Origin of the sequence: Acinetobacter sp. NEB 394, from assembly GCF_013374795.1 — a bacterium.
GTDB lineage: Bacteria > Pseudomonadota > Gammaproteobacteria > Pseudomonadales > Moraxellaceae > Acinetobacter > Acinetobacter johnsonii.
Genome location: NZ_CP055277.1, coordinates 3,113,226 through 3,343,911, shown reverse-complemented (window position 1 = coordinate 3,343,911; position 230,686 = coordinate 3,113,226). Strand labels below are relative to the sequence as shown.

The 230,686-nt window shown below is 42.2% G+C and carries 224 protein-coding genes, 7 tRNA genes, 3 rRNA genes and 13 pseudogenes (1 of these 247 running past the window's edge); 152 read left to right on the top strand and 95 right to left on the bottom strand.

Translation table 11 applies throughout. The features are described from left to right. Positions 1-287 precede the first annotated feature (287 nt). The 4 genes from rpsP (at position 288) to rplS (ending at position 2,404) form a co-directional block, all read left to right on the top strand. Positions 288-545, top strand: a complete 258-nt coding sequence (gene rpsP, locus HUK62_RS16300) for a 30S ribosomal protein S16 (protein ID WP_004718284.1) — start codon at positions 288-290, stop codon at positions 543-545. A gap of 28 nt (positions 546-573) precedes the next feature. Beyond that, entirely contained in the window at positions 574-1,122 is a 549-nt protein-coding gene (gene rimM / locus HUK62_RS16295; protein WP_005401336.1) for a ribosome maturation factor RimM, read from the top strand. A gap of 26 nt (positions 1,123-1,148) precedes the next feature. Then, entirely contained in the window at positions 1,149-1,889 is a 741-nt protein-coding gene (gene trmD, locus HUK62_RS16290) for a tRNA (guanosine(37)-N1)-methyltransferase TrmD (RefSeq protein WP_005401335.1), read from the top strand. A 140-nt stretch (positions 1,890-2,029) separates the two neighbouring features. Then, the gene (gene rplS, locus HUK62_RS16285) at positions 2,030-2,404 is read left to right on the top strand and encodes a 50S ribosomal protein L19 (RefSeq protein ID WP_004691454.1); all 375 of its coding nucleotides are present in this window, start codon (positions 2,030-2,032) and stop codon (positions 2,402-2,404) included. A gap of 58 nt (positions 2,405-2,462) precedes the next feature. On the opposite strand, the pseudogene HUK62_RS16280 reads toward rplS, so the two are convergent. Next, positions 2,463-3,242 (bottom strand): annotated as a pseudogene (locus tag HUK62_RS16280) (triacylglycerol lipase); the annotation flags it as partial. Between the two features lie 35 nt (positions 3,243-3,277). On the opposite strand from HUK62_RS16280, the gene HUK62_RS16275 reads away from it, so the two are divergent. Then, positions 3,278-3,625, top strand: a complete 348-nt coding sequence (locus HUK62_RS16275; protein WP_039890557.1) for an IS630 transposase-related protein — start codon at positions 3,278-3,280, stop codon at positions 3,623-3,625. Positions 3,626-3,642: 17 nt separating this feature from the next. Next, positions 3,643-4,116, top strand: a pseudogene (locus tag HUK62_RS16270) (IS630 family transposase); the annotation flags it as partial. Between the two features lie 11 nt (positions 4,117-4,127). Here HUK62_RS16270 and HUK62_RS16265 read toward each other — a convergent pair. From HUK62_RS16265 to HUK62_RS16255, 3 genes and pseudogenes are all read right to left on the bottom strand, one after another. Further along, positions 4,128-4,322: pseudogene (locus HUK62_RS16265) on the bottom strand (lipase); the annotation flags it as partial. Between the two features lie 173 nt (positions 4,323-4,495). Next, positions 4,496-5,461 carry a triacylglycerol lipase gene (locus tag HUK62_RS16260; protein ID WP_176538363.1) on the bottom strand — a complete coding sequence of 322 codons (966 nt, stop codon included), beginning with the start codon at positions 5,459-5,461 and terminating at the stop codon, positions 4,496-4,498. Positions 5,462-5,515: 54 nt separating this feature from the next. Next, positions 5,516-6,547 (bottom strand): lipase secretion chaperone, encoded by a 1,032-nt coding sequence (locus tag HUK62_RS16255; protein ID WP_005401330.1) that lies wholly within the window; start codon positions 6,545-6,547, stop codon positions 5,516-5,518. 154 nt (positions 6,548-6,701) lie between these two features. Here HUK62_RS16255 and truB point away from each other — a divergent pair, with 154 nt between their 5' ends. The 3 genes from truB (at position 6,702) to HUK62_RS16240 (ending at position 9,026) form a co-directional block, all read left to right on the top strand. Further along, positions 6,702-7,607, top strand: coding sequence for a tRNA pseudouridine(55) synthase TruB (truB, locus tag HUK62_RS16250; RefSeq protein ID WP_005401329.1), 906 nt, complete (start codon positions 6,702-6,704; stop codon positions 7,605-7,607). A 34-nt stretch (positions 7,608-7,641) separates the two neighbouring features. Further along, positions 7,642-8,409: a TSUP family transporter gene (locus tag HUK62_RS16245; protein WP_005401328.1), complete on the top strand. Its 768-nt coding sequence runs from the start codon at positions 7,642-7,644 to the stop codon at positions 8,407-8,409. Between the two features lie 158 nt (positions 8,410-8,567). Then, positions 8,568-9,026 carry a hemerythrin domain-containing protein gene (locus HUK62_RS16240; protein ID WP_176538362.1) on the top strand — a complete coding sequence of 153 codons (459 nt, stop codon included), beginning with the start codon at positions 8,568-8,570 and terminating at the stop codon, positions 9,024-9,026. Positions 9,027-9,067: 41 nt separating this feature from the next. On the opposite strand, the gene HUK62_RS16235 is transcribed toward HUK62_RS16240, so the two are convergent. From HUK62_RS16235 to serA, 3 genes are all read right to left on the bottom strand, one after another. Continuing rightward, on the bottom strand, positions 9,068-9,940 hold the full coding sequence (locus HUK62_RS16235) for an EamA family transporter (protein WP_005401327.1): 873 nt from the start codon (positions 9,938-9,940) through the stop codon (positions 9,068-9,070). A 178-nt stretch (positions 9,941-10,118) separates the two neighbouring features. After that, positions 10,119-10,994, bottom strand: a complete 876-nt coding sequence (locus HUK62_RS16230; RefSeq protein ID WP_005401326.1) for an EamA family transporter — start codon at positions 10,992-10,994, stop codon at positions 10,119-10,121. Between the two features lie 138 nt (positions 10,995-11,132). Further along, positions 11,133-12,365 (bottom strand): phosphoglycerate dehydrogenase, encoded by a 1,233-nt coding sequence (gene serA, locus HUK62_RS16225; RefSeq protein ID WP_004691438.1) that lies wholly within the window; start codon positions 12,363-12,365, stop codon positions 11,133-11,135. Positions 12,366-12,729: 364 nt separating this feature from the next. Between serA and HUK62_RS16220 the strand changes: the two genes are divergently transcribed. The 7 genes and pseudogenes from HUK62_RS16220 (at position 12,730) to HUK62_RS16190 (ending at position 19,639) form a co-directional block, all read left to right on the top strand. Then, a complete protein-coding gene (locus HUK62_RS16220) occupies positions 12,730-14,139 on the top strand; it encodes an FAD-binding oxidoreductase (protein ID WP_176538361.1) in 1,410 nt (469 codons plus the stop codon). 141 nt (positions 14,140-14,280) lie between these two features. Then, positions 14,281-14,652: a hypothetical protein gene (locus HUK62_RS16215; RefSeq protein ID WP_176538360.1), complete on the top strand. Its 372-nt coding sequence runs from the start codon at positions 14,281-14,283 to the stop codon at positions 14,650-14,652. A gap of 61 nt (positions 14,653-14,713) precedes the next feature. Further along, positions 14,714-15,805 (top strand): AbiH family protein, encoded by a 1,092-nt coding sequence (locus tag HUK62_RS16210; RefSeq protein ID WP_176538359.1) that lies wholly within the window; start codon positions 14,714-14,716, stop codon positions 15,803-15,805. A gap of 7 nt (positions 15,806-15,812) precedes the next feature. After that, positions 15,813-16,754: pseudogene (locus HUK62_RS16205) on the top strand (IS5 family transposase). A 39-nt stretch (positions 16,755-16,793) separates the two neighbouring features. Beyond that, positions 16,794-17,183, top strand: a complete 390-nt coding sequence (locus HUK62_RS16200) for a hypothetical protein (protein WP_176538358.1) — start codon at positions 16,794-16,796, stop codon at positions 17,181-17,183. Between the two features lie 87 nt (positions 17,184-17,270). Next, a complete protein-coding gene (locus tag HUK62_RS16195) occupies positions 17,271-18,161 on the top strand; it encodes a pirin family protein (RefSeq protein ID WP_176538357.1) in 891 nt (296 codons plus the stop codon). 248 nt (positions 18,162-18,409) lie between these two features. After that, a complete protein-coding gene (locus HUK62_RS16190; RefSeq protein WP_176538356.1) occupies positions 18,410-19,639 on the top strand; it encodes an MFS transporter in 1,230 nt (409 codons plus the stop codon). Positions 19,640-19,753: 114 nt separating this feature from the next. On the opposite strand, the gene HUK62_RS16185 is transcribed toward HUK62_RS16190, so the two are convergent. The 5 genes from HUK62_RS16185 to HUK62_RS16165 form a co-directional block, all read right to left on the bottom strand. Next, positions 19,754-20,053, bottom strand: coding sequence for a DUF3817 domain-containing protein (locus tag HUK62_RS16185; protein ID WP_094148677.1), 300 nt, complete (start codon positions 20,051-20,053; stop codon positions 19,754-19,756). A gap of 114 nt (positions 20,054-20,167) precedes the next feature. Further along, positions 20,168-22,318, bottom strand: coding sequence for a YccS family putative transporter (gene yccS / locus HUK62_RS16180; protein ID WP_176538355.1), 2,151 nt, complete (start codon positions 22,316-22,318; stop codon positions 20,168-20,170). A 216-nt stretch (positions 22,319-22,534) separates the two neighbouring features. Further along, positions 22,535-23,086: a superoxide dismutase family protein gene (gene sodC, locus HUK62_RS16175; protein WP_062032308.1), complete on the bottom strand. Its 552-nt coding sequence runs from the start codon at positions 23,084-23,086 to the stop codon at positions 22,535-22,537. Positions 23,087-23,231: 145 nt separating this feature from the next. Beyond that, positions 23,232-24,353: an AI-2E family transporter gene (locus tag HUK62_RS16170; protein WP_171065377.1), complete on the bottom strand. Its 1,122-nt coding sequence runs from the start codon at positions 24,351-24,353 to the stop codon at positions 23,232-23,234. Positions 24,354-24,490: 137 nt separating this feature from the next. Further along, positions 24,491-25,135: a ParA family protein gene (locus HUK62_RS16165; RefSeq protein ID WP_004977991.1), complete on the bottom strand. Its 645-nt coding sequence runs from the start codon at positions 25,133-25,135 to the stop codon at positions 24,491-24,493. A 124-nt stretch (positions 25,136-25,259) separates the two neighbouring features. Here HUK62_RS16165 and HUK62_RS16160 point away from each other — a divergent pair, with 124 nt between their 5' ends. After that, the gene (locus tag HUK62_RS16160; RefSeq protein ID WP_004691414.1) at positions 25,260-25,733 is read left to right on the top strand and encodes a Holliday junction resolvase-like protein; all 474 of its coding nucleotides are present in this window, start codon (positions 25,260-25,262) and stop codon (positions 25,731-25,733) included. A 63-nt stretch (positions 25,734-25,796) separates the two neighbouring features. On the opposite strand, the gene HUK62_RS16155 is transcribed toward HUK62_RS16160, so the two are convergent. After that, positions 25,797-26,438 carry a class I SAM-dependent methyltransferase gene (locus HUK62_RS16155; protein ID WP_176538354.1) on the bottom strand — a complete coding sequence of 214 codons (642 nt, stop codon included), beginning with the start codon at positions 26,436-26,438 and terminating at the stop codon, positions 25,797-25,799. 175 nt (positions 26,439-26,613) lie between these two features. Here HUK62_RS16155 and HUK62_RS16150 point away from each other — a divergent pair, with 175 nt between their 5' ends. Next, the gene (locus HUK62_RS16150) at positions 26,614-27,174 is read left to right on the top strand and encodes a hypothetical protein (RefSeq protein WP_004691412.1); all 561 of its coding nucleotides are present in this window, start codon (positions 26,614-26,616) and stop codon (positions 27,172-27,174) included. Positions 27,175-27,550: 376 nt separating this feature from the next. Here the strand turns inward: HUK62_RS16150 and HUK62_RS16145 are convergent, their stop codons facing one another. Beyond that, the gene (locus tag HUK62_RS16145; protein WP_104221770.1) at positions 27,551-27,883 is read right to left on the bottom strand and encodes a HopJ type III effector protein; all 333 of its coding nucleotides are present in this window, start codon (positions 27,881-27,883) and stop codon (positions 27,551-27,553) included. Positions 27,884-28,270: 387 nt separating this feature from the next. On the opposite strand from HUK62_RS16145, the gene crcB reads away from it, so the two are divergent. Beyond that, positions 28,271-28,648: a fluoride efflux transporter CrcB gene (gene crcB, locus HUK62_RS16140; protein ID WP_004977981.1), complete on the top strand. Its 378-nt coding sequence runs from the start codon at positions 28,271-28,273 to the stop codon at positions 28,646-28,648. 121 nt (positions 28,649-28,769) lie between these two features. Here the strand turns inward: crcB and HUK62_RS16135 are convergent, their stop codons facing one another. Together HUK62_RS16135 and HUK62_RS16130 are read right to left on the bottom strand one after the other, a co-directional pair. Then, positions 28,770-29,024, bottom strand: coding sequence for a type B 50S ribosomal protein L31 (locus HUK62_RS16135; RefSeq protein ID WP_176538353.1), 255 nt, complete (start codon positions 29,022-29,024; stop codon positions 28,770-28,772). 129 nt (positions 29,025-29,153) lie between these two features. Next, positions 29,154-30,452 (bottom strand): AarF/ABC1/UbiB kinase family protein, encoded by a 1,299-nt coding sequence (locus HUK62_RS16130; RefSeq protein WP_176538352.1) that lies wholly within the window; start codon positions 30,450-30,452, stop codon positions 29,154-29,156. A gap of 193 nt (positions 30,453-30,645) precedes the next feature. On the opposite strand from HUK62_RS16130, the gene HUK62_RS16125 reads away from it, so the two are divergent. Next, positions 30,646-30,864, top strand: a complete 219-nt coding sequence (locus HUK62_RS16125) for a DUF1737 domain-containing protein (RefSeq protein WP_176538351.1) — start codon at positions 30,646-30,648, stop codon at positions 30,862-30,864. 44 nt (positions 30,865-30,908) lie between these two features. Here the strand turns inward: HUK62_RS16125 and HUK62_RS16120 are convergent, their stop codons facing one another. Together HUK62_RS16120 and HUK62_RS16115 are read right to left on the bottom strand one after the other, a co-directional pair. Next, positions 30,909-32,270 (bottom strand): MATE family efflux transporter, encoded by a 1,362-nt coding sequence (locus HUK62_RS16120; protein ID WP_275056148.1) that lies wholly within the window; start codon positions 32,268-32,270, stop codon positions 30,909-30,911. 41 nt (positions 32,271-32,311) lie between these two features. Next, positions 32,312-32,773, bottom strand: a complete 462-nt coding sequence (locus HUK62_RS16115) for a DMT family transporter (protein ID WP_058870375.1) — start codon at positions 32,771-32,773, stop codon at positions 32,312-32,314. Positions 32,774-32,897: 124 nt separating this feature from the next. Between HUK62_RS16115 and hemW the strand changes: the two genes are divergently transcribed. Then, positions 32,898-34,052, top strand: a complete 1,155-nt coding sequence (hemW, locus tag HUK62_RS16110; RefSeq protein ID WP_176538350.1) for a radical SAM family heme chaperone HemW — start codon at positions 32,898-32,900, stop codon at positions 34,050-34,052. 316 nt (positions 34,053-34,368) lie between these two features. Then, entirely contained in the window at positions 34,369-34,590 is a 222-nt protein-coding gene (locus HUK62_RS16105; RefSeq protein WP_176538349.1) for a hypothetical protein, read from the top strand. Positions 34,591-34,749: 159 nt separating this feature from the next. Here the strand turns inward: HUK62_RS16105 and HUK62_RS16100 are convergent, their stop codons facing one another. Then, the gene (locus HUK62_RS16100) at positions 34,750-35,127 is read right to left on the bottom strand and encodes a hypothetical protein (RefSeq protein ID WP_176538348.1); all 378 of its coding nucleotides are present in this window, start codon (positions 35,125-35,127) and stop codon (positions 34,750-34,752) included. Between the two features lie 501 nt (positions 35,128-35,628). Between HUK62_RS16100 and hchA the strand changes: the two genes are divergently transcribed. After that, positions 35,629-36,498 carry a glyoxalase III HchA gene (gene hchA / locus HUK62_RS16095; protein WP_176538347.1) on the top strand — a complete coding sequence of 290 codons (870 nt, stop codon included), beginning with the start codon at positions 35,629-35,631 and terminating at the stop codon, positions 36,496-36,498. Between the two features lie 124 nt (positions 36,499-36,622). On the opposite strand, the gene HUK62_RS16090 is transcribed toward hchA, so the two are convergent. Continuing rightward, complete coding sequence (locus tag HUK62_RS16090; protein ID WP_176538346.1) at positions 36,623-37,384, bottom strand: substrate-binding domain-containing protein; 762 nt, start codon at positions 37,382-37,384, stop codon at positions 36,623-36,625. A gap of 357 nt (positions 37,385-37,741) precedes the next feature. After that, a complete protein-coding gene (locus HUK62_RS16085) occupies positions 37,742-39,565 on the bottom strand; it encodes an acyl-CoA dehydrogenase C-terminal domain-containing protein (RefSeq protein ID WP_176538345.1) in 1,824 nt (607 codons plus the stop codon). A gap of 231 nt (positions 39,566-39,796) precedes the next feature. Here HUK62_RS16085 and HUK62_RS16080 point away from each other — a divergent pair, with 231 nt between their 5' ends. Next, positions 39,797-42,214, top strand: a complete 2,418-nt coding sequence (locus tag HUK62_RS16080; RefSeq protein WP_176538344.1) for a hypothetical protein — start codon at positions 39,797-39,799, stop codon at positions 42,212-42,214. Between the two features lie 43 nt (positions 42,215-42,257). Here HUK62_RS16080 and aroE read toward each other — a convergent pair whose 3' ends face one another. From aroE to hemF, 3 genes are all read right to left on the bottom strand, one after another. Further along, complete coding sequence (aroE, locus tag HUK62_RS16075) at positions 42,258-43,046, bottom strand: shikimate dehydrogenase (RefSeq protein WP_176538343.1); 789 nt, start codon at positions 43,044-43,046, stop codon at positions 42,258-42,260. 98 nt (positions 43,047-43,144) lie between these two features. Then, positions 43,145-43,351, bottom strand: coding sequence for a hypothetical protein (locus HUK62_RS16070; RefSeq protein WP_010327619.1), 207 nt, complete (start codon positions 43,349-43,351; stop codon positions 43,145-43,147). Between the two features lie 285 nt (positions 43,352-43,636). After that, positions 43,637-44,578 (bottom strand): oxygen-dependent coproporphyrinogen oxidase, encoded by a 942-nt coding sequence (gene hemF / locus HUK62_RS16065; protein WP_176538342.1) that lies wholly within the window; start codon positions 44,576-44,578, stop codon positions 43,637-43,639. 266 nt (positions 44,579-44,844) lie between these two features. Here hemF and hemN point away from each other — a divergent pair, with 266 nt between their 5' ends. Then, complete coding sequence (gene hemN / locus HUK62_RS16060; RefSeq protein WP_176538514.1) at positions 44,845-46,209, top strand: oxygen-independent coproporphyrinogen III oxidase; 1,365 nt, start codon at positions 44,845-44,847, stop codon at positions 46,207-46,209. A 60-nt stretch (positions 46,210-46,269) separates the two neighbouring features. Here the strand turns inward: hemN and ribA are convergent, their stop codons facing one another. Beyond that, a complete protein-coding gene (ribA, locus tag HUK62_RS16055; RefSeq protein ID WP_058870370.1) occupies positions 46,270-46,872 on the bottom strand; it encodes a GTP cyclohydrolase II in 603 nt (200 codons plus the stop codon). A gap of 305 nt (positions 46,873-47,177) precedes the next feature. Between ribA and dxs the strand changes: the two genes are divergently transcribed. The 8 genes from dxs to HUK62_RS16015 all read left to right on the top strand — a co-directional run bounded on the left by dxs (position 47,178) and on the right by HUK62_RS16015 (position 56,325). Beyond that, the gene (gene dxs, locus HUK62_RS16050) at positions 47,178-49,079 is read left to right on the top strand and encodes a 1-deoxy-D-xylulose-5-phosphate synthase (RefSeq protein WP_176538341.1); all 1,902 of its coding nucleotides are present in this window, start codon (positions 47,178-47,180) and stop codon (positions 49,077-49,079) included. Between the two features lie 116 nt (positions 49,080-49,195). Next, on the top strand, positions 49,196-50,026 hold the full coding sequence (locus tag HUK62_RS16045; protein ID WP_004691373.1) for an inositol monophosphatase family protein: 831 nt from the start codon (positions 49,196-49,198) through the stop codon (positions 50,024-50,026). A gap of 751 nt (positions 50,027-50,777) precedes the next feature. After that, complete coding sequence (locus tag HUK62_RS16040) at positions 50,778-52,700, top strand: DEAD/DEAH box helicase (protein ID WP_004977947.1); 1,923 nt, start codon at positions 50,778-50,780, stop codon at positions 52,698-52,700. A gap of 401 nt (positions 52,701-53,101) precedes the next feature. Then, positions 53,102-53,920 carry an ABC transporter ATP-binding protein gene (locus HUK62_RS16035; RefSeq protein ID WP_004691369.1) on the top strand — a complete coding sequence of 273 codons (819 nt, stop codon included), beginning with the start codon at positions 53,102-53,104 and terminating at the stop codon, positions 53,918-53,920. Next, on the top strand, positions 53,917-54,696 hold the full coding sequence (mlaE, locus tag HUK62_RS16030; protein ID WP_004691368.1) for a lipid asymmetry maintenance ABC transporter permease subunit MlaE: 780 nt from the start codon (positions 53,917-53,919) through the stop codon (positions 54,694-54,696). Before HUK62_RS16035 ends, mlaE begins: the two co-directional genes overlap by 4 nt. Continuing rightward, complete coding sequence (locus HUK62_RS16025) at positions 54,696-55,370, top strand: outer membrane lipid asymmetry maintenance protein MlaD (protein ID WP_176538340.1); 675 nt, start codon at positions 54,696-54,698, stop codon at positions 55,368-55,370. Before mlaE ends, HUK62_RS16025 begins: the two co-directional genes overlap by 1 nt. Positions 55,371-55,390: 20 nt before the next feature. Continuing rightward, positions 55,391-56,026, top strand: coding sequence for an ABC transporter substrate-binding protein (locus HUK62_RS16020; RefSeq protein ID WP_004691364.1), 636 nt, complete (start codon positions 55,391-55,393; stop codon positions 56,024-56,026). A gap of 11 nt (positions 56,027-56,037) precedes the next feature. Continuing rightward, positions 56,038-56,325, top strand: a complete 288-nt coding sequence (locus HUK62_RS16015) for an STAS domain-containing protein (RefSeq protein WP_176538339.1) — start codon at positions 56,038-56,040, stop codon at positions 56,323-56,325. A gap of 81 nt (positions 56,326-56,406) precedes the next feature. On the opposite strand, the gene HUK62_RS16010 is transcribed toward HUK62_RS16015, so the two are convergent. Beyond that, a complete protein-coding gene (locus HUK62_RS16010) occupies positions 56,407-57,420 on the bottom strand; it encodes a CorA family divalent cation transporter (RefSeq protein ID WP_004691361.1) in 1,014 nt (337 codons plus the stop codon). A gap of 152 nt (positions 57,421-57,572) precedes the next feature. On the opposite strand from HUK62_RS16010, the gene HUK62_RS16005 reads away from it, so the two are divergent. Together HUK62_RS16005 and HUK62_RS16000 are read left to right on the top strand one after the other, a co-directional pair. After that, on the top strand, positions 57,573-58,172 hold the full coding sequence (locus HUK62_RS16005; protein WP_176538338.1) for a TIGR00730 family Rossman fold protein: 600 nt from the start codon (positions 57,573-57,575) through the stop codon (positions 58,170-58,172). After that, positions 58,169-58,573: an NUDIX domain-containing protein gene (locus HUK62_RS16000; protein WP_176538337.1), complete on the top strand. Its 405-nt coding sequence runs from the start codon at positions 58,169-58,171 to the stop codon at positions 58,571-58,573. The genes HUK62_RS16005 and HUK62_RS16000 overlap by 4 nt, the downstream gene beginning before the upstream one ends. Here the strand turns inward: HUK62_RS16000 and HUK62_RS15995 are convergent, their stop codons facing one another. Together HUK62_RS15995 and recG are read right to left on the bottom strand one after the other, a co-directional pair. Continuing rightward, positions 58,574-59,221 carry a phosphoribosyltransferase family protein gene (locus HUK62_RS15995; protein ID WP_176538336.1) on the bottom strand — a complete coding sequence of 216 codons (648 nt, stop codon included), beginning with the start codon at positions 59,219-59,221 and terminating at the stop codon, positions 58,574-58,576. Continuing rightward, positions 59,208-61,253 carry an ATP-dependent DNA helicase RecG gene (recG, locus tag HUK62_RS15990; protein WP_176538335.1) on the bottom strand — a complete coding sequence of 682 codons (2,046 nt, stop codon included), beginning with the start codon at positions 61,251-61,253 and terminating at the stop codon, positions 59,208-59,210. Before recG ends, HUK62_RS15995 begins: the two co-directional genes overlap by 14 nt. Positions 61,254-61,286: 33 nt before the next feature. Between recG and HUK62_RS15985 the strand changes: the two genes are divergently transcribed. Continuing rightward, complete coding sequence (locus HUK62_RS15985) at positions 61,287-62,102, top strand: NAD-dependent epimerase/dehydratase family protein (RefSeq protein ID WP_176538334.1); 816 nt, start codon at positions 61,287-61,289, stop codon at positions 62,100-62,102. Positions 62,103-62,309: 207 nt separating this feature from the next. On the opposite strand, the gene plsB is transcribed toward HUK62_RS15985, so the two are convergent. After that, complete coding sequence (gene plsB / locus HUK62_RS15980) at positions 62,310-64,883, bottom strand: glycerol-3-phosphate 1-O-acyltransferase PlsB (protein ID WP_176538333.1); 2,574 nt, start codon at positions 64,881-64,883, stop codon at positions 62,310-62,312. A 291-nt stretch (positions 64,884-65,174) separates the two neighbouring features. Here plsB and HUK62_RS15975 point away from each other — a divergent pair, with 291 nt between their 5' ends. Further along, positions 65,175-66,047 (top strand): acyl-CoA thioesterase II, encoded by an 873-nt coding sequence (locus tag HUK62_RS15975; protein ID WP_114836546.1) that lies wholly within the window; start codon positions 65,175-65,177, stop codon positions 66,045-66,047. A gap of 218 nt (positions 66,048-66,265) precedes the next feature. Then, a complete protein-coding gene (locus tag HUK62_RS15970) occupies positions 66,266-67,525 on the top strand; it encodes a dicarboxylate/amino acid:cation symporter (RefSeq protein WP_176538332.1) in 1,260 nt (419 codons plus the stop codon). Positions 67,526-67,581: 56 nt separating this feature from the next. On the opposite strand, the pseudogene HUK62_RS15965 reads toward HUK62_RS15970, so the two are convergent. The 6 genes and pseudogenes from HUK62_RS15965 to HUK62_RS15940 form a co-directional block, all read right to left on the bottom strand. Next, a pseudogene (locus HUK62_RS15965) lies at positions 67,582-68,526 on the bottom strand (metal-dependent hydrolase). 139 nt (positions 68,527-68,665) lie between these two features. Continuing rightward, positions 68,666-69,526 carry a ribosome biogenesis GTP-binding protein YihA/YsxC gene (yihA, locus tag HUK62_RS15960; RefSeq protein ID WP_176538331.1) on the bottom strand — a complete coding sequence of 287 codons (861 nt, stop codon included), beginning with the start codon at positions 69,524-69,526 and terminating at the stop codon, positions 68,666-68,668. 103 nt (positions 69,527-69,629) lie between these two features. Continuing rightward, on the bottom strand, positions 69,630-70,079 hold the full coding sequence (locus tag HUK62_RS15955; protein ID WP_176538330.1) for an Rrf2 family transcriptional regulator: 450 nt from the start codon (positions 70,077-70,079) through the stop codon (positions 69,630-69,632). Between the two features lie 89 nt (positions 70,080-70,168). Beyond that, the gene (hmpA, locus tag HUK62_RS15950; RefSeq protein ID WP_062032527.1) at positions 70,169-71,377 is read right to left on the bottom strand and encodes an NO-inducible flavohemoprotein; all 1,209 of its coding nucleotides are present in this window, start codon (positions 71,375-71,377) and stop codon (positions 70,169-70,171) included. Positions 71,378-71,527: 150 nt separating this feature from the next. Further along, the gene (locus HUK62_RS15945) at positions 71,528-73,111 is read right to left on the bottom strand and encodes a helicase HerA-like domain-containing protein (RefSeq protein WP_176538329.1); all 1,584 of its coding nucleotides are present in this window, start codon (positions 73,109-73,111) and stop codon (positions 71,528-71,530) included. A gap of 8 nt (positions 73,112-73,119) precedes the next feature. Continuing rightward, positions 73,120-74,328: a PLP-dependent transferase gene (locus tag HUK62_RS15940; RefSeq protein ID WP_176538328.1), complete on the bottom strand. Its 1,209-nt coding sequence runs from the start codon at positions 74,326-74,328 to the stop codon at positions 73,120-73,122. Between the two features lie 162 nt (positions 74,329-74,490). Between HUK62_RS15940 and HUK62_RS15935 the strand changes: the two genes are divergently transcribed. The 32 genes and pseudogenes from HUK62_RS15935 to HUK62_RS15775 all read left to right on the top strand — a co-directional run bounded on the left by HUK62_RS15935 (position 74,491) and on the right by HUK62_RS15775 (position 93,030). Further along, a complete protein-coding gene (locus HUK62_RS15935; protein WP_176538327.1) occupies positions 74,491-75,228 on the top strand; it encodes a type 1 glutamine amidotransferase in 738 nt (245 codons plus the stop codon). A gap of 264 nt (positions 75,229-75,492) precedes the next feature. After that, entirely contained in the window at positions 75,493-75,804 is a 312-nt protein-coding gene (gene rpsJ, locus HUK62_RS15930) for a 30S ribosomal protein S10 (RefSeq protein WP_000070912.1), read from the top strand. Between the two features lie 60 nt (positions 75,805-75,864). Next, on the top strand, positions 75,865-76,503 hold the full coding sequence (gene rplC, locus HUK62_RS15925) for a 50S ribosomal protein L3 (RefSeq protein ID WP_004691328.1): 639 nt from the start codon (positions 75,865-75,867) through the stop codon (positions 76,501-76,503). Positions 76,504-76,514: 11 nt separating this feature from the next. Further along, entirely contained in the window at positions 76,515-77,117 is a 603-nt protein-coding gene (gene rplD, locus HUK62_RS15920) for a 50S ribosomal protein L4 (protein ID WP_004691326.1), read from the top strand. Further along, complete coding sequence (gene rplW, locus HUK62_RS15915; RefSeq protein ID WP_004691323.1) at positions 77,114-77,434, top strand: 50S ribosomal protein L23; 321 nt, start codon at positions 77,114-77,116, stop codon at positions 77,432-77,434. The genes rplD and rplW overlap by 4 nt, the downstream gene beginning before the upstream one ends. Before the next feature lie 11 nt (positions 77,435-77,445). Next, a complete protein-coding gene (gene rplB, locus HUK62_RS15910) occupies positions 77,446-78,270 on the top strand; it encodes a 50S ribosomal protein L2 (RefSeq protein ID WP_004691322.1) in 825 nt (274 codons plus the stop codon). Positions 78,271-78,289: 19 nt separating this feature from the next. Continuing rightward, positions 78,290-78,565, top strand: a complete 276-nt coding sequence (gene rpsS, locus HUK62_RS15905) for a 30S ribosomal protein S19 (RefSeq protein ID WP_004281508.1) — start codon at positions 78,290-78,292, stop codon at positions 78,563-78,565. A 9-nt stretch (positions 78,566-78,574) separates the two neighbouring features. Beyond that, positions 78,575-78,904: a 50S ribosomal protein L22 gene (rplV, locus tag HUK62_RS15900; RefSeq protein ID WP_004691320.1), complete on the top strand. Its 330-nt coding sequence runs from the start codon at positions 78,575-78,577 to the stop codon at positions 78,902-78,904. 1 nt (position 78,905) lies between these two features. Continuing rightward, positions 78,906-79,722 (top strand): annotated as a pseudogene (rpsC, locus tag HUK62_RS15895) (30S ribosomal protein S3). Continuing rightward, a complete protein-coding gene (rplP, locus tag HUK62_RS15890) occupies positions 79,662-80,075 on the top strand; it encodes a 50S ribosomal protein L16 (RefSeq protein WP_004691317.1) in 414 nt (137 codons plus the stop codon). The pseudogene rpsC and the gene rplP overlap by 61 nt, the downstream one beginning before the upstream one ends. Then, positions 80,075-80,272, top strand: a complete 198-nt coding sequence (gene rpmC / locus HUK62_RS15885; RefSeq protein WP_004650482.1) for a 50S ribosomal protein L29 — start codon at positions 80,075-80,077, stop codon at positions 80,270-80,272. Before rplP ends, rpmC begins: the two co-directional genes overlap by 1 nt. Then, positions 80,269-80,526 carry a 30S ribosomal protein S17 gene (gene rpsQ, locus HUK62_RS15880; protein WP_004691314.1) on the top strand — a complete coding sequence of 86 codons (258 nt, stop codon included), beginning with the start codon at positions 80,269-80,271 and terminating at the stop codon, positions 80,524-80,526. The genes rpmC and rpsQ overlap by 4 nt, the downstream gene beginning before the upstream one ends. Before the next feature lie 92 nt (positions 80,527-80,618). Continuing rightward, positions 80,619-80,987 (top strand): 50S ribosomal protein L14, encoded by a 369-nt coding sequence (gene rplN, locus HUK62_RS15875; RefSeq protein ID WP_004657680.1) that lies wholly within the window; start codon positions 80,619-80,621, stop codon positions 80,985-80,987. A gap of 9 nt (positions 80,988-80,996) precedes the next feature. Beyond that, entirely contained in the window at positions 80,997-81,314 is a 318-nt protein-coding gene (rplX, locus tag HUK62_RS15870) for a 50S ribosomal protein L24 (RefSeq protein ID WP_004691313.1), read from the top strand. Between the two features lie 15 nt (positions 81,315-81,329). Then, positions 81,330-81,866, top strand: a complete 537-nt coding sequence (gene rplE / locus HUK62_RS15865) for a 50S ribosomal protein L5 (protein WP_004691311.1) — start codon at positions 81,330-81,332, stop codon at positions 81,864-81,866. A gap of 9 nt (positions 81,867-81,875) precedes the next feature. Further along, positions 81,876-82,181, top strand: coding sequence for a 30S ribosomal protein S14 (gene rpsN / locus HUK62_RS15860; RefSeq protein WP_004691309.1), 306 nt, complete (start codon positions 81,876-81,878; stop codon positions 82,179-82,181). Positions 82,182-82,193: 12 nt separating this feature from the next. Continuing rightward, entirely contained in the window at positions 82,194-82,589 is a 396-nt protein-coding gene (gene rpsH / locus HUK62_RS15855; protein ID WP_004691308.1) for a 30S ribosomal protein S8, read from the top strand. Positions 82,590-82,602: 13 nt separating this feature from the next. Continuing rightward, positions 82,603-83,136: a 50S ribosomal protein L6 gene (gene rplF, locus HUK62_RS15850; protein WP_004691306.1), complete on the top strand. Its 534-nt coding sequence runs from the start codon at positions 82,603-82,605 to the stop codon at positions 83,134-83,136. Positions 83,137-83,150: 14 nt separating this feature from the next. Then, positions 83,151-83,501 carry a 50S ribosomal protein L18 gene (gene rplR, locus HUK62_RS15845; protein ID WP_004650473.1) on the top strand — a complete coding sequence of 117 codons (351 nt, stop codon included), beginning with the start codon at positions 83,151-83,153 and terminating at the stop codon, positions 83,499-83,501. Between the two features lie 2 nt (positions 83,502-83,503). Continuing rightward, entirely contained in the window at positions 83,504-84,001 is a 498-nt protein-coding gene (gene rpsE / locus HUK62_RS15840; RefSeq protein ID WP_004691304.1) for a 30S ribosomal protein S5, read from the top strand. A 6-nt stretch (positions 84,002-84,007) separates the two neighbouring features. Continuing rightward, positions 84,008-84,184: a 50S ribosomal protein L30 gene (gene rpmD, locus HUK62_RS15835; RefSeq protein WP_004691302.1), complete on the top strand. Its 177-nt coding sequence runs from the start codon at positions 84,008-84,010 to the stop codon at positions 84,182-84,184. A gap of 3 nt (positions 84,185-84,187) precedes the next feature. Continuing rightward, on the top strand, positions 84,188-84,628 hold the full coding sequence (gene rplO, locus HUK62_RS15830) for a 50S ribosomal protein L15 (protein WP_004691300.1): 441 nt from the start codon (positions 84,188-84,190) through the stop codon (positions 84,626-84,628). Between the two features lie 45 nt (positions 84,629-84,673). Further along, positions 84,674-85,993 carry a preprotein translocase subunit SecY gene (gene secY / locus HUK62_RS15825; RefSeq protein WP_176538513.1) on the top strand — a complete coding sequence of 440 codons (1,320 nt, stop codon included), beginning with the start codon at positions 84,674-84,676 and terminating at the stop codon, positions 85,991-85,993. 19 nt (positions 85,994-86,012) lie between these two features. Beyond that, a complete protein-coding gene (gene rpmJ / locus HUK62_RS15820; RefSeq protein ID WP_000867907.1) occupies positions 86,013-86,129 on the top strand; it encodes a 50S ribosomal protein L36 in 117 nt (38 codons plus the stop codon). Positions 86,130-86,236: 107 nt separating this feature from the next. Further along, complete coding sequence (gene rpsM, locus HUK62_RS15815) at positions 86,237-86,593, top strand: 30S ribosomal protein S13 (protein WP_004691296.1); 357 nt, start codon at positions 86,237-86,239, stop codon at positions 86,591-86,593. A 19-nt stretch (positions 86,594-86,612) separates the two neighbouring features. Continuing rightward, positions 86,613-86,999 carry a 30S ribosomal protein S11 gene (rpsK, locus tag HUK62_RS15810; RefSeq protein WP_001040166.1) on the top strand — a complete coding sequence of 129 codons (387 nt, stop codon included), beginning with the start codon at positions 86,613-86,615 and terminating at the stop codon, positions 86,997-86,999. Between the two features lie 12 nt (positions 87,000-87,011). After that, entirely contained in the window at positions 87,012-87,638 is a 627-nt protein-coding gene (gene rpsD / locus HUK62_RS15805; protein WP_004691294.1) for a 30S ribosomal protein S4, read from the top strand. 16 nt (positions 87,639-87,654) lie between these two features. After that, positions 87,655-88,662 carry a DNA-directed RNA polymerase subunit alpha gene (gene rpoA / locus HUK62_RS15800; RefSeq protein ID WP_004691292.1) on the top strand — a complete coding sequence of 336 codons (1,008 nt, stop codon included), beginning with the start codon at positions 87,655-87,657 and terminating at the stop codon, positions 88,660-88,662. 18 nt (positions 88,663-88,680) lie between these two features. Continuing rightward, positions 88,681-89,046 carry a 50S ribosomal protein L17 gene (gene rplQ / locus HUK62_RS15795; RefSeq protein WP_004691290.1) on the top strand — a complete coding sequence of 122 codons (366 nt, stop codon included), beginning with the start codon at positions 88,681-88,683 and terminating at the stop codon, positions 89,044-89,046. Positions 89,047-89,241: 195 nt separating this feature from the next. Continuing rightward, positions 89,242-90,105 (top strand): annotated as a pseudogene (locus HUK62_RS15790) (NAD(P)/FAD-dependent oxidoreductase); the annotation flags it as partial. Positions 90,106-90,223: 118 nt separating this feature from the next. After that, positions 90,224-92,107 (top strand): transposase, encoded by a 1,884-nt coding sequence (locus HUK62_RS15785; RefSeq protein ID WP_342755707.1) that lies wholly within the window; start codon positions 90,224-90,226, stop codon positions 92,105-92,107. Between the two features lie 239 nt (positions 92,108-92,346). After that, the gene (locus HUK62_RS15775) at positions 92,347-93,030 is read left to right on the top strand and encodes an alpha/beta hydrolase (RefSeq protein WP_228723714.1); all 684 of its coding nucleotides are present in this window, start codon (positions 92,347-92,349) and stop codon (positions 93,028-93,030) included. Between the two features lie 35 nt (positions 93,031-93,065). Here the strand turns inward: HUK62_RS15775 and HUK62_RS15770 are convergent, their stop codons facing one another. Beyond that, complete coding sequence (locus tag HUK62_RS15770) at positions 93,066-94,238, bottom strand: acyl-CoA dehydrogenase family protein (protein WP_176538326.1); 1,173 nt, start codon at positions 94,236-94,238, stop codon at positions 93,066-93,068. Between the two features lie 192 nt (positions 94,239-94,430). Here HUK62_RS15770 and HUK62_RS15765 point away from each other — a divergent pair, with 192 nt between their 5' ends. From HUK62_RS15765 to HUK62_RS15740, 5 genes are all read left to right on the top strand, one after another. Further along, complete coding sequence (locus tag HUK62_RS15765; RefSeq protein WP_004977895.1) at positions 94,431-94,688, top strand: succinate dehydrogenase assembly factor 2; 258 nt, start codon at positions 94,431-94,433, stop codon at positions 94,686-94,688. Positions 94,689-94,693: 5 nt separating this feature from the next. After that, on the top strand, positions 94,694-95,080 hold the full coding sequence (locus tag HUK62_RS15760) for a protein YgfX (protein WP_005401274.1): 387 nt from the start codon (positions 94,694-94,696) through the stop codon (positions 95,078-95,080). Between the two features lie 520 nt (positions 95,081-95,600). Continuing rightward, positions 95,601-96,638: a hypothetical protein gene (locus HUK62_RS19135; RefSeq protein ID WP_228723712.1), complete on the top strand. Its 1,038-nt coding sequence runs from the start codon at positions 95,601-95,603 to the stop codon at positions 96,636-96,638. A gap of 71 nt (positions 96,639-96,709) precedes the next feature. After that, the gene (gene rrtA, locus HUK62_RS15745; RefSeq protein WP_176538324.1) at positions 96,710-97,282 is read left to right on the top strand and encodes a rhombosortase; all 573 of its coding nucleotides are present in this window, start codon (positions 96,710-96,712) and stop codon (positions 97,280-97,282) included. Positions 97,283-97,464: 182 nt separating this feature from the next. Then, positions 97,465-99,747, top strand: a complete 2,283-nt coding sequence (locus HUK62_RS15740) for a TRAP transporter large permease subunit (RefSeq protein WP_176538323.1) — start codon at positions 97,465-97,467, stop codon at positions 99,745-99,747. A gap of 424 nt (positions 99,748-100,171) precedes the next feature. Here the strand turns inward: HUK62_RS15740 and HUK62_RS15735 are convergent, their stop codons facing one another. From HUK62_RS15735 to rnr, 5 genes are read right to left on the bottom strand one after another with little or no spacing between them, the layout of a single operon-like run. Continuing rightward, positions 100,172-100,591 carry a hypothetical protein gene (locus tag HUK62_RS15735; protein ID WP_176538322.1) on the bottom strand — a complete coding sequence of 140 codons (420 nt, stop codon included), beginning with the start codon at positions 100,589-100,591 and terminating at the stop codon, positions 100,172-100,174. Between the two features lie 12 nt (positions 100,592-100,603). After that, positions 100,604-100,816 (bottom strand): YheV family putative zinc ribbon protein, encoded by a 213-nt coding sequence (locus tag HUK62_RS15730; RefSeq protein WP_171054267.1) that lies wholly within the window; start codon positions 100,814-100,816, stop codon positions 100,604-100,606. Between the two features lie 52 nt (positions 100,817-100,868). Continuing rightward, positions 100,869-102,911 (bottom strand): M3 family metallopeptidase, encoded by a 2,043-nt coding sequence (locus HUK62_RS15725; RefSeq protein WP_176538512.1) that lies wholly within the window; start codon positions 102,909-102,911, stop codon positions 100,869-100,871. A 52-nt stretch (positions 102,912-102,963) separates the two neighbouring features. Further along, positions 102,964-103,845, bottom strand: a complete 882-nt coding sequence (locus HUK62_RS15720) for a VanW family protein (RefSeq protein WP_176538321.1) — start codon at positions 103,843-103,845, stop codon at positions 102,964-102,966. Between the two features lie 56 nt (positions 103,846-103,901). Then, positions 103,902-106,340, bottom strand: a complete 2,439-nt coding sequence (rnr, locus tag HUK62_RS15715) for a ribonuclease R (protein WP_176538511.1) — start codon at positions 106,338-106,340, stop codon at positions 103,902-103,904. A gap of 264 nt (positions 106,341-106,604) precedes the next feature. Between rnr and HUK62_RS15710 the strand changes: the two genes are divergently transcribed. The 6 genes from HUK62_RS15710 (at position 106,605) to HUK62_RS15685 (ending at position 108,718) form a co-directional block, all read left to right on the top strand. Then, positions 106,605-106,694: transfer RNA gene (locus HUK62_RS15710), tRNA-Ser, on the top strand. Between the two features lie 14 nt (positions 106,695-106,708). After that, positions 106,709-106,785, top strand: a tRNA-Arg gene (locus tag HUK62_RS15705). Positions 106,786-106,833: 48 nt separating this feature from the next. Further along, positions 106,834-106,910, top strand: a tRNA-Arg gene (locus HUK62_RS15700). A 276-nt stretch (positions 106,911-107,186) separates the two neighbouring features. Next, a tRNA-Arg gene (locus tag HUK62_RS15695) sits at positions 107,187-107,263 on the top strand. A 270-nt stretch (positions 107,264-107,533) separates the two neighbouring features. Beyond that, on the top strand, positions 107,534-108,031 hold the full coding sequence (locus tag HUK62_RS15690) for a YcxB family protein (RefSeq protein ID WP_004691260.1): 498 nt from the start codon (positions 107,534-107,536) through the stop codon (positions 108,029-108,031). Positions 108,032-108,073: 42 nt separating this feature from the next. Next, positions 108,074-108,718 carry a fumarylacetoacetate hydrolase family protein gene (locus tag HUK62_RS15685; protein ID WP_176538320.1) on the top strand — a complete coding sequence of 215 codons (645 nt, stop codon included), beginning with the start codon at positions 108,074-108,076 and terminating at the stop codon, positions 108,716-108,718. A 52-nt stretch (positions 108,719-108,770) separates the two neighbouring features. Here the strand turns inward: HUK62_RS15685 and HUK62_RS15680 are convergent, their stop codons facing one another. Next, complete coding sequence (locus tag HUK62_RS15680) at positions 108,771-109,583, bottom strand: helix-turn-helix transcriptional regulator (protein ID WP_176538319.1); 813 nt, start codon at positions 109,581-109,583, stop codon at positions 108,771-108,773. A 104-nt stretch (positions 109,584-109,687) separates the two neighbouring features. On the opposite strand from HUK62_RS15680, the gene HUK62_RS15675 reads away from it, so the two are divergent. Continuing rightward, positions 109,688-110,623 (top strand): DMT family transporter, encoded by a 936-nt coding sequence (locus HUK62_RS15675; RefSeq protein WP_176538318.1) that lies wholly within the window; start codon positions 109,688-109,690, stop codon positions 110,621-110,623. Between the two features lie 91 nt (positions 110,624-110,714). Here HUK62_RS15675 and HUK62_RS15670 read toward each other — a convergent pair whose 3' ends face one another. After that, positions 110,715-111,965, bottom strand: coding sequence for a YihY family inner membrane protein (locus HUK62_RS15670; RefSeq protein WP_176538317.1), 1,251 nt, complete (start codon positions 111,963-111,965; stop codon positions 110,715-110,717). 115 nt (positions 111,966-112,080) lie between these two features. On the opposite strand from HUK62_RS15670, the gene wrbA reads away from it, so the two are divergent. After that, positions 112,081-112,674, top strand: a complete 594-nt coding sequence (gene wrbA / locus HUK62_RS15665; RefSeq protein WP_176538316.1) for an NAD(P)H:quinone oxidoreductase — start codon at positions 112,081-112,083, stop codon at positions 112,672-112,674. A 44-nt stretch (positions 112,675-112,718) separates the two neighbouring features. Here wrbA and HUK62_RS15660 read toward each other — a convergent pair whose 3' ends face one another. The 6 genes from HUK62_RS15660 to HUK62_RS15640 form a co-directional block, all read right to left on the bottom strand. Beyond that, entirely contained in the window at positions 112,719-113,093 is a 375-nt protein-coding gene (locus HUK62_RS15660) for a hypothetical protein (RefSeq protein WP_004691247.1), read from the bottom strand. 212 nt (positions 113,094-113,305) lie between these two features. After that, positions 113,306-113,809 carry a GGDEF domain-containing protein gene (locus HUK62_RS19130; protein ID WP_228723711.1) on the bottom strand — a complete coding sequence of 168 codons (504 nt, stop codon included), beginning with the start codon at positions 113,807-113,809 and terminating at the stop codon, positions 113,306-113,308. 35 nt (positions 113,810-113,844) lie between these two features. Further along, positions 113,845-114,360, bottom strand: a complete 516-nt coding sequence (locus HUK62_RS19125; RefSeq protein WP_228723710.1) for a GAF domain-containing protein — start codon at positions 114,358-114,360, stop codon at positions 113,845-113,847. A gap of 277 nt (positions 114,361-114,637) precedes the next feature. Next, entirely contained in the window at positions 114,638-115,213 is a 576-nt protein-coding gene (locus tag HUK62_RS15650) for a xanthine phosphoribosyltransferase (RefSeq protein ID WP_004691243.1), read from the bottom strand. A 90-nt stretch (positions 115,214-115,303) separates the two neighbouring features. Then, positions 115,304-116,014: a DUF3108 domain-containing protein gene (locus HUK62_RS15645; RefSeq protein WP_176538315.1), complete on the bottom strand. Its 711-nt coding sequence runs from the start codon at positions 116,012-116,014 to the stop codon at positions 115,304-115,306. A 155-nt stretch (positions 116,015-116,169) separates the two neighbouring features. Next, positions 116,170-116,847, bottom strand: coding sequence for a hypothetical protein (locus HUK62_RS15640; RefSeq protein WP_004977854.1), 678 nt, complete (start codon positions 116,845-116,847; stop codon positions 116,170-116,172). Positions 116,848-117,108: 261 nt separating this feature from the next. On the opposite strand from HUK62_RS15640, the gene HUK62_RS15635 reads away from it, so the two are divergent. Continuing rightward, a complete protein-coding gene (locus HUK62_RS15635; protein ID WP_062032467.1) occupies positions 117,109-117,966 on the top strand; it encodes a TonB family protein in 858 nt (285 codons plus the stop codon). Positions 117,967-118,011: 45 nt separating this feature from the next. On the opposite strand, the gene HUK62_RS15630 is transcribed toward HUK62_RS15635, so the two are convergent. From HUK62_RS15630 to miaB, 4 genes are all read right to left on the bottom strand, one after another. Further along, complete coding sequence (locus HUK62_RS15630; protein ID WP_005401251.1) at positions 118,012-118,422, bottom strand: hypothetical protein; 411 nt, start codon at positions 118,420-118,422, stop codon at positions 118,012-118,014. Between the two features lie 101 nt (positions 118,423-118,523). Next, the gene (gene ybeY, locus HUK62_RS15625; protein WP_004691232.1) at positions 118,524-119,003 is read right to left on the bottom strand and encodes an rRNA maturation RNase YbeY; all 480 of its coding nucleotides are present in this window, start codon (positions 119,001-119,003) and stop codon (positions 118,524-118,526) included. Positions 119,004-119,060: 57 nt separating this feature from the next. Next, positions 119,061-120,137, bottom strand: coding sequence for a PhoH family protein (locus tag HUK62_RS15620; RefSeq protein WP_004977846.1), 1,077 nt, complete (start codon positions 120,135-120,137; stop codon positions 119,061-119,063). A 38-nt stretch (positions 120,138-120,175) separates the two neighbouring features. Beyond that, positions 120,176-121,633, bottom strand: a complete 1,458-nt coding sequence (miaB, locus tag HUK62_RS15615) for a tRNA (N6-isopentenyl adenosine(37)-C2)-methylthiotransferase MiaB (protein ID WP_176538314.1) — start codon at positions 121,631-121,633, stop codon at positions 120,176-120,178. 309 nt (positions 121,634-121,942) lie between these two features. On the opposite strand from miaB, the gene HUK62_RS15610 reads away from it, so the two are divergent. From HUK62_RS15610 to HUK62_RS15590, 5 genes are all read left to right on the top strand, one after another. Next, positions 121,943-123,910, top strand: a complete 1,968-nt coding sequence (locus tag HUK62_RS15610) for a lytic transglycosylase domain-containing protein (RefSeq protein WP_228723709.1) — start codon at positions 121,943-121,945, stop codon at positions 123,908-123,910. Between the two features lie 27 nt (positions 123,911-123,937). Further along, a complete protein-coding gene (locus tag HUK62_RS15605) occupies positions 123,938-124,591 on the top strand; it encodes a ribonuclease I (protein WP_224468246.1) in 654 nt (217 codons plus the stop codon). A gap of 169 nt (positions 124,592-124,760) precedes the next feature. Then, entirely contained in the window at positions 124,761-125,747 is a 987-nt protein-coding gene (locus HUK62_RS15600) for a malate dehydrogenase (protein WP_004691225.1), read from the top strand. A gap of 173 nt (positions 125,748-125,920) precedes the next feature. Further along, a complete protein-coding gene (locus HUK62_RS15595) occupies positions 125,921-126,181 on the top strand; it encodes a DUF2789 family protein (protein WP_004691222.1) in 261 nt (86 codons plus the stop codon). Between the two features lie 105 nt (positions 126,182-126,286). After that, a complete protein-coding gene (locus HUK62_RS15590; protein WP_004691219.1) occupies positions 126,287-126,544 on the top strand; it encodes a DUF2789 family protein in 258 nt (85 codons plus the stop codon). 84 nt (positions 126,545-126,628) lie between these two features. Here the strand turns inward: HUK62_RS15590 and HUK62_RS15585 are convergent, their stop codons facing one another. Together HUK62_RS15585 and HUK62_RS15580 are read right to left on the bottom strand one after the other, a co-directional pair. Beyond that, on the bottom strand, positions 126,629-127,156 hold the full coding sequence (locus HUK62_RS15585; protein WP_004691217.1) for a hypothetical protein: 528 nt from the start codon (positions 127,154-127,156) through the stop codon (positions 126,629-126,631). A 72-nt stretch (positions 127,157-127,228) separates the two neighbouring features. Then, positions 127,229-127,831: a 2OG-Fe(II) oxygenase gene (locus tag HUK62_RS15580; protein WP_176538313.1), complete on the bottom strand. Its 603-nt coding sequence runs from the start codon at positions 127,829-127,831 to the stop codon at positions 127,229-127,231. Between the two features lie 115 nt (positions 127,832-127,946). On the opposite strand from HUK62_RS15580, the gene rlmJ reads away from it, so the two are divergent. From rlmJ to rrf, 8 genes are all read left to right on the top strand, one after another. Then, on the top strand, positions 127,947-128,804 hold the full coding sequence (rlmJ, locus tag HUK62_RS15575) for a 23S rRNA (adenine(2030)-N(6))-methyltransferase RlmJ (protein WP_004691214.1): 858 nt from the start codon (positions 127,947-127,949) through the stop codon (positions 128,802-128,804). A gap of 43 nt (positions 128,805-128,847) precedes the next feature. Next, positions 128,848-129,678, top strand: a complete 831-nt coding sequence (gene pssA, locus HUK62_RS15570) for a CDP-diacylglycerol--serine O-phosphatidyltransferase (protein WP_176538312.1) — start codon at positions 128,848-128,850, stop codon at positions 129,676-129,678. Positions 129,679-129,705: 27 nt separating this feature from the next. Then, on the top strand, positions 129,706-130,779 hold the full coding sequence (locus HUK62_RS15565) for a DUF6670 family protein (protein ID WP_176538311.1): 1,074 nt from the start codon (positions 129,706-129,708) through the stop codon (positions 130,777-130,779). 439 nt (positions 130,780-131,218) lie between these two features. Continuing rightward, positions 131,219-132,756, top strand: a 16S ribosomal RNA gene (locus HUK62_RS15560). A gap of 61 nt (positions 132,757-132,817) precedes the next feature. Continuing rightward, positions 132,818-132,894, top strand: a tRNA-Ile gene (locus HUK62_RS15555). Between the two features lie 68 nt (positions 132,895-132,962). Next, positions 132,963-133,038, top strand: a tRNA-Ala gene (locus tag HUK62_RS15550). Positions 133,039-133,433: 395 nt separating this feature from the next. After that, positions 133,434-136,327, top strand: a 23S ribosomal RNA gene (locus HUK62_RS15545). A 170-nt stretch (positions 136,328-136,497) separates the two neighbouring features. After that, positions 136,498-136,612: ribosomal RNA gene (gene rrf, locus HUK62_RS15540) — 5S ribosomal RNA — on the top strand. Together the 16S, 23S and 5S rRNA genes with 2 tRNA genes alongside form the textbook arrangement of a ribosomal RNA operon. Before the next feature lie 272 nt (positions 136,613-136,884). Here rrf and HUK62_RS15535 read toward each other — a convergent pair. From HUK62_RS15535 to HUK62_RS15525, 3 genes and pseudogenes are all read right to left on the bottom strand, one after another. Then, positions 136,885-138,282, bottom strand: coding sequence for a dihydrolipoyl dehydrogenase (locus HUK62_RS15535; protein ID WP_176538310.1), 1,398 nt, complete (start codon positions 138,280-138,282; stop codon positions 136,885-136,887). A 209-nt stretch (positions 138,283-138,491) separates the two neighbouring features. Further along, positions 138,492-138,918 (bottom strand): annotated as a pseudogene (locus HUK62_RS15530) (sulfur transferase domain-containing protein). Further along, entirely contained in the window at positions 138,911-139,246 is a 336-nt protein-coding gene (locus HUK62_RS15525) for a TIGR01244 family sulfur transferase (RefSeq protein WP_176538309.1), read from the bottom strand. The pseudogene HUK62_RS15530 and the gene HUK62_RS15525 overlap by 8 nt, the downstream one beginning before the upstream one ends. Positions 139,247-139,370: 124 nt before the next feature. Between HUK62_RS15525 and HUK62_RS15520 the strand changes: the two genes are divergently transcribed. From HUK62_RS15520 to HUK62_RS15510, 3 genes are read left to right on the top strand one after another with little or no spacing between them, the layout of a single operon-like run. Continuing rightward, the gene (locus HUK62_RS15520; RefSeq protein WP_125280227.1) at positions 139,371-140,267 is read left to right on the top strand and encodes an alpha/beta fold hydrolase; all 897 of its coding nucleotides are present in this window, start codon (positions 139,371-139,373) and stop codon (positions 140,265-140,267) included. After that, on the top strand, positions 140,268-140,699 hold the full coding sequence (trxC, locus tag HUK62_RS15515) for a thioredoxin TrxC (protein ID WP_176538308.1): 432 nt from the start codon (positions 140,268-140,270) through the stop codon (positions 140,697-140,699). A gap of 17 nt (positions 140,700-140,716) precedes the next feature. Continuing rightward, positions 140,717-141,139: an acyl-CoA thioesterase gene (locus tag HUK62_RS15510; protein WP_004697616.1), complete on the top strand. Its 423-nt coding sequence runs from the start codon at positions 140,717-140,719 to the stop codon at positions 141,137-141,139. A gap of 74 nt (positions 141,140-141,213) precedes the next feature. On the opposite strand, the gene HUK62_RS15505 is transcribed toward HUK62_RS15510, so the two are convergent. After that, positions 141,214-141,663, bottom strand: coding sequence for an ester cyclase (locus tag HUK62_RS15505; protein WP_228723708.1), 450 nt, complete (start codon positions 141,661-141,663; stop codon positions 141,214-141,216). Between the two features lie 221 nt (positions 141,664-141,884). On the opposite strand from HUK62_RS15505, the gene HUK62_RS15500 reads away from it, so the two are divergent. Then, on the top strand, positions 141,885-142,547 hold the full coding sequence (locus HUK62_RS15500; protein ID WP_016651315.1) for an IS1595-like element ISAcra1 family transposase: 663 nt from the start codon (positions 141,885-141,887) through the stop codon (positions 142,545-142,547). 39 nt (positions 142,548-142,586) lie between these two features. Here HUK62_RS15500 and HUK62_RS15495 read toward each other — a convergent pair whose 3' ends face one another. After that, the gene (locus tag HUK62_RS15495; protein ID WP_078425653.1) at positions 142,587-143,087 is read right to left on the bottom strand and encodes a DUF4442 domain-containing protein; all 501 of its coding nucleotides are present in this window, start codon (positions 143,085-143,087) and stop codon (positions 142,587-142,589) included. Positions 143,088-143,115: 28 nt separating this feature from the next. Continuing rightward, a complete protein-coding gene (locus tag HUK62_RS15490) occupies positions 143,116-143,604 on the bottom strand; it encodes a YajQ family cyclic di-GMP-binding protein (RefSeq protein WP_004697619.1) in 489 nt (162 codons plus the stop codon). A gap of 91 nt (positions 143,605-143,695) precedes the next feature. Here HUK62_RS15490 and HUK62_RS15485 point away from each other — a divergent pair, with 91 nt between their 5' ends. After that, a complete protein-coding gene (locus tag HUK62_RS15485; protein ID WP_176538307.1) occupies positions 143,696-144,010 on the top strand; it encodes a rhodanese-like domain-containing protein in 315 nt (104 codons plus the stop codon). A 101-nt stretch (positions 144,011-144,111) separates the two neighbouring features. Here HUK62_RS15485 and mnmC read toward each other — a convergent pair whose 3' ends face one another. The 4 genes from mnmC to HUK62_RS15465 are packed head-to-tail and all read right to left on the bottom strand — an operon-like array spanning position 144,112 to position 147,510. Beyond that, positions 144,112-146,019, bottom strand: coding sequence for an FAD-dependent 5-carboxymethylaminomethyl-2-thiouridine(34) oxidoreductase MnmC (gene mnmC / locus HUK62_RS15480; RefSeq protein ID WP_176538306.1), 1,908 nt, complete (start codon positions 146,017-146,019; stop codon positions 144,112-144,114). Between the two features lie 36 nt (positions 146,020-146,055). Beyond that, positions 146,056-146,559 (bottom strand): hypothetical protein, encoded by a 504-nt coding sequence (locus HUK62_RS15475; protein ID WP_176538305.1) that lies wholly within the window; start codon positions 146,557-146,559, stop codon positions 146,056-146,058. Between the two features lie 4 nt (positions 146,560-146,563). Next, complete coding sequence (locus tag HUK62_RS15470; protein ID WP_176538304.1) at positions 146,564-146,866, bottom strand: YciI family protein; 303 nt, start codon at positions 146,864-146,866, stop codon at positions 146,564-146,566. Between the two features lie 29 nt (positions 146,867-146,895). Beyond that, a complete protein-coding gene (locus HUK62_RS15465) occupies positions 146,896-147,510 on the bottom strand; it encodes a septation protein IspZ (RefSeq protein ID WP_078390224.1) in 615 nt (204 codons plus the stop codon). Positions 147,511-147,554: 44 nt separating this feature from the next. On the opposite strand from HUK62_RS15465, the gene HUK62_RS15460 reads away from it, so the two are divergent. Then, a complete protein-coding gene (locus tag HUK62_RS15460; protein ID WP_176538303.1) occupies positions 147,555-148,406 on the top strand; it encodes a PHP domain-containing protein in 852 nt (283 codons plus the stop codon). Positions 148,407-148,473: 67 nt separating this feature from the next. Here the strand turns inward: HUK62_RS15460 and HUK62_RS15455 are convergent, their stop codons facing one another. Beyond that, positions 148,474-149,385, bottom strand: coding sequence for a bestrophin family protein (locus HUK62_RS15455; RefSeq protein WP_004697627.1), 912 nt, complete (start codon positions 149,383-149,385; stop codon positions 148,474-148,476). Between the two features lie 75 nt (positions 149,386-149,460). Then, positions 149,461-150,153 carry a DNA repair protein RadC gene (gene radC / locus HUK62_RS15450; RefSeq protein WP_176538302.1) on the bottom strand — a complete coding sequence of 231 codons (693 nt, stop codon included), beginning with the start codon at positions 150,151-150,153 and terminating at the stop codon, positions 149,461-149,463. Positions 150,154-150,264: 111 nt separating this feature from the next. On the opposite strand from radC, the gene coaBC reads away from it, so the two are divergent. Further along, the gene (gene coaBC / locus HUK62_RS15445) at positions 150,265-151,539 is read left to right on the top strand and encodes a bifunctional phosphopantothenoylcysteine decarboxylase/phosphopantothenate--cysteine ligase CoaBC (protein WP_176538301.1); all 1,275 of its coding nucleotides are present in this window, start codon (positions 150,265-150,267) and stop codon (positions 151,537-151,539) included. A 76-nt stretch (positions 151,540-151,615) separates the two neighbouring features. Then, positions 151,616-152,005 carry a cytochrome b562 gene (locus tag HUK62_RS15440; RefSeq protein WP_176538300.1) on the top strand — a complete coding sequence of 130 codons (390 nt, stop codon included), beginning with the start codon at positions 151,616-151,618 and terminating at the stop codon, positions 152,003-152,005. 58 nt (positions 152,006-152,063) lie between these two features. Here HUK62_RS15440 and secB read toward each other — a convergent pair whose 3' ends face one another. From secB to rsgA, 4 genes are all read right to left on the bottom strand, one after another. Further along, positions 152,064-152,513 (bottom strand): protein-export chaperone SecB, encoded by a 450-nt coding sequence (secB, locus tag HUK62_RS15435; RefSeq protein WP_004697631.1) that lies wholly within the window; start codon positions 152,511-152,513, stop codon positions 152,064-152,066. A 27-nt stretch (positions 152,514-152,540) separates the two neighbouring features. After that, complete coding sequence (grxC, locus tag HUK62_RS15430) at positions 152,541-152,795, bottom strand: glutaredoxin 3 (RefSeq protein ID WP_004697632.1); 255 nt, start codon at positions 152,793-152,795, stop codon at positions 152,541-152,543. Between the two features lie 19 nt (positions 152,796-152,814). Further along, positions 152,815-153,222: a rhodanese-like domain-containing protein gene (locus HUK62_RS15425; RefSeq protein ID WP_004697633.1), complete on the bottom strand. Its 408-nt coding sequence runs from the start codon at positions 153,220-153,222 to the stop codon at positions 152,815-152,817. 97 nt (positions 153,223-153,319) lie between these two features. Next, a complete protein-coding gene (rsgA, locus tag HUK62_RS15420; protein WP_176538299.1) occupies positions 153,320-154,378 on the bottom strand; it encodes a ribosome small subunit-dependent GTPase A in 1,059 nt (352 codons plus the stop codon). 124 nt (positions 154,379-154,502) lie between these two features. Here rsgA and orn point away from each other — a divergent pair, with 124 nt between their 5' ends. From orn to HUK62_RS15405, 3 genes are all read left to right on the top strand, one after another. Continuing rightward, positions 154,503-155,057, top strand: coding sequence for an oligoribonuclease (gene orn / locus HUK62_RS15415; RefSeq protein WP_004697635.1), 555 nt, complete (start codon positions 154,503-154,505; stop codon positions 155,055-155,057). 158 nt (positions 155,058-155,215) lie between these two features. Next, positions 155,216-155,950: a Bax inhibitor-1/YccA family protein gene (locus HUK62_RS15410; protein ID WP_004697636.1), complete on the top strand. Its 735-nt coding sequence runs from the start codon at positions 155,216-155,218 to the stop codon at positions 155,948-155,950. A gap of 144 nt (positions 155,951-156,094) precedes the next feature. Further along, positions 156,095-156,898, top strand: coding sequence for an enoyl-ACP reductase (locus tag HUK62_RS15405; protein ID WP_176538298.1), 804 nt, complete (start codon positions 156,095-156,097; stop codon positions 156,896-156,898). A gap of 192 nt (positions 156,899-157,090) precedes the next feature. Here HUK62_RS15405 and HUK62_RS15400 read toward each other — a convergent pair whose 3' ends face one another. The 8 genes from HUK62_RS15400 to HUK62_RS15365 form a co-directional block, all read right to left on the bottom strand. Further along, positions 157,091-158,107 (bottom strand): DUF4365 domain-containing protein, encoded by a 1,017-nt coding sequence (locus HUK62_RS15400; protein WP_176538297.1) that lies wholly within the window; start codon positions 158,105-158,107, stop codon positions 157,091-157,093. Between the two features lie 218 nt (positions 158,108-158,325). Next, entirely contained in the window at positions 158,326-159,738 is a 1,413-nt protein-coding gene (locus HUK62_RS15395; RefSeq protein WP_176538296.1) for an efflux transporter outer membrane subunit, read from the bottom strand. A gap of 9 nt (positions 159,739-159,747) precedes the next feature. Next, positions 159,748-161,739, bottom strand: coding sequence for a MacB family efflux pump subunit (locus HUK62_RS15390; protein ID WP_176538295.1), 1,992 nt, complete (start codon positions 161,737-161,739; stop codon positions 159,748-159,750). A 2-nt stretch (positions 161,740-161,741) separates the two neighbouring features. Next, complete coding sequence (locus HUK62_RS15385) at positions 161,742-163,085, bottom strand: MacA family efflux pump subunit (protein WP_176538294.1); 1,344 nt, start codon at positions 163,083-163,085, stop codon at positions 161,742-161,744. 115 nt (positions 163,086-163,200) lie between these two features. Next, positions 163,201-164,190, bottom strand: coding sequence for a DNA polymerase III subunit delta (gene holA / locus HUK62_RS15380; protein WP_176538293.1), 990 nt, complete (start codon positions 164,188-164,190; stop codon positions 163,201-163,203). A gap of 12 nt (positions 164,191-164,202) precedes the next feature. Further along, entirely contained in the window at positions 164,203-164,712 is a 510-nt protein-coding gene (lptE, locus tag HUK62_RS15375) for an LPS assembly lipoprotein LptE (protein ID WP_176538292.1), read from the bottom strand. A gap of 203 nt (positions 164,713-164,915) precedes the next feature. Beyond that, entirely contained in the window at positions 164,916-167,537 is a 2,622-nt protein-coding gene (gene leuS, locus HUK62_RS15370; protein WP_176538291.1) for a leucine--tRNA ligase, read from the bottom strand. 134 nt (positions 167,538-167,671) lie between these two features. Continuing rightward, on the bottom strand, positions 167,672-168,037 hold the full coding sequence (locus tag HUK62_RS15365) for a DUF4124 domain-containing protein (RefSeq protein WP_176538290.1): 366 nt from the start codon (positions 168,035-168,037) through the stop codon (positions 167,672-167,674). Positions 168,038-168,806: 769 nt separating this feature from the next. On the opposite strand from HUK62_RS15365, the gene HUK62_RS15360 reads away from it, so the two are divergent. The 19 genes from HUK62_RS15360 (at position 168,807) to der (ending at position 189,049) form a co-directional block, all read left to right on the top strand. Beyond that, positions 168,807-170,534, top strand: a complete 1,728-nt coding sequence (locus HUK62_RS15360) for an acetolactate synthase 3 large subunit (protein ID WP_125274025.1) — start codon at positions 168,807-168,809, stop codon at positions 170,532-170,534. Next, entirely contained in the window at positions 170,531-171,022 is a 492-nt protein-coding gene (gene ilvN / locus HUK62_RS15355) for an acetolactate synthase small subunit (RefSeq protein ID WP_004697653.1), read from the top strand. Before HUK62_RS15360 ends, ilvN begins: the two co-directional genes overlap by 4 nt. Positions 171,023-171,127: 105 nt before the next feature. After that, on the top strand, positions 171,128-172,144 hold the full coding sequence (gene ilvC / locus HUK62_RS15350) for a ketol-acid reductoisomerase (protein ID WP_176538289.1): 1,017 nt from the start codon (positions 171,128-171,130) through the stop codon (positions 172,142-172,144). Between the two features lie 1,073 nt (positions 172,145-173,217). After that, entirely contained in the window at positions 173,218-173,706 is a 489-nt protein-coding gene (locus HUK62_RS15345) for a hypothetical protein (protein WP_176538288.1), read from the top strand. A gap of 72 nt (positions 173,707-173,778) precedes the next feature. After that, positions 173,779-174,483, top strand: a complete 705-nt coding sequence (locus HUK62_RS15340; protein ID WP_176538287.1) for a fimbria/pilus periplasmic chaperone — start codon at positions 173,779-173,781, stop codon at positions 174,481-174,483. 20 nt (positions 174,484-174,503) lie between these two features. After that, positions 174,504-176,807: a fimbria/pilus outer membrane usher protein gene (locus tag HUK62_RS15335; RefSeq protein ID WP_176538286.1), complete on the top strand. Its 2,304-nt coding sequence runs from the start codon at positions 174,504-174,506 to the stop codon at positions 176,805-176,807. Between the two features lie 13 nt (positions 176,808-176,820). Continuing rightward, entirely contained in the window at positions 176,821-177,237 is a 417-nt protein-coding gene (locus HUK62_RS15330; protein ID WP_004983505.1) for a hypothetical protein, read from the top strand. Positions 177,238-177,377: 140 nt separating this feature from the next. Further along, positions 177,378-178,658 (top strand): glycosyltransferase family 1 protein, encoded by a 1,281-nt coding sequence (locus HUK62_RS15325; RefSeq protein ID WP_176538285.1) that lies wholly within the window; start codon positions 177,378-177,380, stop codon positions 178,656-178,658. A 192-nt stretch (positions 178,659-178,850) separates the two neighbouring features. After that, positions 178,851-179,402, top strand: coding sequence for a phosphatase PAP2 family protein (locus HUK62_RS15320; protein WP_176538284.1), 552 nt, complete (start codon positions 178,851-178,853; stop codon positions 179,400-179,402). A 90-nt stretch (positions 179,403-179,492) separates the two neighbouring features. Next, positions 179,493-179,693: a Fe-S cluster assembly protein IscX gene (iscX, locus tag HUK62_RS15315; RefSeq protein ID WP_004697668.1), complete on the top strand. Its 201-nt coding sequence runs from the start codon at positions 179,493-179,495 to the stop codon at positions 179,691-179,693. A 110-nt stretch (positions 179,694-179,803) separates the two neighbouring features. Beyond that, on the top strand, positions 179,804-180,235 hold the full coding sequence (gene ndk, locus HUK62_RS15310; RefSeq protein WP_176538283.1) for a nucleoside-diphosphate kinase: 432 nt from the start codon (positions 179,804-179,806) through the stop codon (positions 180,233-180,235). Positions 180,236-180,357: 122 nt separating this feature from the next. After that, positions 180,358-181,593, top strand: a complete 1,236-nt coding sequence (rlmN, locus tag HUK62_RS15305) for a 23S rRNA (adenine(2503)-C(2))-methyltransferase RlmN (RefSeq protein ID WP_004697671.1) — start codon at positions 180,358-180,360, stop codon at positions 181,591-181,593. A gap of 16 nt (positions 181,594-181,609) precedes the next feature. Next, positions 181,610-182,410, top strand: coding sequence for a type IV pilus biogenesis/stability protein PilW (gene pilW / locus HUK62_RS15300; protein WP_004983514.1), 801 nt, complete (start codon positions 181,610-181,612; stop codon positions 182,408-182,410). Further along, positions 182,401-183,177 (top strand): helix-turn-helix domain-containing protein, encoded by a 777-nt coding sequence (locus HUK62_RS15295; RefSeq protein ID WP_176538282.1) that lies wholly within the window; start codon positions 182,401-182,403, stop codon positions 183,175-183,177. The genes pilW and HUK62_RS15295 overlap by 10 nt, the downstream gene beginning before the upstream one ends. Positions 183,178-183,195: 18 nt before the next feature. Next, complete coding sequence (ispG, locus tag HUK62_RS15290; protein WP_004697677.1) at positions 183,196-184,311, top strand: flavodoxin-dependent (E)-4-hydroxy-3-methylbut-2-enyl-diphosphate synthase; 1,116 nt, start codon at positions 183,196-183,198, stop codon at positions 184,309-184,311. Then, complete coding sequence (hisS, locus tag HUK62_RS15285) at positions 184,308-185,603, top strand: histidine--tRNA ligase (RefSeq protein WP_176538281.1); 1,296 nt, start codon at positions 184,308-184,310, stop codon at positions 185,601-185,603. The genes ispG and hisS overlap by 4 nt, the downstream gene beginning before the upstream one ends. 27 nt (positions 185,604-185,630) lie before the next feature. Then, positions 185,631-186,329, top strand: coding sequence for a tetratricopeptide repeat protein (locus HUK62_RS15280; protein ID WP_005401704.1), 699 nt, complete (start codon positions 185,631-185,633; stop codon positions 186,327-186,329). Further along, positions 186,326-187,471 (top strand): outer membrane protein assembly factor BamB, encoded by a 1,146-nt coding sequence (gene bamB, locus HUK62_RS15275; protein WP_058870298.1) that lies wholly within the window; start codon positions 186,326-186,328, stop codon positions 187,469-187,471. The genes HUK62_RS15280 and bamB overlap by 4 nt, the downstream gene beginning before the upstream one ends. Before the next feature lie 168 nt (positions 187,472-187,639). Beyond that, the gene (gene der / locus HUK62_RS15270; protein WP_004697684.1) at positions 187,640-189,049 is read left to right on the top strand and encodes a ribosome biogenesis GTPase Der; all 1,410 of its coding nucleotides are present in this window, start codon (positions 187,640-187,642) and stop codon (positions 189,047-189,049) included. A 57-nt stretch (positions 189,050-189,106) separates the two neighbouring features. Here the strand turns inward: der and HUK62_RS15265 are convergent, their stop codons facing one another. Next, positions 189,107-190,387, bottom strand: coding sequence for a transposase (locus HUK62_RS15265; RefSeq protein WP_130235004.1), 1,281 nt, complete (start codon positions 190,385-190,387; stop codon positions 189,107-189,109). A 157-nt stretch (positions 190,388-190,544) separates the two neighbouring features. Then, entirely contained in the window at positions 190,545-190,958 is a 414-nt protein-coding gene (gene tnpA, locus HUK62_RS15260; protein WP_005402021.1) for an IS200/IS605 family transposase, read from the bottom strand. A 20-nt stretch (positions 190,959-190,978) separates the two neighbouring features. Between tnpA and HUK62_RS15255 the strand changes: the two genes are divergently transcribed. Both HUK62_RS15255 and HUK62_RS15250 read left to right on the top strand, forming a co-directional pair. Next, positions 190,979-192,037, top strand: coding sequence for an RNA-guided endonuclease TnpB family protein (locus HUK62_RS15255; RefSeq protein ID WP_005402022.1), 1,059 nt, complete (start codon positions 190,979-190,981; stop codon positions 192,035-192,037). Between the two features lie 46 nt (positions 192,038-192,083). After that, entirely contained in the window at positions 192,084-192,758 is a 675-nt protein-coding gene (locus HUK62_RS15250; RefSeq protein ID WP_005401701.1) for a 4'-phosphopantetheinyl transferase superfamily protein, read from the top strand. A 32-nt stretch (positions 192,759-192,790) separates the two neighbouring features. On the opposite strand, the gene secF is transcribed toward HUK62_RS15250, so the two are convergent. The 7 genes and pseudogenes from secF to queA all read right to left on the bottom strand — a co-directional run bounded on the left by secF (position 192,791) and on the right by queA (position 200,283). Next, a complete protein-coding gene (secF, locus tag HUK62_RS15245; protein ID WP_005401700.1) occupies positions 192,791-193,765 on the bottom strand; it encodes a protein translocase subunit SecF in 975 nt (324 codons plus the stop codon). Between the two features lie 8 nt (positions 193,766-193,773). Further along, a complete protein-coding gene (gene secD / locus HUK62_RS15240; RefSeq protein ID WP_058870295.1) occupies positions 193,774-195,675 on the bottom strand; it encodes a protein translocase subunit SecD in 1,902 nt (633 codons plus the stop codon). 55 nt (positions 195,676-195,730) lie between these two features. Next, positions 195,731-196,060, bottom strand: coding sequence for a preprotein translocase subunit YajC (gene yajC / locus HUK62_RS15235; RefSeq protein ID WP_004697692.1), 330 nt, complete (start codon positions 196,058-196,060; stop codon positions 195,731-195,733). 104 nt (positions 196,061-196,164) lie between these two features. Continuing rightward, positions 196,165-197,295: a tRNA guanosine(34) transglycosylase Tgt gene (gene tgt / locus HUK62_RS15230; protein ID WP_004697695.1), complete on the bottom strand. Its 1,131-nt coding sequence runs from the start codon at positions 197,293-197,295 to the stop codon at positions 196,165-196,167. Positions 197,296-197,610: 315 nt separating this feature from the next. After that, positions 197,611-198,180: a LemA family protein gene (locus tag HUK62_RS15225; protein WP_130235002.1), complete on the bottom strand. Its 570-nt coding sequence runs from the start codon at positions 198,178-198,180 to the stop codon at positions 197,611-197,613. A gap of 25 nt (positions 198,181-198,205) precedes the next feature. Continuing rightward, positions 198,206-199,233 (bottom strand): annotated as a pseudogene (locus tag HUK62_RS15220) (hypothetical protein). A 9-nt stretch (positions 199,234-199,242) separates the two neighbouring features. After that, positions 199,243-200,283 (bottom strand): tRNA preQ1(34) S-adenosylmethionine ribosyltransferase-isomerase QueA, encoded by a 1,041-nt coding sequence (gene queA / locus HUK62_RS15215; RefSeq protein ID WP_125280197.1) that lies wholly within the window; start codon positions 200,281-200,283, stop codon positions 199,243-199,245. 184 nt (positions 200,284-200,467) lie between these two features. Between queA and HUK62_RS15210 the strand changes: the two genes are divergently transcribed. From HUK62_RS15210 to HUK62_RS15180, 8 genes and pseudogenes are all read left to right on the top strand, one after another. Further along, a tRNA-Leu gene (locus HUK62_RS15210) sits at positions 200,468-200,554 on the top strand. Between the two features lie 358 nt (positions 200,555-200,912). Then, positions 200,913-202,181: a HAMP domain-containing sensor histidine kinase gene (locus tag HUK62_RS15205; protein WP_176538280.1), complete on the top strand. Its 1,269-nt coding sequence runs from the start codon at positions 200,913-200,915 to the stop codon at positions 202,179-202,181. An 81-nt stretch (positions 202,182-202,262) separates the two neighbouring features. After that, positions 202,263-205,007, top strand: coding sequence for a bifunctional [glutamate--ammonia ligase]-adenylyl-L-tyrosine phosphorylase/[glutamate--ammonia-ligase] adenylyltransferase (gene glnE, locus HUK62_RS15200; protein ID WP_176538279.1), 2,745 nt, complete (start codon positions 202,263-202,265; stop codon positions 205,005-205,007). Positions 205,008-205,040: 33 nt separating this feature from the next. Further along, positions 205,041-205,967, top strand: coding sequence for a branched-chain amino acid transaminase (locus tag HUK62_RS15195; protein WP_004983545.1), 927 nt, complete (start codon positions 205,041-205,043; stop codon positions 205,965-205,967). A gap of 210 nt (positions 205,968-206,177) precedes the next feature. After that, positions 206,178-206,360, top strand: a pseudogene (locus HUK62_RS19120) (glycosyltransferase); the annotation flags it as partial. 110 nt (positions 206,361-206,470) lie between these two features. Next, the gene (locus HUK62_RS15190; RefSeq protein WP_081398964.1) at positions 206,471-207,439 is read left to right on the top strand and encodes an IS30 family transposase; all 969 of its coding nucleotides are present in this window, start codon (positions 206,471-206,473) and stop codon (positions 207,437-207,439) included. A gap of 8 nt (positions 207,440-207,447) precedes the next feature. Next, positions 207,448-208,143: pseudogene (locus HUK62_RS15185) on the top strand (ATP-grasp fold amidoligase family protein); the annotation flags it as partial. Between the two features lie 404 nt (positions 208,144-208,547). Next, positions 208,548-209,445: pseudogene (locus tag HUK62_RS15180) on the top strand (IS5 family transposase). 222 nt (positions 209,446-209,667) lie between these two features. On the opposite strand, the gene HUK62_RS15175 reads toward HUK62_RS15180, so the two are convergent. After that, positions 209,668-210,690 carry an NAD-dependent epimerase gene (locus tag HUK62_RS15175; protein WP_176538278.1) on the bottom strand — a complete coding sequence of 341 codons (1,023 nt, stop codon included), beginning with the start codon at positions 210,688-210,690 and terminating at the stop codon, positions 209,668-209,670. After that, on the bottom strand, positions 210,687-211,856 hold the full coding sequence (locus HUK62_RS15170) for a nucleotide sugar dehydrogenase (RefSeq protein ID WP_176538277.1): 1,170 nt from the start codon (positions 211,854-211,856) through the stop codon (positions 210,687-210,689). Before HUK62_RS15170 ends, HUK62_RS15175 begins: the two co-directional genes overlap by 4 nt. 184 nt (positions 211,857-212,040) lie before the next feature. Between HUK62_RS15170 and HUK62_RS15165 the strand changes: the two genes are divergently transcribed. The 13 genes and pseudogenes from HUK62_RS15165 to HUK62_RS15105 all read left to right on the top strand — a co-directional run bounded on the left by HUK62_RS15165 (position 212,041) and on the right by HUK62_RS15105 (position 222,681). Beyond that, positions 212,041-212,814 carry a glycosyltransferase gene (locus HUK62_RS15165; protein ID WP_176538276.1) on the top strand — a complete coding sequence of 258 codons (774 nt, stop codon included), beginning with the start codon at positions 212,041-212,043 and terminating at the stop codon, positions 212,812-212,814. A gap of 38 nt (positions 212,815-212,852) precedes the next feature. Then, on the top strand, positions 212,853-213,824 hold the full coding sequence (locus HUK62_RS15160; protein ID WP_004983556.1) for a stealth family protein: 972 nt from the start codon (positions 212,853-212,855) through the stop codon (positions 213,822-213,824). A 9-nt stretch (positions 213,825-213,833) separates the two neighbouring features. Continuing rightward, positions 213,834-214,598: a glycosyltransferase family 25 protein gene (locus HUK62_RS15155; RefSeq protein ID WP_176538508.1), complete on the top strand. Its 765-nt coding sequence runs from the start codon at positions 213,834-213,836 to the stop codon at positions 214,596-214,598. 11 nt (positions 214,599-214,609) lie between these two features. Next, the gene (locus tag HUK62_RS15150) at positions 214,610-215,380 is read left to right on the top strand and encodes a glycosyltransferase family 25 protein (RefSeq protein ID WP_176538275.1); all 771 of its coding nucleotides are present in this window, start codon (positions 214,610-214,612) and stop codon (positions 215,378-215,380) included. 81 nt (positions 215,381-215,461) lie between these two features. After that, on the top strand, positions 215,462-216,523 hold the full coding sequence (gene rfbB / locus HUK62_RS15145; RefSeq protein ID WP_176538274.1) for a dTDP-glucose 4,6-dehydratase: 1,062 nt from the start codon (positions 215,462-215,464) through the stop codon (positions 216,521-216,523). Continuing rightward, a complete protein-coding gene (gene rfbA / locus HUK62_RS15140; protein ID WP_159128515.1) occupies positions 216,520-217,395 on the top strand; it encodes a glucose-1-phosphate thymidylyltransferase RfbA in 876 nt (291 codons plus the stop codon). Before rfbB ends, rfbA begins: the two co-directional genes overlap by 4 nt. Before the next feature lie 2 nt (positions 217,396-217,397). After that, on the top strand, positions 217,398-218,417 hold the full coding sequence (locus HUK62_RS15135; protein WP_176538273.1) for a TDP-N-acetylfucosamine:lipid II N-acetylfucosaminyltransferase: 1,020 nt from the start codon (positions 217,398-217,400) through the stop codon (positions 218,415-218,417). A 145-nt stretch (positions 218,418-218,562) separates the two neighbouring features. After that, a complete protein-coding gene (locus HUK62_RS15130) occupies positions 218,563-218,967 on the top strand; it encodes a transposase family protein (protein ID WP_176538272.1) in 405 nt (134 codons plus the stop codon). Positions 218,968-219,004: 37 nt separating this feature from the next. Next, a pseudogene (locus HUK62_RS15125) lies at positions 219,005-219,415 on the top strand (transposase family protein); the annotation flags it as partial. A 42-nt stretch (positions 219,416-219,457) separates the two neighbouring features. After that, positions 219,458-220,024, top strand: a complete 567-nt coding sequence (locus HUK62_RS15120) for an acetyltransferase (RefSeq protein WP_176538271.1) — start codon at positions 219,458-219,460, stop codon at positions 220,022-220,024. Further along, a complete protein-coding gene (locus HUK62_RS15115) occupies positions 220,021-220,716 on the top strand; it encodes a WbqC family protein (RefSeq protein ID WP_176538270.1) in 696 nt (231 codons plus the stop codon). The genes HUK62_RS15120 and HUK62_RS15115 overlap by 4 nt, the downstream gene beginning before the upstream one ends. Next, complete coding sequence (rffA, locus tag HUK62_RS15110) at positions 220,703-221,854, top strand: dTDP-4-amino-4,6-dideoxygalactose transaminase (RefSeq protein ID WP_176538269.1); 1,152 nt, start codon at positions 220,703-220,705, stop codon at positions 221,852-221,854. The genes HUK62_RS15115 and rffA overlap by 14 nt, the downstream gene beginning before the upstream one ends. Further along, positions 221,851-222,681, top strand: a complete 831-nt coding sequence (locus HUK62_RS15105; RefSeq protein ID WP_159128511.1) for a glycosyltransferase — start codon at positions 221,851-221,853, stop codon at positions 222,679-222,681. Before rffA ends, HUK62_RS15105 begins: the two co-directional genes overlap by 4 nt. Positions 222,682-222,703: 22 nt before the next feature. Here the strand turns inward: HUK62_RS15105 and HUK62_RS15100 are convergent, their stop codons facing one another. The 5 genes from HUK62_RS15100 to HUK62_RS15080 form a co-directional block, all read right to left on the bottom strand. Next, positions 222,704-223,624, bottom strand: coding sequence for a capsular polysaccharide synthesis protein (locus HUK62_RS15100; RefSeq protein WP_004983572.1), 921 nt, complete (start codon positions 223,622-223,624; stop codon positions 222,704-222,706). An 11-nt stretch (positions 223,625-223,635) separates the two neighbouring features. Continuing rightward, entirely contained in the window at positions 223,636-223,854 is a 219-nt protein-coding gene (locus HUK62_RS15095; protein ID WP_004983573.1) for a hypothetical protein, read from the bottom strand. A 151-nt stretch (positions 223,855-224,005) separates the two neighbouring features. Continuing rightward, positions 224,006-224,878 carry a lysophospholipid acyltransferase family protein gene (locus HUK62_RS15090; RefSeq protein ID WP_176538268.1) on the bottom strand — a complete coding sequence of 291 codons (873 nt, stop codon included), beginning with the start codon at positions 224,876-224,878 and terminating at the stop codon, positions 224,006-224,008. 319 nt (positions 224,879-225,197) lie between these two features. Next, on the bottom strand, positions 225,198-226,982 hold the full coding sequence (aspS, locus tag HUK62_RS15085; RefSeq protein WP_005401682.1) for an aspartate--tRNA ligase: 1,785 nt from the start codon (positions 226,980-226,982) through the stop codon (positions 225,198-225,200). Between the two features lie 151 nt (positions 226,983-227,133). Then, a complete protein-coding gene (locus HUK62_RS15080; protein WP_176538267.1) occupies positions 227,134-227,898 on the bottom strand; it encodes a DUF4184 family protein in 765 nt (254 codons plus the stop codon). Positions 227,899-228,036: 138 nt separating this feature from the next. Here HUK62_RS15080 and znuD point away from each other — a divergent pair, with 138 nt between their 5' ends. Together znuD and HUK62_RS15070 are read left to right on the top strand one after the other, a co-directional pair. Then, a complete protein-coding gene (gene znuD, locus HUK62_RS15075) occupies positions 228,037-230,112 on the top strand; it encodes a zinc piracy TonB-dependent receptor ZnuD (protein WP_176538266.1) in 2,076 nt (691 codons plus the stop codon). A gap of 184 nt (positions 230,113-230,296) precedes the next feature. Continuing rightward, on the top strand, positions 230,297-230,686 hold the start of the coding sequence (locus HUK62_RS15070) for a transposase (protein WP_176538265.1). Its footprint extends 897 nt past the window's final position; the window shows 390 of its 1,287 coding nt (coding positions 1-390); the start codon lies at positions 230,297-230,299; its stop codon lies beyond the right edge, outside the window.

The window sequence follows — 230,686 nt, the reverse complement described above, 5'->3', positions numbered from 1 at the left end:
GCAGAGGACTTTTACAAGTTGGCTGCCTAGAATCTCCCAAGTGGAAGTGTCCTATTATTTCAGCACACATCACAAAGGAACAGACATTAATAGCGGTTCTGCCTGTACTCCTTCAGCCACCTCCAACTGGGACGGCAGATAAAATCCAAATTCAAAATTGTGGATAAACAAATTTTGATCTTCCTTTCGCAGTAAAGATAACGTAAAATATTGCCCTCTATGAAAGGGGTTTGAAATGTTCCGGTGGTCGGGGCAGGGATAATCCGTAAAAACTATAAGGTTGTATCATGGTAGTTATTCGTCTTGCACGCGGTGGTGCTAAAAAACGTCCGTTCTATCAAGTTATTGTAACTGATAGCCGTAATGCACGTGACGGTCGTTTCATCGAACGTATTGGTTTCTTCAACCCAACAGCTCAAGGTAAAGCAGAAAAACTTCGTTTAGATGCTGATCGTTTTGCACACTGGGTTGCTCAAGGTGCTCAACCATCTGAACGTGTTGCTTCTTTAGCTGCTCAAGCTAAGAAAGCTGCAGCTACTGCATAATTTTTGCTAATTAAGTAGTAGGTAGCCCATGACACCAACACAGAATGTTCCCGAAGATCGTATTCAGATTGGACAGTTACGTTCAGCATATGGATTAAATGGGTGGCTCTGGATCTATTCCAATACAGAACCGATGAGCAACATCTTTGACTATCTGCCTTGGTACATTGAAACCAAAGCAGGTTGGCAAACAATAGATGTAAAACGTTGGAAACCGCATGGCAAAGGCTTAGTTGTTTCGCTCAAAGGCGTCATTGATCGCACTGCAGCAGATAACCTAGTTGGCGCAAATGTTTGGATTTCAAAAGCGCAACTTCCTAAAGCAGGAATGGATGAGTTTTACTGGTCAGATTTGAAAGGCTTAACAGTGTTAGGTTTGGATGATGAAGAACAAGAAGTAAATCTCGGAAAAATCCATGAAATGTTTGAGACAGGTGCCAATGATGTGATGGTGGTTCACGCAACACCAGACAGTATTGATACTGAAGAACGTATGATTCCATGGCATAAAGATGTGGTGCACCGCGTTGATCTCGAAGCTGGTCGTATCTACGTTAATTGGGGCGTAGATTACTAATTATTTTGGAAATACGGGGGTCTGCGATGTTTTTTGCAGTCATTACGCTTTTTCCTGAAATGTTTGAAGCGATTACAGCCTACGGTATTAGCGGGCGTGCAGCAAAAAGTGATTTAGTACAAGTAACTTGTATTAATCCTCGTGATTATGCTGAGGGCAACTACAAACGAGTGGATGAACGTCCATTTGGTGGTGGTCCAGGTATGGTGATGATGGCTGAGCCTCTGGCAAAAGCAATTCAACATGCCAAAGAGCTTGCCATGCAAGCAGGTGCAGTTCATGTTCCTGTGGTGTATATGTCACCGCAAGGAAAAACCTTAAATGAGCCTGCAGTACAACAATTTGTCGACTATGATGGATTGATTGTGCTGTGTGGTCGTTATGAAGGGGTCGATGAACGTTTGATCCAAAAATATGTTGATCAGGAATGGTCCATAGGGGATTACGTTTTATCGGGTGGAGAACTTCCTGCGATGGTTTTATTAGACAGTATTATTCGGAGACTTCCGGGTGCAATGTCTGATGAACAGTCTCATGTGCAAGACTCATTCGTGGATGGTCTTTTGGACTGCCCACAATATACCAAGCCAGACCATTTTGAAGGTTTGGATGTCCCTGAAGTCTTAAAGTCGGGACATCATGCCAATATTGAGAAATGGCGGTTTTTGCAGCGTTATCAACGAACACAACAACGCCGACCTGAGTTGGTGGACAATGTAGAGTTGACGAAGCAGCAAAAGAAATGGCTAACAGATTTGAATACTTAATTCAGAGTATTCTTTTAATAGGCTCTTTGTGCATTGAAGTGGTCAAGCATAAAGAGAAAGATAATCGGGTCTATGCGATTTAGCCTCTATACCCAGCGGATATCAGACCTCTTCTGACCCGCACATATTGGAGATACCCCATGAGCGGTAAGCATCCTTTAGTACAAGCTGTTGAAAATGCACAGCTTAAACAAGACATCCCAGCTTTTGCACCAGGCGATACAGTTATCGTTCAGGTTAAAGTAAAAGAGGGTGACCGTGAGCGTCTTCAGGCATTTGAAGGTGTTGTAATCGCGAAGAAAAACCGTGGCTTGAACTCTGCGTTCACAGTACGTAAAATTTCTAGCGGTGTTGGTGTTGAGCGTGTTTTCCAAACTCACTCTCCAATCGTTGCTAAAATCGAAGTGAAACGTCGTGGTGACGTTCGTCGTGCTAAACTTTACTACCTACGTGAATTGTCTGGTAAAGCTGCACGTATTCGTGAAAAGTTACCAGCTCGTAAAGTTAAAGCTTAATTTTAAGTTTTATACGAGTAAAAAATGCGCCCAATGGCGCATTTTTTATGCCTAAATTTTAGAGTCCTTGAAGCTTCAATCGGTTGGCGTGTTGTCGGTAAACATCAACAGGGTCTGGAGCAAAAATAGAACGTAATCCAAAGAACTGGTTAATCACATCTAAATGGTTCCAATTATAGTTATCGCGCACGGTCTTACCATACTTGGCACTACAACGTGAAACTAAGCCATCGTTATCATTGGGCGCTTGCATGAGTAAGCCTGTCGCCGCCAGTAATGAGTCTGGATCAAGTACGTTCGTCAACGTTGAGTTGCCAGAGAAAGAGTAAAAATAAATTCCATTTTCTTTCGCTAAACCTTCACCACAGCTTGTTTTTGGCATACCCAGTGGATATTTTTGTGCAAAAGCTTTAGCCCCAGCTTGACTTAAACTTTTACCCGCACCGAGTGCATCATGTGGAAGTGAGTTTGGGTTTTGCTGTTGTGCCCAAACAATAGCCTTGGACCCAAAGTTGATTAAGCCCACCAGTGGTTGTTCTAGCGGTGTACCTTGCGCGGAAATAATCAAATCCGCCACAGGAGAGCCTTTTAAAGGACTAGAAATGGCTGTTGCAGACGCGATTTTATTGGGCATAACATTTGAGACATAAGCAATACTATGCCCGCCGTGACTATGCCCAAGCAAATTGACTTTGGGTGCTCCTGTAATCGCTAAGATTTCACCAACTTGTTGCAGCAGTTGTTCACCACGAACTTCAGATGTGTTGAATGGAGAAACGCGTGTTGCCCATGCGTTTGCACCGTTACGGGCTAAATCTGGCAAGATTTGATACCAATATAGTCAACACGTCAAAAAACCAATACAATACTGATATGAGTTATCCAATACATTTTAGAAAAAAAATATTAGCCAAGCTTGAAGAAGGTCAATCTATCCGAGCGGTTGCTCAGCACTTCGAAATTAATAAAAATACAATTGTCGAATGGAAAAAGCGAATCGAAATAAAAAGAACTCGACCAAGAAAACCATCTAAAGTTGATGATGATGCCTTACGTGCAGATGTTGAGCAATATCCTGATGATTATCAATATGAACGCGCTGCTCGTTTTGGTTGTGCTACTTCTACAATTGGAGATGCGCTCAAGCGTCTAAATATTACAGTTAAAAAAAGACCTTACGGCACCCGAAAGCAAAAACAGAACTCAGAGAGCAGTATTTAAAAGATTTAAACCGATTAAGGTATCAACACCCGATCATCTATCTTGATGAAAGTGGATTTAAATCTCATGAACATAGACCTCATGGTTATTCAAAACAGGGAACTCCTTGTTATGGAACATATAATTGGCAATTAAAAAATCAAACCAATGCAATAGGAGCAATCCATGAGGGTAAGTTATTTGCAGTGGGTTTATTTGATAGCAAAGTAAATTCGGATGTATTTTATTTTTGGGTAGATCAGTTTTTATTACCAGAACTACCCTCGAATAGTGTAATTGTCATGGACAATGCAGCCTTCCATAAACGACCAGATATACAAGATCTATTAAGCCAACATGGGCATCAAATACTTTGGTTACCACCTTATAGTCCTGACCTTAATCCTATTGAAAAAATGTGGGCATGGGTGAAAGCAAAAAGGAAAAAATGGTTGGTTAACTCAATAGATAAGCTTTTTAGTCGTTTCTTTAACGAGTGTATGGGTAATTAAGCGGTTTGACTATAATCCACACCAAGTTCATCGGTTCCTGCTCGAATCCAGCCACCCATACCATGTGCAAAAACCAAAGGGTATTTGGTCTTTGCATAATTAGAGGCAACGTAGTTTGATTTAATTTGTGAAGCAGCTGCTTGCGTTTGTGTAACAGCAAGTGCGCAGGTCGACAGCAGTCCAGCTATCAATAATCCATATTTCATTGATCATCCTCGTTTTTTAGTTTTTATGACGACAATTTAAGTTGTCAAAAATGAGTATAAAGGTGAGGGAGGAGGAGCGTAGAGAAATCCGATTAAATTAAATACAGTTTGTAACTGGATAATTCTAGGAGGCATCCCTCCGAAACGTTAAAGATTCGAAGGGAAAAATAGAACTAGAGTCCTTGCATTTTTAAGCGATTGGCATGTTGGCGATAGACATCAACAGGGTCTGCGCTAAATAGTCCACGTAGTCCCATAACTTGGTTGACCTCATCTAAATGGTTCCAGTCATAGTTATCACGGATGACTTTACCGAAGTGTGTACTACAGCGTGCCACTAAACCATCATTGTCTAAATGTCCATAGGCCAAAGGCCCCAACAGTGAGATCGCACTATCTGCGACATCGAGAATGTTCGTGACTTGAGACGTACCAGTCCACGAATAGTAATACACGCCATTGCTGGATGTTGCACCGCTCTTGTTACAGTCCGAAGCCAGTGCTGTTGTTGGATATTTCTGATTAAAAACACTGGAACCTTGCTCACTAATTGAGGTGAGTGATGCTGTTAAATTGCTTTTTAAGGCAGGGTTACTTTGCCCATAAGCAAGCATAGGACCAATAATATAATCCACCGCTAGACTGAGTAGTTGCGTTCCACCTTGATTGGCGAGAAGTTTATCCGCGACTTTTGAACCTCTAAACGTTGCCCCCACACCTGTCAGTGAGGCCACATATTGCGGTTTAACTGCTTCTACATAGCGGATGGTTGGTCCACCATGGCTATGCCCAATCAAATTGACTTTAGGTTTATTGGTTAGGGCGATGACCTCTTCAACTTGTTGTAGTAACTGTTCACCTCGTACTTCAGTTGATTCTAAAGGGGAAATTTGTGCTGCAAAGGTGGTCGCACCATTTCGAGCCAAGTCGGGTAAAATTTGATACCAGTAATCTAGTCCAAGTTCGGCAACGCCCACTCGGCTGAACCCAAACATGCCATGAGTAAATAGCAATGGATATTTAGTTTGAGCATAATTACTTTTTACGCTTGCAGTCACCGTCTGCAATCCAGCTGTGGCTGTGGTTGCGCTGAGTCCAAGGCTGGTAACCAGACCTACGAGTGACATTGTTTGTATCATTCTTTTCGTTATAAACATTTTTTTCATCCTGAAAAAGTCAAACACGGTATAGCTTTAATCTGCGAACGGAAGTTTTCCTCCCGTGTCATGCGTGGTTTCAAAGGCTCCTAGTCGAAGTTGTTCTTGTGAATTATTAAACTGTTGATCACGTAGTTTTTGAATGGCTTGCTGCTGCGCGTCTTGACTCATGTTGCTGTTGAGAATGCTGTCGCGTTGTTCTAAGTAGGTATTGACCCGAGATTTCCAATTGTTTCGATCTTTGTCGAGTTTTTCTAAGCGTACGGTCGCTTCGGCACCGACAAGATTCTGGCGCATTTGGCGAATTTCTTCGGCAGAGCCGCCGCGCGCTTTAATATCTGAGGTCAGTTTACGCAGATCTTCGAGTTTGGAGAGTTGTTCTAGGTTTTCTTTCCAATCTTCAGGCAGTTGAGCAAACAACTCTTTCAGTTTCTGCGCTTTTTGTACTTCAGTTAAGGACTGATCTGCCATGATGCTCATGCGGTCTAAGGTATATTCATGGTAGGTATTTTCAGCGCCAAAGAGGCCTTCGATTTCATAGTCGGAAAAGAACTGGCTACGTAGGTTTTTCATCAAAGTAAAAATTTTACGATAGTACTCAGGGTCTTCTTTATTTAGGCTTGGCTCCTTCAGGCTACCCAATTGCACACGATAATCTATATAGCGAGTCCAAAGATCTAAAATCTGCTTAAGCGCAGGTTCTTGATAACCTTGCTGGATATAGGCTTTAAAATCTTGCTTGATCTGGTCAATATTTTTTTCACCATATTGGGTAATGAAATATTCAAAACAGTTACGTGTTTGTTCATTAACAACTAAGCGATTATTTTGGTCGAGCACCAGTTGGCAGTTGACTTCAGTGTCCTGTTGGCTGTTGCTGACAAAAGGCAGCCCCGATGCATGTGGCAAGTCTGACGCTGCGGGTAATAAGCCTGTCGTATTTTGAGCACTAGAGCGAATCGGCCCTTGGTTTGAGCCAACAGTTGCATTGGGTGCGAGCCAAATGAGAAAACCAAGAATGACAACGATGATCACGGCGAAAATGAGCCATAATTTCTTTTTTTGCATATCCTATGCCTAACATCCCTATTGTATTTTTTATTTGGTTCATATGAATGAACTCAGTTTATTCTGAAACAAAAGAGCAAATAAACAACAGAAAAGTTGTAAAACTAGACAAGCGGTTGATAGTATTGCGGCAGCTTTAAGACGTGTCTATGTTATGAAATCATCTGCTTCAAAAATCCAGCGCCGTGCCGTGAATGGTGTATTTTTATTGAATAAGCCATTGGGGATTAGTTCAAATGCGGCATTGCAAAAAGTACGTTGGTTATACCGTGCGCAAAAGGCGGGGCATACGGGAGCGCTTGATCCATTGGCATCGGGACTGCTGCCGATTTGTTTGGGCGAAGCGACCAAGTTTTCACACTTTTTGTTGGACTCGGTGAAGCGCTACCAAACCACCATTCAGCTGGGTCACAGTACCACCACAGGTGATGTAGAAGGTGAGCAACTGTTAAAGCAGGCTGTACCTGAGTTAACCGAAGATTTGATTGAAGCCGTTTTGGCTCAGTTTATGGGTGATATTAAGCAAGTTCCACCAATGTATTCCGCTTTGAAGAAAGATGGTCGTCCTTTATATGAGCTAGCCCGTAAAGGGATTGAAATTGAGCGTGAAGCCCGTCCGGTTACCATCTCTGCGATTGAGTTGCTTTCATTCACAGCAGACAGCGTCACCCTTGATATTACCTGCTCGAAAGGCACATATATTCGTGTTTTAGGCGAAGATATTGCGAAGGCATTGGGTACTTATGGTCATTTAACTTATTTACACCGTATTAAAACAGGTCATTTTGATCTGATTCCAAGTTATACCATTGAGTATTTGGAAAGTTTGTCTGAACAAGAGCGCGAAGCACTGTTGTTACCTGTATATGCACCTGTAGATCATTTTCCTAAAGTACAAGTTCCAGAAGGACGCAGTGAATACTTTAGTCGCGGTATGGAAAGTAATACTGAGCATACGGCCGAAGCACAGGTCTTGGTTTTCGATGGGGAAAAATGCTTAGGCTTAGCTGAAGTTACGGATAAGAAAAGATTGGTTCCAAAGCGGGTTTTAAATCTATAATCGAAATATATCACTCGGTAAAAAAGGATAAGGCGTGGACATTGACATTATTATCAGTCTGATCTTTTTTGCCTTTTGTGCAGGCGCAATTGACGCTGCCGTTGGCGGTGGTGGGCTGATCCAAATTCCCGCTTTGATGAATGCCTTTCCGTCGATGGCGCCTGCCACTTTATTTGGCACCAACAAATTAGCGGCAGTGGTGGGTACAGCCACTTCAGCCGTTTCCTTTGCCCGTAAAGTTCGCTTTGAATGGAAACTTTTGGCTGTGGTCGCAGTATGTGCCACCATCAGTTCATTTGGGGGCGCGGCTAGTGTCGCTATGATTCCAAAAGAGGTTCTCCAACCCTTTGTCTTGCTCATGTTGATTGTGATGGCGGTCTATACCCTCATGAAGAAGCAATTTGGGCAAGTGCATATGGCGCAAACTGTGACGCCTAAAATTTTGTTGTTGGCGGGTCTCGGAAGTTTAGCCATTGGCTTTTATGATGGTTTGTTTGGCCCAGGCACGGGCAGTTTCTTTATTTTCTATTTTATTCGCTATTTACGCGTTGATTTTTTGCATGCGGCGGCATTGGCTAAAATTGGCAATGTGATGACCAATCTTGCGGCGCTAAGCTTTTTCATTCCCTCGGGGCATGTGCTCTTTGCTGTAGGAGGCACGATGGCCGTCGCAAATATGATCGGGTCTATTTGTGGGGTAAAAATGGCGCTGAAATATGGCAGCGGCTTTATTCGTATTTTATTTCTTATTTTGGTAACTATTTTAATTCTCAGATTGAGCTATCAAATGTTTTTGATGTAATGGTGCGATATCTTTAAAACTTCATTACAAAAAACGCGCAGTCTGTGACCTCATTTCTCGTTTATTGCATTTAAGATCAATACAGCGCACTCAATGCTGTGCCAAGAAGCTTTTCAATAAAAAATGATGTTTTAAGTTGAACTGAACTGGAGCATAGAATGAATATATTTGAAGCCTTAAGAGAAAGTCACGTTATACAACGAAATTTGGCTGAACGACTACTCCAAACTTCAGGGGATACGCCTGAGCGCCGTGAGCTATTTGAACGCCTTAAAAATGAATTATTTGCCCATGCTGTGGCAGAAGACCGTTATTTTTATATCCCTTTAATGATGACTGATTCGGGTCTTAACATTACCCGCCATGCTTTGGCAGAACACCATAAAATGGATGAGTTATTGGAACAATTGACCGAGACGGAGTTCTCCAATCCGGGCTGGTTGGCAATTGCAAAAAAATTATCGGATACTGTACATCATCACTTACAAGAAGAGGAGCATGGTTTTTTTCAGCAAGCCGGAAAAATTTTACTCGATGCTCAAAAGACTGCGCTCGCCAAGCAGTATCAGCAGGAATACAAAAAGTACAAAAAAATTGAAAAAGACAGTTTGGTTTAAGTCCATTTTAAACAAAAGATGGCGAGTGCCATCTTTTGTGATTAAATCGCGTCATCACTTTGCTGTTTGGCTCTAAAGGTAACCCCAACAGAGGCAATCATAATGCAAACCAGCGCCAACGTTTGCCACATGCTAATTTGTTCTTTCAGTAGTAACCAACCTGCCAAGGCTGCTAAAGCCGGTGACAAACTTGAAAGCGTCCCATAGCTGAGTTTACTTAAACGTTTCAACGCCATGAGGTCTAGAGCATAGGGAATGGTTGTGGCGAGTAGTGCAATCAATAAGGCTTTGGGCCAGTATTCCGTTTGCATTAGCGCTGTAGGGTTATGCGTGGCGCTAATGGGCAGTAGCACCAAGGCTGAGATCACAATAGCAATACTGAGGGCATGCATGCCGATATTTTGACGGACGACTTTTTGCCCAAAATAAATATACAGCGCCCAGCACGCACCCGCTGAAACCGCAAATGCAGCACCTAAGAAAGAGAAGTTGGTTGCATTCGCTTGATGCCACGGCACCATCAGTGCAATGCCTAAAATCGCTAATCCGACCCAGATATAATCACGACGTTGTTTAATCGAGAGTAGCGCTAAAGTTAAAGGACCTAAAAACTCTAAACCGACGGCAATACCTTGCGGCAGTTTACCCAGCGAAGCGTAGAATAAAATATTCATGAGGCATAAGGCTGCCGTGTAGCTGAGTAAATCTTTCCACTTTAAATGCGGTAGGCGTTTCATGATGCTCCATGAGCGGAACATCAGCACAATTAAAATTGCCGCAAAGCACAGTCTAAGGGTCACCACGGTTAGCGGGTCAAGGATGGCAATCAACTGCTTGGCAAAAGAAGCACTGATTTGATAGGACAGCATGGACAAGACCATGAACATCACTGCCATCAGTTGAGAATTAGGCATCATGCACACATCAGGTCATGGCGACCTGTTATTTTAAGAAGGTGGATTAGTATAACGATTCACAACCCAAGTTGGATGCTGAATAAGCTGATTTTTTGAAATGCAACGACATGAATTTAAAAGTAATCGATAGAGCCGTTGGATTTAAAAGCTAAATTCAAACTCTGGATTACATCGTTTAAACTGTAGCTTGGCGGTTTTTCTGAGCTGTATAGGTACAACCAATAGATGCCATGATAATCACGCTAAGTGCAAGCCACTGTGACCACAATAGTTGCTCGCCTAGAAAGACAAAACCAGATAGTGCTGCAATGGCAGGCTCAAGGCTCATGAGCGTTCCAAAACTTAGAGCGGTTAAATTGCGTAGCGCAATCATTTCCAAGCTAAAAGGCAAAGCGCTGGCTAAAACTGCTAAAGCCACGAAATAAATCAGGTTTGAGGGTTCAAACACATTTGTGGGTAAACCACTGAATAGGGCAAGCGGCATTAATATCAGCATGCCGACAAACATGCCCAAGCACACGGTATGGTTGCCCGAAACACCCGATGGGCGCTGCCCCGCCACGATATACAAGGCCCAACATGCACCTGCACCTAGGGCAAATGCGATCCCAAGAGGATCTAAAGGTTGAGCTGCTTGGTCGAAAGGAAAAAGTAAAACCAAGCCTAAAATAGCCAGCCCGACCCAAACAAAGTCAAAGCGTTGTTTGGCATAAAACAGCGCAACACTGAGCGGGCCAATAAACTCAAACGACACTGCAATGCCGAGTGGCAGGCGAGCAATGGATAAATAAAACAATAGGTTCATACCTGCTAAAGCAAAACCATAGCTGAGAATGGCTTTATATTTGACTTGCTTAAAATCAACCTGCCAAATTTTAAACAGCACGGCCAAGATGATTGATCCCAACAGCAAGCGCATGGCGGAAACAGTTAAAATGGGAAATTGATCAAACAAAACTTTGGCCAGTGAACCACTACTTTGCAAGCTAAGCATTGCAATCAGCAATAAAAAGGTCGCTTGGAGGTGGGGAGTACTTTTTAGATTTGGCATTATTGGAATACTAGATAGGGAAGTGAATACTTGGAAAAAGTAGCGGAGAATGTGCTTGGGTCGCACATAAAATTTTAACAAGTATTCAAAAATAAAAAAACCACAGCTTGGCAGCTGTGGTTTTTAAATAGAGTCGAATTAGAACAATACGCGAACGCGGATTGTGCCTTCAACGTCTTGTAGAGTATCTAAAGCTTCTTGAGATGCTGTTGCGTCTACATCCATCACCAAGTAACCAACATCACCTTTGGTCATGAGAGACTGACCAGAAATGTTGATGCCGTGTTCAGCAAACAAGTTGTTGATTTTTGACAACACGCCTGGCACGTTTTTGTGGATGTGAAGTAAACGGTGTTTGCCTTCGGTCAATGGTAACGCGATTTCTGGGAAGTTCACCGCAGATAAAGTCATGCCTTTATCTGAATAAGAAACGAATTTCTCAGCCACTTCTAAACCAATGTTCGCTTGAGCTTCCATAGTCGAACCACCCACGTGAGGGGTTAAGATCACGTTTGGAATATTACGTAGTGGAGAAATGAACTCTTCACCATTGGCTTTTGGTTCTTTCGGGAACACGTCAACCGCAGCACCAGCAACATGACCTGATTTCAAGGCATCTGCTAAGTCTTCAATCACGACACATGTACCACGTGCAGCATTGATGAAGATTGCACCTTCTTTCATTTGTGCAAATTTTTCTTTGGTCATGAAGTTACGTGTAGAAGGAACATCAGGTACATGCAAAGAAACGACATCAGCATTGGCTAAAAGTTCGTTTAAGCTACCGACTTGACGTGCATTACCTAATGGTAGTTTCGTTACTGTGTCGAAGTAGATCACTTTCATACCTAAGCTTTCAGCAAGGACAGAAAGTTGTGAACCGATTGAACCGTAACCGACAATCCCTAAAGTTTTACCACGAGTTTCGAACGAACCAACAGCTGACTTGTTCCAACCGCCTGCATGTGTATCTGTCGATTTTTCAGGGACACGGCGAAGAAGAAGAATAGCTTCAGCAAGTACAAGTTCAGCCACTGAACGTGTATTTGAGTATGGTGCGTTAAATACTGGAATACCACGAACCATCGCAGCATTTAAGTTCACTTGGTTGGTACCAATACAGAAACAACCAACAGCGATTAATTTATTCGCTGCTTCAAACACTTCTTCAGTGAGTTGTGTACGGGAACGAATACCAATGAAATGTGCATCTTTAATCGCTTCTTTCAACGCTTCACCTTCAAGCGCTGTTTTACGATAATCGATGTTGGTGTATCCGGCAGCATTTAGTGTGTCGATTGCGTTTTGGTGAACGCCTTCTAACAACAAGAAACGAATTTTATCTTTAGGAAGTGAAAGATGTTGGCTCATTACGGCTCCGCTACAAAGGCCAAATTTAGTGGCGATATAATAGCACGTACCGCGCCCGATATACATTTCCTTTATGCGGACTCTGCTGGGTATTTTTAGCCTCTATAGTGCGTAAAAAAGTCTTTTTGGTCTAATTAAACTAATCATTTCAAAGGTATCCTGAATAAAACAGCTTTTTCTGCGGGAAACAGAAAAAATGCCTTATAATATGACTCCGTGAAAATAAGCCAGTTGCACACTGCTGCTTAAATCCTCACGAACTGCCTGAGCCTTAGGGCATGGAAAGACTGAAATGAAGCGCTTTTCATGCAGAGAACCCTAGCGCCACAAACAACTTGTTTACTTCTTGCAAGGTCTGAAAACGATGAATGCTCCAGTCGCTTTAACCCCAGAGTTATTGACCCAATTGACAGCAATTGTAGGTGAAAACCGCATTAAAACCGATGCGGATAGCCTTGAAAATTGGGGACGCGATCATACCAAACATTTTGATCCAAACCCGTCAGTCATCGTTTTTCCATCGAGCACGGAACAAGTGCAAGCGGTTGTGAAACTTGCAAATGAGTTCAATGTTGCCATTACACCATCAGGTGGTCGTACTGGCTTATCTGCCGGTGCAGTCGCTGCCAATGGTGAAATTGTGGTAAGCATGGACAAGATGAACCAAATCTTGGAATTCTTCCCAGCAGACCGTATGGTTCGCGTCCAAGCAGGTGTGGTGACTGAACAGCTGCAAAACTATGCTGAAGAGCAAGGCATGTATTACCCAGTCGATTTTGCTTCTGCGGGCTCGAGTCAAATTGGTGGAAACATTGGCACCAATGCAGGCGGTATTAAAGTCATTAAATATGGCATGACGCGTAACTGGGTACTCGGTTTAACTGTAGTCACGGGTAAGGGTGATGTGCTGCGTTTGAACAAAGGCATGATCAAAAACGCAACCGGTTATGCACTACAACATTTATTCATTGGTGGTGAAGGGACACTAGGCTTAGTGACTGAAGCTGAAATCAAATTGGAACGCCAACCGCAAGACCTTCAAGTAATGGTATTGGGCGTGCCTGACTTTGATGCTGTAATGCCTGTACTTCATGCTTTCCAAGCAAAAATTGACCTGACTGCATTTGAGTTCTTTGGTGAACTGGCAATGCAAAAAGTGTTGGAACATGGTCATGTACAACGTCCATTTGAAACCGAATGTCCATTCTATGTATTGTTAGAATTTGAAGCGCCATTTGAGCCAATTATGGACAAGGCGATGGAAATTTTTGAGCACTGCATGGAACAAGGTTGGGTACTGGATGGCGTGTTGAGCCAAAGCCTCGATCAAGTGGAAAGTTTATGGCGTTTACGTGAAGACATTTCTGAGTCGATTGCGCCATTTACACCATACAAAAATGATATTTCAGTCTTAATTACTCATGTACCTGCATTTATTAAAGAAATTGATGCGATTGTGGCAAGTAACTACCCTGACTTTGAAATCTGCTGGTTCGGTCATATTGGTGACGGTAATTTACACTTAAATATTTTAAAACCGGCTGACTTAAGCAAAGATGAGTTCTTTGCCAAATGTCAGGTGGTGAATAAATATGTCTTTGAAACCGTGAAAAAATACGACGGTTCAATTTCTGCGGAGCACGGTGTTGGTATGACCAAAAAGCCATACCTTGACTACACTCGTTCGGCGGAAGAAATTGAATATATGAAGGCATTGAAGCAAGTTTTCGATCCAAATGGCATTATGAACCCAGGTAAATTATTCGACCTTTAAGTTCGAATTGAGTTTTAAAAGCGCATCCACCGTGATGCGCTTTTTTTATGGCTGAAGGGACTGAATTACATTTACTAAATAGTGTAATAGGCCTAAAAAAGGCATGATGGATTGATAAATAATGAATTTTGGGTGGGATTTATGTTGCGTCTTATTTTAGCTTCAGCCGTATGTGTGGGATTATTGTCAGGTTGTGTGACGACCAAAGAGTTAGTGAATAAAGTCGGTTCGTCAGATACGCCGTTGGCTCAGGTACTCAAAGAGCGTCCAGATTTGCGTAATGAGTTAGCTACGGTTGAAATCCGCCAGTACTTTAATACAGTGGAGTCCCCGACTGCGGCAGAAGTCAAAGTGACTGAAACAGGTTTGTTAGATGATTCAGTAAAGTCGGTGCGTACCGTGTATAACTTTAAGTTGGTTGATGGCGACTGGGAAAAAACTGCGACGAAAACCTCTTACCAATGTGCGCGCGGTAAAAATACCAAAAACTTCCAAACAACGAAGTGTGCATAATAAATCTTTGATTTATGGTTGAAATGTAGACGATTCTACCTCATAAAAAGCGTATCGGTTGATGCGCTTTTTTGCTTTTTGGGGTTTTATAAAAATGAATATTTTGATTGTTGGGAACGGTTTTGATTTGTCGCACTATTTGCCGACGAAGTACGACCATTTTATGGTCGCAATGGAAGCAATAGAAAATTGGGATGTGTTAAAAGGTGACATGAATTTTGATGATCTGTTTGGTGCTTTATATGAGAAAGAAAGCTATTTTTTTGATAAAACAAAAGTAATCTATAAGACTGAAAATATAAATTTAGCTGTTGAACAAGTTGAAGAATTACAAAAGAAGCTTAAAGAAAATGTTTGGTATCATTACTTTTCAGATCACGTTAAAGAAGTTAAAACTTGGATTGATTTTGAAGTCAAAATTGAAAATGCACTGAATACAGTGAATAAATTTTTAAACCAAGTTGAATCAAGCTTTGAAGAGTTTGGTGATTGTAACTTTCCAATTCATTTAATTCAAAATGGAGAGCAGAAAAAAGTTGCTGAACAATATTATCTTTCATTACTCGAATGTAATCACCTAATGAATTTGAGACTTCTTGCCAAAAATAGTAATTATGGTCAGCATGTCGATTTTTGGACCGATGAGAAGTTTGCGGAAATAGGTTCTCTATGGTTCATCTCGCAAGAAAAACCTGAATATGGTTTTTCTAAAGATATGTATTTAAATTTTTTAGTTAATCAGTTGGATGATTTTATTTTCATCTTTAATCTATATTTAGAATTGATTGTTTCTAAGCTAATTGAAAATTGTAGTTTGAGTATTAACTTAGAAGCACGGTTAGTGCCAGATAAGATTTATTCTTTCAATTATACAAATACTTACCAGCGAATTCATAAAGAAGTCATAGTTGAATATTTGCATGGTAGTTATGGGCAGGATCAAAATATAGTTTTAGGGATATCAGATTTAAACGATGATTCTTTGAAAAAGCTAAAAGCATATGGTTTTACCAAATACCATCAGAAGCTTTTTAAAGATACGGATTATTTATTTCTAGATGAATATAAAAATAATATTTTAGAAAATGAAGATGATATTTTGGCTTGGCTTTGTTGCACAAACCTATCTGTAAAGGCTTTTTCAGCGATATAATTTTCAAATGAAGAAGCCTACACATAAAATCTACCGCACAACCAATTGGCCCGCATATAACCGAGCACTCGTTCATCGCGGAAATATTGCCATTTGGTTTGATCCTGCTACGCAATGGTATGCTCCATCAAAAGGCAAAATAAGGGCGAAATCAAACCTACTCCGATGCAGCCATCTAATGCTGCTTAATGATTAAATCCTTACTCCGTCTGTCTTTACGTATGGTCACTGGCTTTGTGCAAAGTCTGATTAAACTTTGCGGATGAGCAGCTACGAATATCAGTGATATTCGTACACCACGCTTTGTAGAAGACAAAAGCATATTGATATTGTAATCAGCTACCAAAAAAGTAGCGATGGGCTGCATCTACTCATGGACTCTACAGGCATGAAGTTTCTAGGTGAGGGCGAATGGAAATGCAAGAAACATGGACCTGAATATCGTCGCCAATGGCGTAAACTTCATATTGGTATAGATGCTAAAACCCTACAAATACGAGCAGTTCAGCTTACAACCAATAATGTCAGTGATTCACAGGTGCTTGGTGATTTACTTAATCAGATTCCACAAGATGAGCAGATTAACTGTGTTTATACCGATGGAGCTTATGACACCAAGCAATGCCGTGAGGTCATTGCAGATCGGCAAGCGCATGCGGTGATTCCACCTAGAAAAAATGCGAAACCATGGAAAGATACAAAGAGTAGCTCGCTAGAGCGAAATGAATTACTTCGAACAATTAAACGTTTAGGCAGGACACTATGGAAAAAATGGTCAGGCTATCATCGTCGAAGTTTGGTTGAAACTAAGATGCATTGCATCAAATTATTAGGAGATAAACTCAGCGCAAGGAGTTTTGATAGCCAAGTGAATGAAATCCATGCACGTGTAGCAGTCCTTAACAGATTTACGGAATTAGGTCGACCACTTACCCAAGTTACGCCTTAAATTTAGCTCAATTAGGGGCGCTTTGCATTTCAAATCTTTGTGCAACAAAGCCTTTTGGCTTTGAAAGATGAATTGAAGGGTGAAAATAGATCCAATTATCGTGATGATTTAAATAGAAGAATTAGGGCAAAGCAGAATGAGGGTAAATTGAACTTAGAAATAACAATTTGGGGACATTCACTAGATATTTCGGATAAAGATTACATTCTAGATTTATTTGGTTTAAATGATGATATCGATCGGAATGTTCGAGTTACTGTTTATTACTTTAATAAAACTGCAAAATTTTCATTACTTAATAATTTGTTAGCAATTTTGGGTAAAGACAAAGTTGAGCAATGGATGAAAAATAAATGGCTTTGCTTTAAGCCTAACCCAGAAATTAAATTTTTTGCTCAAGAAAGCCCAGATGTAGATCAAGCATCCTAAATTCAAAACACTGAAACTCATCTAACCTATCGAACGGGGTTGTTTGGTAGGCTATGATCAAATTATTCAAATGATAAGCAGAATAAAATGAAAACCCTTGCCTTTATTCACTCAGAAAGTACACGGACGGCTGTTGGCGACTTTGCCCCAGTCGTCTGTGTGTTTTCACACTATGAACTAGGGAACTCGGTTTCACCTTTTCTATTGCTGGATCATATAGGCCCGAGTTATTTACAGCCAACTCGCTTAAAAAAGGGCGTGAGTGAACATCCGCATCGTGGCTTTGAAACCGTAACCATTGTTTACCAAGGTGAGCTTGCCCATCAGGATTCTACAGGTGGTGGCGGTGTGATTGGGGCAGGGGATGTACAGTGGATGACGGCAGGGGCTGGAGTACTGCACGAAGAAGTGTTTAGTGAGGCATTTTCCAAAACAGGCGGGGCATTTGAAATGATCCAGTTGTGGGTCAATTTGCCTGCCAAAGATAAAATGAATCCTGCACGTTATCAACACTTGAGTCATGAAGCCATTCCAAAGCTTGAGTTGGCGCAAGCTCAAGGAATGGTCAGGGTGATTGCAGGGACGTATGAAAGCCAGACGGGGCCTGCTCAAACGCATAGCCCTATGAACGTGTTGGATGTTCAGCTTACAGCGGGTACGAAAACAGTTTTACCTGCATCGGAAGGTGAGACGACACTGCTGTATATTCGTAGTGGTCGTCTTCAGCTCAATAGCAGAGAAATGATAGAAGCACAGCAGATGGTAGTCATGTCCAATCATGGTGAGGACTTTGAAATAAAAGCGGTACAAGACAGCGCTTTTTTATTACTCAGTGGGCAGCCTTTAAATGAACCGATTTATGGACGCGGTTATTTTGTCATGAACACCTTCACCGAAGTTTTACAGGCGTATGAGGACTTAAAACAAGGGCATTTTATTGCGCCTAATACAAAACCAAATGCGACAGATGAAACTTAAAAAAGTAACAATACAAACAGATGCAACACTGCTAAAATAGCTTAACTGAGCTTTGTCAGTGTCACCGCTCAGTCTATTTTAATAACACCTTTTCTAAAAACGCTTTGTGAATACAGCGTAAAACCAGTGTGCATTTCTCGCACCCATACATTTTTTATTCAATTTTACAGTGCTTGCCATTGGGTTTAGTCGTCTCTCCCTCTAACTGACTTTGCTCAGGCTTGTACGCATTTTATATGTAGATAACAATGCAAAACGTACAAACTTTAAAGTTAAGCCGTGCCACATTGATGTTTCCTTTGGCATTGGTTTTATTCGAATTTTCGGTCTATATCGGTAACGATTTAGTCCAGCCTGCTATGCTCGCGATTACCCAAGACTTTGGAGTAAGCAGTGCGTGGGCACCATCCTCTATGTCCTTTTACTTACTGGGCGGTGCTTGTGTCGCGTGGCTGCTTGGACCACTCTCAGACCGTTTAGGCCGTAAAAAAGTGTTGCTCGCAGGTGTGGCATTTTTCGTGCTGACCTGCCTCGCGATTTTACTCACTCAAAATATTGAGTCTTTTTTGGCGCTCCGCTTTTTACAAGGCGTGGGGCTATCGATGATTTCTGCAGTGGGTTATGCCGCAGTACAGGAAAGTTTTGAAGAGCGTGATGCTATTAAAGTCATGGCACTCATGGCCAATATTTCTTTGTTGGCACCGCTGCTTGGTCCCGTTGTGGGCGCATTTATGATTGACCATGTGTCATGGCATTGGGGCTTTATTGGCATCGCCTTTTTGGCTTTTTTAAGTTGGTTTGGTTTAAAAGCCAAAATGCCTGCGACACAACAGCGTCATACTAAAAAGCCGCTGCGCTATATTTGGGATGACTATAAAACGGTCTATAAAAATAAGACCTTTTTGGCGCTTACCTTTGGCCTACCTATGGTCGCGATGCCTTTGATGCTGTGGATTGCGCTGTCACCCGTGATTTTGGTGGAAGAACTTGGCTTGAGCAGTATGCAATACGGCTTAGCGCAGTTCCCCGTCTTGGGTGGTCTCATTCTGGGCAACATTGTACTGATTAAAGTCATCGACAAAATGGCACTCGGTAAAACTGTATTAATTGGTTTACCTTTGATGTTCGTCGGTACGCTGTTGGTGGTGCTCGGCACCATTTTCCAAAGCTATTTCTTGCCGTTACTGATTGTGGGGATGACTTTGGTGAGCTTTGGCGAAGGTATCAGTTTTTCTGTGTTATACCGCTTTGCTTTGATGTCATCGGAAGTGTCCAAAGGGACGGTTGCTGCAGCCGTTTCGGTACTGATGATGTTTACGTTCTTCTTCGTGATTGAACTGGTTCGCATGGCTTATGTGGCATTTGGTCTTTGGGCCTACAGTTTGGTCTGTCTCATTTTGATTGCGTTATGGTTTAGCTTTCCACGTGCGACCGTGAAAAAAGTGATGCAAAAACGTCTTGAGCGTGGTGTTTACTAAGATTTTATTCACTGAGTTCCGCTAAGCTCACATCATAAAAAAGCGCGCATTCATTTGAATGGGCGCTTTTTTATTACTGCTTTAAAAAATCCTTTTTAAAGCCAGTTTTTAAACTCAGGCTTCAGCTTGCTCAGGTTCTAATTTTTTAATTTTGGTATCAAACACAAAAGGACCAAAGGGTAAGATTGAAGCGATCAGACCTAAAATAAACATCTTCAAAGACCATTTTTGCTTTTCACAGACCACAAACAGCACGATGAGAAACAGGATAAATAATACGCCATGCCCCATACCCACGTATTTGACTAGCATCGGGTTATCAAAGATGTATTTCATTGGCATCGCAATGAATAACAACAGTAAAAAAGAAATCCCTTCTAAAAATCCTACAACACGTAATGTCTGAATGTTCATGGTCAAAAAATCTATGAGAATGAAGCTCGAGTGTACGCAAGAACCTGATAAAAATGAACCACAATACACCCGTACATCATGAAGCTTTTAAAGATCGCTGTTGTGTCATCCGTTTTATTTAATATCTCGGGCCAGCAGTTCAGTTTTTAACTTCAGCAATTCGGGCAAGGTTTCCAGTAATAGACTGATTTGTTTGAGTACCAAGTGTAAATTCTGATTCATTGTTTCTTGCGCATTTAAGCGTTTAATCTCTGCCAGTTTTTGCTGGATGTCGAGTTCAGCTAATGCCTGCTGATGGAGCAGTACATGATTCAACGTATTTTGACACCACAACATGAGTTCCAGCACTTGTGTATCCTGCACCAATTCTCGGTGACTTCCCAAAGCAGAAATATAACTGAGTTGACTGTGGCTATATACCAAGTAGCGAAAAGCATGATGTATCAGTTCTGGGTTTGGATTGGGCTCGGTACTGAGACTAGAAATCATGTTCGCCAGTTCGGTTTGGGCATTATGCGCAGTACGACGCGCACTGCGGTAAGCCAGACTATTATTTTTGCCGTGTTGATATTGTTCACAGATGGCATTGAAATAGTTGAGGGTTGCATCGGATGCTTTTTTTATGGTGTTGGAAATATTGCGGAAGTCCCAATCGGGCCAAATAAAACTCACTGCGAACCAAGCAATGGCACAACCAATGAGGGTGTCTATAATTCGCGGTAAAATAATGGCATAGCCTGCACCTTTTAAATTAAAGATCAGCAGTACCATGAGTGTTGCCATCAGGGTCGCCATGGCATATTTCTTGGAACTGAGATAGAAAAAGCACACGCCAAAAATAATGGTTAGTAGCAGTTGTCCTTCAATACTTGGGACGAAATACAGCAGCGGAATCCCTAAAACAACGCCCAAAATAGTGCCCAAGGTTCGCATTTTTAAGCGGCTTTTGGTGGCAAAATAACGCATTTGGCAAACGAATAAACTGGTGAGCAAAATCCAATAGCCATGTTGCGCAAAGGGCAGAAGCGAGATGCCATAACCTACAGCAAAGACAAAGGCGATGCGTACCGCATGTCGAAACAGTGCGGATTGGGGGGTGAGATGTTGACTGAGTTTGAGCCACAGATCATGCCAATCATGGATATCATCATCATATAAGTTGAGGTTATCAATATGCTGTTGATAACGCTGTTCTTGGCGCGATTGTAGTTCGTTGAGGTGCTGAAAACGTTCATGAACACTGTCCAAATTATTTAAAATCAGTTGTAGGTTTTTGACTTCAATATTGTGTGGATGATCTCGAATCCAGTCCTGCATGGAACTGTGTAAATTCAGCAACGCCTGAGTGGTCGTTGGATCTGATACATAGGTTTGATTGTTCAAAATACACCGTGCCAAAGCCTGACAGGCAAGGGCTTGCAGTCGAATATTTTTTTGAATACGAAAAATGAGATCAGTTCGGCTAAAGTTTTGATGTAACTGCTCATAGTGTAAATAATTAGAGCTGGCTTGTTCATGAATGTCTTGAACGAGAAAATAGAGGTTGAGCCAATAAATTGTATTTTGGTTGGCGCGAGATGCTTTTAGTCGCGTCAGTAGTGAGCTTTTGGTGTGGTTAAAACTTTGCACCACAGTACTGTTTTGTAAGGATAAATCATAGAGCAGCGCTTCTACATTGTCTCGATTGTCTGGGTCGAATAGACGTGCTTTTGCGTTGAGCAAATCGGCAACTTGATTAAAACAGCGGGTTAAGTTGTCCTGAACGGCCAAGGTGGGTTTAAGAATATAAAACACAATAGCGGTACAGCCATACCACAATGCTCCCAAGATAAAACAACCGGGTTGAAAGTACCAAGCCGAATATTCACCTAGGCCAAACATACTGTATAGGGAAAGTAAAATGGTACCAAAGCTCATTGCTGCATAGCGTTGCCCCAGTGCCCCCAGTAAAATAAAACAAGCACTAGACAGTGATAAATATAAGATGAAAAAGAATTTATAAGGATGTAAAAAATCTAAAATGCTACTAACACTAAAGAACAAGATACAGACATAGGCAAGGTTTCTGAGACGAATACTGAGCCTATCGTCGAAGTCGGTCAGGGCTGTTGCAATTGCACCTAATGTGGTCGGAACAATAAGCTGTTGTAGTCCTAAAAAATATAAACCTAAGGTTGTGCCACTCAGCACAATCAAAATTTGCAAGCAATACATAAAAATTGCATTGGACTGAAAGGACTGAAACCACTGACGAAGATTGTTCACGATGTAATAGTCTAGGCTTAGTTTTATTTTGGTTTTAGCCTGAACTTTTTTCAGGGCACTGTCAATTTAATGCTGTGGTCCATCACATCAGAAATTCACCTATGACAATAAAAATGCAGCGGAACATGACTCCGCTGCATTGTGTGTATAAGTCGAAACTTATCCACAGATACGAGGTCAGAACACTGTTTTATTCACAGTGCAAAGGCGATAGCCTTATTTAATCACGCCACACGCAATACGGTCACCGCCACCGCCAAGTGGTTTAGGGGTATCTGAATAGTTATCACCACCTGCATGTACCATTACGGCTAAGCCTTCAACGTCGGCTAAACTTAAGCGAGGAGCGAGTAAATTGACTTTTGCATTGCCTGCTGAGTCGACATTCAAGATTGGTAAATCACCCATATGGCCATTGAGTGGTGTGCCGTGGTTTGGCGCTTTTTCTGGGTTAAAGTGTCCCCCAGCGGCTAAAGCAGCCACAGGTTTTCCTTCTTTTTCAGCTACATCACACGAACCTTTTTCATGGATATGAAAACCGTGTGGGCCGGGTGGAAGTTGAGTCAAATTGGTTTGAATTGCTAAACCAACAGGGCTATCAATAAAACGAATGGTGCCAATTTTTTGTCCCACACCTGTAGTTGAAACAGCGTGTACATCGACGTCTTTGACTATCGTGTTGGTTTCAGTAGGTGTAGTGGTACATGCCACAGTCCCTAAACCGATTAAAGTCACAAGTGCGCTTAGTTTGAAAGCAGAAGACAACATGTTGGATCCTTTTTTCCTTAAAATTCAGAACCACTCAAACAAAGCCAAGGCTTCGGTTCAATGTTGTCCGTACAGCGTTTTTGTATCTGACATAAAAAAGCGCATACTTTCGAGGAAAGCATGCGCTCAAGTCATTTCACAGAACTTATTTTTTGGGTGTATCTAAAGGCTCTTCAGGTGGATCATAAGCCAATGTCGCTTTCGGCATCATGAGGGGTTCATTGACTTGTTCATGTAGCCATTCGCGCCAAATGGCTAACAGTACCGCTAGAATCACGGGGCCGACAAACAAGCCGACCATACCAAAGCTGGCTAAACCACCCAATACACCAAACATGATGAGCAAGAACGGAATTTGCGTTGCACCTGAGATCACCAATGGGCGAATCACATTGTCTGCTGTGCTGACCACACAGACACCCCACGCCATCACTCCAATCGCTTCAATAGTCTGCCCTTGAGAGAATAACCATAAAGACACGGCACTATATGCTACAGGAGGGCCAAAAGGAATGAGTGCAAAGATAAAAGTCACAATGGTCAGTACCATTGGGTTTGGGACACCAGCAACAAAATAGCTCAGGCCTGCCAAGAGTGCTTGCGCAATTGCAGTCAGGCCAACTCCATAGACCACAGCACGCGTGGTTTCTGAAATGGTGTCTAAATAGTGGTGGATACGTGGGCCAATCACCATTTCCAGCGCTTTACTGACCTGATTTAAAATGGTTTGTCCGTCACGATAGAAGAAGAATAACGACATCACCGCAAAACAGAGTTTAAAAATATTCTTACTGATTTCACTCAGCACCAAACGACCATAATTTAAATGGCTTTGAAACCAGCCCGAGACATTCTGCACAATACTGTTCGGATCGGTATTGATTTCTTTTAAAGTACGAGTGACTTCTTTGCCAATAATGGGCAAGTCCCGAATAAATTGAGGGACATCTAAATGACCTGAGAACACTTGTCTTTGCAATTCATAAAACAGATTACGACCTTCATGCTGTAGCATAAAGATGGCAAAGGTCAGCGGGATACCGACAACTAATACCACCATACTGATCATGATGGTGGCGCTTAAGGTTGGACGCGGTCCACAGAGTTTCTGTACTGAGTGATATAAAGGCCAAGTGATGTAGGCAATAATCGCAGCCCAAAGCACAGGTACAATAAAGTATTTCAGGACTTGAAAGCTCAAATAGAACAGAATAAAAATCAGTCCAAATAACAATACTTTTTGTAAGGCTGGTGCGTATCGTTGCACGGTATTCACTGCTATATCTCTAAGGTCAAAGTCATATTAACTGAAAAAAATGCGCACGAGAACGTACCCTTGGTAAGTTCTCGTGAATAACCGACTATAAATAGGGAATAGCCCTGTTTTATCTATAGCAAAATATTTTAGAACCAAGCACTTGGGTCATCGACAATGGCGTTGAGCAGCGGTTGCCATTGGCTTTGAATGGAGAGGTAATTCTTTTGTGTTTTATCAAATACGCTTAAACCTTGCATTGCCAATTGGCCATATGCGGTACGTTCTGAAATCCATGCTACAGGCTGCTGTTCAATTTTCGCAAAAAAATCTTGGATGTCTTTGGCACTGGCACTATTGGCTTTGACACGATTGGCCAAAAGCAAAATTTGCACTTTGCCTTTACGAATGCGTTTAATATCTTGTAAATGCTTTAAAAAACGACGGGTACTGTCAATATCAAAAAACGAGGGTTGCAGTGGCGTCACAATCGCATGCGCTTCACTGACCAGCTGTTCGGCATGCTCACCAGACAACGCACCCGGCGCATCGATAATTAAATATTCAATGTTTTTAGGCACTTCACCTATCGATTTCTCATGGCGCCAATCTAAACTTTGAATATGCGCCACTTGCTCTGGACGCTGTTTTAACCACTGACGAGCAGATTTTTGATTATCGGCATCGGCCAAAGCCACTTTATAACCTTTTTGTGCGAGTGCCGAAGCTAAATTGATTGCGGTTATCGTTTTGCCACAGCCACCTTTTTGGTTGGCGATTAATATCGTTTTCATGACCTTAAATGATTTTATTCTGCTCACCTCTAGCATATCATTCTTTTGTGTGTCGCATATGACACCAAACCAAAGTTGTAAGTTTAAATCTTGCTACCTAGTAGCACAAAATTAGGAAAAAACCATGTCCATATGGATGGCAATGTTGATCGGTGCAGCAATTGGTGTGGTATTGACCACCCTTATTTTAAGTCACAGCCGAAATGGACGCATCAAAGCAGAATATGAGCGCTACATTGCCGAATTAGAACTAGAGCATCAGCAGGCTTTGGCTCAAGCACAAAAGCGCAGTGTCAATACCAGTCGTGCAGTGCTCAAAGGTAAAATGGCGGAGCAACTGGCACCGATTATGCCGCAGTTTGAATACTTACCCAGCGATGCCAAGTTTTTGGGTGATCCTGTCGACTATGTGGTCTTTGATGGTTATACCGACCTGCGTGATGGTGAGGGGAGAGCAGAAGATATTGAAATTGTTCTCATTGATATTAAAAGCGGTGGGGCGAGGCTGACCAAAGGACAAGTTGCTATTGCACAAGCGATTCAAGCAGGGCGGGTTCGTTTTGAAACGGTCCGCATCGACTTCGATACGATCGAATAAGCTTGATAATGTCTACCCATGAAGGCATTTCTTTATATAGAGCAGATGCTTTCTACATGACTATCATGATCCATCGCTTGAGTGTGGCTTTTGAGCACGTGCAAAAAACATCAGTTGTCCGAGTTTCGGAATACCTTCGGCATAAAAGTAGTGTTGTTCTATCAAATTAAAACCTGCTGCTTTTAAGGCCTGTTCAATGTTTCGATTGAGATGGCAGCCATCGGCTAAACGCTTTTGCACAGGCGTGAGTAAGTGTTGTAGGCGCTGAATATAAAGGTTATTTGTATTTAATACATGTTCCACCACATGCAAGGTGCCACCCGGTTTGAGCACGCGTAATATTTCCGCCAAAGCCAGTTCTAGCTCAGCAATACTACACAGTGTCCATGTACTGACCACATGCTCAAGGCTCTGGTCAGCAAAAGGCAGCTTTTCCGCACGGGCTTGTACATGATGCACTTCAAATGCTGCTGCTTGTACCCGCTCTAAAGCCAAATGATAAATTTCAGGACTGGGTTCAAGGGCAAAGACAGTATCGACATTTTGATAAAAGGGTAGATTCAGCCCTGTACCAAAACCAATTTCCAATACCTCTCCCTGAATTGGCAAAAGCAGTTCGCGGCGCTTGTCCATTAAGCTTGGTACTTGCATGACCTGATTCAGGACATGCGGAAAGATGTGCTGTTGATAGTATTTATAAAGCATGATTGTTTTTTGGGGCTCTGTTCTTCAGCTCTAGCCTAACTGAAAAGTGCTGTGGCTAAAAGTAGACTGCATAATTCGTTCACAATGTTACTAAGTTCATAAGCTTCTTTTCAGGAAACTGGACTAAGATGAAATTGGTTCGTATTTTCCTAGGTCGATGGGAATGAGGTTTGCAATGAAATCTAAATTTATCCTGCTCGGTTTACTCAGCAGTTTGCTGTTGCCCATCAGTGCAAGTGCCACTGTAGATTACAACATTGCCAAAGGTTTAGCACCGACCTCTAAAGATCAATCGATTTCGGTATTGAAACCGTTTAAAGGTGATTTTCGAATTTTAGGTTCTAAAATGTATTCGGATGATGCACAAGCGAAATTCTCCCCGATTGACTACGCCGTGAGTTGGGGCTTGTTTGCTGAACCTGAAATTGCACGTCATATTACTGTGAATCAATACGACCGTTATCTCAACTGGAAAATCGATCGTTTGCCTGTGCCTGCCGAGCAAGCCATGCAAATGGTGTCAAATATGCACATTATTCCAGCCAACCCAGAAATTGCTAAACAAATTAAACACGTGAAACGTGGTGATTTGGTTCGTTTAAAAGGTGAGTTGGTTGAAATTAAAGACAAAGATATGGTCTGGACCTCATCCTTAACCCCGACTGATACGGGCGATGGTGCGTGTGAAGTCTTTCGGGTCAGCTCAATCCAATGGATCGAACGGGTAAAGGGGTAAATTGGAAGTAGCGCGTAGTTACTTCATCGTACTGTTTTAATGTTTTATAGCTGATTAACACCCATATGAAGTCTTGCTCCACGTGAAACCTATTGGTCAAATCTGTGGATGCTTATAGGTGTGTAATTCTATAAAACATTAATGATAGAGCTCTTGCAAAAGTCAAAAAATGATCATCCATTGACAATAAAATGAGTGTTGAAAGGCACTTCTCTCTTGGTGAGGAGATTAGTGGGAGGGAAGATTCTTCAATAAATCCTCTCCCTAGCCCTCTCCTTTATAAAGGAGAGGGCACTTTCATTGTGATTTCAAGACAGCTCAAAAAATGACTTATTCAAAAACCACGTTCAAGTAACTTGAACGTGGTTTTTTATCTTTATTTTGCAGTTAATGCCGTACCATCGAACTCAATACCGTCCCATCCATTCAACATGAACTGACGAATATTTTGATGATCTGTTGCATCAGGTGTCGCTAAAACAGAAGCGTAGTGTTCTGCAAATAGGCTTAAAGTTTGCGCTTGATCGAGACCTTGAAGTTGTGCAAACGAAAACACTTTTGCACTGCCTTGGTTTTCAGTTGCCGCATTGTGCTGCAAACCATTTTTAAATGCAGTTGGTGTATGTGTATAGGCTGCTTCAATAAAAGCCAATACATCTGAAAATTTTGCTTCGCCCGCTGCAAGCTGAGCCAATAATACCTGTGCCATGCGTCTATTTCCGACTAAATTTATGTCCACATCATACCCAAAAAGTGTGCTCTTGTGAGTTTCTGTCTGAGATAAAACCGTTTGTTCTGCATGAAGAGCGGGTGCTAGTGATTTTGGGAATCTATGTTGTATTGGTCATAGAGCCGCACTAGGGTGAAGTAAAGATATTCGGCGATGCTAGGTTTAATATCCCATGTAAAGCATGTGTGAGTTCGAATGCTGATGTTTACTTTTGAAAGTGAGACAAGAAGATATGTAGGGGCAACAACCGATGTTGAAAAACCTTGAAGTACGAGGATTGATTCAGGTTTAATAGCGTTATAGTTGATGAACTGTGGATAACTTCGGACTTATCCATACGCATTTTGTAAAGAATAGGATAGGTCAATGAATTGGATCTTGGTGGCAATGGGGGGCGGAATAGGGGCCTGTTTACGCTACGGTGCAGGATTATGGTTGTTTAAACCGAGTATGAGTTTTCCATGGCCAACATGGTGGATCAACATCATCGGTTGTTTTGCTGCGGGTGTTTTTTTTGCATTTAGCCAGAAGTTTCCAGTACTGCAACAAGAAGCACGTTTATTTTTGATGGTGGGCATACTGGGCGGTTTTACGACATTTTCGAGTTTTGGCCTCGAAACTTTTCAGTTATTTAGACAGGGACAAACAGTGCTGGCTTTGAGTTATGCACTGTCGAGTTTAGTGGTGGGCGTCATCGTGCTTGGGATCGGATTCTATCTGTTGGATAGTGTGCTTAAACATTAAGAAAAACGCTGGTCAAAATAGGAACCAGAAAAGAACGCATAAAAAAGAAGCCTAAGCTGGAGGAGGTCTTAGGCTTCTTGATATCTTTACTATAACGCGTATAGCTTAAAGAAAAATGAAATTATTCTGAGCGTTTGAAACGCGCGAAACGTTTATTGAAGCTTGCAACACGACCTTCATTACTGGTTTGACGTTGTTCACCTGTATAAAACGGATGTGAAGCACTTGAGATATCTAAACTGACGTAAGGATAGGTCTTGCCTTCATGCTCACGAGTTTGATGACTTTGTAAGGTACTGCCAATCACGAAAAATGCGTCGGCATTGGTGTCGTGGAACAGGACTTCACGATACTCTGGATGAATATTGGCACGCATAGACTTCTCCTTAAATATATTATTTTGAAATGTTATAATATAACAACAAGGAAGTCAAAATAAACCCAGTGCCTTTATGTAACTGGGTTTATTGAGTTGTAGCGATTTTATCGTGCCCGCAGTTCTTATTTAGGCAGGAGGAGGGACCAACTCTTCAAATAGATCATTGAGGTTGTCGTGCACTTTGAGATGAATCAGGTTCCAATAATGCCCTGAGACTGTTCGATTCACCATGAGTGTATCGGGTGAGGGTTTAAATACATCCCAATATTTCAGAGATGGCTTGACCAGTTCAATGCCATCATGATGCGCTGAGTTCTCAGCAAAGTCATACATGGTCGTAAGGGGGCGCATCAGCACTTCTAACCATGCTTCATACAGTTCGGCAGGAAATTTGCCTTGTTCGGACATAGAGTGCAAAGCAGTCAGTTGCTGCTCCATGGCCAAGATATTACTGTCGCGCGCCGCTTGAATCAGCTGCTTAAAATGCATCACAATTTCTGTCGATAGGGTTTTGACACCACCGTAGTCATACACGATCACGCTACCATCTTCACGAAAGGCAAAGTTACCCGGGTGGGGGTCGCAGTGAAAGCGTTTTAGAAAGAAAATCTCACGACCAATGGCACGGAATAAACGACGGCCCAGTTCATTGCGCGTCTCTTGTGACCATGTACTGGCAGTTTCAATGCTTTCGCCGTGCTCCAAGCTTAAGGTCAAAATATGACGGCTTGAATAGTCTTTGTAGACTTGAGGAATAATAATTTTAGGGTCTAAAGCTTGATGAAAGGTTCTTGCGACCTCTAAGTTTTGGGCTTCTATTTGATAGTTTAGCTCGTTGTCTAAACTGTCCTGAATTTCTTTAAAGAGTTGATCTTGCAGCTTACGGTCAATTTTAAGTACACCCATTAGGCGTAGCGCTAAACGGACTTGTTTTAAGTCGCTTTCACAGGCTTCTTCCACACCCGGATATTGAACTTTAACCACAACTTGCTCACCACTCGGTAAAGTGGCTTTATGCACTTGGCCAATGGAGGCTGCGGCAAAGGGTTGTTCATCAAAGGTGGTAAAAATTTGATTGAGCGGCTTGCCGAGTTCTTTTTCAACTTGAGCTTTGATCTCTTGAAAAGGCATCGCTGGCGCTTGGCGTTGTAATTTACTAATCGCACGTGCCACTTCAGGCGGGAAAATATCTTTGTATTGAGATGCAATTTGCCCGACTTTCATCACGGCACCTTTCATTTCACCTAAGGTGTCTGCAATTTGAAGTCCAATGTCCTGAAAAAGCTGACTGCGCGCCGCATTTTTTTTATCTTCATCGGCATTGAAGTTTTTAATTGAATTGGTCACAGTTTTGGTTGCGATACTTGCCGTCATGCTGGCAAGTTTCATAAAGCGACGACCGGGCGTACGAGTCGTATTTGCCATGCGATATTCCTCGGGGAATTTTCATTACATCTCAGATTTGATCATAGGCGACAAATGCAAAACTGCCTACTTTAAATTGTTAAGCTGATGTTTCTATTTAAATAATAGTGGTCAATTGAGTGAATTGCACACAAGATGTCGCTGCATTTAAAAATCGCGTTACACTGTGCAAAAAATTTTGAGTATGAAATAAATGAAAGTTTATCGTTATTTTACAGGCAAGGACGATGTGCATTTTTGTGCGCGTGTCACCCAAGCACTGAATGAAGGCTATAGTTTGTATGGTTCACCCACCATGACCTTTAATGGCAGTGAGGTGATCGTGGGGCAGGTGGTGGTTAAAGACGTTGAGGATGAGAGTGAAGTGCCACAAGGTTTGAAAGACGCTTTGGCACAGCAGGAGAACAGTTAGAATAGGAAGAAACGGCCTCCTTCCTATTCATTGCCATGTATGGCTTATGGATAGTCCTGACTGAGGCGTTTATTGTTATTATAAAGACGGAGCAAGAGCAGGGCACACGCCACGCTTAAACCGACAATTAGTCCAATCCAAACACCTGCTGCACCTATGTTGGTATAGCGCGCTAAATAGATACTAACCGGAAAGGCCACGATCCAATAGGCAACCATGGTAATCCACATTGGGCCTTTAGTGTCTTGCATGCCGCGTAAGCAGCCTGCGGCACTAATTTGCCAAGCATCCATCAGTTGGTAGGCGAGTGCAAATAATAGTAAATACATTGCAACTTCCGATACTTCATGATCAGAGATATAAATCGCCACAATTTCAGGACGAAACAGTGCAATCAGCAGCATGGTCATCAGCGCCAAAATCGTGCCTGTAGCCAGTCCGAGTTTTTGCACCTTTCGCATAGCCTCCCAGTTTTTTTCGCCATAGTAAGTCCCGACACGAATAGTCAGGGCGATGGCAAGAGACATCGGAATCATAAACAACTGAGAGGTGACCGACATTGCAATCTGATGCGCCGCCACAATGGTTTCACCCAATGGACTGAGAATAATCGCAGCGGTACTAAAAATACTGACTTCGAAGAAAATAGCTAAGCCAATGGGTAGACCAAGTTTTAAAATGCGTTCGATCCAGTAGCGATCCATCTTCTCCCAAGTGCTAAACACTTGAGTTTTTTGATATGCCGAGGCTTTAAAAATATAAGTGGCCAAGGTGAAAAACATGATCCATTGTAAAATAGCAGTGGCAAATCCGCAGCCTGCCGAACCGAGTGCTGGAATCGGGCCGAAACCATACATAAAGACAAAGTTCAGTGGAACCAAAAGGACCAAGGCCGCTAAGCTAATGACGGTCACAGGACGTGGGTGACCAAGTGCTTCAGAATATCCACGCAGTGCTGCATACATAGTCACCGCAGGCATGCCAAAGCCAATGGCATGTAAAAATAGGCTGGCTTTAGGTAGTAAGTTTGCAGGTACACCCATGAGGGGCAATAACAGCGGCATGGCTTGTAAAATTAAACCCGCAATGCTACCCAAAATAAAGGCGACCCAAAGGGATTGACGAGCAATGGTGGCGATTTTTTCAGGTGTACGTGCACCATTCGCTTCGGCCACCAATGGTGTGGTGGCAATCATGATGCCACTGAATAGCAACATCACTGGTATCCATAAACCGACACCGACGGCAATTGAGGCTAAATCGGTAGGGGATAAATGCCCCGCCATGATGGTATCAATTAACCCGAGACCCGCTTGAGAAAACTGCGTGATCAGGATGGGCAGCATTAACACCAATAACTTTTTTAATTCGAAACGATGGGACGTGATTTTATTTGTAGTCGACACAAAAATTACTCATATTCATCATGTGCTTGGTCTAAATAAATTCAGCGTTGTAAAGTGAGAAGCACACCAATAAAAATTACGACGCCACCAAGTAAACGCTGCCAATTGACAGGCGTTTTTTCGGTACCAAGTAGACCATAGTGGTCAAAAATCACGGAGGTCAGGATTTGTCCAAAAATAACCAAACCTGAAAATGTGAGAAAGCCTAATTTAGGCGCAGTATAGATGCTTATACTGATGGCATAAACCCCTAAGCAACCACCGAGCCATAAGTACCAAGGAATATTGGAAAAATCATGTAACTGCGGTTTGTCGACGGGCTGGACTACAACCAAAAGCGCTAAAACGCAGGTTCCAATGAAGAAGGATAACAATGCGGCTTGTAGTGGAGAGTAAAAATATTCTCTGAGTTGTGTATTTAGTGCCGTTTGAAAAGTCATAGCAATGCCAATACCAAAGGCCAGTGGTAGCATAAACAGCAAGTGGCTCGATATTTTCATCATTTTAAACCATTCATTCTTCTTGTCTTTTTATCAGTCTAATCCAAATAGACACAGATTTCATAAGTGTCTTGATGCAGTCATGTTAAAATATGCAAGATTACCGCTGTGCTTTAGAGTCTCTTCCTTGACTGATTTACATCCTGCAAATATTCCGTTGTCTTTATATATTCACATGCCGTGGTGTGTGCGTAAGTGTCCCTATTGCGACTTTAATTCACATGCAGTGCCAGATGGCAAACTGTCTTTAGATTTAGAGCAAGAATATTTACATGCTTTGGTCGAGGACTTTAAAACTCAACTTGAGTTTGCTCAAGGGCGTCACATTCATAGTGTGTTTATTGGCGGCGGAACGCCGTCTTTGATTTCAGCACAAGGGTATCAATGGTTATTTGCCCAGTTAAAAGCATTACTGCCTTTTGAGGCGGATTGTGAAATTACCTTAGAAGCCAATCCGGGTACAGTCGAACATGACCCTTTTGCCGATTATTTGGCAGCAGGTATCAATCGCTTGTCGATAGGGGTTCAAAGTTTTAATACTGAACATTTAACCAAGTTGGGACGAATTCACAGTAACGCCGATGCGATTTCTGCGATAGGCCTTGCGCGTGATGCAGGCTTTAAGCGAATTAATGTCGACCTCATGCATGGTTTACCTGAGCAAACTTTAGAACAAGCTTTACTGGATTTGAAGCTGGCCGTGGACAATGGTGCAACGCATATTTCATGGTATCAACTCACGATTGAACCGAATACTGTGTTCTTTAGAACCAAGCCTGTCTTACCTGTGGACGATGTACTTGAAGAGATTCAAGCCCAAGGTGAAGCTTATTTAAAAGTGCAGGGTTTTATCAATTATGAAGTTTCGGCATGGCGTAAAGAGCAGCCCTCGACACATAATTTGAATTACTGGCAGTTTGGTGACTATTTAGCGATAGGGGCAGGTGCACATGCCAAAGTTACCCAGCCAGATGGGGTCTATCGGTTCCAGAAAACTCGTTTACCCAAAGACTATTTGGCTAAAGTCCCAGCAGAGCATGTGCAGTTTAAGCGGATTGAAGCTGACGAATTACCCTTTGAGTTTATGATGAATGCTTTGCGTTTAAATGATGGGGTTGCAGCTGAATATTATGCGCAGCGTACAGGTTTGAATCTGGATAGTTTGGCTGAAACGTTAGACTCACTACGCAGTCGAAAATTAATGGTGGATGATGCTATGCGCTTAGCATGTAGCGAGCAAGGGCATGTATTTTTAAACTCAGTGTTGGAAGAATTTATCTAAATTTTATAAAGCCATGCTTGTGTGAGTTGCCATCATGGCTTTGAATTTGGCTTGAAAGCGATACATGCGCTGTGGAAGTTCCATAAAAATTCCAATTTTTGATGTTTTGTTTTTATAAAATTTAGATCTATATAATAAAAATTGTTTTACTGTTATTGATTTTAAGACCTATAAATCAGCGCGGCACAGTCTTCATTTCGTAGTCTGCTAGGATATGTGAGAAAAAAAGAGAAGACCTGACATTTAGGAACAAATATCACGGTCTTCGTTAAGAATCTACATTCAATTAAAAAACTAAGAATTTAGGTATTCAAACATGGCAAGAGTTTATACAAAGATCGGCGATATTTTTTCTGTAGACTTAGAGCATGGTACGAAGAAATATTTTCAACTGATTGCTTATGATCAATTCACATATGTTGGAGAGTTAGAGGGAGAAAACCGTAAAGCAGAAATAGGAGTGGTTGTGAACCCTTTTGATATAGTGGAACGTATAAAAATAGGGCATTACGATTTTGTATATCCACAATTTGAATAGATATTTTCTTTTAAGTTCACTTAAGTTCTAGTTCAAACGTTGAACAATAAAAAATTATGATTCAATCCGCCTTTTTACATAAAGACTCATTCAAAGCCCAATCTGTGATTAGTGTTCCATGTATCTATATCGTTTTGATTTAAAAAATGACTGAATGATTTAATCATCATAGATCAGATCATCTTCATGCACATTGATAAAGTCAGGTTGCGGATTTGTATCAAATTGAACCGCAGAAATGGACTCTTTGCCTAAAATCTTTGCTTTTCCCACTCTGTGCATACCATCCATTAAGCGACCTTGAGCACATAAAATGATGGGATAAGCTAAATCTGCCTCTTGAATGAGTTGCATATGCGCAATAATGTCTTGAGTAGTTGGGTGAGTATCTGGATACCAATAAGCTTCGTCTAATTCCTTGATGTCTGATAGCGGAACTTGCCTGACTTGAAAAGATTGAGTGAGTTCGACTAAGTGATCGACATCCCAAATATAGGTATCGTTTTCAACCTTTCTAAAATGATATTGCTTTCTCATCAGGATTAAACCCAGCTAAAAATACAAAAGAATTAAAACATAAAGTCTAAAAGAATAGTTGTGTGTGAAATTAAGCGAGTTAATAATCGTCAGACATTAAATAGCCAGTCATTTTTGATTCAGCCGATAATGAATAGCGTTGATTCATTTGTACGAATTAGCTTACATCAATTCCCGCTTTTTTCGCCTATGCGCCTGCCTGTAAGTTTTCTAATATAGAACCATAGAGAGCAGGATGCTCCAATAGAATAACAATAAAGATCACCTCAAGGACGAAGGTACGACAGGAGTCATACCTCAGCACTTAATGCGAAAAACCCCGACAGAATGTCGGGGTTTTTTATTGTCTAAATTTTTATCTTGTCATACAGGCAAGCTTATATTTACATCTTAAAACAGAGCCACGTTGAAACTTTGTTATGCTGAATAAATGAGCTGTGGTACAGAACTCTAGGTTTCGTAAAACTGAAAATAACCAAGCAATAATAAAGGAGAATCAGCATGGCACAGAGCAGCCAAGACCGTAATCCAAGCCCTGATTTAGCTGAAGATAATGCATTTTTTCCATCGCCTTATTCACTTTCCCAATACACCGCCAGTAAAACCGACTTCGATGGAACCGACTATCCAACACCCTATATTGGGCATAAAAAAGTTTTGATGGTCGCAAGTGATGAGCGTTATTTACTGATGAAAAATGGCAAGTTCTTCTCCACAGGCAACCATCCTGTAGAAACTTTACTGCCTATGTATCATTTAGACCGTGCGGGCTTTGACATTGATATTGCTACGTTATCTGGCAATCCAGTTAAACTTGAAATGTGGGCGATGCCCCATGAAGATGCTGTCGTGCCTGCAACATTCCAAAAATACTTAGCCCAATTTAAGAAACCCCTAAAACTGGCAGATGTACTGAAAAACAGTTTAGGTGATGACTCTCCCTATTTGGCTGTTCTTATTCCCGGTGGGCATGGTGCTTTAATTGGTTTACCTGACAGTGAAGACTTAAAAACTTTACTGAAGTGGGCGGTGGCAAAAGATAAATTTGTCATTTCGTTGTGTCATGGACCAGCAGGTTTATTGGCAGCTGCGGTTAATGAAGCGCCTGAAAACTATATTTTTAAAGGCTATAAAATGTGTGTGTTCCCCGATGCACTCGATCAAGGGGCAAACTTAGACATAGGTTATATGCCAGGAGAATTACCGTGGTTGTTGGTAGATCGCTTAGAAAAGTTGGGTGTTGAAGTGGTCAATAAAGAGATGTCGGGACAGTGTATTCAAGACCGTAAGTTAATTACAGGAGATAGTCCTTTGGCATCGAATACCTTGGGTAAAATGGCAGCACAAGCGCTTTTGGCCGAGGTTCAGTAGTTATATTTTCTTCAATCAAGAGCGCCGTGGCGTTCTTTTTTATGTCCAATTTGCTTATTAAAAGTTCGATTTTTTAAGCTTGGAAACTGATCTTGAATGTGGATCAAAGATTAAAATTAAGCACTCATTTGTTCCAACCAAACTGTTTAAAAATCGCATGGCCTTGTGGAGAACTTAAAAACGTAACAAAACTTTTTGCTTCAGGATTTTTTAGACTGTGCTGAGTCAGTGCAACACCTGCATCGCGGTAAATCACCAGTTCAGGTTCGATCGGAATAATTTGCCCAATGTCTGGATTACTGACTCCCCAAATATTAAACACCAACCATGCATCATAGCTGCTGTCCGCTTCCCATGCTTTTTTCGCTGCGCCAGTATTGGGTGCATACATGGCGATATTTTTACGGAAGGATTTTGTGAGCTGAATGTTACCTGTTCTACCTGCAATATCTTCCCACATGCCCACTTGGCCTGCGCCATGTGTGACCAAAACTTTAGTGTTTGGTGTGCTTAGGTCTTTAAATCCTTGAATATGTTTGGGATTGCCTTTTCTGACTAAAATGGCAGCAGGGCGTAAGTAGAGTGGCTCAATTGTGTCCTTTACGATTTTGTCAGCAAACAGGTTTTCAAAATCAGACATCATGGCTTCCGAACCGCTATAGATGACGTCGGCATCGAGTTTGGCTTTGTCGGCCCATTGTGACGTAGGTCCTGCGATTACATGGACATCAATTTCTGTCTTATTTTTAAATTGTTTCGCTGCTTCATGCACTGCTGGCGCTGGCCCACCTGGACCATAAACATTGATTGCCACAATAGTGTCCATTGATAAAAAGCCCAGCATGAGCGGAAAGATATAGTAGCTCAGCTTATATATTTTTAACATAGTTATTTCCTTTACTGATATTTGAATGCTGATCATATTTGTTTTTCTGATGTAATTGAATATTTATATTATTTTTTTTGTTAAATGGTTTTTAAAATATTAGCGCGATTTTCTTACTTAAATTTAAGTTGTAGAAAGACAGAGCCATGACAAAATTTTTAACGCACTAACTCTAAAAAACTATCAGAGAGCGTAGAGAACTCTTTTTAACTGTGTAGGGAACGCTTTTACCAAAGTCTAAAGATGAGGCCAGAAAATTGGAGCGACAGCTAAGTTGCTGGGGGAGTTGGATTGTAAGGTCGGACAAGAAATAAAAAGAGCGCCTAGGCGCTCTTTTTATCATTTTGACACTATTAATTAGTAGTCAAAGCTAAAGTGTTCAGGTGCTAAAGAAGTCATGGTTTTTGAAGGATTGACCATTGCTTCGGCATGACCTTGGGTCCGTGGCAATAAACGGTCGAAGTAGAAGTCAGCGACTTTAATTTTCGCTTTATAGAATTCAGCAGATTCTTTGCCATCACCAGAAGCCAATTTTTCTGAAGCCACAGCTGCTTGTTGTGCCCAGAAATATGCCATCATCACATAGCCAGAGAACATCAAGAAATCGACAGAAGCTGAAGATACCACGTCACGGTCTTTACGAGCTGCAAGCATAATGCGAACAGTTAAGGCATTCCACTGCGCACATACTTTGGTTAAGTCCCATGCAAAACGACGCATGTATTTGTTGCGTGCCTGTTGACCACAGAATTTTAAAATTTCCGTGGTGTAGTCGCGAATCACTTTACCTTTAGAGGTCAGAAGTACTTTACGACCAATTAAGTCCAGTGCTTGAACACCTGTTGTGCCTTCATATAGTGTCGCAATACGTGCGTCACGTGCAATTTGCTCCATGCCCCATTCTTTAATGTAGCCATGACCGCCATAGACTTGCATACCGTGGTTTGCAGCTTCCAAGCCCAATTCAGTTAAGAAGCCTTTTAAAATTGGGGTATAGAATCCTAAGTGATCATCATGTGCTTCAAATGCAGCAGTATCGCCACGCTCAAGTGCATCTGCCATTTTGTCGGCAATTTGCGCTGCATAATAAATCATTGAACGACCGCCTTCAGCAATCGCTTTTTGTGTCAGCAACATACGGCGAACGTCAGCGTGATGAATAATGGCATCCGCCACTTTTTCAGGGTCTTTTTTGCCAGAAAGTGCACGCATCGACATACGTTCTTTGGCATATGGAAGTGCACCTTGGAAAGAAAGCTCAGCATGTGCAATACCTTGAATTGCCGTACCGATACGTGCGGTGTTCATAAAGGTAAACATGGCATGTAAGCCTTTGTTTGGCTCACCAATCAAGTAACCGACAGCATTATCAAAGTTCAATACAGCGGTTGCAGAAGCACGAATCCCCATCTTATGTTCAATTGAACCACAGGTCACAGAGTTACGTTCACCAAGGCTACTGTCTGCATTGACCAAGAATTTAGGCACAATGAACAGTGAAATCCCTTTGGTGCCTGCAGGCGCATCTGGAAGACGAGCAAGTACGATGTGAATGATGTTCTCAGTTAAATCTTGTTCACCTGCAGAGATGAAGATTTTGGTGCCTGAGATATTATAAGTGCCATCGGTATTTAATTCAGCTTTGGTCTTTACTTGACCTAAGTCGGTGCCACACTGAGGTTCAGTTAAACACATGGTACCTGACCATGTACCTGCCACTAAGTTCGGCATATACAGATTTTTCTGTTCGTCTGTACCAAACTGTAAAATGGTGTTCATACAGCCGATGCTTAAACCTGGGTACATTTGGAAAGACCAGTTTGCTGTGCCCATCATTTCCGATTTAATCAGATTTAAAGATTGTGGTAGGTTCTGACCGCCAAACTCTTCAGGGAAAGACAAACCTTGCCAGCCACCTTGGACAAACTGGTCATAAGCATCTTTGAAGCCTTTTGGAGTTTTCACTTCACCATTGTCGAAGGTACAACCTTCTTCATCGCCCGATTGGTTTAAAGGAGATAAAATATTTTCACAAAAATCTGCTGCGCCTTCTAAGATCATATCTACCGTATCAGCGTCAGCAGCTTCACCATTTGATAGGGTTTGATAATGTGCAGGATAGTCCAGCACTTCATTCATTAAGAAGCGAATATCATGTAAGGGAGCTTTATATGCAGGCATGTGTGTAATCCTAATTTAGAAATAGTATTGGATTATTTAAATCGATCATTTCATTATTCATACATCGTATCAAAATACATTGATGGATCAGACCTGAAAAAATGTCAGAAAGGCGAATTGGAAGATAAAATCATCAATCTAAAAAGACAGTTCTGTTACACTGACTCGATGGTCTTTTGATCATGTACTTTTTTAATAAACTATAATTAACTCAGGTTTTCAGCAAGTATTATGCGCTTAAAATATATAACACTTTGTTTATTGGGTTTGAGTATCAGTGGGTGTACTCAGCATGTCATTAAATCCAATGCTTCTTCAGATCAACAGCTCGGGCAACAAGCCACGCATGGTCTTAATGCCATGTTTGAAAATTCCAGCTATGATTTTAAAGGTCAGTTCTCTATTCAATCTGACTTTAATTTTAATGAGTCCAAGCCAAATTCTAAGTCGAATACTCAGTCAAATGGGACGAACTTAGATCCAGAGTTGAAAAAACAATTAGATCAACTATTAAAAAATCAAAAGATTTCCTTTACTGCCAAAGAAAAACAAGCGCTATATGATGCACTTGCGCGTGAACAAAATCCGTATGCATCGTTGTATGGCGGTGGTGAATCACGTTCTGCTAAGGTTCAAATCGCAGAATCTTTGGTAAATTTACTCAATGACTTACAGTTTAGTTATCAGGGCTCTGTGCATTTCCGTCAAAAATTGGCGGCATTGACTTTGCAGTTAAGCTATCAAAAACCAACCTTACAAGTGCAAGCACAGTTGCCGATGGTGGTTGATTTTAATGATTATAAATTTTATACCAACTACTTTGCCTTTATGCCGTTCATGGTGAATCGTGAAAGTCAGGATCGCTTTGCCTACATTGACTTTTCTAAGCATAAAGATGCATTCGGTCATATTGATTTTAAAAAGTTTGCTGAATACTTAAAGCAGATGAATGCACTGCCATATGCTTTGGCAGAGCCAAATCAGGTGCATAGTGTTGATTTAAGCAAGTCAGAAAAAGAAGCTGGGCTAAGCAAAAAAATTCGCTATATGGGTGACTTAGAAACAGCACAAGTACAATTGGGCTTGTTTGAATACGTCAATAAACTGCACTATACCCAACAGATACAAGCTTTTGATGCTGAGCGTCTGATTGAAGATGCTGCAAAAACGCCAAGCGCAGCGGAAGATGCAATGCAGGCGGCGAAAGAAGCAGAGATTGCAGCAAGTAGCGCAAGTGAAGACCCAGCCTATGATTCACTCGAACGTGTCAGTCATTTGGTGAACCAACAAATGCAGAACTTGAGTGGTTATGGGCAGAGCGATGAACAAGACATTGTTGTAGATGCCGCTGCCGATGCTACGGTTGATGCAGCAGCAGATGTGGCTTATGCGCAGGCCGCGACAGAAGATGCTGATGAGACAGCAACAGAAGTGTCTGCTTCTGCAGCACCAAATACGCTATCTGAAGAAGCTTGCGATGCGCTCATCAACAGCAAGAACATTCCTATTGGTAAAGTGACCGCATGCCGTGATTATCAAGATATTGATGTACTTGCACCTAAAGTAACCAATGAATCTGTAGATGAAGAGACTTTTGGACAAGCAGCGACCAATGTTTTGGAAGAGCTGAAACCACTCTTTAGCGCGTATCAAACAGAGCAACTGGTAGACGCACAAAGCTTTAAACAACTTTGGCAAAAACATCAGGCTGAAATTACACCGATCATGGCACAGCTGGGTAGCGAGCGTTCACCGTTTGTGATGGATGTTGGACTCGACCAAAAAGGTCGTGCGCAAAACATGGATTACAACATTGTGATTAGCGATGAGCAAATTGGTAAGCTACAAATTAAGAGCACCAATCAGGTGTTTAATTATGGCAGTGCGACAGCCATTGACCGTCAAGCTTTAAGAAATGCAAAATCGATTGAGGAAGTGTCTAAAGGTTCACTGCTAGAAAATGTAGTGAAAGGCATGCTGGGCCCGTTAGGTGCAGATTCATCAAGTGTAGAGAGCGCATCATCAAGCACAACAGAATTACCTAAGGCTATTTCAGATTATTACCAGCAGGCAGCGCAGCAAAGCTACGCACGTCAGCATTCTGAAGTTAAAGCGTATCAAGCAGTATTTGCTTTGATGTTTGCCGCACAGCGTCCAGAGTATATTCGTTACTATAGCTCAGCGACCATCAATGAAATTTCAGAAGTGTATGCCTACGAGTTCATGGATGTTGCAGAGCCGAAGGGTACAACACTCAAACGTTTGAACCAGTTACGTCAAAAACATGCTTTACAACACGAACAAGACTTTGATGAGTTGGGTGAAAGTATCGCCAATATTGTTAATGATGCACTGGAAGATGTACAAGAAAATCAACAATGGAAGGATTTGGTGAAGAAATACAAAACCAAGCAAGCGGTTTTTGCTCAGGTCTATCAAGACAAATTTACCGATACCTATGAAATTGAGCCAGAGCAGATTGCATATTTGACTCAGTCTGCACACGTCTTTGCTAAAGCATTTGCAGATGACTTAAAAGGTCAATTGACAGAAAAATCGTTGCAAGGTTTGAAGCTTGAACATGATGACTTCTTTAGCGATTCGACCTATTACGAGACCTATAAAGCCGTACAAAAACAGATGAAGTAATGTGAAAAAAAGAACCTCTGCGGAGGTTCTTTTTTATTTGTGCTTATAAAAAATCTTTCAGATTGGGTTTGATGCCATTCCAAATCGAAAAAGATTCAATCGCCTGACCAACCAGCATGCCGTAGCCTTCTGAGGTAGGTACGCCGCGAGCTTTAGCTTGATCTAAAAAAGTTGAGGGTTTGCCATAGGCCATTTCATAGGCATGTTGAAATTGCAGGGCTTCAGGCAGAATTAAGGCATCGCCACTTAGGCTGGCAGAGGTTGCGTTAATCACCAAATCAAACTGACCTTCGAGTGCCTCTAAGCCGATGGCTTGTAATTCGGCTTGCGGTACAGCCGTTTTTAAGTCAGCAATCAGTTGCTCAGCACGGGCAAGGGTACGATTGGCAATCACAATTTTTTTCACCCCTGCTTGGACCAGTGGATAAATGACGCCGCGAGTTGCACCACCTGCACCGATGATCAGTACATCAGTTTGCTCTAAGCTCCAGTCCAATGCACGAATGGCATCGACTAAGCCTTGTCCATCGGTGTTGTCACCATGTAATTGACCATCGACCATCCACAGTGTATTGACTGCTTTTGCGATTTTAGCGCGTTCAGTGAGGACTGCGCAGGCTGCAAAGGCTTGTTCTTTAAACGGGACAGTGACATTAAGACCAATGCCACCCTGTGAGAAGAATTCTTGGATGTTGGCGAGGAAGCCATCGAGTGGCGCAAAACGTTTACTGTAGTTGAGGTCGAGCCCCATTTTTTGTGCAAACGCATGGTGAAGTTCAGGTGAGCGAGACTGCTCAATCGGGTTGCCAATGACAGCGAATTGTTTGCTCATCGCACCAAATCCATGTGAGAAATGCCGTTCAATATACGGCAAATTACACGCAGGCTAAAGCGTTCAGTGTTTTTTATCAGCAGAGAAAAGAAAGGCGATTATGGATTGCAGATACTGTGAATCGCATCAAACAATAATTTTGCTGCGGTCAGGGTTAAGCCGATACCTGCAAATACGGTGATGCTGATGGATGCATTGTCATTAAACGCACTTTCAGAAAAAATAGTGGTACTGATCGAGCTTAGCAACACAATAGCAAAGCAGAAAAGAACCATGGTGGTCGAGCTAACTCTTTTTGCGAACATGTTTGGGACCTCAGAGAACAGCAAAGGAGGATACTAAATGTTGATGTCATTAAAATGAATACATTGAAAATGACTTAATTTAGCTTACGGTTTTTGCGAACTTAAAAGAACCCAATTGCTGTTTTAAACCTGTGACAATGCTTTAATAAATGCAAAGAAATGACGCTTTGTGTAGTGGTCATTCTACGGGGAATTGATCGGGAAATATATAAAATTTAATGGATAAGCTGCCCTAATCTAGTGAAAAGGGCATGCGTGAGGGGGGAGAATTGTAAGCCTGTGTTTCTATTTGAGTAGCTTGAGCCAATCTTGCGGTTTCAGGTAAAAGTCGGTCAGTTTTTTCTCAGCGGAATCGGCCTCCCATTCAGGTCGATATGACCAACCAGCCAAATTCGGCAAGCTCACTAAAATCGATTCAATTCGTCCACCTGTTTGTAAACCAAAAAGCGTGCCACGGTCATAGACCAAGTTATATTCGACATAACGACCACGACGATAGATTTGAAAGTCGCGTTGCGCCTCGCTATAAGGCTTGTCTTGGTTACGCTGGAAGATCGGAAGAATGGCATTCAGATAGCCATTGCCCACGGCTTGAATATATTGGAAACAGGTTTCAAAGTCCCATTGATTGAGATCGTCAAAGAACAATCCACCGACGCCACGTTGTTCGTCGCGGTGTTTTAAATAAAAATAGTCATCGCACCATTGTTTATGTTCGGCATAGACTTCAGCGCCAAAGGGCGCACATAAGTCATGTGCCGTCTGATGCCATGACAGCACATCTTCATCATTCGGGTAAAATGGTGTGAGGTCAAAACCACCCCCAAACCACCAAATTGGATCTTGGCCTTCTTTTTCAGCCACGAATAAGCGTACATTGGCATGTGACGTCGGGACATTCGGGTTTTTTGGATGGATCACCAGAGACACGCCCATTGCTTGCGCTTTGGCGCCTGCAATTTGCGGATGGCGTTCAGTCGCTGAAGCAGGGAGTTTAGAGATGTTGATGTGTGAGAACATCACTCCACCTTTTTCAATCACCGTACCATTTTGCAGTACGCGTGAACGACCCCCACCGCCTTCAGGACGCTCCCAATCATCTATTTCAAACTGCGCAGTCCCGCCACCAGCACGTTCTTGTTGTTCAAGTGCGGCACAAATACGAGCCTGTAAGTCGAGAAGAAATTCGCGAACACGTTGGATATCCGCAGACGTTGGGTGCTGCATGAAAAGCCTCATGGAAAAAGATGAAAACTGCCTACATCAAAACATAAAACAGCAAAAAGATTAAGAATATTTTCCAAAGAGTCCTACTGCAGCATTCGATGTTGTGAAGCAATTCAAAAATGAAATGCTGCCATTCGAAAATAACCTGACCAATTCGCTAGGTTGAATTCTGATTCTAAGCTCAGCAGAATAACCACAGTACAGACCCGAGTTTGGCGATGCAGAATAGGCTGCATCTTCTGAATATGGAAGAGCTGATGGTAAATATGCGCGATTCATTGATTCAAAAATACAATGTTCCTGGTCCACGTTATACCAGTTATCCAACGGTGCCGTATTGGGAAGAGGCGCAGTTTTCCTTAGATCAATGGAAACAGACGCTGAAAACATCGTTTGCTGAATCGAATTCTACTGAAGGCATAAGTCTGTATATTCATCTGCCTTTTTGCGAAAGTCTCTGTACTTTTTGTGGCTGCCACAAACGCGTGACCAAAAAGCATGAGATGGAGCAGCCTTATATTCAGGCGGTTTTGAAGGAATGGTCTCTTTATTGTGAATGGCTTGAAGACAAACCGCGCATTAAAGAAATTCATTTGGGCGGGGGAACGCCAACTTTCTTTTCTCCAGCGCATTTAAGTCAGTTAATTGAAGGCATCCTTGCGCAGGCAGAGATTGCCGAGCATTATGAGTTTAGCTTTGAAGGGCATCCGAACAATACGACACGGGAGCATTTGCAAGCCTTGTATGACTTGGGCTTTCGCCGTGTCAGTTATGGGGTACAGGATTATAATGAAACCGTACAAAAAGCCATTCATCGGATACAGCCTTTTGAACATGTCGAGCAAGTGACGCTGTGGGCACGTGAAATAGGCTATAGCTCAATTTCACATGATTTGGTCTTTGGGTTGCCTTTTCAGAAGCTTGATGATGTCCTCAATACTATTGATCAAACCAATCGTTTACGCCCAGATCGTCTGGCATTTTATAGTTATGCACATGTGCCTTGGATCAAAGGCAATGGACAGCGTGGGTTTAAAGACCATGATGTGCCGAAAGATGAAGTAAAACGTCAGTGCTATGAGGAAGGAAAAAATAAATTATTGGCACAGGGGTATCATGAAATTGGTATGGATCATTTTGCTTTAGAAAGTGATGCGATGTATCAATCATTTCAGGCAGACACTCTGCATCGCAATTTTATGGGTTATACCGCATCGAAAACCCAAGTGATGATTGGTTTAGGTATCTCATCCATCAGTGACAGTTGGTATAGCTTTGCGCAAAATGAAAAAAAACTCGAAGATTATTATGCGCGACTGGAAAACAATGAAATTCCTGTCTATCGCGGGCATATTTTAAGTGCCGAAGATTTGATGATTCGTCGTCACATTTTAAATTTGATGTGTAGCTTTCAGACGTCGTGGGCAGAACCAGATATGCAATTTCCGGAATTGGCTGAGGTCTTGGGACAACTGGAAGAAATGCAGGATGATAGTTTATTGGAGATTGGGCCACACAGTATAAGGGTGACTGAGCAGGGCAAAGCCTTTGTGCGCAATATTTGTATGGCGTTCGATTTGCATTTAAAACGCCGTCGACCCGAGAGCCGTATTTTCTCCATGACCATCTAATCTGATTGAAGTGCTCTAAGCCAGCCTTTTTCAAGCAGGCTTAGAGTAAGTTTTTAAATTTTAAAAATCATCTTTCTTGTACAAGTGCGCCATGCGTTCATGTTTGGTCTTTAAATATTCTTCATTGAAAGGATTTAAACCGACCGTCAATGGTACACGATCCACCACATTGATCCCTTGCTCTTGCAGTGCTGCAATCTTCAATGGATTGTTGGTAATCAAACGGACTTGTTGAATATTCAAATGATCTAACATAATGCTGACCATGTCATAACGGCGCGCATCGGCAGGGAGGTTGAGCATTAGGTTGGCATCGACTGTGTCATGCCCTTGATCTTGTAGCGCATAAGCACGAATTTTATTGGTCAGCCCAATGCCACGACCTTCTTGGCGCAAATACAGAATCACGCCTTGCCCAGCTTCATTGATCAGTTTTTGTGTGGCTTGCAATTGTGGGCCACAGTCACACTTCAAGGAAGCAAAGGCATCGCCCGTGAGACATTCGGAATGAACACGGACTAAAACGGGTTCTGTGATCGGTTGATCCAAACCTTTTGAGAGTGCAACATGTTCTTCACCGGTCTTAGGATCTTGAAATACGGTGATGTTAAACTCACCAAAAGCAGTCGGTAAACGGGATGTAGCAACAAATTCAATAGGCACAGCTAAACCTGTAAATAGTTCAGAAATTGGCTAAAGTATAGCGTAATGCATCGACATTGGTAGAATTGCATCCATGAATTTATGCAGAAGATTTTCTTTTTTGTATAAAGCGAACGATAATAGTTGATAAATAGTAAGATTATTCAGGATAATCACCTGCACTAAACGAACACCCAGTGAGAGCACTGCTCAAAACTGCATCGCTAGAAATATGGCTGATTGAAGGTGATAGCATTCGACGATATGATCGAATTACCCATTTGACCTAGCTAGATTTGCCAGGCTTTAGAAGGCTTTGCCATATTATGTTGTATACAGAAATACCAGCTCATCGCCCTGTAACACCGTTGTTGGATACGATTGATCATCCTCAACAACTTCGCTCGCTTGAGCAAAGTCAATTAGCACAAGTGGCAGACGAGCTACGTCAATTTATTCTGTATGCCGCAGGACAAAGTGGGGGACACTTTGGTGCAAACCTCGGTGTAGTCGAGCTCACCGTGGCATTACATTATTGCTTTAACACACCGAATGACCGCTTAATTTGGGATGTCGGTCATCAAGCTTATCCGCATAAAGCCTTGACGGGCCGCCGTGAACAGCTCACGACTATTCGTGCTAAAGATGGTTTGGCTGCCTTTCCTGCGCGTGATGAATCGGTGTTTGATACCTTTGGAGTCGGACATTCTTCGACTGCGATTTCAGCAGGGCTAGGTATGGCGCTGGCACGTCGTTATCAAAACAATCCATGTGAAGTGGTCGCGATCATTGGTGATGGGGCGATGACAGCGGGTATGGCCTTTGAAGCTATGAACGATGCAGTCGCGCATGATGCTGACCTGATAGTGGTGCTAAATGACAACGATATGTCGATTTCATGCAGCACAGGTGGTTTTGCTAAACATTTGGCTTCGATTTGGGAGAGTGGTCAGTCCATTAATATTTCAGCGGATGGCGAAGCTTATGTGCAGCCACACCCTGAGTGGACCTATAACTCACGCTTACATAGCGCAGCGACAGATGCGGCCGACAACGTATTCAAAGCGATTGGTTTTGATTACTTTGGGCCTTTTGATGGGCACGAAGTCGAGCAGTTGACACAAGTCTTTACCGCATTAAAAAAACGTAAAGGGCCACGTTTAATTCATGTCTATACCAAAAAAGGCAAAGGCTTCGCCCCTGCTGAAGCTGACCAAATCAAATATCATGCGATTACAAAAATAAATGCCAAGTCTGCTCCACAAACGGCGCCCAAATATTCAGATGTCTTTGGTCAATGGTTATGTGATGAAGCCGCACAAGATGAGCGTTTACTGGCGATTACCCCTGCCATGTGCGAAGGCTCAGGTATGGTGGGTTTTGCCAAACAGTATCCACAGCGTTTTTTTGATGTCGCGATTGCAGAACAGCATGCCGTGACTTTGGCGGCGGGTATGGCGTGTGAAGGCTTAAAACCTGTGGTGGCCATTTACTCGACTTTCTTGCAGCGCGGCTATGATCAATTGATTCATGATGTGGCCCTGCAAAATCTAGATGTTACCTTTGGTATCGATCGTGCAGGTTTAGTGGGTGAAGATGGCCCGACTCATGCTGGGGCCTATGACTATGCCTTTATGCGCACCGTACCGAACCTGGTGATTATGGCGCCTAAAGACGAAAATGAATGTCGTCAAATGTTGCATACTGCTTATTTATATAATGGTCCTGCTGCAGTGCGTTACCCGCGTGGCAATGGTCTCGGTGTTGAAATTCAACAACAGATGACCCCGATGGAAATTGGTCAGGCTGAAATTGTAGCGAGCTTTAATGATGCCCAAGACGACGTTATTAGCATTCTCGCTTTTGGTAGTCGTGTTCAGGTCGCAGTAGAGGCAGCACAGAAATTAGCTGAACAAGATTTGGCGGTTCGTGTGGTGAATATGCGCTTTGTTAAACCGCTTGATGAAAAGATGATAGCGACTTTAGCACCATCAACGGTTTTATTTGTTACGGTTGAAGAACATGCTGTGATGGCGGGTGCGGGTAGTGCGGTCAATGAATATTTGGCACAGGCTCAAATCATGAAACCGATGTTAAATCTCGGTTTAGCGGATATATTCATGCATCAAGCCACACATGCGCAAATGTTACATCAGGCAGGACTAGATGCAGAAGGCATTGAAAGTTCGGTGCGCCAGGCATGGTCAAAACTTGTACATATGGTTTAAGCGCCGTTTTTAAATTTTAGAAACATTTTTTCCCTAAAAGCCCCGATCTTTGATAAGATGCGCGGGCTTTTATGCATTATTCTTTATCAATATCTTCAAATTGTAGTGGGTGTTCAATGGAACCTATGGTGGTGATGGCTGCGCGTGCGGCTCAATTAGTCGGTCAAGAGCTTTTAAAAGCGCATCAAAATCGTCATAAGCTCGATCTACAAGTCGAAGAAAAAGGAATTGATGGTCCTGTAACGCGTGTAGACCGTTATTTGGAACAATTGGCTATCGATACCCTACGTAAAAGCTATAAAAATCACAGCTTCCTTGGTGAAGAGTTTGGTTTTCAAGAAGGTAAAGGTCACGACGCAGATTGGTGTTGGATCATCGACCCACTTGATGGCACTCTAAACTTCATTAACGGTGTTCCTCACTTCTGTATCTCTATTGCAGTTCAACATAAAGGCATTACTCAACATGGCGTAATTTACGACCCTGTGAAAGATGAGTTGTTCTCTGCAAGTCGTGGTCGTGGTGCCATGATGAACCAACGCCGTATTCGTGTAAATGTGAAAGACAGCCTTGAAAATACATTCATGTCTGTGGGTCATGCTTACCGTGCAAAACGTAATGGTGAAGTGATTTCTTATGCAAAAAATCATTTTGATTCATTGTTAAATGTGACTGAAGCTGGCGCGCAATACCGTCGTACAGGTTCTGCAGCATTAGATTTGGCATATGTTGCAGCAGGTCGTTTCGATGCGTACTTCGAACTTGGCTTAAAGCCTTGGGATATCGCAGCTGGTGAGTTGATCGTGAAAGAAGCGGGCGGTACAGTAGTTGATGCACGTGGTGGTAGCGAATCTATGGAAAATGGCCAAGTACTGGCATGTTCTATGAAAATGTTGAAACCTCTGATGAAAGCAGTTGTACCTGCTTGGGGTGAAGCTGCTAAGTAATAGCATGTAGATTGTGTTTTAAGACATTGAAAAAGCCCTCAGAAGAGGGCTTTTTCTTTGATATGGATGAAAAAAAATAAAGGTCTTTGTGGTGATTTACTTTCTGGCTTTAACCTCTATAGATTGTAAAACATAGGCTGTGCCAGATTCTGATTACCTCTTAATGAAGATCACGCTATACAGAAATAAAGCGGGTTAAAATTAACCACTGTATAGATACCTATTTAAGCTTGTTGTGTCTAATGTTTATGACAGGTCAGATAGCATGTCAAATCACGGCAGCATTAGAGCAAGAGCTAGTACAATTAATTGCGTCATATGGCTGATAGTTGAGGAAAGAGCAAAGAATACTATTCAATATTTTTCTAGATGGTCAAAAAAATTAAAGTGAAAACCTGCATTTATTCAATCTTTGAGGAAAATATTGTATCAATTTCACGAAAAGAGGTGACTTTTAAAAATATCCTGCTATACTCCGCCCACGCACTAAATTTCGTTCATTACCTGAACATTCTCTTCTATCATTGTGTATGCGCGTCCGGTCCAAAGAGAGGACATTATTTCGCGCCCCACCCAATCGCTTAAGCGATTCCTTCAGGTTGCGGCTGTAATCAAATGTGCGTTATACGCATCGTCGTTCTCGGATCGCCGCTGATTCTATATTTTCAGCGATTATTGCTGTGCCGCTTTTTGCCGATGTCCATCAGACCATATATTTAATGGAGCACCCATTTTTCGGGTGAAATACTCTATGAGCAAAACTTTTGCTGATTTTCCTTTACATGAATCGTTACAACAAGCTTTACAAAGCTTAGGTTTTACTTCTCCTACGCCTGTACAGGAACAATCGATTCCTGCAGCTTTAGAAGGTAAAGACCTTTTAGTATCTAGCCAAACAGGTTCAGGTAAAACTGCAGCGTTCTTACTTCCAACGTTAAACGCACTTGCAGCCCAAGAGACTTTCGTTCCGTTCAAAGAACGTATGAAAGCAATTACACAACCGAATATTTTGGTTCTTTGCCCAACTCGTGAGTTAGCGCAGCAAGTAAGCCAAGACGCGATTGGTTTTGTCCGTCACATGAAAGGTGCACGTATTGCAGCAATCATGGGTGGTATGCCGTTTGGTAAGCAAATCCAACAGTTAAAAGGTGCGCAAGTTGTTGTTGCAACACCAGGTCGTTTACTTGACCTTGTAAACCGTCGTCAAATTAAATTAGACCAAGTTGATGCGCTTATTGTTGACGAAGCAGACCGTATGCTTGATCTAGGTTTCTCTGAAGACTTAGAAGCAATTAGCGATCTTGCTGCAAACCGTAAACAGACTTTAATGTTCTCTGCAACATTTGCTGGTCGTATCATTACACTTGCTGAACGCATGATGAATGATCCACAACGTATTGCAATCGAAACTGGTCACTCTACGAATACTGACATCACTCAGACTTTACACTGGACTGATGGCTTTGAGCACAAGAAAAAATTACTAACGCATTGGTTAAGTGCTGAAGATGTAGATCAAGCTGTTGTCTTTGCTTCTACTCAAGAAGACACAGATATGTTGGCTGAAGAACTTGCTGAAGCAGGTTTATCAGTTGTAGCACTTCATGGTGCTATGCCACAAACTGTGCGTAACCGTCGTTTACGTAGCATCCGTGAAGGTCGTGCAAAAATTTTAGTTGCAACCGACGTTGCTGCACGTGGTCTTGACGTACCAACTATTTCACACGTAATCAACTTCGGTCTTCCAATGAAGAACGAAGACTATGTACACCGTATTGGTCGTACAGGTCGTGCGGGTCGTACTGGTAAAGCAATCACTTTAGCAACTTACCGTGAACGCGGTAAAATCCGTGCTTTAGAAGATTTCTTAGATGCGCGTTTGAATGTATCTGAAATTGAAGGCCTTGAGCCATCTCCACCTCCTGCACGCGGTAGTCGTGATGGCGGCGGTCGTGGTCGTGATGGTCGTGGTCGTGATGGCGGCGGTCGTGGTCGCGGTGGTTTCGGTGGTCGCGATGGCGGCGGTCGTGCTCGTTTCGAAGGTGAGTCTAACTTTAAACGTCGTGAAGGTGGTGATGACCGTCCACGTCGTAGCTACGATGACAAACCTCGTGGTGATCGTCCATCATTTGGTGGTGAAGATCGTCCACGTCGTGAGTTTAATAATGATCGTCCACGTCGTGAAGGCGGTTTCGGTGATCGTCCACAACGTTCTTTTGATGACCGTCCAAAACGTGATTTTGGTGATCGTCCAGCGCCACGTCGTGAAGGCGGTTTCGGTGATCGTCCGCAACGTTCTTTTGATGATCGTCCAAAGCGTGAATTCAACTCTGATCGTCCACGTCGCGAAGGCGGTTTCAACGATAAACCACGTTTTGACTCGAATGATGACAACCGCGGTAACCGTGTAGACTACAAACCACGTCGTGAAGGTTCTTTTGGTGACCGTCCAAAACGTGATTTTGGTGATCGTCCAGCGCCACGTCGTGAAGGTGGTTTTGGTGACCGTCCACAACGTTCTTTTGGTGATGACCGTCCAAAACGTACTTTCGGTGGTGAAGACCGTCCTAAGCGTACTTTTGGTGGCGAAGACCGTCCGAAGCGTGAATTTAATTCAGATCGTCCACGTACTGAAGGTGGTTTTGACCGCCCACGTCGTAAGTTTAACGACTAAGTCTGAATGAATAAAAAAACCAGTGGAAACACTGGTTTTTTTTGTCTACGGCTGTAAAAAAATAAATTAAAATGTATACTGAGTCATATTTTAATTGTATTGATAATAATGATGCACAATAATGAGGTTGAATCAATCGCCACACTCTCTGACTTGAAAGAGGTCAATATGGCACATTATCTCGGACTCTTTTTGCTTATTTGCAACATTCTTTTCTTTGTCTATAGTCGTTATGGATGAAGCAATTCATCTTATGTAGCTTGTTTTCGCCGTTCAAATAAATATAAATACAACCAACTGAAATCAATTCGTGCACAAAATTAGACACGGAATACGCTAACATATCGTTTTTTAATCCTTTATAGTATGCATGCTGAAAAAATGCAGGAAAACGCACAGCTATGAATAATCAAGCGCCTCTGACTGCTCAAGCCCTCATTGAGGTCAAAGACCTGAGCTTTAAGCGAGGGGAACGTGTCATTTATGATCAGGTCAATTTAAAAATTCGACAAGGTCAAATTACGGGCATTATGGGACCATCGGGTACAGGTAAAACCACTTTACTACGTTTAATTGGCGGTCAATTGACGCCTGACCAAGGTGAAGTGCTTTTTGATGGGCAAAATATTGCGAAAATGTCACGCAAAGAGTTATTCGCTGCGCGTGCGCGTATGGGTATGCTTTTTCAAAGTGGCGCATTGTTTACCGATATGTCGGTTTATGAAAATGTGGCCTTTCCGATAAGAGCACATACCAAGCTGCCTGAGCATTTACTGTCAGAAATTATATCTTTAAAACTAGAATCTGTCGGTTTACGTGGCGCAGAACAGATGATGCCTTCTGAGCTCTCAGGCGGGATGAACCGTCGTGTGGCTTTGGCACGTGCAATTGCGCTAGATCCTGAGCTGATCATGTACGATGAGCCATTTGCAGGACAAGATCCAATTGTGAAGGGTGTACTTACACGTCTGATTCGGTCATTGCGAGAAGCTCTTGATTTAACAACAATTATTGTCTCGCATGACGTGGCTGAAACTTTATCGATCGCAGACTATATCTATGTTGTTGCAGAAGGTAAGGTACAAGGTGAAGGCACGCCTGAACAGTTGCAGGCGAATGCCTCTCCATTTGTTAAACAGTTTTTAACAGGTGCAGTTGAAGGGCCTGTCGATTATCAATTTAGCCATAAGGCATATCTAAACACTGAGGTGCAAGCATGAATGCGATAGCACTCTTAGGTCGACGCGTGATTGAACGGGTTCGCGGCATTGGTGTTGCCAGCCTGATGTTATTACAAATTTTATTTTCGATGCCCACTGCTTTAGGTGTTCGGTTATTTGTTTACCAAATGTACCGCGTTGGGGTGTTATCACTGCTCATTATTGTGGTGTCAGGGCTATTTATTGGTGCGGTACTGGGCTTACAGATGTATAGCATCTTGGTGACCTTTGGTAGTGAAGCGATGCTGGGTACAGCAGTTGCTTTGACCTTACTTCGTGAGTTAGCCCCTGTGGTTGCAGCATTGCTGTTTGCAGGTCGTGCGGGTTCTGCATTGACGGCTGAGATTGGCTTAATGAAAGCTACAGAGCAGTTGTCCAGTATGGAAATGATCGGGGTTGATCCACTTAAACGTGTAATTTCACCGCGACTTTGGGCAGGTATTTTTAGTTTGCCGATGTTGTCTGTCATCTTCGCTGCGGTGGGGATTATGGGCGGTAAAATGGTGGGTGTAGACTTCTTGGGTGCAGATGAAGGCTCTTACTGGAGTGGCATTCAAAGTAGCGTAGAGTTCTATAAAGATGTCCTGAATGGCACTATCATTAAAAGTTTTGTTTTTGCTTTAATTTGTACATGGATTGCGGTGTATCAAGGCTATGCCTGTGAACCGACATCTGAAGGTATTGCGACATCAACCACACGCACTGTGGTGTATTCATCGCTCTGTGTTTTAGGTTTTGATTTTGTGTTGACTGCGGTCATGTTTGGAGGTGTTTAATGAAATCACGTGCAAGTGAGCTGGCAGTCGGCATATTTGTCATTTTATTCGGTATCGCTTTGTTCTTTATTGCGATGCGAGTGAGTGGTTTGGTGGGATCAAATCTCAGTGATCGCTATGAAATGAGTGCAACCTTCGATAACGTAAATGGTTTAAAACCACGTGCGAAAGTGACGATGAGTGGGGTAAAAATTGGTCAAGTCGATCAAATAAGCTTAGACCCTGTGACACGTTTAGCGACGGTTTCTTTTTCTTTGGATGGTAAATTAACGACCTTTAATCCAGCACAACTCAAAGAAGTTGAAAACAATGCACTTGAAGAGCTTCGTTACAGTAGCGACTATACCGCTGCGGATGCTGCGCAACAAAAAGAAATGGAAAAGCAACTTATTGCGAACATGAAGTCCATCACTAGCATTGATGAAGATGCTTATATTATGGTGGCAACCAATGGTCTGCTCGGTGAGAAGTACTTGAAAATTGTTCCAGGGGGTGGTTTGAACTACGTGAAACGTGGTGAAAGCATTGGCAATACCCAAGGCACAATGGACCTAGAAGACTTAATTACTAAATTTATTACGGGCGGTGCAGGTAAATCGAAAGATGCTTCAGCAACAACTGAGCAACCTGAAACCGCTGAAACAGCAGATGCCAATGTGTCATTTGTTGAATGATTTGAAGAGGACCAATTGTAGTGAATACTTTATTGAAACAAACACTGACAGCTAGCATTTTAACTACAATGTTTGCAGGTACTGCTTTTGCAGCACCAAGTGAAGCACCACCTGCTTTTGTTAAAAAAGTGGCAGATGGATTGATTGCGCGTTTAAAAGCGGATCATGCCAAGCTACAAAACAACCCAGCTGCGGTGAAAACGATTGTTCGTCAAAACTTAGACCCTTATGTGGATTCACAAGCGTTTTCTCGTATTGTGATGGGGACTTATGCAACCAATCAATACAGTACAGCTGCACAACGCGCGAAGTTTGAGAATAATTTCCGTGAAACACTGATTGAAAACTACGGTACTGCATTCGCGAAATTCAGCAATCAGACATATACCATCCGTCCGTATAAAGAAACCAATAGCAAAAACCCTGTGGTGACGATCGACTTTAATAACAAAGGCGAAAAAATCCCAGTGTCTTTCCAGTTGGCGGATAAAGGCAACCAATGGAAAATCCGTAATATCAATGTGTCGGGTATTGACCTTGGTTTACAGTTCCGTAATCAGTTCGCGGCAACGGTTAAACGTAATGGCGGCGATCTAGATAAAGCGATTGCAAACTTCCAACCTGATGCAGAAGCAGCGGTTGAAAAGAAAAAATAAGTAGGTGAAAGGTGATTAACTTTAGCAATCAGGAAATGCAGCTTTCAGGTCAGATTACATATGACAATGCTGAAAGTTACTATCAACAAGGTTTGAAGGTGATTCAGTCACAGTCTTATCCTGTGGTGGTGAATCTGGCACAGCTTGAGCATGGTAGTACATTGGCACTGGCAGTTTTGGTGCGTTGGTTGCGTCAAACACCCGATGCACGTAGTTTACATTTTAAAGCTGTACCTGAAAAAATGATGAAAGTGATTCAAGCCTGTCATTTACAGGATGACTTAAAGTTAATCCCTTAAATAAAAAAAGCACCCTACGGTGCTTTTTTTATATGTTGCGTTTCTTAAATCTATTTTGAAAAGTAATGTCTTAACGTGTACTCAAATCCATTTTTTCCAGCGGAAGTAAATGAGCGGACCAATCAGGAACGCCATTAAGATCAGGCTAACCACAATAAAACTGGTGCCGCCTTTGGCAAAAGGCAACACGTCGGTGTTCATGCCGTAAATACTGGCAATCAGCATTGGTGGAGCGAGCATACTGGGTAAGATAGAGAAGCGACGAATCGTGTCATTCTGCTCGGTGTTAATGAAGCCTGAGGTGGTGTCCAGTAAGAATCGCACTTTTTGGAATAAGAAGGCATCGTGCTCAACCAGTGAGCGAACGTCTTCACTGAGCTCTCGAATGTCTGCATCATAAATATGACTGCCTAAAGCACGTGGGCGTGATAGAAAGGTCAGTACACGGCGTAAGTCAATCAAACACAGCTGTGCTTTTCCAAGCATATCTTCCAAGTGTGCCAGACGGGTAATCATGTCATCTAAGTCGAGAATCATCTCGCGGTGACGGTTATTCAGCACTTCTGTGGAATACTTTTCCAAGTCCTTGTGGATATCTTCTAAGATATCCGCAAGCTCGTCCAGCTTCGCCTCGAGTAAACCGAGTAAGATCCACGTTGGATCTTTATAGTCGATTTCGTAGTCATTGCGGCGCGCACGCGCACGAAAGGCACGGAACGCTACCAGTTTTTCCCCGCGAAGGGTAAAGAGACGTTCTTTATGTAAAATGAAAGCGACAGTTTGTACCGTGGCAAGGGCACCGCTGCTTTCTTCAGGCTCACCATCGACTTGATAGTTTTTATTTTTCGTTAAAAAATACGTACTGATATGCAAAATACCGTCGTCATCACGGTAGAATCGAGCTGAAGATGAAATGTCTTCGAGTGATTTTAGCGTAGGTAAATTTTGTTCATATGCATCTAAAATCCACTGTTGTTCTTCTTGGGAGGGAGCAATGAGGTCAAGCCAGACCAAATCGGGCTGAAGATCGAAATCGCCATTAATGGTGATGTCTTCTAAGCTACCGCGCTCTGTGGCGTAAAAGGCTTCAAGCATGCCGTCTTTCTCCTTTGCGCAGTAATGGTTGAAGTGGATGGGTGTATTTTAGACAAGGATTGCAATAAAAACACTGATCGAATGGTTAAATTGCTAAAAAATATCCATTCATTTTAGTGAAGTTGCATGACAATTAAATATCAGAGTAAAAAATGACAAATTCAATTGCGATCTTTTGTGGTTCCGCATTAGGTTCAGATCAAATCTTTTCCGAAACAGCACGTCAGGTTGGACACACCATTGCAGAACAAGGCAAAACCTTGGTCTATGGTGGTGGTCGTTCGGGCTTAATGGGTATTGTGGCAGACAGTGCTTTAGAGGCAGGCGGTCAAGTGATTGGTGTGATTCCACACGTGTTGGTGGATCGTGAGTTGGCGCATCAAGGCCTGACCGAGTTACATGTCGTCAAAGACATGCAAGAGCGGAAACTGAAAATGTCAGCTTTGTCGGATGGATTTATTGCAATGCCAGGCGGCGCAGGGACTTTAGAAGAAATCTTTGAACAATGGACATGGGCGCAGCTCGGTATTCATCTTAAGCCGAATGCCTTTTTAAATGTAAATGGCTTTTATGATGATTTACTTAAATTTCTGAAGATGACCACCGACAAAGGTTTTACCCATGCACGTTTTACCGATAGCCTGATTGTGTCGGATTCGGTCAGAGCAATTTTAAAGCAGATGGATCAGTTCCAAGCACCTGAGCCGAAGTGGGGCATGGTTGATCCTGAGCTGTTGGATGTCAAAGCATGAAGGTGATTACGGTCGCTGCGGCTATTATTGTGAATGAACAGCAGCAGCTTTTGTTGGTGCGTAAGCAGAACACCGCATGTTTTATGCAAGTGGGTGGTAAGCTTGAGCCCAATGAAGCACCTGAGCAAACCATGCTGCGTGAGATTCGGGAGGAAATTGGAAGTGATGCGACGATTGAACAGTTTGTTGGTCGTTTTGAAACAGCCACCGCCAATGAACCTGATTTTAAATTGGTCAGCTATGTTTACCATGTTCAGCTTCAGCAAGCGCCACAAATTGCGGCTGAAATTGCAGAGATGAAATGGGTCAGTTTGAATGACCAGCAGACTGCACTTGCACCGCTGACCACTGAGGTGGTCATGCCATGGGTACGTGAACATTTGCTGATTGACGTAGTCTAATTATTTTAGTGCATAGGCAATACACGCGGCGCTGATTTTATGACAACCCAATTGTTCAAGCTGTAAAGTCAGTGCCTGAATCGAGCTGCCTGTGGTCACGACATCATCCAAAATCAAAACACGTCGGTAGCGTTTTGCATACTGGCGTTGCTGTGGATCGATTTTAAACTGTTGATGAATTTGATCTAAGCGTTCCAGTCGACTGAGTCCTTTTTGTGAATGTTGATGCAGTCGTATCACAGGCTGCCAAATGGGAACATTGAACTGCTTGGCTAAGTCTTTGGCGAGGATCATTGATTGGTTATAGCCACGTTCGGCTAAACGCTGGCTCGAAATCGGCATTGGAACAATTGCTTGCACTTTAGGGAAGCGAATTTGCTGAAGAATGCCAGACAGTAGAGGCTGCCAATGCAGTTGTTGTTCATATTTGAACTGCTGAATCAGATGGTCTAAAGGATATTGATACTGCCCTGCGACATGAATACTCAGCTCTTGTTTTTCAATGGTCTGTGGATGCAGTGGGAGTTGTTGCCAGCAATCCAAACAGACCGAGTGCAGATCTGCGCGTACAATGCCACACAACTGACAAGGCTGAGCTTTGTGTAGCAACTGTTTGGCGGTGTGCCGTAAATGACTAAACATAGGCATAGCGTGGTGCTTCAGGCAGCCAGCGTTTTAGTAAGGCTTCAGCATTTCTGGGATAGTCTTTTAAAATCTGAGCTGCGACATAATGTGCCTGATTGAGCAAATGATTATCACGTTCCAGTTTGGCTACACGAAAGCCCATATCACCTGTTTGTTTGGTACCAAGCAATTCACCGGGACCGCGGATTTCCAAATCTTTTTCGGCAATTAAAAAGCCATCATTGGTTTCACGCATGATGCGTAGGCGTTCTTGTCCATTTTGAGATAGTGGGCTTTTATATAACAGTGCACAAAAACTAGCTTTGGCACCTCGACCAACACGGCCACGTAATTGGTGTAATTGAGAGAGTCCTAAACGTTCCGCATTTTCAATCACCATGATTGAGGCATTCGGTACATCGACCCCCACTTCAATCACTGTGGTCGCAATCAAGAGTTGTAACTCATTGGCTTTAAACTGTTGCATTACTGCTTGCTTTTCATCGGCTTTCATTTTGCCATGTACAAGACCAATGTTGAGCTCGGGGAAGCGTTCTTTAATTTCTAAATACGTCGCTTCAGCAGCTTGAGCATCTAAGGTTTCAGACTCTTCAACTAAGGTGCAGACCCAGTAGGCTTGTTTGCCTTCTAGACAGTTGCTGGCAATACGCTGTAGGACTTCTTCACGGCGGTCGAGTGGAATAGTCACGGTTTGAATTGGCGTTCGTCCAGGAGGGAGTTCATCAATCACGGACGTGTCTAAGTCACCATAGGCGGACATGGCTAAAGTTCGTGGAATAGGGGTTGCTGTCATGACCAATTGATGTGGGGTCATATTCTGCGCGCCTTTATTGCGCAGGGCTAAACGCTGATCGACCCCGAAGCGGTGCTGCTCATCAATAATGACTAATCCAAGTTTGGCAAAGCGGACATTGTCTTGAAACAGGGCGTGTGTACCCACCACCAGATGCGCTGTGCCATCAACTATGGCTTGTTCGGCTGCGGCACGGGCTTTGCCTTTTTGTTTACCTGAAAGCCAAGATACACTGAGTCCCAAAGGCTCAAACCATTTTTTAAAATTGAGATAATGTTGTTCCGCCAAAATTTCAGTCGGTGCCATTAACGCCACTTGCCAACCTTCTTCTAAGACATGGCAGGCTGCGACGCCTGCGACCAAGGTTTTGCCTGCACCGACATCGCCTTGAACCAAACGTAACATCGGTTTATTGAGTTTTAAGTCTTGTACGATTTCTTTGGAGACACGCTTTTGTGCATTGGTCATTTCAAAGGGCAAGCTGCTGAGCAGTTGTTTGGCAAACTGACGACTGGTAGAAATACGCGGCGCTTCAATCTGTTGGATATAGGCACGACGGCTTAATAGACTGACCTGATGCGCAACCAACTCTTCAAAAATCAAACGTTGCTGGGCAGGGTGTGAGCCTTGGCTTAGTTGTAGCATATTGGCATCTACAGGAGGATGATGGATGTAGTCCAATGCCTGTTTAAGTGCATAGCCATTGGTAAATTTTGCGGGTAGCAGTTCAGGTAAATCATCACTGTGCTTGGCTAAAGCCTGTTTGATGTATTCACGAAACTTAGGTTGCGTCAGCCCTTCTGTGCTGGGATAAATCGCAGTCAGTTGAGTTTGTGGAAGGGGTGTATGCTCTGTAATGAGTTGAATTTCGGGGTGATACATTTCCAGACCACGCGCACCCACACGGACTTCACCAAAAATACGCAGACGGTTGCCAACCTTTGCGCGATCCGTTAAGCCTTTATAAATATGGTAAAAGCGCAAAGTCACTTTGCCAAAGTCGTCTTGCAGTCCAATCGCCATGGATTTTCGCTTACCCGGTGGAAAGTCCACACCTTGAATCGTACCTTCGAGTAAGTAGCTACGCCCAACCGTTAATTGGTTCATGGGGATGATCGTGCTACGATCTTCATAGTCTCGTGGCAGATGAAACAGCAGATCATCTGTAGTGAAGAGATTCAACTTTTCAAGTAGTGCAGCAGAGGCAGCTCCGACCCCCTGCAACTGATGGACTGCAGCCATGTCCCCTCAACTTTGTCTGTGATTTGGTGCTAAATGCATATTTTATTTATAGGTTATGGTAAAACATCTCAGCGTGTTGCTAAACAGTTATTTCAGCAAGGCCACCAAATTACCACAATTAGCCGAAGTCCGAAATCAGATGATTGGGCTGAGCATTTGACTCAAGATATTCATCAGCTGGATTTGTCTCAAGTCGCACCCATTGATGCTGTGTATGTCTTACTCTCGCCTGAGAGCATTACGGTGGAGGCGTATCAGCGAACTTTTGTAGACTCGATTGCACCCATGCTACATGCCTTAAAAAATCATCCTTTAAAAAAGGTGATCGTGGTTTCTTCTACACGTGTCTATGGTGAAAGTACAGGTGAGCGAGTTGATGATGATACTTGTCCCCAACCGAGCGATGCGCAAGGGCAGGTGCTATTGAACATGGAAACTTTGTGGCAACAGGCTTATCCCTCTGAATGTGTGATTGTACGTCCAACAGGCATTTATGGAATCTCAGTTAGTCGTATGATAAAACTTGCGGGAACTACAAAAGCTTATCCAAGACTGCATTGGTCGAACCGAATTCATATTGATGATTTGGTTGCTTTTCTAGCGCACTTGCTTCACGTGGAACATACTGAAAAATCTTATATTTGTAGCAATAGCCAGCCACTGCCTTTACATGAAATTATTCAATGGTTTCAACAGCAGTTAGGACTGCCAGTTTTTATTTTGGAAAGTGATGTGCCATCAGGCAAGCAAATTTATGCTTCACGTATGCAGCAGATGAATTTTGAATTACAGCATCCACATTGCTTTGATGATTATTTGGCGTTGTTAGCAGAGCGTGAGTCAAAATAATTTTTTATTTTCACTCATAAAAAATGTGAAGCATCGTTTGGAAAATGGCTGTGGAACGTGAAGAATCATGACAAATCCGTTCCAGTGCGCTTAACCCTAGAACGGCTTTTATTAAGATATTGATGCTTATAGGAAAATTTTAAGAATTTTCTTGTTGAACAGCATAGGCACCTACATTTTGTAGATCCCTATGCTTTTAAAAAGAAATTACTTCTTCTTACGTTTCAAACGCTTCTTCGCTTGTTCAGCAGCCACTCGGTCTAGTACATCTTTTAGCTCTTCATCGCTGAAAGTGGTGATGTGTTGCAACATTTGTAGCGTGACATCATCCAGTACCAAGTTGGCATATTGCGCAACGTTTTGGAAGTTCTCATCAAACACAATCGCATTGTCTGAGTTGGTGCTGATATAACCCTGTTGCGTGAGCACTTTAATAAAGCTTTGGAACAGGGCTTTATCGAAGAATTCAGGTGAATTGAACTCATATAGGACAGATAGACGCTGACCCACCAAATGACTCAGCTCTTCCACCTGACGTGCTGAAATGTTCCCAGAACCACGTTGTGTAATCAGCGCAAGCGTCATGTAGTAACGCTCAAGACTCTGCATGACTGGCGCAGCCAATACCACCAACTGGTTATGGTCTTCGCTGTTTGGAGCAGGGGAAATCAAGTGGCCTTCGGCATCTTCAGAAATCAGTTTAGCTTGAATCAAACCATCTACATAAGCACAAATTTGATCTTTTAGTTCAGCATCTTCCCATTTTAAAAACAATTCTGCTTTTAAGAATGGATACAGCGTGCGAATTACATTGATTAAATCACCACGGCCAATGGTTCCATTGTGTTCAACCAAAGCAGCAACGAGTGATGGCAATACAAAGGCATGCAAAATGTTATTACGGAAGTAGGTCAGCAGTACTGCTTGATTGTCCGCAATTGCAATAATGTCACCAAGAACGTGATTGACGCGCTTGATCAGTTTTAGCTTTAAGCCATAAGCAATGATTTCTTTACCCGATAATGGCGTGACCAAGAGGCGCTCATCATAAGGAAGTGTCGTCAAAAGCTTGCGATAGGTGTCGAGCTGTTTGATACAAATTTCTTCATCCAGCGTATGCTTCTCAGTGGCCAATAGAACCAAAGACAGTAATGAAACAGGATTCACCACAGCTGCACGGTTAATATTTTCTAAAATCGCATGCGCTGAACTGTTGACTGCATCAGAGACTTCTTGCGGAATTGGATCATCATTTTTAGCAATTTGTACATTCTCAGCGCCATGCTTTTTCAACATGTCATCGAGGAAAACGGGCTCACCAAAGTTCAGATGGACTTTCCCGAAAATACGTTCAATTTTGCGTAAAGTTTGTAGAATCCCAAAGACAGACTCGGCTTCTTTCGGTTTACCGTTCATCTCGCCGACGTAGGTCGCACCTTCCATTAAGCGTTCATAGCCAATATAGGTCGGAACAAAGACAATCGGTTTGGCGCGACCACGCAAGTGACTGTGCACCGTCATGGCTAACATACCTGTCTTCGGTGGTAGCAGACGACCTGTACGTGAACGACCACCTTCGATGAAGTATTCCAAAGGCGTATTACGCGACAAAATACTGTATAGGTATTCTTTAAAGACCGAAGTGTAGAGCGCGTTACCGCGGAAAGTGCGGCGAATAAAGAATGCACCGCCACCACGTAAAATTTGCCCAACAAATGGCATATTCAGGTTATCGCCTGCAGCAATATAAGGCACCATCAAACCACGGTTATACACCACATAAGACAACAGTAAATAGTCGATATGACTACGGTGACATGGGGTATACACAATTTCGTAGTCTTTAGCCAGCTCACGAACCGTATTGAAGTTATGGACTTCAACCCCGTCATAGAGTTGCGTCCATAAACGTGCCAGCGCCATTTCCGCAAAACGGATGGTTGAATGTGAGTAATCCGATACGATTTCATTGACATAACCAATGGCACGACGTTCTGCGTCCAACATGCTAATTTTGCCGCGGATACTTTCGCGACGAATCGCATCTTGTACATCACTGGCTTTAATCAATGAATGCATCACGTTGCGGCGGTCCGAAAGATCGGGACCGAGTACCGCTTCACGGTGTGCATCGAGCTGATTATTTAAGGTGTTTAGAATATAAGTCGCAGGCGATAAATTCGGATAGGTGGTTTTTGCAAAGTCAACCAAAGCACGTAAAGACTGACTTTCATGAAACTCTAAAAATGATTGACGACCATGTAAACCAATATTCATCAGCTGCTTCACCGTACTTGGCGTTGCCCAAGTGTCGGTAAATAACAATTTAAACCAAGAGTCTTCTTTGTCTGGTGAACGTCCCCACAGTACCGTCACAGGTACCAGCTCTACGTCTAAATCGGGTTGTTGTTCTAAAGCTTCAACTAGACGTAACAGGCGCGGTGGAAAGGTGTGTGGTGAAGGGTTAAGTAAATTATTTTCATCGTTATGCTGTAAAAACACGATCGATGCTTTTTCTTGATGCGTCCCCACGACCAAAGGATCGAGTGCAGGAGCAAGCTTTAAACGACGTGTTTCACCATCCACCAACAGCGCATTACTGCGTGAGTGATTTTGAAGCACATAACAGACAATTTTTTTGGGATGGCCTGAAGCTGCTGGGTCAGCATCTGTTGCTGTCGGTTCTGTTGGAACCTCACCCAATACATGTGGGGTTACTATGAGGTCAAGAAGCTTACTTGAAAGCTTTCTATACATTTGACCAAAGCCACTTTTGGACATATACACTCCTGCTTAAATGACCAATCCCGCAGTTTGTCTGAAGGGGTATTTATTTTGCGTAATTGTAAACATAAACCGTATGTCATTTCCTGACAAATTTGTTTTATATGGTGAATTTTATCGTTAAAAATCGTATTTTTAGTCGGAAATAACGAAAAAAACTTATGACAACTCAGTCAAGCAATCTATAGGGTTTTAGTCTGAATTTATGGCAAAATAGATTTTAATATCGATATCATACCTCATCACTTTACAGAAAAATCTGGTCTCTCACCATTAAGTAGGTTGCTTATGAATGCCTTAACCCAAGAGTTGGTTGAATTACTGAGCCTCGAAAAAATTGAGGAAAATATCTTTCGTGGACAAAGCCGTAATTTGGTTGGGAAGCGTGTTTTTGGCGGACAAGTCTTAGGTCAGGCCCTACGTGCAGCGTCATATACGACGGATCGTCCAGCTCATTCTTTACATGCATACTTTTTATTTGGTGGCGATGTGAACGCACCGATTATCTATGAAGTTGATCGAATTCGTGATGGTCGTAGTTTTGTCAGCCGCCAAGTGCGCGCTATTCAGCATGGTAAAACCATCTTTATGTGCATGGTGTCTTTTGCTGACAATGAAGACGGCCTGAATTATCAAATCGGTGAGCCTGAGTATCCAGCACCAGAGTCTTTAAAGTCTGAGGCTGAACTGAAAAAAATGATGGTGGAATTTGTGCCTGAAAATGTGCGTGCAAGTTTCATGCGGGATCGTCATGTGGAAATTCGTCCTATCAATCCACAAAACCCGTATCAACCGCAGCCTGAAGCACCTGTGTATGCGCACTATATTCGCACCCATGACCGCATTGCAGCAGAAGTAGATGAGATTTCATTGCATCAGGCGATTGCGGCATTCTATTCAGATTTCACTTTAATGACCACGGCACTGCGCCCGCATGGTTTAAGTTATCTTTCGCCAAGTTTGCAGTGTGCGAGTATCGACCATGCTATGTATTTCCATAAGCCGTTTCGCGTGGATGACTGGATGCTGTATGACATGGATGCCACAGTCAGTGCCAGTTCACGTGGTTTAAACTTTGGACGAATGTGGCAAAACGGTGAGTTGGTGTGTAGTACTACGCAAGAAGGTTTGATTCGGCTCCGTGAAATCGAAGCCCAATAAAGTCTGAGTACAGAAAAAGCTGAGTGATATGACTCAGCTTTTTTTATGACCGACTTTATGACTGAAAGGTGGTCAGAGCTGAGCTTCAATTGTAATGGTCTCATCTTTTTGGGAGAGTTATATGGGGAAATGTGCAGTACTTGTGACAAAAAAATGCTCGATTCTAGTCCGTTCACATGGCATAGTTTCCCAAAGAAATCTTTGAAAAGCATGAAGCTATGAGCTTAAACACGCAAATTCTAATTGCCGCGATCTTCGGGGTCATCTTCGGATTTATTCTAAATCTTTTCCCGGGTACCGCTTTTTTAGAGATGAGTTTGTATGGAATCGGGGTGGTCAGCAGTATTTTTATTGGTTTATTAAAAATGCTCTTGATTCCCCTTATTTTTAGCTCAATTGTGGTGGGAGTATCTAACTTACAAGCGGGCGGCCAGCTCTCCCGTGTTTGGAAAATTACGCTGGCATGCTGTGTCACTACCACGACTTTGGCCCTGATATTGGGTTTAAGTTGCGCGCATTTATTTGAAGTCGGCAAAGGTGTCGATATCGCCATGTTCCAAGACGCCATGGCCGCTCATCAAACGCCAGATACGCTCACCCCATCTTCTTTCTTTACCAACTTTATTCAAAATACGTTGATTAACCCGTTCAAAGCTTTTGCTGAAGGCAATGTTTTAGCGGTGGTGGTTTTTGCATTATTCATAGGTGTGGCACTCGTTAAAGGCGGCGAAAAATTCCGTACCGTGCGTAAGCTGAGTCAACAGTTCTTTGACATCATGATGTTGATGATTGGTTGGGTGATGAAGCTAGCCCCGCTAGGAATTTTTGCCTTACTTGCTAAGTTGATTGCCACTGAAGACATTTCGGTATTGAGCCGTTTGGCTGAGTTTGCTGCCGTGGTAACAGGCACCACCATTTTTCATGGTCTGGTGGTTTTGCCGCTATTGCTATGGATTTTTGGCAAGATGAACCCGATGACCTTTTTTAAAGGCACGCGTGTGGCGTTAATTACTGCTTTTGCCACCAGTTCAAGCTCGGCGACTATGCCTTTATCACTCAAGTGTGCGCAAGAAAATCTCGGTGTGCGTCCGCAAACGGCGGGCTTTGTGATTCCGTTGGGGACGCAGCTCAATATGGATGGTACTGCGCTGTATGAGGCGGCGGCAGCTTTGTTTATTGCCAACTTGATGGGGCTAGATTTGACTTTGAGTCAACAGTTGGTGGTGTGTCTGACGGCGATGATTGCTTCTTTAGGTGCTCCAGGGATTCCAAGTGCAGGCATGGTCACCATGATTATGGTCTTGCAGTCTGTTGGGCTTCCTGCTGAAGCGATTGCGATTTTATTGCCGATGGATCGCTTACTGGATACCGTGCGTACTGTGGTAAATGTACAAGGCGACATGATGATTAGTGTGGTGGTGGATCGATATACCAAGGATCTGGATGCGCCTTTGCCCAATTTATCGAATCCTTCTTAAGTCTTGCTCTAAAATAAAAAAAGCAGCTGATTAAGCTGCTTTTTTTATTTTGGGACTTAAGAGACTTTGAGCATTGCACGTTTAGCCGCTGGGGATTGGTCTAAATAGGCAATCGCATCTTCTGTTTTGGCTTCGTGTACAGGGTCATACCACGGCACCAAATAGCCAAATTGCTGTGAGATTAACCAGAGTGGACTTGGCAGAACTTGATGATTCTGTTTAGAAATAGACAGCCACTCACGCCAAATCCAAGGTTTAAAAAGACTGGGTTGAATCGACTTAAAGCGGTCATCTTGTTTCATAATATGGGCTGCACCATCGACCCATAAACCCAGCACGGCAGCAATCACCACCAGACTCAAATAATAGCGCGCAATATAGCCTCCACCTAAATGTCGGTACTAATCAAATGCGACGGTACGGTGTTCAATTTCTTCTGCGCCGTGCCATTTGATTAAGTCTAGCATCGCAGGGTCAGCGCCCATTTTCTCCCATTCAGTGTTATACAGTGCATATTTGCCAAGCACGCAGGTCATGTGTTCCACTGTTGCAATAATACCGAGTCGAAACAGATCCCACTGGTGCTCAAGTGCTTTAGGTACAGTGAGATCAAGCGGTTTATCGGCCAGTAATTTTCCAAATAAGAAATCCATCAACGCTAGATTACGGGAGACATCAATATTTCTTTGGCTGAGATACTCTTTATTGGCTGAGTTGTGTGCCTGCGCATGCATGGCTTCTTGGCGGATAAAGGCTTGTACATCTTGCTTCAGCTTTTCATCGCTAATTTGCGGTAAGACTTTGTTGTAGAGGCGGCAGAACCAGAACTCACCTGCGGGCAGGATCATATTAATTTCATTGATGAAATAGCTGGCAAACGGTTGGTTGGGAATCCAATCAATAGGACTATCTTGCCACTCAAATTTAACTTTGCGGGGCTTAATTGTGTAGGCAATAGAGGAACGAATTTTGTTTTTTTTCAATCGAGACCATAATTTCATATGCTGACCTATTTTTATATGTGTTGAATTTTTTCACGAGCTGAATAAAGTCAGTATAAAAAAAGTCCCCGATTGCGATTAGCAATAGGGGACACAGATACAGCAATAGATGATGCTTTTTTAGGTTGGCGTTTAAAACTTAAGCCTCAGGCTGTGGTTTGGTTTCCACATCGTCTTCAGCATCAAGATCCATAACGGCTTCAGGATCTTCATCGAACTCGTCTGCATCCAGCTCATCGGCTGTTGCATCTGGAATGCTGCTTAAGTCAAAGTGTTGGGCTTGGTCTAAAGTAAAATTCAGTCGTCCGCCCATTACACTTGCCAGTTCTTCTAGGCCTTGTTTATTGAGGGAAGAGAACAATTGAATTGAGAAATCCAGTTTCATCTTTTTCAATTGGGCTTTAACTTCTTGCAATGCTTTAGAGGCAGGGCCACGGTTGAGTTTATCGGACTTGGTTAGCAGTACATGCACAAACAATTTACGTGAATAAGCCCATTCCAACATCATCACGTCAAAGTGCTGTAGTGGATGACGAATATCCATCAACAAGACTAAGCCTTGTAAGCTTTTACGCTGAATCAGGTAGTTCTCTAACTCTTTTTGCCACACGATTTTCATTGCTTCAGGCACGGCTGCATAACCATAACCAGGTAAGTCGACGAGACGTTGGTCAGGATTACCCAGACTGAAAAAGTTAATCATCTGCGTACGCCCCGGTCTTTTCGAGGCACGAGCCAATTGCTTTTGGTTGGTTAAGGCGTTGATCGCACTAGACTTACCTGCATTTGAACGACCCGCAAAGGCAATTTCATAGCCTGTATCTTCTACACACAGATTGAGCTTCGGGGCACTCATTAAAAACTCTGCTTTACGCAGCCAGTTGAGAGCGCGCACAGCATATTCAGTAACTGCAGAATCTACCTTTTTTTCATAGCTAATTTTTTGCTTTGGGGCAGCAGCAATTTTACTGTTTTTGGATTTTCCTCGGCTGTGGTGCATAACTCAACTTCAATTTATGATCTACAATCAGCCATTATAATGGAAGTCGAGCAGGCAATCGACCTTTGCAGCGTAAAGTCCGTAATCTTGTCTATAAAAGACCTTAATCGGCAAGATTGATCAGGTTAATCGGCGAGTGGGTTGTGAACTTATTTTGAGCTTCAGTGCCCAGTACATCTGCTAAGGTATATTGGTCTAAGCTGTGATAGAACTGATCCAACGCTTGATCTAAGATCCCTTTGAGTCCGCAATTCGAACGGAGTACGCAAGGCGGGGTGTTACATTCCACAATGTTCTGATCCGCTTGCAAGATCCGTACAATCTCGCCCAGTCTTAAATGGAGGCTTTCTGGATTGAGCCGAATCCCACCGCCACGACCGCGTGCAGTAATAATCCACTGCTGTTTCGCCATAAAGTGTACGATTTTCATCAAGTGGTTTTCAGACACTTGGAGTGCTTGTGCTAGTTCTGCAATGGTATGCGGCAGCGCTTTCGGCTGTGAAACATACATCAGAATTCGCAAAGCATAATCGGTAAATTTATTGAGCTGCATGAGGGTACTGATCGTTGATAAGCAAAAAAACAAAGGGCTAGTCTAGCATAACCTGACTAACCCTCTCTATTTTATGCCGATGGCATGGATTAGTGATGAACACCACCTGTGCCAAAAGCTTCACTGTGAATATTTTCGGCAGGAACACCACGGGCAATTAGGGCTTTTTGTTGTTCAGCCATAAATGGCATTGGGCCGCATAAGTAGTAGTCTGCTTGAACAGGTAAAATCGCGCTATCAATGGTACTCAAATCAAGGCGACCCTTCGCATCATAATCTTGACCCAAAACATCGCTTTGATGTGGGAACTCATATGCAGTAAAGGTACTTAAACGTGGATATTTGGCTTTTAAGTCATGAATATGTTGTTTCATGGCATGCACTTGTTTGCTACGGCAGGCGTGCACAAAAGTCACAGGCTCTGGCATATCCAAAGTCACCAATTGATTCAGCATCGCCACCATTGGCGTGAGGCCTACACCACCACTAATAAAGACATTGCGTTTATTTGGGTCAATCAGGTAGAAGTTACCTGTTGGTGCAGACACTTCAATTTCAGCACCTTCGGCTAAACCATGCAGAGTATTTGACACCCAGCCGCCTGCCAAATCACCTTTTTCATCTTCGCGTTTGACCGAGATACGTAAATAGTCAGCTTGAGGGCTAGTTGAAAGGGTGTATTGGCGAGGTTGTTTTAGACCAAGTTCCTCAACAAATACACGTACTGAAATGTACTGACCTGCTTCATATTTTGGTAAATCACCACCGTCCACAGGGGCAAGATAGAAAGAAGTGATTTCATCGCTTTCAACCACTTTTTTCGCAATTTTAAAGTTGCGCCAGCCTAACCAGCTCCCTTTGGTTTGTTGATGTTGCTCATAAATCGCTTTTTCAGTGCTAATGAATAAATCAGCCAATTGACCATACGCCGCAGCCCAAGCATCAATCAATGGGTCTTCCATTGAAATACTTAAAACTTCACTAATCGAATGGAGGAGGTTTTCCCCAACAATGTTGTAGTCAGGTGCTTGAATATTCAAGCTGACATGTTTGTGGGCAATCAGCTCAACCACAGGAAGCAATACTGAAGGATCTTCAATGTTTTCTGCATAGGCCAATACAGCGCCCGCCAAAGCTTGTGCTTGAGCGCCACTGCGTTGATGCCCCATATTAAAGGTTTCTTTTAAATTAGGATTATTGCCTAACATACGGTTATAAAAATAACCCGTGAGTGCGACACCATTTTCACGAAGAACAGGAACAGTTGCTTTTACAAGGTCAATTTGCTGCGGAGTCATTGTTGATCTCTCTTGGCTATCATTTATAAGATGTATTTAAAATATACCTTTAAGGATGTAATGTAAATACATCTTTTAAAGAAAAGCTTAAATTTTATATGGGATATATGAATATCCCATAAATTTTGATTTTTAGATTTAAAAAGTAGATCACTTACGACCAAACAATGAGCCGAGTAAACCACGGACGATTTTTTGTCCCGTACTGCCCCCAAGGCTACGTGCTGCACTTTTAGCAAAGGTTCCGACCGTGTCTTGAATTAGCTTCTCACGCTGTTTCGCTTCACGTTCAGCTCCTTTCTGCTGTTCTTTCGCAATCCTCTCTTGCTCACGTGCTTGTTGCTTAGCCAGTGTTTTAGCTTCTTTGGCCTGCTGTTTTGCGAGCAGCTCTTGTTCTTTGGCTTGTTGTTTCTCTTGCTCTATCTGTACCGCTTGTTGTTGGCGTTCAACCACTTTATTTTGTAGAAGTTCAAAAGCACTTTCGCGGTCTAGGCGTTTTTCATAAATGCCTGCCACGATACTTTGTGAAATCAAGGCTTGACGTTGTTCTGAGCTAATGGGACTGAAAGACGAGTAGGGTGGCATCACCCATGCGCGCTCTACGACTTGCGGCGTGCCTTGTTCATCTAGGCAACTAATCAGAGCTTCACCCACAGCTAGCTCGGTGATGGCTTGTTCAACCTTAAATTCAGGGTTGGCACGGAAGGTGTCTGCAGCTGTTTTAACCGCTTTTTGATCTTTCGGAGTAAAGGCACGTAAGGCATGTTGTACACGATTTCCGAGCTGCCCTAACACGCTTTCAGGCAAATCCAGTGGGTTTTGCGTGACAAAGTAAATACCCACCCCCTTGGAGCGGATTAGGCGCACCACTTGTTCAATTTTTTCTTGCAGTGCTGCGCTGGCATTATCAAACAGCAAATGCGCTTCATCAAAAAAGAACACCAGCTTAGGTTTGTCCATATCGCCAACCTCAGGTAGCTGTTCAAACAGTTCAGAGAGCATCCAGAGTAGAAAAGTGGCATAGAGCTTTGGGGTATTCATGAGCTTGTCTGCGGCTAGAATATTGATATAGCCATGACCATTACTGTCGGTCTGAATAAAGTCGAGAATATTTAAGCTGGGCTCCCCGAAGAATTGATCACCGCCTTGATCGGCCAGTGCCAATAAATTCCGTTGAATCGCGCCAAGGCTTGCAGGAGATAGGTTGCCATATTCGGCTTTAAACTCTGCGGCATGTTCACTGACATAACCAATCATGGCTTTTAAGTCTTTAAAGTCGATCAGTAACATGCCTTGATCATCTGCAATACGAAATACCGCAGAAAGTACCCCTTCTTGGGTATCATTCAAATTCAGCATACGTGCCAGCAACAGCGGGCCAATTTCGGTAATCGTGGTACGAATAGGATGACCTTGTTCAGCAAATAAATCCCAAAACACCACGGGGGATGCAGCAAAGGGAATGCTGTCGATGCCTAAACTTTTAATGCGTTCATCAAATTTGGGATTGGATGTACCTGCCTGCGCTAAGCTGGAAACATCACCTTTGGCATCGGCTAAAAATACGGGCACCCCGAGTCTGGAAAAACTTTCAGCCAACACCTTTAGGGTTACGGTTTTACCTGTCCCTGTTGCCCCTGCAATTAAGCCATGACGGTTGGCAAACTTTGAGTGTAGAACAACATCTTGTTGGGTATTCGTGGTTTTCTTAGCAATGGTGATCGGGGTGCTCATACTTCTTCCTATTCGATTTTTTTGTGATGGTTATTCAGTTGTTTTAGTGCGTTTTCTATATCTTGAATTAAATCGGCAGGATGTTCTAGTCCTATACAAAAGCGAACCAATAAACCTTGTTGTAAATGTGTATGCTCAAGTGCACGCATGTCTTTGAGGTCATACAGCATCACCAAACTGACAGGACCGCCCCAACTAAAGCCGAGTTTGAAGAGCGACAGGGCATCACAAAACTGACGAATATCCTGCAGATCAAATTCAGGCTTGAAAATGACACTGACCAAACCTGCACTGTGTTGATCGACACAAATGTCTTTCCAATATGAATGACCCGCAGCACTAGGCTCGGCAGGGTGTAAGACCTGCACAAATTCCGGTTGTTCCTTTAGCCATGCCAAGAGTTGCAGCGCACTTTCAGACTGAGCTGCATACCGAACGCGCATTGACGCTAGACTGCGTTGGACTTGAGCAACATCATCCCCAGAAACACTAATGCCTTGAATGGCATGCGTGCGAAAGAGTTGATGATGTAAAGCTCGTTCGCGTGTCACGACTGAGCCCATTAAAATGTCTCCGCCGCCACTTGGGTACTTGGTTAAAGCATGTACTGTCACATCTACACTTAAGTGCTCATCACTAAAATCAAAAGCATTAAAGGCAAGGCCTGCGCCCCACGTGTTGTCTAAAGCAGTGAGCACATGATGCGCTTGTGCCTTTTTCACCAGTCCGACCAAATCTGGAAACTCCAGTGTGACCGAGCCTGCGGCTTCTAGCCAAATCAGTTTTGCTTTTTCTGTCGGTTGGAAAGAGGACACATCAATAGGGTTATAAACACAAACATCAATGCCATAGCGTTTTTCTAGATTACGAAGATGCTCCATGTTTGGTCCGTAAATATTATCTGCCACCCAAACTTCATCACCGTGGCTTAGAAAGCATGAATTCACCAAATTAATTGCAGACAATCCACTTGGTGCGAGTAGGCAGTACTTTCCACCCTCAATTTGTGCAATGTTATCGCCCAATGTAAAGGTGCTAGGGGTGCCATGGGTGCCATAACTATAGTCATAGTCATCGGTCCAATGGCGATTAAATAGTGCATCGGTATCTTCAAAAATAATCGTCGATGCACGATACAGGGGAGGTTGGACTGTTGAAATGTACTGAGGCGCTTGTCTTGGTGCATGAACTAGGGCTGTTTGCGGGTTTTTTTTCACGAATCGACTCATCATAAAGCGATAAATTGTTTTTAGCTTAAGAGAAAGTTTCTAAATAGGCGAGAAAATTGAATAAATGTGAATAAAGGTAAACAAAATAAAAAGTTGGCTTCAATTTTGCTAAATCATCGATAAGGATAGTAAAAAAGAAGGCATAAGCGCATGACGTCGCATTTAAAAGTACATTATTTTCAGCATATTGCTGGTGAAGGGTTCGGCAGTTGCTATACATATTTAAAACAACAAGGTGCAGTGATCAGTGCAACAGAGTTTTTTGCTTTACCTTTAGATCAAGCCTTAGAGATAGAGGCCTTACCGAGTATTGAGGATGTTGACTTACTCATCATTATGGGCGGTACCATGAGTGTGAATGATGAAGTGAATTTTCCATGGTTAAAGATCGAGAAGCGTTGGTTAAGACGTTACTTGGCCGCAGGAAAACCCGCGATTGGTTTATGCTTGGGTGGGCAATTGATTGCCAATGCGCTCGGTGCCGCGGTCAGTCGCAATGAACAACAGGAGTTGGGTTGGGCGACAGTACGCAAAATCCAGCACGTCCCAACAGAATGCTTTGAGTTGCCTGAACAGTTTAATGTGATGCAATGGCATAGCGAGACTTTTGAAATTCCAAAAGGTGCTGTACATTTGGCTGAAAATACCGTCTGTCGCAATCAAATGTACCAAATTGGAAAGAATGTATTGGGTTTTCAATTTCACCCAGAGATCGTGCCAGAAACCTTGGCACTCTTTTTAGAAAATGATGACGAGCTGAATAAGTTTTCGGGGGAATACGTGGCAACTGAAACCGAATTGAAAAAATCGCCAAAATTAAATTTTATTGAGGGAAATCAAATTCTTAATAGTGCAATTGATTATGTGTTGCGGCAAACAGTCTATTGATGCTTTTTTAAGCTACTGATAATCCAAACAAATTGAATATATTGTAAAAAATCAAAAATGGATTTGCTTATGCATTAAACAATGGCTATAATGAGCGACCCTTTAATGAAAGGGGGTTAACTGCGAATAAAGTAGTTAACATCGTGACAGTCGTGGCATCGATCATGACCTTAGTGATATTTCACTGCTCTTGACACTTACCTTTTAGTTGGGTGAGATGCGTCAGGAGTGATTCTTTATATATTTGGCTTGGAGTTTACTGGTATGTCTAACCAGAGAATTCGTATCCGTTTGAAGTCTTTTGATCACCGTTTAATTGATCAATCAGCTCAAGAAATCGTAGAAACAGCAAAGCGTACTGGCGCACAAGTTTGTGGTCCAATTCCAATGCCTACACGCATTGAACGTTTTAACGTTTTAACATCACCACACGTTAACAAAGATGCGCGTGACCAATACGAGATCCGCACTTATAAACGTTTGATCGACATCGTTCAACCTACAGACAAAACTGTAGATGCATTGATGAAGTTGGATCTTGCAGCTGGTGTTGATGTTCAGATCGCATTGGGTTAAGGCTTTCGGGTTAATTAACGCTCTAAGTTAATTAGGCCGCTTTTTTAGAGGTTTATGCACATGGCTATTGGTTTAGTCGGTCGCAAGTGCGGTATGACACGTATCTTTACAGATGCTGGTGTTTCTGTGCCTGTTACAGTGATTGAGGTTGATCCTAACCGCATCACTCAAATCAAAACGCTTGAAACTGATGGTTATCAAGCGATTCAAATCACTACTGGTGAACGTCGCGAATCTCGCGTAACTAATGCTCAGAAAGGTCACTTCGCGAAAGCGGGTGTTGCTGCTGGTCGTCTAGTTCAAGAATTCCGTGCAACAGAAGCTGATCTTGAAGGTCGTGAAGTTGGTGGAACTATCGGTGTAGACATGTTCACAGTTGGTCAAGTTGTTGACGTAACTGGTCAGTCGAAAGGTAAAGGTTTCCAAGGTGGTGTTAAGCGTTGGAACTTCCGTACGCAAGATGCGACTCACGGTAACTCACTTTCTCACCGTGTTCTGGGTTCTACAGGTCAAAACCAGACTCCTGGTCGCGTGTTCAAAGGCAAAAAAATGGCTGGCCATTTGGGTGCTGAGCGCGTAACTGTACAGGGTCTAGAAATTGTATCTATCGACGCAGAACGTTCAGTTTTAGTAGTGAAAGGTGCGATTCCTGGCGCTACTGGTGGTGACGTAACTGTTCGTCCTACGATCAAGGCCTGAGGGGAAATAACGTGAATTTAAATACTGTTTCCGGCTCTGCTGTTGAATTATCAGAAGTTGCGTTCGGTCGTGAATTCAATGAAGCTCTTGTACACCAGGTTGTTACAGCTTATTTAGCTGGTGGCCGTCAAGGTTCAAAAGCTCAGAAATCACGTGCAGACGTTTCTGGCGGTGGCAAAAAGCCATTCCGTCAAAAAGGTACTGGTCGCGCTCGTGCTGGTTCTATTCGTAGCCCAATCTGGGTAGGTGGTGGTAAAACTTTTGCTGCTCGCCCACAAGATTGGTCTCAAAAAGTTAACCGCAAAATGTATCGCGGTGCAATGCAATGTATCTTAGCTGAACTTGTTCGCCAAGATCGTCTTGTATTGGTTGAAGAGTTTGCTGTTGCTGCTCCAAAAACTAAAGAGTTGCTTGCAAAACTTAACGACTTGAATGCTACTCGTGCATTGATCGTTACAGAATCTGTAGATGAGAATCTATATCTTGCAGCGCGCAACATTCCACACGTTGATGTGGTTGATGCTGCTGCTATCGATCCTGTTAGCTTGATTGCGTTCGATAAAGTTGTTATGTCTGTAGCTGCTGCTAAGAAAATTGAGGTAGAACTCGGATGAACAACGAACGTATCTATCAAGTCCTACAAGGACCTGTATTCTCAGAAAAAGCACAAGTTTTAGGCGAAACTGCTGGTGTTCAAGTTTTCAAAGTTGCACTTGATGCAAACAAACTTGAAATCAAAAAAGCTGTTGAGCAATTGTTTGGTGTTCAAGTTGTTAAAGTTAACACAACGATCACTAAAGGTAAGACTAAACGCTTTGGTAAAACATTAGGACGTCGTTCTGATGTTAAAAAAGCATACGTCACCCTGAAAGCTGGCCAAGATGTTGAAATGGCTGACTTGGGCGATACCGCTGAAAGCGCAGCGGAATAAGGACGAGAATTATGCCAATTCAAAAATGTAAGCCAACGTCTCCTGGACGTCGCTTTGTAGAGAAAGTCGTTCACGACCATCTTCACAAAGGTGCGCCTTATGCTCCGTTGGTTGAAGCTAAAAAACGTACTGGTGGTCGTAATAACAACGGTCACATCACGACTCGTCACGTTGGTGGCGGTCACAAGCAGCACTACCGTCTAGTTGACTTTAAGCGTAACAAAGATGGTATTCCTGCAACTGTAGAGCGTATTGAATACGATCCTAACCGTACAGCACACATTGCACTAGTATTGTATGCTGATGGTGAGCGTCGCTACATCATCGCGCCTAAAGGCCTTCGCGCTGGCGATAAAGTTCAATCTGGTAACGATGCTCCAATTCGTCCAGGTAACTGTTTACCGCTTCGCAACATGCCTATCGGTTCTACTCTTCACAACATCGAACTTAAAATCGGTAAAGGCGCGCAATTAGCTCGTTCTGCTGGTACTTCAGTTCAGTTGTTGGGTCGTGACGGTTCTTACGCTATCGTTCGTTTACGTTCTGGTGAAATGCGTAAAATTCACGTTGAGTGCCGTGCAGTTCTTGGTGAAGTTTCTAACCAAGAAAGCAACCTTCGTTCACTTGGTAAAGCAGGTGCAGCACGCTGGCGTGGCGTTCGTCCTACCGTTCGTGGTATGGCGATGAACCCAGTAGATCACCCGCACGGTGGTGGTGAAGGTCGTAGCAAAGGTATTCAACCTGTAAGCCCATGGGGTCAAAAAGCTAAAGGGTACAAGACACGTACCAATAAGCGTACGACTAAGATGATTATTCGCGACCGTCGCGTTAAGTAACAAGTAAAGGAATCTGACAATGCCTCGTTCTCTGAAAAAAGGCCCATTCGTCGATGCGCACTTGTTCGCTAAGGTTGAAGCGGCTATCGCGGCTAATAACCGTAAGCCGATCAAAACTTGGTCGCGTCGTTCGATGATCCTCCCAGATTTTGTTGGTTTAACAATTTCTGTACATAATGGCCGTAACCATGTTCCAGTGATCGTATCTGAACATATGGTTGGTCACAAACTTGGTGAATTCGCGCCAACTCGTACCTATCGTGGTCACGGTGTTGACAAGAAATCTAAACGTTAAGGTGCTATGATGGAAGTTACTGCTAAATTACGCGGTGCCGCTATCTCGGCACAAAAAACTCGTTTGGTTGCAGACCTAATCCGTGGCAAATCTGTTGCTCACGCGCTTAATATTCTCAACTTCAGCAACAAAAAAGCTGCAGTTTTGGTTAAAAAAGCATTGGAATCTGCAATTGCAAACGCTGAACACAATAACAGTTTAGATGTAGACGACCTTAAGGTTACTACGATTTACGTTGATGAAGGCACTAGCCTTAAACGTATTATGCCACGTGCTAAAGGCCGTGCAGATCGTATTACTAAGCGTACTTGTCACATTACCGTTAAGGTAGGGGTTTGATATGGGTCAGAAGGTTCATCCAATCGGTATCCGCCTTGGTGTTGTAAAACGTCATAACGCCAACTGGTATGCGAGTCCGAAACAATACGCTGAATACTTGCTTAAAGATCTTCAAGTTCGTGAGTTTTTAACTAAAAAACTTAAGAATGCAATGATCAGCAATATTCTTATCGAACGTCCTACGGGCGCTGCTAAAGTAACTATTAGCACTGCACGTCCTGGTATCGTTATCGGTAAAAAAGGCGAAGACATTGAGAAACTACAGCGTGAACTTACTCAAATTATGGGTATTCCAGCGCAAGTTAGCATCAATGAAATCGATCGCCCAGACTTAGACGCTCGTTTAGTTGCTGAAGCTATCGCTTCTCAATTAGAAAAACGTGTAATGTTCCGTCGTGCTATGAAGCGTGCGGTTCAAAACACAATGCGTGCTGGTGCTAAAGGTATCAAAGTTGAAGTATCAGGCCGTTTAGGTGGTGCTGAGATTGCTCGTACTGAGTGGTATCGTGAAGGTCGCGTACCTTTGCATACACTTCGTGCAGACATCGATTATTCAACTATGCGTGCTGAAACGACTTACGGTACGATTGGTGTTAAAGTTTGGATCTTCCGTGGTGAGATCTTGGGTGGCATGAAACAAGTCATGAACCCAGCTCCAGCTGAAGAACGTCCAGCTAAACGCGGTCGTGGTCGTGGTGAAGGTCAAGAGCGTCGTGGTCGTCGCAATGATCGTTCTGCTGAAAAAGGAGAATAATCCATGTTACAACCTAAACGTACTAAATTCCGTAAAGTGCAGAAAGGCCGTAACACTGGTCTAGCTCACCGCGGTAGCTCGGTATCTTTTGGTACAATCGCACTTAAATCTGTTGAGCGTGGTCAAATGACTGCTCGTCAAATTGAAGCAGCGCGTCGTACAATCAGCCGTCGTATTAAACGTGGTGGTAAGATCTTTATCCGTGTTTTCCCAGACAAGCCAATTACTTCTAAGCCTCTTGAAGTGCGTATGGGTAAAGGTAAAGGTTCTGTGGAATACTGGGTTTGTCAAATCAAACCAGGTAAAGTCTTGTACGAAATTGATGGTGTTAACGAAGAATTGGCTCGCGAAGCGTTTACGCTTGCAGCTGCTAAACTTCCGTTTAAAACCACTATCGTGACTCGGACGGTAATGTAATGAAAACTAAAGATCTACGTGAAAAGTCGGTAGAAGAGTTGACAGCTTTGCTTGATGAGCAACAGCTTAACCAATTCCGTCTTCGTATGGCAAAAGCAACTGGTCAATTGGGTAAATCGCACGAAGTTGCACTTACTCGTAAGACAATTGCTCGTATTAAGACACTCCTTACCGAAAAACAGGGGAACGGACAATGAGTGAACAAACAGTTCGCACGTTAACCGGCAAAGTAGTAAGCGACAAAATGGACAAGTCTATTGTTGTACTTATCGAACGCCGCGTTCAACACCCGTTGTATGGCAAATCAATCCGCCGTTCAACTAAATTACATGCTCACGATGAGAACAACACAGCTAAAACTGGCGACGTTGTGACTATCAAAGAAAGCCGCCCAATTTCTAAAACTAAGTCTTGGACTCTAGTTGAAGTTGTTGAAGCTGCTGCTGAGTAATTAGACGTATCTGTTGCATCATCGGTTAATTTCGAGTACTCTTTGAGCCTTTCGAAATTGTGACCGGTGATGCTCGGTTTTGGAGTAGGGCAATGATTCAAACCGAAAGTATGCTAGACGTAGCAGACAATAGTGGTGCTCGCCGCGTACAATGTATTAAAGTACTTGGTGGTTCACACCGTCGTTATGCTTCTGTTGGCGACATTATTAAAGTTACTGTAAAAGAAGCTATTCCACGCGCACGTGTTAAAAAAGGTGACGTGATGAATGCTGTTGTAGTTCGTACAAAATTCGGTATCCGTCGTCCAGACGGTTCAGTGATTCGTTTCGACGATAACGCTGCTGTTATTTTGAACAACAACAAGGCGCCGATTGCAACTCGTATTTTCGGACCAGTGACTCGTGAACTTCGTACTGAACAGTTCATGAAAATTATTTCACTGGCTCCTGAAGTTCTATAAGAGGCAATCATGGCTAAGATTAAAAAAGGCGATCAAGTTATTGTGATCGCAGGTAAAGAAAAAGGCAAACAGGGTACTGTTCTGTCTGTTTCAAATGACCGTGTTATGGTTGAAGGCCTTAACTTGGTTAAGAAGCATCAAAAGCCGAACCGTGCAACAGGTGCTGAAGGCGCTGTAGTTACACAAGAAGCTTCGCTTCATATCTCTAACGTGGCAATTTTTAATGCTACAACCCAAAAGGCTGACCGTGTTGGTTACCAAGTGACTGAAGGCGTGAAAACTCGCGTTTACAAGTCAAATGGTGAATCAGTGGCGGTAGCGAAGTAATAGGTTGAAAAGGCAATGGCCAGACTTAAAACGCGTTACAACGACGAACTTAAGGCTCAATTACAAGAGACTTTAGCCGTTAAAAATGTGATGGATATTCCTCGCATTACTAAAATCACGATCAACATGGGTGTTGGCGCAGCTGCTGCTGACAAAAAACTCCTTGATGGTGCTCTTGCTGATATGCAAGCTATCGCTGGTCAAAAACCAGTTCTTACGTTAGCTCGCAAATCAATCGCTGGTTTCAAAATCCGTGATGGTTGGCCGATTGGTTGTAAAGTTACTTTACGCGGCGAACGTATGTACGAATTCTTAGACCGTCTAATCTCGATTGCGATCCCTCGTATCCGTGACTTCCGTGGTTTCTCTGCGAAATCATTTGACGGTCGTGGCAACTACTCAATGGGTCTTAAGGAACAAATCATGTTCCCTGAAATCGATTTTGATAAGATTGATCGTATTCGTGGTATGGATATTACCATCACTACGACTGCTCGCACCGATGACGAAGGCCGTGCGCTTATGCGTGCATTCGGCTTCCCGTTCAAATAAGAGGTCGATATGGCTAAGAAAAGTATGATTAATCGCGAATTGAAACGCGAAGCTACTGTTGCTAAATACGCTGCAAAACGTGCTGAATTAAAAGCTGTTATTGCAAACGTAAATGCTAGCGACGAAGAGCGTTTCGAAGCGATGATGAAATTCCAAGCATTACCACGTAATGCGTCTCCAGTACGTTTACGTAACCGTTGTGGTTTAACTGGTCGTCCTCATGGTTACTTCCGTAAGTTCGGTTTAAGCCGTAACAAATTACGCGATACAGTAATGCAAGGTGATGTACCGGGCGTTGTTAAGGCAAGCTGGTAAGGAGCGCTATAGATGAGTATGCAAGATACCGTTGCCGACATGTTAACTCGTGTTCGTAACGCGCAAATGGCAAAGAAACAAACAGTTTCTATGCCTAACTCTAAGTTGAAGGTTGCTATTGCAAACGTTCTTCAACAAGAAGGTTACATTTCAAACGTAGAAGTTGCGGATGCTGAAGGCAAAGCAACTCTTACTTTGACTTTAAAGTATTTCGAAGGCAAACCAGTTATCGAAACTGTGAAACGCGTAAGCCGTCCAGGTCTACGTCAGTATCGCGGTAAAGATGCACTTCCGAGCGTTAAGCAAGGTTTAGGTATTGCAATTGTTTCTACAAGCAAAGGCATCATGACTGATCGCGCTGCACGTGCTGCAGGTATCGGTGGTGAAGTTATTGCTTTTGTTTCTTAATAGGTGATTCCTCATGTCTCGTGTGGCTAAAGCCCCAGTAACTGTACCTAACGGTGTAACAGTTACTCAGAACGGCCGGCAGGTCGAAGTGAAAGGTAGCAAAGGTACTTTGTCTTTCACCCTGCATGCGCTGGTCGAGCTTAAACAGGAAGACGGTATTTTAGCGATTGCTCCAAAAGCTGAGTCGAAAGACGCTTGGATGCAAGCTGGTACTGCTCGCGCTGTGCTTAACAATCTTGTAAAAGGTGTGAGCGAAGGCTTCGAACGTAAGTTACAACTTATCGGTGTTGGTTATAAAGCTGCTGTTAAAGGTAACATTGTTAACCTTAACCTTGGTTTCTCTCACCCGATCGACTATACGCTTCCTGAAGGTGTAACTGCTGAAACTCCTACAGCAACTGAAATTGTTCTTAAATCTGCTGATAAAGCACGTTTAGGTCAGGTTGCTGCAGATATCCGTGGTTACCGTCCACCAGAGCCTTATAAAGGTAAAGGTGTTCGTTATTCTGACGAAGTTGTACTTCGTAAAGAAGCTAAGAAGAAATAAGGCGCGAGGTTCTTATGAACGAAAAGAAACAATCCCGTTTGCGTCGTGCGAAAAGCACACGCTTGCACATCCGTGCGTTGGGTGCGACTCGTTTGTGTGTAAACCGCACTCCGCGTCACATCTACGCTCAAGTTATTTCAGCAGATGGTGGCAAAGTTTTAGCGCAAGCTTCAACTTTAGATGCTACTTTACGTGCTGGCACAACTGGTAACGTTGAAGCAGCTACTAAAGTAGGTGCTTTAATCGCAGAACGCGCTAAAGCAGCTGGTGTTACTAAAGTTGCATTTGACCGTTCTGGTTTCAAATATCATGGTCGTATCAAAGCCTTGGCTGATGCTGCTCGTGAAAACGGCTTGGAGTTCTAATCATGGCTAAAGTTGAACAAAACGAAGGTCTTGTTGAAAAGCTGGTTGCCGTTGATCGTGTAGCCAAAGTTGTTAAGGGTGGTCGTATCTTCTCTTTCACAGCATTGACTGTGGTTGGTGATGGTAATGGTCGTGTAGGTTTTGGTCGTGGTAAAGCACGTGAAGTTCCAGCTGCTATTTCTAAAGCACTTGAAGCTGCTCGTCGCAACATGATTACTGTTGACCTTGTTAACGGTACTGTACAGCACCCTATTAACGCGCGTCACGGTGCAAGCCGTGTTTACATGCAGCCTGCTTCTGAAGGTACTGGTGTAATCGCTGGTGGTGCTATGCGTGCAGTTCTAGAAGCTGTAGGCGTACGTAACGTATTAACAAAATGTTATGGTTCTACTAACGCTGCAAACGTAGTAAACGCGACTTTTAACGGTCTGCGTGATATGACTTCTCCTGAGAAGGTTGCTGCGAAACGTGGTCTTACAGTAGAACAAATTCAAGGGTAATCAATCATGAAAACGATTAAAGTTACCCAGACTAAATCTTCTGCGCATCGCTTGAAAAATCACAAGCTTAGCCTACAAGGTTTAGGTCTGCGTCGTATTGGTCATACTGTAGAAGTGCAAGATACGCCTTCTAACCGTGGTATGATCAACCAAGTCTACTATATGGTTAGTGTAGAGGAATAAGCCATGACTCTGCGTTTAAATGAGCTTGCACCTGCTGAAGGTGCAAAACGTGAAAATCGTCGTCTAGGCCGTGGTATCGGTTCTGGCGTTGGTAAGACTGGTGGCCGTGGTGTCAAAGGTCAGAATTCACGTAAGAGCGGTGGTACTCGTCCAGGCTTTGAAGGTGGTCAAACTGCGTTATATCGTCGTTTACCTAAATTCGGTTTCACTAGCCAAATCGCTTTGAAAACTGCTGAAGTACGTTTATCTGAGCTTACTAAAGTGGAAGGCGACATCGTTAGCCTAGAAACTTTAAAAGCTGCAAACGTTGTACGTAAAGATATGTTACGTGCTCGTATCGTACTTTCTGGTGAAATTACTCGTGCATTCACTGTTCAAGGTGTTGCTGTGACTAAAGGCGCTAAAGCTGCTGTTGAAGCTGCTGGCGGTAAAGTCGAGGAGTAATCGCTAGTGTCTATGTCTCCTAGTTCTTCAGGTCATGTCAATATGATGAAAGGCCAGCCATTTCATGTGAAATACCGTGAAATTATTCGCCGCATGATGTTTCTCATCGGTGCATTATTGGTTTTTCGACTAGGAGCACATATTCCAGTACCAGGCATTAATAATGCTGCACTTGAAAATCTTTTTAATGCAAACCAAGGCACGATCCTTGGTTTGTTTAACATGTTTTCGGGTGGTGCATTAGAGCGTATGTCCATTCTTGCTCTTGGGATTATGCCGTACATTTCTGCATCGATTATCGTGCAGTTAATGTCTACTGTTATTCCTTCGCTGGAAGCTTTAAAGAAAGAAGGCGAACAAGGCAAGCGTAAGATTAATCAATATACGCGACAGGGTACATTGTTCCTTGCACTCGTGCAGGCAATTGGGATGTGTGCTGGTCTAATCAGTCAAGGGATTACCTTAACTGCAGGTCTGGCTTTCTACGTACCAGCTGTAACCTCTTTGGTTGCAGGTACAATGTTCTTGATGTGGTTAGGTGAGCAAATTACCGAACGTGGAGTGGGCAATGGTATTTCCATGATCATCTTCGCCGGTATTGTTGCAGGTTTGCCGAATTTAATTCTGCAATCAATATCATCAGTAGATAATGGTCAAACCAGTCTAATCGGCTTGGTAATTTTTGGCGTGTTGTCGCTGGCTGTATTAGCTGCAATTGTGTTTATTGAGAAAGCGCAACGTCGTATTCCAGTAAACTATGCTCAAAAACAACAAGGACGTCGTGTATTTACTGCACAACAGTCGCATTTGCCATTAAAAATTAATATGGCGGGTGTGATCCCAGCGATTTTCGCAAGTTCATTGCTTTTGTTCCCTGCGAGCTTAGGTCAATGGGTGGGTAGTGCAGATCCGAATGTGGGTATTATCAAACGTAGTTTGCAAGATTTGGCATTGGTGCTTTCGCCTGGTCAGCCGTTGTATTTGGTGCTCTTTGGTGCGTTAATTATCTTTTTCTGTTACTTTTATACAGCGCTTGTATTTAGCCCGAAAGAAGTATCGGAAAACTTGAAACGCAGCGGGGCTTATGTACCTGGTATTCGTCCAGGTGAGCAAACTGCTCGTTACTTAGATCATATTCTTAACCGTTTGACATTTATTGGCGCGATTTATATCACCATCATTTGCTTAATGCCGATGATTTTACAAAGCTCATTTGGTATTCCATTCTCTTTAGGTGGTACCTCTTTGCTTATTGTTGTGGTGGTAGTGATGGACTTTATGGCTCAGCTGCAAGCACATCTCACCTCGCATCAGTACGATAATCAAACGTTAATGAGAAAAACGACTGCTCATCCTAAGGGATAAGCGCACTTGAGGTTTCATCATGAAAGTACAAGCTTCTGTAAAGAAAATTTGTGGTAGCTGTAAAGTTATCCGTCGTAATGGGGTTATTCGCGTAATTTGTAGCGCAGAACCTCGTCATAAGCAGCGTCAAGGTTAATCTGATCAAGACCTGTTGATTTCAGTAGGCTAATTAGGTTATTATCCGCCCCTCAAGATTTTTGTGGGGCGGTTGATTGTCTTAACTGCCTTTTTGGAGAAAATTGAATGGCTCGTATTGCCGGTGTAAACATTCCGGATAACAAGCATGCTGTTATCTCTCTAACGTACATCTTTGGTGTAGGTCGCCACACTGCTAAGAATATCTTGGCTGCTGTTGGTATCGCGCCGACTACAAAGATCCGTGAATTAGATGACGCTCAGCTTGATGCGATTCGTGCAGAAGTTGCTAAGGTTCCGACCGAAGGTGATTTACGTCGCGAAATTTCCATGAACATTAAACGTTTAATGGATTTAGGCTGCTACCGCGGTCTTCGTCATCGTCGCAGCTTGCCTGTCCGTGGACAACGCACCAAAACTAACGCACGTACCCGTAAAGGTCCGCGCAAACCTATTAAGAAATAAGATTTCTGGAAGCTAAAAGATGGCTAAAGATACTCGCACACGCAAGAAGGTCACTCGTACCGTCTCTGAAGGTGTTGCACACATTCACGCTTCTTTTAATAACACCATTGTGACTATTACCGATCGTCAAGGTAATGCACTGGCTTGGGCTACCTCTGGTGGACAAGGCTTCCGTGGATCACGTAAATCAACTCCGTTTGCTGCTCAGGTAGCTGCTGAAGTTGCTGGTAAAGCTGCTTTAGACTACGGTTTGAAAAACTTGGACGTCCTTGTAAAAGGTCCTGGTCCTGGTCGTGAATCTGCGGTTCGTGCTTTAGGTGCAGTGGGTTATAAAATTAACAGCATTACCGATGTGACGCCAATCCCGCACAACGGTTGCCGTCCACCTAAAAAACGTCGCGTGTAAGGAGAAACATTCATGGCTCGTTATATTGGTCCAAAATGCAAACTCTCTCGCCGCGAAGGGACAGACCTGCAATTAAAATCTGGCGTTAAACCATTTGACGTCAAAACTAAAAAAGCTGCTAAAGCGCCTGGTCAACATGGCGGAGCGCGTGGTGGCAAACAATCTGAGTACTCACTACAATTACGTGAAAAACAAAAAGTACGTCGTATGTACGGTGTTTTAGAGCGTCAATTTAGTAATTACTATAAAGAAGCTGCTCGTGTGAAAGGCGCAACTGGTGAAAACTTGTTGAAACTGCTTGAAAGCCGTCTTGATAACGTCGTTTATCGCATGGGTTTTGGTTCTACACGTGCAGAAGCTCGTCAGCTTGTATCTCACCGCTCGATCACTTTGAATGGCCGTCGTGTTAACATCGCGTCTATCCAAGTTAAAGCTGGTGATGTAATTGCTGTGCATGAAGGTGCTAAACAACAATTGCGTATCAAAAACGCAGTTGAATTAGCTGCACAACGTGGCATTCCTTCTTGGATGGAAATTGACCATTCTAAGCTGGAAGGTACGTTTAAAGCTGCACCAGATCGTTCAGATTTACCTGCTGAAATCAACGAAAGCTTGATTGTAGAATTGTATTCTAAATAATCCTTGAGGTAGCAATATGACGCGTACTGCAAATGAGTTTCTAACTCCGCAAGCGATCAAGGTCGAAGCGGTTAGCGGGACCTCGGCAAAAGTTATTCTAGAACCCTTAGAGCGTGGCTTTGGTCATACTCTGGGCAATGCTTTACGTCGCATCCTTCTTTCTTCTTTACCTGGCGCTGCTGTGGTTGAAGTTGAGATTGAAGGTGTCGAGCACGAGTACAGTACTTTGGAAGGCTTGCAGCAGGACATCGTCGAGCTCTTGCTGAACCTAAAAGGATTGTCTATTAAGCTGTTCGATCAAAATGAAGCTTATTTGACATTAGAGAAACAAGGTCCTGGCGACGTAACTGCCGCTGACCTTCGTTTACCTCATAATGTTGAAGTGGTTAACCCTGAACATTTGATCGGTACTTTAAGTGCTTCAGGCTCATTAAAAATGCGCTTGAAAGTTTCTCAAGGTCGTGGTTATGAAACTTCTGACTCGCGTTTCCCAGAAGGCGAAACTCGCCCTGTAGGTCGCTTACAGTTAGATGCTTCTTATAGCCCAATCAAACGTGTGTCTTACACAGTGGAAAACGCTCGTGTAGAACAACGTACAGACCTTGATAAATTGGTCATTGATCTTGAGACCAACGGTACAGTTGATCCTGAAGAAGCGATCCGCAAAGCGGCAACAATCTTGCAACAACAAATTGCAATTTTTGTTGACCTTCAGAAAGATCAAGCTCCTGTTGCTCAAGAACCTCGTGAAGAAGTTGATCCGATTTTGCTTCGTCCAGTAGATGATCTAGAGCTTACTGTTCGTTCTGCTAACTGTTTGAAAGCAGAAAACATTTACTACATTGGTGATCTTGTACAGCGCACTGAGGTTGAGTTACTCAAAACTCCTAACCTTGGTAAAAAATCGCTTACTGAGATCAAAGATGTTCTGGCTTCAAAAGGCTTACAACTCGGCATGCGTTTAGAGAACTGGCCACCAGCTAGTCTCCGTATGGACGATCGTTTCGCCTATCGTAGCCGTTAATTAAGTAGGACTATCACCATGCGTCATCGTAATAGTGGTGTGAAATTAGGCCGTACAAGCAGCCATCGTAAAGCGATGTTTCAAAACATGGCTAACTCTTTGTTTGAGCACGAGTTGATCAAAACAACTGTGCCTAAAGCAAAAGAGTTACGTCGTGTAGCTGAGCCTTTAATCACTTTAGCTAAAAACGATACTGTTGCAAACCGTCGCTTAGCGTTTGCTCGTACTCGTTCAGCAGCAACTGTTGGTAAATTATTTACCGTTCTTGGCCCTCGTTACAAAGAACGTAACGGCGGTTATCTACGTGTTCTTAAAGCGGGCTTCCGTGCAGGTGATGCTGCGCCGATGGCTTACGTTGAACTAGTAGATCGCGAAGTTAAATAATTTCGTAGAACTGTTCAGTTGTTCTTAGAAAAAGACCAGTGTTTCACTGGTCTTTTTTTTATGGGTTTTGTTCGACAATCTTTGTATTTTGGCCTGTAGTGACATATTTTACGAAAGATCTGCTTAAACTTGACATTGTGTATTGTCAGTTTTATGGTTTAATAAGAACAGAATATAAGACAGGATAAAAACAACATGGATAAGCACGTCGATCTGCTCATTGTAGGTGCAGGTATTTCAGGCATTGGCCTTGCGGCACATTTAACCAAGCATTGTCCACAACGTTCGTTTGAAATTATTGAACGTCGTGACAGCTTTGGTGGAACATGGGATTTGTTTAAATACCCAGGTATTCGTTCTGATTCAGATATGTCGACCTTTGGTTTTAATTTTAAACCGTGGCAACAAGCCAGCGTTTTGGCAGATGGTTCTTCGATTAAGGGCTATTTGGCGGAAGTCATTGATGAACAGAAACTCAAAGAAAAAATTCATTTTAAGCATCGCGTACTCAGCGCCAATTATGATTCTGCTCAGAAAAAGTGGCAGGTAGTGATTGAGAATGCAAAAGGCAAAAAAGAAAACTGGATTGCAAATTTTGTGTTTGGCTGTACAGGCTATTATAACTACGACCAAGGCTACCAACCTGATTTTCCAAATAAAGAAGTATTTAAAGGCGAGTTTGTAAATCCACAGTTTTGGCCTGAAAAATTAGATTATACAGGTAAAAAAGTGGTGATCATTGGTAGTGGTGCGACAGCGATTACACTGGTGCCTGCGATGGCTAAAGGTGGGGCGGCGCATGTCACCATGTTACAACGCTCTCCAACCTATATTGCTTCGGTGCCATCGATCGATTTTGTGTATGACAAAATGCGTAAAGTATTACCGGAAGATGTGGCTTATAAATTGACTCGTGCACGTAATATTGGAATGCAACGCGGGATTTATGCACTCGCGCAGAAGCAACCGAAATTACTCCGCCGACTGCTGCTACAGTCGATTAAGATGCAGCTCAAAGGTAAAGTGGACATGAAACACTTCACCCCAGACTATAATCCATAGGTATCTACACAATTTCCGAGCTTTGCGTTAAATTGAAGAGCATGCTCTTCAATTTAACATCTCTGGTCTGGATCAGCGTCTTGTCAAACGTTATAACAGCCTTGTAAAACTCTATATGAATCCTCTTGCTTCACTTGCTCCCGCAATCAAAGACCTGGCCTCTACCCAAAAGTCGAGTTTCTCAACTACACAGGCTGTTTGGCGATTCCTGAATAATAATAAAATCTCTTTTAGTCAATTAAACCAGCCGATTAAGCTTCTTGCATGCGAACAGATCAAGACATCACCGCATCAGTATGCATTAATCGTTCATGACTGGTCTCAACTGCAGTATGTGAAGCACAGTCATAAGGTTCAGCGTCTTCAAAGAACAGAGGCGAATTCAGGCTATGAATTGCAAAGCAGTTTACTTGTCGATGCGTCATCAGGGCTCCCAATTGCGCCATTAGCTCAGACGCTAACAGATGCATCCGGCTGTTATTCCACATTCAGTGAACAATACAGCGAGCGCAAGTCCCATTTGGACTCACTCGCAGAACAAATCAAAACGATTGAACAGTATCCGATTGAGAAAACAAAAGTCCATATCATTGACCGTGAAGGAGACTCGATTGCCCACTTGAGGGAAATCAGCAGCCATGGTTTCAAATGGTTGATTCGGGCCAAAGAAAGCCATCGGATTGAGCATCAAGGGGAAACCTACAAAGTTGCAGAAGTCGCAGAAAAAGTAGTAACTCAGCAAGTTAAGCCGATTGCTTATAAAGGAAACAGGCATATGCTGCATGTTGGAGAAACCGATATTCGGATAACGCGTGCAGCAAAACCGAAGAGAAAAGATGATTTAGGCCAACGGGTTGCTCCCCAGCCAGGCAAGGCAGTTACAGCCAGATTAATTGTTGCTGTGGTGAAAGATGCTCAAGGTAAAACAGTCGCGAGATGGTCGCTGATCAGCAATGTTTCTTCAGAGATTGATGCGGTAGAATTAACCACCTGGTATTACTGGCGCTGGACAATTGAGTGCTATTTCAAGCTTCTGAAGCAGGCAGGCCATAACGTTGAATCATGGCTTCAGACCACACCTGCAGCGATTTTAAGACGGCTCCTGATCAGCAGTATGGCGTGTGTACTGACTTGGCGAATACAGCGTTCTGAAGATGAACAAAATCAGAAAATTCGTATATTTCTGGCCCGTCTTTCAGGCCGACAGCAGAAGAGAGGTAAGTTGGAAAGTGCACCTGCAATATTGGCAGGACTTTCGATTTTACTGAACACTCTTCAACTGCTCTCAGAATATTCAATAGATGAACTGAATGAAATCGCAACAATTGCATTAGGTACATCAAGATGTGTAGATACCTATGACTATAATCCTTGGGATCAACGTTTATGTGTGGTACCAGACGGTGATTTATTTAAAATTCTTCGTTCAGGCCAAGCCAGTGTTGAAACAGATCAGATTGAACGCTTTACCGAAACGGGTCTCCAATTAAAGTCTGGTCAGCATTTAGAGGCCGATATTGTCGTCTCAGCCACAGGTCTAGAAATTCAAATCTTGGGTGGTATACAAGCGACTATTGATGGCAAACCGTTAGATACCTCTAAACATATGCTGTATCAGGGCGTGATGGTGAGTGACGTACCGAATATGGCGATGATTATTGGCTATATTAATGCGTCATGGACTTTGAAGGTGGATATTGCGGCTGAATACATTTGCCGCTTACTCAACTATATGGATCAAAAGCAGTGGGCAGAAGTGATCCCGCAAGGTGATGCGACAGAGCTGATGGATGATACGGTCATGGGCAGTTTAAGCTCAGGTTATATTGCACGTGCTGCTAATGTAATGCCAAAACAGGGTAAACATGCGCCATGGAAAGTCAGCAATAATTATCTTGCGGATCGTAAGACATTGAAAAGTGCTTCTTTTGAGGATGGAGTACTGAAATTTGCTAAACGTGATGCAGCATTGAACCAGAAACCTAAATTGGTGTCTTAGGCTGAGTAGTTGATTTTAAAAGGAGCGTAACGCTCCTTTTTTTAAGGAAATGACTTTAGGGTGTTCTGTTTTTACTTTCTTAAACTGTTGGATGATTCTAAAAACTTAAAAGATAAAAAATAGGGAATATTTTGAATATCTTAGAACAAAGTTACCAAGTCCCATCTGCGTCAAACATGATTCATGCCAAAAAATGGCACACTGATGCAGCAGATCACGCTTGAGCTCCAATTATTTTAATGCACGACTCATTAGGCTGTGTGGCTTTGTGGCGGGATTTTCCTGCTCAACTGGCACAGGCGACCGCGCGGGTGGTTTATGCTTATGATCGCTTAGGTTTTGGTTTATCTGATGCGAGTACACAGCCATTGGCACATAGTTTTGTCATCACTGAAGCAGAACAAACCTTTAAAGCTGTATTGGATTATTTTTCGATCCAGAACTTTGTCATTCTAGGGCATAGCGTGGGTGGAGGGATGTCTATTGCGATTGCTGCGGCTTATCCAGAGCGTTGCCAAGGATTAATTTCAATCTCTGCACAGTATGCGGTTGAAGCGCTAACACTGGCGGGTATAAGTGAAGCAAAAGTTGGTTTTCAACAAGCGGGACAAATGGAACGTTTGGAGAGGTATCACCCAGAAAAGGCGCAGTGGGTGCTTGATGCATGGACTGAAACATGGCTATCGCCCGCTTTTCAAGATTGGAATTTGGCCAGAGTGATTGATGGTGTGTGTTGTCCAACGTTGATTATTCATGGTGAACTGGATGAATATGTCAGTACTGGACAACCTCAGCAGATTTTTGAAGGGGTGTCTGGACAGGCTGAGCTGCACATTTTAGAAGGTCTACATCATATGCCACATAAAGAGCAGCCAGAGTTGGTGGTTGCCTTGATTGCGGAGTTTCATCAAGTACATTGTTAAAAGTAAAAGCCCATCGAAAGAGGGGCTTTTTGATCTTAGAGTGAACGGGAAATTAACTCTTTCATAATTTCATTGGTTCCTGCATAAATACGATTGGCGCGATTATCTAGATAAGCTCGTGCAATCGGGTATTCCAGCATATAGCCATAACCGCCATGCAGTTGTAGACATTCATCGACAACTTTAGAAAACATCTCGGAAATTTTATATTTGGCAGCCGCTGCGGCATCAATGCTGAGATTCTCTTCCAGTTGCAATTGCATACAACGGTCAAGGTAAGCGCGGCAAAAATCGATTTCTGTACGTAACTCCGCCAGTTTAAAACGGGTATTTTGAAAGCTTGAAATCGTTTTTCCAAAGGCTTTACGCTCTTTGGTGTACTGAACAGTATGCGCCAGTGCTGCTTCTGCACCCGCTTGGCAGATAATGGCCACCAACATGCGCTCCCAAGCCAGTTCTTTCATCAGCATCATAAAGCCCATGCCTTCCATACCGAGTAAATTTTCTTTGGGGACTCGAACATGATCAAAAAATAATTCGCAGGTGTCTTGCCCTTTCATTCCAATTTTATTGAGGGGTTTACCTTTACTGAAACCTGCACGATCAGCTTCAACGATAATTAATGAGAGATTGGCTGAACCCTTTTCGCTGTCGCCTGTCTTGCAGACCACAATCGCCATATCGCAGAGATAGCCGTTGGTAATGAAGATTTTAGAGCCATTGATAATATAGTCATCCCCGTCTAAAACAGCTGTTGTTCGTACCGCTTGCAAGTCTGAGCCTGTGCCAGGTTCAGTCATCGCAATGGCGGTGACGGTTTCACCCGAAGCCATCCGCGTTAACCAATAGTGTTTTTGTGCTTCACTACCAAAGTTATTGATGTAGTTTGCAACAATATCTGAATGCAATGAAAAGCCAGTTGAAGAATCCATAGCATAGGCTTGTTCTTCAATTAAAATCATACTGTATAAACGGTCTACACCCGAACCACCATAAGCTTCTGGCATGGTGGCACACAGTAGCCCCATGGTGCCTGCTTTATTCCATAGCTCACGATCGACATGCTGCTGTTGTTCATATTTTTCAATATTTGGAACAACTTCTTTGGCATAAAACTTTCGCACAGTTTCTCGAAATGCCTCATGTTCAGTATTAAATAAGTTGCGCGGCAGCATATTGTTTAACGGGCGAATTGCGCCTGATTGCATGGAAGCTCATCCTGATGTTGTTATTTTGCTAAGAGAGTAGTGAAAAGCAGGAGATGCGACAATGGACTGAATGCTCAAATCTATTTGATTTTTTGATGAGTTTTGCCAGTTGTTAAAATTGCGACATTTAACTAGTGGCGAGGGCGGTGTGATCGGTTAAACTAAGCCGTTTCAATTAATTTGGGGAATGTAATGACGGAAGAAATGAGCTTGGAAGAACGTAAAGTAATCTACCGTGCACGTCGTGGTTTAAAAGAAATTGATGTGTACTTTGACCCTTATGTGAAAAATTATTATCTTCAGGCAGATCCTGCTGAAAAGGCCATGTTTGCGGCCTTGGTTGAACAGGAAGATCCAGATTTGCTGGATTGGTTTATGGAAGTCTCTGAGCCGCCACGCCCTGAAATGAAAACCTTGATTCAAAAATTAAAGCATTATGTACACGGATAAGTGCAATGGAACATCGTCATTTTCAACTTAAACCCAGCCGTTTGGCTTATGTGTTTCAGTTGTCGATTTATGCCGTTCTGATGCTGGTCTTGTATCAGCTACTTCCTTTAGGACTGTGGCTGATCGCTTTGGTTGCTGGCTTTGTGCTGTATTTGTTTTTTCTACGTGGGCCGCAACATTTTCAGCTTCAGCATTTAGATGGCCGTGATTGGTCTTTGTCACTTCAGAAACAAAGCAATGTGCAACGAGTGCAAATCAGCCATATTGTGGATCATCGTGCTTATATTGTGATTTATTTTCAACACTTTAGAGCAAAACCGATGTTGGTTTGGTGTGATCAGTTACCCATCACACAATGGAAAGCTCTGAAAATACTCACTAAAATGCAATAATTGTTGGACAATTTTAACTCACTTAATTTAATTAAGTAATTGAAAAATAATAAGTATAAATATATGAAGTCTTGCTTTGTCTGACATATCTGAAGAAACTAATGTGCTTTTTTGGATTGTCAGACAACTTTCCTACAGTTTTTTGATCTTAAAATGTACATTCAAATCACCAACAGCAAATAAGGAAAATCGTATGATGATCCCAACTTGGATGTTTCTAGTGGTAGCAATTGTGTTAGCGATTGTTATAGGACGATTAGGAACTGTGCTGAAGGAACGATTTGTACCAAACAAAGCCTAGCTAGGCTTCCCAGTTGATAAGTAGCATGTGCCGAACCGTCGCTATGCTACTTTTTTTTGCCTAAAAAAAAGTTGAGGCGTTATTTTAGTCAATTTTCCGCCGTTTATTTCATGGCAGATTAGTGGTCTGATTTAGAGTAAATACTCTTTTCTTCGGAAAATGCTTCTGCTATGTTTGTCAGCATGGACACATACAATTATACAAATAGAGGACAGGAAAATGTCGCAAGTCCAAAAAATAGGCCAAGGTGTGGCTGTTGTAGCGCTTACAAGTTTATTATTTTCGGGTTGTTCACAAGTGGTTAAAACAGGTGCCAATGTTGCGCTTGGGTTTAGTGAAAAACATATCGTACCGCCTATTTTAGCCATGGAAGACGCTGAGATGGTGTGTAACTCAGGAAATGCTTTGACTCCTGCGATTATGTCGACCAAAGACATGGGGGCGGATCCAACGCGTGTGGCGGTTCTACTTTATTCAGCATCAGGTATTTGTGCGGAGAATCAGGCACTTGAGGCAGAGTTACGTTATTTGCGTGCCTCGAAAGCAAGCAATGTCTCTGAAGCACAGGATGCTCGAATTGAACAAAAGCGTTGGGCGGCGACTGCAGCACAACGCCAATATACTGGTTATCAACTTTTTCAAAACCGCTGGGAAAAGAAATATAAGAAACCATTGGGCGAAGGCTGTCCAAAAATGAACAGCGATTTGGATCAAACTGTGTATATGCTGGGGATGTTGAGTGGTTTACAAGCCATGACCAATGATATTAACTCAGGTGGTGCAGTCAATGTTCCTAAAGACATTGCGGCTATTGTTGAACGTGGGATGGTGTGTCTAGACAATGAAAAGTTTTGGGGTGCACCGAATGCAACACGTGCGGTGATTTGGACCTTATTGCCAGGTGCGGGTGAAGGTAAACCTGATCCGTATCAGACCTTGAAACAATCGATGCAAATTGGAGAGCAAAAAGGGGTTCGTTTATCTCATGCAATGTACGCTGTAGCGGCTCAAGCCAGTGGTGACGATGCCAAGATTCGTGATGCATTGAAAAGTTATGCGGCTTCCTATAGCGATGAAAAGCAGAGCAATCCTCAATTTAAACTGATTGATAGTATGGCCTCGAGTATGGTTCAGGGGATTTCAGATCGTTATTGGACTGAACACACGGGGACACGAACTGGGGATGGTGGTATGGCGCATTTCTGGGATGAAAAAGAAGACCGCTCTGAGCTAGATGAGTTGTTTAGTGAAAGTTAACCAATTTTAAACTGAGCCGCAGCGCAGAAAAAATAACAATAAATAAATGAGTAACACGATAAGGACATGTGATGCATGATCAATTTCTGAATCGAAAAATCATTTTGATTGCGCTTGTCGTGTCGATCTCGGCATGCCTACAGATTTTTAAAGATCAATTTGTTTATTGGCGAGTGGATATTTTTCCTGAAATTTGGCGCTTGTGGACCGCGCATTGGGTGCATGTGGGATGGATTCATTTTGCACTCAATATGCTGGCTTTTATGTGTTTGCCTTTTATTTTTCCACGCACCCGTGTCTGGCATTTTGTGGCGTTATTGCTGATTTTACCGCCGCTGATTAGTCTGAGTTTTTATTATTTTTTGGGGGATATTGAAGCCTATGCAGGGCTGTCTGGTGTGCTGCATGGAATGTTCACTGCCATAGCCATTGTCCATTTGCTATACCGTAAAGAACGGATGTTTGCGAGTTTGGTGTTGTTTCTCATTTTAGGCAAACTGATTTGGGAAAAAACCTTTGGTGGGAGTACTACGGCCGAACTGATCGGTAGTCCAGTTTTGGTCGAAGCACATTTATTGGGCGTGATCTGGGGAATTGTGATTGCAGCTTTGTATTTAATCGGGGTGAATCTATTTGATGAATAGAGGATTGACCTAAATTCTAAAAAGAAAATCCAGATTGTCATATTCAAAAATATAAATTTGATGCAAAGATAAACAAAACAAAAATCTAAAGGCATAGAGAAAGGACAAGCTCGAGCCGACTAAAATGACAGGTTCTACGGTGTATTGCGCCGAATAGAACGGTAATAAAAATAGGAAACAACATGCAGAATCATGGACAGCGCAGATCAGGACTCGATCTGCTGAAGTATATATGGACCGAGTGGATTTCTACTTTTGTCATTCTGATTTTACTGTTACTTACGCTATTAATTGGTACAGGTGAAATGATTCATGGCCAATTGCTACGTATGGGCGAGCGCTTATATGGCGATTCAGCCACAGGTATGCAGTATTCTTTTTTAAGGGCAGAGCCTGCCAAGCCAGAGTGTAATCGTCAGCCGAATGTGGATGCTTTGGTCAAAACCCAAATGCAAGCCAACGCTGCAGATGAGTTCGCCGACTTCTTTGGTACGGCTTCGGAAGCTGATGTGCGTGCGTCCATTTTGGCAGGTGTGCAGCAGTGTGAAGAAAAGTATCAGTTTTATGATAAAGCCATGCAACATATGGAGGCACACCCAAGTATTCGTGCCTATCGTAATTTTGAAACCACTTTTTTTGGTATTTTTAAATTCGGAACAGAAAATCGCGCCATTCTATTAATTTTTATGGTGGTTTTAGCTGCGATTAGCGCGACCTTAAAAATCCATCATATTGGTTTGCGTGGCCCTGCAACCAAGCTGGATTATCGTGTTTATAGTCTCCTGATGACACTGGGTAATGGTTTATTAACTTACTCGAGCATTAGCCAATTTAACTCAGTGAAAGACTCGGGTGTGCCGATGAATGGCGAAACCCAGCTGATTTATTGGCTGTGGATGATTCTGTTTTCGGTACTTACCTTGATAAGTGTGTGGCAGCTGTTTAGCCCACCGAAAGAGGCCAAAGCTGGCGGGCGTCTAGGCTTTGCTTTCCTGAGTGTACCTCTGTATGCCTACATGGCGGTGATTACGGGTGTGGCGTTTATCTTCTTCATGGACTACCCCATGGGGCAAGGGATTTACTTGGGACAGCTGGTTGAGTTCTCAAGTATTTTCCTGAATTTAGCCCTATTTATTTGGGCGGGTATGTTGTTGAAACAAACCCGTGTCGTGGATCTGTTCTTAAATATTTTGCGTCCATGGAATTTGGCTCCTGAAACTTTAACTTGGTTGATTTTAATCGCTGCGGCTTTACCGACCGCATATACGGGTGCATCGGGGATCTTTGTGATTGCAGCAGGAGCGATTATTTATAAAGAAGTCTGGAATGCAGGTGGACGTCGTCAGTTTGCTTTGGCTGCAACGGCAATGTCAGGTTCGCTGGGTGTAGTTTTACGTCCATGCTTATTGATTGTGGTGGTGGCATCTTTAAATAAAGAAGTCACGACGGACCTGCTTTATCAATATGGTGTTTACACGTTCTTACTGACCTCAACACTGTTTTTAGTGGTTTCACTCTTCTTTGCAGAGAGTAGATTCCGCATCGCGGCACCGAGTTTGGCCGCACCGAAATCAGGGCGTGCTTTCCTAGCAGTTGTGCCGTATATCGTGATTTTTGTCCTCACGTGGATGTTCTATAAATTCTTATTAGACACTGACCTAAATGAATTTACTGCACCCGTGATGATGCCTGTGATTTTATTGATGATCGTGTTGTTTGATAAATTACGTCATCAGCCTGCGCCTTTGCCTGCTGTGGGGCATTGGGATGAGACACTCAGCGCAAATTATAACTCGGGTGGTGAACCTGTATTGGCTGGGGCTCAAGTTGCCCATGCAGAATACCGTGAAGGGCTACATGGTAATGCCGCAAATGATGGACAAGTGGTGAATCATGGGGTGGTTCAATCTAGTTCGATGGATGTATTACGCCAAGTCGGTTTTTGGAAGTCGATGCATATCTCGACCAGTGAAACCGTTGGACATATTGGTGCTTTGGTCATTTTAATGGCGCTGTCGGTGAGCGTGGGGGGATTGCTTGAACGTACGGAGGTAATGAGTTTCTTCCCGACTGATATTAGCAGTACGTTCTTGGTCATTAGTCTGATTTTGGGGTTGATGGTCTTTGTTGGGATGATTATGGATCCGTTTGGCGCCGTGATCTTGATTTCTGCGACAGTTGCGCCTGTGGCCTATCAATATGGTATTCATCCTGTCCATTTTTGGATGATCACCTTGATTGGCTTTGAGTTGGGCTATGTGACACCACCTGTGGCCCTTAATCATCTTTTAGCAAGACAATCCATTGGTGATGCCGAGGTGAATGAGGCCGATGAGGAAGTGCGTCATTTGTCTTTCTATTATCGTTATGAACGTTGGATTTTACCCTTGATCGTGTTGTTCCCAGCGATGCTGATCATTGCTTATGTTCCATACTTCTTTAAGTTATTTGGCTGGTATCACTAAGTTGTGAACTTGAGTTAGACCATAAAAAAAGCATCTTCGGATGCTTTTTTATGCTTTGGATTTATTGGAGATACTTCTGAAGAAAATAGCTTCTTTCTAGGAATTACCCACTCAAATCGTCACTTATATCAAATCAAAGTACAACGATATTGCTAAGCGGGCTATCTTAGAAAATCAGCCCTCACTTAGGCTCAATGATAAGAGTCAATAGACAAATAAAGTCCTTCTAAAAGATATCCTTGGCATGAGCTAGGGGTTGTGATGTATAGCGACTAGAGACTTTATTCGTGGAGGTAGTTCAAAAGAGATGATGAGTTGTGTAATGGCTTTGCGCTGATTGAATAGGTGGGTGAAGCAGCAGGGCAAAAAAAGACGTTAGCGTATCAGTCGATAGGCTAACGTATTTAAAAATAACAACCGTATTTTACTGAGCAGCCAATTGGGCTTCTAACAGTTTAATTTGTTCTTCTTTGAGCTTTACCAGTTCATCGGCATCTTTGTGCTGTGCTTGCAAGCTCTTTTCCTGTTCCTTCAACTGGCTTTGAATATCGTCCAGTTTCGCTACTTCTTCTTTGGCAAGTGAGGCATTTTCAGGTACAGGTGCTTTTAAAATCTCTTCCTCGACCAATTTAATGGTGTTGTCAGCCATGGCGGTCGAAGCTGCTTTTTCAGCTTCTGGAAGCGCCTTCACGGTAGGTTGGATCAACTCCGCTTGGTGCACTGGTGTTGTAGACTCTTGTGCAGCAAACAACCATTGATAAAGTGCAAAAATCGCAATGATTGCGACCAAACCTGCTGTAATACCCCAGAGTAATTTAGGGTTGTTGTGTTGTACGGACGACATTCGATTCAACCTTTATTCTTTGGATTGACGTGGTTTAAATTGAATGACCCCAACCTCGTCGGGGATAGCTGGGATCTGAGGCTCATCTACATGAGTCGGACGATTCTCCGAATAACCACAGTCGATACATTCAATCCATTCATCGTCATTCGAGGTAAGCATAACAACTCGATCCATCGCCTGACATTTAGGACATTTTGCACCTGCAATGAAACGACGTTTAATAGTCATTAGACTTACCTTCTGAACAATTTAGGCGCCTAGTTTACTCACTTTTTTAGCGGTTCGTCCAACCTTGATGACGAAGTAAAGCATCTATTTTTGGCTCACGTCCACGGAAATTGATAAATGCATCAAGCGCTGTATCTTTTCCGCCAACTGCTAGAATAAACTGGCGAAATTCTTTTCCAGTGGCAGTATTAAAAATCCCTTCATTTTCGAAACGATCGAAGGCATCACTGGCCAAAACTTCCGCCCATTTATAAGAATAATAACCCGCTGCATAGCCACCTGCGAAAATATGGCTGAAGCTATGTTGGAAGCGGTTATAAGGCGTGGTCTCTAAAACAGCGTATTGTGCACGGATCTCATTTAAGGTGGCTTGGATTTGATCTGCTTTCAAAGCAGGGGCTGCTTTATGAATGCTGAGGTCGAACAGGGCAAACTCAATTTGACGTAAACTTTGCATGCCGGATTGGAAGAAACGCGCATCCAGCAAGGCTTTGAGTAGACTTTCTGGTAAGGTTTCTTGGGTCTCAATATGTGCACTGAGCAGGTCTAAGCTTTCAGTATCCCATGCCCAAAATTCCATGAATTGACTTGGCAACTCCACCGCATCCCATGCCACGCCGTGTGTCCCCGCAACCGCAATATTGTCAACTTCTGTCAACATATGATGTAAACCATGTCCAAATTCATGGAACAAGGTAATCACTTCATCATGAGTCAGCAACGCCGCTTGATCCCCCACAGGTGGCGTAAAGTTACACACCATATAGCAAATCGGTTTTTGTAGGCCTTGCGTTGTTTGGGTGCGAGAGCGGAAACCACTCATCCATGCGCCGCCACGTTTGCCCTGACGCGCATAGAGGTCAAAGTAGAATCCACCGACCACTGTGCCTTGATCTTCGAGTTCAAAATAACGTGCATCTGAGTGCCAAACGGGGGCTTCACGCTCCACAATTTGAATACCATAAAGACGATTCACAATGCTAAATAAGCCCTGCAAAATCTTGGGTGCAGGGAAGTAGGGCTTGAGTGCTTCTTGAGATAAATTGAACTGTTGGACTTTCAATTTTTCTGAATAATACGTGCTGTCCCACGGTTTTAAATCCTCAATGCCATCTTCAGCGGCAATGGCTTTCAGCTCCGCCACTTCTTTGAGCGCAGGGGCACGTGAATGTTCAGCTAAATCACGTAAGAACTGATCCACCATGGTGACATTTGGCGCCATTTTGCTGGCCAATGAAAGCTCGGCGTAGTTGTTGAAACCTAACAGTGCAGCCATCTCCTGACGCAGGCTTAAGATTTCTTCCATCGCCGCGGTGTTATCAAACTCAGCGTGTTCAGACTGATCAGATGCACGTGTGGTATAGGCACGATACAGTTCTTCGCGTAAAGGGCGGTTTTCCGCGTAGGTCATAATTGCCAGATATGATGGGAAGTCTAAAGTGGCAACGGGTTGATCCAGTTCGCGCTGCTGACCATATTGTTTTAACAGTTCAACACTGCTTTGGGGTAAGCCTGCCAGTTCATGTTCCGCTAACGGTTTGAAATAGGCTTGGGTTGCATCCAGAACATGGTTGGAAAAGTCGGATGATAGTTGTGATAAGCGTGCGGAGATTTCTGCATAACGTTTTTTGGCTTCACCTTCTAAAGCCACCCCTGACAGTTTGAAGTCGCGCAGTGCAAGTTTAATCGCACTTTGTTGGGCTTCAGGGAGGTGATCAAATTGCGCAGCATCATGAATGTGTTGATAGGTTTGATACAGCGCTGTGTGTTGACCTAACTCGGTATAGTATTCACTTAAGCTTGGTAATAGTGACTGGTACACCTCACGAGTTTCAGCATTGTTCATCACCGCATTGAGGTGGGACAGCACGCCCCATGCTTCACTCATATTATTTTCTAAATGATCGACTTGTTCTAAGACCGCAAGCTGTGCCTGAATCGATTCAGGGACTTCGCTCAGGTCTTTTAAAAAACTTTGACCCTGTTGAATGGCTTGTTCGATCTGTTGTTGGAGTTGTACTAAGGTGATTTGATCAAACTGTGGAACAGGCAAGGTTGCTTTTTCTAATGTCATGCGTTTAAGCCAAATTAAAAGTTCAGTTATCACTAGATGTAAGGGTGATGCACTGGGAAATCAAGTTTTAATTGGTTTTGATGTTTTGCGCCGCTTGAAATTCAGCCCATGAAGGGTAGTGCTGATCAATGCGTGAGGGCTGATAAAGCACTTTGGCAAAGTTACGGGTCATACATTCAGTTGCTAAGATTTCACCGCTTTTATATTTTTCTTTGCGGTGTCGCCAAATTTCGTTTTGTCGGTAGTAATCCGTCCCGATTTTAAGGAAGGCATGCTGTTGTTCAAATACATGATAGACATAGCCTAAATCGACTGAGCAACGCAGTTCACCTTCTAGGCATTTCTCACTAAACCACAGCCGAATTTGAAAGCTATGCGGGGTAGGATTGTAAAATTGATAATCAATATAGTTATAAAAAATTGCAGCGCCACTCCCAAAAGGAAGTACACGACCATGATCTGGGAAAGGGTCAAAGGAGTGCTGTGAACGTTGTACCACTTGTAACGGGCTATGCAAGACAAGCCAGTGAATAAGATTGGCAATTTGGCAAATCCCGCCACCAATACCACCGCGTGCTTGACCAAAGCTGAGTTCCATTCCCTCAACATAGCCTTTTTGAGTTGTTGGTTGTCCTACCAACTGACAAAAAGAAAAAGTCTGTTGTGGGTGGATTAAAATCCCGGAAATACACGGACTGGCAATTTTGAGATTGATGACTTTATTGTGTTGCCAGTGCTGATCGCTGTCGCCTAATTTACGAATCAGAACGGACTGATGTTTTTTGACGCGAAAAGCCAAAGGGGCGTTAGAAAATGAATGTGCATAGTCTTTCCCATCTGTTTTCCACTGCCAATAGCGCATCATACGTCGGCTACGCGTGGCCATGAAATAAAGCAAGGGATGATATTGGCTGATAGGTTTGCTTAAAAATAAACGCAAAAAGTTCATGTTGGCCCTATGAAAAAAGGTGCTAGAACATTAAGCCCTAGCACCTTTTACATCATTTACTCAGTTTTCGCTTTTGCGTTTGATTTTTTCTTTTTAGGTTTCGACTTTTTCTTCACTTTATCTTTAACCTTTGTTTCAGACTTTGATGAAGATTTTTTACCAGGCTTTTTGCTGTAGGAGCTAGGTTGGGATTTATCTTTTTTGCGTCGTATGGGCTGGTCTCCGCTGTTACTGGGAGAGGTGTTTGTCGACTCGCTAAAGACTTCTTCTTTACTTTCGCTTCGTGCTGTTTTGGCTTTGCCAACACGGGGCGCTCGACTACGTATGGGCCGACCACCATGTGAGAGTTGCTGCAATAATTCAAAATCAATTTTGCGGTCTTCTAAATTCACTGCTGCAACTTTGATTTTCACTTCATCGCCCAAGCTAAAGCTTTGACCACGTGCCTGCCCAATCAAGCTCTGACTTGGTTGGTCATAGACAAAGTAGTCATCGCCCAATTGGCTGACATGGATCATGCCGTCAACATATAAGTCTTTGAGCGTCACAAATAGACCGAATTCCGCTACGGCAGAAATGGTGCCGACAAACTCTTCACCCAAATGCTGCTGCATATAATGACATTTCAACCATGTGGTGACAGAGCGAGACGCTTCATCTGCACGACGCTCAGTCGCTGAGAAATGTTGACCAGCATCATCCAAAGCAGCCCCTGAAAGAGGTGCAGGTTTATGTTTTAACTTGGCTTTAATCGCACGGTGTAACAACAAGTCTGGGTAGCGACGAATTGGGGAAGTGAAGTGCGTATAGGCTTCATATGCCAAACCAAAGTGACCTGCGTTATTCGCACCATAGTAGGCTTGCATCATTGAACGTAACAGCACGGCATGGATACTTGGAGCATCAATACGGTCTTTGGTTGCATCAATCACGGCTTGGTAGTCTTTCTGAGTCGGCTGCTCTGGGAACGGTAGACCGAGCAGTTTGACAAAGTCGCGTACTTTTTGGATACGTGAAAACTCAGGTGGTTCATGAATACGGTATAACATTGGCACATCATGTTGTAGCGCATATTCAGCCGCTGCCACGTTTGCCAACAACATACATTCTTCAATCAGTTTATGCGCATCATTACGCGTACGCGGTAAAATTTCCTTAATGCCGCCCAGCTCATCAAAGGTCATGTAAGTTTCAACGGTTTCAAATTCCATGGCATGACGTTCAGCACGTAAACCTTTGAGGACTTGATAGAGTTGGAACAGGGTGTTCAAGGATTTGCGAACATCACGGTCTTCAGGAATGGCACTGCTGTCGCCTTCAAAGTACTGGGCAACATTGGTATAGGTTAAACGTGCCTTTGAGTGCATCACAGACGGGTAGAACTCAAACTTGGTGACGCGACCGGCACGTGACAGGTTTAAATCACAGACCATACATAGACGGTCTACATGCGGATTGAGTGAACATAAGCCATTCGAAAGAGCTTCAGGCAACATCGGTAAAACAAAGTGAGGGAAATACACCGATGTACCCCGTTCTTGAGCTTCATCATCTAGTGGTTTGCCTGAACGGACATAGTGACTCACATCTGCAATGGCCACCACCACACGGTAACCGCCGCCTGGACGTTTTTCTGCATAGACTGCGTCATCGAAGTCGCGTGCATCTTCACCATCAATAGTGACTAAGGCTAAATCTCGTAGGTCAATACGACCTTCACGGTCTTGCGCTGAAGGCTCTTTAAAGCTCTCTGCTTCTTTAATGACTTCTTCTGGAAACTCATACGGCAAACCAAACTCTAAAATGGTTTGCGGAATAATAATTTCAGTATCGGCCTTGTCTGCCATCGATTGCACAATATGACCTGTCGCCAACTCATCTTTGGTTGGGTAGTCATCAATTGCAACACGAACCGAATCGCCCACTTTGACTTGTGCGTGTTCGATTAATTCTTTTTCTAAAGTAATCGGTTGGTGCGCATTCGGATTTGCTGGCTGAATAAAGTATTCACCGTCATGTATTGATACTTTACCAATAATTTGCTTCACACGGTGTTGCACTACCTCAGTAATAAAGCCCCAAGCTTTACCTTTGCGGTCTACTGAGGTTTGACGCACTTTAACACGGTCACCATTAAACACTTGGCGCAGTTCGCGTTCAGGTAGAAGTAAGTCTTCATGCCCTGCAATATTCGCCGTGCCAAAGCCTTTACTGTTGATGTAAACCGTTGCTTCATGTTCAGGTTGCTCTTCGGCAATTTGAAACTTGAAGCCATCTTTCATCATTTGGCCATCACGAACCATCGCAATCAGACGATGGCTGAGTGCTTCAATGCTTTTTTGATCTGCAATTTCAAAAATTTCGACCAAGTCCGCATGCGATAAAGCCGTCTTTTTTTCTTCGATGGTTTCTAAAATGAGCGTGCGGCTCGGAATAGGGTTGTCATAACGTTCAGCTTCAGCTTTTGCTTCAGGATCGACCCAATTTTTCATAATGTCTTTGGCTGTATGTCAGTAGATAGGATTAGCATAAGTCATGCGAAGACAGACTGCACGCAAATGATTGCAATATTGTGTTTTATGTCGGCAATTTAGAATATCTGCTGTTTTATTCAACATGCAGATGTAGGGAAAAGAATAAATTCGGCTGAATCCGCTCTAAATTGTTTAAAAAGTATTTAATTGAACGAAAATATGCAAAAAATTGAGTGTCTGTGCTTGCAGTGCTAGCATGAAGTTTGTATTATGGCCGCACGTTACGGTGAGATGGGTGAGTGGCTGAAACCACATCCCTGCTAAGGATGCGTACGGGTAACTGTACCGAGGGTTCGAATCCCTCTCTCACCGCCAACTTTACTTATGTCGCGCTCATAGCTCAGCTGGATAGAGCACTTGGCTACGAACTAAGGGGTCGGGAGTTCGAATCTCTCTGAGCGCACCAATAAGTAAACTGTATGTAACGTATCGCCTGAATTGGCACACAAGTAATGCGCTCATAGCTCAGCTGGATAGAGCACTTGGCTACGAACTAAGGGGTCGGGAGTTCGAATCTCTCTGAGCGCACCAACTTAAACAATCAACCGCACATGTTGCGGTTTTTTTGTGCCTGTTAAAAATGAAGTGCTTGGCATGATAAAGTGGTTCTTCAAGAAAAATTTGATATAAATAAAGCGCTATTCTTGCGTGATTCCCCTAGCTATTTTCGTATGGAATGATCAATCTGTTGGTTTATGCAGCGTTCTATACCCACTATGCTTAATAACTGGGCAGTTGATCGGCTTTTATGAAAATAAGACTTAACAAAAAATAAGATTCACGTATAATTCACCCCATCAAGACGTCGCGCTCATAGCTCAGCTGGATAGAGCACTTGGCTACGAACTAAGGGGTCGGGAGTTCGAATCTCTCTGAGCGCACCAACTTGATCAATATTAAAAAAACCGCACATGTTGCGGTTTTTTTGTGTCTGCATTTTCTGTTCAGTAGAAATCCATAGCACTGATGGATCTTTTGCTGTATTTATTCAGTTGTTTCTTACATCTCAGTTTTATGATGTGGCTCTTATATCGGTATGGCCTCGGCTTAAGTGGATCGCCAGCTAATCAACATCGATTTGCTAAAGTCCTAAAAAAATGACCGATTGTGTTGTAGTATTGAGCACAATATTTTTAGCTATTTGATATGACCCTATGTCAGAAAACAAGCCTGCATTATCGACACGTTATTTCCTTACTTTAGAAGAATCCCAAGATGGTTTTGCCTTAGCGACCTTTGGTAAAAAGCAAATGACGCGTTTTATCACGCCGTTGATTAGTGTCGGGATTATTGTGTGGGGCTTTATGCTCGGCTTTTCAGGTGTCGGTCGCTACTATGTGGCGTTGGGTATATTTTTCTTAGTTTTACAAATTCTCATGCGCTATTGGTTCCTGCCGATGATGTTTAAGCGCCAATTTGTGAAATATCAGTTTGGTAAAAGTGAGCAAGGCATCGATTTATACCAAGATTATGCGGAAATTTATGCCAATGGTCGCAAGCAAGTGGTCCATTATAATGAAGTGCAAAAGTTTGCCAGTGGCAAGTTGACCTATATGCTTGAGCTGAAAAACCGTACTGTGGTGATTGTGCCTAAGCGTGCGTTGGCCGATAGTGCGGATCAAGCAAAATTTGAAAATACTTTCAAAAAATAAGCATTTTGTTCCATAACACCATCAAAAAATCAGAGGAAGATCATGAGTACACGTCCATCTAAAATTGTCTGTGTCGGTCGTAGTTATGCAGACCATGCCAAAGAATTAGGCAATGCGATTCCTGATCGTCCCGTTTTATTTATCAAACCACCGAGCAGTTTGCTCAGTTTAGATGCGGGCATTTCTTGGAATCCTGCATGGGGCAGCTGCCATTATGAATGTGAACTGGTTTTACGCATTGACCATCGCCTAAGCAAAGCCGCCGATCCAGCTCAAGCCCTGCAAGCGGTAGGGGCTGTGACTTTAGGTTTGGACTTAACCTTACGTGACTTACAAGATGACTTGAAAACCAAAGGCCAGCCTTGGGAACGTGCCAAAGCCTTTGATGGTTCGTGTGTACTGGCAGACTGGGTTGCTGTTTCCGATGTGGTACAGGACTGGGATGATGTGCACTACAGTTTTCATGTTAATGATGAGCTGCGCCAAGCGGGCAACACTGCACACTTAATTTTTGATATTTGCACCTTGTTGGCCGACATTAGCCAAGTCTTCACTTTGGAAGCAGGCGATGTGGTCATGACAGGGACACCTGCTGGGGTGGCTGCACTACAGGCGGGTGAGCAGTTGAAAATGACTCTAAAAGGCAAAAACCAAGACTATTCTTGGAATACCTTTGTTCAAGCTTAATTTACAGGCTTTCAAACCCCATCATTCATAAGGTCACTTCGGTGATCTTTTTTTAGCGCTGTTGATGACTATGGTACAGTTTGCGGAACTGATCGGGGGTATATACCATCCAGCGTTTAAACATATTAATAAAGGCCGATGCATTGGCATAGCCCAAATCCAGCGCGATACTTTCGACCTTTTTTCCCTCTGTCAGCATGCTCATGGCTTTCATGACTTTTAAGCGCTGTCGCCATTCATTCAAGGACATGCCAAGTTCTTTTTGACTATAACGTGCCAGTGTGCGTTCAGTCATATTGTGCTGTATTGCCAGTTGTTGCAAAGAACTGTTGTCCGCAGGATGTAGAAGTAAAAAATCTAAAATGCTTTTCAGGGTCGGGTGTTCAGAGTGCGGTAAATAGCCGCTAACCAATTCTGCATGATGTAACTGATCAAGCAAAACATAGAGTAAGCGCATGTGTTCAGGTGCATCATCGGGCAGGCTGTGTTGTCTCAAATGCTTAAAGAGTGCCGAGACCAAAGGTGAGCTGAGCATAATACCGGCTTGTTGAGGTAGATGAGTGCATAAGCTTTCATGGATATACAAGGTGCCATGTGAAACATCGGTACGATTTAAGCTGCTATGGGCTACATTGGGTGGAAGCCAAATGCCATAAGGTGGCGGGGTAAGGTAGTCAATCTGGTTGATATTCACCTCCATCACGCCATTAAAGGCATATACAAATTCGCCCCATGCATGTCCATGCACGGGATAAACCGACTGCGCGGGGTCTTCGCGAAAGCTGATCCACAATAATTTATCAATATCATCATTGGTCGGTAATTGTTTGAGTGGCGCGCTCTTTTTTTGTTGTCGTTGGGGCATGGCTGAAATTGCCTGAATAAGAAGATCTCTTGTCTGTTTTAAATTATATGTTTTATTTCAGACAAATCTATAGTGAGCTTTGATCTTTTTCAGTGGAGCAGGTCATGAGTAGTCGTCAAGCGCTGGACAGTAAGGCCTCAGGGATTATGTTTGGGCTGTGTATTTTGTGGGGATTACAACAAGTGGTGTTAAAGCTTGCTGCCCCCGATATTTCTGCAGTGATGCAAATTGCACTTCGCTCAGGTTTATCTGCGTTGATGGTTTACCCCATGATCAAGCTGGCAAAGGGTACATCTTTATGGGGGCGAGACTACTTACCCGCAGGAATTTTGGTTGGGCTTTTATTTGCAGCAGAATTTTTTCTGGTCGCTCAAGCTTTACGTTTTACCTCCGCGGCGCATACCGTAGTTTTGCTGTATACCGCGCCTATTTTTGTAGCATTGGGTTTGCACTGGAAGTTGCCTTCTGAACGTTTATCACTTATCCAGTGGTTGGGCATTGCATGTGCATTTTTCGGGATCGTGATTGCATTTTTATTTCGCCCTGCGGCTTCACAAGCGGCTGCGAGTTCGGCACTTTGGGGTGATGCTTTAGCACTTTTGGCAGGGGTATTGTGGGCAGCCACGACCATTGCAGTTCGGTTGACTAAACTAGCAGAAGCACCTGCGACCCAAACTTTGTTTTATCAGCTCTTTATCGCATTTTTCGTGTTATTGCCTGTGGCTTTTTTTATGGGACAAGCGACGATTCACTGGTCTGTATTATCCCTTACAAGTTTACTTTTCCATACCGTTGTCGTGTCATTTGCCAGTTATCTGATTTGGTTTTGGCTGTTGAAAAAATATTTGGCCTCACAGTTGGTCCTCTTTTCTTTTTTGACCCCAATTTTCGGGATGTGTTTTGGTGTGGTGTTACTCAATGAGCATCTGGAACTCAACTTTTTGGTGGGAACATGCTTTGTGTTGATGGGTGTGATGGTGGTGAGTTTGCATCATAAAATTAAGCAGTATGTACAGGCCTTTAAAATGGCTTTGCAGTAAATACTGAGTTGGCTTGAATCTGTCTTAAGCTCAGACTGATTTGAGTGGGATGATAAAAAACGTGTCTTGGACACGTTTTTTATATGAAGTCTTAAGATTTATCATCAAAAATTGTAGACAGCGGAATAGCGAGTTTGGCCGCTAAGTAATCATCCGATTCTACTAACGCTGGCCCAATTTTCTTGATCCAAAGATCGTCATGATGCACGTTGCTTAAGTCGCGACGCTTCGGTAATGGATAGGGAAGCTGACTATAGAAACTCCAAAAATCGACTTGGGATAAATTCCGCACCAGCACGTATTGGTTGTCATCGGTACGTTTAACTAAGTTCTGCTGTTCAAGCATTAATACATAACTCGGCCAACGTCCAATTTCATCTCTTCCTAAAACATCTAAAGCTTCATCATCGGAAACACTGAGTCCGTGTTGTTGCTTTTTATAAAACAGTTCCATCAGGTCGAGCAACATAATCACAGGATGGCGCTTTTGTTCTTTGTGGGCAGTAAATGCGGTGAGCGCGTAGCTGATTTCAACCCCAATCAGGACAATATTCCACGACAAAAAAATCCATAATAAGAAAATAGGAATCGCAGCAAAGGCACCATAAACGACTTCATAGCTGGTGAAGTTCGACATGATAAAGCCGAACAAGTTTTTCAGGAGTTCAAACACGACGGCACTAAATAAGCCTGCAATCAAAGCGGATTTAATCGGGACACTTCGGTTTGGAATGGTCCAATTCAGAATAAAAAAGCCGACGACGGTTAAGCAGAATGAAATCAGCCACAGGACAAATGCGCCATTGAGCTCATAGCCTGCAAAATTATTGCTCAAAACATTGAGGGAAGCCATCGTCGATGAAATAACAAAGGCACTACCAAGTAGAATAGGACCCAAAGAAATAATGGTCCAATAGCGCATAAAGCCAATAATGCCGCCACGTGTTTCGCGGACTCGCCAAATACGGTTAAACACTTTTTCAATGCTGGTCAGCATCATGACGGTGGTGACAAATAAAAATAAGATCCCAATAATGGTTAAATTACTGGATTTATCGGTAAACGCATTTAAAGCCTTGTCAAAAGCAATCGTGGTTTTCGGTAAAAAATTACTATAGATCAGTTGTTGTAATTGCTGCCGTGCAGGTTCAAGCGCTTTGATTGAGGAAATGATCACCAAAAAAACCGTCAGCATCGGAACGACGGCAAACAAGGTGGTATAGGTCAGTGAACCTGCTTGTTCACGACATCGATCAGCCTCAAAGCGTCGCAGTACAAATAAAACGAACTGAAACCAAGTTTTCTCATAGAAAGGAAGTTTTCTTAAGTACTGTTCTAACATAGGCAAAGTATCTCTTTTGTTTTCTTCATCTTTTCTACATTTTTCACCCTAAGCTTAACCAAAAAATAGGAAAAATACCGTATAGTTTTATTTTTTCTGTCGCCGAACTCTATTCATGCAAACCTATGTTTTAGTTTTATATTACAGCAAATACGGCAGTACCCGTGAAATGGCGCATCTGATTGCAAATGGAATTGAAGCCAGTGGTGTTGCAGTTAAAATTCGAACGGTGCCAAATATTGCGGCTGTGGTGAAGGAAGCAGAGCCGAGTATTCCTGCAGAAGGCGATATTTATTGTAGTTTAGAGGACTTGGCAAACTGTGCTGGTTTAGCGCTAGGCTCACCAACTCGCTTTGGCAACATGGCTTCTGAAATGAAATATTTCCTCGATCAGACCACCAGTCTTTGGCTCAATGGAGCACTGCATGGCAAGCCGGCTTGTGTGTTTACCTCATCAGGTTCGATGCATGGTGGCCAAGAAAGTACTTTATTGACCATGCTGCCACCGTTGTTTCATCATGGCATGATGATTTTAGGGTTGAACAATGCCATTCCCGCATTGTCACATACGAAAACAGGTGGAACACCGTATGGTGTGAGCCATGTCAGCGGGCCTCGACATGATCAGCACTTAAGCCAAGATGAAAAAGTGCTGTGCGAAGCTCAAGGTAAGCGTCTTGGGGAAGTTGTGAAGAAACTACAAGCCTAGAACATTGAGACATGAAAAAAGCCCATCCATGATGGGCTTTTTTATTATTGGGCTGGCTTCAGATGCTGTTCTTTGAACTTTGTACCGCACTTGAGACATTTATAGTCAAGAAATACATTTTTATCGACAATCACACCCGCTTTTTTACCAAAACGATGTCCTAAAAAACCACCTGTCACACCAATACTGACTGCACCGACAAAAGTGCCAATGGTACCACCCATAATCACCCCAAGAGGTCCAGCCGCTGCACCGATCGCTGCACCAATAGAGGCCCCTGATGCTGCACCACCGACGGTACCAGCGGTTGCACCTGCCGAACTGAGCAATACGCCCCCAATTTTAGTCAGTTGTTGCTCGTGATTGCGTTTTTCAACATCACTAGAGCCACATTTTGGGCAGAGAATTGTATTTTCCATAGTCTATTGGCCTATTCGGGATACCAGTGATTGAAGCTGGCAGCCGTTTTACGGTGTGGATGACACGTTGCGCAGAACAACCGTGTTTTGCGCTTTAATTTGAAAGATCTAAACAACTGAATCTAGAGTAAATCTTAGTTGAACTTGCAGCAATAATATTTATTAAACGTGTAATTTTCTTGAGTAGTTTATGCTGTGTTTTTAAATACAGTTTAGTTGGCAAAGTGAATTCGGTTTCGTCCTGCTTGCTTGGCACAGTACAAGGCTTTATCTGCACGTTTAAAGACATCCTCTGCATCTGCGTCATGTTTGCCGACTTCAGCAACCCCTATACTGACCGTGAAACACAGCACTTCTTGCTCATAATGCACTTCCATTGCTTCAATTGTTGAACAAATGCGTTTAAAGACCCGCATGGCTTCATCACCCAAGCAGGCGGGTAAAATAATCGCAAATTCCTCACCGCCAATACGAGCTAAAAAATCTCCCTCACGTAGGATACCTTTTATTTTTTTGGTCATCTTTTTCAGCACATGGTCACCTGCGGTATGTCCATAACAGTCATTCAGCTGTTTAAAGTGATCAATATCTAAGATGCCGATTGTAAATGGTACGCGAGCATGGCTGAAATGTTGCATGGTTTGATTGCTTTCTTGCACAAATTCACGACGGTTAAAGGTTCCTGTGAGCTCATCTGTAGAGGCTAAGACTGCCATTTCTTGCACTTGTAAATGCAGTTTAATGTTTAAAGCTAACCAAGTGGCGAGACTCTGTAAAAGAATCGCTTGTTGTAGGGTGTAGTGATGTTTACGTTGATATCTGCCACATTTAAGGTGCCAATACACACGCCATTGTGAATCATGGGCGCATCCATACAGGTGCCCATGCCATGCTCGGAAAGCATTTTACAATCCAGCTCATCCGACTGAGCGAGGTCATCGCAAATGATCAGTTGAGACTGGGCAAAGACTCGTCCGACAAACGTCTGCCCAATCGGAATTTTAAAATCCATCGGAATCGCATGATTACCTGAGATCGAATACAGCTTGAGATATTCTTCAGTATCTTGCAAGGTAATACTGGCCCGATCCGCATTAAACACGTGAGAAATCCAGTAAGCAATGGTATCTAGAACAGCTTGCAAGGAGTCTGCTTTACTCAAGTCGTGAATGAAGTCTACAGGGAGTTGGATGGAGTGCGCGCCATCAAAGCCAGATAATTGGCTTGGGGTAAATGATCGTTCAGTTAATTGATTCTTGTTTATCATTCAATTCGGTATCTCTATAAAATAGTATCCAATTTAGTCTTTGTTTGTTTTGCTCTTAGAAAGTGGACATTACCTTTTAGATTTGATCATGCTATATAAATCGCATTTCTCCAAGTTTAATGTGTAATTAAATTGAAAAAAAACGATATATTTTTACTTTAAATTAAAAATAATCTACAGAGCAAATGTGGCATTTACATGTGGATGACCCGCGGGTCATCTGAGTGACAAAAAAAAGAGCACCTGAAGTGCTCTTTTTTGAAGTTAAACGCCGTGATTAGTCACGAACAAATTCAACAGTGCCATTTGCCAATGACTTTACGCGTGCCAAAGATTCAACGCGGTAGCCTTTTTCAAGCAAAATGTCACGACCAGGTTGGAATGATTTTTCAATCACAATACCGACACCTACAACTTCTGCTTTCGCTTGGTGAATTAAGTCAATCAGACCCAATGCCGCTTGACCATTGGCCAAGAAGTCATCAATCACGAGGGCTTTGTCAGCTGAACTGATGTGCTTATTTGAAATTGCAATCGTGCTTTCCGTTTGTTTGGTAAACGAAAAGACTTTTGAGCGGTAAAGGTCATCTTTTAAGGTTAAAGATTGGTATTTACGCGCAAAAATAACGGGCACGCCCAGTTCTAAACCTGCCATGATTGCAGGTGCGATACCTGATGCTTCAATCGTGATGATTTTAGTGATGCCTGCATCTTTAAAACGAGCAGCAAATTCTTTACCGATTAATTGCATCATAACCGGATCAATTTGGTGGTTTAAGAAAGCATCAACTTTCAGAACTTCATCAGATAGAACGATACCTTCGCTTAAGATTTTCTGTTCTAGTGCGTACACGGGAGAATCCTCTAGGGGCAGGTGCTTTTTCAAGCAAAAGCGTATTTTAGGAAGCACCTGAAAAAATGCAAGTAAAATTCGTCAAAATGACTAATTGCTTGCACCTTTATAACCCGTTAATAGCAATCCATAGGATGTTTTCTTATCCACATGGCTGACTTTGACTGGAAGGTAGTCCAATTTGGGTGCTAACCAGAAAATAGTTTCGCGGCCAGGTTTGTCATGTTTCATGACCACTTTAATGGTGTCAAAGGTCCCATAATCGGTTTTGATTGACTCAGAACCTTGCTTCACAAATTTACGTGCTTCCACTTCTTTGGCATCGGTCAAATAATAGGTCGATTTTAAACCGCCATTTTTGATGTCTTCCCGAAGCTGTAATTCAGCATTCAGTTCATCCAGTACGCCTGCTTTCCAAGCGAAAGAACGCGCTTCTTTGTCTTTCTTGGTATTGATGGTTTTTGCCGCTGGATTGAAGTTAATACTCATGGTGTTGTTATGCACCAAAATTTTACTACTACGACTAAAACTGCTGGACTGAATTTGCTTACCATTGAAACTAAAGCGACTGCTTTCGGTTGCAGAGGCGATACCACCAGCTTTGGCTGCAAAGACATAGTTCCAGTTGTTGCCCGATTTCGATAACGTACGTGTCGCTGAGCCCATGTTTTTGCCATTATAGTTAAATTGATAACTGGCTTGGAATGGACTCATGGCAAAGGTTTGACTTGAGAAACCGACAAAGAGCAAGGTACTGACACCTGTTGCCATTGCGACTGTTTTCAACATTGATTTAGCCATAAGAAAAAGTTTCCTATTCAGTTGTAGGCACAAATTTTTTGCATAGAAATATTATGCACGCTGATTATGAAGAAAAAATTCGAAACATAGGGCAAACTGTAGTTTTATGTTTCTTTTACCCCCCTTAAGTCACATTTTAGTCGCAGCATCCCGAGTTATTTTTGTCGAATTGGCGAGACCGTGCTTTCGTCTAGATTGGGTTCAATCAAGTCATCGATCGAGGTTTGCGAAAACTTATTGAACAAGGCCGTTAAGTTGACATTACCGATCACCACCAATTCTGCTTCACGCAATACGGCATGATTGACATGGACCTTACCTAAGGTATCGATAATAGAACGATTTTTTCCTAACCAACGATTCAGATCCAAATGCAGTAGATCATCTTTGACTTTAATCACATTTAGTTTTTCTAAAATCATGCCTAAGGGGTCTTGGTTCAGGACTTTTTGATAAAAGAATAGGGCACAGCGCACACCCATTTTATGAAATACCGTTGGGTATTCAGCATCCAGCACACTGGTGTCACTGATTTGCTCAAATACGATCAACTGCGTTTTTTTATTTAATTCCATTTGTGCCAGCTTCAAATCTACCGAAAGCGTGAGTTTGAGTCCGTTATAGTCGAGCGTGGCATATAAACGTAACCAATCATCATGTAAGTCGGCATGCAGGTCTTTCAACATTCTCACGTTGTCGGTCACAAAACGTTGAAAAGTGGCATTTAAAAAGACTTGAGACATTGGAAACTCACGCTCATCCTCAATAAATCCTTCCGCCTTTTGATAAACTTGGCGTAAACGATTTGAAATGTTGGAAATAAGCGTTTGCATATAAAGGCATCCTAGCGAATCAACGTGTTTGAGCGATCAGATCTCTGGTCGAAATGTTTGAAAAATACTGCTCATGAACCTTGCAGTTTAGCAAAATTAATTGCACCATTTTCATGATTTTATGAAACAGTGAATCTAAATGGCACAAGGTCTCATTCTACGCAATAAAATGAAGACTGTGTCTATTTTATACTGCGTGCCTGCGCTTTGGGGAACAAGACAAATTGTCGGTTTGGTGTGATGCTTAGAAAAATAAATGTAATGCCTTTGGCTCATGATTGGTGGAAAGACCCAATTTTTACAGCGACCGTCGTACTGGCGGTATTTTTGCATCTCGTGATTTTGACTTTGCAATTTGCGATGCCTCAAGAAAATGATGCGGCAGTGAAAGAAATTGCCGTTACCTTGCGTCCTTCTGATCAAAAAATTGAAAATGCAGATTTTTTAGCGCAAGCCGATCAACAAGGTTCAGGGACCTTTCGTGAGTCACATCGCATGTCGAGTGACATGCCCGCACCGATGCTTGAGCAAAGTACAGGCGAACAGCAGCGTGAAACTTTAGAACAGATCCAACAAAAACGTGAGCTGAATTTTGAAGAAAAACTGTTAATGACGACTTTGAGTTGGCAAAAACAAGCTGAGGATAATCAGCGCAAAAAAGCCATGGAAGAAATGAATAGCCAGTTTCAAGCCAAAGCAGCCATGGTGGCCAGCCTTGAAGCGCAATATTTACAGCGCCAACAAAACTTTAGCCGTCAGCAAAAAATCAAAACAGTCGATGGGATTCAAGCCAAGCAAGATATTTCGGCCGCCTATCTTGAAAAGTTCCGTCAGAAAGTGGAGTTTTATGGCAACCGTTACTATCCAGAAGCAGCTAAACAGCAGCGGCTGGCGGGTGAAGTGCGTTTAATGGTGATTCTAAATGCATCAGGAGGCATCCGTGCTATTCGCCTGATTGATAGTTCAGGTCATGAGATGCTCGATGAGGCGGCAAAAGCATCGGTACGTAAGGCTGCACCATTTGGTGGATTTGATGCCAAAATGAAGGATATTTCTGAGTTACGCATTGTGCGTACATGGCGTTTTGACCCAGCAGAGGCAGAGTTTGAAGTGCACTGAGCTGTTCACTTTTAAGTGTACTTTGATGATTTTGCTTACTTCGGATTATTGGGTTGCGCGTACATAGGCACCGTCTTGACGTCCACCGATCCAAGTCACAGTTAAATGAGACTCTTCCACATCTAGGCGGGTAGGAAAAATTTCTAAGTGCTTGCTATATTTCGGCAATGCCTTTAAACCAATGCAGTTGCCATTTTTCCACCATGTCCCTTCAGCATATTGGTCTAAAGAGCCGACAGCTAAGTACCATTTAAATTTACCGTTGTTCTCTAGTAAAAGTTCGGAACCGACCTCCATAACACCCTGCAAATAATAATGTCCAGCCCAGACCTGATCTGCGTCTTGAAACTTCACTTCTTGACAAGATGTTTGATTTTCATCATTGCTCTTGGCATAAAGTGGCATGGTGCAGGATAGGGCGATAATGCAGAGTAGTTTTGAAATCGATGTATGCATTTTTATAATCTCTTCATCTATTTTTTCATCTTGCATTATTGTTAGCATAAATAAACCCGACACATCGAGATGAATCGGGTGAGTTGTTTCAGATCTAATAGCTATTGTTCTAAATAAGGGTTTTCAAAACCGAGTTTAGCCAAAATTTCAATTTCGATACCTTCCATTTCTTCAGCATCTGCTTCTGACGTTTCATGGTCATAGCCCATGAGGTGCAAAGTGCCATGTACCAACATATGGGTGAAATGCGTCAGTGGCGCTTTGTTTTGTTCTTTCGCTTCCAACAGCACCACAGGAATGCAAATGACTAAATCGCCAATAGGAAATGAGTCAAGAATTTGCGCCATTTCATCGGGCAAGTCACTCGGGAAAGATAACACATTGGTTGATTTATCTTTGCCGCGATATTCCAAATTCAATTTATGACTTTCATCATGGTCGACACAAGCAATGCCAATTTCACAGTTACTCTGTGTGCCAATATGGCGTAAAACAGTTTCTACAACTTTTTTGATATAACCACGTTTCAAGACCAATTCAGGTGCTTGAAAGTCCTGTTGTAGAGAAAGACTCAGTTTCAAAATAGATCCTTAAATAATGACATCTGCGGGCATTTAAAAATGCCCGCAGGCTTTAACTTAATGCTGAGCATCGGCAGCGGCATCATTTTCAGCCACTAAGGCCTCTTGACGCGCTTTGCGTTCAGCACGAGCTTCAGCCGTTAAGCGATGTTGTTCTGCATCCCATCCCTCATAAGCTTCAACAATTTTTTGCACTAATTGGTGGCGTACCACATCACGAGAGTGGAAGCGGGTAATGTGAATTTCTTTGATTTTGTCGATGATGCGTAAAGCATGCGCCAGACCAGATTGCTGACCACGCGGTAAGTCGACCTGTGTGATATCCCCAGTAATCACTGCACGCGAACCAAAGCCTAAGCGTGTGAGGAACATTTTCATTTGTTCAGGCGTTGTGTTTTGTGCTTCGTCTAAAATCACGAAAGAGTGGTTTAAAGTTCGACCACGCATATAAGCCAGTGGTGCCACTTCAATCACTTGACGTTCAATCAGTTTGGCCACTTTTTCAAAGCCAAGCATTTCATACAAGGCGTCGTAGAGTGGGCGTAAATAGGGATCAATTTTCTGGCTTAAATCACCTGGTAGGAAACCAAGTTTTTCACCTGCTTCAACGGCAGGGCGAACCAATAAAATCCGTTGAATTTCATTACGTTCTAGCATGTCGACTGCGGCTGCAACTGCGAGATAGGTTTTACCTGTACCCGCAGGTCCAATACCAAAAGAAATATCACTTTGTAGAATACGCTGCACATAACGCTTTTGGTTGGCACCGCGTGGATTGATACGACCTTTACGGGTTTGGAGCCACACTTCATCTAAACCAGTGTGCTCTTGCCCATCGAGGTCTTCTTGCAATTCACGGTCAGTCTGACTGCCTTGAATCATAAGGTGTAAGGTGTCGGCACTGATTTGTGCCGTATTTTCTGCTTCTTCATGCAGGCGATGGAGCAGACCTTCTGCTCTCTCAACTGCATCCATTTCACCATCGACATAAAATGCATCACCTCGATGGGAAATAGTGACATCTAAACGCTGTTCGATTTGTTTCAAATGACCGTTATAAGCACCTAGCATGCTCTTTAAACGTTCTATTGAAACCCCAGGAAAAGTTACTGTACGTCGAATCGCTGCAGTCAAGAGAATTCCTTTAAGTAGTCAGAATCTATTCCCTTACATTACGCCACGTCAGGCTCAAGATTCAAGAGTTCACCATAAACAAAATTCAAAGTTTTAATCTCTGTCACTTCGATTTCGGCGAAACGTCCGACCCATGCTGCATCACCAATAAAACTCACATAACGAGTGTTATCCGCCGTGCCAATCAGTAGGTTTGGATCTTTGTCTGAAACTTTCTCGACCAAAACGCGTTGAATGGTGCCGAGCATGGCATCGGTCTTGTCAATACTTGAGCGTTTGATCCATTTTTGAACTTTACTGAGGCGTTCTTTTTTCACGTCTTCAGAGGTGGTGTCTTCAAGGTCAGACGCAGGTGTACCCGGACGTTTTGAATAGACAAAACTGTAGGAATGGTCGAAATCCATGTCTTTGATAAACTGATAAGTTTCTTCAAAGTGCGCATCGGTTTCACCCGGGAAACCAATGATAAAGTCACTGGATAAATGCATATCTGGACGGACTTTGCGTAATTTGGCAATTTTGTCGATATACACATCAATGGTGTGGTTACGCTTCATGGCTTGCAATACATCGTTTGAGCCGCTTTGCACGGGCAAATGTAGATGCGACACCATTTGTGGGAGGTCACGGTAACATTCAATCAAGTCATCATTAAACTCAAGTGGATGTGAGGTGGTGTAGCGTAAACGCCCAATCCCTGGAATTTCTGCAACCAGACGTAACAGGTCTGCAAAAGTACAGATATTGCCTTCGAATGTTTCACCGCGGTAACCATTGACGTTTTGACCTAACAAAGAAATCTCACGGACACCTTTTTCGGCTAAGGTCGCAATTTCTGCTAAAACATCATCCAATGGGCGAGAAACTTCTTCACCACGAGTGTAGGGCACCACACAGAATGAACAATATTTTGAACAACCTTCCATAATTGAAACAAAAGCCTTGTAACCTTCCACACGCGGTTCAGGTAAAAAGTCGAATTTTTCAATGTCCGGGAAAGAAATATCCACCAATTTGATTTTTTCTTTCTTGGGTTTTTCGATTTGATCAAAGTGCTGATCCAGCATTTGTGGCAAACGGTGCAAGGTCTGTGGGCCGAAAATCATGTCGACATAGTTGGCACGTTTTTGAATGTTGTCACCTTCTTGCGAAGCCACACAACCACCGACACCAATGATCAGGTCTGGATTTTTGTCTTTCAGCTTGCGCCAGCGACCCAATTCAGAGAACACTTTTTCTTGGGCTTTTTCACGAATCGAGCAGGTATTCATCAGTAGAATATCGGCTTCTTTCAGATCTTGGGTCAGCACATAACCGTGCGAGTCGCCAAGTAAGTCTGCCATACGGTGACTGTCATACTCATTCATCTGACACCCTTGCGTTTCGATATACAGTTTTTTAACTGATCCATCGATGGCTGGGGTGTGCTGTGGCTGGGTAACAGTGTTTTCTGAGGCAGCTTGGGCACCATTTGGAATGAAGGTTTGAACCGTCATGTAGGCTCCTAAGGGGGGGTAAATCTAGGTTTTTGTGTCTGATCGGTATCTGTGGCGGCGAAAGCAGAGCTTGGCTGGCGACAAAAAGGGTGATCAAACACCATGTGAAATCTACGAAAGGCGCATATTTTAGCAGGAAATCTGAATAAACTTATAGCTTTAAATCTGAAGCTAAAAAGATTGATTTGTGAAGCGAAAATGCAGGAAAATTAATATTGTCTAATCATAAGGTTACATAAGAGAACAATAGAGTCTGTTATGAGTTATTAAACTAATGAAAATGATGAGACGAGACTAGGCAATCCAAAGATGACTGAAGGCAAACCCATGTTAAAACGATTACAGAATAAATATTATCAAGTGTTTGCGTTGGGTGTGGCTGCCTTGGGTCTATCGGCAGCGACACATGCCGCAGATGAACAATTTAATGATGCCTTGCGTGCAGCAAATGCCGGCAATGTTAGCTTATTACAGCAATATCAAAGTAGTATGCAGGGTGATGTGCTGGGTTATTACCCTGAATATTGGGTACTTAACAGTAATTTGGCGTTGCAACCTGCGGCGAATATTGTCGGATTTGCACAGCGCTATCCGCAATCTGCCATGGCTGAGAAGTTAGCAGCAGATTACATCGAAGAAATAGTCAAAATGGCCGACTTTGCTTCCGCGCAGCCGGTATTGGCCTATGTGTCCAATGCAGATCGAGCAGAAAGTTGTGCCATGGCACAAGTCCGTGCCAAGTCTGGCGACCCTTTGGTTTTTGCTGAATATAAAGATGTTTGGCTCACGACCAATTCACAGCCTGAGTCTTGTACGGGGTTAGGGCGCATGATGTTGTCTAGTCCACTGATGACGGAACAAGACAAACAACAACGTCTATGGTCGCAGCTGCGTGCAGGGCAGTCAGGTCAAGCGATTGCAACCGCACAAACCATTGGCATGAATCTGTCTTTGGCGCAGCTGAATAGCATTCAAGCCGATCCGCTGAACTATCTCTGGTCCGCACCGAAAGCATCGGCGGCAGATCAAGCGTATTTAATTTATGCCATTGGCCGTTTAGCCGACAGTGATCTAAATACTGCACTGGCGTCAGTAAAACGTGCTGCAGAGGGTACACCTGAGTCGGTACAAAAAGCGTTGTACCGCGCCGTGGGATATATCGGTGGTACAACCGTGATGAAAAATAATTTTAATGTGGAAGTGTTGCAAGCCTTCGATCGGAGCTATGGTTTAGCACTGAGTGAAGAAGAAGCTGAAATTTATGCACGCCAAGCCATTCGTTTCGGCGCATGGGAGAGTGTTATTCGCGCCATTGATGGCATGAGTGTGACGCAGAAACAAGAAGACCGCTGGCAATATTGGTTAGCCCGTGCTTCAGAACAACGTGGTGATGCAAAGTCAAAAGCACTGGCGCGCGAGATCTTCAAAAAATTGTCAGTAGGTGACGATTATCATAACTTATTAGCAAAAGATCGTATTGGTCAGCGTTATCAAACGATTCCAGCCAATACCCAACCGAGCAATGCGGATGCGCAGCGTTTGAGTCAAGATATTCACTTTAGTCGCGCTTTTGCACTGCGCAACGTCAATGCACCAGACAATTATGTTAACCGTGAATGGAATTGGGCCGTTCGACAAGCTTATTTAAAACAAGATGATGGATTAATTTTGGCTGCTGCCAAACGTGCAACAGAAATGGGATGGTATGACCGCGCGATCTATGCAGCCGATCGAACCGTCAAGCAACATAACTACAGTTATCGTTATGCCATGCCGCATCAAAGCTATGTGGTCAGCCATAGTCGCAATGCAGGCATAGATCCTGCATGGGCGTATGGGTTAATGCGCCAAGAAAGCCGATTTGTTACCCATGCCCGCTCGCATGTCGGGGCAGGTGGTTTGATGCAAATCATGCCGGATACGGCAAAACTGGTCGCTAGACAAATGGGTGAAACCTATAATCCTGCTGTACTGAGTGATATGAATACCAATGTACGTTATGGCACATTTTACTTGTCCATGATTCAAAGCCAATTAAGTAATAGTCCTGTACTTGCCACAGCAGGTTATAACGCAGGGCCAAATCGTGCGCGCCGTTGGCAGCCTGAAAATCAGCCGATTGCGGCGGATCAGTACACAGAAAGTATTCCTCTGACTGAAACTCGTGATTACGTCAAGCATGTCATGAGTAATGCGACCCATTATGGTGTTCTGCTTGGACAGGGACCACAGTCGATCACGCAGCGCATGCAAAATATTCCTTTTAGAAGTCAATGATAAAGGCCTAGGCATTTTATGGTTTTGATGTCATCCCAATCAGTCTTAACGCAAAAGCTTCTGCTGTTGATCAGCAGCGGCATTGCTATGGGATTTTTTGCGACATCAGCCCATGCAACACCGACCGTGTTTGGCTATGTGATGGAAGTTCAAATGACACCCGCCGTGTGTTTGTTCGATAGTCAAGGCTCAAAGAAACGGAAATGTTTGGAAGGCTATTCACTCAATATTACAGGCTTGTACCCTGAAACCACGACACGAGAGTGTCAGACCAAGTCTTCAGCTGTATTGTCTCCGCTTCAAACTAAAGTGGTGGCGAGAGTCATGCCCGATGAGCATGCACGTCGCCAGTTGTGGGCAGAGATTGGGGGGTGTGTGCCGATGAGTGCCAGTCAATATTTCCGTAACGTGATTAATTATGCAGAACGTTTAAAAATTCCCGCAGATTTGACTTCATCTGAAAATAAAACCGCGCAACTGCATAGCTTACGTGGACAGTTCCAACGTTTGAATCCTGGACTGCCTGCAAGCGGGCTGCGTTTTAGCTGCCGTACTCACCGTCAAACCAATATTTTGACCGAAGTCAAGGTTTGTTATAAACCCAATGGTCAGTACAAAGGTTGTGCAGAGAATATACAAGAAAACTGCCCAAATTCTTTTGCGATCAAGGGTTCTTACTAATCTCTTTCCCTAAATTAATTTATATTTCCTATCATACTTTTGTTGGAATTCATTCTCTTTTACATGCATCTGCCAAAGTATTGGAGTACAATCTTTGCCGTTTATGATTATTAAGATTAGATAGAACAGCTATTTAATCATATAACGTTCCTCAAATGGAGATAAGTACATGAAGCAACCTGTTCGCGTTGCCGTTACTGGCGCTGCTGGTCAAATCGGTTATAGCCTATTATTCCGTATCGCTAGTGGCGAAATGTTAGGTAAAGACCAACCAGTTATTCTGCAATTGTTAGAAGTTCCTTTTGAGAAAGCTCAAGCTGCGCTTAAAGGCGTAATGATGGAATTAGACGACTGTGCTTTCCCATTATTGGCTGGCATGATCGGTACTGATGATCCAAAAGTTGCATTTAAAGATGCTGACTACGCGTTATTGGTTGGTTCACGTCCACGTGGTCCTGGTATGGAACGTGCTGACTTATTGAAAGTGAACGGTGAAATCTTCATCGGTCAAGGTCAAGCACTAAACGAAGTTGCTAGCCGTGACGTTAAAGTACTTGTTGTAGGTAACCCTGCAAATACAAATGCTTACATCGCGATGAAATCTGCTCCAGATCTTCCAGCGAAAAACTTCACAGCAATGTTACGTCTTGACCACAACCGTGCGTTGACTCAAATTGCTCAAAAAGCGGGTGTTGCTGTAGCAGACATCAAAAACATGACTGTTTGGGGTAACCACTCTCCAACGATGTATGCTGACTACCGTTTTGCAACTGTAAACGGCGAAAGCTTAAAAGACAAAATCAACGATGCTGACTGGAACGCGAATGTATTCCTTCCAACTGTTGGTAAACGTGGTGCTGCGATTATCGAAGCGCGTGGTTTGTCTTCAGCTGCTTCAGCTGCGAACGCTGCTATCGACCATATGCGCGATTGGGCTCTTGGCACAAATGGCGAATGGGTAACGATGGGTATTCCTTCTGACGGTTCTTATGGTATTCCTGAAGGCGTAATGTATGGTGTTCCTGTAACTTGCGAAAATGGCGAATACACACGTGTTGAAGGCCTAGAAATCGATGCGTTCAGCCGTGAACGTATGGACAAAACTCTTCAAGAACTTGAAGAAGAGCGCGCAGCAATTGCTGACATGCTTAAATAATTAAAAACCGATCGGTTTAAGATCTGTTTTGAAAAAGCACTCCATTTGGGGTGCTTTTTTATATGGGGTGTTTATTGAACAAAAAATAACATGCTGTGATGTAGATACAACTGAGCATAGATGGCCAAAGGTTTATTCTAAAAGGGCGTGATCAGGGCTTGAGGAGAACAATGATGTTTGACCAACAACCGACTTTAGAACTTTTATTTGAACAATTGGGGCTTGATGCGAGTGCAGAAGCAATCGATCAGTTTATTGAAACACACCAACTTACTTCAGACGTTCCATTGCATAAAGCACCCTTTTGGTCAAAAGCACAGCATGACTTCATTATCAGTAATTGGAAAAAAGATGATGAATGGGCAATGGTGGTCGACCTGTTAAATGAACAATTGCATACAGAACATACGCTTTCAGGTTCGTGTCATTTATAATCACAAATTGAAACAACAAACCTAGTTTTATGACTAGGTTTTTTTAGAAAATACATATAAGTTAATTCAATAATAATTGACAATAGTATTGATAAGGAGGCCGAGATGCTCAGTCAACATAAACCATCCTTAGAGCTTTTATTTTCGCAATTGGGACTCGCCAATAGTGCGGCTGCCATCGAGTTATATATTCGTACGCATCAACTTCCTGCTCATCAATCTTTACACGATGCACCGTTTTGGAATTCCGCACAACGTGCGCTATTAATCAGTCATTTGGTTCAAGATGATGATTGGGCGATTATGGTTGATGAACTCAATCAACAGCTACATCTTGATGCTTATAAACTTCAAACTGCCTAAATTGATTTTATGCCGTTGGCATTTGAATTGTAGAATTGACCCATAAAAAAACGCCTGATTTCAGGCGTTTTTTATTTGTGCATTTTAGTGCAGTTTACTTTGCATCAGCTTGATAAACCAATCTTCTTGATGAAGGTCAACAAAAGCGGCATGTTCACGCAGTAAAACGAAATCAAACTCGGTGCTTTTCGCATATTTGCCAAGCCAGTGCCGTGCCAATGCTGACTCTTTTCGACTGACCGAGGCATAGGCCAAAAACAGGTAAATATCGCCCTGACCATAGCTGGTCAGCGGTTTTAGAATTTGCTGTGTAATCAACGCAAAGCGATCTTCTTTGGTGATTTCAAAGTACAACATATAAGCTTTAGCAAGGTGCAAAGACAAATTGAGGTACAAAGACAGAGGCATTTCCTCAAACTCAATTCGGCCTTGCTCAAGTAATACCACCGCTTCTTGTAAAAAGTGGACTTGCTCTTGGCGCAGTTGGCTCAGTGTGACTAACTGTAAGCGCAAATCAGCACGCTCAAGGGCTAATTCAGGGCTATTGCCTTGTAGGTAGAGTTGATCTGTTTCACCAATACGCTGAATAATTTGTTGACTGCTTGCACGCATCGGTTACATCCTCATCAATTGATGTTCAGTATATGAGGATACTTTTTACAATTTAAAGTCTTTTTGCTTGAATCACAGGATTGTACTGTCACTCCGTAACCATCCAGTAATCGATAAACGTTGATGTTTAGCTTCTAAGACCTCATGCAGTAAGTCACTTTGAAACAATGCAATACGATTCGGTTTGGGTTGTAGCACATGCCAAATATCATTTTTATCTTGCAGATGAAGTTCACCGCCCCAATCGTCTTGCCAGTCTTTGTGTAAATAATAAACCGTAGAAATCATGCGGCCATTTTTGCCTTGAGGGTTGTCACGGTGTAGGGCATAAAACTCGCCAGCGTTATAGCAAGCAAAATGCGCTTCGACGTCTCGAATACCAAGATAAAAGGCACGATTTAGTTCCTGACCCAAACTATAAAGGGCTTGAACATGATGATTGGAAATAACGAGCTCGGGATTGAGCCATAAAATGTGATCACTACGGATCTTGCTGATGACACCGTTTTGAATAGCGGCTTCACGAAAGCGGTTTAAGTTCGAAGTACATTCTTCAATGAGTTGATGTACATAGTCATTAGAGTAGGCGTCATCAATGATGGCAAAACCATGTTGATCTAAATCATCTAGGATTTGATCAACATTCCAAGACTTTGGGAGAAGAACTGCTTCCATTACATTAACCTAAAAAAGACAAAGAAAAGCCACGGTTATTCTAGTGTATGAAAGCAACCTGAACGAAACTATTTTTCATGCTAAAATACTCATTGATTTTAGGAATGATAGAAACATGAATTACCGTCACCACTTCCATGCAGGTAACTTTGCAGATGTCATGAAGCATGTCCTTTTGCTTCAGATTTTGACTCGCCTCAATCAAAAAGATAAACCGTATCGTTATATTGATACGCATGGCGGTGCTGGTAAATATGATTTATCAACTTCAGAAGCACAAAAGTCGGGTGAGTTTTTAAATGGTATTCACCGTTTAGTAAAACTTGATGACTCGATTAAGCGTAATGCACCTGAGGGTGTTCAGCAGTATTTAAAAATTGTTGAAAAAATGCGTGAAGGTTCAGGTAAGGGCGCTTATCCAGGTTCGCCGTGGTTTGCACTGGAAGGCATGCGCGAAATCGATAAAGCCACCATTTTTGAAATGCAGCGTGATGTATTCCAACAGTTGTATTACAACGTTCGTGACAAACGCGCGGGCTTACATGAGCGCGATGCTTATGAAGGGCTATTTGGCGTTATTCCACCCAAAGAAAAACGCGGTTTGGTGATGATTGATCCACCTTACGAAGTGGAGCGTAAAGATTTCCCTCAATTGGTTGATCTCATAGCGACTGCATATAAAAAATGGCCAACGGGTGTGTTTGCAATTTGGTATCCAATCAAAGACCGCGCCATGATTGACCGTTTTGAAAAGAAAATGATTAAAACCGGTATTCGCCGTCAGTTGATCTGTGAAGTATGTGTTTGGCCAGATGACACTCCAGTGGGCTTAAACGGTTGTGGTCTATTGGTGATTAACCCACCTTGGAAGTTTTCTGAAGATGCAGATGAAGCGCTACAATGGTTATTCCCACATTTGCGTATGAGTGAAAATGGTGGTCATGCTGCTGTTCGTTGGTTAGTTGGCGAATAAAGATAGACTATAAGAGAAAAGGCTACATTAGGATCGACAGAGAATGACAAATATAAATAAACCTGAAAGCGAATCTTCACCCCGCAGTACGCCTACTTTTGATGGGATTACTTTTGAGGTAGAAGAAGAAGAGCACACACAGGAAGGTCAAAAAGTAAAACGTCGAGGTATTTATTTGTGGCCGAACCTGATTACAACGGCAGCGTTGTTGTCAGGCTTTTATTCCATCATTGCCAGTATGAATGGCAACTTCCAGCAAGCGATTTATGCCATTTTCTTGGCAGCGTTATTGGATGGCTTGGACGGCCGTGTTGCACGAGCAATTGGTGCGCAGAGTGCTTTTGGTGAGCAGTATGATTCTTTATCGGATCTATTGGCATTCGGTGTTGCACCCGCTATTTTGATGTATAGCTGGAGTTTGGATTCGCTCGGTCGTATAGGTTTGGCGTGTTGCTTTGTCTACACCGCCTGTGCTGCGTTCCGTCTAGCTCGTTTTAATGTGCAAATCGGTGTGGTCGATAAGCGTTACTTTATTGGTGTAGCTAGTCCACTTGCTGCGATTATTATTATTTCATTGGTTTGGGTCGGACTCGATTTCCCCGAAATTTTTGATATTCGTGAGCGGGGGATTCAAGCCATCAGCGCAGCAGTGATTGTGTCTGTCGGACTCCTCATGATTTCGAATATTAAATATTATTCATTTAAAACGGTAGATCGTAAGCGAGTACCATTTTTTGTCCTTCCTATTGCGGTCTTTATTTTTACTGCAATGACTTACAATATTCCTGTGGGTATTTTAGTTATTTCTTTGATTTATGCACTATCTGGCTTTGTTACTACGTTTTTAGCACGACGTCAGCACAGCCCATCATGAGTTAATGATATGTAGAAGGAGTATGATATGTGGTTGTTTCAAGATTTTCTCGATCAGTCTAAACAACTTAATCAGGCTCCTTCACGGTCACTTCCTGCTTATCACCCACCCAATAAAAAATATAAAATTATTCATCAAGCTTTAACCATTCCCAATCTTGCAGCACCATTACATTATTTAAATTTTTTGAGCATGATTGGTCAGCCCAATACGCCCATGTTTCGGAATAACAGTGCAATCAGAACTACACCCTTAGATACCGCGACCGTATTGGCCAGTAGTAGTCCACATATGGCAGGGCAACTGAACCGCTATTCAATTTCTGCGGAATGTTCATTTCAAGAAAAAACATTTAAATTTGCCAATAAAGAACAGCTCATGGGGGCATTCCCAAAATTTCAAATTCAAAGAAAAGACACAGAATTGAGTTTTGAAATTGAAATAACAACAACACCACTGATCTCACATTTCACCAAATTGCGTTTTGGTCTTGCTGAGCATTGGTCTGTATTGTGTCGATGTCAGGGAGAAGTTAAATATAAAGAACAGCGCTATGACATTGATCAGTTGGGAGCTTTTGAATACGCGCGCAGTATCGACTTTAGTTATTTACCCTTAGCGTTTTTCACATATCAAGTCATTAATCTAGTAGATCAGCGTCAGTTATTGTTAGAACAAATTCGAGATTCGTTTAATCGAATTGTACAGTCACGTATCTATATACGTGATTTGCACAAACAACAAACCCATATGTTTGATCGGATGGTGCACTTTCAAGTTCATCGTGTTTACCCTGCTGTGAAAACCCCCAATGGGCAAAAAATGTATTTGCCGCGAGAATTTGAATGGCATTATCAAGACGAGCAGGGACATCACATCCATCTTTGCGCGCAAAGTCGTGGTGATTTTAAATTTGGTTTAGCTGCAGGTTATGTGGGGAGCTTTAAATATCAACTCAAAATAGGTAATTATGAGGAACAGGGCGAAAGTGGTTATTGTGAATATGTGGATTGTCGTGCATTAAAGTGGCAAGAAAAAAAATCGCACGAAAAAAATAGAAATGAAATTGGAGAAATTGTTCCCTTTTCACTCAAGAAATAAGAAAAAAGCGTCATTTTGCTGAATAAATAAACAAGTGGAAGTTTTTTTTATAAAAAATTGAGTAAAGGGGGTTGTGTTGGGTTGGAAATGCTGTAGAATGCACATCCATCGGCGGTGATGTTGATTAAAACTTGTTGAGAAACAAGGATTTAGCCCAAGCGGTAGAATCTGAAAGTCTTGAATAAGTTTGAAAATAATTAACAAAACCAGTTGACTTCTTCTTGAAAAAGAGTAGTATAGCCGACCTAGCTTGCTGATGACGAATCAGTAAGAGGATCATTAAGAGATTATGAAGAACAACTTGTGTGGATTTTTACTGATTGATCGATCGAAAATATTTCATTGATTGAATGGTAAAAATTACTCGAAGTTTATTTGAGAAATATTTGTCAGAAAATTGATGAGCCAAGATTTGTAGCCATAAGCTACTAATGATTTTTAACTGAAGAGTTTGATCATGGCTCAGATTGAACGCTGGCGGCAGGCTTAACACATGCAAGTCGAGCGGAGCGAGGGTGCTTGCACCTTAGCTTAGCGGCGGACGGGTGAGTAATGCTTAGGAATCTGCCTATTAGTGGGGGACAACATTCCGAAAGGAATGCTAATACCGCATACGCCCTACGGGGGAAAGCAGGGGATCTTCGGACCTTGCGCTAATAGATGAGCCTAAGTCAGATTAGCTAGTTGGTGGGGTAAAGGCCTACCAAGGCGACGATCTGTAGCGGGTCTGAGAGGATGATCCGCCACACTGGGACTGAGACACGGCCCAGACTCCTACGGGAGGCAGCAGTGGGGAATATTGGACAATGGGCGAAAGCCTGATCCAGCCATGCCGCGTGTGTGAAGAAGGCCTTTTGGTTGTAAAGCACTTTAAGCGAGGAGGAGGCTACTTAGATTAATACTCTAGGATAGTGGACGTTACTCGCAGAATAAGCACCGGCTAACTCTGTGCCAGCAGCCGCGGTAATACAGAGGGTGCGAGCGTTAATCGGATTTACTGGGCGTAAAGCGTGCGTAGGCGGCTTTTTAAGTCGGATGTGAAATCCCTGAGCTTAACTTAGGAATTGCATTCGATACTGGGAAGCTAGAGTATGGGAGAGGATGGTAGAATTCCAGGTGTAGCGGTGAAATGCGTAGAGATCTGGAGGAATACCGATGGCGAAGGCAGCCATCTGGCCTAATACTGACGCTGAGGTACGAAAGCATGGGGAGCAAACAGGATTAGATACCCTGGTAGTCCATGCCGTAAACGATGTCTACTAGCCGTTGGGGCCTTTGAGGCTTTAGTGGCGCAGCTAACGCGATAAGTAGACCGCCTGGGGAGTACGGTCGCAAGACTAAAACTCAAATGAATTGACGGGGGCCCGCACAAGCGGTGGAGCATGTGGTTTAATTCGATGCAACGCGAAGAACCTTACCTGGTCTTGACATAGTAAGAACTTTCCAGAGATGGATTGGTGCCTTCGGGAACTTACATACAGGTGCTGCATGGCTGTCGTCAGCTCGTGTCGTGAGATGTTGGGTTAAGTCCCGCAACGAGCGCAACCCTTTTCCTTATTTGCCAGCGGGTTAAGCCGGGAACTTTAAGGATACTGCCAGTGACAAACTGGAGGAAGGCGGGGACGACGTCAAGTCATCATGGCCCTTACGACCAGGGCTACACACGTGCTACAATGGTCGGTACAAAGGGTTGCTACCTAGCGATAGGATGCTAATCTCAAAAAGCCGATCGTAGTCCGGATTGGAGTCTGCAACTCGACTCCATGAAGTCGGAATCGCTAGTAATCGCGGATCAGAATGCCGCGGTGAATACGTTCCCGGGCCTTGTACACACCGCCCGTCACACCATGGGAATTTGTTGCACCAGAAGTAGGTAGTCTAACCGCAAGGAGGACGCTTACCACGGTGTGGCCGATGACTGGGGTGAAGTCGTAACAAGGTAGCCGTAGGGGAACCTGCGGCTGGATCACCTCCTTAACGAAAGATTGACGATTGGTAAGAATCCACAACAAGTTGTTCTTCATGACGATGTATCTGAGGGTCTGTAGCTCAGTTGGTTAGAGCACACGCTTGATAAGCGTGGGGTCACAAGTTCAAGTCTTGTCAGACCCACCAAATCTGACTAACAAGCATTGTTAAATGCTGAATACAGAAAAACAGAAACATTGACTTATTGATAAGCTGGGGACTTAGCTTAGTTGGTAGAGCGCCTGCTTTGCACGCAGGAGGTCAGGAGTTCGACTCTCCTAGTCTCCACCATATATTGTTCTTCAATATATAAGCTAAGTAGTTAGATTATAGAAATTAGTAAGAAGTAGACATTGGTTTACATTTTATTAACTTCTGTGATTTATCACAGTTTCCTGACCTGACGAAGGCTGGAAAAATCATTAACAGAATATATTTGAGTTGAAATAATTTGTTCATACTCGTTTTTAAGATCGACATTAACAGTGATTTATTACTGATTGATGAAGGTTGAAGAAATGAGTTACTAGCGAAATTAACTGAATCAAGCGTTTTGGTATGTGAATTGAATTGAAGCTGTACAGTGTTTAAGTACACAGAACAACAAACTGTAAGGAAGTGATGAGAAATCATCATAGACTGTCTTAATCCTACTTGTAGGGATTAACGACTGTTTGGGGTTGTATAGTCAAGTAATTAAGTGCATGTGGTGGATGCCTTGGCAGTCAGAGGCGATGAAAGACGTAATAGCCTGCGATAAGCTCCGGGGAGGCGGCAAATATCCTGTGATCCGGAGATTTCTGAATGGGGAAACCCACCTGTCATAAGGCAGGTATCGTATGATGAATACATAGTCATACGAGGCGAACGAGGGGAAGTGAAACATCTCAGTACCCTTAGGAAAAGAAATCAATTGAGATTCCCTCAGTAGCGGCGAGCGAACGGGGAAAAGCCCATTAAGTCATATCAGTTTTAGTGGAATGCTCTGGGAAGTGCAACCATAGTGGGTGATAGTCCTGTACACGAAAGGGCTGATATGATGATGTCGAGTAGGGCGGGGCACGTGAAACCTTGTCTGAATATGGGGGGACCATCCTCCAAGGCTAAATACTCCTGACTGACCGATAGTGAACCAGTACCGTGAGGGAAAGGCGAAAAGAACCCCTGTGAGGGGAGTGAAATAGATCCTGAAACCGCATGCATACAAGCAGTGGGAGCCGACTTGTTCGGTGACTGCGTACCTTTTGTATAATGGGTCAGCGACTTACATTCAGTAGCAAGGTTAACCGCATAGGGGAGCCGTAGAGAAATCGAGTCTTAATAGGGCGTTTAGTTGCTGGGTGTAGACCCGAAACCGGGTGATCTATCCATGAGCAGGTTGAAGGTTGGGTAACACTAACTGGAGGACCGAACCCACTGTCGTTGAAAAGCCAGGGGGTGACTTGTGGATAGGGGTGAAAGGCTAATCAAACTCGGTGATAGCTGGTTCTCCCCGAAAGCTATTTAGGTAGCGCCTCGGACGAATACCATTGGGGGTAGAGCACTGTTTCGGCTAGGGGGTCATCCCGACTTACCAAACCGATGCAAACTCCGAATACCAATGAGTACTATCCGGGAGACAGACTGCGGGTGCTAACGTCCGTAGTCAAGAGGAAAACAATCCAGACCGCCAGCTAAGGCCCCAAAATTATAGTTAAGTGGGAAACGATGTGGGAAGGCATAGACAGCTAGGAGGTTGGCTTAGAAGCAGCCACCCTTTAAAGAAAGCGTAATAGCTCACTAGTCGAGTCGGCCTGCGCGGAAGATGTAACGGGGCTAAAACTATATGCCGAAGCTGCGGATTTGCAATTTATTGCAAGTGGTAGGGGAGCGTTCTGTAAGCCGATGAAGGTGTATTGAGAAGTATGCTGGAGGTATCAGAAGTGCGAATGCTGACGTGAGTAACGACAATGCGAGTGAAAAACTCGCACGCTGAAAGACCAAGGGTTCCAGTCCAACGTTAATCGGGGCTGGGTGAGTCGACCCCTAAGGCGAGGCCGAGAGGCGTAGTCGATGGGAAATTGGTTAATATTCCAATACTTCTATGTAATGCGATGAGAGGACGGAGAAGGTTAAGTCAGCCTGGCGTTGGTTGTCCAGGTGGAAGGTTGTAGGCATGTATCTTAGGCAAATCCGGGGTACTCTATGCTGAGAACTGATAGCAAGCTGTACTTGTACAGTGAAGTGGCTGATACCATGCTTCCAGGAAAAGTCTCTAAGCTTCAGTTACATAGGAATCGTACCCGAAACCGACACAGGTGGTCAGGTCGAGTAGACCAAAGCGCTTGAGAGAACTCTGCTGAAGGAACTAGGCAAAATGGTACCGTAACTTCGGGAGAAGGTACGCTGCCGACGGTGATAGGATTTACTCCTTGAGCTATTGGCAGCCACAGAAACCAGGCCCCTGCAACTGTTTATTAAAAACATAGCACTCTGCAAACACGAAAGTGGACGTATAGGGTGTGATGCCTGCCCGGTGCTGGAAGGTTAATTGATGGGGTTAGCGTAAGCGAAGCTCTTGATCGAAGCCCCAGTAAACGGCGGCCGTAACTATAACGGTCCTAAGGTAGCGAAATTCCTTGTCGGGTAAGTTCCGACCTGCACGAATGGCATAATGATGGGGGCGCTGTCTCCAGCAGAGACTCAGTGAAATCGAATTCGCCGTGAAGATGCGGTGTACCCGCGGCTAGACGGAAAGACCCCGTGAACCTTTACTGCAGCTTGACATTGAACTTTGATCTTACTTGTGTAGGATAGGTGGGAGGCTTTGAAACCGAGACGCTAGTTTCGGTGGAGCCAATCTTGAAATACCACCCTGGTAATATTGAGGTTCTAACTCTGTCCCGTTATCCGGGACGAGGACCATGTCTGGTGGGTAGTTTGACTGGGGCGGTCTCCTCCTAAAGAGTAACGGAGGAGTACGAAGGTGCGCTCAGCGTGGTCGGAAATCACGCGTAGAGTATAAAGGCAAAAGCGCGCTTAACTGCGAGACCCACAAGTCGAGCAGGTACGAAAGTAGGTCTTAGTGATCCGGTGGTTCTGTATGGAAGGGCCATCGCTCAACGGATAAAAGGTACTCTGGGGATAACAGGCTGATACCGCCCAAGAGTTCATATCGACGGCGGTGTTTGGCACCTCGATGTCGGCTCATCTCATCCTGGGGCTGAAGCAGGTCCCAAGGGTATGGCTGTTCGCCATTTAAAGAGGTACGCGAGCTGGGTTTAGAACGTCGTGAGACAGTTCGGTCCCTATCTACCGTGGGCGTTGGAAATTTGAGAGGATCTGCTCCTAGTACGAGAGGACCAGAGTGGACGAACCTCTGGTGTACCGGTTGTGACGCCAGTCGCATCGCCGGGTAGCTATGTTCGGAAGGGATAACCGCTGAAAGCATCTAAGCGGGAAGCCTACCTCAAGATAAGATTTCCCTAGGACTTTATGTCCTCTAAAGAGCCGTTGAAGACTACGACGTTGATAGGTTGGATGTGGAAGCATAGTGATATGTGAAGCTGACCAATACTAATTGCTCGTGAGGCTTGACTATACAACACCCAAACAGTTGGTGTTGTGGTTCAAATCACTGCAAACAACTTGATTTAGTTATAAAGCTAGATAAAATGTCCAACTCAAATATACCTGTTAATAACTCATTTGATGAAAGTTAGGCATACACAATGTGTAAATAAGACCCAACGAATAGTCATAAACAGTTGTGCTGGCGACAATAGCAAGAGTGAACCACCTGATCCCTTCCCGAACTCAGAAGTGAAACCTCTTAGCGCTGATGGTAGTGTGGAGTTATCCATGTGAGAGTAAGTCATCGCCAGCTCATTCATTCAAATCCCCCTAACTTAACGGTTAGGGGGATTTTTTTATAGCTGAAAATATTAAAACTAAAAAGAGTAGAGCGGAGAAGACTTCACTATAAGGGCTTCTAAAATTTAATAGGTAAAAATAAGAAGAAGTAATCAGATGAAAAGATCCGAAAATAAGCTATCTATAAGGGCTTAAATGGCAAAAAAGCCAGAATTTATGACTTTTATATCTTATTTGATGAAATCATTTAATTGCACACAGAAAATCTTATTAAAAGAACATGCATCATGAATTTCGCAGTTTAGGTATCGTATCTAGCTGTCGGCGTGCATGCTTTAATGCTGTTCTTAAACCTTCTTCAATAGTTGGGTGATAAAATGGTTTTTCCAAAATTTCATCGACGGTCAGTTTTTCTGAAATCATCCACGCCAGTAAATGGGCCAAATGTTCAGTAGAGTCTGTGAGTAATTCAGCACCAAGTAGTTTTCGACTGCTTTTATCCACATAAACCTCGATGGCCCCATGGTTTTTACCTAAAACTAATGCACGTCCTTGTTTGACATAAGAGACTTCGCCGATGACAAAATTGATAGGTGCACTTTGTAGTTGCTTAAAGTTTTGTCCAACCATTGCCATTTCCGGACTACTAAACACGATGCCTAAAGGCGTTAGAGTTTTGCATGATTCTATAGTGGGAAAGTTCAATGCATTTTTTACCGAAACTTTACCTTCGTGTGCGGCTTCATGTTGTAGTGGAGTATCAGTATATGCATCGCCAATGATAAAAATCGGGTAGTCTGCAAGTTGTTTGGTCTCAGAATCAACAGGTAAATGTTTTAAGTCCGTGAATGAGGTATCGATATTTTCGAGTTTAAGGGTATTTAAAAGACTACTTCGTCCTGTGGCAACCAATAAATAATCGACGTTGAGTGTTTTAGGCTGACCATTTTCAATAAAACTAATTTCAACTTGATCGTTTATATACTTAACTTTAGTGGGTAAAACTTCGAACTTGATCTCAAGTTCGGTGCTAATTTCTGTTTGTGCTAACTGCTGTAATTTAGGACTAGTCAGAACACCGACTTTACGACTACGTGCAAAGACAGTGGTATTGACGCCAAGTCGTTGCATGGCTTGCGCAAGTTCAATTGCGATGACGCCACTCCCAATCACTGCTAAAGATTTGGGTAAAGCATTGAGTTCAAAGATTTGATCGGAGGTGATGAGCCGATCACCGAGTTCATTCTTCCATACTGGGTCAAAGCTAGGTGTGGAGCCTACAGCTAAAATAAAGCTTTTGGCTTGGTAGTGTTGCCCATTAACTTCGACCGTTTTTGAATTGACAAAGCGAGCACGGCCCTGAATTTTATGGGACTCAGGCCAGCTCTCTACGGTTTTAAGGGTATTATGAGTAAAGCGATCACGGAGTTTTTGTACGTGTTGCATGACCTGACTGCGGTCTATTTTTGACTCTACTTGTAATCCGACACGATCCGCATGTTGAATATCATGCATGCGATTTGCTGTAGAAATTAGCACTTTTGACGGCATGCAGCCGACACGTGCACAAGTAGTGTCCCACGGCCCATCATTAATGATTAATAGATTTTGTGTGGACTTCACGGCTTGTTGGTAGGCTGCGATACCCGCAGTTCCAGCCCCAATAATAATCAGATCATACATAAGCAAACGTTTATCTAAGCGAGACAGATTCTATAGTTAACATATTCAGGGCTGTAGATGATTATATTTTGTAAAAAAACGGCACTAGATGCCGTTTTTACTTTCATTTGACTTATAAGCCAGTACCAACGCTTACCCCAACGGTAGGACGTACATTCATTGAACTACATGCTGTCATTAAGGTACAGCAGAGTAAAAGCAGCAACAGTTTATTCATGGAGAAATCCTCGTTGTTTTGCCTGATTAAACAGCAGACTAGAGCGAGCACCACTCTTACAGACCATTAAAATAGGCTTGGGCAATTCATTATAATATTTAGCAAATTCCGACCACGTCTGTTTCAGAAATTTTACTGCTGGTAACCGGTTGGTAAATTACGCTGACTTTGGACTGTTCCGCAATATTACGCAGTTGATCAACGCGAACCGTATTGCCTTGTTCTTGATCTGGTCGGTTGACAATGACCGACTTAAAACCTTGTTTTATCAACTGTTGAAACTTGTCTTGGGTCATTTCCCCTGAAATACTGAGCTGTGGGCTGAGTGCTTGACTCAGGTTATTCGTTGCCGCCCACAATGCACTGCTCGTTAAAATCAGAGTAGTGCAGATGACATTTTTGAACAACCGTTTAGTCATCTAACAGGTCCATTTGTTTCGCCAGTTGGTATAAATTGTTTGAGCGATTACCTGTACGGCAGAACATTAAAACAGGTTTTGGTAGCTCATTGAAATGATTGGCAAAAGTTCGTACATCCACTTCTGTGATTTGCCCTGCAACCACAGGTTGATAGACATAATCTAGGCCTGCAACACGTGCTGCTTCTTCAATTTGAGCGCTGGTCGGTTGTTCTGAACCACCTTCCATATCTGGGCGGTTATTGATCACAGATTTAAACCCTTTTTCAACCACTTGAACCAAATGTTCTGGGCCAATTTGACCTGCAAAGCCTACATTTTCGCTCATGCTGCCACTCCAAAATTAAACTAATCGAGATATGCTTTATGATAGCATTAAGCTGAAAGCTCAGCCTATGCTGTTGAAATATTTATAAGCGATTACAACCATAAAATAACGCAATGGAGCAGGTATGCACGCCTATACCGTTGAACCGCTATATGTCAAAAGTGGCCAAGAGGTCATTGCTGCGGATTTTTATCGTCCGAAAACCGAAGAAAAACCAGCAGTGATTGTGATGGCCCATGGTTTGGCTGGGCTGCGCCAATTCAAACTGATCCAATTTGCACAACGTTTTGCACAAGCGGGTTATGCAGTCGTGTTATTTGATTACCGTTATTGGGGCGGTAGTACCGGACGTCCACGAGAACTGGTTTCGATTAAGAAGCAGCTTGAAGATTGGCGGACCATGATTAACCACCTCAAAGAACGTAAGTCGATCGATAATCGACGGATCGTGCTGTGGGGGACAGCGCTCAGTGGTGGTTATGTGCTCGATATTGCAGCAGAGTTCAAGAATGTACAGGCCGTGATGGCGCAAGTGCCTTTTGTGGATGGGGCAGCCAGTGCGAAGTTATATCCTTTGCAACAGTTCCCCAAAGCCTTAAAACTATCCAGTCAAGATTATATGGGGGGGAAAGTGGGCATGTCTCCGACCACTTTACCTGTGGTTGATCCACGAGAGTTATGTTTTTTGCCGACGCAAGATGCCTATTTGGGGTATCGTTCGATTATTAATCCTGATTATTATTGGAGTGGTGAGATACCTGCCCGACTCTTTTTTAATTTAATTCGTTATCGTCCCATTCAAAATGTCAGACAAATTAATATTCCTGTACTTTTCATTGCCGCCAAGCATGATAGTTTAATTCCAATTGAATCCAGTCGTGAAGCAGCGACCAATATTGCCCCTTTTGTTCAATATCATGAATGGGAGATGCAGCATTTTGATATTTATCATGCCAGTTGGTTTGAAAAAGCCATTTCGACCCAATTAGAATTCTTACATCAACATATTGGAGTCAACTAAATGATTATCGTCTGTCCTACTTGCTTAGCCAAAAATCGTGTGCCTGAAGAGAAATTGAGTGCCAATCCAAGCTGCGGTCAGTGCCACGCAGCGCTTTTACCTGCGGCTCCAGTTGAATTGAATGAGCAGAATTTTAGCCAGTTCATTAGCCATAGCGATTTGCCAGTGTTTATTGATTTATGGGCAGAGTGGTGTGGTCCATGTAAAATGATGGCTCCGCACTTTGCTGAAGTGGCTAAGCAAAATCCGCAGGTTATTTTTGCTAAAATTAATACCGAAGAATCTCCGCGATTGAGCAGTGCGTTTAACGTACGCAGCATTCCGACCCTAGTTTTAATGAATAAAACCACCGAAATTGCTAGAATAAGCGGTGCGCTTCGTGCGCCACAATTGCAACAATGGTTAGATCAACAGTTGCAAGCCCAGTCATAACGAAAATTGGAGTCAACGTGTCAGAGATTCATGTGAAACCAGAAGGAATGTTGTCTCTTCAGACAATTGCAATGCCAGCCGATACCAACTGGAGTGGAGATGTTTTTGGTGGTTGGATTGTGTCACAAATGGATTTGGCGGGTGCAATTCACGCAGAGCGTTTTAGTAAGGGACGCTGTGCAACGATTTCAATTAATCAGATGACGTTCTTAGTTCCAGTGAAAGTTGGCGATGTCATCAGTTGTTATACCAAACTGTTAAAAGTGGGTAATACGTCTATTCAGATGGAAATTGAAGTGTGGGATAGCCATGACAGTTCACGTCCACCTGTACGTGTGACTGAAGGTGTATTTACCTTTGTTGCGGTTGATGTCAAAGGCAATAAACGTCAGATTCCAGCGGATGTTAAAGAAAAGTTTCTTGCGAGCCAATCCAACTAAGGTTTGAGCCAGTCTGCAAAAAAAGCCAGTGTAATCACTGGCTTTTTTATTGTTATTCCATATAGTCCTATGGATTAAAACATAGTATTGCGGTTGGCGGACTCCGCGGGAATGCTTTGTATCACATCCCAATGTTCTACAATTTTGCCTTGTTCGACGCGGAAAATATCGACAACGGCTTCACCACGATCTTGTGCATTTTGAGTGGAGTGGACGTGCAGTACAACCAAATCACCATCGGCAATCACACGCTTGATGGTACTTTTTGCTTGTGGGTGTTCTTTAAAATACTGGGTGAAATAGTTTACAAAAGGCGCTTTGCCGTCTGCAACATAGGGATTATGTTGAATGTATTGTGTACCAATATAGCGGTCTGAATAGGTTTGAACCTGATGTTTGCTAAAAACCCCTTCATAAAAGTCCACCACAATTTTTTTATTCTGTTCGGTCAGAGCAGAGGCAGAATGATGACTCGGCGTTGTTGAAACCGATGAGTTGGCTGGGTTGTGCTGTTGGCAGGCCACCAGCCCCAAAGAAAATAAGGCAGTCGCTAAAATTAGTCTTTTTTCATCAAGTCAGCTCAAATATTCATGTTATGTAGCATGATTTTGAGCTGAGTCGAAACAAAGATATAGTAAGTTTTAGTCGCAGCTTTAGCGTGTTGTTGTAAATTTTATACTTACCAAACAGTAAGTTATATTTACATGGCTCTAGACTAGCAGAATAATTATGTTAGTCTAGAATAATGATAGAAAACAGTAAATTAAGTCACTACAAGATTAAAAAAATTATTCAATGCTTTTGTGTTGATATTCCTGCTTCCAAAACAGCCTTATTACTCAATTTAAATCGTAATACGATTAATTATTGGTACATGCTTTTTAGAGAAACTATCTATGATCATCAAACAGATTTAAGAGCTAAGTTTGTTGGTTCAATAGAAGTAGATGAAAGCTATTTTGGAGCGAAAAGGCAACGTGGGTTTCATGGAAAGTTAAAGCGTGGTCGTGGGACTCTAAAACAGCCAGTATTTGGAATATTCGAACGTAATGGGCGCGTCTATACTGAAATCGTACCTGACTGTAAAATGAAGACTTTACAAGAGGTTATCATTGGTAAAGTTTCACTTGAGAGTGTGATTTATAGTGATGGATGGCGTGGCTATAATGGTCTTGTTGATGTGGGTTATTCAAAGCATTTTAGGGTAAATCACGGAGCAAATGAGTTTGCTAGAGGACAATGCCATATAAATGGAATAGAATCATTTTGGAGCTTTTGTAAAAGAAGGCTAGCAAAGTTTAACGGCATATCAAAAGAGTACTTTGATTATCATCTTAAAGAAACTGAATGGCGTTGGATGAGGGAACCTAATGAGTTAGCAACTGAGCTGTGGAACCTCATTAGGTAAAATTAAGTGTAAATCTGCTAGTCTAGAGCCTTTACATTTTTACTTTTTTAATGATGCTTTGTCGAGCCATGCCCATAACATTTCACATTGAACGGGTGCTTCACCCGATTCATCCATTACTGTCACAGAAACTAAAGTTTCACCTCTGGCGGTGGTTTGCATCAACTGCTGCTGTTCTGGTGTTAAGGTGGCTGTCGCTGTCATGGCACCTTTACTTGGACGTTTAAAGTCAACGTGCATGCTTTTAATCAGAACGATGCAATGATCAGGCACATTCATCCCTGTTACAAAACCTGTTGCCGTTTCAGCAATTAAGGCCATGGCACAGGCATGCAGCTGACCAATATGGTTTTGCATGGCACGGTGATTTTCGATTTTGACTACGACTTCGCTGTGACTGACTTGCAAATAACGAATATTAGCACTGCCGACCATGGGAACTATGCGACCAAAAGCTTGACTCCATAATCGCGTACGTAATGCTTTCGGCAAGCGTGACGTGGTTTTTACAAGTTTTGATAAGCGATTGGCCTTTGGCATAGTTACCTCAAATGATCAAACAAGAGTATTAGTCTTTAAAGTTATTGAACTGTAAAGGCAGACCAAATTGTTGTTCTTTTAAAAAGGTCATTACTTGCTGTAATGTATCGCGCTTTTTATCAGTCACACGAATTTTGTCGCCTTGAATTGAAGATTGCACTTTAATGCCGCTTTCTTTAATGGCCTTGTTAATTTTTTTTGCGGTATCTGAGTCAAGTCCGTCTTTTAATTTCACCACTTGAAGTACATTTTTACCTGAAGCAGTCATTTTTTGTGGATCAAGCGCTTGAATATCGACTTTACGCTTAAAGAAATGGTTCTCTAACATGGTATAAACTTGTTCACACTGGAAATCACTTTCAGTTGAGATTTTGATTTCTTTGTTTTTTTCATTGAGTTCAATTGAAACGTCCTGACCACGGAAGTCGAAACGAGTTGCGATTTCCTTTTGGGTGTTCTGAACGGCATGATTTACTTCAAAAATTTCTAATTCTGAAACAATATCAAAAGATGGCATGGATTAAACCTTTACAAATGGAAAGAATATCTGAGATGCTAGGGATGTTTTCTTCATTTGCCAAGTGTTGTTTACATCAAAGGAGTGCGCAATGATCCGTAAACAAGAAATTACATCATTTGAGTTCCCAGAGGATGCGATCATCTGGGATGTACGCGATTCAAGTGCTTATGCTGAAGCACACGTGAAAGGGGCGATTAATCAGCCAATCACAGAACTTTCAGCACAGAGCCTTACTCAAGTGTCGACGGATCAAACGATTTACATTTTATGTGGTGGCGGTAGTAAAGCGCCACGTGCTGCAGAGTTACTCGAAGGTTTTGACAGTGCGCGTGAGTATGTGATTTTAATGGGTGGTACCCGTGCTGCTCGTGATGCTGGTTTAGCCTTAGAACAAAGTCATTAAGCAGAAGCAAAAAAAGCGCCGTAAGGCGCTTTTTTAATGTCTTAGAAATTTACATTTCTCTATTTATAGCGCCATACGCTGTACTTGAGTCATAAGCAGAACTAAGACTGCGCTTTAAAATAAGGCTTTTTAGCTTTGAGCTTTTTCTGGAATCGGGTCGGACTGAGCTTTTGTAGCAATGACTCAGGAACAGGGCAGGCCTCTTTTAGTATCTGTGCCGCTAAAATTTCACTACATAAAGGGGCAAACAAAAAGCCTTTAGAGCCCAGGCCCGCAAAGCTATAAATTTCAGTCTGTTCAGACATTTTTCCAAGGACTGGAAAATAGTCCAAACTTTGCGCGCGAACAGATGCACGGCCTTGCCAAGTCCTCACATCAGGAAGTGATTGTGCATAATGTGGAAAGACACTGTGGATAAGCTCGTAGTTATGCACATGGTCTTCAAGTAAAACATCGCTGTCGTCCCGATTTGGATAGAAGGATGCACCTAATATGAGTTGTTGAGCATCAAGCTGCATACAATAGCCGCCATAGCTATAAGCTTGATTGAGGGCTAAAGGTTGCGCAGTATTCTCCACCCAACTGACTTGTCCGCGAATGGGCTTCAGCACAGGGTAGTGCTCAAAGAAAGTAGCTGTGTGGCGTGCACAACAGATAATCACGTGATCAAATTGCCCGAGAGATTGAGCTTCTTCATTGAAAAGTTCATTGTGCTCTGGGTGGATTTGAGTAATGTTGGCTTGTACGAACTGAATCAGCGGATGCGCTAAGATTTGATCTCTGAGTTGATGTGGTGAGACAGCGCCAGCTTCAGTTAGATTCAGACTTGGATATTCAGTGATTAACGCAGAATTAGCAGCAGTTTCGGCTGTCAGAAGACCCGTAGGATATTGTTGTTCGAGATCGAGTAAGTCTTCGGCTTTTTTCAGTGCCAGTTGATGTACTTGAATGGGGCGAAAAGCCTGAAACTTGGGATAGTGCTGTAAAGCATGTTGCCAAGCCAAAGTCATTAAATGCTCATGACTTTGTTCAATTGGACAAAGTTTGGGATTAAGTAACGCCAGCGGATTGCCTGAACCTCCTGCAAGTGGCTCAGATTGGTCGTAGAGCGTGACTTGGTGCCCACGCTCAGCAAAGGCCCATGCACTAGTTAAACCTGCAATCCCTGCGCCAATGATTGCAATTTGGCGTTGTTTACAAGCGTGTAGTACTTGATCAGGTCGATTTTGATTTAATACTGATTTGGTATCTACAGCGTCTGATGTATTTTCAGGCTCAGCAGCTAACCAGATGGCTTTGAGCATTTCGCGTTTATGCTTATAGCCACGCGGACGTGAAATAGAAATACCATGCTGCGTTAAACCACGTTTGAGCACGCCTGCGACACTAAATGAAGAAAATGTCGTTCCAATACCAGATAAGCGAACAATGTGATTCAGTACTTGCTCTTCCCATATGTCTGGGTTACAGGCAGGCGCGAAACCATCGAGGAACCATGCGTTAACGCTACTGGTTTTTGCCATACTGGGGAAAACATCGTGGGCATCGCCTAACCAAAGGTCAAGGCTGAAACGTTCCTCAGAGAAGCTCAGGCGATGACAACCCGCAATCGGATGCGGGTACTGTGCGATCAGTTGATCGGCGATCGGTTTGAGTTCAGGCCAGACATTGAGTGCGCGTATTAGATCCGTTTTAGACAGCGGAAATTTTTCAACTGAAATGGCATGGAGGTGGCTGTGGTTATTTGGGCGAACCTGTTGCCAAAGTTGCCAAAGCGCCAAGATGTTGAGCCCTGTGCCAAAGCCTGTTTCACCCACACTAAAATATTCAAAGGGCTGAAGATTTGACAGGCGCTCAGATAAATCGTTGCCATTTAAAAACACATGGCGTGTTTCAAGTAGACCATTGTCTTTGGAAAAATAGACATCGCCAAATTGTTTTGAAACTGGCACATCTATGCCATCAATATGTTGCCATTCTAAATCGGCAGTTTGAATTGCACGCGACACAACCACAGCACCCTATTGTTTTCAATAGGGCTTAGCTTACCACTGACGACGGCGTTTGGTATAAACGTAACTGGCAATTAAGAAACCCAGTAATACACCAGCAGCGATGGTTGCCGCGCCGTAGAGGAACATTTGCGCACTGCGTTCGCTTTGTAAGACTTGTACTTGTACACCAAGGCTATCATTTTTGAGTTGTAGCTCTTGGTTTTGCGCCAAAGCATCAAGGTTGGCTTTTTCCAATTGTGCAAGACGTGAAGCTTGGTCTTTGACCAGTGCTTTGACTTTTGCATCTTGCAATGCTTTGTTTTTGGCAAGTTGTTCAGCGGTGAGTGGTTTGGCTTCTTGTGGTTGACCTGTTGGGCTAACTGTGGCCACCGCTGGAATGATTTTCGGTTGAGTTGTACTGCCTTGCACCAGAACAGGTGCGGCAGTCGTTGCTGGTACAGCTGGGGCTACACTCGGGGCAGGAGCGGTTTCAACGGCCCACGCCATAGAAGAAAGAAGAGATAAGCCCAATAAGCTTGTGACAACAACGCGCATGACCTTATCCTTGAGGGAATGCTTTATTAAATGGTTTAACATCAATCTGACGATAAACCTCTGCTTTTAAGAATGGCTCTTCCTGTAACCAGACATCGAGTGCTTCACGTGATTCAAAGTCAACAATGATTGTACTGCCGTAAAAGCCTGCTTGCGGATTGCTTGGATCTTTTGGCATCGCTCCTGCAACAATTAAACGACCTTCATCATTGAGCTTTTGTAAACGAGCAAGATGTTCTGGACGTGTAGCAAGACGTTTTTCGACTGTACCTTCTTGATCGGTACATGTCACGACGAATAGCGGCATATGAGTTCTCGATGTATGTTCTGGCTAAATTACTCTTCAGAAGATTTAAAGTATTTACGCAATACAATAAACTGAATAATGATAAAGGAAAACATCACGATCATGTCACCAAAAGCCGTGAATTCTCCCCAATATTTTCCGTCCATAAATAAAAATGCGAAAAATACGTGTAAAAAAGACATGAGGGCAAACATAGCAGCCCATGCAAAGTTTAAATTTATCCAACCCGAGTCGGATAAATTGAAGATTGGGCCGAACAAGCGTTTGATCAGCGGTTTACGTTCTTTGCCAAAATAAGGAGAAAGTAAGAAAGCGCCTGAGAAAATAATATTCAGTAAGGCCGCTTTGAGTTTGATGTAAAAGTCATCCGACAGCATTAAGGTGACACCGCCGAAAATAACCGTCATAAACAACACAATCCACTGTTGTTTGTCTAAACGGAACTTTTGCATGAAGAACAGTGCGCCGTAAACCACCAGCATCGAAATAATCAAACCTGTGGTGGCTACAAGAATATTATTATTATCGACACCCCCAGCAGAACCAATCAATTGGAGCAATGGGTGATCAGTATTTTTAGGATCTACAGTTTTATATAAATAAAAGAAAATGATCAGCGGCACAAAGTCTAAAAGTGCTTTCATGTTAGAGTATCTAAATCTGTTCAAATAAATAGCTAGTATAAGTGATGGAAGGCGTAGATTTACATACTCACAGCAATATTTCTGATGGCACTTTCACACCGAAGCAATTGGTTGATGCTGCCGCGGAAAAAGGCATCCATACCTTGGCTTTGACAGACCATGACACCATGGATGGTCTTGCGTTGGCAGAGTTGGCTGCAAAGTCGCATGCGATGCGTATTATTTCGGGTGTAGAAATTTCGAGTCAGTGGTCGAGACCCTCAACCCAGAAAAACTATGGTGTGCATGTGGTTGCATTGAATATGCAAGACTTAGAACCACTGCAAAAATGCCTTGAACAGCAAAAACAAATCCGTGCGCGACGCGCTAAGCAAATCTGTGATTTGTTGATTCCATTGATTGGTGAAGATATTTATCTCGATGTTTTGGCGAAAGTTGAACAGATGCCTGACCGTGTGACTCGAACCCATATTGCCAAAACCTTGGTTGAAAAAAAGTATGTGAGTCGTGCGCAACAAGCGTTTGATAAATATATTAAGGAAGGTAAGAAAGCCTACGTAAAATTTGATGGGCTGGGCTTAGAAGAAACTATTCAAATGATTCATGCCAGTGGCGGTTTTGCCGTGTTGGCGCATCCGACACGGTATGATTTATCTGCTACGAACATTCGCTATCTGATTGAAATATTTGCGCAGTTTGGTGGAGATGCGGTTGAGTTACCGCCCAATGTCGAACCGACATCTACCCGTCAAATGGTGGATCGGATGATTGCTGAGCATGGTTTAAAAGTATCGGTCGGGAGTGACTTTCATGGCGACAATATGCCGTGGATTAAGTTGGGCAATATTCCCAGAGTCAAAGACGGACAAGTGGGGATTTGGGAAAGTTTTGTTTAAAGAGTACTGGTCATTCCCACCTTCTCCAAGAGCTATCTAGCATAAGAGAAGGTAAGCGTGCGCTCGATTAGAGTAGATTATTGTCTTGTGCTTGAATGGGGGGTGGAGTCGGTTTACCTAAAGTCCCAAGCAGTTCAATTTCGATGGTACGTACCATCGAGTCCAGCGGCAAGTCATTACTTTGCGTTCCGAAAGGTTCTTCAATTTCCGAACTCAAAGCATCGAGTCCTAAGAAAGTATAGGCCAATACACCAACCAATAGTGGGGTGAAAATACCCAAGGTTGAGCCTAAGCTAAACGGTAAAATGAGACAGAAAAAATACACCGTACGATTGAGTAATACCGAGTAGGCAAAAGGTAGCGGCGTTGTCGCAATACGGTCACAACCAGTTTGCACCACACTCAAGTCAGCAACATGCTGATTCAGCTGTGCATACACAATGTCGCTAATTTCACCTTCTTTTAATGCCTGCATCAACTCCCACTGAATCAAGCTGAGCGTATACTGCGGGGCATTGGCTTGTTGATATAGCTGAGTCAGTGCATTTTGACTTAAGCCACTGGTCTGCACCAATTCTGTTGGATTGGCTGTTTGATGGCGTAAACGGTCACGTAAGACATTGGCAAAGACAATCACATGTTGAATTACACGTTCACGACGACCTTGGGTCAAGATACGACAGTCACGGTCAAAGTGACGTGAATTGGCAATTAAAATACCCCATAGCTTCCGTGCTTCCCACCAACGGTCATAGCAGGCACTATTTTTAAAGCCGAGGAAAATGGAAAGTACCACCCCAATGAGAGTGAAGCCGACCAAGGGCAGTTCAGGGAAATGAAAATAGCCGACATAGGACAAAATCCCAATAATGGCAGAGACCAACATGACCACGCCCAAAGGGGGTAAAACTTTGGGAAGAATGGTGCCACGCCATGAAAAAAGCACCTTAAAAATACTGGGCTGATCACGCACAATCATGTGATTAGAATTCTTTTACAATTTTGCTTGATCTTCATATTTGTCACCGTATTTGTCAATCATTTGTCTGCATATTTAAATGGATTGGATCAGACCGTGTTCAGCAAAAGAAAAAGCACCTTCGGGTGATAAAATAAAATGATCAATCAGTTGAATGTCCACGAGTTGACTGGCTTGAAGAATGCGCTCGGTCAGTTCGATGTCCGCCGTGGAGGGTTGAGCTTTTCCAAGTGGATGATTATGTGCAATCACGATAAAGGTAGCGTGTTGAGCAATACAGTAACGGAGCAATTGATTGATCGATATTTCACAAGAATTGACTGCGCCAAAAAACAACTTTTTAAAGTTTATTTTTCTTAAATGTGCATCGAGACAGAGTACGGCAAAGACTTCTTGGTTCTCGCCTGAAAATTCATACTGTAAAAACTTGAGCAATTGAGCTGAATGATTGAGTTCCAACTTTTGTTGCTTGAGTTCCTGGCTACTGTAGCGTCGTCCCAATTCTTTGACGGCCATTAATTGTGAATACTTGGTCGGACCAATGCCGTGAAATTGGCTGAGCTCGGGCAGTTCAGCATCAAAAACCGCATTCAGACTGCCAAAATGTTGCAACAAAAGACGTGCCAATTCGACCGCAGAATGTTGCGTTGAACCCGAACGGATGAAAATAGCAAGTAGTTCCGCATCAGAGAGGCTGGCAGGCCCTTGTTGTAATAAGCGTTCACGTGGCCGCTCTTGTTCGGGCCATTTTTTTATGGATAAGTGCATTATTTAATACTTTTTTATTCTTAATCTGAGAAATAGGGCCCAATCGATGATTGGGTACGAGACTATTTAATGCTATTGTGATCGCCACTGCAACAGAAAGGTAGCCTGTTCGTGAGCTTTGATCTCAGTGTAATTCCAAATAAAAATATCCTTTTAGCTGTTACGGGTGGTATTGCTGCCTATAAAAGTGCCATTCTGGTTCGCCGTTTAAAAGATGCGGGTTTTCAAGTCCGTGTGGTGATGACCGAAGGTGCACAGGCTTTTATTACGCCGCTAACTTTTCAAGCTTTGTCGGGCAACCCTGTCCATACCGCACTTCTCGATCCTGAAGCTGAAGCGGGCATGGGGCATATTGAGCTGGCACGTTGGGCAGACTTACTCTTGGTTGCGCCTGCCAGTTGCAACACCATCGCAAAGTTTGCTGCGGGTTTAGCCGATGACTTGCTTTCTACTTTATATTTAGCCACCAAAGCCCCTGTATGGGTCGCACCAGCCATGAACCAACAAATGTGGGCGGCAAAATCCACACAGCGTAATTTAGCGACATTGGTGGAAGATGGCATGCATGTAATCATGCCAGATGCAGGTGCGCAAGCTTGTGGTGATGTCGGGTTAGGCCGTATGCCTGAGCCTGAGGATTTGGCACATCAAGTGACAGAATACTTCCATAAAGCGCAGCGTGCCATGGCTGAAAAATTTGGGATGCTGGCGGGTAAAAAAGTCACCATTACTGCTGGGCCAACGCGTGAAGCGATTGATCCTGTGCGTTATATTTCCAACCACAGTACTGGAAAAATGGGCTTTGCCATTGCTGCTGCCTGTTATGCTGCAGGAGCCAAAGTGACTTTAATTGCAGGTCCTGTAAGTTTAGACACACCAAACGGTGTACGCCGAATCAATGTTTCATCTGCCATGAAAATGTTGGATACCAGTATGCAAATGTTAGATGAAGGCTGTGATGTGTTTATCGCGACTGCCGCTGTTGCGGACTATCGTGTTGCAGAAGTCGCAGAGCATAAGATTAAGAAAGCTGGGGACGAGCTCAATGTTTCTTTAATCAAAAACCCTGATATTGTGGCGACCATTGCACAGCAAGACAAACGCCCGTTCATGGTGGGTTTCGCAGCAGAAACACGCAATGTCGAGGAATATGCCGCAGGTAAATTGGTGGCGAAAAAGCTCGATATGATTGCCTGTAATGATGTGTCACGTCCTGATATTGGTTTTGCTTCTGATGAAAATGCGATGACGGTCTTTTTTGCAGAAAGCTATAAAATGGAAAAGCGCGATTTGGAAAAAGCGTCGAAACAAGAAATTGCTTTACAGTTGGTTGAAGCGATTCACGATGCTTTACATCGAGACCCTGAAAGTGATGATGATTTTTAATTTACATCGGTCTTCAATTTTGCGATATTCAATGCAGCCTTAGGCTGCATTTTTTTGCAAACTCACAGGAATAAGAATGAAAACATTATTAAAGGTTGTGCTGTTGAGCAGTGGTTTATGTTTGGCAGGACTTGCACAAGCGTCGGAAGTGCTAGAAAGTGCGATGAAATCTTTGGCGAAAAACTCAAAAGCTTTTGCTCAAGCCAAGACTGCCGCAGAGGCGAATACCGCATTAACTGAAATGCAAAAAGCTGCGGCAACTGCTAAGCAAAACAAACCTGACAGTTTGGTGAAACAACCAAAAGACAGTGTTAAAGTGAAACAATATGAACAAAAGTTTGATGCATTAACCCAAGAAATTGAACATGCTCAACATTTGGTACATGCTGGGAAACTTGCGGAAGCCAAACAAAGTTCAACCAAGTTTGAGGCTATTAAGCACCAAGGCCATAAAGCATTTAAATAATTCAGTACAATAAAAAAGACCGCAAAAGCGGTCTTTTTTATGTTTGAAGGGCTTAAAGTTAAGCTTGACCTTCAACGGCAGCTGCTTGAGCACGCTGCATATTTGCTTCGAACTCAGCATCAAAGTTAATTGGTGTAAGTAACAATTGTGGGAAACTGCCTTTAGTTACCATATCATTCACCGCTTCACGAAGGAACGGGAACAAGATGTTCGGGCAATATGCACCTAAGATGTACGGAAGACGTTCTTCTTCAACACCATCTACAAGGAAAATACCCGCTTGAGTAACATCGACAATAAACGCCGTGTCGCCTGCATTGTTTGCTTGTACAACCACTTTAAGTGAAACTTCGTAGTGAGTTGGATCAACTTTTTCAGCAGAAGATGACAAGTTAATGTTTAACTCTGGTTGCCATTCTTTGGTAAAAACTTGCGCCCCAGGGACTTCAAAAGAAATATCTTTTGTGTAAATACGTTCTAAAGCAAGTTGTGGTTGAGCTTCACTCATTTTCTAATCCTTAATATGCTGAGCTAATTATGCCAATAGTTGGTCGAGTTTGCCTTCACGCTCTAAAGCATAAAGCTGATCAAAACCACCAATAAATTGGTCATCAATAAAAATTTGTGGAACCGTACGGTGATTGGTGCGTTGCATCAATTCAATGCGGACTTCTGGCGCTTCTTTAGATAAATTAATTTCTTTATATTCGACGCCTTTACGCTCAAGGAGCTGCTTTGCGCGAACGCAATATGGACATACAGTCGTTGAGTAAATAGTGACTTGAGCCATGAGTTTCTCCTTGTGCGAATTATTTAGCTTTAACCAGTGGTAAGCCTTGAGCCTTCCAGTTGCTAATCCCGCCATCTAAACGATAGCTGTCAGTATGTGCAACTTGTTGTAAAGCGGTACCTGCCACTTGGCCTAAGTTACAGATGAACACGAGTGGACGATCTGCAGCTTTTAACTCTTCAGCATGTTTTGTAATTTGGCTGTAGGGAATGTTGCGACTTCCACTGATATGACCTTCACGGAAATCTTTGGCATCACGTAAGTCAATCAACATGGCATTTTTAGCTTTCACTAAAATACCTAAAGATTGTGGTGAAATTTTGCGACCATTGCGTTGTCCTTCTAGTACGAAAAATAAAACAACCAATACCGCAAGTGTTCCAAATAAGAAGGGGTGATTCCCCATAAACTCGAACCAACGTTCCACAAGTCACCTAAATTACAATTCAAAAATTGCTAGAGAGTATAGCTCATAAAATATGGTGATCAAAATCACCGCTTCAAGGGCTAAGGTTGAATAAAAATTAATTTTTTTGCTGAGCTTCAGCAATTTCATCAATCAGACGTAAATAGCTGTCTAAACGGCGCGTTAAAATTTCACCATTTGCCGCAGCTAAGCGTAAAGCGCATTGTTTTTCATGTTTATGGGTGCAGTTACGGAACTGACAGTAGCCCAACAAGTTTTCAATTTCAGGAAAGCCGCGTTGCACTTTGTCCGCATCTAAGTGCCATAAACCAAACTCACGAATTCCCGGTGAGTCAATCAGCGAAGCGCCTTCGCCAAAACCAATCAAACGGGTAGAGGTCGTGGTGTGCTGCCCTAAGGCTGAGTTTTCAGAAATCACATTGGTTTTCTGTGCAGCGTCTGGCACGATGGCATTAATCAGCGTACTTTTACCAACGCCAGATTGGCCGACAAAGGCCACAGTTTCATTTTTTAAACGCTGAGTCAGTGCGGTTAAATCGCCATCGGCTTGTGTTTGCATCACTTCATAGCCTAAGGCTTGATATTCCGCAATCAACGCTAAAATCGGGTCATTGTCTTTGAGCAAATCGGTTTTATTCAGCACCAAAAGTGCTGGAATATTGGCATCGGCACAGGCCACCAAATAACGGTCAATCAGACCTGGTGCAGGCTCAGGCAGTGGCGCAAACACAATCACAATCAGACTGACATTGGCCGCGACAGGCTTCACTTTGTGATAACGGTCTGGACGAGTCAGTAGTGACTGACGTGGCTGTATGGCATTGATGATCCCGAGCCCTGTATTTGGGTCGGCTTGCCATTTGACACGATCACCTGTGACCAGTAGTTCGAGGTTGGTGCGTGTGTGACAGCGCCAAATGCTGCCGAGTTCAATTGGTTTCCAAAACGGTTCAGGTTCGCCTGCTTGTACCGTCGGTTTGATGGGATGTGGATCTGGAGTCGTAAGGGCTTGCACTTCAAGCTGACGGCCGTAGTGTTGTACCACCAAGCCTTCTAAATCATTTGAAGTGTCGATATCTTCTTGACGTGTTTGCTGTTGTTTCTGAATGCGACGTTGTTGCTGTTCAGTTAAACGACGTTTACGAATTAAAGCCATTCATATCCTAAAAAACCATGAATTCAAGATGGCAAAAATAGCACGAAGCAGGGTATCAGTTACAGCATCGAAGCAATTAATTTGCTACTATCATCGTTTTTAAGCCGAATAAGATTGCACATTTATGAGCAGCACCGCTGATACGCGTTTGATTTGGATTGACCTTGAAATGACAGGTCTCGATACTGATAATGACCAAATTATTGAAGTTGCTACAATTGTAACGGATGATAACTTAAATATTTTAGCTGAAGGGCCTGTGCTTGCTGTACATCAGCCAGACCGTGTGCTGAATGCAATGGATGAGTGGAACACTCGCCAACATGGTCAATCCGGCTTAATTGAACGTGTACGTCGCAGTAAATTGACTGCGCAAGATGCTGAGCAGCAAACTTTAGAATTTCTAAAGAAATGGGTCAATCCAAAAAGCTCACCAATGTGTGGCAATTCAATCTGCCAAGACCGCCGTTTTTTACACCGTTTAATGCCTGAAATGGAACAATATTTCCATTATCGTAATTTAGATGTGTCTTCGGTAAAAGAGTTGGCTAAACGCTGGCGTCCAGAAATTATGAGTGGCTTGAAAAAGAATGCTTCACACTTAGCGATGGATGACATTCGTGATTCGATTGCGGAACTGAAGTATTATCGTGAATACTTTTTTATTATGAATAAATAAGTGGTAAAGAAAGAGGCGTTAGCCTCTTTTTTATTGAAATCGAATAAAATAGAGCTGAGGGTATTTGTGTAGAAAAAAGAAACACTTTTTTGCTATACAAGTTTAAAACAAGCTTTATGATAAAGTAAATTAATTAAATTATAACAAAGAGTTGAGTTATGCAAAGTAATAACCCTATTTTGAACCGCGTGGAAACACATGCGGACTATAGTCAACCGATGACTGTTCAAGGTGCTATTCAGAAGTCTGTATTACTTACAGTGATTGCAGCTGTGGTCGGTATGGCACTGTTTTTATACTGTTTCATGACCTTAAATATTTCACTGGCTTATGCTGCAACCTTAGTCGGTGCGATTGGTGGTCTAATTTTAGGCCTGATTGCAACTTTTAAACCAAATACCGCACGTACCCTTGCCATTCCATATGCCTTATTTGAAGGTGCTTTTTTAGGTGGGGTGTCGGTTATCTTCCAATTGAAATATCCGGGTGTACCTTTACAAGCGTTGTTGGCAACTTTTGTCACCACTTTAGTAATGTTTGGTTTGTATCGTTTTCAAATTATTCGTGCCACTGAAAAATTCAAATCGGTAGTGATGTCGGCATCAATTGCCATCGCGATTGTGTTTGTGGTGCAGATGGTCATGCGTTTGGCTTTTGGTTCAAGTATTCCATTTTTATTTGAAAACAACTTATTAGGTCTAGGTTTTGCCGCTTTTGTTGCAGTGATTGCATCACTGAACTTAATTCTAGATTTTGATTTGATTGAAAGTGCTGCGGCACAACACGCTCCGAAAGCGATGGAGTGGCTGTGTGGTATTGCGCTACTAGCAACTTTGGTGTGGATGTACTATTCATTCCTACGTCTACTCAGCATGTTGCGTGGCGACGACTAATTTCCCTAGTTTTAACAAATACGCCCCTTCATCGGGGCGTATTTGTTATTGAATGTTGATGAATTGAAAAAAGGCGCATTATGCAATTTCGGTTTCAACTTAAACTTGGCATTATGCAGATAAATTATTTTGAGTGAGAGTCACATGGCACAAGGACTATTGGCTGGAAAGCGTTTTTTAGTAGCAGGTATTGCAAGTAAATTATCAATTGCATTTGGTATTGCTCAAGCACTTCACCGTGAAGGTGCGGAACTTGCGTTTACTTATCCAAATGAAAAACTGAAAAAACGTGTAGATGAATTTGCAGCACAATTTGGCTCAACGATTGTTCTACCATGTGATGTGGCTGTCGATGCTGAAATTGAACAAACTTTTGTTGAATTGGCAAAACATTGGGATGGTTTAGACGGTGTAGTACATTCGATTGGTTTTGCGCCTGCGCATACCTTGGATGGTGACTTTACCGATGTAACGGATCGTGATGGTTTTAAAGTGGCACATGACATTAGCGCGTATAGTTTTGTTGCGATGGCTCGTGCTGCTAAACCATTATTACAAGCACGTAAAGGTTGTTTATTGACTTTGACTTACCAAGGTTCTGAGCGTGTGATGCCAAACTATAACGTGATGGGCATGGCTAAAGCATCTTTAGAAGCGGGTGTGCGTTATTTAGCATTAAGCTTGGGTAAAGAAGGGATTCGTGTAAATGCAATCTCTGCTGGTCCAATCCGTACTTTGGCTGCTTCAGGTATCAAATCATTCCGTAAAATGTTGGATGCCAATGAAAAAATCGCTCCATTACAACGTAATGTAACGATTGAGGAAGTGGGCAATGCAGCATTATTCCTTTGCTCGCCGTGGGCTTCAGGTATTACGGGTGAAATCCTTTATGTTGATGGTGGCTTTAATACGGTTGGTATGAGCCAGTCAATGATGGATGATGAATAACTATAGCTGAATACTTAATTTATTATCACACCTAAAACCATAGGAAATTAGGTCTTACAGATGTTTCCATGTGCTAGTGTTTTTAGAATTTAGCTATAGATTAATCTAAATTATTTAATAAAGCCGCTTCGATAGCGGCTTTATTTTTAAGGAGATAAGGTAATTCAAAAAATTATAATATTGGAGTTAAGGTCACACCGGTTTGGCATCGGCCTTGAGCGAGTTGTTAGGTTCTTCAGCTTTTGACGAAGCCTCCTCATTTGGTGGAAGCGAGGTGATTTGTGCTAGATAAGTTGGCATGAACCATTCCCTAACCAATTCTTCATACATGTTTGCCAAATTTGCTAATCGATGCCAGATGAACCCTGAACAATATTGTAGAAATTGAGAGTTATCTTCTGGCTTAACTCCGTTTTTGATTTTTTCTTTTAGAGTGTTTAGCTCGGAAAAGCTCCAAGTCATTGGCTTCCAGAAATCGTGACTAGACCATATATCTTGCCGTAGGGCAACGCTAATAAATGTTTTTATCATATTCACTGCTTGCTCATGCGGCACCGCATGGGGTGCAGCAGATAGTCCTTGGATGCGCCAGATTTCTCTGAGCTGATAGTTGAATGTACCAAAAGCACCATACATTTTTGAGCGCTTTCCATAAGCTCTGAGTGGAACTAGATTATCTTCGGTATTTACAATTTCATTTGATAGGGGAATGTAGATAACTTTGGATGCTTTATTTAGGTAATCTGGGTCCTCGGGGATCAGGACCTTATCTATATAGTCATTTAGGCAAATAAAATATGCTTTCCTTAGATCTGTATCTACGAGAATAAGGAGGACAGGGATTGCAACACCCATTGCCTGAACTGTAAGGATTTCAGACATTTCAAGCTTAAATTTTGCTACAGGGATATCAACATAATCTGTTTTGTCTTCTACAAGATCGCCTTTCGCAATGTTCCCTCTTCCGTAGGCTCTTCTTGTTGTATATTCGATACGGTTTGAGCCTTTTAGCTGAACAAAGAAGTTCTCGCCAAGGGTCTCTGCAATATCCCTATTTTCATCAACGTAATCGAAAAGCTCAACAACACAGTCAATTCCATAGTCTGAACCGTAACTATGGACAACCCATTCTTCTGGTATTTTTTCCCGAAGGACTTGTATTGATATATCTTCCTTAACTTGGTTTAAGTGACGTTGTTTTCTTCTCACAGTATTTCCTTAAACCTAACTAGATTTATATGGCAGGCTTGCCATATACCAATTTAATTTCTATTTGATTTAACTATATTTTTATCAGCATATAAAACAGAAATATTTACGTCAATGCATAAAATTTGATGAGTAAAATCAAAAGTTCTTAGCTCATTAAAAATGAGCCAAAAACTTTAAAAAACGGCACATGATGTGCCGTTTTTTTATGCTGCTTTTTATTTAGGAAGCTGTTGAATCGGGCTACCACCGAGTGCTTGCATCAACGTCACATAGGCGTTGTATTGACTTTGTTTGGTATTGACCAATGTTAAGCGTGCAGTACGCGTGGTTTCTTGTTGATCCAACAAGGTTTTTAAAGCCACGGCGCCATAGCGATAGCGCACTTGGGTCAAACGTTCCACTTTCTCAGCAAGCTCCAAATTGCGCTGTTGCAATTGTACTTGCTGGCTCAACTCAGTTCGTGCAGACAGGGCATTTTCCACATCGGCAAAGGCTTGGTACAAGGTCTGACGATATTGCACGATAGCTTTTTCATAGTCCAATTGGCTAATCGCAAGGTCGCGTTTCATGTCGTTATATTGCAAGAACGGTAGACTTAAACTTGCGCCTAAGGTTAGGGCAGGGTTTTTGAGCAGTTGCGTGAGCGAGGTGCTGCTTGAACCAATATTCCCAGTCAAACTAATCGATGGATAATAGCTCGCCGTGGTGGCATCTTTGGTCGCTAAACTCTCACGTAAACGTAGCTCAGCCGCTTTTAAGTCTGGACGGCGCGACAAAATGTCGGCAGGTAAGCCCGCAGCAATACTTGGCAAAGCTAAGCGTGGTAAACGCTGAGGTTCATCAATACTTAACTGCTGCACAGGCATATGTAGTAACACAGCAATTGCGGTACGGGTCTCGACCAAGCTTTGTTGAATTTGACTCAGACTGGCTTTTTGACTTTGTACTGACTGTTCAGCTTGGGTTAAGTCCAGTCCTGATACAGCCCCAGCTTGATACTGAACTTTAACCAAGTCATACAGTTTTTGTGAGGTGGCAAGGCTTTGCTCGGCAGTTGTACGGCTTTCATTATAATAGGCCAATTGCCAATATAGCTTCGCTGTGGTGCCAATTAAGCTTTGTGCGGTCGCTTGCAAATCTTGCTCAGTCGCTAGTGCTTCCCATCTTTTTGCTTCAGTTTGGCGGGCCAATTTACCAAATAAATCGACTTCATAACTGAGTCCTGTTTTGGCAGATAATCCGCTTGATGTGTCATTTCCATCATTTAAATTAAAACTATGTCCAGTAGATAAACCTGTACTTGAACTCACCCTAATTTTTTGCTGATTCTCAGCCAGTTCTGCTTGTAAACGCGCTTGCTTTAAGGTCATCCCTGCAACGGCCAAATTGGCATTTTTGGTTAGCACAGCATCGACCAGTTGATTGAGCTGTGCATCACCAAATAACGTCCACCATTGATCAGCATATAGGGCTTGTTGGCGTTGTTGTGCGGTGACTTTGTCGTATTGAAACTGAGTCGGCGTCTGTACAACTGGTGCTTGATAAGGTGTTTTAACCACAGCTGCACAGCCAATCAAGGTGCTGCCAAGCAGCATCGCGGTACAAAGGCGCGTTAATAAAAAAGGCATATTTTTTCCTTATTCTCTGGCAAGTGCCGCAACAGGGTCGAGTTTGGCTGCATTTTTTGCAGGCAAGAAACCAAACACCACACCAATTAACGTCGAGCATACAAATGCGGCGATAATAGACGTGGTTGAGTAAGCAACCCCGAAATTACCCCCAGCAAATTTTTGAATGATTTGTCCTAGACCCAGCGAGAGCAACACGCCTAAAACCCCACCAATCAGGCAGACTAAGATGGCTTCAATCAGGAACTGCTGCAAAATATCACTTTGACGCGCACCCACGGCCATCCGAACCCCAATTTCTTGCGTCCGTTCGGTCACTGAAACCAACATAATATTCATTACACCAATACCGCCCACCACCAAAGAAATCACGGCAATTGCGGAAACCAGCAGAGTCATGGTACTGGTGGTCTTTTCAATGGTTTGGCGAATACTGTCACTGTTCATGGTGAACACATCTTGTTGACCATGACGCAAGGTGAGTAAGTTCACAATTGCGTTTTCAGCCGCGCTGGTGGAGTACTTATCATTGATTTGCACTACGATATTGCGCACATTACTCTGACCGAGCATACGACTCATAACCGTGGTGTAGGGCATATAGACATTCAACGTATCATCGGAACCCATAGCACTGGTTTGCGGCTCAACGACACCAATAATTCGTGCAGGAACACTGCCCAAAAGTACGACTTGCCCAATCGGATTGCTACCATCACTAAAAAACTGTTTTTGTGTATTGGTGTCAATGACTACGTCTTGGGTGCGGTCGCGGACACTTCGTTGGTCAAAGGTTTGTCCATTTTTGAAGGTTAGGCCTTTCACTGTAAAATAATCGCCACCGACACCATTAATGGTGGCATTGGCTTCACTTTGTTGATAGCGAATGGTTTTAGATGAACTCACCATTGGACTGACCGCACTCACATACGGTTGGGTGGCGAGCGCTTCAGCATCGGCAGGAACAAGGGTTTTAAAGTTGGCCGTTTTGGAGTTGTCACCAAAACCGCGCCCTTGGAACACCGTAATGGTGTTGGTTCCTAAACTACTGATGTTACTTAAAATCTGCTGTTGTGATCCATTTCCTAAAGCCACTACTGTCACGACGGAGGCAATCCCGATAATAATGCCGAGCATGGTCAAAAATGTTCGCATGCGGTGTGCATTCATGGACAAAAGTGCCATACGAAAGGCTTCACCTAAACGGTCGAGCAGAGAACGCCATGCAGAGACACTTTTATTTTTTTCTTGCTGGGCAGAAATCGCCGTTTCTGCATCAGGGTCGCTGTGTAGTTCAGTGTCGTGCTCAGGTTGATTGGCACGGTCTGCAATGATTTGCCCATCGCTGATCTCGATAATCCGCGAGGCATTTTTCGCCACTTGCATATCGTGGGTGACCAAAATAATGGTATGGCCTGCGGCATTTAACTCACGCAAAATCCGCATCACTTCCACGCCACTATGCGAGTCTAGGGCACCTGTCGGTTCGTCAGCGAGAATGACATCACCGCCATTCATCAAGGCACGTGCAATCGAGACACGTTGTTGCTGCCCGCCAGATAGTTGACTTGGTCGGTTTTGAGTTTTATTGCCCAGTCCTAATTCTGTCAGTAAAGCATTGGCACGTTGTTTACGCGCATACGGTGTTGCCCCTGCATAAACGGCAGGTACTTCAACATTACCTTCTGCGGTTAAGTCTCCTAAAAGGTGGTAACGCTGGAAAATAAAACCAAAATACTCACGACGTAATTCGGCCAATTGATCAGGTTCGAGTTTACCGGTTTCGCGACCATTGACCTGATAACTTCCTGAGGTTGGGCGGTCGAGACAGCCCAAAATATTCATCAGGGTCGATTTACCTGAACCCGACTGACCGACAATGGCAACCAATTCACCTTCGTAAATGGTTAGGTCAATGCCTTTGAGAATTTGGACAGTACTTTCGCCAGCTGGAAACTCTCGCACCAAATTACTGACTTCAAGCAAGGCTTTTTTGGTCATGCTTACATTCCCATTGGTGGACTGTTACGACGGCGGTTGCTGCTATTGGCAGAAGCCGCAGAGTTCTCCGAACTGTCTGCAATCACCACTTGATCGCCTTCTTTTAAGCCTGCAAGCACTTGTGCATTGACGCGGTTATTGATCCCCACCAAAATTTGTTTGGGTTGAGCTGAGCCGTCCGCTTGTAAGACACGAACCACGCTCAGCGTAGCTTTGCCTTCTTTAACCAATTGTTGTTGTGCTGCATTTAAATTCAGACGTTCAAGACGTTCAAGACGTGGACTTTGTGGACGGTCTGAGTCCGATTTGCTTTGTGTCGATGACGCAGCTTGCGTATTTGAACCACTGTTACGCTTTGCATTTGCAGGACGAGTCGAAATTGCAGAAGAGGGGACTAATAACGCATTTTTTGCAGAATCGAGCACGATGTAGACTTGTGCAGTCATATCAATACGTAGCTTGCCATCATGGTTGGGTACATCAAATAGAGCATTGTAGTAAATTGCGGTGCTGGTTGATGTGCTGGTGGTACTTTCATCGCTAATCGAGTCTGGCGCGGGCTCAACTTGACGTAGGCTAGCATAACGCTTGCTGTCATCACCTAAAGTGGTGAAATACACCTGTTGGCCTTTTTCAACTTTCATGATGTCCGCTTCACTGACCTGCGCCTTAATGGTCATGTTTTGCAATTTTGCAATTTTAACAATGGTCGGCGCACTTTGATTGGCGTTTACAGTTTGACCTTCCTCAGTCACGATCGCCACCACAGTACCGTCAGTCGGTGCCACAATGCGGGTATAACCGATATTGGTTTGTGCGGTCGACTTGGTTACTTTTGCAGATTCAATTTGTGCATCAATGGCTTTAATCTGTGCTTGTGCTGTTTTATAGCTGGCCTCAGCCGATTCTAATTCTGCTTTTGATGTGGCATCTTGTGCATACATTTGCTGTTGACGCTTATACGCCAGTTGCGCCTCATTAAGACTGGCCTCTTGTTGTAGGCGCTGGGCTTGTAAATTTTTAATGTTGGCTTCTGCTGTTTTGAAGCTGTTTTCTTGAGTGGTTGAATCAATCTGCGCAATCAATTGACCTTGTTTAACTTCATCACCCAGTTGCACATACATTTTCTGGACTTGACCTGAGACCTGTGCGCCGACACTCACCAGTTTAGTTGCATCTAAAGTACCTGTCGCCAATACTGTATTTTCAAGATCACCACGAGTGACCGATTCGCTAATATACTGTGGTTGTTCTTGTTTTGGTTTGAAATATGTCCACGCGACATAAGCAAGTACGGCAACACACAGTACCGCGATAAGCATTTTGACAGCTTTTATTTTTTGCATTGGAATCAGGGAGTAAACAGAATTGCAGATAGTATAAAAGCGAAATACGGATAAATCGTGAATTTTTTGAACAAATAGAAATGATTATTATTTTTAAAAGACTCGTTGCGGCAATTTAAGCGGGAAAGAGTGATTTTCCACACAGCGTCGCAATGGCTTGCATCACGACATGTTCAGCATTTTCATGCCCTAAACCTTTGATCGAAGCATCAATGCGAAGCAGGAGACTGGGCCACGTTAAAAAGCTCTGCGGGTTCAGTCGACGTAAGGCGTGTTGATAGACGCTGACTTTATTCTTCCAAATCCCCAGTTGCAGTGCATTTTGCGGTTGCTCAAACAGTTGCATGAGTAAACGCATTTCTTTGCTGATGCTCCACAAAATCAGACTGAGGGGTTCACCTGAGGCAATCAGGTATTGGTAAATTTTAATGGATTGCGCCAAATTGCCTTCGAGCAGAGCATCACTCAAATCGAAAGTACTATAGCGGGACTGATCTTGTAAGCAGGCATGTAAATGATCAATCTGAATCAGCTCAACCTCGGCAAAGGTGTCGCTGACACGCATTAAGCTATTTTTAGCTGCGAGTAAGTTGTGTTCATGGTGTTGTTCTAACCACTGCCATGCATCCTGACTCAGTTTAACCCCAAGCTTATCTGCTTCAATGCTTAAAATCTGCTGACGATCACGCGGATAATTGGCGGTCAGGGCAACATGCACTCCATTGGCTTCAACCGTTTGGAAAAAGCCCGTTTTTAGGCTGGCGCTGTCCTGTTTTGGCATCACCACCAAAAGCAAGTTCTGTTCATTGTTTTGGATATAGCTTTTTAGCAACTTTAAAGCGTTAGCATCGGGCTTAATATTGCCATGAACTTCAATGGCAAGCTGACTTGAAAATAAGGACAAACTATTGAGTGCATTAAAGACATTTTTCCAGTCACTGACATTGTTGATGTCATGCCGTTGTCGTTCAATCTCTTGCTTTTGCCAACTTGCTCGAAATGCATCTAGTAAATTTTGCTCAAGCAATGGTTCTTGACCTTGCATAATCCATGCGCCGCGAGCTTCATCGACACGTTTTAAGGCTTGCAAATAGTCAAGTTTCATTGTTAATAAACCTTACTGCTGTGCAGGTGGTAGACGGTTCGAAGAAATCTGACGCACAATTTGCTGCGCGACATCATCCACGATGACTTGATTCAAATAGTTTTTCTCTTGGTCATCGGTGTTGACGGTTTCAACGTTGTATTGATAACTACGCGTTGCAACTACGGTCCGTGGTTCAGTGATTGGACGGCCTTGCGCATCTTCAATACGGAAGGTGACATTGAGGCGTAATAATACTTCAATCAGTTTACCGTTCAACTCTGAACGCTGCGGTTTATAATCTAGCACGCGAAGCACATAGGCATCTGAACCACTGCTCAGCTGTACACCCGAGGCACCTAAATAAATGGCCAATTTTTCATGCAATTCATCGGTGTTTTTCGGAAGCACCAAATTCATTTTTGAATAAGCAATCGGTGTTGCGCTTGGATTGGTGCCTTTTAAATGAAAGCCACACCCGACCAAGCCAGCACTTAGGCCACAAGTTAAAACAATAGCTGCCAAACGTTTGCCTAAATGCATGTGTTGTCCTCTGTTTGCTCTTTTTGATAAAAGAAAAATAATATGCCGTGATTGTATGTGCAAAGCCCGTTGACTGGCAACGGGCTTTGTTTGGGTTTTGTTTATTCCTTTTCGTTTCCCCCTCTTTTTGAAAGAGGGGTTAGGGGAGATTTTCTAATAAAATCCCACCAAACCTCCCTTTATAAAAGGGAGGCTCAAAGGCCTTAAACCACCAAATTCACTAATTTATTTGGCACCACAATTTCTTTCTTGGTTGGACCTGTCAAGAATTGTTGAACTTCTGGCAAGGCTTTAGCCAATGCAAGCAATTCATCTTTCGATGTATCGACAGACACTTCTAATTTGCCACGCAGTTTACCATTCACTTGAACCACAATCGTTTGCGTATTACGTGTGAGTGCAGATTCGTCTACAGTCGGGAACAACACGCTGGTTAAGTCCAGTCCGAATTCAGCCAATAAAGTCTGGCTTAAATGTGGTGCAAATGGTGCAAGTAAAGTTAAAAGCGTTGTAATCGATTCACGAGCAACCGCAACATCATTATCATTTTTCGCTTCAAATTTATTGTTCGCATTTAATAGTTCCATCATCGCTGCAATGGCCGTGTTAAAGGCATGGCGGCGTTCAATGTCATCACCCACTTTTTGGATGGTTTCATGCGTTTTACGGCGTAAGTCTTGTGCTTCTGTAGACAGTTGAGCAGTATCAATTGCAGAGGCTGCATTACCTTTTTCAAGGAAGCTTGCGACCAAACGCCATACACGTTTCAAGAAACGGTTTGCGCCTTCCACACCTGTATCAGACCATTCAAGGGATTGATCTGGTGGAGCAGCAAACATCATGAACACACGTGCCGTATCTGCACCGTACTGATCAATAATGGCTTGTGGGTCGATACCGTTATTTTTCGATTTCGACATTTTCTCTTGACCGCCAACAATCACGTCCTGACCATCACCTTGGTATTTCGCAGACAGAATACGCCCTTTTTCATCACGTTCGAGGTCGATATCTGCAGGGTTAAACCAAGTTTTCTTGCCTGATTCAGCTTCACGGTAATAAGTATCTGCCAAAACCATACCTTGAGTTAACAGATTGGTAAATGGTTCATTACCTTGTACTACACCTTCATCACGCATCAATTTGTGGAAGAAGCGTGCATAAAGTAAGTGCAGAATCGCGTGTTCAACACCACCGATGTATTGGTTTACAGGAAGCCATGTTTGAGCGGCTTCAGGTTTAACTAAACCATCAGTAAAATCAGGAGATGCATAACGTGCATAGTACCAAGATGATTCTACAAAGGTATCTAAAGTATCAGTTTCACGACGCGCATCACCACCACAGCTTGGGCAAGAGGTTTGATAAAACTCAGGCATCTTGTTCAATGGGTTACCCGAGCCATCAGGTACGACATCAGTTGGTAAGACCACTGGAAGTTGCTCTTCAGGTACAGGAACCTGACCACATTTTTCACAGTTGATCATTGGAATTGGGCAGCCCCAATAACGTTGACGCGATACACCCCAGTCACGTAAACGGAACTGAACTTTCGTACTTGCAAGAGTTGTTGGTTCTAATTTCGCAAGGAACGCATCATAAGCAGCTTGGAAGTCTAAACCGTCAAATTCAGCAGAATTGACCAATTTACCCTCTTTAGAGCCGTACCATTCTTGCCATTGTGCAGCATCAAAGTCTGCATCGTCTGCACCTTGAGCATCAATCACTTGTTTGATGGTTAAGCCGTATTTATTGGCAAATTCAAAATCACGTTCGTCGTGTGCAGGTACAGCCATCACTGCACCAGAGCCATAAGACATCAACACGTAGTTGGCAATCCAAACAGGAATTTCTTCGCCAGTGACAGGATGCTTCACAGACAGACCTGTTGCCATGCCTTTCTTTTCAGCAGTAGCTAGGTCAGCTTCTGCGACTGAACCCATACGGCATTCTTCAATAAATGCTTTAAGTTCAGCATTATTTTCCGCAGCTTTCAGCGCCAATGGATGTTCTGCTGCAACTGCAACATAAGTCACACCCATTAAGGTGTCAGCACGGGTCGTAAATACCGTTAAACCTTCTGCATACACGTCAGGATTCGCTGAAGGGAAGGTGATATCCATCCCTTGTGAGCGACCAATCCAGTTACGTTGCATGGTCAAGACTTGTTGTGGCCAACCGTCTTTTAAGGTATCTAAATCGTCTAATAATTCTTGCGCATAGTCAGTAATGCGGAAGTAATACATTGGAATATCACGTTTTTCAACCAATGCACCTGAACGCCAGCCACGACCATTTTCAACTTGTTCATTGGCCAGTACTGTCTGATCCACAGGATCCCAATTTACGGTAGATAACTTACGGTAAATAAGGCCTTTTTTATAAAGTTGCACGAACAACCACTGTTCCCAGCGGTAGTATTCCGGGGTGCAAGTCGCAAATTCACGATCCCAATCTACAGACAGGCCAAGTTTCTTCAACTGATTACGCATGTAATCAATATTTTCGAAAGTCCATTTTGCAGGAGCGACCTGGTGTGCAATGGCAGCGTTTTCAGCAGGTAAACCAAAAGCATCCCAACCCATAGGTTGCAGGACAGTTTCCCCTTTGAGACGGTGGAAACGACTGATGACATCACCAATCGTATAGTTACGCACATGACCCATATGCAGTTTGCCACTTGGATAAGGGAACATCGAGAGGATATAACGACGTGGACCTTCTACAGAGTCGGCAACTTTAAAGGCTTTACGAGCTTCCCAGTCTTGTTGGACGGTAGGTTCAATCGCGCTCGCTTGATATTCAGGGTCAATGTGAGTAGTCATATACGTATGTAGAACAATGGTTAAAAAGTTTGTTGCACAGCATAGCGCAAAATGCACCTAAAAGTGAATTTTGCGCTATGTTTTGTGCAGGAAATTAAACAAGCTGAAAATAAATCTGGAACCGTACGGAATGATTAAACCGTAGGGCGAGCTTGTTGGCCTTGTTGAAGTGCTTCATTCGCTTCACGTCGTTGATTTTCTAAATCAACCGCTGGTGCTGGGGCAGCACTTGGTACAGCATTGGGGGGAGCTGGTACGGTATTTGGCATATTGGCAGGTGGAGGTGCTTCAGGTGAAGCAGCTGGTGGCGAATTTTTCCAACCATAGGTATCGACTTTCCCTTTTTTCTTTGCTGTTTTGGGTGGAGGTGTCGTGGTGTAATGTGTCGAGCCTTGGCTATCAACCCACTTATAATACGTCTTGGCAAAGCTTTGTGTACTGCCTATTGCAATCCCCATCCCCACCAAACATGCTGCCATTTTTGCAAACTGAATACTCATCTACCATTGTCCTTTTTATATCCGTAATCATTGGATTTTATCGGGTTTATCGTTGTCGTTATTTTATGCCAATTTTAGAGCAATAAGCAGTGTTTGATGTGTTTTTCATCTGAGTTTTTTGAAATATTTTGCAGGCCAAATCCTCAGTCTAACGCGTGAAATATGTGTTATGACAAAGTATCAAAATAAGAAAGTTGTGTTAAAACCTGATGAGCAAATGCTGATCTATATTTAAAACTGAAAAAATCTGAGATAGATATTGGATGTAAATTGGGGGGAATATCTTATTAAACTTATTTATGGGTTTTATTATGTTTTTTTATTAATAAATTCAGTCAAATAGAAATCTATTTGTTTTTGCACTAAAAAACCAAGAAAAAGCGGTTCAGTTTTCTTTGTCCGCGATGAATAAAAAATAAACGCTCTGTAAATAAACAAAAAAAAGCTAATTTTTAAACTTGACTTTAGTCACGAAACTCCTAAAAATGCTGTCTTTAGTTTTATATGCCTTTACTCGATCACCCTTCGATAAAGTGTCATTTCATGCAATGGACACGCTTTCTAGCCGAGACCGTGAACAAAGTAAAAAAATGTGTTTATCCCAACACGTTTTAGATCTCATATTGCTCAAACAGCATACAGATCAGAATTTTTTCCTATTGCTATGAAAACTAAGAAATATGTGTGCTATAACAGTGCAGACAATCAATGAATGAAACACTGCTGGTGCCTTCCACCATTGCAGTGATAAAGATTAGGGTGAATCACGTTGGAACTTTTATCTGGTGGTGAAATGCTCGTTCGCGCATTGGCGGACGAAGGCGTTGAACATGTATTTGGATATCCAGGCGGCGCAGTTTTACATATCTACGACGCGTTCTTTCAACAAGACAAAATCAATCATTACCTCGTGCGCCATGAACAAGCTGCCGGTCATATGGCAGATGCTTACTCACGCGTAACAGGTAAGACGGGTGTGGTCCTCGTGACTTCAGGTCCGGGTGCAACCAATACTGTGACTCCAATTGCAACGGCTTATATGGACTCAATCCCAATGGTGATTTTGTCTGGTCAGGTTGCGTCACATTTAATTGGTGAAGATGCATTCCAAGAAACAGATATGGTCGGTATTTCTCGTCCGATCGTAAAACATAGTTTCCAAGTGCGCCATGCCAGCGAAATTCCTTCGATTATTAAGAAGGCATTTTATATTGCATCTTCTGGTCGTCCGGGTCCAGTTGTGGTCGATATTCCAAAAGATGCAACCAATCCTGCTGAGAAATTTGCTTACGAATACCCAGAAAAAGTGAAGATGCGTTCGTATCAACCGCCGCATCGTGGTCACTCAGGTCAAATTCGTAAAGCGATTGAAGAGCTGATTCATGCTAAACGTCCTGTGATTTATACTGGCGGTGGTGTGGTTCAAGGTAATGCTTCTGCACAGTTAACTGAACTGGCACATATTTTGGGCTTCCCAGTGACCAATACCTTGATGGGGCTTGGTGCATTCCCAGGTAATGATCCACAGTTTATTGGTATGTTGGGTATGCATGGTACCTATGAAGCCAATATGACCATGCACAATGCTGATGTGATTTTGTGTATCGGTGCGCGTTTCGATGACCGTGTAACCAATAACCCAGCAAAATTCTGTCCAAATGCCAAAGTGATTCATATTGATATCGACCCTGCGACGATTTCAAAAACCATCATGGCGCATATCCCGATCGTGGGTGCGGTAGAACCTGTTCTTCAAGAAATGTTGACACAGCTCAAGCAGATGAATGTGTCTAAACCAAATCCTGAAGATATCGCTGCTTGGTGGGCGCAAATCAATGAATGGCGTAAATTTCATGGCATGCGTTATGAGCCTGGTGCAAACGGCGTAATGAAACCACAACAAGTGGTGGAAGCGTTGGATAAAATCACCAATGGTGATGCGATCATTACTTCTGACGTAGGTCAGCATCAAATGTTTGGTGCGAACTATTACAAGTATAAACGTCCACGCCAATGGATTAACTCAGGTGGCCTAGGGACCATGGGTGTTGGTTTACCCTATGCGATGGCGGCGAAATTGGCTTTCCCTGACCAACAAGTTGTGTGTATCACGGGTGAAGCATCCATCCAGATGTGTATCCAAGAGCTTTCGACGTGTAAGCAATATGGCCTAAACGTAAAAATCCTCTGCTTGAATAACCAAGCTTTAGGGATGGTGAAGCAGTGGCAAGATATGAACTATGAAGGACGTCATTCGAGTTCTTATGTAGATTCATTGCCTGACTTCCCTAAATTGATGGAAGCGTATGGTCATGTAGGTATTCAGATTAACCATGCCGATGAGCTTGAGTCTAAGCTTGCAGAAGCAATGGCAATCAATGATAAATGTGTATTTATTAATGTGATGGTTGACCGTACAGAGCATGTTTATCCGATGCTTATTGCAGGTCAGTCAATGCAAGACATGTGGTTAGGTAAAGGGGAGCGCACGTCATGAGACACATTATCTCTGTACTTGTAGAAAACGAAGCTGGTGCGCTTTCTCGTTTGGTGGGTTTATTCTCTCAACGTGGTTATAACATTGAGACCTTAAACGTTGCGCCAACCGAAGATCCGACTTTATCTCGTTTGACATTAACGACTTATGGCGATGACCATAAAATTGAACAAATCACCAAACAGCTCAACAAATTGGTTGAAGTGGTGAAAGTGGTTGATTTGTCCGAAGGTGCGCACATTGAGCGTGAGTTGATGTTGATTAAAGTCAAATCACTTGGCTCGGCACGTGCTGAAATCAAAAGAACTGCGGACATTTTCCGTGCGCAAATTGTTGATGTTACCCCAACGACGTATACCATTCAAATCGCGGGTACGACTGAAAAAATTGATGGTTTTATTGATGCACTCGCAGAGAACACCATCCTTGAAGTTGTACGCTCAGGTGTTTCAGGCATCGCGCGTGGCGAAAAAGTTTTAACCATTTAATTAATTAAGACGATTCAACCTCCTTTTGAGAAAGAGGAGGGTTTCATCAAACAATAAACCCCTTGATGGAATTACAGAATACCAAGCATTTTAGCGGAGACAGCAATGCAAATTTTTTACGATAAAGACTGCGACTTATCTATCATCCAATCTAAGAAAGTAGCGATCATTGGTTACGGTTCACAAGGTCACGCACACGCGCTTAACCTTAAAGATTCTGGTGTAGACGTAACTGTAGGCTTACGCGCTGGTTCTACTTCTTGGAAAAAAGCTGAAAATTCAGGTCTTAAAGTTGCTGAAGTTCCTGCTGCAGTTGCTCAAGCTGACGTTGTCATGATCTTGACTCCAGATGAGTTCCAATCACAACTTTATCGTGACGTGATCGAGCCAAATATCAAAGAAGGTGCAACATTAGCATTTGCTCACGGTTTCTCTGTTCTTTATAACCAAGTTGTTCCACGTGCTGATCTTGACGTGATCATGGTTGCTCCAAAAGCACCAGGTCATACAGTACGTTCTGAATACCAACGTGGTTCAGGTGTTCCTGACTTAATCGCGATTCATCAAGATGCGTCTGGTAATGCACGCAACGTAGCACTTTCTTATGCTTCAGGCGTAGGTGGTGGTCGTACAGGTATCATTGAAACTTCATTCCGTGAAGAAACTGAAACTGACCTATTTGGTGAGCAAGCAGTTCTTTGTGGTGGTGCAGTAGAACTTGTGAAAATGGGCTTCGAAACTTTGGTAGAAGCAGGTTATGCACCTGAAATGGCTTACTTCGAATGCTTACACGAACTTAAGCTAATCGTTGATTTGATGTTTGAAGGCGGTATCGCGGACATGAACTATTCAGTATCGAACAATGCTGAATATGGCGAATACGTAACTGGTGTTGAAGTCATCAACGAACAGTCTCGTGAAGCGATGCGTAATGCACTTAAACGTATCCAATCTGGTGAATATGCGAAGATGTTCATTCAAGAAGGTGCGTTGAACTACCCATCTATGACTGCTCGTCGTCGTCAAAATGCAGCACATGGTATTGAAGTAACTGGTAATAAACTTCGTGCAATGATGCCGTGGATTCAAGCGAACAAGATCGTTGATAAAGAGAAGAATTAATTTCTCGAATCAATTGATTTGAATGCGAAAACCCACTCTATTTGAGTGGGTTTTTTCTATTTTTATTGTTACGTGCCTCAAAAAGATGAAAGCAGTGCTTTCATCTTTTTCGTACTTTGGATTCAAGCGAACAAAATCGTAGATAAAGAAAAGAACTAAGTTTCTGATCTAGCTTATTTTAAGTAATAAAACCCTGCTTCGGTAGGTTTTTTTTATTGATCTACTATCATGTTTTATGTGGGACAAAGCTATTAATTATAAAGATGTGAGTATAAATAGGGCCATGATATGGCTATCGGTACACAGCTATAAGTTGATCTTACCCGTGTTCAAAATCGTTATATGGAGTCCACGTTTATTTCATTTCAGTGCTAGATATATGGGTAGCATATATGATCCAAAAACTATTGGATTAATAACGTATCCATGGGCTTTATTGCAATAAACGAAACTCTCAAAAAAGTGTACCTATCATTACGTTTGGGTTTTTAGTGTGAGTTTTTGATTTCTAAAATAGTAGGTCATGTAAATTTAAGGCTTGATTATGTGATTTTAGTCATATTGTTCAATCACTGAAATTGGGTAAATAGCATGTGAATAAACTTTGAATTTTAGCGAGATGATCGACCTAAATTTAATAATTAGTAGAAATGTAAAGTAAAAAAAAGATGAAAAATGGATTTTTTAGCGGATTAAGAAATTATTCACCCAAATATGTAATTAAATGTAAATTTGAAATGTTAAAAATTTCTAAGATAAAACAGAGATCTACTTAAAATATAAAAAAGCACTAAAATTGTGCATCACTGAAAGTGGTGTAACTATTTTTAGGGGTTTAAAAAGTTAACTAATAAATAAAATATCAATAAAAACATTATTTTAATTTTACTTTTTTGAGGTTTTAAAGTTGAGTCTGTATTTGAGTGAAAAAGGCTGCATAGATGGTTTTTTATACAGAACAACTAGAATAAAAACACACTTAAGAAAAGCTTGGTAGCCAAACAAGGTCCAGTTTAATTAAGGGTGATCATAACAATTAATCAGTTTTAAAAGAAAAGTCTCGGAGAGTAGCTATGAATAAATTACTACAAGCATCGCTAGTTGCAACGCTAATGAGTGCAGGTTCTACAGCCCTTCATGCAGGTTATAACTGGGGGAACTGTACTTCTGTAGGTTGTGAAAAAGATATTCCTATTAAATTGGAAATTCCTAAAAAATGTGAAGTACTCGGTGGTACTGCAATTACCTTAAATAAAAATGGTGGAACTCAGAGTTCAACCTACACTGTGCGTAGTAATACCCACTATACGCTTAACATTCAAACAGCAAACACTAGTACAAGTGCCAGCACTTATGTGAAACATGAAGATGATGGTAGTGTTCGTGTACCAACAACAATTGTTACAAATAAAACAGGCGGTGGTGTAATTCCATTCGGTAATTCAAATCACAATGGTCTAGCTGATGATGTATACTCTGTATCTGTTACAAATGCAGCAGTAAGTGCCTTCCAACGTGCGGGTACATACAACGATACTTATAAAATTAAAGTTTACTACTAATCTGGTCAAACTAAGCCTAACTTGATCACAGTATCAGGTTAGGTTTTTTAAAATTATAATAAGGGGTGTAACATGAATAAAATAATAGCGATTTTGGTGTCTTCGATGTTTTATATGTCGGGAACACATGCTGGTGTTTCAGTTGACCCAGTCCAAATGTATATTCAAAATCCCGCAAAGCAAAGAACAACAACATTAACCCTAGAATCTAAAGATGAGACAGAAAAGCGAATTTTTGAAGTTAAAGCATTTAAGTGGACTCAAAAAGACAATGGCGAAAATGTGCTTGAGCCTGACAATAGTTTAATTATTAACCCTAAGAATTTTATTTTACAAGCCAATGGCAAGCAAACCATTCGTGTCGGTTTTAATCGTCCGGTAGAGTCGGTTTTAGAAGGGCAACAAGAAGGGACATGGCGTGTGATTGTTGATGAAATTCCACAGGCTGTAAAAGAATCTTCAGTAAATTTTCTGGTCAGCTTTAATTTACCCCTCTTTGTTGGTAAGCAAGAAGATGTTAAACTCAAATTTAATGTGGAAAATAATAAACTCGTTGTTAAAAATAACGCGAATTCACATATTCAAATTGCAAATTTGAAGATTGTCGATGCTAATAAAAAAGAAGTTTTTAAAACGGAGACTATGAGTTATTTGCTTGCAAATAAAAGCACGTCCTATGATTTAAACAATACACGAATATCAAATCCTAAAAATTATTATGTTCAATTGTTTACTGATAAGAACGATAAAATGGTGGAACTCAAATTCTCGGATTAGTCTGAGGTGGGGAGTTTACGATGAATACGAAAATAAGAATACTTATCGTTATTCATATTTTTTTTGCACTAAATGTGAATGCCAGTGAAGCTGTGCTGGAAGAGAATATTGCAAATTTATGGATTAATGATTTAGATCATCATACGGATGTTGCCTTATTAAAAGAAGGCGATCAATACTATATTGAATGTAATATACTGGCAGAACGTCAAATTACAACGAGCCAATTAAAAACGCTCTCCTCTCGGCCAGAGTTTTGTTCAGTGTCATCAGGAGTAATTCAGTCAGCGTTTGATGACTCATCACAATCCATTAAATTGACTATTCCTACAGACTCTTTTGAATCTGATTTTAATAACTTAAATGGAAGTGTTATTCCAGAAAAAGCCAGTTTTGGTGGTTTCATAAATTATGATTTTCTTTATGCCACTAGTAATTCTAATAACTCATATAGTGGACTTATGGAGCTAGGGGTTTTCAAAGATTATTGGATCATGAAAAACTCTATGTTGTATCAGAATACCCCCACTGATGAGCGGGTGGTTCGCCTGAGTAGTAGTGTCGATTTTGAATTTCCTAAACATATGACCCGCTTAACGATAGGGGATACTACAACTACATATAACCCTTTGATTAATTCTTTACGTTTTGCAGGTTTAAATTGGGGGACGAATTACACTGAAAGACCAAATTTTGTGTACTGGAATATGCCAAGTTTACAAGGGAGTGCACGCGTTCCTTCTACTGTTGATTTATATATAAATGGCGTAAATATTTATAATCAAAAGGTGAGCCCTGGTGATTATAACTTACTGATGGGGGCACAAATCCAACAAGCAGGTAATGCGCAAATTGTAGTTGAGGATGTACTCGGGAATCGAAGTGTACAAAGCTTTCCTATTATGGTGACCAATAGACTATTACGATCTGGTTTGAATGAATATAGTGTTGCAGCAGGTAAACTTCGTTACAACTATAATTTGGATAGCAGTGATTATAGGGACTTCTTTGTGAATACTTATTTTCGCAGAGGTATGTCAAACTCAACAACGTTAGGAAGCAATTTATCTTACAGTAAAGATATACAAAATATAGGGTTCATGTGGACACAAGCGATTAGTAATATTTTTGTTCTCGATAGTGTTGTTCTTGCTTCTCATGATGATGAAAACCAATTTAATTATTCCTATGGGTTATCCGCAAGTAAAGACTTTGGTCGATTTTCAATGGGGGCGAGTTCAAAATATACAGAAAAAGATTTTAAATTTTTAGGAGACAAGTTAGGTGCCAATTCTAACTATCCGAAATTTGAAAATCTTGCATATTTTGGTATGAGTAATGTGCCCTATTTGCATAATCTAAATATTAACTATGCAGAACAAAAATATTATGAAAATCCTGATTTTCCTAATAGTAACCAAAAGGTAATAAATGTTGGGTTTAATCGGAATTTTGGTCGTCGAATTTCATTTGGTTTGAGTTATTTCAACTCTTTTGGTGATAGGAAAGACTCAGGCGGCATTCTTTCACTTAGCTACAGTTTTGATAATAAGTCCGTTTACTTTAGTCAATCAGCTGACCAAAATACAAACCTCCAGTTAGTGAAATATGACTCCAATCAAGTCGGGTTCGATTATTCTCTTGGCGTAAACCGTCGTAGTGAAGACACGATGTTTAACTTTAATGGTGTTGTTAAAACAGACGTAGGAGATTTAGATTTCTATCATGTGCAAGGTCGTGAAGATCGTGAATCACAGTTAAATTATCGAGGAGCAGTTGTTTGGTTGGGTAATAAAATCAGTTTTACTAAAATGGTTGATAACGCATTTACTCTAGTCAAAGTAGGGGATTATCAAGATATTGATATTTTAAGATCGCTGACCTATGTTGATAAAACCAATAAAAAGGGGTATGCCTTTATTCATGATGTTATTCCTTATGTTAAATACGACATTGCATTTGATCAAAATCAACTACCTATCGAAGATAAAATACAGTATTCAAGCAAACAATTAACAGCTTTAAATCAACGCGGTTATATCATCAATTTCCCAGTATTCCATGCGAAACAAGTCACTGTTAAACCAGTAGACAGTAACAATCGGTCTTTTGCTGCTGGTTCGGAGCTTTATATTGATAATAATGGTGAAGGAGAGGTTTATCCGATTTCTACCGATGGTAGCGTAACGCTTTATGGTTTGATTCCGGGAATATATAAGATACAAATTAAAACTAAAGAAGCACGCAGTTGTTCGGCAGAACTTACAATTACAGATACTAAGAATGATGACAACTCATCAGTACTGGATCTTCAGTGTAAATAAATGGAGTAGAGCCATGAAACTGAACATTATTATACTGCTGTTTTGTGTAGCGGCCACCCCAATAGCTTATGCAAAACAGTGTCAAATTGAGCGTTTAACTTCAAGCCAGTTGAATCTAAGTTCATCGTATCTTAGTCAAGCTGCAACTTCTTTCTCAGTGGCTTGTGATAGTAATTACGCGATTAAATTCAATTCGCGTAATTTAACTAATGCAACAGGGAGTAGTTATTTAGTCAATGAGAAAAACTATAAATTGAGAACTCAAATGAATATTTCAGGAGCAAGTGCATCACGTTGGAATAGCCCTATTGCTCAACCAGCAACTGAGCAAAATAAGTTTGTAGTCTTGGTGCAATTGATGGAGCGCCCAACTGCCTTAACCCCAGCAGGTGTGTATAAGGATAGCTTGTATATTAATTTGATGTTTTAAATTTTAGGTCTTTAAACTATTAATATGTAAAAAGATACCTACTAATCATAGGTATCTTTTTATTTGATTGCATTCATTATCATCAAACTGTCAAATAGTTTAACTAAACTTGAGAGACAATAAGAAAAGTTTGGAATAACATGATCGGTTCAATGACAACAAAATTATTCAAACAGCACAATTTTCCAGAAACTCAGCGGTTTTACCTCAAACAACAACATCGGCATGATCTTCAGCAAGAACTCTCTATCCTTCAAGAAACACTTAAGCCCAAGTTAAAAATAACCATCGTGACGGAAACATGGTCACCAGAAATCAATGGTGTTGCGAACTCTTTATTACAACTGTGTAAAGGTTTGCAGAAACTGGGGCATCGTATTCAGCTCATCCGCCCAATACAAAAAACCATATGTACCGACTTTCAGGCAGAACAGGAGTGTTTGGTTTGGGCAAAGAGCATTCCTAAATATGCCGACATGCAATTTGGTATGCCACAGTATGTCAAAGTCAGCAAAGCGATTGAACGCTTCACACCAGATGTGGTCCATATTGTGACGGAAGGACCGTTGGGGTTGACGGCACTGTATGCTGCTCAAGCACATCAAATTCCAGTATCAAGTGGCTTTCATTCAACTTTTCATGACTTTAGTCGCTTCTTTGATTTGGCTTTACTGGTCAAACCGATTGAAAGTTATCTTCGCTGGTTTCATAACCATACGGTACTCACCTGTGTGCCGAGTCAAACGACGTTAAATCAACTCCAGGCCTTTGGAGTGACTTGTCCTTTGGTTGAGGTTGGGCGAGGGGTCGATACAACTCGCTTCCATCCAGAGCATCGCTCAGAACAATTGCGTCAGCGTTGGCAAGCAGATGTCAATACTTCTGTGTTGCTATATGTGGGACGTTTATCTCCAGAAAAAGAAGTCGATGTGCTCATTGAAAGCTATTTGAATATCAAGAAGCAACAATCACGCAAGTTGAAAATGGTGATTGTGGGGGATGGGCCAGATCGTAAGCGCTTAATTGAGATGGCAAATGGCTCAGATGTTATTTTTACGGGAAGTTTAACAGGGCAGTCACTCGCTCAAGTCTACGCCAGTGCAGATGCTTTTGTTTTTGCTAGTCAAATAGAGACTTTTGGTAATGTGGTACTCGAAGCCATGGCCAGTGGCTTACCTGTGGTGGCCTATAACTATGCCAGTCCGCAGCGTTATATCAAGCAAGGTATAACAGGGTGGTTGAGTCCTTTTGGACAAGTGGCACACTTTATGCAAACTATTATTCAGTTGCCAGAGCAAAAGGTGCTTAGATGTATGGGAACTCAAGCGCGTCAAGACATTGAGAGTGTAGGCTGGCAGTATCCTGTAAAACAGTTTGAGCAAGCCTTATATCACGTGGCAAATATTAAGGCAGCACCTTAACCAATAGCTGTTTTAAAAGCGTCAGTGATAAAGACGAGTTGGGTAATTTTGATGGGTTTTAATTTAAATCATCAAACTGTCAAAAACACCCTTTAATATGAGCTTAACGAGAAGCGATTTTGATGAATTAAATCGTCATATAACAATGATTTTCCAGCTGAACTTTCAACATTGTTGTTAAGGAGAAGTGGTATGAATCTTAAAACTGCAAAAATAAGAATATTAGATTTAGATTTAAAAGGCTGTGTTTATCTCAATCATTTTTCCCATTCACATACTGTAGCCAATTTTTTTAAGCGGATCAGTCGATTGGGGGATGGCATCTTTTGGTACACCATGTTGGCCTTAACTTGGTTGTTGCAAGGATTGGTCTACAGTTTACAAATCGTGTATTTGGTGCTTGGTTCGTTGTGCGGGACTTTAATTTATAAAGTTTTAAAAATCAAAACTATTCGCCCAAGACCCTATCAAGTACATCAAGTGATTCGAATGGGTGAGCGACCGCTTGACCATTTTAGTTTTCCTTCAGGTCATACTTTACATGCGGTGATGGTCAGTACGTTATTGGGCTTCGTACAGCCAATTTTATTGGTGCTTATGTTGCCTTTTACTGTTCTGGTTGCTGCATCACGCATGATTTTAGGGCTGCATTATCCAAGTGATGTGTTGGTCGGAGCGGCTATAGGTGCAGTCGTAGCCGTCGCTTTAATTTGTAGTGCACCATTTTTAAATATTGTGTTGTAAAAAAGCCCAATTTTATCTCAAACAAACTAGCGCTTAAATTTCAGAGTTTGCTACAGTACAGTATCTTCTACATTGTGATGAGACTCCACCATGGGCTTACGTTGGTCAGACACTATTGATATTGCTATTGAGTTGTATGAAGCTCATCCAGATGTCGATCCACAGTGGATTCGCTTTACAGACTTACATGCTTGGGTATGTGCCTTACCAGACTTTAGTGATGATCCGACCAAGTCGACTGAAGGTTTGCTTGAAGCAATTCAAATGGCATGGATTGACGAAGCACGATAATCCTTGCATCGAAAAAAGCAACTTTTTACAGAGTAAAAGCAGAAAATTGTGCATTATGTCGGTATAATGCGCCAAAATTTTCATGTCTACATTGACTTAAGGAGCCAATCATGGCTATTGAACGTACTTTATCTATCGTAAAACCAGATGCAGTTGCTAAAAACCACATCGGTGACATTTTTGCTCGTTTTGAAAAAGCTGGTCTTCAAATCGTTGCAACTAAAATGAAACACTTGACTCAAACTGAAGCTGAAGGTTTCTACGCAGAGCACAAAGAACGTGGTTTCTTTGCTGACCTAGTTGCGTTCATGACTTCTGGTCCAGTTGTTGTTTCAGTTCTTGAAGGCGAAAACGCAGTTCTTGCTCACCGCGAAATTCTTGGCGCAACTAACCCTAAAGAAGCTGCTCCAGGCACTATCCGCGCTGACTTCGCTGTAAGCATCGACGAAAATGCTGCTCACGGTTCTGACTCTGTAGTATCTGCTGATCGTGAAGTTAACTACTTCTTCGCTCAAACTGAGATTGCTCCACGTACTCGTTAATTCGAAGTATTCAAACCAGATAAGTGTTATTATACTTATCTGGTTTTTTTATTCCCTGAATAAATTTCTGCTCGTTTATTGAGCTTCTCCTTTCATCGTTAGACATGGTTTAGGTAATACACATGAGTACTGAAGTGGTCGCTGTCTCTACAGTTTCGGCTGAACAGCAACAATCTCCATCCGCTCCTGCACAGCAAAACTCTGTTGCGAAAGTGAACTTACTTGGCATGTCACGTCCGCAGCTTGAAAAATTCTTCGAAGATATGGGAGAAAAAAAGTTTCGCGCAGGACAGGTGATGAAATGGATTCACCAGTTTTTTGTGACTGATTTTGCAGAGATGACCAATATCTCAGGTAAATTGCGTGAAAAACTTGAAAAGCTTTGTGAAATTAAAGCGCCAGAAGTGGTGCATAAAAACTATTCTAAAGATGGTACGCGTAAGTGGGTGTTTCGTGTCGGTGAGGGCGAAGGCTCTTTGGTTGAAACCGTATTGATTCCTGCTGAACATCGCAGTGGTTTGCGCCGTACTTTATGTATTTCATCTCAAGTAGGCTGTGCACTGGATTGTTCATTCTGTTCAACCGGTAAACAAGGCTTTCAGCGCGACTTAAACCCAGATGAAATTATTGGCCAGTTGTGGGTCGCAAACTATTCTTATATGGAAGATGTGCCTGTAGCTGAGCGTGAGCGCTCGGTGACCAACGTCGTAATGATGGGGATGGGCGAGCCATTACTCAACTATGATGCCGTATTGAGCTCAATGCGTATTATGCTAGATGACTTTGCTTACGGTATGTCTAAGCGCCGTGTGACCTTGTCAACTTCAGGTGTAGTGCCGAAAATTGATCAATTGGCACAAGATATTGATGTTGCATTGGCAATCTCCCTACACGCACCAAATGACGAACTGCGAAATGAATTGGTTCCAATCAATAAAAAATATCCATTGGCACAGCTGATTGCAGCATGTCAGCGTTATATCGCTAAAGACGGTAATGAAAGTGCGCGTAAGCATGTCACGATTGAATATGTGATGTTGGATGGGGTGAATGATCATCCTGAGCATGCGCAGCAGATGATTAAACTGTTGAAGAACTTACCAAGTAAAATTAATTTAATTCCGTTTAATCCATTTCCACATGCGCCTTATGGTCGTTCAAGTCGCAACCGCATTATTTCTTTCCAAAAAACTTTGTCTGATGCTGGATTTGTGTGTACGATTCGTCAAACGCGTGGTGATGACATTGATGCTGCCTGCGGACAATTGGTCGGTCAAGTGGCCGATCGAACACGTCGTGCTGAGCAGTGGAAAAAGAAAGTAGCAGAGAAAAACGAGATTCTACGTTCACAAGGATAATATAAGGGGATGCCAATTGAAAAAACCCGTTTCTAAACTTTGCCTTGCGCTGACACTGGGTGTGTCAGTGTGGTACTTGGTGGGTTGCCAAACCGTGAATACGAAAGGTGATCCAAGTAAAGCAGTACAAGTTAGAACGCAGTTGGCGGCTGAATATATTAAGTCGAATGATTACGATGCTGCGAAACGTACATTGGATCAGGCATTAGACATCGACTCTCGTGATGCATCTGCAAATATGATGATGGGCGTATTGTTACAGCGTGAAGGCAGTCCACAAAATGTGGAAAAGGCTGAGCGTTATTTTAAGCATGCGATTGCGGCTGAGCCAAAAAATGCACAGGCTCGTAACAACTACGGTACGTATTTATATCAAATTGGGCGTTATAATGACGCGATTGATCAACTTCAAGTTGCAGGTTCAACTTTAGGGTATGATCAACGTTATCGAGCATTGGAGAATTTAGGTCGTGCGTATCTACAAGTAGGTCGAGTGGCGGAAGCAGAAGCTGCTTTTAAACAAGCTCTACAGGTAAACTCAGGTGCCTATCTTGCCATGATCGAAATGGCGGAAATTTCATATTTACGTCAGCAAAATGCTGAAGCTACGCAATACTATGAACAGTTTGTGCGAGCGGTGGGCGAGAAAAACTTAGATGCGCGTGCGCTTTGGATTGGGATCCGAATTGCGCGAGCAAATCATGACACAATGGGTTCGCAAGTACTGGTCAACCAGTTACGTGCATTGTATCCAGACAGTCAAGAATACAAACGTTATTTGCAATTACAGTACACTACTGAGGCCGTATGGAAGTAAATCCTAATTCACCACAATCGAATGGTTCTAGCAATGCTTTAGGAAATATCCAACGTCCGGGTGATTATCTTCGTCAAATTCGTATTACACAAAAACGTGAATTAAGCGACGTTGCCAAAGAGTTGAATATTCCACTCAAGACCTTAACTGCGCTTGAGCAGGACGAATATACGGCGCTTCCAGAAGCCACCTTCATTAAAGGTTACTATCGTACTTATGCGAAGTTCCTAAAAGTGGATGCCACTACGATTATTCAGCGTTTTGATGACATCTATGCCAATGATACGGGACTATTACCGAATCACGCATTGAATAATTCACCGATTAAAATCATGGGTAAATTACCTGGTTCTAACCGTGACCGTAACCGTAAATGGTTGAAACGTGGACTGATTGCGATTGTTGTAATTGTGATTTTGGCAATGTTGTTTGGCATGATTCAGAATTGGTCAGGTAGTACAGATGAGGCTGCGACTCCGCAGACTGAGTCTGATGTACAAATCATCAATATGAATGGAGCTGCTGCAACCACAGGGGATCAGTTGAAACTTGAGTTCAATCGTCCGACATCTGTACATATTGTCGATTCAACGGGGAAGGTACTGGCAACAGGGCGTCAAGCTTCTACGCTTGAGCTTGCGGGTGAGACTCCTTTTCAAATTCGTATCGATGATGCTGCTGCTGTGTCACTCAGCTTAAATAATGAAAGTATTTCATTGTCACCATATACCGTCGGTGGAAAAGCAGATTTCCGCTTGTCACGTTAATGGGATCAAGGAAAAGCAATGATTGTAAATCCAATTAAACGCAAGCCTACTCGCAAGATTCGTGTAGGTTCAGTCTATGTCGGTGGTGATGCACCCATCAGCATTCAAAGTATGACCAATACTGAAACTTGTGATGTGGAAGCAACGCTGGCGCAAATTCAGCGCTGTGCAGATGTAGGTGCGGACATCATGCGTGTTTCTGTACCGACCATGGAAGCGGCAGAGGCTTTTGGTGAAATTCGTAAGCGTTCATCTGTGCCGTTGGTTGCAGATATTCATTTTGACTACAAGATTGCACTGCGTGTTGCGGACTTGGGTGCGGACTGTTTAAGGATTAACCCCGGAAATATTGGCTCTGAAGCTAAAATCCGTGAAGTGGTGGCCGCAGCACGCCATAACGATATTTCTATGCGTATTGGGGTGAATGCAGGTTCACTGGAAAAAGATATTCAAAAGAAATATGGTGAGCCAACAGGTCAGGCTTTGCTTGAGTCGGCGATGCGTCATATTGATATTCTAGATCGTTTAGATTTCCACGAATTCAAAGTCTCAGTGAAAGCATCCAATGTGTTTTTAACCATGGACGCTTATCGCCTACTTTCACAGCAAATTGATAATCCGTTACATCTGGGTGTGACAGAAGCTGGGATTTACCGTACAGGTTCAGTGAAGTCTGCGATTGCATTGGGCGGTTTGTTGTTGGATGGCATTGGTGACACCATGCGTATTTCCTTGGCAGCGGAACCTGAAGAAGAGATTAAGATTGGTTTTGATATTTTGAAATCACTCAGTCTTCGCTCAAATGGCATTAACTTCATTGCTTGTCCAAGTTGTTCACGTCAAGAGTTCAACGTGATTTCAGTGATGCAAGCCTTAGAAGAGCGTTTAGAAGATATTCGTACCCCAATGGATGTGTCGGTGATTGGGTGTAAAGTGAATGGTCCGGGTGAAGCCAAAGAAGCCGATATTGGTGTAGTTGGTGCAAGTCCACGTTCACTGGTGTATCGTAATGGTGAAAAGAGCCATTTAATTGACACAAATCAGTTGGTTGACGAAATCGAAACGATGGTTCGTCAGCGTGTTTCAGAGCTTGAAGAAGCTAAATCTAAAGAGATCATCCGTAGTTCATCATGAGTTCAATTGTCGCAATCAAAGGTTTTAATGACATTCTTCCTACGCAAACACCAGCGTGGAGACGTCTTGAACAGCATCTCGCATCATTGATGGATGCGTATGGCTACCAGCAAATTCGTTTGCCTATTGTTGAGCAGACCAATTTGTTCAAACGTTCGATTGGTGATGCAACGGATATCGTTGAAAAAGAAATGTACACCTTCTTGGACAAAGGTAATCCGCCTGAGTCTTTGACTTTACGTCCTGAAGGAACAGCAGGCTGTGTACGTGCCATGCTGGAGCATAACTTGCTTCGCGGTGCGACGCCTCGTGTCTGGTATATCGGGCCGATGTTCCGTTATGAAAAGCCGCAAAAGGGTCGTTACCGTCAGTTCCACCAGTTCGGCGTGGAAACCTTTGGTGTGGCAACCCCAGATATGGATGCTGAGCTGATTTTGATGACGGCACGTCTGTGGAAACGCATGGGTGTAGCAGATAAAGTTCAACTTGAGTTAAATACTCTCGGTGAGTCTGATGAGCGTGCAGCTTATCGTTCGGCATTGGTGGAGTTCTTAGAATCACATAAAAATGATTTAGATGAAGATTCACAGCGTCGTTTAACCACCAACCCACTACGTATTCTTGACTCTAAAGATGCCAAAACTCAAGCCATTTTAGAAAATGCGCCGAAGTTGCATGACTTTATGGGGGAAGAGACTCTACAGCACTTTGCCACTTTGCAGGAGTATTTAACCGATGCAGGTGTGAGCTTCGTGATTAACCAAAAACTGGTGCGTGGCTTAGATTATTACAATAAAACTGTATTTGAATGGACCACCACGCATTTGGGTTCACAAGGCACAGTCTGTGCGGGCGGTCGTTACGATGGCTTAGTGGGTCAGCTTAAAGGCAAGGCGGATCAGTCTGTACCTGCAGTTGGCTTTGCGATGGGCATGGAGCGTCTGTTGTTGTTGCTTGAGCAAGTCGAAGACGCTACACCTATACGTGACTGCGAAATGTTTTTATTGGCAGATCCCGCTTCTCAAGGCAAAGCTTTGGTGCTTGCAGAACAAATTCGTAACCAGTTAGATGCTGCATCAAGCACGCTTCGTTTGAAAGTTGGTTCACATGGTTCAATGAAGTCGCAAATGAAAAAAGCGGATCAGTCTGGCGCACTGTTTGCCCTCATTTTGGGTGAGCGCGAGGTGGAAGCTGCACAGTTTGCCGTAAAAGAGTTGGCAACAGCTGAACAAACTTTGGTTGCGGTGGATGACATCGTGCCATTTATGATTGAAAAATTTTCTTCAAAATAAGCCAAAATATAAGGAAAGGGTAGTCACATGAGCGCATTAAGTGATGAAGAACAACTTGATAGTTTAAAGTCTTTCACTAAGAAATATGGTTCAGCCATTATTAGTGGGATTTTAATTGCGCTGATTGCCTTTTTTGGATGGCAATACTGGCAGAAGAAAACTTTGGCCGAGAACCAAATGAACACGGCTAAAGTTCAGCAATTGATGGATGAAGCACGTGCAACGCAAGGCGATGCATTTACAGCCTTGTCTGCAACTGCGGACAAAATTGTGAAAGAAGCACCAGATTCGGCGCAAGCCATTCAAACGCAATTGTTGATGGCAAAATTGGCCTATGACAAAGCGGATTATGCTAGTGCTGAAAAAGCGTTGAAGAAAGTTGAAAACTCTAAAGTGGATGACGACGGCTTAGTGCAAATTGTGAAATTGCGTTTAGCGTATGCACAACTGGCTCAAAAGAAGTTTGATGATGCGATTAAAAACCTCGCATTGGTAAAAGATCCTGCTTTTAAAGCGACAGCCGATGAAGCTTTGGGTGATGTCTATGTGGCTAAAAACGACATCGAAAATGCGAAAAAAGCCTACCAAAGTGCATGGGATCAGTTGGTTGAACGTAAACAAGAACGCCAAATTTTACAAATTAAACTCGAAAGTGTTGGTATTTTAGTTGATGATCCTGAAATCGAACGTCCACTTATAGAAACAGCAGCGGAAGAAACTGAATGAATAGAAAATACAAAATTTCGTGCGCATTAACCGTATTAACTTTAGCGCTTGCGGGTTGTGCAAGTAGTGGAAAAGTAGAAGAAGTTAAGCCGAACCCACTTCCAAAATTGACTCAGGCGAAAACTCTGACTCCTGTATTTTCTCAAAGTGTGTCTTCAACTTCGACTGCTGATCCTTTACGTTTACGCCTAGATGCAGACAACGGTGTAGTTTTTGCACTTGATCCTAAAGGTGTAGTGACGGCATATCAAGGCAAACAAAAACTATGGCAGAAAGAAGTATCTAAAGCCGGTTTGAGTTCAGGCGTCGAAGCTGCAGATGGTCATGTCATTGTAGGTAACGCCAAAGGTCAGTTGTTTGCTTTAGATCAAGCAACTGGCGAGCAAAAATGGACAGCACAATTAACGGGTGCACTTCTTGCGCCATCGTTGATTCAAGCTGGTCGTGTTATTTCTGTAAGTAATGATGGTACTGTTTTTGCGCATGATTTGGCAACAGGCCAGCAAGTGTGGACCTATAACTTACCGAATGTGCAACTTAGCTTGCGTGGCAACGCAGCGCCTGTTCCTGTCGATGCACGTACAGTGCTGATTTCTTCAGCTAATGCCTATGTTTATGCTTTAGATGTGCTCACAGGTGTGCCACGTATGCAGCGCCGTGTGGCTGTGTCGGATGGTCGTTCGGATATTCAACGTTTGAATGATGTTGATGGTGATCCTGTAGTGGCAGGTCAGTACTTGATTACGACCAGCTATCAAGGTCAAGTGACTATGACAGATTTGGCTTCACAGCAGGTGGTGTGGAGTGAAGACTCAAGCAGTACGCAGCGCCCTGAAGTTGTGGGTAATGGTGTATTTGTAGCGCAAACTGACGGCAAGTTGGTGGCTTATGAAATTAGCACGGGTCAAAAGCTTTGGGAAAATGACAGCCTGCTGAACCGCCAATTGAGTAATCCTGTGATGTTGGGCCAAGACCTAATTGTTGGTGATCTAGATGGCGTTTTGCACATGCTGAACCCTGCGACAGGTGAATTGATCGGTCGTGCGAAGACGTCTGGTGAAGTGCGTACTTTACGTGTGATTGATGATCAACTCTATGTTGCAACACGAAAGGGTGCATTAAGCATTTGGCAGAATCGTTAATTCTGTTCGACTTATGTTAAACTAGTCGAAATTCGTATTTTTTTAAATTCCTCGGGGTGTTTGCTTAGTCAAAACCCCGAGTTTTTATTCAGGTTTTTCACCTAATTTTCTTCCAGTTTCTGATGTTCAGACCAGTCTCACTGGCTGATCTTGAATAAAGGTTAATCTATGAAACCCGTAATTGCGCTCATTGGTCGTCCGAACGTCGGAAAATCAACGCTATTTAACCAGATCACCAAAAGCCGAGACGCGCTTGTTGCTGACTTTGCCGGTCTGACTCGTGACCGTAAATATGGTGATGCTGTATTTCAAAATAAGTCTTTCATTGTGGTTGATACTGGTGGTATTGGCGAAAATGAAGGTGGTATCGACTCTTACATGGCAGAACAGTCTAAAACTGCCATCAATGAAGCCGATATTATTGTATTCGTAGTTGATGCACGCGCAGGCCTGCTCGCATCGGATGAGCAAATTGCGCGTGAGCTACGTACACTCGGTAAGAAAGTTTACCTTGTGGCGAATAAAGTTGATGGTGTACATGCCGAAGCTGCACTTGTTGAATTTTACAAGTTGGGTATGGGCGAACCTATGCAAGTGGCTGCGAGCCATGGTCGCGGTGTACAGCAAATGCTTGAAGATGTGCTTTCAAGTGTGCCTGAAGATGAAGATGCAGATGAGCACGATAAGAACACAGGCTTACGTTTAGCGATTATTGGTCGTCCAAACGTCGGTAAATCGACGCTAGTGAACCGTTTATTGGGTGAAGAGCGTGTAGTTGCATTTGACCAACCGGGTACAACCCGCGACTCGATCTATATCCCGTATGAACGTGATGGCCGTCAGTACACCTTAATCGATACTGCAGGTGTGCGTCGTAAAGGTAAAGTCGATGAAATGATTGAGAAGTTCTCAATTGTGAAAACGCTACAGGCCATTAAAGATGCCCATGTCATTGTGGTTGTACTTGATGCACGTGAAGGTGTGGTTGAGCAAGATTTACATTTGATTGGTTATGCGCTTGAAGCGGGCCGAGCGATGGTGATTGCGATTAATAAATGGGACAACATGTCTGAGTATGATCGCAAACAATGTAAATTGGATGTCGATCGTCGCTTTGACTTTATTCCTTGGGCAAAAGTACATTTAATTTCTGCATTGCATGGTACGGGGGTGGGGGATCTATATCCATCGATTCACCGTGCTTATGATTCGTCACATTTGAAAGTTTCACCTGCAAAAATCACACAAATTTTAAGTGATGCTACAGATGCGCACCAACCACCAATGGTCGGTGGTCGCCGTATTAAAATGCGTTATGCCCATATGGGCGGACAAAATCCACCTACGATTGTGGTGCATGGTAACAAAGTTGATAAAACGCCTGCGGATTATCGTCGTTATTTAGAAAACGTATTCCGTAAAGTGTACAAACTTGAAGGTACGCCAGTACGTATTGAGTTTAAAACCTCTGAAAACCCATTTGAAGGACGTAAGTCACAGGTGGATGAACGTACAGCAGCGCGTAAGCGTCGTTATGTTCAGAAGTTTAAGAAAGCTGAGAAGAAATTCAAGCGCTAATCTGGCATTAAGTTTTTGATGCTGAAAAGCCCAAAGTGATTTTTGGGCTTTTTTATTTTATCCATTGGAGCGTAAAACCTCGGGGTTTAGCCCATAGGTATCTACACATCTTGATGTACCTAATGCAATTGTTGCGATTTCATTCAGTTCATCTATTGAATATTCTGAGAGCAGTTGAAGAGTGTTCAGTAAAATCGAAAGTCCTGCCAATATTGCAGGTGCACTTTCCAACTTACCTCTCTTCTGCTGTCGGCCTGAAAGACGGGCCAGAAATATACGAATTTTCTGATTTTGTTCATCTTCAGAACGCTGTATTCGCCAAGTCAGTACACACGCCATACTGCTGATCAGGAGCCGTCTTAAAATCGCTGCAGGTGTGGTCTGAAGCCATGATTCAACGTTATGGCCTGCCTGCTTCAGAAGCTTGAAATAGCACTCAATTGTCCAGCGCCAGTAATACCAGGTGGTTAATTCTACCGCATCAATCTCTGAAGAAACATTGCTGATCAGCGACCATCTCGCGACTGTTTTACCTTGAGCATCTTTCACCACAGCAACAATTAATCTGGCTGTAACTGCCTTGCCTGGCTGGGGAGCAACCCGTTGGCCTAAATCATCTTTTCTCTTCGGTTTTGCTGCACGCGTTATCCGAATATCGGTTTCTCCAACATGCAGCATATGCCTGTTTCCTTTATAAGCAATCGGCTTAACTTGCTGAGTTACTACTTTTTCTGCGACTTCTGCAACTTTGTAGGTTTCCCCTTGATGCTCAATCCGATGGCTTTCTTTGGCCCGAATCAACCATTTGAAACCATGGCTGCTGATTTCCCTCAAGTGGGCAATCGAGTCTCCTTCACGGTCAATGATATGGACTTTTGTTTTCTCAATCGGATACTGTTCAATCGTTTTGATTTGTTCTGCGAGTGAGTCCAAATGGGACTTGCGCTCGCTGTATTGTTCACTGAATGTGGAATAACAGCCGGATGCATCTGTTAGCGTCTGAGCTAATGGCGCAATTGGGAGCCCTGATGACGCATCGACAAGTAAACTGCTTTGCAATTCATAGCCTGAATTCGCCTCTGTTCTTTGAAGACGCTGAACCTTATGACTGTGCTTCACATACTGCAGTTGAGACCAGTCATGAACGATTAATGCATACTGATGCGGTGATGTCTTGATCTGTTCGCATGCAAGAAGCTTAATCGGCTGGTTTAATTGACTAAAAGAGATTTTATTATTATTCAGGAATCGCCAAACAGCCTGTGTAGTTGAGAAACTCGACTTTTGGGTAGAGGCCAGGTCTTTGATTGCGGGAGCAAGTGAAGCAAGAGGATTCATATAGAGTTTTACAAGGCTGTTATAACGTTTGACAAGACGCTGATCCAGACCAGAGATGTTAAATTGAAGAGCATGCTCTTCAATTTAACGCAAAGCTCGGAAATTGTGTAGATACCTATGGGTTTAGCCCGAGGATATAAGCGAGTGGCGTAAGCCATTAATGCGGTGTTTGCTGTTGTTGAATATATTGTTTAACAATTCCAATTGGCGCACCGCCACATGAAGCAGCGAAGTAACTAGGCGACCACAAAGCACTGCCCCATAGCTTGTTTTTAATTTCAGGGTGTTTGGTTCTTACAATGCGACTTGAAGCACCCTTTAAACTATTCACTAAGCTAGAAATTGCTATTTTAGGTGGATAATTCACAAGCAAATGAACATGATCGTGTTCACCATCAAACTCTACCAACTCGGCTTCAAAGTCTAAGCAGATACGCTCAAACACTTCACGCATTGTTTCAAGCATTGCTTTGGTAAAAACATCTCTACGGTATTTAGCCACAAAGACTAAATGTACATGCATATTAAAAACACAGTGGCGACCTGTTCTAATCTCTTGACTATTGCTCATAGACCAAATATATTTTAATCATGAAAACACTTAAATTACGCATAAAAGACAAACATTACAAGGTACTAGACCAACTCGCATCGGAAGTAAATTTTGTTTGGAATTATGTGAATGATTTAGGATTTAAACATCTAAAAAGAAAAGGTGAATTTCTTTCAGCTTACGATATTGCTAAATACACGAAAGGCACATCTAAAGAATGCAATCTGCATAGTCAAACTGTTCAAGCGATAACAGAAGAATTGGTTACTCGAAGAAAGCAGTTTAAAAAAGCAAAGCTAAAATGGCGGGTGAGTAATAAGAAGTCTGCAAGACGTTCTTTGGGTTGGATACCCTTCAAAAAGGTTGCAATCAAATATGCTGATGGCTACGTGCAGTATGGCAAGCATCAATTCAAGCTATGGGATAGCTATGGACTATCAAAATACAACGTCAAAACAGGCTCATTTGTAGAAGACAGTCGTGGACGTTGGTATGTTTGTTTAGTTGTTGATAAGACAAAACAAGTTAAATCAAAGGGTAATACCTCAATCGGTATAGATTTGGGCTTAAAAGACCTTGCAACCTGTTCAGATGGCGTAAAGCTCAAAGCCCCTCAAATCTATCGGCAATACGAACAAAAACTTGGCATTGCTCAACGTGCTAGAAATAAAAAGCGTGTTAAAGCGATTCATGCCAAGATTAGAAACATACGTCAAAATACGCTACATCAATTCAGTCATAAATTGGTGAATAAACATGCAGCCATCTTCGTTGGTAATGTGAATGCAAAGGCATTAGCACGGACTAAACTAGCGAAGTCTGTATTAGATGCAAGTTGGACAACACTTAGAACCATGCTCAAGTATAAATGCGAGAACGCAAGTGTATGGTATAAAGAAGTCAATGAAGCCTATACCACCCAAACTTGTTCGAGCTGTGGCTCACGCTGTAGTAGTCCGAAAGGTAGAACGGGACTTGGAATAAGAGAATGGCAGTGCATGGAATGCGGTACATTCCATGATCGGGATATAAATTCCGCACTGAATATTCTTGCGCTCGGACATGAGCGTCTAGCAGTAGGAATCCCTGTCCTTTAGGTCGCGGAGGATGTCAAGATGCATGAAACCATGATAGGAACGAAAAGTGGCAAGGACAATACGTGTTGAGCTGAAAAAGATTGGTGACATTGTGCAGGTGGATCACAGCCTGTCACGTGTCGAGCAAATTGCACAGCGAAAACAAGCCATTTATCAATATCGCAATCAATGCTTATCCAAACAACGGCAGATGGTTGTAGATGATCACTCCATTGCACTGAGTGAGATAGGTAAACCCTATTGGGTTGATCAGCCTTCTTTTCATTTCAATCATAGCCACAGCCAAAATTACTATGCTTTAGCTACGAGTGAGCGGATGCAGGATCTAGGCGTGGACGTGGAGGAGTTAAACCGAAAAGTTCGCTTTGAGGCTTTGGCTAAACATGCTTTTCACGTAGAGGAACTTCGCGTGTGGCAACAGTATGATCAGGACAAAGCATACTGGTTTAAGGTCTGGACAACCAAAGAAGCGGTGCTTAAAGCATCAGGTTTAGGCATTCGTTTAAACTTAAATGAACTGAACACCCAAGCACATCCAACGCATAATGGTGGCATGTGTAGTCATCCGCTGATTGGGAGTTTTGCCTATCAAAATTTTGAGTTAGGAGATGTGATGTTGACCGTGGCTTGGCGGGCAGAGCAGTCCTGCCGTGGCTATGCGTTGCCTCAGATAGAGCTGGTACAACATCTTCACACCGACATAAAAAAGCCTCTCAATTGAGAGGCTTTCTTTTTTCACACTATGGTGTGCATTTATGGAATTTCATTTTCTTCTTCAAACTCAGGCTTCACTTGAACAATGAAGTCTTGACGGTTTAAGCCACGCCATAAAGCAAAAGCTGTACCGATGTAGATTGAGGAGTAGGTACCCACAAAAACGCCCACAAACATTGCAACAGAGAACCATTTAAGGCCATCACCACCGAGGATCATCATCGAGATCACCACCAACAATAAAGTCATTGAGGTGTGAATGGTACGACGTAGGGTCTCAGTTAAAGCGATGTTAACGATCTCTAAAGGTGAAGCGCCACGAATCTTACGGAAGTTTTCACGAATACGATCCGAAACAACAATGTTGTCATTCAGTGAGAAACCAATCAGAGCCAGAATTGCAGCCAATACAGTTAAGTCAAATGGCCACTGCATCATGGCAAAAATACCGATGGTGACCACCACGTCATGGAACAACGACAGTACCGCACCCATTGCCAGTTTGAACTCAAAGCGAATTGTTACGTAGACCAACATCAGCAGTAATGCTAAAGCCACAGCACCCGCTGAGCGAATGTAGAGTTCATTGCCGACTTGTCCACCCACCACATCAACTTTGTTAACTGAGGCTGAGTTACCCGGTAGCTGTACAGCTTGGGTAATGGTTTTGGTTAAGTCTTCTGCCGCTGTGTCTTCTTGTACAGGCATACGTACAATCAAATCACGATCTGAACCAATAGTTTGTACCACAGGGTCATGAAAACCTGCTTTGGTCAGTGCAGCAGAGACATCGGCTGATTTCACGGGTTTGCTATAGTTTAGTTCGGCAGAAATACCACCAGTAAAGTCCAAACCTAAGTTAAGACCCTTGGTGAAAATAAAGAATAGGCTGCCGATGGTTAAGACAATAGAAAGAATGGCTGCAGGCAGCGCAATCTTCATAAAATCAATCACACGCTCATCATCTGGACGGCCGTATTTTTTTGAATCTTGTTGAGTCACATCAGTCATCATCGATCTCCTTATATGCTCAACTTTTTCAAGTTACGTTTTTTGCCATAAATGAGCTGTACAATCGCACGTGTTACTGTAATAGCAGTAAACATAGAGCAGATAATACCGATCATTAAGGTCACAGCGAAGCCTTTAATTGGGCCTGTACCGATAGCAAATAGGATAAACGCAACCAAGAATGTGGTTAAGTTTGAGTCGAAAATGGTGTTATAAGCACGGTCATAACCCGCCACAATGGCTTGTTTGGGTGATGCTCCCCACTTCATTTCTTCACGTATTCGCTCACAGATCAAGACGTTGGCATCGACCGCCATACCAATGGTAATCACGATACCCGCAATACCCGGCAGGGTAAGGGAAGCACCAATCCAAGACATGACCGTTAGAATCATGGCTAAGTTGAAGACCAAGGCAAAGTTAGCAATTAAACCAAAGAGACGGAAGAAGACTACCATCCAGATTGCGACCAGTAAGAAACCGATTTGAGTTGATAGCACACCTTTATCAATGTTTTCTTGACCGAGGCTTGGACCCACTACACGTTCTTCAACAAAGTACATTGGCGCAGCAAGTGCACCAGCACGTAGCATTAGTGCAAGTTCAGACGCTTCTTGAGGTGAATCTAGACCCGTAATACGGAATTGAGAGCCGAGGACTGCTTGAATAGTTGCAGCGTTAATCACGACAGACTCTGCATAAGGTGTACGGACTTCGGTTTGTGCACCAGTCGCAGGATCGGTGATATAGCTAATACGTTGTTTATTTTCAATGAACAACACAGCCATACGCTTACCCACCGCATTCCGGGTTGCATCGGCCATCAGTTTGCCACCTGCTGTGTCTAAGGTAATGTTTACCTCAGCACCGCCAGTGTCTTGGCTAAAGCCACTTGATGCGTTTTGAACACGTTCACCCGTTAAAATACGGTTACGGTTTAAAAGTAATTCACGTCCGCTGTCTAAAGACTGATATGCAAAAAGCTCGGTTCCTGGTGGAAGCGGTTGACCATTGCTCTTGCCCGTATAAGGGTCAATCACTTGGTCATTTTGGTCAGAGACCAAACGGAACTCTAGGTTTGCTGTACGACCCAAGACACGTTTTGCTTCAGCAGTGTCTTGAACACCTGGAAGCTCAACCACGATGCGGTTACTACCCTGTGTTTGTACCAAGGCTTCTGCCACACCTAACTCGTTAATACGGTTACGTAAAGTGGTTAAGTTTTGGTTCACGGCATAAGATTGAATTTCTTGGCGGCGAACATCGGTATAGGTTAAGCGTAAGGTTGAACCTGTCGCAGTTGCGACCGCTTGCTGATTAAACTCATTACCATTGCTACGTAAGTAGTCTTGAGCCGCAGTACGATCATCATTGTTGGCGAACTGAACGGTAATGGTGTTGTTGTTTAATGCAAGGCTGTTAAATTTAATTTTGTTGTCACGGAACTGACGACGTAAATCTGTCGCAGAGGTTTCCATGCGCTGAGCAATCGCTTTATCCATATCCACTTCTAATAAGAAGTGAACACCACCACGTAAGTCCAGACCGAGCTTCATTGGTTTTGCACCAATTTTTTGTAGCCACTCTGGCGTGGTTGGTGCCAAGTTCAACGCGACAACATAGTCATCACCAAGGCCACGACGTAACGCTTCTTTGGCTTTTAATTGTGCTTCGCTAGAGTCAAGACGTAACAGTGCAGCATTATTGCTAAAACTGTTGTCATGGCTTGAGATACTTTCAGATTTTAAAATCTGCTCTGCTTTTTGTACGATGCTTTGGTCAATTTGGGTACCAGCTTTGGCACCAGAAATTTGAACCGCAGGCTCATCCGGATACAAACTAGGCAGGGCATATAATGTACTGATCGTCAAAACCACGAGAATCAGTAGATATTTCCATGCTGGGTAACGCATTTGTTTTCTTCTTAAAATGAAAAAAGTCGTGCGGATGCACGACTAATTTTTTTGATTAAAGGTTATTTAATGTGCCTTCAGGAAGAACTGAAATCACACTTGCGCGTTGAATTTTTACGTCTACACCGCGGCTCAGTTCAACCACTGCAAAGTCACCTTCGAGTTTAGTGATTTTACCCATTAAGCCACCAGCAAATACCACTTCGCTGCCTACGCCAAGACTTTCAACCAAAGAGCGGTGCTCTTTGGCACGTTTTGCTTGAGGGCGCCAAATTAAGAAGTAGAAGATTGCAATAAAAACAGCAATCATCAATAAGTTTGCGACCATACTTGGTTGTTGTGCAGCTTCACCCGCTGCGTGAGCTGTAGAAATAAAAAGGCTCATTTCAAATTCCTAAACTAAAAAAACGGTGACCAACGAATTGATCATAAATAGACTTGTTCTGCAATTTACCTTGTCTTTTTACCAAGCGCAAATGCTCACAACAATTAATCTTGGGGGCAAGGTGGAACTTCTAAACCACGACGTGCATAAAAATCTTCAACAAAGGCATCAAAGCGATCATTATCCAATGCATCACGAATGTCTTGAGTGAAACGTTGGTAGTAACGTAAGTTGTGAATAGTACCTAGCATTGAACCCAGCATCTCGCCACATTTTTCCAAATGGAATAAGTACGCGCGAGTAAAGTTGGTACAGGTATAACAGTCACAGTGTGGATCAAGCGGACTTTGATCATGACGGTATTTACTGTTACGGATACGCACTAAACCGTCGGTCACAAAATAATGTCCATTTCGGGCATTACGTGTAGGCATGACACAGTCAAACATATCGACGCCACGGCGGATGCCTTCCACGATGTCTTCAGGTTTACCCACGCCCATCAGGTAGCGCGGTTTGTCTGCCGGCATTTTTTCTGGAAGGTAATCCAGCACTTTGATCATTTCTTCTTTCGGTTCACCGACGGACAGACCACCAATGGCATAACCGTCAAAACCAACTTCAAGCAAGCCTTTTAAAGACTCATCACGTAAGTCTTCATACATACCGCCTTGAATAATGCCGAATAGCGCATTTTTATTTTCAAGCACATCATGGTGCTGAGTCTTACAACGCTTTGCCCAACGCAATGACAATTGTAGCGACTTTTGCGCTTCTTCATGCGTTGCAGGATAAGGCGTACATTCGTCAAAAATCATCACGATGTCTGAGTTCAATGTATGTTGGATGTCCATTGAGATTTCAGGAGACAAAAATACTTTAGAGCCATCAATTGGAGAGCGGAACGTTACGCCATCTTCTTTAATTTTACGCATCGCGCCCAAACTGAAGACTTGGAAGCCGCCTGAATCGGTTAGAATGGGCTTATCCCACTTCATGAATTTATGCAGACCGCCGTGCTCTTTAATCACTTCAAGGCCAGGGCGTAGGTAAAGATGGAAGGTGTTACCTAAAATAATTTGCGCTTTGATGTCTTCAATATCACGCGGGAGCATGCCTTTCACCGTACCATAAGTACCGACAGGCATGAACACAGGGGTTTCAACCACACCATGCTCTAAAGTTAAACGACCACGACGGGCGCGACCCGACTGACCTAATTTTTCAAACTTCATAAAATATCCTGAACAAGAGCAAAGCACTGCTCTGCTTGCAGTGCAAGAGCGAAAAAACAGTTCGCCGCTAAAAGGAGGCTATTTTCCTTGATTATGCAAATAAACACCAGTGTTGTAACACTTTTAACGCAAAGCATTTCGGAGCAGGGTGGTGTGCTATAAGGGCTGTTCCGGTTTGAATTTATGTCAGGGTGGCGAGTGAGTCGTGATTAGGATGAAAAGAGTTGATGGCGTATAAGAGGTTGTGAACGTAGAAGTTAAAAAGGCACTCATTTTGAGTGCCTTGGATTTGTTATTTGTGTTAAAGCGATCTTTTTAGTTGAAATTGGGGCGGTAATCAAAATTTTGTAGCGCAGCAGCGTCACGGAATGGACGCACAGCTTTTTTACCGACGGTCATGGTGTTTACAATGTTGTTCGGAAAAATTTGAATGTGGTTGTTAAACAGTTCGACATTGCGGTTAAAGATGCTGATCGCAGCCCCGACATTTTCGTTTTGCTCTTCAATTTCATTCATCATTTTTAGATAAATATCATTGGCTTTGAGTTCAGGGTAGTTTTCGACCACGACATTGAGGCTACGCATTAGCTCTTGGTTTAATGCTTCAATGCGCTGTAATTGGTTGACATCAGTATTATTTAAGTTCAGGTTGAGAATGTTTTGGCGGAGCTCAGTAACTTTTTCCAAGGTGCCTTTTTCAAAGCTGGAGTATTGTTCGACCAGAGGCTCTAAACCATCTAGAATTTTTATTTTCTGGCGCTCATAGGTTGCTACATCCGACCATGCGCGAATGGTTGCATTGTGGTGTCTGACAATATTATTGCGAATGACGATTATGCCAAACACGATTGCAATAATAATCAAGAAGAAAATCAATAGCCCCATACAGTCCTCAAACGGCAAAATGTCATTATTTTAAAAATTGCGTTAGATCAGATTCTAAGCGATCTAGATAAGGTAATTTAAAAGTGCGTAAGTGTCCACGCAATGTCGAAATGTCATTGATTTTTTTGCTTTTCTGGATATTTCAAACAGGTTTTGTGGGCTGATATAGCACAAGATATTTTTTTCAGGATGAAAAAGTAAATCGCCTTCACGAGAACGGAAAAAATCGGCAGTACGCAGCACAAATGCAGGGGAGAGTAGTTTGGCCATCTGCAGCTGGTCAGTACCAAAAAACTTGAGCTTTTGGTTAATCTGAATATCACTGCTATGCCATGGAAAACTATAAGGATAATAGAATTTTTTATTGTATGCGGTAATCGCGAGTCCTTGCGTGGGTACTTCAAAGACAAAACATCCCCATAAGTCTTTATGCACTTCTTTCACTTTTAACTCATTGCCATCTTTATCACGTACGCGAATTTCATCAACAAAATGATATTGAAACAGCAAAACCTGATGTTGTTGTCCTGCTTCATCCTGCCAAGTGGTACTGGCGTAGTAAGGAATATCGTTGCTGATGGTGCCTTGGTTAAAAATTGGAAACAGCTGCTTTAAATGGGCAATAAAAAATGTAGGTTGTAGGACCACGCCAATATGCTGTGGAGGGGTAAACTCGTTGAGCTGGTATTTTTTATGAATAATTTGTTTTTCGAGATAGTCGGTGATCTCTTCAAGCGGATCATCTTGCTCATAACTTAAATAGGCCCAAAGCAGACAGCCTAAGCCGAATAAAAAGCTGAATAAGGTCCAAATGTGCTCTCCGGCAAAGAACACTGGCACAATAAAAAAAATGCCGACTATTCCAAGTAGAATAGGCAGCACATTTTCAAATTTCAAAGTAATCGGGGCGTTCCAAGGGTGCAGTCGGTCAAGAATATCTTGTACGGAATCTGCCCCTCGGCCGATGTCCCAAAGCCTGTCGATATTATCAAACACAATTTTATTCTTTTTACGTCGAATATGAATGGAATGTTTGATTGTATCGATAGGCATGTGAGGTTCTTATTTGGGTTGAAGTTGGTCAACTAACATGGCATCGCCATAACTAAAGAAGCGATACTGGTTGGCTACCGCATGTTGATAAGCTGCCAAAATATTATCACGATTTGACAGCGCTGAAACCAACATCAAGAGGGTCGATTCAGGCAGATGGAAGTTGGTGATAAGACGATCCACCACTTTGAACTCATAACCTGGGTAGATAAAAATTTGGGTATCTCCAGTCCAAGCTTTGAGTTCACCATCATGTGCCTGCGCTGCACTTTCAACCGCACGTGTCGCTGTTGTTCCGACAGAAATGACTTTATTACCACGCGCTTTGGTTTGACGAATCAGCTCCACTGAATGCTCAGGAACATCACACCATTCACTATGCATAATGTGATTGGCAATGTCATCGGTACGTACAGGCAGAAAGGTACCAGCACCCACGTGTAAAGTGACAAAAGTTTTCTGAATACCTTTGGCTTCAAGTTGATCCAACAGCTTTTGGTCGAAGTGTAAGCTTGCGGTAGGTGCAGCGACACTGGCTAACTTGGTTGGATCATTAAATACTGTTTGATAACGCTCGGTATCAATGGCTTCAGCTTCACGGTTGAAGTAGGGAGGGATCGGAAGTTGTCCGTATAAATCCAGCACCGTTAAAATTGGCTGGGAAAACTCCACAATAAATAAATTTTCATGACGACCTAGTACCGTGACTTTAACGGCATCTGGGCCAATAAAGAGCTCAGCGCCTGCTTTGGGTGTGTTACTAGCTTTGATGTGGCAGTGTGCAATAAATGCATCTTGCATGCGTTCTACCAGAACCTCGACAGCTCCACCGCTGGCACGTTTGCCTTTGAGGCGTGCTTTCATCACTTTGGTGTCATTTAAGACCAGTAAATCACCTGCATCGAGCAAATCTAAAATGTCGGTGAATTGAAAGTCATGATGCTGACCTTGAGCATCGAGGTGTAACAGTCGAGAAGCACTACGCGTGTCTAAAGGATAACGGGCAATGAGTTCATCGGGGAGGTCGAAATTAAAATCAGAAAGTTGCATGATGGGAAAGCAGCGTCAAAATAAGGGAGGTCAAAATTGCGCTTAGTATATGCGTTTTTGTTGAAAAACGCTGAAATTGCACAAATATAAAGCTAAAAAAACAAATGTGACTTAAAAATAGCCAATCACTATCAACTTGCGTTGACAAGTTTTTCAAAAAGTTTAATATACGCATCAACACCTTCCCGAGGTGGTGAAATTGGTAGACGCGGCGGACTCAAAATCCGCTGTCAGAGATGACGTGTCGGTTCGAGTCCGACCCTCGGGACCAAGATATTAAAAAACCCAAGCATATTCAGTCTTGGGTTTTTTATTGCCTGAAATTTAAGATTTGAATCAAATCGCCATAAAACATTACAGATGGCTTAAAGCAATTGAATGTTTGGTGCGGGTTTGCTTAATTATGTCCTCATATGATGGACTCACAATTTTGTTTTAATCCTTCTGATAAATAACGAGTTTTCAAAAAGAGAAAGTAGTCACAAGATAAAATTCTGAAATAATTAATTTTTTTGTTAAATGCCACGCTTGTATTGTTGTATTTTTATATTGTTTTAATGTTGAAAATTTGCTAATAAATACAAGTAAATAATAGGTTTGTGCCGAAAATCACAAAAGATGAGGCAGAAATGGGTATTCAATTGCTAGATATCGGGTCTGATACAGAACAGTTAAGTGCTTGTCACTTATCTTTATTGTTGGGCGTGAACAGTAATGACAATAAAATTAAGAGCTTTCTCAAATTTGCGCGAAAAATTTTAGGTGCACATGCCGCAATTCTAACGTTTAGCAATGAACCTTATAGTTGGTATGCGGGCAAACACGCATTCAATGCTTTTCAGTTACCCGCTGAAGCCAATTTTGCTACTCATTTTGAAGGGGAGATTGCGATTGATAGCCTGCATTGCCATTATCATCATCTTTCTCAGCAGGTGAGTGCTTTAGGCTTTGAGCAACGCCGTATCATCGCTTTGGATTTAAAGGCATCGGATAAATCTGTGGGGCAAGTCATTTTCTTTGATGAGCAGTTGGATGCTTTTACGCAAGATGCCGTAGAAAATGTGCATGAACTGGCATCAGGTTTTCTTAATCTGCTGCATTTGCGCATGGAAAATGCGGAGCTCAAAGAGTTGTATGAACAACAAGTGGCCATGAATGTCAGTAAAACCAAATTTTTCCAAATTATTGCACATGATTTAAGGGCACCGTTTCATGGCTTAATTGGTTTTTCTGAGGTATTGGCTGAAGAGCGTGAAAGTCTGGATGAGTCAGGTGTGCAAAGCATTGCAGATTATCTGCATGATACCGCGCAATCGACTTATAGCTTGTTGGAGAGTTTATTGAATTGGGCGATGGCAGAGGGCGGACGTTTTGTTTATCACCCCATCCATTACAAGCTTAAGCAATCCTCTCAAATCGTTTTTGATGTGTTGCATGCGTTGGCTATCAATAAAAATATTCAACTGATTGACCGTGTCCCCGATGATTTAAAGATTTTTGCAGATATCAATATGGTGACCTCGGTGATCCAAAACTTGGTCTCAAATGCGCTGAAATTTACCCATATGCATGGCGAAGGTGTTGTGACGATTGATGCCAAAAAACGTGATGATTTTATCGATATCTACATTCAAGATACGGGTCTAGGTATGACCTTGGGGCAAATCGAATCTTTGTTTGAACCGAAACTAACCGTTAGTTTTAAGGGGACAGCTGGGGAGAATGGGACTGGTCTAGGTCTGGTGTTGTGTAAGCGTTTTGTTGATTTGAATAAAGGTGAAATTTCAGTCACATCGAAAGAAGGTGTAGGTTCAACTTTTATCGTCAGCCTGCCACGTTCGAACAGCGCACATCAAGCATTGTCACTCGAGACATCCCAGCAAGAATTTAGTGAATAATCATATTTTTCTTATAAAATAATTCCCCTAATCTCATGATCTGCTGTTATAAATAACCAAAACAATGCGAAAGGGTCGATCATGAATGCTGAGCAATTGCAAAAGACATTGCGCGCAAGTCAATATGCGGAACAAGTCCTATCTATACATCAGGTTTATCTTGAACAAGATTATGCAATTGATCAATTTTCTCAGCCATTGACCACCGAACAAATTTTCAATGTCGTTCAAAACAGCTTAAAAGAGATCAGTGATGAAAGCACATGGATGCGCACCATCCGAATTTTACGTGCGCGTTTAATGTTTCGCTGGATTTGGCAGGATGCCAATCAACTGATCGATGTGATGACGCTAACGCGGGAGCTATCTGATTTTGCCGATGCGGCCATTTGTGTGGCAAAAGCATTTGCCTTGGCGCCATTGGTGGCTAAACATGGTCAGCCTGTGGGCTATAACCATAAAATTCAAGATTTAATTGTGGTTGCGATGGGGAAGCTCGGTGCACAAGAGTTGAACCTGTCCAGTGATATCGACTTGATTTTTGCTTTTGATGAGCAAGGTGAAACCAATGGTCGTAAATGCATTGATGTACAACAGTTTTGCATTTTGTGGGGTCAGAAGCTCATTTACTTGTTGGACCATATCACGGCTGATGGTTTTGTCTTCCGTGTGGATATGCGCTTGCGCCCTTGGGGCGATGGTTCTGCACTGGCTATTAGTCATGCGGCGCTGGAGAAGTATTTAAGCCAGCATGGGCGCGAGTGGGAGCGCTATGCGTGGATTAAGGCGCGGATTGTGACAGGGGGCAAAGAGGGGGATGAGTTGTTGGACATGACTCGTCCTTTCGTGTTCCGTAAGTATGTCGATTACACCGCTTTTGAAGCCATGCGCGAAATGAAAGCCATGATTGAGCGTGAAGTATTACGCCGCAATATCGAAGATGATATTAAGCTGGGTGCGGGCGGTATTCGTGAAGTCGAATTTATTGTGCAGGTTTTTCAGCTAATTTATGGTGGGGCAAAATTAGAATTACAAGACCGTCAATGTTTAGTGAGCTTGCATCATTTGGGTGAAGTGGGTTTGCTGGATGGTCAGGCGGTCAGTGAGCTGGAAGATGCTTATTTATTTCTGCGCCGTGTAGAACATGCCATTCAAGCCTTAAATGATCAACAGACCCAGTCTTTGCCAACAGAAACAGAACTCAGACAAAGGATGATTGACACCTTGGGTTTTGTAAGTTGGGATGTATTTATTGAGCACTTAAACCAAAAGCGCGCCAAAGTTATTTACCAATTTGAGCATTTAATTAAAGAAAAAGAACATGACCCTTTCGTAGAAAGCTTTAGTCAGTTAGAAGCGCGTTTAAATGAGGTGTTGGATGCGAATGCAAAAAACCTCATTCATGAATTTTGGAATGGGCATGCGCTAAAAAAGCTGCCTGCAAAAGCGGTGCAGCGTTTAAAAATGTTTTGGCCGCATTTGATTGAAGCGATTTTACAGTCAGATAAGCCGCAAGCCGCGCTGCTACGCCTCATGCCTTTGGTTGAGTCTGTGATGCGACGTACCGTATATTTGGTCATGTTGATTGAGAGTAAAGGGGCGTTACAGCGCTTGGTGAAAATGGCAACCGTAAGTCCATGGATTTGTGAAGAATTGACCCATTATCCAGTACTCTTGGATGAATTTTTGTCCATGGATTTTGAGTTGCCGCGCCGTCAAGATTTGGAAGATTCTCTGCGTCAACAGTTGCTTCGTATTGAGCTTGATGACGTTGAAGATTTGATGCGTGTACTGCGCCTATTTAAAAAATCCAATGTTTTGGCGGTTGCAGCCAGTGATGTCTTGGCTGAAAGTCCGTTGATGAAAGTATCCGATGCTTTGACCGATATTGCAGAAGTTTCGGTCAGTACAACTTTAAATTTAGCCTATCAAATGACGGCAAAGAAACATGGTTATCCACTCGATGTTGAAGGACAGCGCTGTTCGATCGATCATTTGGCATTTGCTGTTGTGGGTTATGGCAAGGTTGGTGGGATTGAGCTGGGTTATGGCTCGGACTTAGATCTGGTCTTTATTCATTATATGGATGAGCAAGCCGATACCGATGGGCTGAAGTCGATCAGTGGATTTGAATTTGCAATGCGTGTTGCGCAGAAATTTATGTCATTGATGACCACGCAGACCCTCGATGGTCGGGTTTATGAAATCGATACGCGCTTACGCCCATCGGGTGAAGCGGGGGTCTTGGTCACCAGTTTAAAAGCCTTTGAGCAATATCAGTTGAAGAATGCATGGGTCTGGGAGCATCAAGCATTGGTACGTGCTCGCTCGATTGCAGGTGAGCCAAGTTTGCGTGATAAATTTGAAGCATTGCGCTGTCGGATTTTAACGCAGCCACGTGATGAAGAAAATGTGCGCGCAGAAGTGCTGAAGATGCGTCAAAAAATGAAAGACCATTTGGGTTCTTCTAAAGAACAACAAAAAGATGGAATTTTTCATTTAAAACAAGATGCAGGTGGTATCGTCGATATCGAATTTATGGCACAGTATGCTGTGTTGGCATGGAGCGGATCTCATCCAGATCTTGCCCATTATTCCGACAATGTACGAATCCTTGAAGACGCCGCAAAAGCCAGTTGCTTATCCAGTGACGATGCTACTGCATTGATTCAAGCTTATCTCAGTGAACGAGCCGAGAGCCACCGTTTAGCCCTTGCGAATCAATCCATGCAAGTAAATGCTGCGGACTGGCGCGATACCCGAGTGATCGTTTGCAAATTATGGCAAAGATTAATTGATCCAAGCTCAATCGTGAGCATTGGGTAACATGACTGTGTATATAAATTTGGAGTGTGTGTCATGAATTTGGCTGATCGTGATGGTTTTATTTGGCAAGATGGACAATTGGTTGACTGGCGTGAGGCAAAAACTCACGTACTAACACATACCTTGCACTACAGCATGGGTGTGTTTGAAGGTGTCCGTGCCTATGAAACACCGAATGGCACGGCTATTTTCCGTTTAAAAGAACACACTAAGCGTTTATTGAACTCTGCAAAAATTTATCAAATGAAAGTCCCATTTGATCAAGCAACACTAGAGCAAGCTCAAATTGATGTGGTTCGTGAAAATAAATTAGCGTCTTGCTACTTGCGTCCAATTATTTTTATTGGATCGGAAAAATTAGGTATTGCTGCAACAGACAATACCATTCATGCGGTGGTTGCTGCATGGAGTTGGGGTGCATACCTTGGTGACGAAGCAATGGCGAAAGGTATTCGTGTGAAAACCTCATCATTTACCCATCACCATCCAAACGTGACGATGTGTAAAGCGAAAGCGTCAGGTAACTATACCTTGTCGATTTTGGCTCACCAAGAAGTAGCGCATTCAGGTTATGACGAAGCAATGCTGCTCGACCCTCAAGGGTATGTATGCCAAGGTTCTGGCGAAAACGTATTCTTGGTAAAAGATGGTGTTTTACATACGCCAGATATCGCGGGTGGTGCGCTTGATGGTATTACGCGTCAAACCATTATTACTATCGCAAAAGACTTGGGTTATGACGTAGTTGAGCGTCGTATTACACGTGATGAATTCTACATTGCAGATGAAGCATTTTTTACAGGTACAGCTGCTGAAGTGACGCCTATTCGTGAATATGATGATCGTGAAATCGGTTCAGGTACGCGTGGTCCAATCACTGAACAAATTCAAACCACATTCTTTAATGCGGTTAAGGGTAAAGACCCGAAATACGCACACTGGTTAACTTATGTAAAATAAGTAATTAGGTGGAAAAGGACTCTTCGGAGCCCTTTTTTTATCTTCATTGTTTTGAAAAATATATGGATTATATTTTATTGTTATTAAATAGTTTATAAAGCAGCTAAAGTTATTTTGAATTTTTAGTAAAAATAATATGCTTAAAGCATACATAGTCTAATTTATTTGTTATTATTTGGTCAAAACGAGATGTATTTAAAATTTTTATCCATGATTAACAGTCTTATATATAAAGCAAAAGTATTTAGAACATTATTTGTTTCTGATGAGAGATATCTAAAAAAAAGGTTTATTAATAAATTAGGGTATACCCCAAATTTTAATCAACCTGAAAGTTTTAATGAGAAAGTTACTGCACGAATGATTTTTGAAAGAAGTGCACTACATACCAAGGCAGAGTAAAACTTGAAGTGCGACATAAACCACCTAATTAATTTAAAGGGTTTATGGAGTATATAAAATTGTCATACCATCATCTTAACTTTGAAGATCGTACTGCATTAATGCTTGAGTCAAGAAAAGAAGGCTTTTCAGCCAGAAAATTTGCTGAACTCATTAAAAGACATCCTAGTACGATCTATCGTGAGCTTAAAAGAAATAGCATCAATGACGTTTATCAAGCTCAATATGCTTCTGATAACACCTTCGCTAGACGTAGACGTGGTCACAGAAAACTCAAAATCGATTCAATCCTCTGGAAATTTATTGTTGAAGCGATCCGTTGTTTATGGTCTCCTCAGCAAATAGCAAAGCGTTTAAAGACATTTCCTGATTTGGATCAAACAATGAATGTAAGCCATACAACGATTTATTCAACGATACGAGCATTACCCAAGGGTGAGTTGAAAAAAGACTTATTATCCTGTCTGCGTCATGAAAATAAAAAGCGAAAAGCTAACGGTGAACCTAAAAAAGATTCTATATTACAGGATATTAAAACTATTCATGAGCGCCCAGCCGAAGTTCAAGAAAGAAAAATACCGGGTCATTGGGAAGCTGATTTAATTAAAGGTAAAGACAATAAAAGTTCGATAGCAACACTTATTGAACGAAATACACGGCTCTGTATCTTGGCAACATTACCTGATGCAAAGGCAGAATCAGTGCGCAAGGCTTTAACTGAAGCTCTGAAATATTTACCTGCAGAACTGCGTAAAACGTTGACCTATGACCGTGGACGCGAGATGGCAGAACATAAAATACTTGAAGAAGATTTAGGCATAGATGTATATTTCTGTGACCCACATTCACCCTGGCAAAAAGGCACATGCGAAAATATGAATGGTTTAATTAGGCAATATTTACCTAAAGGGATTGATTTAAATCAGGCAGATCAGCATTATTTAAATCAAGTTGCCATGTCACTGAATACTCGTCCTAGAAAAGCGTTAGATTGGCTTACACCATTAGAGAAATTTGCTCAGCTTGTTGATTATCATAAGACTTTTCAAACTGTCGCACCTCATGTTTGAATTCGCCCAAATTAGCTGATAAATCGGCAGTAAGAGAATTGATTATAGATCGGATTGGAGAAAAACATCTGGTCCCACTTATAGGCACATATTGTGACTTTAAGAATATTGATTTTGATCAATTTCCAAGCCAATTTGTTTTGAAATGTACCCACGACAGTGGAAGCGCTATTGTTTGTCTCGATAAAGGTACATTTGATGTTAATAGAGCGGAAAGTAAACTAAATAACAGTTTAAAAATGAATATGTACTACCGCAAGCGAGAGTGGCACTATAAAAATATTTCGCCGCTCATCTTGGCAGAGCATTATGTTGACTTATATCGTGATGCTAACACGCATGCCACCATTACAACATGTCGTGTTCACTGTTTTGAAGGGCAGCCTAAGTATGTTGAAGTCGATGTCCAAGGGAGTGATGGTACAGAGTATTCAAATATTTATGATACCTCTTGGGTATTACAGCCTTTCACCGTAGATTGCAAAGAGAATACGCCAGAAGCGGTGATAGAACCGTGCAAGATGCATAAAATGGTTGAGCTATCTGAGCAGTTATGTTTGGAATATGGTTATAGCCGAATTGACTTCCTATTGTCACAAGATGAAGTGCTGTTTAGTGAAATCACATTGACCCCAAATGCAGGGCGTATGGTTATTTCTCCTGTTGAGTGGGATGTAAAACTTGGAGAATTATGGCGTTCTTAATCATATATTGATAAATATATGAAAAAATAAAAATAAATAAATTATTTTTATAAAGATAGAGTCACCATGAGATTATTTATGGTGGCTCGGATGGTTTTTAATTTGGTATTTCTCTTGAGTAATTTAAGCCAATGTTTTGTATGGTATTAATGGTTTTTTGATACTGTAATTTTTAATAAAAAGCCATTTCATAAACCTCATTGAGTATAAATAAAAGTTATCCTATTGCTAAGATGTTACTATTTAAAAATAAGCTTCGTTTATTTAGTTGAAAATATTCAACCGAAGGATAGGTTTTTTCTACCTCAAGGAATTTGTATAGGTATAGGAGACAGGTTTGTGTTGGATGGGGCTTTGTTGCACAAAGCTATTCTTAAAGGCTTCTTCAGCAATATAATTTCCAAATGAAGAAGCCTGTATCTAAAATTTATCGCACAACGAATTGGTCCTCTTATAACCAAGCTCTAATCAAGCGAGGAAATATTTCAACTTGGTTCGATCCTCAGACTAAACGGTATGCTCAGCCACAGGCTAAGCATGGAAGAAATCAAACTTATTCTGATACAGCAATTCAGTGCTGTTTGATGATCAAATCTATCTTTCGACTTTCTTTGCGTATGGTCACAGGCTTTGTGCAAAGCCTAATTCAACTCAGTGGGTTAAGTTGGACAGCACCAGATTATTCCACACTTTGCAGACGACAAAAGCAGATTGATATTGCGATCAGCTATCAAAAAAGTCATGAAGGATTACATCTATTGATAGACTCAACTGGCCTTAAGTTTTTAGGCGAAGGTGAATGGAAACGCAAGAAACATCAGCCTGAATCGTCGGCAATGGCGTAAATTGCATATTGGTATAGATGCTAGAACCTTGCAAATACGAGCTGTACAGCTGACAACAAATAATGTCAGTGATTCGCAAGTCCTTGGAGATTTACTTGATCAAATCCCATTGGATAAGCAGATTGATTCAGTCTATACAGACGGGGCTTATGACACAAAACAATGCCGTCAGGTTATTGCAGATCGGCAAGCGTATGCAGTGATTCTACCCAGAAAAAATGCAAAGCCTTGGAAAGATAACAAAGTTCATTCGCGAGAGCTAAATGAATTACTTCGAACAGTTAAACGTTTCGGCAGGACACTATGGCAAAAATGGTCAGGCTATCATCGCAGAAGTCTGGTCGAAACCAAGATGCATTGCATCAAATTATTGGGGGATAAACTCAGTGCGAGAAACTTTCAAAGCCAAGTCAATGAAATGCATGCACGTGTGGCAGTATTAAATAAATTTACGTAGTTAGGTCGACCTCTCACCCAAGTTGTCACTTGAATTTGAGTAGAACAGGGTAAATTTAACTTTTAAATCTTTATGCAACAAAGCCGTTGGATGGTGATTTAGTAAGAGAAAATTTATGATGTAATGATCTATAAATTAAATGCATTTGTATTTTAAAAACCCTAATTACACAGTAATTAGGGTTTTTAATTTAGATTAGTTTAATTAGCGAGTGGCTTTTATTTAAACTTGATAAAAGTCACGATACCAATCTACAAATTGTTTCACACCATCTTCAACTGAAACAGAGGGTTTATACCCCACACTTTTTTCTAAAGCGCTGCTATCTGCGAAGGTATCAGGTACATCGCCTGCTTGAAGTGGGAGTAATTCTAAAATGGCTTCTTGGCCAACGGCTTTTTCAATTGCTTGAATATATTCGATTAGTTTTACAGGATTGTTATTGCCGATGTTGAATATACGGAAAGGCGCATTGCTGGTCGCTGGATCTGGATGATTGCTGTCCCAATTTGGGTTGACCTCAGCAATTTGATCACTTGAGCGAATCACGCCTTCAGCAATGTCTTCAACAAATGTGAAATCGCGGGTGTGATTACCATGGTTAAATACGGGAATTGATTGACCCGCAATGATGTTTTTGGTGAACTTAAACAGCGCCATATCGGGGCGTCCCCAAGGTCCATAGACCGTAAAGAAACGTAAGCCTGTGGTTGGCAATTGAAATAGGTGACTATAGCTATGCGCCATCAATTCATTTGCACGTTTTGTTGCTGCATAAAACTGAATTGGATGGTCTACGCCATGCTGCTCACTAAAAGGCATGGTGGTATTTGCACCGTATACGCTGCTGGTGCTGGCATAGGTCAGATGTGGTGTTTTCGCATAGCGGCAAGCTTCAATAATATTAGTAAAGCCAATAATATTGCTTTCTACATAACTCATTGGATTTTCAAGTGAGTAGCGCACGCCTGCTTGTGCAGCCAAGTGAATCACACGGTCAAACTGGTGTTGTTGAAAGCATTGATCAACTGCTGTTTTATCGGCAAGATTGGCTTGAATGAAGTCAAATTGGCCAGCACTTTGCTGAGCAGTTTGATGTAATAAGTCGATACGTGCTTGCTTTAAGGCAGGATCATAATAATCATTCATATTGTCAAAACCGACAACATTATCGCCACGCTCGAGTAGTTTTTTAGAGACATGAAAGCCGATAAAGCCTGCTGCACCTGTTACTAAAACCTTCATTCATCGCCTCCAAAAATATCACGGGTATAGATTTTGTATTCAACATCACTTAAGTCCTGTGACTTACGATTGGCGATGATGACATCACTTTGTTGTTTAAATTGTTCTAAATCATTAATCACTTTGGATTTGAAAAACTCATCCTGATTTAAGGTTGGTTCATAAACAATTACATCAATGCCTTTGGCTTTGATGCGTTTCATGACGCCTTGAATCGCTGATGCACGGAAGTTATCGGAGCCGCTTTTCATCACTAAACGATAAATGCCGACGGTATTAGGATTTTTTGCAATGATAGAGTCTGCAATAAAGTCTTTACGCGTACTGTTGGAATCTACAATGGCCTGAATCAAGTTACTCGGCACTTGATTGTAGTTGGCAAGAAGTTGTTTTGTATCCTTCGGTAGACAATAGCCACCATAGCCAAACGATGGGTTGTTATAATGATTGCCAATGCGTTGATCTAAACATACGCCTTCAATAATTTGACGGGTATCCAGACCGAAGGACTGGGCATAGGTATCGAGTTCATTAAAGTAAGCGACACGCATCGCGAGATAGGTATTGGCAAATAACTTGATTGCTTCGGCTTCAGTTGAATCGGTAAATAATACAGGACTGTCTTTTTTGATTGCCCCTTCGATCAGCATATCTGCAAACAATTGAGCACGTTGTGACTTTTCACCGACAATAATCCGAGAAGGATAAAGGTTGTCGTGCAGCGCCTTTCCTTCACGTAAGAACTCAGGGGAGAAGATCACATTTTCAGTATGATATTGTTTTTTGACTTTTTGAGTAAAGCCCACTGGCACTGTTGATTTGATAATCATCGTTGCCTGAGGGTTGATCTCGACCACATCTCGAATGACACTTTCCACACTCTGTGTATTGAAATAATTAGTTTGGGTATCATAGTCGGTGGGTGTTGCAATAATGACAAAATCAGCGCCTTGATAGGCTTCATATTTGTCAGTTGTGGCACGAAAATTGAGCGGTTTCTCGCTTAAAAATGTCGATATATCTGCATCTTGAATCGGAGAGATTTTTTGATTCAACATGTCGACTTTCGTGTCGATGATGTCTAGTGCAATCACTTCATGATGTTGTGAGAAGATCATGGCATTAGAAAGGCCGACGTAACCTGTGCCTGCAACTGCTATTTTCATATCAACCTGGTTATATATTCTTCATATGAGGGCTTAAGTGAACCTTGCAAAGGATTTACATAAAGCGTTTTCGTATCATAGCACAAACTATTTTTGAGTATTATGAGGGCTTTGAAAAAGCCATACACTAACTTATTGCAAGAAATGTTATGATACAACGCAGAATGCTGGTGGATGATAGAACATGCAGGAAAACGTAAACGACTCGTTGTCAAAACAGGCTGAAACACAGACAGATAAAAATATTGTGTTATGCATGAAATGGGGCACCAAATATGGGGCCGAGTACGTCAATCGTTTATATAACATGGTGAAGCGTCACACCACGGTTGATTTTAAGATGGTTTGTTTAACAGACCGCACCGAAGGAATCGACCCTGCAGTTGAATGTTTCCCCATTCCACCTTTAGCGCTTCCAGAGGGAAGTCCTGAACGTGGGTGGAATAAATTGTCTACATTCGAGCCAGACTTGTACGGTTTACAAGGTAATGCGCTCTTTTTAGACTTGGATGTAGTCATTGTTGACAATATCGACAGTTTCTTTACCCATCCGGGAGACTTCCTAATTATCCATGACTGGAAACGTCCTTGGCGTATTACCGGTAATAGCTCGGTTTACCGTTTTAAACTGGGCGCTTTCCCAGGGTTGATGCCCTATTTTCGTGAGCATTTTGATGAAATTCGTCAAAAATTCCGCAATGAGCAAGCTTATTTGTCTTGGTATGTCGATCAAGAGAAAAAACTTTCTTACTGGCCTGATAGTTGGTGTAAGAGCTACAAGTATCACTGTTTGCAAAAAATTCCGTTGGCATACTTTAAGCCACCTGTAAAACCTGAAGGGGTTAAGGTCATTATTTTCCACGGTGAAATCAATCCACCTGATGCGATTAATGGTGGTGGTGGGAAATGGTATCGTTATGTATTGCCATCACAGTGGATTAAGGATGCTTGGCAATAATTGCCTATTTAGACTCAGATTTTGAAGTGATCAAGTGAATGCAAAATATTGATATCGTGATTGCCTGGGTAGATGGCAATGATCTTGAATTAAAAAAGAAACGCCATAAATATCTGACTGGTGACGATGCATCTGATGCAGTCAGTGATACGCGTTTCGCCAGTAATAACGAAATTTATTACAACATTGCTTCAATTTTAAAATATGTCCCTTTTTGTCGTCATATCTATGTAGTGGCAGATAATCAGCGTCCTGAGTTTATCGATGAATTTGCAGCGCAAGGTTTGTGCGCTGTAGATAAAATTCGTGTGGTTGATCACCGAGAAATTTTTAGAGGTTTTGAAGAGTATTTACCGACCTTCAATACCCGTTCCATTGAAAGCATGCTGTGGAATATTGAAGGATTGTCGGAATATTTTATCTATCTCAATGACGATTTCTTTTTTAATGCGCCTGCACAAGTCGAAGACTTTTTAAAAACGGATAGCTTGGTGATCTATGGTCATTGGCAAAATAGTTTTGCACTCAAAGTAAAGCTCAAATATCGTCAGCTAATGAGTCGCCAATTTGGAAAGCCAATTCAGCCGAAACATATGATTGCGCAGATGCTTGGTGCGGATGTTTTGGGCTTTAAGAAATTTTTTGAAATCCATCATTATCCACATATTGTAGATCGCCATGCATTAAAAGATTATTTGCTGGAACATCCACAGCTTTTAGAAACCCAGATCAAGTTTAAATTTCGTAGTGTAGAGCAGTTGAATCCAATTTCATTAATGAACCACATTAAGATTCAAAAACAGCAGGCGGAGTTGAAACCAGATCTTGAATTGGCCTACCTTAAAAATCAGGACAGTTTGAACAGTTTTATACAGGCGTTGCATAATCCTGAGATTAAGTATGGTTGTATACAGAGTTTGGATCAGCTTGATAGTGACGCTGCGAAAAAAATCAGTACTGCTATGCATGAAAAATTAGCAGGCTATTTGCCCCATTCAGTTTTAGTTTAAAGGTTCATGATGAAAGTTGTTACTTATTTGATTAATTTGGACGGCAGTCAGGAACGACTTGAACGAGCAACTCAGCAGCTGAATCAAGTCAACTGGCCTTTTGAACGCTTTTCTGCAGTCGATGGACGTGGTAAAGAGTTAACTGAATTTGCAAACTACGATGACCAAGGGGCGAACGACGTACTTGGCCGTAAACTGATGAATTCAGAATTGGGCTGCTATTTAAGTCATTATGGTTGTGCGGAAAAATTTTTAAGTACTGATGCTGACTATTTAGTGGTACTTGAAGATGATATGAAAATTAATCAAGACTTCAAAGACAAGCTTGATGGTGTGATTGAGTATCTCGATCAACATAAAGAGTTGGATTGGTATCTGATTAATATTGCGGCCAAAAAGAAAAAGCTGACCAAAGATATTACGAATATTGATGGTATGAGCTTATGGCATGCTTTTTATTTCCCTATTCGTGGTTTAGGTTTGGTGTGGTCGCGTCAAGGTGCTGAAGCATTTATACAGGCTGGGAAAAAAATGGCTATGCCTGTCGATATTTTCTTTCAAACATGGCTCAGTAAAAATGGGAAGGGTTTAGGCGTATGGCCTGCTTTAGTGAAACCTGCAGGCTTGGACAGTGATATTTTAGGCACTGTGGCAGCGCAAGGCATTTCTCGCAAAGAAAAAGAAGGGCGTAGTCTTTCTCACGGCATCAAAAAACAAAAGCGAATGTGGCGTGATAAGTTTTATGCTGTAAAGCATTTGGTTGCATCAAAGTAAGTATTATTGATATGAAAAATATAGTCATTAGCTTAAAGACAGCCACAGCGCGTCGTGAGCACATTGTACAAGAATTCGGAAAACAGAATGTGGGGTTTGAGTTTTTTGATGCGCTAACGCCCGATCTGGCTCGACCTTTAGCTGAAAAAATGCAGCTCAATATTCAGGATGAGTTTTTAAGTCCTGGTGAGTTGGCTTGTTTTATGAGTCATGTCTCGATTTGGCAAAAAATGGTAGATGAGCATATTCCTCATTTGGCTATTTTTGAAGATGATGTGTATTTAGGTGATGCTGCTGCTGAATTATTAAATAACGCAGGCTGGATCAACCCAAATTGGGACATTATTAAGACGGAAGCATTTGCAGATCAGGTTTTTCTAGGTAAAACTCAGTCTAAAATATCAAATGGCATGCGTCATATTGTTCAACTCATGGGAAAAAATTTGGGGACTGCAGGTTATATCTTGAGTATTGAAGGTGCTCAAAAATATTTGAAGTATGTTGAACAAATTCAATTGATCCCACTAGACCAAGTGATGTTTGATGAATTTATATGTCATAAAATTCATCCCGTGTATCAGATGACGCCTGCTTTATGTATACAGGAAATGATGTTATTTCCTGAAAAGCAAACCGTTCTTTCCAGTGACTTGCTTGCAGAGCGTAAAGCTCGGATGAAAAAGCAAAAGAAGAAGGGTTGGGCTAAAGTTCGACTGGAGATTTTACGTATATTGAAACAAATAAAATATGCGTTAGTGGGTAAGCGTGTTGAGTTTAAATAAGAGCCGATCGGGCAGTTAAACTGAATAACCTACTTAAAAAACCAAAATACAAATATGATGAAATGATAGGAACAGCTTGAAATGCGCATTCTAGTAACTGGTGGCGCTGGATTTATTGGTTCAGCAGTAATACGTCATATTATTGAAAACACCCATCATCATGTTTTAAATGTCGATAAGTTGACTTATGCAGGTAATCTGGAGTCACTTCAATCCATTAAAAAAAGTGAACGCTATCAATTTTTCCAAACCGATATTTGTGATCAGGTTGAATTAGAAAAAATCTTTGAAAACTTTCAACCGAATGTAGTGATGCATTTGGCTGCTGAATCGCATGTCGACCGCTCTATTGATGGTCCTGCTGCATTTATCCAAACCAATATTGTCGGAACTTATAGTTTATTAGAAGCTGCGCGAAAATATTGGTTAAGTCTAACCGCGGAAGTAAAAGAATCTTTTCGCTTTCATCATATTTCGACCGATGAAGTGTATGGTGATTTAGAGGGAACGACGGACCTTTTTAAAGAAACAACACCATATGCACCAAGTTCACCATATTCGGCAAGTAAAGCCAGTTCAGATCATTTGGTTCGCGCATGGCACAGAACCTATGGTTTGCCAACAATTGTGACCAATTGTTCAAATAATTATGGGCCATATCATTTTCCAGAGAAACTGATTCCTTTGGTCATTCTCAATGCTCTAGATATGAAGCCTTTACCTATTTATGGTAAGGGTGATCAGATTCGGGATTGGCTTTTTGTTGAGGATCATGCACGTGCGCTGTATCAAGTTGTTACTACAGGCGCTGTAGGGCAAACTTATAATATTGGTGGACATAACGAAAAACAAAATATTGAAGTCGTAAAAACGATTTGTAATATCTTGGATGAATTAAAGCCTCAAGCCAATGGTCAAAAGTATGAGTCTCTTATTAAATTTGTCGAAGATCGTCCTGGGCATGATTTGCGTTATGCCATAGATGCGGGAAAAATTGAAAAAGATTTATGCTGGAAACCCCTAGAAACCTTTGAAACTGGAATTCGAAAGACGGTTGAATGGTATCTGAATAATTTAGATTGGTCCCGTCGAGTTCAAGATGGTAGTTACCAACGAGAAAGATTAGGTGTAAATGCTCAATGAACACAAAAGGCATTATTTTAGCAGGTGGCTCTGGTACACGACTGTATCCGATTACCCAAGGTGTATCGAAACAGCTACTGCCTATTTACGATAAACCAATGATTTATTATCCATTGTCAGTACTGATGTTGGCAGGAATTCAGGATGTTCTGATCATTACAACTCCTGAAGACTTAGATAGTTTTAAACGCTTACTAGGCAATGGGGCTCAATTCGGTATTCGATTAGAGTATGCCATTCAGCCAAGTCCAGATGGTTTAGCACAAGCATTTATTATTGGTGAAGAGTTTATTGGTGATAGTAATGTGTGTTTAGTACTAGGCGATAATATTTTCTATGGTCAAGGTTTTACACCAATGCTAAAACAGGCTGTTGCGCGTGAAAAAGGTGCAACAGTTTTTGGCTATCAAGTAAAAGACCCAGAACGCTTTGGTGTCGTTGAGTTTGATGAGCAGAAACGCGCAATTTCACTAGAAGAAAAACCTCAACATCCAAAGTCTCATTTTGCAGTAACGGGGCTGTATTTCTATGACAATGATGTGATTCAAATTGCCAAACAAGTTAAACCATCAGAGCGTGGCGAATTAGAAATTACCACCGTGAACCAAATGTATTTGGAACGTGGGGATTTAAATGTGGAACTACTTGGACGTGGTTTTGCATGGCTCGACACAGGTACACATAGTAGTTTACTTGAAGCTGCACAATTTGTAGAAACTTTAGAAAAGCGTCAAGGCTATAAAGTGGCATGTTTGGAAGAAATTGCATTTAATCAAGGTTGGTTAAGTAAAGAGCAGGTTTTAAAAATCGGTCATACTATGAGTAAAAATAGTTATGGTCAGTATTTGATTTCATTAGTTGGTTCGTTGTAGTTATGTCTAAAAAAATAATTCATGTCAGTATGGCTGATAAGTTTTTACCGCCATTTATTGATTTTATACAGGAAAAATTTTCTAAAGAAAATAATACTTTTTATCTCTATGGTGATGAGAGTGTTTATGGTTTTTTAAAAGATAGGGGGGTATTTTTTTTGGGGAAAAAAGAGAGTCAAGTAAGTTATTTTCGACTTCTGTTAGAAATGTATAATGCTGATAAAATAATTTTACATGGCTTGTTTAATTCAAAAGTAATAAAGACTCTATTTTATCACCCTTGGTTATTAAAAAAGTGCTATTGGTCAATGTGGGGGGGGGATTTATATGGGGAAGATAAGAGATCTAAAATATCTAATTTATATAAAAAAATGGTTATAAAGAATATGGGTTTTTTGATAACTTTTATTCCAAGAGATGTTGAATATGCACGAGATAAATTTGGTGCTAAAGGAAAGTATGTTGAAAATCTTTGTTATTTGAGTAACATTTTTACTCCAGTTTATTCTTTGATAGAAGAAAGGAAAGGAAGTGTTAATATTCTGTTAGGTAATTCAGCAGATCCTGCGAATGAGCATATTGAAGCGTTAGTTAAACTTGAAAAATTTAAAGAGTCAAATATTAAGATTTATGCACCTTTATCTTATGGAAATCAAACTTATGCTGACCAAGTGATCCAATATGGAAAGACTATATTTGAGCATAAATTTGTCCCCTTGACTGAGTTTATGCCATATGAAAAATATTTAAGTTTTCTTCAAAATATAGATATTGCTATTTTTAATCACAAGCGGCAACAGGCTATGGGTAATACAATTAATCTGTTGGGAATGGGGAAAGTAGTGTATTTAAGAGAGGGAACGCCTCAATGGGAGTTTTTCAAAAGTATAAATATTCAGGTCTATGATCTTGAGAATTTTAATATTCATATGTCTTCTAGAAATAATAATAAAAGAATAGTTGGTGAATTTTTTTCAATTAGTAAATTGGAAAAGCAGTGGGGTAATTTATTAAATGAATAAATTAGTTATTTTTGGAATAGGTGATTTGGCTGGTCTTCTTTATTATTATTTGAATAATAGACTTCCGTCATAAATCAAAAAACGTACAATTTATTTGATCTTAAATTAATCAGCAAAATTATTTAATTCAAGAGATAATCCTTGGATGAAATTCAAAGATATTCAAAAATTATCAAACGTTAAGTTTCGTAGGCTTACCGGTGTTAGTTGGGCTACATTTAACCTCATGTTGGCCGAGCTAAATAAGCATTTACCTCATCATATTGGTAAAGGACGACCGCATAAATTACCATTGGAAGATCGTTTGCTCTTATGTATAGAATATTGGAGAGAATATCGAACATTTTTCCATCTTGGTATGAGTTACGGTGTATCTGAAACGAGTGCAATTCGTATCACACGTGTTATTGAAGATACCTTAATCCGTTCTGGAAAATTTAACTTGCCAAAACAACTTCCTAATCGAGATGAAGTGGATTGGGAAGTTGTTGTGATTGATGCAACTGAAATATTAGTTCAACGTCCAAAAAAAACAGAAGAAATGGTATAGCGGTAAAAAAAAGCGACATACCTTTAAATTTCAGCTATCTATGCACTATACAACAGGTGAAATACTGAGTGTATGTGGAAGTCATGGAAGCATGCATGATTTTAAAATATTTAAAAAAAGCATGAGGAAATTAAAATTTAAGCCCTTTTTTATCGTTGATAAGGGGTATTTAGGGATAAAGAAATTGGGTTTTGGATGCCTCATGCCATCTAAAGCAAAGAAAACTGAAAAACTAGATTCTGAATTAAAAAAGTTAAATAAAGAGATTGGTCGTAGACGAATTCAAGTAGAGCACGTATTTGGAAGGATGAAATGTTTTAAGATTTTATCTTGTGTATATAGAAATCGTCGTAAACGATTAAACCTGCGGTTTAATTTACTTGCTGGCATATACAATTTAGATTGGGTGAAAGATAAACAATTAAATTGGTTGAAAAATGATTTATGAAGGAAGTCTAATGATTCAAATTATGAAGTTGTAGCTTTTTGTGTGGATAAGCAATATTTAAACTTAAAAATATTTAATAACCTTCCTGTGTATGCATTGGAGGATATCGATAATTATTATAATGCATCTGAAGTTAAATTTATTTTAGCATTAGGTTGTTCATCCATGCGTTTTCGTGAAATTGTTTATGATAAAATTGTAAAATTAGGTTTTGAATTAATAAATTATATTAGCTCGAAAGCAATTGTAGCTGAAAATGTGAAGCTAGGATTTAATAATATTATACTTCAAGGGGTGGTATTAGAACCCAATGTTGAGATAGGTAATAATAATATTATCTGGTCTTCAAGCATTATTTGTCATGATGTTAAAATTGGGAACCATAACTTTATAGCGGCAGGTTCAATATGTGGTGGTTTTTCGCATGTGAAAAATTTATGTTTTATTGGTTTTAATAGTACGATTATTGATAATATTATTGTTGAAAATGAAACCCTTATAGGAGCGAAATCTCTATTGATAAAAAATACAGATTCTCATACCAAGTGGTTTGGCAGTCCAGCACAGAAAGTAGGTTCACATAAAGATTTTGGAATAAAAATTAAATGAAAAAGGTTGCAATTCTACAGTCTAATTATATCCCTTGGAAAGGATATTTTGACTTAATAGCTTCAGTTGATGAGTTTATTATATATGATGAAGTGCAATATACTAAAAATGATTGGAGAAACAGAAATTTAATCAAAACTCCTCAAGGGTTAAAGTGGTTAACCATCCCTGTAAGAGCTGATAGTAATCGTGCAATAAAAGATGTTGTGTTTAGTAATAGGGATTGGGGAGGATTACATTGTCAAACGTTACATGCGAATTATAGACGTGCAAAATATTTTGATGAAATTTTTGGGCTTATCGAGCCAATATTGATAGACTCAAATATCAAAACACTAACAGAAGTTAATGTTCTATTAATTAAGGTGATTTGTTTATACTTGAAAATAAATACAAAAATATCATACAGTTGGGATTATGGTTTAATTGAGGGTAAGACGGAAAGGCTTGTTGATTTATCTAAAAAAACAGAGGCAAGCATATATGTTTCTGGACCATCAGCTAAAAACTATATTGATCAAAAAATTTTCCAACATGCAGGGATAGAACTACAATGGTTTAATTATTGTGATTATAAGGAATATCCTCAGTTGTGGGGGGATTTTGAGCATGCTGTGAGTATATTGGATCTATTATTTAATTGTGGTCAAAATTCTAGTCATTATATGAGGTTTATAAATGATTCCTTTTAATAATACGCCAGTATTAGGTTCTGAAACTAAATTGATTGTAGACGCCATCCAGTCTAAAAAGCTCTCAGGTGATGGTAAATATTCGAAGTTATGTCAAAAATGGTTTGAAGACTCGTTTACTTGTAAAAAAACTTTATTAACCCCTTCTTGTACACATGCACTTGAGCTAGCAGCATTATTGCTAGATATTTGTGAGGGGGATGAAGTCATTATGCCAAGCTATACTTTTGTAAGTACGGCAAATGCATTTGTTTTACGAGGTGCAAAAATTATTTTTGTAGATATTCGTCCGGATACAATGAATATCGATGAAACAAAAATAGAAGCAGCAATTACATCAAAAACAAAAGTGATTGTTCCAGTGCATTATGCAGGTGTTGCATGTGAAATGGATGTAATTATGGATTTAGCCCATAAATATCATTTATATGTCGTTGAAGATGCTGCGCAAGGTGTCATGTCTAGCTATAAAGGAAAGGCATTGGGGACTATTGGACATTTAGCTGCTTTTAGTTTTCATGAAACAAAAAATTATACGAGTGGCGGTGAGGGCGGGTTATTACTCATAAATGATCAACGGTTTATAGAAAGAGCAGAAGTTATTAGGGAAAAAGGCACTAATCGTAGCCAGTTTTTTAGAGGTATGGTGGATAAATATACTTGGAGTGATATTGGTAGTAGTTTATTGCCAAGTGAGCTTCAGGCTGCTTATTTATTTGCTCAGTTGGATAGTGCTGAACATATTAATCAAGAGCGCTTAAAGGCATGGAACTATTATTATGAAAAATTGGTTCCCTTAACATATAGCTCAAAAATAGAATTATCACCAATTCCTGAAAACTGTAAACATAATGCTCATATGTTTTATGTGAAAGTTAAAGATATAAAACAAAGAACTAGTGTACTCCAATATTTGAAAGACAACGGTGTTCAGGCTACATTTCATTATGTTCCCTTGCATAGCTCTCCCGCAGGTGAAAAATACTCTGAGTTTTGTGGTCTTGATGAATTCACGACTAAAGAGAGCGAGAGATTGCTAAGGTTGCCTTTATGGTATGGTATTTCTAATCAACAACAGGAAACTGTCGTGAAAATGATTTATACATTTTTTGAAACTATAATTAGTGCAGATAAATGATGGAACCACTAATTTCTGTATATATACCAACCTATAATAGGTTGGAGCTTTTAAAAAGGGCAGTTCAGTCTGTACAGAATCAAACATATAAAAATTTTGAAATCATTATTGTCGATGATAACTCATCAGATGGTACACAAGATTTTTTAGTTGGATTGGCCAAAGTAGATTCACGTATTCGCTATTTTTTTAAGGATAAAAATAGCGGTGCATGCGTCAGCCGAAATATTGCAATTAATTTAGCACAAGGTGAGTTAATTACAGGCTTAGATGATGATGATTATTTTTTACCACATCGCCTTGAGTTCTTTCTAGATTATTGGGTAAATAAAAAGAGAGAAGACTCAATCGCTTTATTTACCTCAAATATTAAAAGTGAAAAAAGTAATCAAACAAAAGAGCATAGTTTATTTTCTAAAAAATACTTTAAGAAAGATGATCTCCTTTTTGCAAACTATGTTGGTAATCAAATTTTTACAGAAACAAAAACGTTACGACAAGTTTCTGGTTTTGATGAGAGTTTCTGCATGTGGCAAGACTTAGAGCTTTGGTATCGAGTTGGTGACTTGGGTAATTTTGAGCACGTTGATAAGCCTACATATTTTTTTGATACAAGTCATTTGTATGGGAGAATTAGCGAAGCTAAATCAGAAAAAATATTTAAAACAGTTGAGCAGTTTTCCGAAAAAAATCAGTTAAATAATTTTAAAAAAAGAATGTTAAATAATCACTTATACAACTATAAAGTGATAGATAAAGATCGTTTCGCAAATTTTATTAAAGAAATTTTGAAGTTAAGTATTATTATGAGAAACTTTTTTAAATAAATGGGCTTATTTTAGAGAGTATTTAGAAATACTCTCTGAAATAAGTTTTTTGCTTATTTGCTTTTTCGGCCTTAAATTTATAGGTTAATTTATATATTTTATATATATCCTTTTCTAACTTGGAACTATCAATTTGATTAATCTCTTTAAATAAAATGCTATTTAAAAGATGGCGATTGTCACCATATTGAGGTAGTTTTTTAAGATTCTCTTGGAAAGATTGTATATTTCGATATAAAAGTTCGAAATAATAGTCGATTAAAAAGTAATCTACAAGTTGATTGTTATTTTTCCAATATTCGAAAAATAAGTCTTTAAATAGCAAAGCAATGAAATCATTTTTACCAAATTTTATAAAATTACCAGCCCAACGACCTTTTGATATTGAGTAGGTAGGAAAAATAGCGCTAGTTAAGCTAAAAAAAGAATGATTTGTTACGTATTTGGGAAGTGGTGACAGGGTTAAATATGTTGAATCAATCCATATACCCCCATGCGTTGCTAACAAGGTAAATCTTAATATATCCGAGAGTTGTGTATAAGAGATGATACCTTTTTTAAATTTTTCTTCAATGTAAGAAGGTAAATCAATAAAATCTTTATAATTATCTAATGTTACTATTTTAATCGTGTATTCATCTTGATTAAATTGCTTTAGATTCCAGATACACTTTTGTACCAGAGCAGGAGCTTGATCTTCTCCCTGAAACCAGCATACCCAAATAATATTAGTGATGCTTGGGTTATTATTTATTAATAGTTTCTCTTTGTACGTTTCTAATGTATCGAGATGTAATTTTTGTAATTCCTGAACAATTAAATCTGTTTTTTTCTGGAATAAAAAGTTTGAAAATCTTCTCAAAAAATAATGCTTTTTTGAAATTTTAAACAATTTATTGATCAATTGAACTTGTCTAAATATTTTTGGCGAAATTGTTTGCATATATTTAGAACCTATTCCTTATCCGCATTTCCTTTCAGGACCATATAAATTAAGCCAACAAAAATGACAAAAGCACCTGCAAGGCTACTTACACAGAAAAAGACAATGCGGTCATAGGTTGTTAAATTGAATAATTGATTGTCTAGAATATAGCGCATGAAAAACCATTGTACGATTGCAAACACAATTAGCACAATACCACGACGACGGACTTCAGGGCGCATAGCCATTTGGTTGCTCACAACTTATCTAAAACAATGCGCTATTATGCCACTGCTGAGAATTGATCTCAAATAAATAAAAGTATGCTATTCAGGCCCAAAGCAAATCATCTTGATTTCACGTCCTTGTCCTATTTGAATCAGGTCGAGATCCATCTCGTTATTTCTTATACGGATTGATGTTACCATAACAGTTTCGAAAACGTTTATAGGACCAAATATACTGTTCAGGCGCTTGGTTAATCATGTCTTGCATGGCAAGATTTAAACTGTCCACAGATAGCTGTATATCTGTCGATAAAATATCTTGAGATAACTCAGTACAGTACACATCAAAACCCGCTGCGTCAGCATTACGAATACAAGTTAATCCAATCACATTACATTGTGTCTTAGCGGCCATTTTAGAGACTAGCGTTGCGGATAGTGTGTTTTGGTTGAAGAAATGTGAATAAATCCCGCCAGAGGGTTTGGGAAGATGATCCGGTAAAATCACCGTCAGGCCTCCTTGTTTGAGGTGTTTGAAAATACTGCGGATACCCGTTTCATCAGTGGGAACCAGAGTTGCATTAAACTTTTGGCGCGCATCTAAAATGTAGCGATTTAACCCTTTAATTTTATAGGGTTTATACATAATCATTGGTTGCGTATAGACATTTAACCACGCATTTAACAGCTCCCAACAGCCAAAATGCGGAATGACCACAATCACGCCTTTTTTATTGGCTAAAGCCTCGGTTAGAACAGATTCCCCATGAATATTTTTTAATAAATCTAGGTTGTATTGTGGTGGCATTCCCCAACATTTTAAAAATTCAATATAGGTCTGACATTGGCTTTGAATGCTGAGATGAACGCGTTTCTGGAGTGTTATTGAATCGAGTTCAGGGTAGGCCAACTGCAGATTAATGGTGGTGATACGCTTAATTGAAGAGTCACTATAGTAAAGCAGGTGTGCAATTCCGCGTGCGATGTATTGTAAAAAGGACAGTGGAAAAAGTGAGATGATTTTAAGTAGATAATAAATAGCCATATTTTGACTCAGAAATCTTTTTAAAAGATGAGATGAGAGAAAATTTTGCAAAGAGACTTAAAAATCTAAGATAGATAAAATCAAAAAAAGATGAGCGTCTTAAGAACAAAATAAATGAATAAATCAATAGAGTGATTTAGTGCAAGAACTGCTGCAATAAAATATAGACTATCGTGAATCACTGTAAGGGGGATAGATCAAAAGTTCAAAAGAAATTTTGGAAAATTTGAAGCGAAAATAATATCTATAGAATGGATGGTCTTATCTTGAATGAAAAAACCCTGCGCATGGCAGGGTTTCTTTAATCAAAATCTAAAGCTTATTTGGTTTCTTCAGCTTTTGGTTTTTCACGTAAGCGAATACCCAAATCACGTAGTTGATTTGATTCAACTGGTGCAGGTGCTTGCGTTAATGGACATTCAGCAGTTTTGGTTTTCGGGAATGCAATCACATCACGAATAGAAGCACCACCCGTCATGAGCATGACTAAACGGTCTAGACCGAATGCTAAACCACCATGCGGAGGAGCACCGTAACGTAATGCGTTGAGAAGGAAACTGAATTTCTCTTCAGCTTCTTCTTCACCAATACCTAAAGCTTCGAAGATTGCTTTTTGCATTTCTAGGTTATGAATACGTAGTGAACCACCACCAATTTCAGTGCCGTTTAAAACCATGTCATAAGCGACAGAAAGCGCAGCGCCTGGGTTATTTTTCACATCTTCAACGCTTGATTTAGGCAGTGTAAATGGGTGGTGAACAGAAGTCCATTTGCCATCATCTGTTTCTTCAAACATTGGGAAGTCAACCACCCAAAGCGGTGCCCACTCGCAAGTCGACATTTTCAAGTCATGACCGACTTTAATACGTAAAGCACCCATTGCATCGTTTACAACTTTAGCTTTGTCTGCACCGAAGAACACGATATCGCCATTTTCTGCGCCAACACGTTTCAATAGATCAAGCACGATCGGCTCGATGAATTTCACGATTGGAGACTGTAAGCCTTCGATGCCTTTTTCAAGTTCGTTTACTTTAATGTACGCTAAACCTTTTGCACCGTAGATGCCGACAAATTTCGTGTACTCATCAATTTGGCTACGTGGTAAAGAACCTGCACCTGGAACACGTAATGCAACGATACGACCCTTAGGATCTTTCGCTGGACCTGCGAATACTTTGAATTCAACTTCTTGCATCAAGTCTGCAACGTCAACTAATTTCAAAGGAATACGTAAGTCTGGTTTGTCCGATGCATAGTCACGCATAGCATCTGTATAAGTCATGCGTGGGAATTTATCGAATTGAACGTCCAGCAGTTCTTTGAACATCTTAACCGTCAACGTTTCCATTAAATCCATGATGTCATCGTCACTCATGAACGATGTTTCAACGTCGATCTGGGTGAATTCTGGCTGACGGTCGGCACGTAAGTCTTCATCACGGAAACATTTTGCGATTTGGTAGTAACGATCGATACCACCCACCATCAACAATTGTTTGAATAATTGTGGTGATTGTGGAAGTGCGTAGAAGCTACCATTTGAAACACGGCTTGGCACTAAGTAGTCACGTGCACCTTCAGGCGTTGCACGGGTTAAAATCGGAGTTTCAACATCTAAGAAACCATTGTCTTCGAAATAGTTACGAATCAGGTTCGTTAGTTTAGAACGGAAACGTAAACGATCTAACATTTCAGGACGACGAATGTCCAAGAAACGGTATTTCAAACGAATTTCTTCAGAAATATTGGTGTTGTCGTCATTCAATGGGAACGGCGGAGTTTCTGATGCAGCAAGAACTTCGATTTCTTTACCTAAAACTTCGATTTGACCGCTCACCATATTGGCATTTTCTGTGCCAGCATAACGGCGACGTACGCGACCTGTAATTTTTAATACGAATTCTGAACGTACTTTGTCTGCAGTTGCAAATGCTTCAGGAGTGTCTGGGTCAATAACCACTTGCACAAGACCATCACGGTCACGCATATCAAGGAAGATGACACCACCGTGGTCACGGCGACGGTGTACCCAACCGCAGAGGGTTACTGTTTCATCAATTTGAGCTTCGGTTAAAGAACCGCAGTAATGAGTTCGCATCATGGCGTTAAAAATCCAACTATATGGCTAAAGGTAGCGAATACGTAAACAGCGTACCGCCAGAAATAAAGGTAGGATTATGCCTCTTTGGGCATTGACTCTCAAGGTATAGCTTAAAAAAGGCATGAAATAGCATTTAAGCATTGATCTAAATTCAGCCTAAACGATAGTCTCGATCTAAAAATAAAAACAGAATGCAGCCAAAGATTAAAATCAGTAAAGCGACTTGGCTAAACTCATTAATACTTCGCCCTGTAAAATAATACAGGTCTGACTGCCAAACTTGCGTGGGAATATAACGTGCGTAGTCCCAAACACTGACTAAACCACCCAAAAGGCTCAGTATAAACAGTCCAATTGCAAAGCGTTTGATTTTTAAACTCACTGGAAAATGTTGCTGATAGGTTTGGTAATAGCGCCAACCCATCCACGCCAACAAGGGCAAAGCCAGTGCCGATGTGCCAATTTGTAAAATGCGATGTAGCGGATAATAGTGCCCTAACAAAGGAATCTTCTGGCTTAGAAACTCATGTCCGAACAAAGTTCGGTGATCAACATGGGTGAGTCCGTCCCATAACAGATGCGTAGCCGTGCCGAGCAGTATCGCGAGAATAACGGCCACAGAAAATTTAAAAAAACGCAGCATACTGCTCAGCCTTAATTCATGCTGAATGCCTAAAAAACGATAAAAACAGGGCCGTAATAGCACGTACCACAAAACACAAAAACTGAGTCCAATCCAAAGATCAGGATGAACGAGTGAAGTCCAGTAGTGGGTAGTATTTGAATTGGCTTGTGTAAACAGCCGATAAAGATCAGGGGTCATGCTGCCAATGGCAATGGCAGCAATGGGTAAACGGTCACCACTGAGTTTGGCTAAAGGGGGCGCGAGAACGGCATGTGAAATGGTAAAGGGCATTGATCTATTGGCGTTGGCATCGACTTAGATGGATAGGGCAGTTTATCTTTTTTCTGCGATTGGAATGTTTTTTATTGCAATGAATTTGAAATGTTATATTATAACAATATTCAAAAATTGTACGCTTGAGTGAGTTCCATGGCTTTCCATAAAAATTTGATAACGCTCTCTATTTTGGCGGTGGTCGCACCTGCCATTTTTGCAGATGACACAACAACACAACAACTTGAAACGTTGACCAGCCAAGCACATCCACTCGTTCAGACCGCTGCTGATTTTGCAGTCGCCGATCAGGTCATCGAGCAAAAAAGCTTAAAAGAACGTGCACCGACCATTGGGGATGCTTTGGCCGATGAGCTAGGCGTATATTCAAATCAGTATGGTTCAGGTTCAAGTCGACCCGTGATTCGTGGTCAAGATGGCCCTCGCGTGAAAGTCTTACAACATGCTTCAGAAACTGCTGATGTTTCGACTTTATCACCAGACCATGCCGTGACGGTCGATCCGATTTTGGCCAAGCAAATTGAAATCATTCGTGGCCCTTCAACCCTGTTATACAGTGCAGGCACCGTGGGCGGTTTGGTCAATGTCACCGATCAAAAAATTCCAACCAGCATGCCTGAAAAAGGTCTAGAAGGTACGGCGGGATTACGCTACAACTCTGGCAGTGATGAAAAGATGGCCAGTGCTGGGGCGACGGTTGCTTTGGGCCGTCAGTTTGCTCTACGGGTTGAAGGTTCAAAGCGTGAAGCGAATGACTATATTGCACCGAACTATTTTCATGAGCATGAGGGTGAACTCGAAAAAGAACGTCGTGTCGGAAATACCTTTGCCAAAGGCGAAACTGTCAGCGTTGGTGGTTCATGGATTGGTGAGCGTGGTTTTGCGGGTATTGCCTATACCAACCGTCAAGATCAATACGGTTTACTTGGGCACAGCCATGAATATGAGAGCTGTCATCCGCATGATGATCATTTGCACTGTGACGGGAGCGATAATCATGGACATACGGATGAACATGATCACTCAGGACACGAACATGCGCATGACGAACATGAGACAGGGCCTTGGGTTGACTTAAAGTCGGAGCGTTATGACTTCCGTACAGAAATTTTAAATCCGATTGCAGGATTTGAGAAGTTACGTGCCCATGCCAGTTATACTGACTACCAACATGATGAAATTGAAGGCGATAGTGTTGCAACTACCTTTAAAAGTAAAGGTTATGATGCGCGTCTAGAAATGGTGCATCAGCCGATTGCGGATTGGGAAGGTGTGGTTGGCGTACAGTACAATCAACAGAAACTAGATATCACGGGTGAAGAGTCTATTTTAGAACCGACCAATACGCAAAAGTGGAGCGTGTTTGGTTTAGAACACAAGCAGTGGAATGACTTCCATTTTGAGTTAGGGGCACGTGTCGATCAGCAGACGATTGATATTGAGTCAGATCGAAAAGACTATGATGATTATGCCGTGTCTTATTCGGGTGCTGTGAATTGGATGTTTGCACCGAACTATAAACTGTCTTTGGTTGGATCACATCAAGAGCGTTTACCTTTGGCACAAGAGCTTTATGCCGATGGTAAGCATCTTGCAACCAATACCTATGAGCGTGGCAATGAAAATCTCGATGTCGAAAAGTCCAATAATCTAGAATTAGGTTTCCATTACGATACGGATAAAATTGATTATCACGTTCATGTTTACCACAACTGGTATGACAACTACATTTATGCTCAAACTGCAGACCGTTACGAAAACTTCCGCCTAGTAGACTACACCCAAGACAAAGCGCGTTTTTATGGGACTGAAGCAGAAGCCTCTTATGCCATCAATGATGTTTATAAAATGAGTGTCTTTGGTGACTATGTACGTGGCAAAATTGACAATGAAAATGCGCCACGGGTGCCTGCTGGACGTTTAGGAACAAAAGTGAATGCTAACTTTAGTGACACATGGTCGGGTACGGCAGAGTACTACCATGTGTTTGAGCAAGATCGAATTGCAAGCTATGAGACCGAAACCGAGGGCTATAACATGTTGAATTTGGGCTTGGCGTATAATGGACAGTATATGCAGGGCAATGATTATCGCGTGTATTTCAAAGCCAATAACCTCTTAGATGAGACGGTTTATTCGCATACCTCTTTCTTATCGACCATTCCACAAGTGGGGCGTAACTTCACAATTGGACTGGACTTTAGTTTCTAAGGTGCTATTTCAAGCTTCACCCCAACTTTTTCCGTAAAGAGGAGGTGCTCCCTCTCTTTTAAGGCATAGGTATCTACACAATTTCCGAGCTTTGCGTTAAATTGAAGAGCATGCTCTTCAATTTAACATCTCTGGTCTGGATCAGCGTCTTGTCAAACGTTATAACAGCCTTGTAAAACTCAATATGAATCCTCTTGCTTCACTTGCTCCCGCAATCAAAGACCTGGCCTCTACCCAAAAGTCGAGTTTCTCAACTACACAGGCTGTTTGGCGATTCCTGAATAATAATAAAATCTCTTTTAGTCAATTAAACCAGCCGATTAAGCTTCTTGCATGCGAACAGATCAAGACATCACCGCATCAGTATGCATTAATCGTTCATGACTGGTCTCAACTGCAGTATGTGAAGCACAGTCATAAGGTTCGGCGTCTTCAAAGAACAGAGGCGAATTCAGGCTATGAATTGCAAAGCAGTTTACTTGTCGATGCGTCATCAGGGCTCCCAATTGCGCCATTAGCTCAGACGCTAACAGATGCATCCGGCTGTTATTCCACATTCAGTGAACAATACAGC

Bases quoted from the DNA above. Each gene is read 5' to 3' on its own strand.
- rpsP (WP_004718284.1), top strand. From the start codon at position 288: ATGGTAGTTATTCGTCTTGCACGCGGTGGTGCTAAAAAACGTCCGTTC.
- rimM (WP_005401336.1), top strand. From the start codon at position 574: ATGACACCAACACAGAATGTTCCCGAAGATCGTATTCAGATTGGACAG.
- trmD (WP_005401335.1), top strand. From the start codon at position 1,149: ATGTTTTTTGCAGTCATTACGCTTTTTCCTGAAATGTTTGAAGCGATT.
- rplS (WP_004691454.1), top strand. From the start codon at position 2,030: ATGAGCGGTAAGCATCCTTTAGTACAAGCTGTTGAAAATGCACAGCTT.
- HUK62_RS16275 (WP_039890557.1), top strand. From the start codon at position 3,278: ATGAGTTATCCAATACATTTTAGAAAAAAAATATTAGCCAAGCTTGAA.
- HUK62_RS16260 (WP_176538363.1), bottom strand. From the start codon at position 5,461: ATGATACAAACAATGTCACTCGTAGGTCTGGTTACCAGCCTTGGACTC.
- HUK62_RS16255 (WP_005401330.1), bottom strand. From the start codon at position 6,547: ATGCAAAAAAAGAAATTATGGCTCATTTTCGCCGTGATCATCGTTGTC.
- truB (WP_005401329.1), top strand. From the start codon at position 6,702: ATGAAATCATCTGCTTCAAAAATCCAGCGCCGTGCCGTGAATGGTGTA.
- HUK62_RS16240 (WP_176538362.1), top strand. From the start codon at position 8,568: ATGAATATATTTGAAGCCTTAAGAGAAAGTCACGTTATACAACGAAAT.
- HUK62_RS16235 (WP_005401327.1), bottom strand. From the start codon at position 9,940: ATGCCTAATTCTCAACTGATGGCAGTGATGTTCATGGTCTTGTCCATG.
- HUK62_RS16230 (WP_005401326.1), bottom strand. From the start codon at position 10,994: ATGCCAAATCTAAAAAGTACTCCCCACCTCCAAGCGACCTTTTTATTG.
- serA (WP_004691438.1), bottom strand. From the start codon at position 12,365: ATGAGCCAACATCTTTCACTTCCTAAAGATAAAATTCGTTTCTTGTTG.
- HUK62_RS16220 (WP_176538361.1), top strand. From the start codon at position 12,730: ATGAATGCTCCAGTCGCTTTAACCCCAGAGTTATTGACCCAATTGACA.
- HUK62_RS16215 (WP_176538360.1), top strand. From the start codon at position 14,281: ATGTTGCGTCTTATTTTAGCTTCAGCCGTATGTGTGGGATTATTGTCA.
- HUK62_RS16210 (WP_176538359.1), top strand. From the start codon at position 14,714: ATGCGCTTTTTTGCTTTTTGGGGTTTTATAAAAATGAATATTTTGATT.
- HUK62_RS16195 (WP_176538357.1), top strand. From the start codon at position 17,271: ATGAAAACCCTTGCCTTTATTCACTCAGAAAGTACACGGACGGCTGTT.
- HUK62_RS16190 (WP_176538356.1), top strand. From the start codon at position 18,410: ATGCAAAACGTACAAACTTTAAAGTTAAGCCGTGCCACATTGATGTTT.
- HUK62_RS16185 (WP_094148677.1), bottom strand. From the start codon at position 20,053: ATGAACATTCAGACATTACGTGTTGTAGGATTTTTAGAAGGGATTTCT.
- sodC (WP_062032308.1), bottom strand. From the start codon at position 23,086: ATGTTGTCTTCTGCTTTCAAACTAAGCGCACTTGTGACTTTAATCGGT.
- HUK62_RS16165 (WP_004977991.1), bottom strand. From the start codon at position 25,135: ATGAAAACGATATTAATCGCCAACCAAAAAGGTGGCTGTGGCAAAACG.
- HUK62_RS16160 (WP_004691414.1), top strand. From the start codon at position 25,260: ATGTCCATATGGATGGCAATGTTGATCGGTGCAGCAATTGGTGTGGTA.
- HUK62_RS16155 (WP_176538354.1), bottom strand. From the start codon at position 26,438: ATGCTTTATAAATACTATCAACAGCACATCTTTCCGCATGTCCTGAAT.
- HUK62_RS16150 (WP_004691412.1), top strand. From the start codon at position 26,614: ATGAAATCTAAATTTATCCTGCTCGGTTTACTCAGCAGTTTGCTGTTG.
- HUK62_RS16145 (WP_104221770.1), bottom strand. From the start codon at position 27,883: ATGGCACAGGTATTATTGGCTCAGCTTGCAGCGGGCGAAGCAAAATTT.
- crcB (WP_004977981.1), top strand. From the start codon at position 28,271: ATGAATTGGATCTTGGTGGCAATGGGGGGCGGAATAGGGGCCTGTTTA.
- HUK62_RS16135 (WP_176538353.1), bottom strand. From the start codon at position 29,024: ATGCGTGCCAATATTCATCCAGAGTATCGTGAAGTCCTGTTCCACGAC.
- HUK62_RS16130 (WP_176538352.1), bottom strand. From the start codon at position 30,452: ATGGCAAATACGACTCGTACGCCCGGTCGTCGCTTTATGAAACTTGCC.
- HUK62_RS16125 (WP_176538351.1), top strand. From the start codon at position 30,646: ATGAAAGTTTATCGTTATTTTACAGGCAAGGACGATGTGCATTTTTGT.
- HUK62_RS16115 (WP_058870375.1), bottom strand. From the start codon at position 32,773: ATGATGAAAATATCGAGCCACTTGCTGTTTATGCTACCACTGGCCTTT.
- HUK62_RS16105 (WP_176538349.1), top strand. From the start codon at position 34,369: ATGGCAAGAGTTTATACAAAGATCGGCGATATTTTTTCTGTAGACTTA.
- HUK62_RS16100 (WP_176538348.1), bottom strand. From the start codon at position 35,127: ATGAGAAAGCAATATCATTTTAGAAAGGTTGAAAACGATACCTATATT.
- hchA (WP_176538347.1), top strand. From the start codon at position 35,629: ATGGCACAGAGCAGCCAAGACCGTAATCCAAGCCCTGATTTAGCTGAA.
- HUK62_RS16090 (WP_176538346.1), bottom strand. From the start codon at position 37,384: ATGTTAAAAATATATAAGCTGAGCTACTATATCTTTCCGCTCATGCTG.
- HUK62_RS16085 (WP_176538345.1), bottom strand. From the start codon at position 39,565: ATGCCTGCATATAAAGCTCCCTTACATGATATTCGCTTCTTAATGAAT.
- HUK62_RS16080 (WP_176538344.1), top strand. From the start codon at position 39,797: ATGCGCTTAAAATATATAACACTTTGTTTATTGGGTTTGAGTATCAGT.
- aroE (WP_176538343.1), bottom strand. From the start codon at position 43,046: ATGAGCAAACAATTCGCTGTCATTGGCAACCCGATTGAGCAGTCTCGC.
- HUK62_RS16070 (WP_010327619.1), bottom strand. From the start codon at position 43,351: ATGTTCGCAAAAAGAGTTAGCTCGACCACCATGGTTCTTTTCTGCTTT.
- hemF (WP_176538342.1), bottom strand. From the start codon at position 44,578: ATGCAGCACCCAACGTCTGCGGATATCCAACGTGTTCGCGAATTTCTT.
- hemN (WP_176538514.1), top strand. From the start codon at position 44,845: ATGCGCGATTCATTGATTCAAAAATACAATGTTCCTGGTCCACGTTAT.
- dxs (WP_176538341.1), top strand. From the start codon at position 47,178: ATGTTGTATACAGAAATACCAGCTCATCGCCCTGTAACACCGTTGTTG.
- HUK62_RS16045 (WP_004691373.1), top strand. From the start codon at position 49,196: ATGGAACCTATGGTGGTGATGGCTGCGCGTGCGGCTCAATTAGTCGGT.
- HUK62_RS16040 (WP_004977947.1), top strand. From the start codon at position 50,778: ATGAGCAAAACTTTTGCTGATTTTCCTTTACATGAATCGTTACAACAA.
- HUK62_RS16035 (WP_004691369.1), top strand. From the start codon at position 53,102: ATGAATAATCAAGCGCCTCTGACTGCTCAAGCCCTCATTGAGGTCAAA.
- mlaE (WP_004691368.1), top strand. From the start codon at position 53,917: ATGAATGCGATAGCACTCTTAGGTCGACGCGTGATTGAACGGGTTCGC.
- HUK62_RS16025 (WP_176538340.1), top strand. From the start codon at position 54,696: ATGAAATCACGTGCAAGTGAGCTGGCAGTCGGCATATTTGTCATTTTA.
- HUK62_RS16010 (WP_004691361.1), bottom strand. From the start codon at position 57,420: ATGCTTGAAGCCTTTTACGCCACAGAGCGCGGTAGCTTAGAAGACATC.
- HUK62_RS16005 (WP_176538338.1), top strand. From the start codon at position 57,573: ATGACAAATTCAATTGCGATCTTTTGTGGTTCCGCATTAGGTTCAGAT.
- HUK62_RS16000 (WP_176538337.1), top strand. From the start codon at position 58,169: ATGAAGGTGATTACGGTCGCTGCGGCTATTATTGTGAATGAACAGCAG.
- HUK62_RS15995 (WP_176538336.1), bottom strand. From the start codon at position 59,221: ATGCCTATGTTTAGTCATTTACGGCACACCGCCAAACAGTTGCTACAC.
- recG (WP_176538335.1), bottom strand. From the start codon at position 61,253: ATGGCTGCAGTCCATCAGTTGCAGGGGGTCGGAGCTGCCTCTGCTGCA.
- HUK62_RS15985 (WP_176538334.1), top strand. From the start codon at position 61,287: ATGCATATTTTATTTATAGGTTATGGTAAAACATCTCAGCGTGTTGCT.
- plsB (WP_176538333.1), bottom strand. From the start codon at position 64,883: ATGTCCAAAAGTGGCTTTGGTCAAATGTATAGAAAGCTTTCAAGTAAG.
- HUK62_RS15975 (WP_114836546.1), top strand. From the start codon at position 65,175: ATGAATGCCTTAACCCAAGAGTTGGTTGAATTACTGAGCCTCGAAAAA.
- HUK62_RS15970 (WP_176538332.1), top strand. From the start codon at position 66,266: ATGAGCTTAAACACGCAAATTCTAATTGCCGCGATCTTCGGGGTCATC.
- yihA (WP_176538331.1), bottom strand. From the start codon at position 69,526: ATGCACCACAGCCGAGGAAAATCCAAAAACAGTAAAATTGCTGCTGCC.
- HUK62_RS15955 (WP_176538330.1), bottom strand. From the start codon at position 70,079: ATGCAGCTCAATAAATTTACCGATTATGCTTTGCGAATTCTGATGTAT.
- hmpA (WP_062032527.1), bottom strand. From the start codon at position 71,377: ATGACTCCGCAGCAAATTGACCTTGTAAAAGCAACTGTTCCTGTTCTT.
- HUK62_RS15945 (WP_176538329.1), bottom strand. From the start codon at position 73,111: ATGAGCACCCCGATCACCATTGCTAAGAAAACCACGAATACCCAACAA.
- HUK62_RS15935 (WP_176538327.1), top strand. From the start codon at position 74,491: ATGACGTCGCATTTAAAAGTACATTATTTTCAGCATATTGCTGGTGAA.
- rpsJ (WP_000070912.1), top strand. From the start codon at position 75,493: ATGTCTAACCAGAGAATTCGTATCCGTTTGAAGTCTTTTGATCACCGT.
- rplC (WP_004691328.1), top strand. From the start codon at position 75,865: ATGGCTATTGGTTTAGTCGGTCGCAAGTGCGGTATGACACGTATCTTT.
- rplW (WP_004691323.1), top strand. From the start codon at position 77,114: ATGAACAACGAACGTATCTATCAAGTCCTACAAGGACCTGTATTCTCA.
- rplB (WP_004691322.1), top strand. From the start codon at position 77,446: ATGCCAATTCAAAAATGTAAGCCAACGTCTCCTGGACGTCGCTTTGTA.
- rpsS (WP_004281508.1), top strand. From the start codon at position 78,290: ATGCCTCGTTCTCTGAAAAAAGGCCCATTCGTCGATGCGCACTTGTTC.
- rplV (WP_004691320.1), top strand. From the start codon at position 78,575: ATGGAAGTTACTGCTAAATTACGCGGTGCCGCTATCTCGGCACAAAAA.
- rplP (WP_004691317.1), top strand. From the start codon at position 79,662: ATGTTACAACCTAAACGTACTAAATTCCGTAAAGTGCAGAAAGGCCGT.
- rpmC (WP_004650482.1), top strand. From the start codon at position 80,075: ATGAAAACTAAAGATCTACGTGAAAAGTCGGTAGAAGAGTTGACAGCT.
- rpsQ (WP_004691314.1), top strand. From the start codon at position 80,269: ATGAGTGAACAAACAGTTCGCACGTTAACCGGCAAAGTAGTAAGCGAC.
- rplN (WP_004657680.1), top strand. From the start codon at position 80,619: ATGATTCAAACCGAAAGTATGCTAGACGTAGCAGACAATAGTGGTGCT.
- rplX (WP_004691313.1), top strand. From the start codon at position 80,997: ATGGCTAAGATTAAAAAAGGCGATCAAGTTATTGTGATCGCAGGTAAA.
- rplE (WP_004691311.1), top strand. From the start codon at position 81,330: ATGGCCAGACTTAAAACGCGTTACAACGACGAACTTAAGGCTCAATTA.
- rpsN (WP_004691309.1), top strand. From the start codon at position 81,876: ATGGCTAAGAAAAGTATGATTAATCGCGAATTGAAACGCGAAGCTACT.
- rpsH (WP_004691308.1), top strand. From the start codon at position 82,194: ATGAGTATGCAAGATACCGTTGCCGACATGTTAACTCGTGTTCGTAAC.
- rplF (WP_004691306.1), top strand. From the start codon at position 82,603: ATGTCTCGTGTGGCTAAAGCCCCAGTAACTGTACCTAACGGTGTAACA.
- rplR (WP_004650473.1), top strand. From the start codon at position 83,151: ATGAACGAAAAGAAACAATCCCGTTTGCGTCGTGCGAAAAGCACACGC.
- rpsE (WP_004691304.1), top strand. From the start codon at position 83,504: ATGGCTAAAGTTGAACAAAACGAAGGTCTTGTTGAAAAGCTGGTTGCC.
- rpmD (WP_004691302.1), top strand. From the start codon at position 84,008: ATGAAAACGATTAAAGTTACCCAGACTAAATCTTCTGCGCATCGCTTG.
- rplO (WP_004691300.1), top strand. From the start codon at position 84,188: ATGACTCTGCGTTTAAATGAGCTTGCACCTGCTGAAGGTGCAAAACGT.
- secY (WP_176538513.1), top strand. From the start codon at position 84,674: ATGAAAGGCCAGCCATTTCATGTGAAATACCGTGAAATTATTCGCCGC.
- rpmJ (WP_000867907.1), top strand. From the start codon at position 86,013: ATGAAAGTACAAGCTTCTGTAAAGAAAATTTGTGGTAGCTGTAAAGTT.
- rpsM (WP_004691296.1), top strand. From the start codon at position 86,237: ATGGCTCGTATTGCCGGTGTAAACATTCCGGATAACAAGCATGCTGTT.
- rpsK (WP_001040166.1), top strand. From the start codon at position 86,613: ATGGCTAAAGATACTCGCACACGCAAGAAGGTCACTCGTACCGTCTCT.
- rpsD (WP_004691294.1), top strand. From the start codon at position 87,012: ATGGCTCGTTATATTGGTCCAAAATGCAAACTCTCTCGCCGCGAAGGG.
- rpoA (WP_004691292.1), top strand. From the start codon at position 87,655: ATGACGCGTACTGCAAATGAGTTTCTAACTCCGCAAGCGATCAAGGTC.
- rplQ (WP_004691290.1), top strand. From the start codon at position 88,681: ATGCGTCATCGTAATAGTGGTGTGAAATTAGGCCGTACAAGCAGCCAT.
- HUK62_RS15785 (WP_342755707.1), top strand. From the start codon at position 90,224: ATGAATCCTCTTGCTTCACTTGCTCCCGCAATCAAAGACCTGGCCTCT.
- HUK62_RS15775 (WP_228723714.1), top strand. From the start codon at position 92,347: ATGCACGACTCATTAGGCTGTGTGGCTTTGTGGCGGGATTTTCCTGCT.
- HUK62_RS15770 (WP_176538326.1), bottom strand. From the start codon at position 94,238: ATGCAATCAGGCGCAATTCGCCCGTTAAACAATATGCTGCCGCGCAAC.
- HUK62_RS15765 (WP_004977895.1), top strand. From the start codon at position 94,431: ATGACGGAAGAAATGAGCTTGGAAGAACGTAAAGTAATCTACCGTGCA.
- HUK62_RS15760 (WP_005401274.1), top strand. From the start codon at position 94,694: ATGGAACATCGTCATTTTCAACTTAAACCCAGCCGTTTGGCTTATGTG.
- HUK62_RS19135 (WP_228723712.1), top strand. From the start codon at position 95,601: ATGTCGCAAGTCCAAAAAATAGGCCAAGGTGTGGCTGTTGTAGCGCTT.
- rrtA (WP_176538324.1), top strand. From the start codon at position 96,710: ATGCATGATCAATTTCTGAATCGAAAAATCATTTTGATTGCGCTTGTC.
- HUK62_RS15740 (WP_176538323.1), top strand. From the start codon at position 97,465: ATGCAGAATCATGGACAGCGCAGATCAGGACTCGATCTGCTGAAGTAT.
- HUK62_RS15735 (WP_176538322.1), bottom strand. From the start codon at position 100,591: ATGTCGTCCGTACAACACAACAACCCTAAATTACTCTGGGGTATTACA.
- HUK62_RS15720 (WP_176538321.1), bottom strand. From the start codon at position 103,845: ATGAACTTTTTGCGTTTATTTTTAAGCAAACCTATCAGCCAATATCAT.
- HUK62_RS15690 (WP_004691260.1), top strand. From the start codon at position 107,534: ATGTCAGAAAACAAGCCTGCATTATCGACACGTTATTTCCTTACTTTA.
- HUK62_RS15685 (WP_176538320.1), top strand. From the start codon at position 108,074: ATGAGTACACGTCCATCTAAAATTGTCTGTGTCGGTCGTAGTTATGCA.
- HUK62_RS15680 (WP_176538319.1), bottom strand. From the start codon at position 109,583: ATGCCCCAACGACAACAAAAAAAGAGCGCGCCACTCAAACAATTACCG.
- HUK62_RS15675 (WP_176538318.1), top strand. From the start codon at position 109,688: ATGAGTAGTCGTCAAGCGCTGGACAGTAAGGCCTCAGGGATTATGTTT.
- HUK62_RS15670 (WP_176538317.1), bottom strand. From the start codon at position 111,965: ATGTTAGAACAGTACTTAAGAAAACTTCCTTTCTATGAGAAAACTTGG.
- wrbA (WP_176538316.1), top strand. From the start codon at position 112,081: ATGCAAACCTATGTTTTAGTTTTATATTACAGCAAATACGGCAGTACC.
- HUK62_RS15660 (WP_004691247.1), bottom strand. From the start codon at position 113,093: ATGGAAAATACAATTCTCTGCCCAAAATGTGGCTCTAGTGATGTTGAA.
- HUK62_RS19130 (WP_228723711.1), bottom strand. From the start codon at position 113,809: ATGGCAGTCTTAGCCTCTACAGATGAGCTCACAGGAACCTTTAACCGT.
- HUK62_RS19125 (WP_228723710.1), bottom strand. From the start codon at position 114,360: ATGATAAACAAGAATCAATTAACTGAACGATCATTTACCCCAAGCCAA.
- HUK62_RS15645 (WP_176538315.1), bottom strand. From the start codon at position 116,014: ATGGCTAAATCAATGTTGAAAACAGTCGCAATGGCAACAGGTGTCAGT.
- HUK62_RS15640 (WP_004977854.1), bottom strand. From the start codon at position 116,847: ATGCAAACGCTTATTTCCAACATTTCAAATCGTTTACGCCAAGTTTAT.
- HUK62_RS15635 (WP_062032467.1), top strand. From the start codon at position 117,109: ATGCCTTTGGCTCATGATTGGTGGAAAGACCCAATTTTTACAGCGACC.
- HUK62_RS15630 (WP_005401251.1), bottom strand. From the start codon at position 118,422: ATGCATACATCGATTTCAAAACTACTCTGCATTATCGCCCTATCCTGC.
- miaB (WP_176538314.1), bottom strand. From the start codon at position 121,633: ATGACGGTTCAAACCTTCATTCCAAATGGTGCCCAAGCTGCCTCAGAA.
- HUK62_RS15610 (WP_228723709.1), top strand. From the start codon at position 121,943: ATGACTGAAGGCAAACCCATGTTAAAACGATTACAGAATAAATATTAT.
- HUK62_RS15605 (WP_224468246.1), top strand. From the start codon at position 123,938: ATGTCATCCCAATCAGTCTTAACGCAAAAGCTTCTGCTGTTGATCAGC.
- HUK62_RS15600 (WP_004691225.1), top strand. From the start codon at position 124,761: ATGAAGCAACCTGTTCGCGTTGCCGTTACTGGCGCTGCTGGTCAAATC.
- HUK62_RS15595 (WP_004691222.1), top strand. From the start codon at position 125,921: ATGTTTGACCAACAACCGACTTTAGAACTTTTATTTGAACAATTGGGG.
- HUK62_RS15590 (WP_004691219.1), top strand. From the start codon at position 126,287: ATGCTCAGTCAACATAAACCATCCTTAGAGCTTTTATTTTCGCAATTG.
- HUK62_RS15585 (WP_004691217.1), bottom strand. From the start codon at position 127,156: ATGCGTGCAAGCAGTCAACAAATTATTCAGCGTATTGGTGAAACAGAT.
- HUK62_RS15580 (WP_176538313.1), bottom strand. From the start codon at position 127,831: ATGGAAGCAGTTCTTCTCCCAAAGTCTTGGAATGTTGATCAAATCCTA.
- rlmJ (WP_004691214.1), top strand. From the start codon at position 127,947: ATGAATTACCGTCACCACTTCCATGCAGGTAACTTTGCAGATGTCATG.
- pssA (WP_176538312.1), top strand. From the start codon at position 128,848: ATGACAAATATAAATAAACCTGAAAGCGAATCTTCACCCCGCAGTACG.
- HUK62_RS15565 (WP_176538311.1), top strand. From the start codon at position 129,706: ATGTGGTTGTTTCAAGATTTTCTCGATCAGTCTAAACAACTTAATCAG.
- HUK62_RS15535 (WP_176538310.1), bottom strand. From the start codon at position 138,282: ATGTATGATCTGATTATTATTGGGGCTGGAACTGCGGGTATCGCAGCC.
- HUK62_RS15525 (WP_176538309.1), bottom strand. From the start codon at position 139,246: ATGAGCGAAAATGTAGGCTTTGCAGGTCAAATTGGCCCAGAACATTTG.
- HUK62_RS15520 (WP_125280227.1), top strand. From the start codon at position 139,371: ATGCACGCCTATACCGTTGAACCGCTATATGTCAAAAGTGGCCAAGAG.
- trxC (WP_176538308.1), top strand. From the start codon at position 140,268: ATGATTATCGTCTGTCCTACTTGCTTAGCCAAAAATCGTGTGCCTGAA.
- HUK62_RS15500 (WP_016651315.1), top strand. From the start codon at position 141,885: ATGATAGAAAACAGTAAATTAAGTCACTACAAGATTAAAAAAATTATT.
- HUK62_RS15495 (WP_078425653.1), bottom strand. From the start codon at position 143,087: ATGCCAAAGGCCAATCGCTTATCAAAACTTGTAAAAACCACGTCACGC.
- HUK62_RS15490 (WP_004697619.1), bottom strand. From the start codon at position 143,604: ATGCCATCTTTTGATATTGTTTCAGAATTAGAAATTTTTGAAGTAAAT.
- HUK62_RS15485 (WP_176538307.1), top strand. From the start codon at position 143,696: ATGATCCGTAAACAAGAAATTACATCATTTGAGTTCCCAGAGGATGCG.
- HUK62_RS15475 (WP_176538305.1), bottom strand. From the start codon at position 146,559: ATGCGCGTTGTTGTCACAAGCTTATTGGGCTTATCTCTTCTTTCTTCT.
- HUK62_RS15470 (WP_176538304.1), bottom strand. From the start codon at position 146,866: ATGCCGCTATTCGTCGTGACATGTACCGATCAAGAAGGTACAGTCGAA.
- HUK62_RS15465 (WP_078390224.1), bottom strand. From the start codon at position 147,510: ATGAAAGCACTTTTAGACTTTGTGCCGCTGATCATTTTCTTTTATTTA.
- HUK62_RS15460 (WP_176538303.1), top strand. From the start codon at position 147,555: ATGGAAGGCGTAGATTTACATACTCACAGCAATATTTCTGATGGCACT.
- HUK62_RS15455 (WP_004697627.1), bottom strand. From the start codon at position 149,385: ATGATTGTGCGTGATCAGCCCAGTATTTTTAAGGTGCTTTTTTCATGG.
- radC (WP_176538302.1), bottom strand. From the start codon at position 150,153: ATGCACTTATCCATAAAAAAATGGCCCGAACAAGAGCGGCCACGTGAA.
- HUK62_RS15440 (WP_176538300.1), top strand. From the start codon at position 151,616: ATGAAAACATTATTAAAGGTTGTGCTGTTGAGCAGTGGTTTATGTTTG.
- secB (WP_004697631.1), bottom strand. From the start codon at position 152,513: ATGAGTGAAGCTCAACCACAACTTGCTTTAGAACGTATTTACACAAAA.
- grxC (WP_004697632.1), bottom strand. From the start codon at position 152,795: ATGGCTCAAGTCACTATTTACTCAACGACTGTATGTCCATATTGCGTT.
- rsgA (WP_176538299.1), bottom strand. From the start codon at position 154,378: ATGGCTTTAATTCGTAAACGTCGTTTAACTGAACAGCAACAACGTCGC.
- orn (WP_004697635.1), top strand. From the start codon at position 154,503: ATGAGCAGCACCGCTGATACGCGTTTGATTTGGATTGACCTTGAAATG.
- HUK62_RS15410 (WP_004697636.1), top strand. From the start codon at position 155,216: ATGCAAAGTAATAACCCTATTTTGAACCGCGTGGAAACACATGCGGAC.
- HUK62_RS15405 (WP_176538298.1), top strand. From the start codon at position 156,095: ATGGCACAAGGACTATTGGCTGGAAAGCGTTTTTTAGTAGCAGGTATT.
- HUK62_RS15395 (WP_176538296.1), bottom strand. From the start codon at position 159,738: ATGCCTTTTTTATTAACGCGCCTTTGTACCGCGATGCTGCTTGGCAGC.
- HUK62_RS15390 (WP_176538295.1), bottom strand. From the start codon at position 161,739: ATGACCAAAAAAGCCTTGCTTGAAGTCAGTAATTTGGTGCGAGAGTTT.
- HUK62_RS15385 (WP_176538294.1), bottom strand. From the start codon at position 163,085: ATGCAAAAAATAAAAGCTGTCAAAATGCTTATCGCGGTACTGTGTGTT.
- holA (WP_176538293.1), bottom strand. From the start codon at position 164,190: ATGAAACTTGACTATTTGCAAGCCTTAAAACGTGTCGATGAAGCTCGC.
- lptE (WP_176538292.1), bottom strand. From the start codon at position 164,712: ATGCATTTAGGCAAACGTTTGGCAGCTATTGTTTTAACTTGTGGCCTA.
- leuS (WP_176538291.1), bottom strand. From the start codon at position 167,537: ATGACTACTCACATTGACCCTGAATATCAAGCGAGCGCGATTGAACCT.
- HUK62_RS15365 (WP_176538290.1), bottom strand. From the start codon at position 168,037: ATGAGTATTCAGTTTGCAAAAATGGCAGCATGTTTGGTGGGGATGGGG.
- ilvN (WP_004697653.1), top strand. From the start codon at position 170,531: ATGAGACACATTATCTCTGTACTTGTAGAAAACGAAGCTGGTGCGCTT.
- ilvC (WP_176538289.1), top strand. From the start codon at position 171,128: ATGCAAATTTTTTACGATAAAGACTGCGACTTATCTATCATCCAATCT.
- HUK62_RS15345 (WP_176538288.1), top strand. From the start codon at position 173,218: ATGAATAAATTACTACAAGCATCGCTAGTTGCAACGCTAATGAGTGCA.
- HUK62_RS15340 (WP_176538287.1), top strand. From the start codon at position 173,779: ATGAATAAAATAATAGCGATTTTGGTGTCTTCGATGTTTTATATGTCG.
- HUK62_RS15335 (WP_176538286.1), top strand. From the start codon at position 174,504: ATGAATACGAAAATAAGAATACTTATCGTTATTCATATTTTTTTTGCA.
- HUK62_RS15330 (WP_004983505.1), top strand. From the start codon at position 176,821: ATGAAACTGAACATTATTATACTGCTGTTTTGTGTAGCGGCCACCCCA.
- HUK62_RS15325 (WP_176538285.1), top strand. From the start codon at position 177,378: ATGATCGGTTCAATGACAACAAAATTATTCAAACAGCACAATTTTCCA.
- HUK62_RS15320 (WP_176538284.1), top strand. From the start codon at position 178,851: ATGAATCTTAAAACTGCAAAAATAAGAATATTAGATTTAGATTTAAAA.
- iscX (WP_004697668.1), top strand. From the start codon at position 179,493: ATGGGCTTACGTTGGTCAGACACTATTGATATTGCTATTGAGTTGTAT.
- ndk (WP_176538283.1), top strand. From the start codon at position 179,804: ATGGCTATTGAACGTACTTTATCTATCGTAAAACCAGATGCAGTTGCT.
- rlmN (WP_004697671.1), top strand. From the start codon at position 180,358: ATGAGTACTGAAGTGGTCGCTGTCTCTACAGTTTCGGCTGAACAGCAA.
- HUK62_RS15295 (WP_176538282.1), top strand. From the start codon at position 182,401: ATGGAAGTAAATCCTAATTCACCACAATCGAATGGTTCTAGCAATGCT.
- ispG (WP_004697677.1), top strand. From the start codon at position 183,196: ATGATTGTAAATCCAATTAAACGCAAGCCTACTCGCAAGATTCGTGTA.
- hisS (WP_176538281.1), top strand. From the start codon at position 184,308: ATGAGTTCAATTGTCGCAATCAAAGGTTTTAATGACATTCTTCCTACG.
- HUK62_RS15280 (WP_005401704.1), top strand. From the start codon at position 185,631: ATGAGCGCATTAAGTGATGAAGAACAACTTGATAGTTTAAAGTCTTTC.
- bamB (WP_058870298.1), top strand. From the start codon at position 186,326: ATGAATAGAAAATACAAAATTTCGTGCGCATTAACCGTATTAACTTTA.
- der (WP_004697684.1), top strand. From the start codon at position 187,640: ATGAAACCCGTAATTGCGCTCATTGGTCGTCCGAACGTCGGAAAATCA.
- HUK62_RS15265 (WP_130235004.1), bottom strand. From the start codon at position 190,387: ATGAATCCTCTTGCTTCACTTGCTCCCGCAATCAAAGACCTGGCCTCT.
- tnpA (WP_005402021.1), bottom strand. From the start codon at position 190,958: ATGAGCAATAGTCAAGAGATTAGAACAGGTCGCCACTGTGTTTTTAAT.
- HUK62_RS15255 (WP_005402022.1), top strand. From the start codon at position 190,979: ATGAAAACACTTAAATTACGCATAAAAGACAAACATTACAAGGTACTA.
- secF (WP_005401700.1), bottom strand. From the start codon at position 193,765: ATGATGACTGATGTGACTCAACAAGATTCAAAAAAATACGGCCGTCCA.
- secD (WP_058870295.1), bottom strand. From the start codon at position 195,675: ATGCGTTACCCAGCATGGAAATATCTACTGATTCTCGTGGTTTTGACG.
- yajC (WP_004697692.1), bottom strand. From the start codon at position 196,060: ATGAGCCTTTTTATTTCTACAGCTCACGCAGCGGGTGAAGCTGCACAA.
- tgt (WP_004697695.1), bottom strand. From the start codon at position 197,295: ATGAAGTTTGAAAAATTAGGTCAGTCGGGTCGCGCCCGTCGTGGTCGT.
- HUK62_RS15225 (WP_130235002.1), bottom strand. From the start codon at position 198,180: ATGGGGCTATTGATTTTCTTCTTGATTATTATTGCAATCGTGTTTGGC.
- queA (WP_125280197.1), bottom strand. From the start codon at position 200,283: ATGCAACTTTCTGATTTTAATTTCGACCTCCCCGATGAACTCATTGCC.
- HUK62_RS15205 (WP_176538280.1), top strand. From the start codon at position 200,913: ATGGGTATTCAATTGCTAGATATCGGGTCTGATACAGAACAGTTAAGT.
- glnE (WP_176538279.1), top strand. From the start codon at position 202,263: ATGAATGCTGAGCAATTGCAAAAGACATTGCGCGCAAGTCAATATGCG.
- HUK62_RS15195 (WP_004983545.1), top strand. From the start codon at position 205,041: ATGAATTTGGCTGATCGTGATGGTTTTATTTGGCAAGATGGACAATTG.
- HUK62_RS15190 (WP_081398964.1), top strand. From the start codon at position 206,471: ATGCTTGAGTCAAGAAAAGAAGGCTTTTCAGCCAGAAAATTTGCTGAA.
- HUK62_RS15175 (WP_176538278.1), bottom strand. From the start codon at position 210,690: ATGAAGGTTTTAGTAACAGGTGCAGCAGGCTTTATCGGCTTTCATGTC.
- HUK62_RS15170 (WP_176538277.1), bottom strand. From the start codon at position 211,856: ATGAAAATAGCAGTTGCAGGCACAGGTTACGTCGGCCTTTCTAATGCC.
- HUK62_RS15165 (WP_176538276.1), top strand. From the start codon at position 212,041: ATGCAGGAAAACGTAAACGACTCGTTGTCAAAACAGGCTGAAACACAG.
- HUK62_RS15160 (WP_004983556.1), top strand. From the start codon at position 212,853: ATGCAAAATATTGATATCGTGATTGCCTGGGTAGATGGCAATGATCTT.
- HUK62_RS15155 (WP_176538508.1), top strand. From the start codon at position 213,834: ATGAAAGTTGTTACTTATTTGATTAATTTGGACGGCAGTCAGGAACGA.
- HUK62_RS15150 (WP_176538275.1), top strand. From the start codon at position 214,610: ATGAAAAATATAGTCATTAGCTTAAAGACAGCCACAGCGCGTCGTGAG.
- rfbB (WP_176538274.1), top strand. From the start codon at position 215,462: ATGCGCATTCTAGTAACTGGTGGCGCTGGATTTATTGGTTCAGCAGTA.
- rfbA (WP_159128515.1), top strand. From the start codon at position 216,520: ATGAACACAAAAGGCATTATTTTAGCAGGTGGCTCTGGTACACGACTG.
- HUK62_RS15135 (WP_176538273.1), top strand. From the start codon at position 217,398: ATGTCTAAAAAAATAATTCATGTCAGTATGGCTGATAAGTTTTTACCG.
- HUK62_RS15130 (WP_176538272.1), top strand. From the start codon at position 218,563: ATGAAATTCAAAGATATTCAAAAATTATCAAACGTTAAGTTTCGTAGG.
- HUK62_RS15115 (WP_176538270.1), top strand. From the start codon at position 220,021: ATGAAAAAGGTTGCAATTCTACAGTCTAATTATATCCCTTGGAAAGGA.
- rffA (WP_176538269.1), top strand. From the start codon at position 220,703: ATGATTCCTTTTAATAATACGCCAGTATTAGGTTCTGAAACTAAATTG.
- HUK62_RS15105 (WP_159128511.1), top strand. From the start codon at position 221,851: ATGATGGAACCACTAATTTCTGTATATATACCAACCTATAATAGGTTG.
- HUK62_RS15100 (WP_004983572.1), bottom strand. From the start codon at position 223,624: ATGCAAACAATTTCGCCAAAAATATTTAGACAAGTTCAATTGATCAAT.
- HUK62_RS15095 (WP_004983573.1), bottom strand. From the start codon at position 223,854: ATGGCTATGCGCCCTGAAGTCCGTCGTCGTGGTATTGTGCTAATTGTG.
- HUK62_RS15090 (WP_176538268.1), bottom strand. From the start codon at position 224,878: ATGGCTATTTATTATCTACTTAAAATCATCTCACTTTTTCCACTGTCC.
- aspS (WP_005401682.1), bottom strand. From the start codon at position 226,982: ATGATGCGAACTCATTACTGCGGTTCTTTAACCGAAGCTCAAATTGAT.
- HUK62_RS15080 (WP_176538267.1), bottom strand. From the start codon at position 227,898: ATGCCCTTTACCATTTCACATGCCGTTCTCGCGCCCCCTTTAGCCAAA.
- znuD (WP_176538266.1), top strand. From the start codon at position 228,037: ATGGCTTTCCATAAAAATTTGATAACGCTCTCTATTTTGGCGGTGGTC.